Origin of the sequence: Streptomyces qinglanensis (assembly GCF_900111245.1) — a bacterium.
Classification (GTDB): Bacteria; Actinomycetota; Actinomycetes; order Streptomycetales; family Streptomycetaceae; genus Streptomyces; species Streptomyces qinglanensis.
Genome location: NZ_FOGO01000001.1, coordinates 111208 through 341893 on the forward strand (window position 1 = coordinate 111208; position 230686 = coordinate 341893).

Sequence of the window (230686 nt, forward strand, 5' to 3'; positions counted from 1 at the left end):
AGGCCCGTCCGCAGGCTCACCCACGTACTGGTCCTCTTCACCGCCTGCCTGATCGTCGCGGGCACCGTCGTCACCGGAGCGGGGCCGCACGCGGGTGACAGCAGCGAGGTGGACCGGATGCCGGTCGCCGTGGAGCTGGCCACCCGCACACACGCCGCGTTCGCCTGGGTCGTGGTGCTGCTGGCCCTCGTCCTCGCCCTCGGCCTGCGCCTCATGGACGCGCCGGCCGGGCCCCGGGGAACGGTGCGGAACCTGATCCTGGTGCTGCTGGCGCAGGGCGCCCTCGGGTATGTGCAGTACGCGACCGACCTGCCCGAGGTCCTGGTCGGCCTGCATCTGCTGGGCTCGACACTGGTGTGGGTCGGAGTGCTGCGGGTGGTGCTCTCCACCCGGGAGCGCGGCCTCCCGGCGGCCGCCGGGGACACCGTTCCCGCCCCTTCCCGGACGGCAGCGCCCGGCGCCACCGCCCCGGAACCGGCTGCGGAACCGGCTCCGAGCCGCTGACCGGTACTCCGGTAGCCCGGTACCTCTCGCCGCCTCGACTACTCGCGGGTAGCATCTGCGGTATGGCAGCAGACAGCAGCAAGCGGGCGGCCCGCCTCGCCAAGCAGACCGGCGCGTTCGCACAGCGGCACGGCGGCAGCGCCGAGGCGCAGATCGCCTATGTGGGACAGGTCGGCTTCCGGATCTCCCTGGTCGGTGCGGACGGCACCTGGGGCGATCTGATGGCCCCCTCCAAGGAGGCCGCCGAGGAAGCCGTGCGGGCCGAGGGCGTCACCCTGCGGGAGAGCTTCGACGGGGAGATGGCCGAGCACATGCGCACCGGCCGCTACGAGTGGGAGCGCATGGCCGGTATCCAACTGGGCGCACCCGGCGGCCGCTAGCAACCCGCGTGCCCCGGCCGGGGCCACACGCGCGGAAGACCGGTCCCTCCCGGCGGCGGGAGGGACCGGTCTTCCGTGCGTCGGCAGTGTGCGTCGACCGTGCGCGGCGCGCTCGGCGTACGAGAGTACGCGGCGCGCTCAGCGCACGAAGGGGTCGACGGCGACCGCTGCGAAGACCAGCGAGACGTAGGTGATCGACCAGTGGAAGAGCCGCATCTCCTTGAGCTTGGCACCGGTCAGCCCGGCCCGGGCGCGGGCCCGCAGCGCATGGGCCTCCCAGAGCCACAGTCCGCCCGCCAGCACCGCGACGAGCGGATAGAGCCAGCCGACGTAGCCGAGGGGCCACAGCAGCAGGGAGACGGCGACCATCACCCAGCTGTAGACGACGATCTGGTTGGCCACCACGACGTTTCCCGCGACGGCCGGGAGCATCGGCACGCCGACCCGCTTGTAGTCCTCGGTGACCTTCATCGACAGCGGCCAATAGTGGGGCGGGGTCCAGAAGAACATCACCAGGAAGAGGATGACGGCGGCCCAGCTCAGCTCGTTGGTCACCGCCGACCAGCCGATGAAGACCGGCAGGCAGCCGGCGATGCCGCCCCACACGATGTTCTGCGAGGTGCGGCGCTTGAGGAGCATCGTGTAGACGACGACGTAGAAGAGCAGCGCCCCCAACGACAGCGCGGCGGACAGCCAGTTGACCAGCAGTCCGAACATCAGGGTGGAGGCCACCGCCAGGCTGATGCCGAACACCAGGCATTCACGCGGGCTGACCATTCCGGTGACGACGGGGCGCCGCTGGGTGCGGTGCATCAGCGCGTCGATGTCCCGGTCGATGTACATGTTGAGCGCGTTGGCGCCGCCCGCCGACAGATAGCCGCCCAGGCAGGTGATCACCACGAGCCAGAGGTCGGGAACGCCCTGGGCCGCGAGGAACATGACCGGGATGGTGGTCATGAGGAGCAGCTCGATGATCCGCGGCTTGGTCAGCTCGATGAACGCCTTGACGCGGGCACCGGTCGGCCGGTGACCGCTGTGCTCCAGCGTCCCCGCAGGACGGGATTCGACGGCCGTCACGGACACCCCTGATCGCGTCATAAGGAATCAGCGAGCCCGCACCGGCGCACAGAAGGAAAAGTGCAGGCCCGGGCCAAGCTCGCGCGTACCACGCCACTTTAGACGTTGGCGATACCTCGCCCGTCATGGGGGGTCACCGTGTTGGCCCCGGGGCCCGGGCACCGCTCCGCTCCGGGGCCCGGCCCCACGCGCCGGGGCGGGCCCGGGCGGCGGGCGGCCGGGCAGGCGGCTCCGGGCAGGCGGCTCCGGCCGGGCCGCAGCCCTCCGGGCGTATCGCCAGGGCCCGGCTCCCGCCGGACCGGCTTCCGCCGCAACCGGGTCGTGTCCGACGGGCGGATCGGGGGAACAGACGTCAGCCTGGGAGTGGTGTTCCGGCGTCGCACGCCGCGGACCGGGAGGACGGGCGGTTGTCCGGGCCCTGCCTCCGGTCGTCGGCCGCGGCGAGGGTGACCACCCGTGACGGCCATCCGTGACGACCACAGAGTGAACTGTCGAAAAGTCGCACGTCCCGGCAGAGGTACGCTCGACACCGCCCGGTGAGCGCACAGACACCGGCCATCGAACATGTGGAGAGGAGCCCTGACGCAGGGTGAGCACCAAGCCGACCACCACAGACTTTGAGTGGACCGACCTGGACCAGCAGGCCGTGGACACGGTTCGAGTCCTGGCCATGGATGCCGTGCAGAAGGTCGGTAACGGCCATCCCGGTACGGCCATGAGCCTGGCGCCCGTCGCGTACCTGCTCTACCAGAAGCTGATGCGCCACGACCCGACCGACCCGGACTGGACGGGCCGGGACCGCTTCGTCCTCTCCGCGGGCCACTCCAGCCTGACCCAGTACATCCAGCTCTTCCTGGCCGGATACGGCCTGGAGCTGGACGACCTCAAGGCGTTCCGCACCTGGGGCAGCCGCACCCCCGGGCACCCCGAGCACGGGCACACGGCGGGCGTCGAGACGACGACCGGACCGCTGGGCCAGGGCGTCGCCAACGCGGTCGGCATGGCGATGGCGGCCCGGTACGAGCGGGGGCTCTTCGACCCGGACGCGGCCGAGGGCGACTCCCCGTTCGACCACACCGTCTGGGTCATCGCCAGCGACGGCGACCTGGAGGAGGGCGTCTCGGCCGAGGCGTCCTCGCTCGCCGGCCACCAGCGGCTCGGCAATCTGATCGTGCTGTGGGACGACAACCACATCTCGATCGAGGGGGACACGGCGACCGCGTTCTCCGAGGACACCCTGCAGCGGTACGAGGCGTACGGCTGGCACGTGCAGCGCGTGGACCAGCAGGAGAACGGCGACCTGGACCCCGAGGCGCTGCACGCGGCGCTGGAGGCGGCACGGGCCGAGACGGGGCGCCCCTCCTTCATCGCGATGCGCTCCATCATCGCCTGGCCGGCCCCCGACGCGCAGAACACGGCGGCGGCGCACGGCTCCGCGCTCGGCGAGGAGGAGGTCGCGGCCACCAAGCGGGTCCTGGGCTTCGACCCGGACCAGCACTTCGCCGTCTCCGACGAGGTCCTCGCGCACGTCCGCAAGGCCAGCGACCGCGGGCGCGCGATGCAGGCCGAGTGGGACAAGCGGATGGCCGTCTGGCGCACCGCCGACCCGCAGCGGGCCGCCGAGTTCGACCGGATCCGCGAGGGCCGGCTGCCCGAGGGCTGGGAGAAGGCGCTGCCCGTCTTCCCGGCCGGTGAGTCGGTGGCCACCCGCAAGGCGTCCGGCAGCGTGCTCAAGGCGCTGGGCCCGATCGTCCCCGAGCTGTGGGGCGGCTCCGCCGACCTGGCGGGGTCGAACAACACCACGTTCGCGGACACCTCCTTCCTGCCGGAGGGCGGCCCGCTGCCGGGCGCCGACCCGTACGGGCGTACGGTGCACTGGGGCATCCGCGAGCACGCGATGGGTTCGACGATGAACGGCATCGCGCTGCACGGCAACACCCGGATCTACGGCGGTACGTTCCTGGTCTTCTCCGACTACATGCGCCCTGCCGTCCGGCTGGCCGCGCTGCTGAAGGCCCCGGTCACCTACGTCTGGACGCACGACTCCATCGGTCTGGGCGAGGATGGTCCGACGCACCAGCCGGTCGAGCACCTGGCGGCGCTGCGCGCCATCCCCGGTCTCAACGTCGTCCGCCCGGCGGACGCCAACGAGACCTCCGAGGTGTGGGCGGAGATCATGCGCCGGCACACCAGCAAGCCGGCGCCGCACGGCCTGGCCCTCACCCGGCAGGGCGTACCGACCTACGAGGCCGACCCGGCCGCGGCCAAGGGCGGGTACGTGCTCCTGGAGGCCGAGGGCGGCCACCCGCAGGTGGTCCTGATCGGCACCGGCTCGGAGGTGCAGCTCGCCGTCGAGGCGCGCGAGCGGCTCCAGGAGCAGGGGGTGCCCACCAGGGTCGTCTCGATGCCGTGCCTGGAGTGGTTCGAGGAGCAGGAGCAGTCCTACCGGGACAGCGTGCTGCCCCCGGACATCAAGGCGCGGGTCGCCGTCGAGGCGGGCGTGGGCCTGACCTGGCACCGGTACGTGGGCGAGGCCGGGCGGATCGTGTCGCTGGAGCACTTCGGTGCCTCGGCGGACGGCAAGGTCCTCTTCCGGGAGTTCGGTCTCACCGCCGAGGCCGTGCACCTGGCGGCGAAGGAGTCGCTGCAGGCGGCCGCACGCTGACCGTGCGGGGCACCTCCCCGGCTCCGGCCCGGGAGGTGCCCCGGCGGCCCGGCCGCCCCCGCCGGGCGTCCGGTCCCCGCGGCGCACCCGGCACAACAAGAAGCCAACAAGCACAGGAGATGCGAATCCCATGACAGACGCACTGAAGCGCCTCTCCGACGAAGGCGTCGCGATCTGGCTGGACGACCTGTCGCGCAAGCGCATCACGTCGGGCAACCTCGGCGAGCTGAAGGACGAGCAGCACGTGGTCGGTGTGACGACCAACCCGACCATCTTCCAGAAGGCGATCTCGGCGGGCGACGGCTACCAGCAGCAGGTCTCCGACCTGGCTGCCCGCCGCGTCTCGGTCGACGAGGCCGTCCGGATGATCACCACTGCGGACGTCCGCGACGCCGCCGACATCCTCCGCCCGGTCCACGAGGCGACCGGCGGCAAGGACGGCCGGGTCTCCATCGAGGTCGACCCGCGCCTGGCGCACAACACGCAGGCCACCATCGCCGAGGCCCGGCAGCTCGCCTGGCTGGTGGACCGTCCGAACACGTTCATCAAGATCCCGGCCACCGAGGCCGGTCTCCCGGCCATCACCGAGACGATCGGCAAGGGCATCAGCGTCAACGTCACGCTGATCTTCTCGCTGGAGCGCTACCGCGCGGTCATGGACGCCTACATGGCGGGCCTGGAGAAGGCCAAGGCGCTGGGCATCGACCTGTCGCAGATCCACTCCGTGGCCTCCTTCTTCGTCTCCCGCGTGGACACCGAGGTCGACAAGCGGCTGGCGGCGCTGGGCACGGACGAGGCCGCGGCGCTGAAGAGCAAGGCGGCCGTCGCCAACGCGCGGCTGGCCTACCAGGCGTACGAGGAGGTCGTCGCCTCCGACCGCTGGCAGGCGCTGGAGAAGGCCGGTGCCAACCAGCAGCGTCCGCTGTGGGCGTCGACCGGGGTGAAGGACCCCGCGCTGCCGGACACGCTGTACGTCACCGAGCTGGTCGCGCCCAACACCGTCAACACCATGCCGGAGGCGACCCTGCAGGCCGTGGGCGACCACGGCGAGATCGGCGGCGACGCGGTCCGCGGCAGCTACGAGGAGGCCCGGGCGGTGCTCGACGGCATCGCGAAGCTCGGCATCTCCTACGACGACGTCGTGGCGGTCCTGGAGGAGGAGGGCGTCCAGAAGTTCGCGGACTCCTGGAACGACCTGCTCACGTCCACCGAGGCCGAGCTGCAGCGCCTGGCCCCGAAGGAGGCGTAACCGAATTGAGCAGCGCGAGCGGCACAGCCAACCCGCTGCGTGACGCCCAGGACCGACGGCTCCCGCGCATCGCGGGGCCGTCGGGCCTGGTCATCTTCGGCGTCACGGGCGATTTGTCACGGAAAAAGCTGATGCCTGCGGTGTACGACCTCGCCAACCGCGGGCTTCTCCCACCGGGCTTCTCCCTCGTCGGTTTCGCCCGGCGCGACTGGGAGGACGAGGACTTCGCCCAGGTCGTGCACGACGCGGTCAAGGAGCACTCCCGCACTCCCTTCCGGGAGGAGGTCTGGCAGCAGCTCGCCCAGGGCATGCGGTTCGTCCCCGGCGAGTTCCACGACGACCAGGCGTTCGAGACCCTCCGGACCACGATCGACGAGCTGGACAAGTCCCGGGGCACCGGCGGCAACTTCGCCTTCTACCTCTCGGTACCGCCCAAGTTCTTCCCCACCGTGGTCTCCCAGCTCAAGAAGCACGGGCTCTCGGACGCCGGCCCCGACTCCTGGCGGCGCGCCGTCATCGAGAAGCCCTTCGGCCACGACCTGAAGTCGGCGCAGGAGCTGAACGCCGTCATCCACGAGGTGTTCCGGGCCAGCGAGGTCTTCCGGATCGACCACTACCTCGGCAAGGAGACGGTCCAGAACATCCTGGCCCTGCGCTTCGCCAACACGCTGTTCGAACCGCTGTGGAACCGCAGCTACGTCGACCACGTGCAGATCACGATGGCCGAGGACATCGGGATCGGGGGCCGGGCCGGCTACTACGACGGCATCGGCTCGGCCCGGGACGTCATCCAGAACCACCTGCTGCAACTGCTCGCCCTGACCGCCATGGAGGAGCCCACCTCCTTCGACGCCAAGGCGCTGCTGACCGAGAAGCTGAAGGTGCTCAACTCGGTGCGGCTGCCGAAGGACCTGGGCAAGCACACCGTGCGCGGCCAGTACGCGGCGGGCTGGCAGGGCGGCGAGAAGGTGCCCGGCTATCTCGACGAGGACGGGATCGACCCGCACTCGAAGACCGACACCTACGCGGCGATCAAACTGGGGATCGACAACCGGCGCTGGGCCGGGGTGCCGTTCTATCTGCGCACGGGCAAGCGCCTGGGCCGCCGCGTCACCGAGATCGCGGTGATGTTCCAGCGGGCGCCGCACTCCCCCTTCGACGCCACCGACACCCAGGAACTGGGCCAGAACGCGCTGGTCATCCGCGTCCAGCCGGACGAGGGCGTGACCATCCGGTTCGGCTCCAAGGTGCCCGGCACCCAGATGGAGATCCGGGACGTGACCATGGACTTCGCCTACGGCGAGTCCTTCACCGAGTCCAGCCCGGAGGCGTACGAACGCCTCATCCTCGACGTCCTGCTGGGCGACGCGAACCTCTTCCCCCGGCACCAGGAGGTCGAACGCTCCTGGGAGATCCTCGATCCCGTCGAGGAGTACTGGGACGAACACGGCAAGCCCGAGCAGTATCCCGCCGGGACCTGGGGACCCCAGGCCGCCGACGAGATGCTCGCACGCGACGGACGGATTTGGCGGCGGCCATGAACATCGATCTGACGGACACCACGTCCAGCCGCATCAACGCCGAACTGGTCAAGGCGCGCCGCTCCCTCGGCTCGCCCGCCATGGGCATGGTGCTGACCCTCGTCATCGTCACCGACGAGGGGAACCACTACGACGCGCTCAAGGCCGCCAGCGGCGCCTCCAAGGAACACCCCTCGCGGATCCTCGTCGTCGTCCGCCGCCCCGGCCGCTCCCCGCGCGACCGGGCGCAGCACCGGCTCGACGCGGAGGTCCGGGTCGGCGGCGACGCGCGTGAGGCGGGCTCCGGAGAAACGATCATTCTGCGGCTGCACGGCGAACTGGCCTCGCACGCCCACAGCGTGGTGCTGCCGCTGCTGCTGCCGGACGCCCCGGTCGTCGTGTGGTGGCCCGAGGACGCGCCCGAGAACCCGTCCGAGGACCCGCTGGGCAAGCTGGCCCAGCGGCGCATCACCGACGCCGCCGCGACCGAGGACCCGGTCGGCGCGCTCAGCCTGCGCGCCAGCACCTACGCGCCGGGCGACACCGACCTGTCCTGGACCCGCATCACACCCTGGCGCAGCATGCTCGCCGCCTCGGTGGACCAGAAGCAGCTCACCATCAAGTCGGCCGTCGTCGAGGGCGAGGAGTACAACCCCTCCAGCGAACTGCTCGCCCTCTGGCTCGCCGAACGGCTGCGCATCCCGGTCGAACGCCGGATCTCCGAGGGCCCCGGCATCACGGGCGTCCAGTTGGAGACGGGCGAGGGCCAGATCTGCCTCGACCGCGCCAACGGCGCACTCGCCGAGCTCGCCGTCCCCGGCCAGCCCGACCGGCACGTCGCCCTCCAGCGGCGCAGCACGGCCGAGCTGCTCGCCGAGGAGCTGCGCCGGCTCGACCCGGACGAGGCATACGCCGAAGCCATCCACTTCGGCGTCAACCGGATCTCCGGCCCGGACCCGGCGCATCCCACCCCTTCCGCGCCGGCCCCCGCGCCGGCCGAGGCCCGGACGAAGCCGGCCGCCGCGGGCTCCGCGGCCACCGGCGGAAAGAGCGCCCGGAAGGCGACCGGCGGCAAGCGCGGGAGCGCCGCGGCGCAGCCGGCCCCGTCCCGGTCCGCGGGGAAGGCGGAGTCATGACGGGCGCCCGCGAAGTGGTCGTGCACACCGGCAAGGACGAACTGGCCCGGTCGACGGCCGCGCGGCTGGCCGGCCGCCTGGCCGACGCGCAGGCCGCACGCGGGACCGCGTCGGTGGTGCTGACCGGGGGCCGGAACGGCAACGGGCTGCTGGCCGCACTCGCCGACTCGCCCGAGGCGCGCGCCCGGCTGGACTGGTCCCGGCTGGACGTGTGGTGGGGGGACGAGCGCTTCCTTCCCGAGGGGCATCCGGACCGCAACCACACCCAGGCCCGGGAGGCGCTGCTGGACGCGGTGCCGCTGGACCCGGCGCGGGTGCATGTGATGCCGCCCTCCGACAGCCGGTACGCGGGCGATGCCGAAGCCGCGGCGGAGGCGTACGCGACCGAGCTCGCGGCCGCGGCGGGCGCCGACCCCACGGTGCGGGTACCGGCCTTCGACGTCCTGCTGCTCGGCGTGGGGCCCGACACCCATGTCGCCTCGCTCTTCCCGGAGCACCCGGCGCTGCGGGAGACCGAGCGCACGGTCGTCGGCGTGCACGGGGCGCCCAAGCCGCCGCCCACCCGGCTGTCGCTGACGCTGCCCGCGATCCGCGCCGCTGAGGAGGTGTGGCTGCTCGCGGCCGGCGCCGACAAGGCCGACGCGGTCGCCCTCGCCCTCGCCGCGGACCCCGGGCCGCTCCAGGCACCGGCCGCCGCGGCGTACGGGCGCTCGCGGACGCTGTGGCTGCTGGACCAGGCGGCCGCCGCCGGCCCCCCGGCGACGGGGGCCTGACCTCCCACCAGGTAAGCGTCGCAGGGGCCCGCCTCCGGGAGGCGGGCCCCTGCGGCGTCTCCGGGCCCGCCCGCGCCGCGGCCGCCCGGTGGGGCACGCTCAGGGAGTGCGGCCCCGCAGCGACCGGTAGCGGGCGACCAGCGCGGAGGTGGAGGCATCCAGGCCCGGCACCTGCGCGCCCTCGGTCAGGGCGGGTTCGAGGCGCTTGGCGAGCGCCTTGCCCAGCTCGACGCCCCACTGGTCGAAGGAGTCGATGTCCCAGACCGCGCCCTGGACGAAGACTTTGTGCTCGTAGAGCGCGATGAGCTGGCCGAGCACGGACGGGGTCAGCGCCGCGGCCAGGATGGTGGTCGTGGGCCGGTTCCCGGGGAACGTGCGGTGCGGGACCTGGGCCTCGGGCACGCCTTCGGCGCGCACCTCGTCCGCCGTCTTGCCGAAGGCCAGCGCCTGGCCCTGTGCGAAGAGGTTCGCCATCAGCAGGTCGTGCTGGCCGCGCAGGCCGCCGAGTTCCGCCACCGGCTCGGCGAAGCCCAGCAGGTCGGCGGGGATCGTCTTGGTTCCCTGGTGCAGGAGCTGGTAGTAGGCGTGCTGGCCGTTGGTGCCGGGGGTGCCCCACACGACGGGGCCGGTCTGCCAGTCGACGGGTCCGCCCCCGCGGGTGGTCGACTTGCCGTTGGACTCCATGTCCAACTGCTGCAGGTAGGCGGTGAACTGGGAAAGGTAGTGGCTGTAGGGCAGCACGGCGTGCGACTGGGCGTCGTGGAAGTTGCCGTACCAGATGCCCAGCAGGCCGAGCAGCACGGGAGCATTGGCCTCCAGGGGCGCCGAGCGGAAGTGCTCGTCCATGAGGTGGAAGCCGGCCAGCATGTCGCCGAAGCACTCCGGTCCGATGGCCACCATGAGGGAGAGGCCGATGGCCGAGTCGTAGGAGTAGCGGCCGCCGACCCAGTCCCAGAACTCGAACATGTTGTCGGTGTTGATGCCGAACTCGGCGACCTTCTCGGCGTTCGTGGAGACGGCCACGAAGTGCTGCGCGACGGCGGAGCGGTCCCCTCCGAGACCGGCCAGCAGCCACTCCCGGGCCGCTTCGGCGTTGGTGATGGTCTCCACGGTGGTGAAGGTCTTGGAGGCGACGACGAAGAGCGTCCGGGCCGGGTCCAGGTCCCGGACGGCCTCGTGCAGGTCCGCGCCGTCCACGTTGGAGACGAAGCGGAAGGTCATGTCGCGGCGGGTGTAGGGGCGCAGCGCCTCGTAGGCCATCTTGGGGCCGAGGTCGGAGCCGCCGATGCCGATGTTGACGACGTTCTCGATCCGCTCGCCGGTGTGGCCGCGCCAGTGGCCCTCGCGGATCTTGTTGGCGAAGGTGCCCATCTTGATGAGGACTTGGTGCACCTTGCCCATCACGTTCTCGCCGTCCACCCGGACGGTGGCCGACTCGGGGGTGCGCAGGGCCGTGTGCAGCACGGCACGGTCCTCGGTGACATTGATCTTCTCGCCCTCGAACATCGCGTCCCGCAGCCGCGTCACGCCCGCGGCCTCGGCGAGCTGCCGCAGCAGGCGCAACGTCTCGTCGGTGACCAGGTGCTTGGAGTAGTCGATGGACAGGTCGCCGACGCGCACGGCATACCGCTCGGCACGCTCCGGATCGTCCTCGAAGAGCTGCCGCAGGTGGGTGCCCCGGAACGCGTCGCGGTGCCGGGACAGCGCCTGCCACTCGGGCAGCTGATCGAGTCGGGTGCGGCCTTCAGCGTTCATCGCATCTCCTCTGGGTCGTCCCGCCCGTAGGAGCGGGGAAGGATCGGGCTCCCGCCGGAGCGGGCGGGGAACGGGGTCACCGGCGGAGCGACCCGTCCCGCCCCGCGGCCCGCAGCCGGCCGGGAGCCGGCAGGTTCGGTTGTGCGGGGTGGCGACCGCCCGGCGGGCGCGGGCACCTCGCGCCGGGCTCCGAGCGCAGACGGCACGGGCCCCGGAACGCACCGCGCCCGGTGGCCGGGGAACCCGCGTCGGCGTGCGGACGGCCGCGGCCGCGGGCGGCGTGCGGGCCCCGGCAGCCGGTGCTCCGGGGTCGGCAGCGGGCCGGGGCGACCGCGAAGTGTCCGGGACCGGGGGCGGGTTCGCCTGCCGCGGTCGGCGTGCGGACAGCGGAACCCCGTGGGCGGGGCGGCTGCCGCACTGCGGCACCGGGAGCCGCGACGACGGCGGCGCGCTCCGGGACCGAGCGAAACCGGCCCATTCCGCTCCTCTCGCCACGAACCCCGCCGCCCCCAACCTAGACGATGGACGGCTCGGCAGCGCACCGCCCCTCGGTGCGTTGCCGAGCCGTCCATCGTTCGGTGTCATGGCAGCGTCGGCCCAGCCGTCCGGCACCCGGCCGGCGGCGGCCTCCGCGGTGTCACAGGGCCCGGATCCCTTCCCGGGTCACCGGGGCGGGTCCGTCAGATCTCGCCCCTGAGCTTGGCGAGCGCCTCGGCGAGGATGGCCTCGCCGTCCGCGTCGCTGCGCCGCTCCCGGACGTACGCGAGGTGGGTCTTGTACGGCTCGGTGCGCGGCGGGTCCGGGGGGTTGTCCGGGTCCTTGCCGGCGGGGAAGCCGCAGCGGGGGCAGTCCCAGGTCTCCGGGATCTGCGCATCGCTGGCGAAGCTCGGCTGGGTCTCGTGCCCGTTGGAGCACCAGAAGGGGATGCGGAGGCGGGGCGCGGAATCGCCTCGCTCGGCCTCCCCCATGGGGCCCGCTCCGACCCGGCTGCCCCGGATCGCGTTGCCACTTGCCACGGTCGTAACTCCCTGCCTCACGGTGCCACGGAGCGTCGGCACTGCGCGCTCCGCTGCGGGCGCCCTAGTGTACGTAGGGCCCAACGCGCGCCCGGGGACCGGAGTTACTGCGTCGGTACCGGACGCGGGCCCTCATGATAGGCAGGGGGTACGACACCCTGTCAGCCGTTGTGCAGGCGGCATCTGGGAATCGCGGCCGGGCCGCCGGGGCGGTGCCGCGGCGTGCGGCGGCTCAGTTGTTGAACTTCATCAGCAGGCCGAGCACGACGATGAGGGCGAACCACACCAGGCCGACGACGACCGTGATCCGGTCGAGGTTGCGCTCGGCGACCGACGAGCCGCCGACGGAGGACTGCATACCGCCACCGAACATGTCGGAGAGGCCGCCTCCCTTGCCCTTGTGCATCAGCACCAGCAGCAACAGCAGGGCGCTGAAGACGATGAGGGCGATTGAGAACCCCATGACCACGGCTGGACCAACTCTCTCGGATCGTGGCTGGACACTTGACGTTACGAACGCTTGCGGGGACCGGAGCGCAGGTCCGGTCCCCGCAAGACTACGACGGGCGACGGCCCGGCGTCACACGCCGCGGGTCGCCCGCGGACGGATCACTGGTCGCGGAAGCGGACGATCTTGACGAACTCGTCCGTGTCCAGCGAGGCCCCGCCGACCAGGGCACCGTCGATGTCGGGCTGCGCCATGATCTTGGCGACGTTGCCGGCCTTGACGGAGCCGCCGTACTGGATCCGCACCCGCTGGGCCGTCGCCCCGGCATCGTCGTACAGCTCGGCGAGCCGGCCGCGGATCGCGCCGCAGACCTCCTGGGCGTCCTCCTCGCCGCAGACCTTGCCGGTGCCGATGGCCCAGACCGGTTCGTAGGCGATGACCAGCCCGGCCGCGGCCTCGGCCGGGACGTCCTGGAGGGCGCCGTCGAGCTGGCGGAGGGTGTGCGCGACGTGGTCGCCCGCCTCTCGGACGGCCAGCTCCTCGCCGACGCAGACGATCGGGGTCAGCCCGTGCTTGAGCGCGGCCTTCACCTTGGCGTTGACCAGCGGCTCGTCCTCACCGTGGTACTGGCGGCGCTCCGAGTGGCCGATGGTGACGAAGGTGCAGTTGAGCTTCGCCAGCATCGGGCCGGAGATCTCACCCGTGTAGGCCCCGGAGTCCTGCGCGGACAGGTCCTGCGCGCCGTACCGGATGCGCAGCTTGTCGCCGTCGACCAGCGTCTGCACCGACCGCAGGTCGGTGAAGGGCGGCAGGACCGCGACGTCCACGGCCTCGTAGTCCTTGTCCGTCAGCGCGAAGGCGAGCTTCTGCACATGGGCGATGGCCTCGAGGTGGTTGAGGTTCATCTTCCAGTTGCCCGCCATCAGCGGGGTGCGGGTGGGCGGTGTCGTCATGCCCTTCCTTCCATGTTCGCTTCTCCGCTCGCGCGGCGCGGTGCCAGTCTCGTAGTTGCCCGCGGCCCGGCAGCCGCGCGGGCGACGCCCACGGCGTCAGTCCTCCAGTGCGGCCAGGCCGGGAAGCGTCTTGCCCTCGAGGTACTCGAGGCTGGCGCCGCCGCCGGTCGAGATGTGTCCGAACGCATTCTCGTCGAAGCCGAGCTGACGCACCGCGGCGGCACTGTCACCGCCGCCGACGACGGTGAAGGCCGGGGAGTCGAGCAGACCCTGCGCGACGGCCTTGGTGCCCTCGGCGAAGTCGGGGTGCTCGAAGACACCCATCGGACCGTTCCAGAAGACGGTGGCTGCGTCGGCGAGCTTCGCGGCGTAGAGCTTACGGCTCTCCGGGCCGATGTCCAGTCCCTCCAGCCCGGCCGGGATGGCGTCCGCCGCCACCACCTCCGGGTCGGCCGGCGCCTTGGTCTTCAGGTCGGGGAACTCCGCGGCCGCCAGCACGTCCACCGGCAGCACGAACTCCACACCCAGCTCCTCGGCGCGCTGCAGATAGCCCTTGACCGCCGGGATCTGGTCCTCCTGGAGCAGCGACCTGCCGACCTCGTACCCCTGGGCCTTGAGGAAGGTGTAGGCCATTCCGCCGCCGATCAGCAGCCGGTCGGCCTTGCCCAGCAGGTGGTCGATGACACCGAGCTTGTCGGAGACCTTGGCGCCGCCCAGGACCACGGCGTAGGGCCGCTCGACGTCCTGGGTGAGCTTCCGCAGCACCCCCACCTCGGTGGCGATCAGATACCCGGCGGCGTGCGGGAGGCGGGCCGGCAGGTCGTAGACGGAGGCGTGCTTGCGGTGCACGGCACCGAAGCCGTCCCCCACGTACGCGTCCGCGAGCCCGGCCAGCTCGTCGGCGAAGGCGCCCCGCTCGGCGTCGTCCTTGCTCGTCTCGCCGGGGTTGAAGCGGAGGTTCTCCAGCAGCGTGACCCCGCCGTCGGCGGTCCCGCCGACGGTGGCCTTCGCACTGTCCCCCACCGTGTCGGTCGCGAAGGCGACCCGGGTGCCGAGGAGTTCACCGAGCCGCGCGGCGACCGGCGCCAGCGAGAACTGCGGGTCCGGGGCGCCCTTGGGGCGCCCCAGGTGGGAGGCCACGACCACGCGCGCACCGCTCTCGGTGAGCTTCCGGATCGTGGGGACGGCGGCCCGGATCCGGCCGTCGTCGGTGATGGTGTCGCCGTCGAGCGGGACGTTGAGGTCGGCGCGGACGAAGACCCGCTTGCCGGACACGCCTTCGCCGACGAGTTCGTCGATCGTCTTCATGGATGGCTCCTGTCGTGGGCCCGGGGCACCGGCCCCGGGAGTGCACTGCGCACGAGGCATGGGACAGGGCTCGTGCGGGGCGCACGAGCCCTGTCCGTCACCTCGGTCCGCCCGGGTTCAGAGCTGGGAGCCGACGTAGCTGGTGAGGTCGACCAGCCGGTTGGAGTAGCCCCACTCGTTGTCGTACCAACCGATGATCTTGGCCTGATTGCCGTCGACCATGGTGAGCGAGGCGTCGAAGGTGCAGGACGGCGGCTGGTTGACGATGTCCGAGGAGACGATCTGGTCCTCGGTGTAGTCGACGATGCCCTGCAGCCGGCCGTCGGCGGCCTTCTTGAAGGCGGCGTTGACCTCGTCCTTGGTGGTCTCGCGCTTGAGGTCGAGCACCAGGTCGATGACCGAGCCGGTGGGGACCGGCACCCGCATGGAGATGCCGTCCAGCCGGCCCTTGAGGTGCGGGAGGACCAGCGCGGTGGCCTTCGCGGCACCGGTGGTGGTCGGAATGATGTTCTCCGCGGCGGCCCGGGCGCGGCGCAGGTCCTTGTGCGGGAAGTCCAGGATGCGCTGGTCGTTGGTGTAGGCGTGCACGGTGGTCATCAGACCGCGCTCGATACCGAAGCTCTCGTCCATGATCTTGGCCATCGGCGCCACGCAGTTGGTGGTGCAGGAGGCATTGGAGATCACGTCGTGCCGGGCGGGGTCGTACTTGTCCTCGTTGACGCCCATCACCACGGTGATGTCCTCCTCCTTGGCCGGAGCCGAGATGAGGACCTTCTTCGCACCCGCGGAAAGGTGCTTGGCGGCGTCGTCGCGCTTGGTGAAGATACCGGTGGACTCGATCACGATGTCGGCGCCCAGCTCGCCCCACGGAAGGTTGGCCGGGTCCTTCTCCGCCATCGTCTTGAAGGTCTGCTTGCCGACCGTGATGGTGTCCTCGGTGTGGCTGACCTCGTAGGGCAGACGGCCGAGAACACTGTCGTACTTGAGCAGATGCACCAGTGTGGCGTTGTCGGTCAGGTCGTTGACACCGACGATCTGGATGTCCGCACCCTGGTCCAGCATGGCGCGGAAGTAGTTACGACCGATACGGCCGAAGCCGTTGATGCCTACGCGGATCGTCACGAACCGATCTCCTCGCTAGGTACGCCGGTCAGGAAACCGGCGAGGGCTGTTTGGGATGTCCCCGACCGACTCCGACCCTACCTCTCCGGCAGGGCGGAACTCACATCGGCCGGACGGACCGGAAACCGCCTGAACCCGCCGCTCAGTCGAGCATTTTCCCGCTCGTCGGACGAGTTTTTCCCCGCTACTCAGACGAGCATTTCCCCGCTCATCAGCCAACCATTTCCTCGGTCAGATTCGATTCCGTTCCCGGAATTCCAAGATCCTGCGCACGCTTGTCCGCCATGGCCAGCAGCCGCCGGATCCGCCCGGCCACCGCGTCCTTGGTCAGCGGGGGGTCGGCGAGGGCACCCAGCTCCTCCAGCGACGCCTGCTTGTGCTCCATCCGCAGCCGCCCCGCGGCGGCCAGGTGCTCGGGCACCTCCTCGCCGAGGATCTCGAGCGCGCGCTGCACCCGGGCACCCGCGGCGACCGCGGCCCGCGCGGAGCGGCGCAGGTTGGCGTCGTCGAAGTTGGCGAGCCGGTTCGCGGTGGCCCGCACCTCGCGGCGCATCCGCCGCTCCTCCCACGCCAGTACCGACTCGTGGGCGCCGAGTCGCGTCAACAGCGCGCCGATCGCATCACCGTCCCGGACGACGACCCGGTCCACCCCGCGCACCTCGCGCGCCTTGGCGGCGATCTGCAGCCTGCGGGCCGCGCCGACGAGGGCCAGCGCCGCCTCCGGGCCGGGGCAGGTGACCTCCAGCGAGGAGCTGCGCCCCGGCTCGGTCAGCGAGCCGTGCGCCAGGAACGCGCCGCGCCAGGCGGCCTCCGCGTCGCAGGTGGCCCCCGAGACCACCTGCGGGGGCAGCCCTCTGATCGGGCGTCCCCGGCTGTCGACGAGCCCGGTCTGCCGGGCGAGCTGGTCACCGCCCGCAACCACCCGGACGACGTAGCGGCTGTTGCGCCGGAGCCCGCTGGGGGCCATCACCACCAGGTCGGAGGAGTGTCCGAAGATCTCCAGGATGTCCTTGCGCAGCCGCCGGGCGGCGATCCCGGTGTCCAGCTCCGCCTCGATCACGATCCGCCCGCTCACCAGGTGCAGCCCACCCGCGAAGCGCAGGATCGACGAGACCTCTGACTTCCGGCAGCAGGTCCGGGTGACGGGGAGCCGGGAGATCTCGTCCTTCACCGCAGGCGTCATCGCCATGGGCCGATCCTTCCATGCATCCGAAAAATACGGTCGTACGCGGCGGCCAGCAGCTCCGGGTCGTGCCGGGGAGTCCCCTCCCCGGACTCCGTCCGGGCGGCGCCCCCGGCTGCCGCTACGGGCGCCAGCTCGACCCTCCCGCCGAGCTGATCGGCGGCCTCGCTCAGGGAGTCCTGGTCGGGCACGGCATCCTGGTCGGCCAGCACCACGTCGAAGGTGAGTTTAGGGGCGTGTCGCCCCAAAACCTCCAAATGACGCTGCGGGGAAAAACCATCCGTTTCTCCCGGCTGCGGAGCGAGGTTGAGCGAGAGGACCTTCCGGGCCTTCGTCTCGGTCAGCGCCTCCAGCAGCTCCGGCACCAGCAGATGCGGGATGACGGAGGAGAACCAGGAGCCGGGCCCCAGGACCACCCAGTCGGCGTCCAGCACCGCGCGGACGGCCTCGGACACGGCCGGCGGGTCGCTGGGGACCAGGTGCACCTCCTGGACCTCGCCGCGGGTGAGCGCGACGGTGGCCTGGCCCCGTACGATCGACAGCTCGTCGGGGCGCGCGGGGTCATGGCCGCGCACGCTGGCGCGCAACTCCAGCGGCACGGCGGACATCGGCAGCACCCGGCCGTGCGCGCCCAGCAGCTTGCCGACCAGGTCGAGCGCCTGGACGTGGTCGCCGAGCTGCTCCCACAGCGCGACGATCAGAAGATTGCCGACCGCGTGCTCGTGCAGGTCGCCGCGGCTCTCGAAGCGGTGCTGGACGACCTGGGCCCAGGTGCGGCCCCACTCGTCGTCCCCGCACAGCGCCGCGAGCGCCTTGCGCAGGTCTCCGGGAGGCAGCACCCCCAGCTCGTCGCGGAGCCGCCCGCTGGAGCCGCCGTCGTCGGCGACGGTGACCACCGCCGTGAGGTCGCCGGTGATCCGGCGCAGCGCCGTCAGCGAGGCCGACAGGCCCATGCCGCCGCCGAGCGCCACCACCTTGGGCTGCTGGGAGCTCAGGCCGCGCAGCGTCGCACGCCGCCCCACCAGATGCCGCAGGCTCCTCCGGGCCATGGGCGTCACTCGCGCCCCATGTCACGGTGGACGACCACCGTCTCCACGCCCCCGTCGGAGAGTCTGCGGGCGAGCTTCTCGGACATGGCGACGCTGCGGTGCTTGCCGCCGGTGCAGCCGACGGCCACGGTGACGTACCGCTTGCCCTCCCTGCGGTAGCCCGCCGCGATCAGCTGCAGCAACTCGGTGTAGCGGTCCAGGAACTCCTTGGCACCGGGCTGGTTGAAGACGTAGTTGGAGACCTCCTCGCTGGTGCCCGTGTAGGGGCGCAGCTCGGGAACCCAGTGCGGGTTGGGCAGGAAGCGGCAGTCGACCACCAGGTCGGCGTCCACCGGCAGGCCGTACTTGTAGCCGAAGGACATCACCGTGGCGCGCAGTTCGGGCTCCTCCTCGCCCGCGAACCGGGCGTCCAGCTTGGCGCGCAGCTCGTGCACGTTCAGCCCGGAGGTGTCGATCACCAGGTCGGCGTCGCCGCGCAGCTCGCGCAGCAGGTCGCGCTCGGCCGCGATGCCGTCCACGATGCGCCCGTCGCCCTGGAGCGGGTGCGGGCGGCGCACCGACTCGAAGCGGCGCACCAGGGCCTCGTCCGACGCCTCCAGGAAGACGACCCGCCGGGAGACGTGGTAGGCCGCCAGATCGGCCAGGGCGCCCTTGAGGTTGTCGAAGAAGTTGCGGCCGCGCACGTCGACCACCACGGCGATCCGCGCCACGTTGCCCTGGGAGCGGGCCCCGAGCTCGACCATCGTGGGGATCAGCTCGGGCGGCAGGTTGTCGACGACGAACCAGCCGAGGTCCTCCAGGCATTTGGCTGCGGTGCTGCGGCCGGCGCCCGACATCCCGGAGATGATCACCAGCTCCGGGATCGTCGCGCCCGCCTCCTCCGGCTGGGCCGGGTCGAGGGTACTCACCACTGCTCCGTCTCCGCGCTGCTCGCGTTCCGCGCTCATGCTGTCATCCCCCGATGTGTCGATCTTCGTACCGATGGCGGTCTCGGCGCCACATTTCACTCATCTTCAACGATCTCACCGGTCGCGGTATTCACCGCCGGGCCGGCGGCGGTGCCGGACAGCGCCGCGGCCACCGTCTCGGCCGTCTTCCGGCCCACCCCCGGGACCTGGGAGATCTCCTCCACCGAGGCCGCCCGCAGCTTCTTGACCGAACCGAAGTGCTTGAGCAGGGCCTTCTTGCGGGTCTCGCCCAGCCCGGGGACGGCGTCCAGCGGGCTGCCGCGCAGCCGCTTGCCGCGTTTGCCGCGCTGGTAGCGGATCGCGAAGCGGTGCGCCTCGTCGCGGACGCGCTGCAGCAGGTAGAGGCCCTCGCTGCTGCGCGGCAGCACCACCGGGTCGCTCTCGCCCGGCAGCCAGACCTCCTCCAGCCGCTTGGCCAGGCCGCAGACGGCGACGTCGTCGATGCCGAGCTCCTCCAGAGCCGCCTGCGCGGCCGCCACCTGCGGTTGGCCACCGTCGACCACGATCAGTTGCGGAGGGTAGGCGAACTTCTTGGGGCGGCCGTCCTCGTCCCGGCCGGCACCCTGGGCCGGCTGCCGCGCGGCGGCCGGCTCCCCCGCCTCGGGCGGCTCGGGGACGGGCCCCGACTCCAGCTCGCCGCCGAGCTCCTCGTCCGGCCACTCGCCGGTGCGCTGCTTCTCCACCAGGTAGCGGCGGAAGCGGCGGCTGACGACCTCGTGCATGGCACGCACGTCGTCCTGGCCCGCGAAGGACTTGATCTGGAAGCGGCGGTACTCGCTCTTCCGCGCCAGCCCGTCCTCGAAGACCACCATGGAGGCCACCACGTCGTCGCCCTGCAGGTGCGAGATGTCGAAGCACTCGACGCGCAGCGGCGCCGAGTCCAGGTCCAGCGCCTCGGCGATCTCCTCCAGGGCCCGGGAGCGGGTGGTCAGGTCGGAGGCGCGCTTGGTCTTGTGCAGCACCAGGGCGTGCTGCGCGTTGCGGTCGACCGTCTCCATCAGGGCCCGCTTGTCGCCGCGCTGCGGTACCCGCAGGCTCACCTGCGCCCCCCGGCGCTCGGAGAGCCACTGCGCTATCGGTCCGGCCGGCTCGGGCAGCGCCGGGACCAGCACCTCCTTGGGCACACCGCCGCTGCCGCCGCCGGTGGCCGCGTCCCCCTGCTCGGCGCCGTAGAGCTGCTGCAGCGCGTGTTCGACCAACTCGGCGGTGCCGACGGCCTCGACCTTGTCGGTGACCCAGCCGCGCTGGCCGCGCACCCGGCCGCCGCGGACGTGGAAGATCTGGACGGCCGCCTCCAGCTCGTCCTCGGCCACCGCGATCAGGTCGGCGTCGGTGGCGTCGGCGAGCACGACCGCGTTCTTCTCCATGGCGCGCTTGAGCGCGTCGATGTCGTCCCGCAGCCGCGCCGCCCGCTCGTACTCCAGCTCCTCGGCCGCCTCCTGCATCTCGCGCTCCAGGCGGCGCAGGTAGGAACCGGTGTGCCCGGCCATGAAGTCGCAGAACTCCTCGGCGAGTTCGCGGTGCTCCTCGGGGGTGACCCGGCCCACGCAAGGCGCCGAGCACTTGCCGATGTAGCCGAGCAGGCAGGGCCGGCCGATCTGCGCCGAGCGCTTGAACACGCCCGCCGAGCAGGTGCGCACGGGGAACACCCGCAGCATCAGGTCGACCGTCTCGCGGATGGCCCATGCCTGCCCGTACGGGCCGAAGTAGCGCACCCCCTTCTTCTTGGGGCCGCGCATCACCTGGACGCGGGGGAACTCCTCGTTCATCGTCACCGCGAGCGACGGATAGCTCTTGTCGTCGCGGTACTTGACGTTGAACCGGGGGGCGAACTCCTGGATCCAGGTGTACTCGAGCTGGAGGGCCTCCACCTCGGTGCCGACGACCGTCCACTCGACGGAGGCGGCCGTCGTGACCATCGTGCGGGTGCGCGGGTGCAGCCCGGCGAGGTCCTGGAAGTAGTTGTTGAGCCGCTGGCGCAGGCTCTTCGCCTTGCCGACGTAGATCACCCGGCGGTGCTCGTCGCGGAAGCGGTAGACCCCGGGCGAGTCGGGGATCTCTCCCGGTTTCGGACGGTAGGTGGAGGGGTCTGCCATGTGACCCACCCTACTGGCGCCGGGTGACAGCGATCAGCGCACGGCCGCCGGGTGCCGGCGCGCGGCGGCGGTGCCGGGCGCCTGTCCCGGCACCGCCTCGCGGGCTACCAGCCGCGCTCGCGCCACTCGGCAAGGTGCGGGCGCTCGGCGCCCAGCGTCGTGTCCCCGCCGTGACCGGGGTAGACCCAGGTCTCGTCGGGGAGCCGGTCGAACAGTTTGGCCTCCACGTCGTCGATGAGCTGGACGAAGTGGTCGGCGTTGCCGAAGGTGTTGCCCACCCCGCCGGGGAAGAGGCAGTCGCCGGTGAACAGGTGCGGGTGGCCGCTCGGATCGTCGTAGACCAGGGCGATCGAGCCGGGCGTGTGCCCGGTCAGATGGCGCGCGGTCAGCTCGACCTCGCCCACCCGCAGGGTGTCCCCGTCCTCCAGCGGTACGTCCGTGGGGACCGGGATGCCCTCCGCGTCGTACCGGCCGGCGCAGGTGCGCGCTCCGGTGGCGTCCACCACCTCCGCGAGCGCCTGCCAGTGGTCGCCGTGCCGGTGCGTGGTGACGACCGAGGCGATGCCGTCGTCACCGATGAGCTCCAGCAGGGTGCCCGCGTCGTTCGCGGCGTCGATCAGGAGCTGCTCTCCGGTGGCCCGGCAGCGCAGCAGGTACGCGTTGTTGTCCATGGGGCCGACGGCGACCTTGGAGATCATCAGGTCCCGCAGCTCGTGCACGTCCGCGGGGCCGCCGACCTGTACCGTTCCGCTGTAAGGCATACGGCAACCCTAGAGCGCGGGCAGCGCGGGCAGCGAACCCCGCGCCGAGAGGCCGCTGCCGTTCGTCCGGCCGGTCAGCCAGCCGACCAGCGCGACGGGGCTCCCGGCGACGACGAAGGGCCCTTCGCCGCCCGGCTCCGCGGCGCCGGTGCGCCAGCTCCTGCCGTCCTCCGCGCGCAGCTCGACGGCGACGGGGATGTCGGGGTGCCCGGCGAAGCGGCGTGCCATGTTGGCCAGCTCGCGGTCCACGAAGGCACCCGGCAGGTCCTCCAGCGTGTAGCCGACCCCGAGGTCCACGTGGTGCAGCTCGACCTCGATCCAGCGGCGGAAGGGCAGCGAGGAGACGCGGTCCGTCACACCGTTGCGGAGGGTGACGGTGTGGTGCCACTCCTCGGCGCCGAGGGCCGCGAAGGCGCGCTCCAGGCGGGCCGCGCTGGTGCGCACATCGTCGGCGAGCGCCTCGGGGGAGCGGCCGGCTCCGCGTGCGATGTCCGCGTCGCGGGCCTCGGCACCGGCGTACATGGGTTCGCCCGCGAGCACGTTGACGAGCGCGTCGGCGTTCCGGGCGAGATGGGTGAGCACGTGGGCACGGGTCCAGCCGGGAAGGTGGGAGGGCTCGGCCGCCTCGGCAGCCGTCAGCCCGGCGGCAGCGGCGAGCAGGTGACCGGTCGCACTCCGCAGGAGTTCGGTGTCGTGGACGGGCGTGGTCGCAGGCGTGGTCATGATCCAAAGCTACTGGCGTCCCTCGTTCGAGGGGAAGACAGCCGGATCCGCCGCGATTCGAATGAACGTGCTATATGGTCGAGCCCGGCTCCCGAACCCGAGGCGAACGACACTCCGGGCGGCGCCGTCCTACTCTTGGTCGGGGACTCCCGCTCGACGCGGGCTCCCCCCTTCCCACACGAAAGGTGCCAACAGGCGTGGCCGACCGTCTTCTCGTCCGTGGCGCTCGCGAGCACAACCTCCGCAACGTCTCGATAGACCTCCCCCGCGACTCGCTCATCGTCTTCACGGGGCTCTCGGGCTCGGGCAAGTCCTCGCTCGCCTTCGACACGATCTTCGCGGAGGGCCAGCGGCGCTACGTGGAGTCGCTCTCCGCCTACGCACGGCAGTTCCTCGGGCAGATGGACAAGCCCGACGTCGATTTCATCGAAGGGCTCTCCCCCGCCGTCTCCATCGACCAGAAGTCGACCTCGCGCAACCCGCGGTCGACGGTCGGCACCATCACCGAGGTCTACGACTACCTGCGGCTGCTCTACGCACGCATCGGCAAGCCGCACTGCCCCGTCTGCGGCCGCCCGATCGCCCGCCAGTCGCCGCAGGCCATCGTGGACAAGGTGCTCGGCCTGGAGGAGGGCAGCCGCTTCCAGGTGCTCTCGCCGCTGGTGCGCGAGCGCAAGGGCGAGTTCGTCGACCTCTTCAACGAGCTGCAGACCAAGGGCTACAGCCGTGCCCGGGTCGACGGGCAGACCGTCCAGCTCTCCGAGCCGCCGAAGCTGAAGAAGCAGGAGAAGCACACCATCGAGGTGGTCGTCGACCGCCTGACCGTCAAGGGCAGCGCCAAGCGGCGGCTCACCGATTCGGTGGAGACGGCGCTCGGCCTCTCCGGCGGCATGATCATCCTCGACTTCGTCGACCTGGAGCCGGACGACCCGCAGCGCGAGCGGATGTACTCCGAGCATCTGTACTGCCCCTACGACGACCTCTCCTTCGAGGAGCTGGAGCCGCGCTCCTTCTCCTTCAACTCGCCCTTCGGCGCCTGCCAGGTGTGCACCGGCATCGGCACCCGGATGGAGGTCGACCCGGAGCTGATCGTCCCGGACGAGGACAAGTCGCTGGACGAGGGCGCGCTGCACCCGTGGTCGCACGGACACACCAAGGAGTACTTCGGCCGTCTCATCGGCGCGCTGGCCGACGCGCTCGGCTTCCGCACCGACATCCCGTGGGCGGGCCTCCCGGCCCGTGCCAAGAAGGCCCTGCTGCACGGCCACAAGACCCAGGTCGAGGTCCGGTACCGCAACCGGTACGGCCGCGAGCGCGCCTACACGACCGCCTTCGAGGGCGTGGTCCCGTTCGTCAAGCGGCGGCACTCCGAGGCGGAGACCGACAGCAGCCGGGAGCGCTTCGAGGGCTACATGCGCGAGGTGAACTGCCCGGCCTGCGAGGGCACCCGGCTCAAGCCGCTGGTGCTGGCCGTCACCGTGCAGAACAAGTCCATCGCGGAGGTCTCCGCGATGTCGATCACCGAGTGCGCCGATTTCCTGCGCGAACTGACGCTGACCGGGCGGGACAAGCAGATCGCCGAGCGGGTGCTCAAGGAGGTCAACGAGCGGCTGCGCTTCCTGGTGGACGTCGGCCTGGACTACCTGACGCTCAACCGGGCCGCCGGCACCCTCTCCGGCGGGGAGGCGCAGCGCATCCGGCTCGCCACCCAGATCGGCTCCGGGCTGGTCGGGGTGCTCTACGTGCTGGACGAGCCGTCCATCGGACTGCACCAGCGCGACAACCACCGGCTGATCGAGACCCTGGTGCGGCTGCGGGACCTGGGCAACACCCTCATCGTCGTCGAGCACGACGAGGACACCATCAAGGCGGCCGACTGGGTGGTGGACATCGGTCCGGGCGCGGGCGAGCACGGCGGCAAGGTGGTGCACAGCGGACCGTTGAAGGAGCTGCTGGCCAACGAGGACTCCGTCACCGGCGACTATCTGACCGGCAAGCGCGAGATCCCCACTCCCGAGGTGCGCCGTCCAGCCGACCCGGCACGGCAGTTGACGGTCCGCGGGGCGCGGGAGAACAACCTGCGCGACGTCGACGTCTCCTTCCCGCTCGGCGTGCTGACGGCCATCACGGGCGTGTCGGGCTCGGGGAAGTCGACGCTGGTCAACGACATCCTCTACACGCATCTCGCCCGCGAGCTGAACGGCGCCAAGGCGGTGCCCGGCCGGCACACCCGGGTCGAGGGCGACGACCTCGTGGACAAGGTCGTGCACGTCGACCAGTCGCCCATCGGCCGTACCCCGCGCTCCAACCCGGCCACCTACACCGGGGTCTTCGACCACGTGCGCAAGCTGTTCGCCGAGACGACCGAGGCGAAGGTGCGCGGCTACCAGCAGGGCCGGTTCTCCTTCAACGTCAAGGGCGGCCGCTGCGAGAACTGCGCCGGCGACGGCACCATCAAGATCGAGATGAACTTCCTGCCGGACGTGTACGTCCCCTGCGAGGTCTGCCACGGTGCGCGCTACAACCGGGAGACCCTGGAGGTGCACTACAAGGGCAAGAACATCGCCGAGGTCCTGGACATGCCGATCGAGCAGGCCCTGGACTTCTTCGAGGCGGTGCCGGGCATCGCCCGCCATCTGCGGACGCTCAACGACGTCGGCCTGGGATACGTGCGGCTCGGGCAGTCCGCACCGACCCTCTCGGGCGGTGAGGCGCAGCGGGTGAAGCTCGCCAGCGAGCTGCAGAAGCGCTCCACAGGACGGACCGTCTACGTCCTGGACGAGCCGACGACCGGCCTCCACTTCGAGGACATCAGGAAGTTGATCGGCGTCCTGGAGGGCCTGGTGGACAAGGGCAACTCGGTCATGGTGATCGAGCACAACCTCGACGTCATCAAGACCGCGGACTGGGTCGTCGACCTCGGCCCGGAGGGCGGCAACGGCGGCGGCCTGGTGGTCGCCGAGGGCACCCCGGAGCAGGTCGCGGCAGAGCCCGCCAGCCACACCGGGAAGTTCCTCCGCGACGTGCTGGGCGACCGCGTCAGCGACGCGTCCGTCCCGCTGCGGCCCGCGGCGGGGAAGGCGCCCGCGAAGAAGACCGCCGCCAAGAAGGCCCCCGCGAAGAAGGCGGCTGCCAAGAAGGCCCCCGCGAAGAAGACCGCGGCGGGGGCCACCGCCGGAAAGGCCGCCCGCAAGCGCTGACCCGGCGCACTGCCCTGACCCGTGCGTAGCGCCGGTCAGGTGCGCGGGGCGGCGGGCCGGACGTAGAGTGCGGCGCGTGACGACGAGCAAGGAATCGCCGGCCACGCGCCGCACCGTGCTGTGCGGGGCCGCGCTGGCCGCGCTGGGACTGACCACCGCCGGGTGCGGCGGTGACTCCGGGAAGGACACGTCGGGGTCCGCCCCCGACGAGCCGGTCGAGCTGGGCGACGCGGAAGCCGTGCCGGTGGGCGGCGCGAAGCTGTACGCCGAGCAGAAGGTGCTGGTCGCCCAGCCGGAGAAGGGCGACTTCAAAGGATTCAGCGCGATCTGCACCCACCAGGGCAGCCTCCTGGGCGAGATCGACGGCGAGGTGGCGGTCTGCCCGCTGCACGGAAGCCGCTTCCACGTGGACTCGGGGAAGGTCGCGCAGGGTCCCGCCACCGAGGCGCTGCCGGCGGTACCGGTGAAGGTGGAGCAGGGGAAGCTCGTCGCGGGCTGAGACGCTCGCGGCGAGAGCGCGCTCCGGTCCGGGATGCCCGGTCCGGGGACGGCGGGCCACGCCCGGTACGAGGCCACGCCCGGTGCGGACCGCACCGGGCGCCCTGCGGCCGGCAGCGGTCGGCGGCGGCCCGCAGTCGGACGATCCGCCGCTCCGCCGGGCGTGCCTGCCCTGCGGCCAACCGGTGGAAGATACGCAGCGTTTCCCCCGACTTCGCTCCGGACCTCTGGTGTAGACCGGTCCCCCTTGGGACCCTGTGCGGCACTGTGCGCAGAAAGTGCCGAGAACACTGGTCTTTGTGGGGGACGTTGTGAGACAGGTCCACGCTCGCGCAAGACTCGCCGCTCCGCTGCTCCCGGTGGCGACCGCCGCCGCGCTGCTGGCCGGCCTGCTGTCGGCCGGTACGGCCCGGGCCGCGGTGGAGCAGCACCCGCCCCGGCCGGCCGCGGCCGCCACCGCCGGACACCGGACCGGCCCCGGGCCGGCCGGCGACGGCATGGAACTCTCCCGCACCACCCGGCCCCTCGCGCCGGGTGCGAAGCTCACCTCCTTCGACCGGCTCGAACCGGACAGCTGGCTGCGCGCGGACGCGCTCACCCTCGATCTGGGCCGGGCCCGGACCGGGACGACAGCCGACTACCTCTCCTCCGGCAAGGTCACCGAACGCCGGACGGTCGGCGACCTGGCCGCGGAGCACGATCCCGGACCGGGACGCCGCACCATCGCGGCGCTCAACGCCGACTTCTTCGACATCAACGAGACCGGCGCCCCGCTCGGCCCCGGCGTACGGGACGGCAAGCCCGTCCACTCCCCCGCGCCCGGGGTCTCCGAGGCGGTCGGCATCGGGCCGGACGCGGCGGGACGCATCCTGGACCTGTACTTCGAGGGCACGGTCACCCTCCCGACGGGCGACGTGCCGCTCGGGGGCCGGGACGCCGCCGATGTGGCGGAGGACGGCATCGGGCTGTACGACGCGGACTGGGGCAGCGCCGACCGGGCGCTGACAGTCGACCAGGATCCCGAGGTCACGGAGGTGGCCGTGCGGGACGGTGACGTCACCTCGGTGGCCCGGAAGCCCGGCAAGGGCGAGATCCCGGAGGGGGTGAGCATCCTGCTGGGCCGGGGCGACGGCGCCGAGCGGCTCGCCGCGCTGCACCCGGGCGACCCGGTCGAGGTGGCCTACCGGATGCGCACCGACGACGGCTCCCCGCTGCCGCGCACGGCGGTCGGCGGGCGCGGGGTCCTGGTCGAGGACGGTACTGCGCAGAACTGGGACGGCAGGCCGAACAACACAGCGGCGCCGCGCACCGCCGTGGGCTTCTCCGAGGACGGCGGCACGATGCACGTGCTGACGGTGGACGGCAGGCAGGCGGCCTCGGGCGGGGTGACGCTGACCGAACTCGCCCGGATGATGAAGAAACTGGGCGCCTACAACGCCCTCAACCTGGACGGCGGCGGCTCCTCCACACTGCTGGCCCGGAAGCCGGGCGGAACCGCTCTCCGGTTGGAGAACGCGCCCTCCGACGGCGAGCAGCGGGAGGTCGCCGACGCACTGGCGCTGACGACGCCGAAGGGGTCGGGGCGGCTGTCCGGCTTCTGGGTGGAGACGGCCCTCGACCCGCGTGAGGCGGCCACGGCGGACACCGTGCCGGGCGGCCATCCCGACCGCGTCTTCCCCGGGCTGACGCGGGCGCTGACCGCCGCCCCGTACGACGAGACCTACGGCCCGGCGCGGGGGGCACCGCACCCCCGGTGGCGGACGGCGCGACCGGACGTCGGCCGGGTGGACGCGCAGGGGGTCTTCCGGGCCCGCCGACCGGGCAGCACCGCCGTCACCGCCCGCGCCGGGGGTGCCGAGGGCACCACGAAGCTGCGGGTCCTGGGGCCGCTGGAGCGGGTACGGGCCACGACGGACCGGGTGGGCCTGGCGGACGGTGGCGCCAGCGGGTCGTTCGGACTGGTCGGATACGACGCGGAGGGCAACAGCGCGCCCGTCGAGCCCGCGGACGCGCGGCTGTCCTACGACCACGGGCTCTTCTCGGTCACCGCGGACAAGGACGCCGCCGACGGCAGGTTCACCGTCAAAACCCGCTCCGGGCAGGAGTCCGCGTCCGGCACGGTGACCGTCACCGTGCGGGGGCACACGACCCGGGTGGCCGTCACCGTGGGGCTGCGGGAGCAGCCGGTGGCCGACTTCGGCGACGCGTCCGACTGGACGTTCAGCGCGGCCCGCGCCACCGGCTCGGTGGCCCCCGAACCGGACGGCAAGGACGGCGGCGGGCTCGAGCTCAGCTACGACTTCACCCGCTCGACGGCCACCCGTGCCGCCTACGCGAACCCGCCCGCCGAGCGGGAGATCCCCGGGCAGCCGCGCAGCTTCACCCTGTGGATCAGAGGGGACGGTTCGGGCGCCTGGCCCTCGCTGCACCTCAAGGACGCGGCGGGCACCGACCAGGTGCTGCGCGGCCCGCTGGTGGAGTGGCGGGACTGGCGCCAGGTCACCTTCGAGGTACCCGAAGGAGTGGCGTATCCGCTCACGCTGCGCCGCTTCTACCTGGCCGAGACCCGGCCCACCGCGCAGTACGAGGGTTCGGTGGTGCTGGACGAGCTGGTCGCCAGGACGCCGCCGGACATCGACCTGCCGGAGGTCGGGCGCCCGCACGATCCGCTGATCTCCACGGCCGCCGACACCGCCGGGCGCGACTGGCGGTTCGCGGTGATGTCGGACGCGCAGTTCGTCGCGCGCGATCCGGACAGCGAGGCCGTGCAGCAGGCACGCCGGACCCTGCGCGAGATCCGCGCCGCCCGGCCCGATTTTCTGATCGTCAACGGGGATCTGGTGGACGAAGGCACCCCGGCGGATCTGGCATTCGCGCGCACGGTGCTCGAGGAGGAGCTGGGAGACGCGGTCGACTGGTACTACGTGCCGGGGAACCACGAGGTGATGGGCGGTTCGATCGACCACTTCGTCCAGGAGTTCGGGCCCGCGCAGCGCACGTTCGACCACCGCGGCACCCGGTTCATCACGCTGGACACCTCGTCGCTGACGGTGCGGGGCGGCGGCTACGCCCAGTTCCAGGAACTGCGTCGGCAGTTGGACGAGGCCGCCCGGGACCGCGGCATCGACTCCGTCGCCGTCGTCGAGCACGTACCGCCGCGCGATCCCACCCCGGCGCGGGCCAGCCAGCTCACGGACCGGATGGAGGCCGGTCTGCTGGAGGACTGGCTGGCCGACTTCCGGTCCCGTTCGGGCAAAGGCGCGGCCCTGGTGGCGGGGCACGTCGGCGTCTTCGACGCCTCCCGGGTGGACGGTGTCCCGTACCTGGTGAACGGGAACGCGGCCAAGGCCCCGGCCGCTCCGCCGGGTGCGGGCGGCTTCACCGGCTGGTCGCTGCTCGGCGTGGACCACGGGCGGCCGCGCGACGGCGACTGGCTCTCGGTGCAGACCCGCGCCCATGTGGACGCACTGCTGCTGGACGCGCCCGAGCGGCTCGCGGTGGGCGGGCGGGCCACCGCGTCGGCGACCGTGCGGCAGGGCAGCGGGCCCACCGCACGCCGGGTTCCGGTCGGCTGGCCGGTGAGCGCGGACTGGCCCGGTTCACCGGGGCTGTGCGTGAAGGGCGCGGTGCCCCGCGGACGCTGTGTGGCCTCCTACGACCCGTCGGACGGCACCCTGACCGGGCGCAGACCCGGCACGGTCACCCTTGCCGTGCTGGTCAACGGGGAACGCGCCGCACAGCGGGTGACCGTCAACCGCTGATCGGCAGGACGGCCGGGGCCGCGCCGGTTCCGTCGGCACCGGGCGCGGTCCCGGCCCCGCCCCCTACCGGAAGGAGTGGCGGGGCGGGGCCGGGGGACGGAGCTCCGGGCGCTGCCGGGCGTGGAGAACCGGCAGGGGACCGGAGATCGGGAAAGCGGCGGTCAGGGACCCGTACGGGTCCGCTCCTCGCGCTCGGCCTCGGCCGCGGCCCGCGCCTGCTTCCGGGAGGCGGCCAGCGAGGTGAGCGTCGTGATGACCAGTACGGCGCAGATGACGCCCAGCGACACCGGGATGCTGATCTCGGGGACGTGGACCCCGGTCTCGTGCAGCGCGTGCAGCACCAGCTTGACGCCGATGAAGCCGAGGATGATCGAGAGCCCGTAGGAGAGGTGTACCAGCTTCTGCAGCAGGCCGCCGATCAGGAAGTAGAGCTGCCGCAGCCCCATCAGGGCGAACGCGTTGGCGGTGAAGACGATGTACGGGTCCTGGGTGAGGCCGAAGATCGCCGGAATGGAGTCCAGCGCGAACAGCACGTCGGTGGTGCCGATCGCCAGCATGACGATCAGCATCGGCGTCATCAGCCGCTTGCCGTTCTCGACGACGAACAGCTTGGTGCCGTGGTACTTGTCCGTCGAAGGGAAGCGCCGCTCGACGGCCTTGAGCAGCCGGTTCTCCTCGAACTCCTCCTCGTCGTCGGAGCGGGCCTCCTGGACGAGCTTCCACGCCGTCCAGATCAGGAAGGCGCCGAAGAGGAAGAAGACCCAGGAGAAGGTGGAGATGATCGCGGCCCCCGCGGCGATGAAGACACCGCGCAGCACCAGCGCGATCAGCACACCGACCATCAGGACCCGCTGCTGGTAGATCGACGGCACCGCGAACTTCGCCATGATCAGCACGAAGACGAAGAGGTTGTCGACGCTCAGGGACTTCTCGGTGATGAAGCCCGCGAAGAACTCGCCGGACACCTGGCCGTTCCCGAACAGGAACAGACCGAGCCCGAAGAGGGCGGCGAGGACGATCCAGACGGTCGTCCAGATGCCCGCCTCCTTGAGGGAGACCTCGTGCGGCTTGCGGCCGCCGATGAAGAAGTCCACCGCGATGAGGGCGGACAGACCGACGATGGTCAGCGCCCAGGTGGTCATGGATATGTCCACGCGTGATCCTCCGGCTTGCATTCGAGCATGGGCCGGAGGTCTCTTCCACCCGGGAGCCGCCGCCCGCAGCGGGCCGGGCCGGTGCCCCGGGGCCGCCCTGTCCGGCCCGTACTGACGGGATCACCGCATGGCTGGGAATACTCCCCTCCGATACAAGAGAGAGTAAAGTAAAACCATGTAAAGGTAAAGAGTGAGCCCATGCGGCCTCGCCCTCCCCGCGAAGGCGGGGCGGTGGCCGCCTCCCCGCGAAGGCGGGGCGGCGGGCGCCGGGGCAAGGTCCCGGGCTCAGGATTCCCTCCCCGGCCTCAGCAGCCGGGGGGAGCGGTTCTCAGCCGTGGGCCGCGCGTCGCGCGGCCGCGGCGTGCCGCAGCACCTGCGGCACGACCTGACTGCCGACGGGCACCCGGAGCGGCTCGTACGTCCAGGCGTGGCCCACCCACGGGTCGGCCAGATGGTCGTCCGGGACCGCTGTCAGCCGCAGCAGCGCGCGCCACAGCGGATCGAGCAGCGGACCGAAGCCGCGCGCCTCGTCCCGGTCGGCGACCAGCAGCAGGCTGACGCCCACCGCGGGCCCCTCGTCCGCGAGGTAGCGCAACTGGTTGACGGCGCGGTCGTCGAAGCCGTGCGGGAAGTCGTGGACGACCAGAAGCTGGTCGGCCAGGTCCAGGTCGGGCGGAAGCGCGTCGGTGGCCCCGCTGCGCACCGCCATCCGGACGAGGTCCACACGCTGCGTGAGCCGTTCCAGGGTGCGGGCGACGCCGGAGGCGCCCGCCGCGGGCGGGTCCGGCAGCACGCCCGACTCCACCAGCGGAAGGAGCGCGGTGGCCGCCGCGCCCGCCGGGTCGATGATCCGGAGGGTCAGCTCGCCCGGAGGGTGTACGGCCAGGACGCGGGCGGCCAGCGCGGCGGCGGTCGACTGCGCGAGGCGGCGCAGTTCGTCCGCGTCCGCCGCGCCGCCCCGCGGACGGCCGCTGTCGATCCACAGCCCCCGCTCGAGGGGCAGCCGCACCAGCAGGGGGACCCGCAGTCCGGCGCGCTCCGGGAGGCTCAGATCGCCCACCCGGAGCGCCAGAGGGCGCTCGGTGGGCGGCCGGTAGGCATGCCAGACCGGGTTGTCCCAGCGGGCCAGCGCCGGGGGCAGAGCCGGTTCGACCACCTCAGCCTCGGCCTCGAGCTGCGCCGCGTCCCGCTCCAGTGCGGCGCGGGCCTGCTCCGCCAGCGCGCTGTGCTTGGCCTCGGCCCGGGCGCGGGCCTCCGCCGCGGCCGGGCCGACCCGGGCCTGCGGATCGGCGAGCACGCCGTCCAGCTCGCGTTCCCTGCGCGCGTCGGCGAAGTCGACGGCCGAGCGGTAGGCCGCCACGCTGCGGGCCAGGTCCTCGAAGATGCCCCACACCTGGTTGTGGAGCCGCTCCTCCAGCGACCAGCCGGGAGCGTCGCCCGCCACCGGTTGCGCGCCCGCGCCCGCCCCGGCCTCGGGGCCCGGCTCCGCGGTGGGCTGCGTGGGCGGCGCGGGCGGCGGCGAGCCACCGCCGGGCGGCGCGGTCCCGGTGGCCGCCGGTGCGCGGCGCGGATGGCGGTAGTCGATCGTGCCCCCGGGAGAGGTGTCACCGGACGGAGCCACGGACCGACCGGGCGGGTCGGCGGGGGGCGGGTCCTCCGGCAGGGAAGCCCCGCCCCGGCGCGGTGCCGCAGCCGGCCCCTCCGCGGTGCCGCGGGACGCCGCGGCATGCCGGACCGGCCCCTCCGGAGGGGGCGCGACCGCGTCGTCCGCGCCGGCGGCGACCACCTCCTGGACGGCGGCCGCCAACGTGTGCGCCTCGGCCAGTCCCTGGTCGGCGAACAGAGCCGCGAGGCCGTCCGCGTACCCCTGCCCGACGGCCCGCACCTTCCACACGCCCCGGCGCAGATACAGCTCCAGGGCGACCACGGCGGACTCGGTGGTGAGCCCCGTCACCGTGTAGCTGGCGATCTCCGTGCCGTCCGGGCCGGTGACGGCGAGGAAGGGCGCGGGGAGGCCGGAGAATCCCGTCGGAGCGCCCGCCCCGGCGGGCAGGGCCAGCAGGATGCTCACCCGTTCGACGTCCTCGGGCAGCGCCCCCGGGTCGAGGGCGAGGCGGTGCACGGCCGCCGCCCGGCGGGAGACCTCCACCCCGGGCAGCCGCGGGGCCGCGGGGTGGGCAGCCCACTCCGCACCCCGTATCCGCCCCTGCGCGTCGTTGAGTGTCGCCCCGGCGACGACCGGGGTACCCGCGGTCACCCGGATCTCCATCCGGGTGCCGGGCAGCGGGTGGTTCTGCCCCCGGACCAACTCGGCCGTCATCGTCGTGCCTCTCCCCTGCGGCTCTCGTACTCGGCGGCCAGAACCGCCCGGGACCCCGGTGGCCGGACCGCTGCCGCTCGGGCGGGCCCGGGGCGGTCACATCGACGGTCCGGGACCGGTCATCGCGTCTACGGGACCCGACGGGTCGCAGCCCCGGCGGGACCGGACGGTCCGGCCTCGGCCGGACCGCACAGGTCACAGCCTGGGCAGGACCTTGCGGCTCATGGCCTCGGCCGGACCCCGCGGGTCACAGCTTCGGCAGGATCGTCGGCATCAGGTCCTGGAAGGTCCGGCCGTTGGCGGGCTCGCCGATGGCGGTCATCTGCCAGCCGTTGCCCTGCCGGTGGACCTTGGCCATGATCTGCGCGGTGTACTGGCCGCCGCCGGTGAGCGTGTAGCGGGCCGTCTCCTGGCCGGTGGTCTCGTCGACGAGGCGGCAGAAGGCGTTCTCGACCTCGGCGAAGGTCTGGCCGGTGAACGAGTTGACCGTGAAGACGATCTGGTCGATGTGGACCGGGACGCGCTGCAGATCCACCAGGATCGCCTCGTCGTCGCCGCCCTCGCCCGAGCCGCCCACCAGGTTGTCACCGGTGTGCTTGACCGAGCCGTCGTCGCTCACCAGATGGCGGAAGAAGACGACGTCGACGGGCTGCTTGTCGGCGAAGAGCACCGCCGAGGCGTCGAGGTCGATCTCCTTGGTGCGCTTGCCGAACAGCCCCCGCCGCGGTGCGGCCTTCCAGCCCAGGCCCATGCGCACCGCGGTGAGGCTGGCCCCATCGCTCTTCTGCAGGCTGATGCCCTGGCCCTTGGACAAGTTGACCGACACGTGCGTCCCCTCTCTGAACCGGGGCCGCCACAGGCCGACGGCCACCAGAATCAGCACCCTACGCAAGAGCGCGGAGCAGCCGGGAGGCCGACCGCGACTTGTGTCGGTCTTGCAACACTCCGCGCGGCGCCACCGGCCGCGGAGCGCCGTGCCCGGCTACTTCAGCCCGGCCTCCTTCATCTGTCGCAGCTCCTTCTTGAGTTCCCCGACCTCGTCCCGCAGCCGGGCTGCGACCTCGAACTGGAGCTCGGCGGCGGCAGCGCGCATCCGCTCGGTCAGATCCTCGATGGTCTGGGCGAGTTCGGCCGCCGGCCGGTCGGTCAGCTCCCCGGAGCCGGCGCCCTTGCCCTTGCCCAGTGCGGGGGTGGGGGCCTTGCCCTTGCCGCCCTTGCCCGTCTCGTCCCGCCGGCGGTAGCCGGTGTCCAGCAGCGCCTCGGTGTCGACCTCCTCGCGGGCGATGTCCGCGACGATGTCGCCGATCTTCTTGCGCAGCGGCTCCGGATCGATGCCGTGCTCCTGGTTGTAGGCGACCTGCTTCTCGCGGCGCCGGTTGGTCTCCTCGATCGCCCGCTGCATACCGGGGGTGACCTTGTCCGCGTACATATGGACCTGTCCGGAGACGTTGCGCGCCGCACGGCCGATCGTCTGGATCAGCGAGGTGCCGGAGCGCAGGAAGCCCTCCTTGTCGGCGTCCAGGATCGCCACCAGGGAGACCTCGGGCAGGTCGAGCCCCTCCCGCAGCAGGTTGATGCCGACCAGCACGTCGTACTCGCCGGAGCGCAGCTCCCGCAGCAGTTCGATGCGGCGCAGGGTGTCCACGTCGCTGTGCAGGTAGCGGACCCGGATGCCGAGTTCGACGAAGTAGTCCGTCAGGTCCTCGGCCATCTTCTTGGTGAGGGTGGTGACCAGCACCCGCTCGTCGCGCTCCTCGCGCAGCCGGATCTCGTGGACCAGGTCGTCGATCTGCCCGTCGGTGGGCTTGACCACCACCTCCGGGTCGACCAGGCCGGTGGGGCGGATGACCTGCTCCACATAGCCGTCGGAGCGTGCCAGCTCGTAGGGGCCGGGGGTGGCCGACAGATAGACCGTCTGGTCGGTGCGCTCCAGGAACTCCTCCCACTTCAGCGGGCGGTTGTCCAGCGCGGAGGGCAGGCGGAAGCCGTGGTCGATCAGGGTGCGCTTGCGGGCGGCGTCGCCCTCGTACATGGCGCCGATCTGCGGGACCGTCTGGTGCGACTCGTCGATGACCAGCAGGAAGTCCTCGGGGAAGTAGTCCAGCAGGGTGTGCGGCGCCGTGCCGGGGTCGCGGCCGTCGATGTGCAGCGAGTAGTTCTCGATTCCCGAGCAGGTGCCGATCTGCCGCATCATCTCGATGTCGTACGTCGTCCGCATCCGCAGCCGCTGGGCCTCCAGGAGCTTGCCCTGCTTCTCCATCGACTCCAGCGTCGCGGCCAGCTCGGCCTCGATCGCCCCGACGGCGCGCTCCATCCGCTCGGGACCCGCCACATAGTGCGAGGCGGGGAAGACGTACAGCTCCCGGTCCTCGGTGATCACCTCGCCGGTGATCGGATGGAGGGTGGAGAGGGCCTCGATCTCGTCCCCGAACATCTCGATGCGGACCGCGAGCTCCTCGTACACCGGGAAGATCTCGACGGTGTCGCCGCGGACCCGGAAGGTGCCCCTGGTGAACGACATGTCGTTGCGCTGGTACTGGATGTCCACGAAGCGCCGCAGCAGCGCGTCCCGGTCGATCTCCTCGCCGACCTTCAGCGGCACCATGCGGTCGACGTACTCCTGGGGGGTGCCCAGGCCGTAGATGCAGGAGACGGAGGCGACCACCACGACGTCACGCCGGGTGAGCAGCGAGTTCGTCGCGCTGTGGCGCAGCCGTTCGACCTCCTCGTTGATCGAGGAGTCCTTCTCGATGTAGGTGTCCGTCTGCGGGACGTACGCCTCCGGCTGGTAGTAGTCGTAGTACGAGACGAAGTATTCGACCGCATTGTTCGGCAGCAGTTCCCGGAACTCGTTGGCGAGCTGTGCGGCCAGGGTCTTGTTCGGCGCCATCACCAGCGTCGGGCGCTGCAGCTTCTCGATCATCCACGCCGTGGTGGCCGACTTGCCGGTGCCCGTGGCACCCAGCAGTACGACATCCTTCTCACCTGCGGTGACCCGTTGCGCGAGCTCCGCGATGGCGGTCGGCTGGTCGCCGCTGGGCTGGTACGGACTGACGACCTCGAAGGGCGCCACCTTGCGTTCGATCTCGGTGTTGGGCCGCATGTCCACCACGGTACGACTCGGCACTGACAACGGGCTCCGCGCGCAAACTACGCCCCACTGGCAGATAGCTGCCAATTTCCTTCGCCGCAGGTCAGAGGCTTGACCACGGTCCGTTCAGCGCCACGTCACTTTGTCCTGGCTTGGTTGTATTGCGCATCGGGAACTGTCTCGGCAGTCCGTGCAGGTACAAGCGAGGAGTCCCGCATGTCGATACGCCCGCTGACCGCTGCCGCCGCAGGTGCGCTGCTGGGTATGAGCGCGCTCTTCCTCACCGCCGCGCCGACCGCCGCGGCCTCACAACGCCCGGCGGGACAGACGCCGGATCCGGTCGTAGACTTCTCCGTCTTCCCGGGCTTCGGCGACGACGAGGACCCCGACCCGGAGCTGCAGCAGCCCCCGTCCGACGCGAGAAAGCCGCACCGGTCCCCGCTCCCCGTGGGCCACCGGGGAGCGTCCGCCTACGCACCGGAGAACACCCTGGCCGCGGTCGACAAGGCGCACGACCTCGGCATCGACTGGGTCGAGAACGACGTGCAGCGCACCAAGGACGGCGAACTGCTGGTCATCCACGACACCACGCTCTCCCGCACCACGGACGTCGAGCAGCGCTTCCCGGACCGCAGCCCGTGGAAGGTCTCCGACTTCACGCTCAAGGAGATCAAGTCGCTGGACGCCGGAAGCTGGCTGGACAGCAAGTTCGCGGGCGAGCGGATCCCCACCCTGGGCGAGTACCTGGACCGGCTCACCAGGAACGGGCAGGACCTGCTGCTGGAGCTGAAGTCCCCCGCGCTCTACCCGGGCATCGAACGCGAGACCCTCGACGAGCTCGACCGGCAGGGCTGGCTGGACCGCCGGCACACCAGGAGCCGGCTCATCGTCCAGAGCTTCGACAAGGGCGCGGTGCAGAAGGTGCACCAGCAGCGCCCCGAGGTGAAGACCGGCTTCCTGGGCACCCCCAAGGCGGCCGAGCTGAAGGACTACGCCGCGTTCGCCGACCAGATCAACCCCACCCACGCCGACGCCACCGCCGACTACGTGAAGGCCGTCCACGCCCTCAAGGGGCCGCACCACAAGCCGATGGAGATCTTCACCTGGACCGTGAACGACGCCGAGACCGCCCGCAAGGTCGCCGACGCGGGGGTGGACGGCATCATCTCGAACAAGCCGGACGTGGTCAGCGACGCCGTGCAGGAGTCGGGGCCCACCGGCTGAGGACCCCGCCGGGGCGGCCCGGACGGGCGTCGGCGGCGGCTGTCGGTGGGCGCCTCTAGGGTGCCGGTATGACTGACACCCCGGTGCGGCCGACGGCCTGGACCCTGCGGGAGACGCCCATCGGACCGCTGCTGCTCGCGGCCACTGCCGAGGGCCTGGCCAACGTCGTCTTCCACGCGCGGGGACGCACGCTCGACCGGGCCCTCGCCCGGCTGTCCGCACGGCTGGGCGCCGGGCCGCTGCCCGCGGCGCAGGCCCCGGCGCCCGCCGCCGAACATCTCGGTGCGACAGCGGCGGCGCTCGACGACTACTTCGCCGGCTCCCCCGCGCCCTTCACCGTGCCGCTGGACTGGTCGCTGACGGAGGGCTTCCCCGCACGGGTGCTGCGCGAGCTGGCGACCGGTGTGCCGTACGGGACGACGGTCGGCTACCAGGACCTCGCCGTGCGGGCGGGCGACCCCGGTGCGGCCCGCGCGGTCGGTGCCGCCATGGGCGCCAATCCGCTGCCGGTGGTGGTGCCCTGCCACCGGGTGCTGGAGAGCTCGGGTGCGATCGGCGGCTTCGGGGGCGGGCTGGAGACCAAGCGGGCGCTCCTCGCGCTGGAGGGCGTGCTGCCGCAGCCGCTGTTCTGAGCCCTGCGGACCGGACCGTAAGTCCGTGGTGGCGGGCGGTGCCGGGTGCCAGACTGCACGGCGTGACTGACACGCGCAACACGGCCGACGGTGAGGGCACGCCGGGAGCCCCGGGAGACGGACCAGTGGGCACGGCACCGGAGCGGACCGGCGGGCCGCCGGACGCGCCCGGCGGGCTTCCCGGCGGGCTTCCCGGCGGGCTCACGCCGGGCAGCCCGCGGCCCGGAGGACTCGGAGAGCGCGGCCCGGAGGAGCACGCCGCCGGGGAACAGGCGGCGGACGGCGGCATCGATCTGCGGGCCGTCCGGCGGCGGGTGCGGCTGGCCCTGGTACTCAGCCAGATCCTCGGCGGACTGGGAGTCTCCACGGCGGTGGCGCTGGCCGCCGTACTGGCCGAGGACATCGGGGGCTCCGAGGCCGTCGCAGGGCTGGCGTCCACGTCCTCGGTGATCGGGACGGCGCTGCTGTCCCTGCCGTGCGCGGCGCTGATGGCGCGGCGCGGAAGGCGCGTCGGTCTGACGTCCGCCTACGCGGTGGCGGCCGTCGGGGGGCTGGTCGTGGTGACCGGCGCCGCGCTGCGGAACTTCCCGCTGCTGCTGGTGGGCATGGCCGCCTTCGGCGCGAGCAACACCGCCAATCTCCAGGCCCGCTTCGCCGCCGCCGACCTGGCCGAGCCGCTGCACCGGGCGCGGGCCATCTCCACGGTGGTGTGGGCGACCACGGTCGGCGCGGTCCTGGGTCCGAACATCGCGGGGCCCGCCGGGAGGAGCGTGGCGGGCCTCGGGGTGCCGGAGACGGCCGGACCCTTCCTGTGGGGCACGGCGGTCTTCCTGCTCGCCGGAGGGCTGCTGCACGTGCTGCTGCGTCCCGATCCGCTGCTGACGGCCCGCGCACTGGCCCGGACGGCGGCCGACGGCGGCCGGAAGTCGGACGAGGACGGCGGAGGCCGGCAGTCGGACGGGCACGACGGAGGCCGGAAGTCGGACGGGCACGGCGGCGGCCGGCAGTCGGACGAAGGCGACGGAGGGCGGTCGCTGCGGGCCGGGCTGGCCGCGGTGGCGGCCTCGGCGCCCGCCCGCGTCGCGCTGGCCGCGATAGCCGGCTCGCACACGGTCATGGTCTCGGTGATGGTGATGACCCCGGTGGACCTGGGCGGGCACGGCGCCGGGGTGGAGCTGATCGGACTCGTGCTCAGCGGCCACATCGCCGGTATGTACGCCTTCTCGCCCGTGATGGGCTGGCTCGCGGACCGGATCGGCAGGTTCAGCGTCATCCTGGTGGGCGCGGGGCTGCTCGGGTGCGCGACCGCGCTGGCCGGGACGGCGGACGGGAACCACGCGCAGTCGGCCGCCGGGCTGTTCCTGCTCGGACTGGGCTGGTCCGCGGGGCTGGTCGCCGGGTCCGCGCTGCTGACCGACTCCGTACCGCAGCGGGCCCGCGCCGCCGTGCAGGGCTTCTCCGACCTGATCATGAACTCGGCCGCCGGGGTCGGCGGCGCGCTCTCCGGGCTGGTGGTCGCCCAGGCCGGTTACGGCTGGCTCAACCTGCTGGCAGCGGCGCTGCTGATCCCCGTCACGGTGCTGACGGTGACTGTCGCGGTACGGCGCTGAGGGAGACCGTCCGCGGCGTCGGCCGAGGACGCCGCGGCGCGTCCGCCGCCGCGCGGCAGGCCGTCGCCGCGGCGGCAGGCGCGGGCCACAGGCGGAGGCAGGACCGGGCGGCGCGGGGCCGGGCGCCGTGGCGCCGCCGGGTCAGCCGGGTCAGCGCGCGTGGAGTTCGAAGGCCACCGCGCGCTGTCCGCCGTTCCGGTCGGCGTGCAGGTCCAGCCCCCCGTGCACGATCGACCGCGCATACATCTCCGGGTCCTCGTCGGTGAGCGCCTCGATGTAGGCACGGTGCTCCAGCAGCGAGGCGACCCCCTTGCGGGCCGCCTCCTCCCCCACCGACACCGCGTGCGTGACTCCCGGTGAGGCGAAGACGGCCACCCACCGCACTCCGTCCCACGGCAGGACGCCGTCCACGTCGAACTGTTCGCTGAAGATCCACCGGTTGCCCGCGTCCCCCACGGCGTCGAGGACCGAGCGGCCCAGCGCGCGGTGGTCGGGGGTGTTCCACGGACTGCCGGGGCCGCCGCCCCAGGTGTCGTGGTGGTTCAGGGTGAGGACCAGCTCCGGACGGTGCCTGCGGATCGCCGCCGCGATGTCGCTCCGCAGCGCCGGCCCCTCCGTCAGGACCCCGTCCCGGTGGTCGAGGAACTCCACCTCGGTCACGCCCACGTGTGCCGACCCGGCACGCTGTTCGGCCTCGCGGACCCCGGCGGCCTCCGCCGGGTCCATCGTCTCGATACCCGCCTCGCCCCGGGTCGCGAGCAGATAGACGACGTCCTTGCCCTGTGCCGTCCACTCGGCCACGGCTGCGGCGGCGCCGTACTCCATGTCGTCCGGATGGGCGACGACCGCCAGGGCCCGCGTCCAGTCCTCCGGCATCGCCGCCAAGCGCATCCGCGCTCCCTGCTCGTCCGCGCCCCGCGCTGTGGCCGTCATGTCCGCTCCGCCTCTCCTCGCACACACGCCCCGCAGGCGCGCTCCGCCATGGCAACTCCCGGGCCCCGGGCGGCTGTTCCCCGGTACGGCCCCTCGCTTCTCCGCGGCCCCGGCGCCCTGCGCGACGGCGGCCCCGCGGACCTCCGGGGGCGCCGGTGGATCGCCCGGGGCCGGGCCGGACCCGCGCCGGACCCGCGCCGGGGCCGATGCTGTCAGCGGTGTCGGCGCTCCGGGTCACTCCAGGGTTCCAGCCCGACGGCCGGTCGGCACGTCGGCGGCGGGTCAGCGGGTGGAGCCGCAGGAAGGCTGCGCGGCGCCGGGGGCCGACCCCGGTAGGCACACCGCGACGGCGCCGCGCGCACGGAGCGCGGCGCCGGGCGGGCAGGCGGGCAGGCGGGCAGGCGGGCAGGCGGGCAGGCGGGCAGGCGGGCAGGCGGGGTCAGCCGTACGGGTTGCCGCGGGGGTCGGCGGGAGCACCGCCCTGCTGCTGGCCGGGGTTGCCGTAGTACGGGCCGGGCTGCTGCGGGGGCTGCTGGGGCGGGGCCGCCGGGGCTCCAGGCGCCTGCGGCTGGCCGTAGCCGGGGCCCGGCTGCGGCCGGCCCCCGGGCTGGGGGTGGGCCTGCGGGGGCTGCGGCGCATAGCCCTGCTGCGGCTGCGGAGGAGCGTAGCCCTGCTGCGGGGCATAACCCTGCTGTGGCTGCGGGGGAGCATAGCCCTGCTGCGGCTGGACCGGAGGAGCGTAGCCCTGCTGCGGGGCGTACCCCTGCGGGGCGCCCTGCCCGCCGCCGACCACCGCGAGCAGTTCCTCCAACTCGTTGCGCCAGATGCGGTGCACGTTGATGCGCACCGGCTTGGCCTCGCCCGGCAGCGCCATGTGGTAGAAGCTCCACAGGGGGTTGAGCTGGATCTCGCCGAAGAGCGAGCCGGCCTGGTCCCGCGGGATCGCGTGCACGATTTCCTTCGGGCGCTGCGAGAACCGGGACATCCGCTGCACCAGCAGGGCCTGTTCGGTGACCGTAATGAAGTAGTACTTGATGAGGAACTGGCCGATCAGGCCGAGGAAACCGACGCTGAGCCACGGCGTGGGCCCCGCGACAGCTCCGACCGACACCAGCGGGCGGTCTCCGGGCGCCTGTTGGGCGATGGCCTCGGCCACCTGCTTCTTCATCGTCGCCTTGCGAAAGGCCATCGGACCGCTCCTCGCTCCGTTCGCCGCGGATACGGCGCTGTCTCTGCGTTCGGCGCAGAGTACTCGCTCCGGGTGACAGCACCCCTCCCGGGTCCGCGCACCGGCGGCCCGGAGCGCGCTCCGGGCCGCCGCGACGGTCAGCGCTGCCCGAGCCCGGTGAGCGCCTGCACCGGGTCGGCCGCGGAGGGGCCTTCGGGCCACCAGTCGGCTGCCGGCCCGGAGCCGTCCCGGCCGGAGCCGCTTCGGCCGGCGGGCCCCGGACCGGAGGCATCCCGGTAGGGGTACCAGCGGCCGTCGCCCCCGAAGCGGAGCTGGACGGGGCGCGTGGTGTGGGTGAGCTGGTTGCGGTGGATGGTCATCACCATCCCCAGGCCCGCCAAGGCGCTGCGCCCGCGGTCGAAGTCGCCCGCCGGCGGGTCCCAGACGGCCTCCAGCACGGCCAGTCCCGCGGGACCGCCCTGCCGCCAGGCCGCGGCAGCCCGGGCCAACTCCAGCGGATCCCGGCCGACCGACCGGGCCAGACGGGCGAAACGCGCGGAGAGGGTGCCGCGACCGGTCAACTGCGGGTGGGTGGCGGCGAGGCGCACGGTGTCGTGCCAGCGCGACAGGTCGGGCAGCGGATCGTGCTCCCCCACGGCGCTGCGCCCCGCACCGTCGTCCTCCTCCAGCACGGCCGAGAGCGCGTGCCGGGCCCGGACGGCCGCGTCGGCCGCGAGGAAGGCGAGCGCCTCGGCACCGGGTGCGCCGGGCAGTTCGGGATAGACCCCCGGCTCGGTCGGGGTGTCCGGCAGCGGCTGCGGCTCCGGGAGCGGAGGCCGCACGGCGGTCGCGAACACCTCGGTGGCGAGCCGCGTACCGCGCGGCCGCCGGTCGAACGGCGGGCCGTCGGCGTCCCCGCGGGACCTGCGCGGTGGCGCCCCGCCGCCGCGGGTGCGGGTGTGCTCCGCGGACCGACCGGCACGGGCCGCGCCGAGGCGCGCGACCTCCGCCCGCACCGCCTCCGCGGCCCGGCCCCGCATCAGCAGCAGCGCCCAGGGGTCGGCGTCCAGCAGCCGTCCGGTCTCGTAGCCGAGCGCCGCCGCGTGCTTGCACGGGTGTCCGCGGTCCGGGCAACTGCACGCGGGCAGCAGGTCTCCGGCACCGGGCAGCAGCCGGATCCCCGCCTCGTGCGCCACGGGCACCGCACCGTACGGGAGTTCACCGTCCAGCAGCGCCGCCGCCAGCACCGGGCGGGCGGCGACAGCGGTCAGGAACGTCGCCCACTCCTCCTCGGACAGCACGGGGAGCCGCCATTCGGCGCGGTAGGGGCGGGCGCGGCTGCCGCGCACATACGCCAGGACGCGTCCCGTTCCCACCCGCGGTGCGGACACCGCACCGGCTCCGGCCGCGCCGCGGGCCGCCTCCGGGCCGGTACCCGCGTAGGCGCGGCCGCGCGCCAACCGGGCGGTGTCCTGCGCCGCCCCCTCCATCGCACGCAGCCAGGCAGCACCCCAACTCCCTGCCGGTTGCGCCGGCACGGCCCCGGGGCCGCGTGCGGCGGCGCTCACGGCTGCCTCCGCAGCGCCACCAGATCCGCCAGTTCGGCGTCGGTCAGCTCCGTCAGCGCGGCCTCTCCCCCGCTGAGCACGGCGTCGGCCAACCGCTGCTTGGCCGTCAGCAGCCGGGCGATGCGGTCCTCGACGGTGCCCCGGGTCAGCAGCCGGTGCACCTGGACGGGCTGCGTCTGGCCGATGCGGTACGCCCGGTCGGTGGCCTGCTCCTCGACCGCCGGGTTCCACCAGCGGTCGAAGTGGACGACGTGTCCGGCGCGGGTGAGGTTGAGGCCGGTGCCCGCCGCCCTGAGCGACAGCAGGAAGACGGGGACCGCACCGGACTGGAAGGCGTCCACCAGTTCCTCCCGGCGGCCCACCGGTGTCCCGCCGTGCAGGAGCTGGGCGGCGACGCGGCGGTCGGCGAGATGCGCCCGGAGCAGCCGGGCCATCTCCACGTACTGCGTGAACACCAGCACCGAACCGCCCTCGGCCAGGATCGTGCCCAGCAGTTCGTCCAGCAGCCCGAGCTTGCCGGAGCGGCCGGGGAGCCGTCCGCCCGGCCCCTCCCGCAGATACTGGGCCGGGTGGTTGCAGATCTGCTTGAGCGCGGTCAGCAGCTTCATCACCAGGCCCCGCCGCTCCATGCCCGTCGCCTCCGCGATCCGCGCCAGGGTCTCCCGCACCACCGCCTCGTACAGGGACGCCTGCTCCCGGCTGAGCTCGACCGTGTGGTCCGTCTCCGTCTTGGGCGGCAGCTCGGGGACGATGCCGGGGTCGGACTTCCTGCGGCGCAGCAGGAAGGGCCGCACGAGCCGGGCCAGCCGCTGCGTCGCCTCGGGGTCCTCACCGCCCTCCACGGCTCTGGCGTGCCGGGCGCGGAAGGTCTTGAGCGGGCCCAGCAGTCCGGGGGTGGTCCAGTCGAGCAGGGCCCACAGCTCGGAGAGGTTGTTCTCCACGGGGGTACCGGTGAGGGCGATCCGGGCGGCCGCCGGAAGAGTGCGCAGCGCACGCGCCGTCGCGGAGCCCGCGTTCTTGACGTGCTGGGCCTCGTCCGCGACGACCAGCCCCCACGCCTGTCCGGCGAGCTGTTCCGCGCTGCCGCGCAGGGTGCCGTACGTCGTCAGGACGAACCCCGCGTCCGATTCCGGTCCCGCGGCTGCTCCGGGGCCGCCGCGCTCCAGCCCCTCCAGGGTGCGTCCGGGACCGTGGTAGCGGCGTACCGGCACATCGGGCGCGAACCGGGCCAGCTCCCGCTGCCAGTTGCCCAGCAGTGAGGCGGGGCAGACCACCAGTGTCGGCGCCGTCGCGCCGCGCTCGGCACGGCGCAGATGGAGCGCGATGAGGGTGACGGTCTTGCCCAGCCCCATGTCGTCGGCGAGGCAGCCGCCCAGTCCCAGCGACGTCATCGACTCCAGCCAGCCGAGCCCTTGGCGCTGGTAGTCCCGCAGCCGGGCGTGCAGCCGGGCGGGGGCGGCCACTGCGGCCCGGTCCGGGTCGGTGGCGGTGCGCAGGGTGTCCCGGAGCGCCGCAAGGGCGCCCACCGGAACCGCCTCCACCTGTTCCCCGTCCACCTCGGCCTCTCCGGAGAGGGCCGCGGCCAGTGCGTCGCCGGGCGAGAGGAGCCCCAGGTGCCGCTTGCGTGCTTTGCGCACGAGTTCCGGGTCGACCTGCACCCACTGGTCGCGCAGCCGCACCAGCGGGCGGTGCGCCTCAGCCAGCTCGTCCATCTCCGCCTCGGTGAGCGGGTCCCCGTCCAGCGCAAGCTGCCAGCGGAACTCCAGAAGCTGCTGCTCCTTGAAGAAGCCGAACCCGTCGGCCGCCGACCCCGGCGCCTGCGGGCCCGGACGCACCACCGCCGTTGCGCTCAACAGCTCCCGGGCCAGGGCACGCGGCCAGTGCACGGCCACCTCCGCCGCGGCCAGGTCCCGGGCCGCCCGGCCCAGCAGGTCGTTCAACTCCGTCTCGGTCAGCGGCAGCACATCGGGGGCGGGCCGCTCCAGCAGCCGCTCCAGCGGCGGCCAGGCGCGCGCGGCACGCCGCACCGCCAGCACCGTGTCCACCCGGGCCCGCGGCCCGAGGTGCTCCGCCTCGCCGTGCCACAGCGCGGCCACGTCCGCGACAAGTGCGGGATCCGCGACGCTGGTGGCCTGGACGACCGCGGCCGCGACATACGGCTCCGCCGCCGTGCCGGTCCGCTCCGGACCGGGCTGCTGCGGGCCAGGCTGCTCCGGGCCGGGCTGCTCGGGGTCGGTCCGCTGCGGGCCGGGCTGCTCGGGGGCAGTCCGTTCCTGGCCGCTCTGCTCCGGGGCGAGCCGCTCCGGGGCGAGCCACCCGTCCGTGCCCTCCCGGTCGGCGTCCGGCAGCCGGTCCTCCGGATCCTCGGGCTCCGGGCCGCCGTCGAAGATGCGGTCCGCCGACAGGTCGAGCCGCAGGGAGACGCGGATGCCCGCATCGGTACCCGCGGCCACCTCACCCGCCCACTCCCGCAGCCGCGGATACTGCTCGGTGAGCCGCTGCCGCCCCGCGTCCGCGAACGCCGGCCCCGCCACCGCGGACCCGGCGGGGGTGCGGGGCAGCACGTCGGCGACCGCGTCCAGGAAGTCCCGCACGAGTGCCTCGGGGTCCGGGACCCGCAGCGGCTCGCCCGCCGCCCGGCCCCCGGAATCGGCGGGCTCCCGCGGAACCGGTACCGCGTGCGCCTCCGGCGGCATCGCGGCGGCCACCGCCCGCAACTGCGCCATGTCCTCCGGGTCGAGCGGGCCCGCCCGCCACACGTCCACGTCCCCCTCGCCCAGGCCCGGCACCAGGCGTCCGCGGGCCACCAGCCGCAGTCCGTGCAGCGCCGCCGCGCCCCAGCAGGCGGCCGCGGGGTGCGCGCCACCGTCCGTACGCGCCCGCATCAACACGGGCAGGGCCGCGCGCACCGGCAGCCGACGGGCCGGCACCGTGCGCTGCCGCACTCCTTTGCCGTGCGGCCGGACCACCGTGAGCTCTTCCGGCTCCCCCTGCTCGGGCAGCTCGCCCCCGTCGTCCCGCCAGAACGCCACGCGCCCCTGCCGGGGCACCTCGCCCGGCAGGAACACCGCGGCACACCTCAGGAGGCCCGCACCGCTCCCCGGACCCATCCGCGTCCTCGCTTCCGCCCTCGCTCCACACCGCACCGGCCGACAGCAGGCCGACGGGCCGCACACCTGGCCCGCACTCGTGGAACGAGTCTAGGAGCGGCCACCGACAAGCCCGGCGGCGCTCCGGAGAGGCCCGGCTCGGACGGTGCCCGGCACGCAGGGGAGGGGGCTCAGCCCAGGTTGACGCCGCCGTGGATGTCCCGGGCCTGGATCACCGGCCCCTGCACCTGCGCCGAGCCCGAGACGGTGTTGCGGACCTCGGAGCGCTCGGCCCGCAGCGCGGGAGCGTGCCGCTCGGCCCAGCCGCGCAGCAGGGCCGCGAACTCCTCGTCCGCCCGTGCCTGCTCGTCCAGCCAGCCGGTGAGAGCACCGACCTGCCCGCTGTCCGCCGGGTCGACGACCGCCAGCCGGCCCTCACCGTGGTCGCCGTCGCCCCGGCGGCCGCCCACCCTGCGCACGAGCGAGAGCAGGGACTCCCAGGCGGACTGCCCGGCCGCGTCGGCAGCACCGCCTGCGGCGGAAGCGGCGGCGGCGGTGGCGAGGCTGAGCGCGGTGGCAACGTCCATGTCCACCACGGTAGTTCGCCCGGGGACGGGGCCGCCAGGCCGCACCCGGTTGTACCGTTTCCCCGTGACCGGGGAGCGCGTGTGGACGTCAGTCGGCGCATCGTCGCGTCCGCCGGGCCCCACGGCCCGCGAGCCGATGTCGGCGGTCGGGATCGCCGCCGAGGTGACCGCAGGCCGCATCACGGCGCGCGAGGTGATGCGGGAAGCGCTGGCCCGCATCGCGGAAGCCGACACCGCGATCAGAGCATTCAGCACGGTGTGGCCCGCGCGGGCCCTGGAGTACGCGGCTGCCGTCGACCGCGCCGTCCGGGACGGCGCCCGGCTGCCGCTGGCCGGAGTGCCACTGGGGGTCAAGGCCACGCAGCGGCTCTCGGCACCGTCCGTGGCCCGGCTGGTCGCGGCCGGATGTGTGCCGGTCGGTGCCACCGCCGTCCCCGGCCCCGGAACCCCGTGGCAGACGTGGGGGACCACCGACCGGGGACGGACCCGCAACCCGCTGCGGGCGGATCTGAGTCCGGGCGGTTCCTCGGCCGGTTCGGCCGCCGCGGTGGCGGCCGGGATGGTTCCGCTCGCCACCGGGAGCGACGGGGCGGGCTCCGTACGGATCCCGGCCGCGTGGTGCGCGGTGCTCGGCCTGAAGCCGACGGGCGGACTGCTGCCCGTACCCGGCAGCCCGGCCGGACGTCCCCGGCGGAGCGTGCCCGGGCCGCTGGCGCGCACCGCGGCCGACGCCGCCGCCTGCTTCGCCGCCCTCACCGGCACCCGCGCACCCGCCCCCGGGCCCCCGGAGCGCCCGCTGCGCACGGCGTGGTCGGCCACCCTGGGCTGCGCCGACACGCGGGAGCCGGTTGCCGCGACGGCGCGTGCCTTCCTGGACGGGCTGGCCCGGGCCGGCGCCGTCGCCCCGCAGTCCGCCGCCGTCCGGCTGCCGGATGCCGCCGACTGCTGGCGGGTGCTCCGGGCCCGCCGCCCTCCGGGGACGGCCGCCGGCACGGAAGACGGCGCGGAAAGCGGCACGGTCGCCGACCCGGGAGCCGCCGCGTCGGCCGACCGCACGGGCGCGGAGCTGGCGGCCGAGCTGGACCGGGTCTTCGGCGCGGTCGAGCTGCTCGCCACACCGACCACTCCCAACCCGCCACACGGCCACAGCGGCCCGGGAGGGGACATGAGCGTCGCTCTCACCTGGGCCTTCAACATCACCGGGCACCCGGCCCTCAGCCTCCCCGCCGGGCGGACCGGGGCCGGTGAGCCGGTCGGGCTGCAGCTCGTGGCCGCGCACGGCCGGGAGGCCGATCTGCTGGCCGTCGCGGCCGCCGCCGAGACGGTGCCGCGGTCACAGCCGCAGCCGCGGTCGCGGCCACGCTGACCGGCCCGGGCCCCGGTCCCGCTCCGCGGGTCAGTTGCCCAGGTCCGTCGTCCCGGGGCCGGGGGGCTCGAAGCTCTCGAAACCGGCGGCCTCCACGAAGTCCGGCCGGGGATCGAGTGCGGCGGCGAGCTTGAAGTGGGCGCGTGCCTCCTCGTCCCGGGAGGCGCGCTGGAGCGTACGGGCGAGGGCGAAATGTGCGAACGCGTTGTCCGGCTCGCGCTCCAGCACCCACTGGAACTCCTGCTCGGCCGACCGCAGCCGGGCCTCCAGGAAGTAGGCGCGGGCGCGCAGCAGGCGTGCGCCCCGGTGTTCAGGGTGCTCGTCGATCACGTTGTCCAGCAGGTCGACCGCGCCGCGCGGGTCGCGCGCCGCCAGCAACTGCTCCGCCGCGCGGAACTGGATGAGGTTCGTCTCGGGGCTCGTCACAGCACTGCCCTTCCGTCGGCTGACGCCTCGGCACAACGCCGGACCGCCCGCGGCCATTCCCGGGGCGGAGCTGCGGCCGGAGGCTGGGAAGCATATGCCCCCGGCGGGGCGGAACGAACGGGCCGCGTGCCGGTGGGACGCGGTCGGCGGGGACGCGCCGCCGCTGCACCACCTGTCGCGGCCGATCCGGAACAACGGTCGGCGGCCGACGGTGGGCGGTCAGCCCCGGCCGCTCGACGCTCAGCCCTCAGCCCTCGGCCCTCAGCCCTCAGCCCTCGGCGCTCGGCCCTCAGCCCTCGGCGCTCGGCCCTCAGCCCTCAGCCCTCAGCGCTCGGCGCTCGGCGCTCGGCGCTCGGCGCTCGGCGCTCGGCAGCGGACAACGGGTCAGCCGCGGAGTGCGTTCCAGATCTCGCGCACCCGGGGCGCCAGCTCCGCCAGCGGACCGTTGTTGTCGATCACGATGTCGGCGACGGCCAGCCGCTCCTCGCGACTCGCCTGCGCGGCCATCCGGGCGCGCGCCTCGTCCTCGTCCGTGCCGCGCAGCCGCACCAGGCGGTCGAGCCGGGTCTCGGCGGCGGCGTCCACGACGACGACCGTGTCGTAGAGCGGCGCGAGTCCGTTCTCCACCAGCAGCGGTACGTCGTGGACGACGACCGCGTCCGGGTCGGCCTCCCGTGCCGCCCGCTCCAGTTCGGCGGAGCGCTCCCCCACCAGGGGGTGCACGATCGCGTTGAGCGCCGCGCGCCGCTCCGGGTCGGCGAAGACGAGGGAGGCCAGCCGCGGCCGGTCCAGGCGGCCGTCCGGGGTCAGGACCTCCGCACCGAACTCGTCGACGAGCGCCGCCAGGCCCGGGGTGCCCGGTTCCACGACCTCCCGCGCGATGCGGTCCGCGTCGACGACCACCGCCCCGCACTCGGCGAACAGTCGTGCGACTTCGCTCTTGCCCGAGCCGATCCCACCCGTCAGACCCACCTTCACCATGCGGCCCACGCTATCCGGTGACCGCACCCGGGCGGCAGCCCGTCGCCAGCGAGGCCGGGCGGCTCCGCGGGGCCGCCCGGCTCACTCCTGGCGTCCGCCCTCGGAACCCGGGCCCTGCTGACCTTCACGATCGGCGAGGAACTGCTCGAAGACCGCCCCCAGCTCCTCGGCGGAGGGCAGTTCGGCGGGCTCGGCCACCAGATTGCCGCGGGTCTCGGCACCGGCCACCGCGTCGTACTGCTGCTCCAGGCCGCGGACGACCGACACCAGTTCCTCGTCTCCCTCGGCCAACTGCCGTTCGATCTCGTTCTGGGTGCGCAGCGCCTCCGTCCGCAGCGCGTGCGCCACCTCCGGGAGGACCAGCCCCGTCGCCGAGGTGATCGCCTCGGCCACGACGAGCGCGGCGTCGGGATAGGTCGAGCGGGCGATGTAGTGCGGGACGTGGGCGGCCACCCCCAGCACGTCGTGCCCGCTCTCCGCCAGCCGCAGCTCCGTCAGCGCCGCGGCACTGCCCGGGACCTGGGCCTCGTCGAAGGCGGACCGCTGGCCGGGCACCAGGTCGGTGCGGTTCCCGTGCGGGGTGAGCCCGACCGGACGGGTGTGCGGGACGCCCATCGGGATGCCGTGGAAGGTCACCGACAGCCGGACCCGCAGCCGGTCCACGATCTCGCGGAGCGCCGCGGTGAAGCCCTCCCACTCGCTGTCCGGCTCCGGGCCGGACAGCAGCAGGAACGGTGCGTCCGTGGCGTCCCGCAGCAGCCGCAGCTCCAGCCGGGGCGTCTCGTAGGACACCCAGTGGTCGCGGCGGAAGGTCATCATCGGGCGGCGCGCCCGGTAGTCGAGCAGGCGGTCGACGTCGAAACGGGCGACGGTGCGGGAGGGCTGGCTCTCCAGCAGCCGCTCCACGATCTGCTCACCGGTGTCGCCTGCGTCCATGAAGCCCTCGAGGTGGTACAGCATCACCAGTCCGGCGCTGTCCGGCTCGGCGACGATCGCGTCGACCGCGTCGAGTCCCGCCTGGTCCCAGGAGTACATCGCTTCCCGCTTCTGTGCCATACCCCTGCCAACGCCCCGCCCCCGCGCCCGCATTCCCCCTCCGGACGATCGGCCGTTCCGGGAGGACGGCGTCGGCCTCCGGGCGATCGGAGGACCACCGCCGAACGGGCGGAGGCCACCGCCGGACGGCCGAAGAGCACCGCCGGGCAGCCGCGCGCCGCCGGGTGCCTCCCGCGGCCCGCGGGTATCCGGCAGCGGGCCGGAACGGGCCGAGGCCCGCACCCCCGGAGGGATGCGGGCCTCGGCTCCGCTTTTCCGCTCTTCGCCTCGCGGCGAGCGATCAGCTCTGGCCGCCGGCCAGCTTCTCGCGGAGCGCGGCAAGCGCCTCGTCGGAGGCCAGCGCGCCCGAGTCCTCGTCCGAACCCTCGGACGAGTAGGAGCCGCCGCCCTGGCCACCGCCGGAACCGCCGCCCTGCGGGGCGCCGGCGCCGCCGCCGGTCGCACCCTCGGCCGCGGCCTGCTCGTCGGCCTCGCGGGACTTGATGACCTGCGCCTGGTGCTGCTCGAAGCGGGTCTGGGCCTGGGCGTACTGGCCCTCCCACTCCTCGCGCTGCTTCTCGTAGCCCGGCAGCCAGTCGTTGGCCTCCGGGTCGAAGCCCTCGGGGTAGATGTAGTTGCCCTGGTCGTCGTAGGACGCGGCCATGCCGTAGAGCGTCGGGTCGAACTCGACCGCGGTCGGGTCCGCACCGAAGGACTCGTTGGCCTGCTTCAGCGAGAGGCTGATGCGGCGGCGCTCCAGGTCGATGTCGATGACCTTGACGAAGATCTCGTCGTTGACCTGGACGACCTGCTCCGGGATCTCCACGTGGCGCTCGGCCAGCTCGGAGATGTGGACCAGGCCCTCGATGCCCTCGTCGACGCGGACGAACGCACCGAACGGCACCAGCTTGGTGACCTTGCCGGGGACGACCTGGCCGATCTGGTGGGTGCGGGCGAACTGCTGCCAGGGGTCTTCCTGGGTGGCCTTGAGCGACAGGGACACGCGCTCGCGGTCCATGTCGACGTCCAGCACCTCGACGGTGACCTCCTGGCCGACCTCGACGACCTCGGAGGGGTGGTCGATGTGCTTCCAGGACAGCTCCGAGACGTGCACCAGGCCGTCGACGCCGCCCAGGTCCACGAAGGCACCGAAGTTGACGATGGAGGAGACGACGCCGGAGCGCACCTGGCCCTTCTGGAGGGTGGTGAGGAAGGTCTGGCGGACCTCGCTCTGGGTCTGCTCCAGCCAGGCGCGGCGGGAGAGAACCACGTTGTTGCGGTTCTTGTCCAGCTCGATGATCTTGGCTTCGAGCTCCTTGCCGACGTACGGCTGGAGGTCGCGCACCCGGCGCATCTCGACCAGCGAGGCCGGGAGGAAGCCGCGGAGGCCGATGTCGAGGATGAGACCACCCTTGACGACCTCGATGACGGTACCGGTGACGATGCCGTCCTCTTCCTTGATCTTCTCGATGGTGCCCCAGGCCCGCTCGTACTGGGCGCGCTTCTTCGAGAGGATCAGGCGCCCCTCCTTGTCCTCCTTCTGGAGGACGAGGGCCTCGATCTCGTCACCGACGGCGACGACCTCGTTCGGGTCGACGTCGTGCTTGATCGACAGCTCTCGGGAAGGGATGACACCTTCGGTCTTGTAACCGATGTCGAGCAGGACCTCGTCCCGGTCGACCTTCACGATGACGCCGTCGACGATGTCGCCGTCGTTGAAGTACTTGATCGTCTCGTCGATCGCGGCGAGGAAGGCTTCCTCGGAACCGATGTCGTTGACCGCAACCTGCGGAGTGGTGGCGGAAGTCTCGGTGCTGCTCGTCATGTGGAAAAGGGTCTCCGGTACGGACATGAAGTCGTAGGTACTGCTACGCCGAGGACCCTTCGAACGCACCACACATGCAAGTCAGCCGGACAGCCTGGGAAACCCGGAACCCGAGGGGACATACAGTCGATGCGAGCGCGGCCTGCTCGGTCCGAGGCGCGCAGGCCCGCAGCGCAACTTGTAGCATACGGGGGCCGCTGGGCATGGTCAATGCGCGAAAGAGCACACCTGGGATGCAACACCCCATACCCGGCAGAACTCGCCGCTCCGCACGGCCGGATGGCCGCGGCGGGAGCCGGGCCGCCGGGAGCCGGACCGCCCGCCCGGATACCCCGGGGGACCCCCCACGGCGCACTGCGGCGTACTGCGGGGGCACCGAAACACCGAGAGTACGGGGAGCGCCGCAATGGAACAAAAGCACGAGGTCGTCGAGGGTGTCCACCCCCTGACCCACGGTGATCACGCGGACCGGTCCGGCGGCGCGCCCGGCTCCCAGGGCGGCGCGGGGGACGCAGCGCACGCCGGACACGCCGGACACGCCGGGGATGCCGACGACGACGCCGAGGCCGTGCGGCGGCCGGCCGGGGACCGGGAGACCAGCCGGGCCAACCGCGGCTGGTGGGACCGGAACGCGGACGAGTACCAGAACGACCACGGCGAGTTCCTCGGCGACGCGCGCTTCGTCTGGGGCCCCGAGGGCCTGGACGAGGCCGAGGCAGGACTGCTCGGCCCCGCGGAGCAGCTCCGCGGGCTGGACGTGCTGGAGGTGGGCGCGGGCGCGGCGCAGTGTTCCCGCTGGCTGGCCGCGCAGGGCGCACGGCCCGTCGCACTCGACCTCTCCCACCGGCAGCTCCAGCACGCGCTGCGGATCGGCGGCGGGGACCCGGGCCGACCGGGATTCCCGCTGGTCGAGGCGGACGCCAGGGCGCTGCCCTTCGCGGACGGGTCCTTCGACCTGGCCTGCTCCGCCTTCGGCGCGGTCCCGTTCGTCGCCGACCCCGAGCGGGTGTTCGCCGAGGTGGCCCGGGTACTGCGCCCCGGGGGCCGCTGGGTCTTCTCCCTGACCCACCCGCTGCGCTGGTCCCTGGCCGACGAACCGGGACCCGAGGGGCTGACCGTCCTCGCCTCCTACTTCGACCGCACGCCGTACGTGGAGGAGGACGGCGAGGGGCGGACGGTGTACGCGGAGCACCACCGCACCCTGGGCGACCGGGTGCGGGAGCTGGTGGGCGCCGGGTTCCGGCTGGAGGATCTGGTCGAGCCGGAGTGGCCGGAGTGGAACCAGCAGGTGTGGGGCGGCTGGTCCCCGCTGCGCGGGCGGCTGGTGCCCGGCACGGCCGTCTTCGTCTGCACGCTCGCCTGAACACCGCGGCGCCGCCGTCCCGCGCGCCTTGCACCGCGGCACCACCGTCCCGCTCGCTTGAGCACTGCGGCGCCGCCGTCCCGCTCGCCTGAACACCGCGACGCCGCCGTACGGGACCCGGCGCGCGGCGGCTCCGCACTCCGTGGCCCCGGCGCCCCCGAGGGCCCGGTGCCCCGGACGGCACGCCGGGAGCGCGGGCCGGGCACAATCGGCTGGTGCGCCATGACGACCAGTTGCAGCAGCTCCCCATCGCCGAGGCCGTCCCCCGGGTGCGCGAGGCACTCGCCGAGTGCGGAGCGGCCGTCGTGCACGCTCCGCCGGGCACCGGCAAGACGACGCTGCTGCCGCTCGCCCTGGCCGGGCTCCTGCAGGACGGCGCACCCTCCCGCACCGTCCTGGTGGCCGAGCCGCGCCGGATGGCGGCACGGTCGGCTGCCCGCCGGATGGCCTGGCTGCTGGGCGAGCAGCCCGGCGGGAGCGTGGGCTTCACCGTGCGGGGCGAACGCAGGGTCGGGCCCCGCACCCGGGTGGAGGTCGTGACCACGGGCGTGCTGCTCCAGCGCCTGCAGCGCGACCAGGAGCTGCCCGGTGCGGACACCGTCCTGATGGACGAGTGCCACGAGCGCCACCTGGACGCCGACACGGCGCTGGCCTTCCTGCTGGACGTGCGCGAGACGCTCCGCCCCGACCTGCACCTGATCGCCGCGTCCGCCACCCAGGACAGCGCGGCGTGGGCGCGGCTGCTGTCCGCGCGGGTCGTGCACGGGCGGGGTACGAGCCATCCGGTGGAGGTGCGGTACGCGCCGCCGCCTGCCGGACTGCGCCCGCCGCACGGCATGCGCGTCGATCCGGGGCTGCTGCGCCATGTGGCGGCGACCGTCCGGCAGGCGCTGGCGGACGAGCCGGAGGGCGACGTGCTCTGCTTCCTGCCCGGTGCCGGCGAGATCGCCCGGGTGGCGGACCTGCTGTCGGGGGCGGCGGCGCGGGTGCTCCCGCTGCACGGCCGGGCACCGGCGCGGCTGCAGGACGAGGTGCTGGGCGGCGGTACCCGCGGTGAGCGCCGGGTGATCCTCTCCACGGCGGTGGCCGAGTCGAGCCTGACGGTGCCGGGGGTGCGGGTGGTGGTGGACGCGGGGCTGGCCCGGGAGCCCCGTACGGACCACGCGCGGGGGCTCGGCTCCCTGACCACGGTGCGGGTCTCCCGCGCTGCGGCCGAGCAGCGCCGCGGCCGGGCCGGCCGTGAGGCGCCGGGCGTGGCCTACGCATGCTGGGCGGAGGCCGAGGAGGCGGGGCGGCCGCGCGATCCGTCCCCCGGGATCGCGGTGGCCGATCTGACGGCGTTCGCGCTGCAGGCCGCCTGCTGGGGCGATCCGCGGGCGGAGCGGCTCGCGCTGCTGGACGCGCCACCCGAGGGCGCCATGGCGGCGGCGCGGCGGACGCTGCGCACGGTCGGCGCGCTGGACGAACGGGACCGGGTGACCCGCCGGGGCCAGCGGATGGCCGGTCTGGGTGTGCACCCGCGGCTGGCCCGCGCGCTGCTGGACGGCGCCGCGGCCGTGGGCAGCGAGGCAGCCTGCGAGACGGTGGCGCTGCTGGGCGAGGAACCCCCGCGGGCGTACGGGGACGACGCGGCCGAGGCCGTCCGGCGGGCCCGCGCGGCGCCGCGCGAGGATCCGTACGGGACGCGCTGGGCCGCCGAGGTGCGGCGGTTGCGTTCGTTGCTGGGTGCGCGGACGGCGCCGCCGGAGGGGCTCACGCGCGAGCAGGCCGTGGGCACGGTGGTGGCGCTCGCGCAGCCGGAGCGGGTGGCACGGGCGCAGGGCGGCAGCGCGTATCTGATGGCCGGCGGCACCCGCGCCGAGCCGGCCGCGGACAGTGCGCTGCGCGGCGCCCGGTGGCTGGCCGTCGCCGTCGCCGACCGGCCGGTGGGGGCCGCCTCGGCCCGGGTGCGGATGGCGGCCGCGATCGACGAGGCGACGGCGCGGGCCGCGGCGGGCGCGCTGCACGGAGTGCGCGAGGAGGTGTGCTGGGACCCCGAGCAGGGTCCGCAGGACGCACCCGGTGACGTGGTGGCCCGTCAGGTGGAGTCCCTGGGGGCGGTGCGGTTGTCGGTGCGCCCGCTGCCGGACCCGCCGCCGGGGGCGCTGCGGGAGGCCGCGCTGCAGGGGCTGCGGCAGCACGGCACGGATCTGCTGCGCTGGTCGCGGAGCGCGGCGGCGCTGCGGCAGCGGCTCGCCTTCCTGTACCGGACGCTGGGTGCGCCCTGGCCGGACGTCTCCGAGGAGGCGCTGCTGGAGCAGGCGGAGGGGTGGCTGGGGCAGGTGCGCTCGCGCGCCGACCTCGCCCGGGTCGAGGCGGGCGAGGTGCTGTCGGGGATGCTGCCGTGGGCCTCCGGTGCGGCGGCGCGGCTGGAGGAGCTGGCCCCGGAGCGCGTCGAGGTGCCGTCCGGGGCGCGGATCCGGGTCGACTACACGCCGGAGCAGCCGGTGCTGGCCGTGAAGCTCCAGGAGATGTTCGGGGCGCTGGAGACACCGCGGGTGGCGGACGGGCGGGTGCCGCTCCTTCTCCACCTGCTCTCCCCCGCCGGGCGCCCCGCGGCGGTCACCGCCGATCTCGCGTCGTTCTGGGCGGAGGGCTACCGGGGTGTGCGGGCCGAGTTGCGCGGCCGCTATCCCAAGCACCCTTGGCCGGAGGATCCCGCAGCGGCCGAACCCACCGGGCGCACGAAGGCACGCGGGCGGCCGGGGTGAGCTGGTCGGGCGGACGGCGGCCGGGCAGGAGTTTGAGAAACGCCCCGGTGAACGCCCCGACGGCCCCTGGTGCCATGCCGCCGCTGCCGCCGGGGGCCGGGGAGGGCCGCCGCGCACGCGCCGGGTCGCCGGGGGCGGCGGAGGAGACCGGGGGGCCACCGGCGCCGGGCGGGCGGCCGCGGGTGCGGGTGCGGGCCTCCAGCGTGAGGGAGCCGACCAGCAGGAGGCCGCCCAGGGCGAGGGAGCCCCAGGGCAGGTAGGTGGTCAGGGTGAGCACGAGCCGCCGCTGGGAGGAGACCAGGTCCACCGTCGCCTTCTGGTAGTCGGGGCGCATCCGCACGTGCCCGGCGAAGGCGGTGAGCGGTTTCTTGCCGGGCTTGTCCGTCCAGCGCATCTCCTCCTCGTGGATCTCCTGGCCGTCCACCGGGGCGCCGGTGACCGGTTCGACCCAGAACATCCGCTTGGTGGTGTACCAGCGCTCCAGTCCGAGCTGTTCGACCGTTTCGGGGGTGGCCCCCAGAGGCAGCTTCTTCGGCACCTTCACCTTGGTCCAGGGGATGGTCTGCTCGAAGTAGTAGGTCTCCAGGCCGTGGACGGTGCGGGTGCCCTTGTAGTGGATGGGCGCCGAGGTGCGCGTCTGGAAGTCGAAGTACTCGTAGTCGCGCTTCTCGGTGCCGAACGGCCACTTGTACTCGATGCCGCGGCGGCGCACCGGGTCGCCGTCGACGTGCTCGCCGCCCGCGTGCACCGGTTCCTGGGAGTGGGCGTCGAAGACATAGCGCTCGGGAATGCGCGAGACCATCCTCCCCTTGTCGTCGGCCACATAGCTGAGGGTGTCCCAGACGACGACGTCGCGCCCGGTGCGCTCCCGGACCTTCCCGGCGGCCGCCACATTCCCTTTGAGCGTCTGCACGATGCTGACCTCGGGGACTTTCTTCGACTTCATGGTGGTGTAGTCGAGGAGGGTGGCGTTCTTCGCCTCCAGCACCATGTCCTGGTACTGGCTGGGCGGGATCTTGGCCAGCCGGGGGAAGGCGTACCAGCGGACCAGGGGCGAGAGCGCGGCGAAGAACACCGCGAGGGCCAGCAGGACCAGGCTCGCTCTCCTGCGCATGCTGCCTCCTGCCGATGCTGCTAGGGGTGCGCGGGAACGGTGGTGTGCAGCGGCTTCTTCGACGTCTCGCCCGGTGGAGCGCCGGTCGCGGTGACCGCGAGGACGAGTGCGAGCGCCGCGGCCAGTCCGGCCGCGGCGGCGAGGAGAGCTCGCATGTGCTGCTTCACCCCCCTGCGGAACGGCCGGGCCGGGCGAACTGACGGCCCGTCACTTGCACCGGTCGCACCGTAGCAACGTCCGCGCGGGATGGGAACCGTGCGCCCCGGCCCCGGCCCGGCGGGGGGCGGCTGAGCACAGCGGACCGCCCCCGGTGCCCGGCACCGGGGGCGGCGGGAGGCCGTCGTGCTCAGCCCTTGACGGTGACCTTCACCTGCACGCTGGCGCCGCCCTCGGCCGTCAGCGTCAGGGTGTAGGTGCCGGGCCGGTCGCCTGCGAACAGTTCGGGCAGTACGACCACACCGTCGGCGTCCGTCTTCAGGTCCACGAGACGGCGGATCGGGGTGCCCTGCTCGTCCTTGCCGAAGTACGGGCCGGTCTCGGCGCCCTCGCCGAACGTGGCCGTCACCGCGGTGTGCGCGACGGCCTTGCCCTTGCGGGTGGCCTTGACCCGCACGGCCTGTGTGAACTTCCCGCCCTTGCCGGCCTCCAGCACGCCGTCGCTCGTCCGCGCCAGGGTGTCGGCCTGCGGGGCCGTGACCGAGGCCGCGAAGTCGACGCTGCCCAGCTTCTTGCCGGGAACCGTCGCGCGCACGGTGAAGGAGCCGGTCCTGTCGCCCGCGCTGAGCGCGGGTGCCGTGGCGTTGCCCTGCGCGTCGGTGGTGACCGTCGTACTCCTGGCGCCGTCCTCGAAGGCGGCCCCGGTCTCGCCCCGGACCTCGAACCGGACCCGGACGCCCTTGACGCCCTTGCCCTTGGCGGTCTCGACCTTGACGACGGGGTGGCCGGCGAAGTCCTCACCGGCGACCGCGGTGAACTTCCCGGCGCCGACCCGCTCGATGGCGTGCGGGCCGGTCGGCTCGGGGCTGGGCTTGCCGCCGTCGTCCCCGTCGCCGGGCTTGCCGTCGCCACCGGGCTCGCCCGGGTTCCCGGGCTTGTCCGGCTTGCCGGGTGCACTGGGCTTGCCGGGCTTGCTGGGCTTGCTGGGCTTGCCGGGCCGGTCGTCCGCGGGGTCCGCGCCGCCACGCCCCGCGCCCGGGCTCGAACCGCCCCCGGGCTCGCCGAGTCCAGGAGTGGTGGGCAGCACGGAAAGGTCGCGGTCCGGCACCGCGTGGGTGCCCTTGCGGTAGTACTCGAACCAGGCCAGGACGGTCCGCAGGTAGTCGCTGGAGTTGTTGTAGCTGAGGACGGCCCGGTCCAGTCCGGCACCGGAGGACAGATCGCGCCCGTCCGCGCACAGGTAGGCGCCCGCGGCGAGAGCGGCGTCGTGGATGTTGTTGGGATCCTTGCGGCCGTCGCCGTTGCCGTCCGCGCCCCAGCGGTCCCAGGTGGAAGGGATGAACTGCAGCGGGCCGACCGCACGGTCGTAGGTGGTGTCGCCGTCCCAGCGGCCGCCGTCGGTGTCCTCGATGTGGGCGAAGCCCTTGCCGTTGAGCACCGGACCCAGGATCGGGCGCAGCGTCGTGCCGTCCTTGTCGACGGCGCCCCCGCGGGCGTGACCGGACTCCACCTTGCCGATCCCCGCCAGGAGTTCCCAGCGCAGCCCGCAGCCCGGAGTGCGGGAGGCGAGCGACCGGGCGGCCTTCTTGTAGGCGGCCAGCACCGAGGACGGAATGCCGGAGGTGTCGCCCGAGCCGCCGGGCTCGGAGGTGCCGGGCGGGTGCGGGGACTCCAGCGGCGGCAGTTCCGTGGCGTAGTCGTCGTCGCCCGGCGTGCGGTCGCCCGCGGAGCCGGGCCGGTCGCTGCCGTGGTCGCCGGCGAGTTCCACACCGGGGGCCTGCGAGGCGGTCAGTGCCGCCATGACGACGGCCGCGACGGCCGTGCCGCCCAGCCCCCTGCGGTATCTGGCACTGCGCAGCCCGCTGCGACGCCGGTGTCCCGCCGCTGTGGTGGCCACCCGCCGTGCGGCGTGCCGGCCCCGGATTCGCGCCATAGGTCAGTCCCGTCCTCTCCCCATCGGACGCAGTCACCGTGACCTTACGGCAGAGCCTGCCCCAAGTCAGCGGCCGTGAGGGACTTCTGGCGCTTATGCCCCGCTTCGGAAGCCGGTTTTCCCGATGTTCGCCCCGCTGTTCCCCCATGTCCTCCACAGGAGCATGTACGTGACCGGCCGCCGGAGGACGGCGCCCGCCGTCCGCGCAGCCGCCGGAAGCCCGAGGGCTCCGGGACTGCGGGACGACGACAGGGCCGCGGGGCGGCAGGCCGCGCCCCGTCGGGGCCGGGGCCCCCGGATGCGGGGCGACTCAGTGCGCCGCCGACTCCCAGTCCAGACCGACGCCGACCGACACGTCCAGCGGCGCCCGCAGGGAGACGGCCGAGGACATCTCGGAGCGCACCAGTTCCTCGACCCGCTCCCGCTCCCCCGGGGCGATCTCCAGCACGATCTCGTCGTGCACCTGGAGCAGCATCCGGGAGCGCAGCCCGACCGCCCGCAGCGCCGCATCGACCTTGAGCATGGCGACCTTGACGATGTCGGCCGCCGTGCCCTGGATCGGGGCGTTGAGCGCCATCCGCTCGGCCATCTCGCGGCGCTGCCGATGGTCGCTGGTCAGATCGGGCAGATAGCGGCGACGCCCCATGATCGTGTGGGTGTAGCCGATGGCACGGGCCTCCTCGACCGTACGGTGCAGATAGTCCCGCACCCCGCCGAAGCGCTCGAAGTAGGTGTCCATCAGCTTCCGCGCCTCGTCGGGGGTGATGCCGAGCTGCTGCGAGAGCCCGAAGGCGGACAGCCCGTAGGCCAGCCCGTAGGACATCGCCTTGATCTTGCGGCGCATCTCCGCGTCGACACCGCTCTTCCCGACGCCGAAGACCTGCGCCGCGACCGTGGTGTGCAGGTCCTCTCCGGAGGTGAACGCCTCGATGAGCCCGGCGTCCTCCGACAGGTGGGCCATCACCCGCAGTTCGATCTGGCTGTAGTCGGCCGTCATCAGCGACTCGAAGCCCTCGCCGACGCGGAAGCCGCGGCGGATGGCGCGGCCTTCGTCCGTGCGGACGGGGATGTTCTGCAGGTTCGGCTCCGTGGAGGAGAGCCGGCCGGTGGCGGCGACCGTCTGGTTGAACGTGGTGTGGATACGGCCGTCGGGCGCGATCGTCTTGATCAGGCCCTCGACCGTGGTGCGCAGCTTCTGCTGCTCGCGGTAGCGCAGCATGACGACCGGCAGCTCGTGCTCGGTCTGGGTGGCCAGCCAGGCCAGCGCGTCCGCATCGGTGGTCCAGCCCGTCTTCGTCTTCTTCGTCTTGGGCAGGCCCAGCTCGCCGAAGAGCACCTCCTGGAGCTGCTTGGGCGAGCCCAGGTTGAACTCGTGGCCCACCGAGGCGTGCGCCTCCTCGACCGCCTGCTGCACGGCCCCGGCGAACTGCTGCTCCAGGCCCGTGAACCACTCCTGGTTCGCCGCGATACCGGCCCGCTCCATCCCGGCCAGCAGCTCGGACGTCGGCAGCTCCAGCTCCCGCAGCATGTCGGCGGCCCCCACCTGCTCCAGCCGCTCCTCGAAGGCGCTGCCCAGGTCGTGCACGGCGCGGGCCTTGACCATCAGGGCCTGCGCCTCGGCCTGCTCGTCCATCCCGAGCGCGAGCTGCCCGTCGGCCTCGGCCGCCGGGCCCAGCTCGCGGCCCAGATACTCCACCGAGAGCGCGTCCAGTGCGAAGGAGCGGCGGCCCGGCTTGTCCAGGTAGGCGGCGAGCGCGGTGTCCATCCACACGCCGTCCACCCGCCAGCCGTGTTCGGCGAAGACGCGGATCAGCGCCTTGGCGTCGTGCATGATCTTGCGGCGGTCCGGGTCGGCGAGCCAGTCGGCGAACGCCCGCTCGTCCTCCTCCGGCAGCTCGGCCGGGTCGAACCAGAGGGCCGGGCCGGTGCCGGTGGCCAACGCGACCTCACTGACGCTGCCGGTGCCCTGCTTCCACACGTCGACCGTGGCGACACCGAGCGCGGCCGTCCCGTGCTGCTCCAGCCAGGGGGCGAGCGCACCGGCCTCGGCGACCGTGCCGTCCACCTCGACGCCCTCCGCGGGCGCGGGCTCCTCGGCCTGTGCGGCAGCCGGGTCCACCGCGAAGAGGCGGTCGCGGAAGTTCTGGTGGCGGAACTCCAGGGTGTCCAGGATGACGGCGAGCGCGTCGCGGTCGTAGGGCGCGCGGGCCAGGTCTTCCGGCGCGTCGGGCAGCTCCACGTCCCGCACCAGCTCGGTCAGCCTGCGGTTGAGCAGCACCGACTCCAGGTGGGACCGCAGGTTCTCGCCCGCCTTGCCCTTGACCTCGTCCGCCCGTCCGGCCAGCTCGGCCAGGGAACCGAACTGGGTGATCCACTTGGTGGCCGTCTTCTCCCCGACCCCGGGGATGCCCGGCAGGTTGTCCGAGGGGTCGCCGCGCAGGGCGGCGAAGTCCGGGTACTGGGCCGGGGAGAGGCCGTACTTCTCCTGCACCTTCTCCGGGGTGTAGCGGGTCAGCTCGGAGACACCCTTGGTCGGGTAGAGCACCGTGACGTTGTCGCTGACGAGCTGGAAGGTGTCCCGGTCGCCGGTGACGATGGACACCTCGAAGCCCTCGGCCTCGGCCCGGGTGGCGAGCGTGGCGATCACGTCGTCCGCCTCGAAGCCGTCCACCGCGTAGCGGCGCACCCGCATGGTGTCGAGCAGCTCGCCGATCAGCTCGACCTGGCCCTTGAACTCGTCCGGGCTCTTGGACCTGTTCGCCTTGTACTCCGAGAACTCCTCGGAGCGCCAGGTCTTGCGGGAGACGTCGAAGGCGACGGCGAAATGCGTGGGCGCCTCGTCACGCAGGGTGTTGGCCAGCATCGACACGAAGCCGTAGATCGCATTGGTGGGCTGCCCCGAGGTGGTGTTGAAGTTCTCCGCCGGGAGAGCGAAGAACGCCCGATACGCGAGGGAATGCCCGTCCATGAGCATCAGGCGGGGCTGCGTCCCGCCGCTCTGCTGAGGGTTTGCTTCTGGTGCCGTCTTCGATGCCTTCTTAGCCACGGTGCCGATCCTCCCATGCGGGTCCGACAATCGCCGGACACGGCGCCGGGCGGGACCGCAGGACCGGGGGCAGGAACGGAGGCGCAGGAACGGAGGCACCGGGCGGGGGCCGCGGGGCCGGGACTCCGACGCCCGGGGCCGCGCAGCCGGACTGCCCGGACGCGGGATCCGGAGCGGCGGCCGCGCACACCGGGCTGCCCACGGCGGCCGAGGAGTGGCACCATCCAGGGTATGACTCGGAAGCCTCCCTCCAGTGACCCGGTCCAGGACGCGCCCCAGGTGGGAGAACCCGCACGGGCCGCGGCGGGGCTGCCGGCCGTGGGCCACTCGCTGCGGATGGCGCGGCAGCAGATGGGCGTGAAGCGCACAGCACTGACACTGCTGCGCGTCAACCAGAAGGACGGCTTCGACTGCCCGGGCTGCGCCTGGCCGGAGGGCGAGAAGCGGCACACCGCGGAGTTCTGCGAGAACGGGGCCAAGGCGGTCGCCGAGGAAGCCACCACCCGCCGGGTCACCCGGGACTTCTTCGCCGCGCACCCGGTGGCCGGCCTCGCCGAGCGGTCCGGCTACTGGCTGGGCCAGCAGGGCCGGCTGACCGAACCGATGTATCTGCCCGAGGGCGGCGAGCACTACGAGCCGATCGGCTGGGACGCGGCCTTCGCGCTGATCGCCGAGGAGCTGCGCGGCCTGGGGTCGCCCGACGAGGCGGTCTTCTACACCTCGGGCCGCACCAGCAACGAGGCCGCCTTCCTCTACCAGCTCTTCGCCCGCGAGTTCGGCACCAACAATCTGCCGGACTGCTCCAACATGTGCCACGAGTCGTCCGGCTCCGCACTGACCGAGACGCTCGGCGTCGGCAAGGGCAGCGTGCTGCTGGAGGACCTCCACCGGGCGGACCTGATCATCGTCGCGGGGCAGAACCCGGGCACCAACCACCCCCGGATGCTCTCCGCGCTGGAGGAGGCCAAGGCAGGCGGCGCGCGCATCATCACCGTCAACCCGCTGCCCGAGGCGGGCATGGAGCGGTTCAAGAACCCGCAGACCGCCAAGGGCCTGGCGGCGGGCGGCACTCCGCTCACCGATCTCTTCCTGCAGATCCGGCTCGGCGGCGACCAGGCGCTCTTCCGGGCGCTGAACCGGATCGTCCTGGAGCGGGAGGGCGCGGTCGACGAGGAGTTCGTCCGGGAGCACACCCACGGCTTCGAGGAGTTCGCGCAGGCCGCGCGGGCCACCGACTGGGCTTCGACGCTGGCCGCCACCGGGCTGGAGCGCGCCGAGATCGAGCGCGCGGCGGAACTGGTGCTGGCCTCGGAGCGCACCGTGGTGTGCTGGGCGATGGGGCTGACCCAGCACAAGCACGCGGTGCCCACCATCCGGGAAGTGGTCAACTTCCTGCTGCTGCGCGGGAACATCGGACGCCCCGGTGCCGGGGTCTGCCCCGTGCGCGGCCACAGCAATGTGCAGGGCGACCGCACCATGGGCATCTTCGAGCGCCCCGCGCCCGCCTTCCTGGACGCGCTGGAGCGGGAGTTCGGCTTCGCGCCGCCGCGTGCCCACGGCTACGACGTCGTCCGGGCGATCCGCGCGATGCGCGACGGGCAGGTGAAGGTCTTCCTCGCGATGGGCGGCAACTTCGTGGCCGCCTCCCCGGACACCGGGGTGACCGAGGCCGCGATGCGCCGGGCCCGGCTGACGGTGCACGTCTCGACCAAGCTGAACCGCTCGCACTGCGTGACGGGCGCGCGGGCGCTGATCCTGCCCACCCTGGGGCGGACCGAGCGCGACACCCGGCCCGGCGGCGACCAGTTCGTCACCGTCGAGGACTCCATGGGCATGGTGCACGCCTCGCGGGGACGGCTGGAGCCGGCGAGCCCGCTGCTGCGGTCCGAGCCGGCGATCGTGGCCGGGCTGGCACAGGCCGTACTGGGTACGGGATCCACCGTCCCCTGGGCGGAGCTGGCGGACGACTACGGGCTCGTCCGCGACCGCATCGCGCGCGTGGTGCCCGGCTTCGAGGACTTCAACACCAAGGCGGCCCGCCCCGGAGGCTTCACGCTGCCGCACGCGCCCCGCGACCGGCGGCGCTTCCCCACCGCGACGGGGAAGGCGCACTTCACGGCGGCGCCGGTGGAGTACCCGCGGCTGCCCGAGGGGCGGCTGCTGCTGCAGACCCTGCGCTCCCACGACCAGTACAACACCACCGTCTACGGGCTGGACGACCGCTACCGGGGCATCCGCAACGGCCGCCGCGTGGTGCTCGTGCACCCCGCGGACGCGGCCGCGCTCGGACTGCCGGACGGCTCCTACGCCGACCTGACCGGCGAGTGGGACGACGGACAGCAGCGGGTGGCCCGCGGATTCCGCGTCGTGCACTACCCGACAGCGCGCGGGTGCGCCGCCGCGTACTACCCCGAGACCAACGTGCTGGTGCCGCTCGACGCCACCGCCGACACCAGCAACACACCCGCCAGTAAATCCATCGTGATCAGGCTCACTCCCTCGGCGGCCGACTGACGCCCGCGCGGGCATAAGCTCGGACCGGCCGGTCGGAGACGGAGCACCGGCGGACGACGGAGGATCGGAGCAGCGGCACATGGGCGAGCAGACCACCACCGAGTTCCCCCAGGAGATCCTGGACCAGTGGAAGGGGTCGGGGGTCGACCTGCCCGCGCTGTTCTCGGCCGGGAAGCTGGGCGAGCGGATGGGCCTGCAGATCCTGCACGCGGCCCCCGAGCGGGTGGTGGGCACGCTGCCGGTCGAGGGCAACACTCAGCCCTACGGGCTGCTGCACGGCGGCGCCTCGGCCGTGCTCGCCGAGACGCTGGGCTCGGTGGGAGCGATGCTGCACGGCGGACCGGGCAAGGCCGCCGTCGGGGTGGACCTCAACTGCACCCACCACCGCGGGCCGCGCTCGGGCCTGGTGACCGGGGTGGCCACCCCGGCGCACCGGGGGCGGACGATGACCAGCTACGAGATCGTCGTCACCGACGAGCAGGACCGGCGGGTGTGCTCGGCACGCCTGACCTGCCTGCTGCGTGACGCGTAAGGACCGCCGCCGCGCCCGACGGGGCGCCCTCCGCTCCCGGTGCGGCAGGGCCGCCGGACCGGCCGCCTGCCGCGCCGCCGACGCCGCGCCCTCACCCGCCGGGGCCGACCGCCACCGGCGCGGCGCCGCCGCCTGCACGTCACGTTCCGTGACGTGCAGGCGTTTCCAGCGCCCGCCACGCTCGCGGGCCCGCCGCGCCCGGGCACGCGCCCGCGCGGCCCGTACGGTATCCGGACCCACCGCGCGGCCCCGGTCGGCGACGCACCGGACCAACTGCGGCTTCCGGCCGCGCAACATGTCCGCCATCCGCCCGTCATACCGGGCGGACCGCGGAGCAGCGGCCGCCGGTCGACCGGTTCCGTGACGGTCATAACAAGAACGTCACATCCTGGATCCGCCCTCTGCCCGGCGGCACCGGCAGCGCCATAGAGTCACCGCCAGTCACGCGCCGCCGGGCGCACGACAGCACCGTTCTGTACGACTCGTACGGCCCGGCGCGCGATACGGCCACTCACTCCATGGGGGGCCGCGCCTCGGGGAAAGGACTGATCGTGCGTCACCGTTCCTTGCTCATACTCACCGCCACCGCCACGGTGGGAGCCCTCACCCTGTCCGCGTGCGGCTCGCGCGACGACAAGAGCGGAGGCAGCGACAGCGGCTCCAGCACCACCGTCGTCATCGGCGTCGACGCCCCGCTCACCGGCGACCTGTCCGCACTCGGGCAGGGCATCAAGAACTCCAGCGATCTCGCGGTCAAGACCGCCAACAAGAACAACGAGGTCAAGGGCGTCACCTTCAAACTGGAGGCGCTGGACGACCAGGCACAGGCCGGAACCGGCCAGCAGAACGCCACCAAGCTGGTGGGCAACGACAAGGTCGTCGGGGTGGTCGGCCCCCTCAACTCGCACGTCGGCCAGTCCATGCAGAAGGTGTTCGGCAACGCCGGACTGGTGCAGGTCTCCCCCGCCAACACGGCCCCCGAGCTCAGCCAGGGCCCCAACTGGCAGAAGGGCGACAAGAAGCGGCTGTTCGACACCTACTTCCGCACCTCCACCACCGACGCCGTACAGGGCCCGTACGCCGCCCAGTACCTGTTCGACAAGCGGAAGCTGAAGAAGGCGTACATCATCGACGACAAGAAGACCTACGGCGCCGGACTGGCCGGCACCTTCACCGACGAGTTCAAGAAGCTCGGCGGCAAGGTCGTGGGCACCGACCACATCAACCCCGACGACCGGGACTTCTCCGCCGTCGCCACCAAGGTCGCCAAGTCCAAGGCCGACTTCGTCTACTACGGCGGCGAGTACCCGGCAGGCGCCCCGCTCAGCGCGCAGATCACCAAGGCCGGCTCCGACGCACTGGTCGTCGGCGGTGACGCGCTCTACAGCGAGGAGTACATCAAACTCGGCAAGAAGAACGTCGACGGAGACCTGGCCACCTCCGTCGGAGCACCGCTGGAGACCCTCGACACCGCCAAGACGTTCATGAAGAACTACCAGGCCGCCGGCTACAAGCTGCCCTACGAGGCGTACGGCGGCTACGCCTACGACAGCACCTGGGCGATCATCCAGGCGGTCAAGGCCGTGGCCGAGAAGAACGACGGCAAGCTGCCCGGCTCCATGGACGACACCCGCAAGCAGATCACCGAGGCCATGCAGGACGTCCAGTTCAAGGGCGTCACGGGAGACGTCGCCTTCGACGAGTACGGCGACACCACCAACAAGCAGCTCTCCGTCTACGAGGTCAAGGGCGGCAAGCACGAGCCGGTGCGGACCGGCACCTTCGGCGAAGGCTGATCCGCACACCACTGCCCCAGTCGGTACCGCACGGCTGCGCGGGGGCGCCCGACGCGCCCCCGCGCAGCCGTATCTGACACCTCAAGGAGTCCCGGTGCAAGATCTGCCGGATCAGCTGGCGAACGGACTCGCACTCGGCGCGTTGTACGGCCTCATCGCGATCGGGTACACGATGGTCTACGGCATCGTCCAGCTCATCAACTTCGCCCACGGCGAGATATTCATGATCGGCGGCTTCGGCGCGCTGACCGCCTACCTGTGGCTGCCCGACGGCACCGGCATGGCCGTCGCCCTCCCCCTGATGATCCTGCTCGGCGTCGTGTGCGCCGTCCTCGTCGCCATCGGCGCCGAACGCTTCGCCTACCGGCCGCTGCGCGGCGGACCCCGGCTCTCGCCGCTGATCACCGCGATCGGGCTGTCCCTCGCGCTCCAGCAGGCCGTCTGGGCCTTCTACCCCGAGGCCAAGAAGGCCCGCCCCTTCCCGCAACTCGGCGGCGGCGACCTCGACCTGGGCTTCGTCGCCCTCTCCCGCGAAGACCTGTTCATCTTCGTCTCCGCACCCGTGTGCATGCTCGCGCTCGGACTGTTCGTGGCCAAGACCCGCACCGGGCGCGCCATGCAGGCCACCTCGCAGGACCCCGACACCGCCAAACTGATGGGCGTCAACACCGACCGCATCATCGTGACGGCCTTCGCCATCGGAGCCGCCTTCGCCGCCGTCGCCGCCATCGCCCAGGGCTTCAAGACCGGGGAGGTCAACTTCCGGATGGGCTTCATCGCCGGACTCAAGGCGTTCACCGCCGCCGTCCTCGGCGGCATCGGCAACATCTACGGCGCCATGGTCGGCGGCCTCGTCCTCGGCGTCGGCGAAGCCATGGCCACCGCCTACATCGGCGACGTCCCCGGACTCGAACAGTTCGGCGGCGGCTCCTGGAAGGACGTATGGGCGTTCATCCTGCTCATCCTCGTCCTCCTGGTACGGCCCCAAGGAATCCTCGGCGAACGCCTCGCGGATCGGGCGTGATACCCATGACCACACAGCACACCACCACCCCCGCCCCCGGCACAGCGGACACCACCACCGCCACCGCGGGCCCACCGCCCCTCCCGCTCAGCCCCGACCCGCACACCAGCCGCACGCTGGGCCGGATCCTCGTCGGCACCGGAGCCCTCACCGCCTTCGCGAGCACCATGCTCCCCTGGACCTGGACCTCCGCGTTCCCAGGCAACCTGACGATCGCCATGTACCCGGCGGGCCTCCAACTCCTCACCCTCACCGCGGCCGTCCTCACCGCGGCCATGCTCCTGGCCACCGCGGGCGTCCGCGGACTGCGCTGGCTCACCCCGGGCGGCAGACACAGCGCCCTGCTGCTGCTCACCCTCGGCAACCTCGCCGCCACCTGGTACACCGCCGCCGCCATCGCCGTCGAACTCGGCGGTGTCGTCAACTTCGAACCCGGCATGTGGATCGCCGCCGCCGGCACCCTGCTGGCCGCCGTCGGCGCCCTCGCCCTGCCCACCGACCTGCCCGCCGACCTGCCCGCCGGCCTGCCCGCGGACGCCGACGCGGACCGGCCCGCGCCCGGCACCCGGCAGGGCCCGCCGTGGCAGCGGCTGCGCCGGGCCGTCGCCGCACCCCCGCCGGGACCGGCAGCGCCCCTGCCCGGCTGGGCCGAGATCCTGGTGATCTGCGCCGCCTGCGCCGCCGGCCTCTACGTCTTCGCCTACGGCATCGAGGCCGAAGGCGGCCCGCCCTTCATCGGATTCCTGATCCTGGCCGCCTTCGCCTTCCCCGCACTCGGCCGGGCCGGACTGCCCCGGCGGCTCTCCGCGCTGACCGTCGCACACCGCACCGTCACCCTGGCCGCCACCTTCGCCGCCGCACTGCTCTTCCCGATCACCCAGAGCAACGAGGCGTACACCAACATCGCCGTCAGCGTGCTGATCTTCGCGACGGTCGCGCTCGGCCTGAACATGGTCGTCGGCCTCGCCGGCATCCTCGACCTGGGCTACGTCGCGTTCCTCGGCGTCGGCGCCTACACCGCGGCACTGGTCTCCGGAGCCGAGACCTCCTCACTCGGCATCCACGTACCGTTCTGGGCCGCCGTCCTCATCGGCGCCGCCGTCGCCCTCGTCTTCGGCCTCTTCATCGGCTTCCCCTCACTGCGCCTGCACGGCGACTACCTCGCCATCGTCACCCTCGGCTTCGGGGAGATCTTCCGCATCTCCGTACAGAACCTCGACGGCGACTCCGGCCCCAACATCACCAACGGGCCCAACGGCATCCCCAACATCCCCGACCTGAAGATCTTCGGCTTCGACCTCGGACAGCCGCACACCGTCCTCGGCTTCGAAGTCGGCCGCTTCGGCAACTACTACCTGCTGATGCTCCTGTTCACCGCGATCGTCGTGACCGTCTTCCGGCGCTCCGACAACTCCCGCATCGGACGGGCCTGGATCGCCATCCGCGAGGACGAGACCGCGGCCCGCGCCATGGGCGTCAACGCCTTCCGGCTCAAACTCATGGCCTTCGCCCTCGGCGCCACCCTCGCCGGCATGGCCGGCACCGTCCTGGCCCACGTCGAGTTCTCCGTCACCCCCGAGTCCTACAAGTTCGTGCACACCGCACCGCCCAACTCCGCCTTCCTCCTCATCGCCGTCATCCTCGGCGGCATGGGCACCGTCAGCGGCCCCCTCATCGGCGCCGCGCTCCTCTACCTCATCCCGGCCAAACTCCAGTTCATGGCCGACTACCAGCTCCTGCTCTTCGGCATCGCGCTCGTCCTGCTGATGCGCTTCCGGCCCGAGGGCCTGATCGCCGACCGCCGCAAGCAGCTCGAGTTCCACGAGCCGGAACAGCTCGGAACCCCCACGGCAGCGGCCCCCGGCCTCGGCAAGACGGAGGCGTGAGACGAGATGACCACCACGACCACCACGCCCGGCACCCCGGCCCCCGGCACCGGCAGCGGCGGCGCCGTGCTCGACGCCTCCGGCGTCACCATGCGGTTCGGCGGCCTCACCGCCGTCCGGGACGTGAACCTCGATGTGCACGCCGGGGAGATCGTCGGCCTCATCGGACCCAACGGCGCCGGGAAGACCACCTTCTTCAACTGCCTCACCGGCCTCTACATCCCAACCGAGGGCACCGTCCGCTACCGGGGCACCGTCCTGCCCCACCGCTCCCACCTGGTCACCCAGGCAGGCATCGCCCGCACCTTCCAGAACATCCGCCTCTTCGCCAACATGACCGTCCTGGAGAACGTCCTCGTCGGCCGGCACACCCGCACCCACGAGGGCCTCTTCTCCGCCCTCGTCCGCGGCCCCCGCTTCCGCAGAGCCGAACGGGAATCCGAGGAACGCGCCATGGACCTCCTGCGCTTCACCGGGCTGGAGACCAAACGCGAACACCTCGCACGGAACCTCCCCTACGGCGAACAGCGCAAGCTGGAGATCGCCCGCGCCCTCGCCAGCGAACCCGGACTGCTGCTGCTGGACGAGCCCACCGCGGGCATGACCGCAGTCGAGACCACCGCCACCCGCGAACTCGTCCTCGCCATCCGCGCACAGGGCACGGCCGTACTGGTCATCGAGCACGACATGCGGTTCATCTTCAACCTCTGCGACCGCGTCGCCGTCCTGGTTCGCGGCGAGAAACTCGTCGAAGGCACCCCCGAGACCGTGCAGCGCGACGAACGCGTCGTCGCCGCCTACCTCGGCACCCCCTTCGAGGGCGAACCCGGCCAGGCCGAGGCGGCCGAAGTGCAGGCCGCGGAGGAGGCCGAAGCCGCGGCCCACCGGGACACGGCGGGCGGAGCGGACGCACACCCGCCGGACCCGGCAGACCGACGGCAGGAAGGACGGACGGACTGATGGCCCTGCTCGAAGTCGAGGACCTGCGCGTCGCCTACGGCAAGATCGAAGCCGTCAAAGGCATCTCGTTCGCCGTCGAGGCAGGCGAGGTCGTCACCCTCATCGGTACCAACGGCGCGGGGAAGACCACCACCCTGCGCACCCTCTCCGGACTGCTCAAACCCGCAACCGGGAAGATCAGCTTCGACGGGCAGCCGCTCGACGGCGTCGGCGCCCACAAGATCGTCGCCATGGGACTCGCCCACTCGCCCGAAGGACGCCGCATCTTCCCCCGCCTCAGCATCGAGGAGAACCTGCGGCTCGGCGCCTTCCTCCGGAAGGACCCCGCCGGCGTCGCCGACGACATCGGCAGCGCCTACGAACGCTTCCCCATCCTGGGAGAACGCCGCAGACAGGCCGCCGGCACCCTCTCCGGCGGCGAACAGCAGATGCTCGCCATGGCACGCGCCCTGATGTCCCGCCCCAAGCTGCTCATGCTCGACGAACCCTCCATGGGCCTCTCCCCGATCATGATGCAGAAGATCATGTCGACCATCGGCGAGCTGAAGGCCCAGGGCACGACGATCCTCCTCGTCGAACAGAACGCCCAGGCCGCGCTCTCGCTGGCCGACCACGGCCATGTGATGGAGACCGGCAGCATCACCCTCTCGGGCACCGGCGAGGAACTGATGCACGACGAGTCCGTCCGCAAGGCGTACCTCGGCGAGGACTGACGGCGCACCGGCGGCGAGCCACCGCGCACAGCGGAGGGGGGCGGGTCCGTTCCGGACCCGCCCCCCTCACGCTGCTCACTGCTGCTTGCGGCGCTCCTCCGCGTCGGCGATGACCGCCTCGGCCACCTGCTGCATCGACAGCCGCCGGTCCATCGACGTCTTCTGGATCCAGCGGAAGGCCGCCGGCTCCGTGAGCCCGTACTGGGTCTGCAGCACGCTCTTGGCCCGGTCCACCAGCTTCCGCGTCTCCAGCCGCTGGGAGAGGTCCGCGACCTCCTTCTCCAGCGCCTTCAACTCGGTGAACCGGGAGACCGCCATCTCGATGGCCGGCACCACGTCGGTCTTGCTGAACGGCTTGACCAGGTAGGCCATGGCCCCGGCGTCCCGGGCGCGCTCCACCAGCTCGCGCTGCGAGAACGCGGTGAGCATCAGCACCGGCGCGATGCCCTCCTCCGCGACCTTCTCCGCGGCGGAGATGCCGTCGAGCACCGGCATCTTCACATCGAAGATGCACAGATCCGGCCGGTGCTCGCGGGCCAGCTCCACGGCCCGCCCGCCGTCGCCGGCCTCACCGACGACGGTGTAGCCCTCCTCCTCCAGCATCTCCTTGAGATCCATCCGGATCAGGGCCTCGTCCTCCGCGATCACGACCCGCCGCGTCGCCGGAGGCACATGCTCACTCCCGCCCGCCGAGGTCGGTTCCTCGACAGGCTCTGCACTCTGGGCACTCTCGGGCTCGGGGAAGTCCGCCGCGCTCACTTGGCTCCTCGTTTCCGCACGGGTGGGAGGGCCGAGCCTACCTAGTGACCAGGGAGACGGGTTACCCGGTACACTTTCTCCGTGGTTCCTGGCCGGGTTGGCGGAACAGGCAGACGCTGATGTCTCAAACACATCTGTCCGAAAGGACGTGCGGGTTCGAGTCCCGCACCCGGCACCAGAGCAGTGCGCCCGTCACTCCTATGAGTGACGGGCGACCGATTTCTCCCGGCTCCCCCCGGAGTGCGTGATGCTGCCCACATGAGGCCGCACAGCAATGCGAAACGGGAACAGGCGCTCGATCTGCACCGGCGAGGGGCCACCAACCGAGAAGTGGCCCGATGCCTGCAGGTCCCGTACGGCACGGTCGGCTACTGGCTGCATCGAGAACGGCTCCGCCGTTCCGGGGGTGATCGCCCCTCCACCGGGGACGGGCGCAGACGGGAATGCCCGCGCTGCGAGAGCCGCTCCTTCGACAGACGCGCGTACTCCTACCTGCTCGGGCTCTACCTCGGCGACGGCCACATCATCCAGAGCTCCGGGCACCGGGTACCCAGCCTGATGATCGCTTGTGCAGACGCCTGGCCGGGCCTCATCGCCGAATGCGAGGAGGCCATGCGGAGAGTGTTCCCGCACAACGCGGTCTCCGGGACCAGAAGGACCGGGTGCCGCAACGTGAAGGTGTACTCCCAGCACCTCTGGTGCCTGTTCCCCCAGCACGGCCCGGGAAAGAAACACGACCGGCGCATCGAGCTGGTGTCCTGGCAGCGGGACATCGTGGACACTCACCCCTGGGAGCTGATCCGGGGGCTGGTGCATTCCGACGGCTGCCGCATCACGAATTGGACCACGCGCACTGTGGGTGGGGAGCGGAAGCGGTACGAATATCCGAGGTACCTGTTCGCCAATCGCTCCGAAGACATTCTGCGGATCTACGGCCGCGCCCTCGACCGTGTGGGGGTCGAGTGGAAGCTCCTCCGTCGGGACGCGATCCCATACAACGTCTCCGTCGCGCGGCGCGCCTCCGTGGCGCTGATGGACGCGCATGTCGGCCCGAAATACTGAGGACCCGGTGCCCGGCACACCCGGGTGGGGCACTATGGCGCGCATGGTCGTGTTGACGCGTGCGGAAGCGCAGGAGCGGGCTCGGGTCGTACGGGTGCGGCAGTATGCCGTGGATCTTGACCTGACGCGGGGGGAGGAGGTGTTCGGGTCCACGACGGTGGTGCGGTTCACCGCGCTGGAGGAGGGCGCCGACACCTTCGTCGAGGTGCGGCCGCGGGAGCTGCTGCGGGCCGAGCTGGACGGTGCGGCGCTCGATCCGGGCGAGCTGCGGGAGGGGCGGCTGCCGCTGCGGGGGCTGGCGGCCGGGGAGCACGAGCTGCGGGTAGCGGCGGTGATGCCGTACTCGCGGATGGGTGAGGGCATGCACCGGTTCACCGATCCGGAGGACGGGTGCGTGTATGTGTACACGCAGTGCTGTATGGCGGACGCGCCGCTGGTGTTCGCCTGCTTCGACCAGCCCGATCTGAAGGCCGAGTTCGCGGTGTCGGTGACGGCGCCGCAGGAGTGGACGGTGCTGGGCAACGGGGTGGCGGCCCGGGTGGACGGGGACGGCGGCCGGTGGGAGTGTGCGCCGACGCCGCCGCTGAGCACCTATCTGATGGCGGTGGCGGCGGGGCCGTTCCACTCGGTGCGCACCGAGCACGCCGGGCTGCCGTTCGGGCTGCATGTGCGCAGGTCGCTGGGGCCGTGTCTGGAGGCGGACGCGGCGGAGCTGCTGGAGGTGACGCGGCGCTGCTTCGACCGCTACCACGAGATCTTCGACGAGCCGTATCCGTTCGACTCCTACGACCAGGCGTTCGTGCCGGAGTTCAACGCGGGGGCGATGGAGAATCCGGGGCTGGTGACGTTCCGGGACGAGTTCGTCTTCCGGTCGGCGGTCACGGACACCGAGCGGCAGACGCGTGCGATGGTCGTGGCCCACGAGATGGCGCACATGTGGTTCGGCGATCTGGTGACGCTGCGCTGGTGGGACGACATCTGGCTGAACGAGTCGTTCGCGGAGTACATGGGCTATCAGGTGCTGAGCGAGGCGACGCACTTCACGGACACCTGGACGGACTTCGCGGTGGCGCGCAAGAGCTGGGGGTACGACGCGGACGAGCGGCCCTCGACGCATCCGGTGGCGCCGGATCCGGACGCGGTGCCGGACACGGCGGCGGCGCGGGGCAATTTCGACGGCATCTCGTACGCGAAGGGTGCCTCGGCGCTGCGGCAGCTCGTGGTGTGGCTGGGTGAGAAGAGTTTCCTGGCGGGGATCAACGAGCATTTCGCGCGGCACCGGTTCGGGAATGCGACGCTCGCGGAGTTCCTGGACTCGCTGGCGCGTGCGTCGGACCGGGATGTGCGGGGCTGGGCGGAGAGCTGGCTGCGGACGACGGGTGTGGACACGCTGGTGCCGCGGGTGGGTGAGTCGGAGGCCCGGCAGTGGTACGTGGATGTGGAGCACCTCGGGGAGCGTCCGCACCGGTTGGCGGTGGGGCTGTACGACCGGGCTCCGGCGGACGCGTCGCGGCTGGTGCTGCGGGAGCGGCTGGAGCGGGACGTGCCGGGCGGCGGGGGGCGGCTGACGGTGACGTTGGAGGGGCCGCGGCCGGATCTGGTGCTGGTCAACGATCTGGACTGGACGTACGCGAAGGTGCGGCTGGATCCGGTCTCGTGGGGCACGGTGCGGGCGGCGCTGTCGGGGGTGCCGGGGCAGTTGTCGCGCGCGGTGGTGTGGAACGCGGCGCGGGACATGGTGCGGGAGGGGGAGTTGGAGCCGCTGGAGTATGTGCGGACGGTGCGGGCGCATCTGCCGTGCGAGGGGGACAACGCGGTGGTGCAGGGGGTGCTGGCGTTCGCGCGGGGGCAGGCGGCGGAGCGGTTCCTGGTGGGTGCGGAGCGGGTGGAGGCGCTGGGGCTGCTGGGTGAGGTGTGCGGTGAGCTGTTGGGGGTCGGTGGCGGTGCCGGGGTGGGTACCGGGGGTGGTGCGGTTGCCGGGGGTTCGGGGGTGCGGCTGACGGCTGCCCGGTATTTCATCGACTGTGCGACCGATCCGGCCGAGTTGCTGGCGTGGCGGAGCGCGGGTGAGGTGCCGGGTGGTGGGCCGGTGCTGGACGCGGAGCTGCGGTGGCGGCTGCTGCTGCGGTTGGCGGTGCTGGGCGCGGTGGGGGCGGACGAGATCGAGGAGGCGCGTGCGGCGGATCCGAGTGCGCGGGGTGCGGAGGCCGCGGCCCGGTGCCGGGCGGCGCTGCCGAGTGCGGCGGCGAAGGAGGCGGCCTGGGAGGCGATGTTCGGTCCGGCGGACGCGTTGTCGAATTATCTGTTCACGGCGACGGCGCAGGGATTCTGGCAGCCCGAGCAGGGGGAGTTGCTGCGGGGTTATGTGGAGCGGTACTTCGCGGAGGTGGTGCCGCTCGCGGCGCGGCGGGGTGCGGCGATGGCGGAGGCCGCGGGCCGGTACGCGTTCCCGGTGGCGTTCGTGGACGAGGAGACGCTGGCGCGTGGCGAGGAGTGTCTGACCTCGGGTGAGCTGGTGCCTGCGCTGCGGCGCCGGCTGGAGGACCAGTTGGACGATCTGCGGCGGGCGCTGGGGGTGCGGGCGGCGGTGGCGTGAGGTCGGACCTTCCGGGCGGCAGGGTGGGCGCGGGTCTCTTATCAGATCTGCCGGGCCGTCCGGGGCGATCTACTTCGTTCGGGCGAAGTAGCGCGGGGATCGTCGGGCAGCGGGGCGCACGGCACCTAAGTTAGGTCGCCCTAACCACCCGTGGCCGCCGTCGTGTCGGTCCGCCGTGTTCGAAGGAGCCGCCGTGTCCGCGTTCGCCGTCGATGGCCTGCAGGATGCCTTTCCCGTCCCGGGGGGCCGGGACGTTCCGGGGGGCCGTCCGGGTCCGGAGGGCCGTCCGGGTCCGGAGCCGGGGCGGGGCCCGGAGTCGGGGTCCGGGGTGCGGGACGGTGCGCTGGCGGGCGGTGCGGCCGGTCCGGCGGCACTGCGCCCGCTGCTCGGCGCGGTGCTGGGTGCGCTGTCGCGCGGTGCGGTGGAGCGGGGCGGGCCGCTGCCGGAGGGGGGTCCCGAGGCGGTCGGGGCACGGCTGCGGGCTGCGGTCGGTGCGGTGCTGCCGGAGCAGGGCGTGGGTGCGCGGGAGGCGCTGGAGGTACTGGTCGGTGCGGTGGCGCGGGACGCTGCCGATCCGGCGGAGCCGCTGTGCGCGGCGCATCTGCACTGCCCGCCGCTGGCGGTGGCGGCGGCCGCGGATCTGGCGGCCAGTGCGCTGAATCCGTCGCTGGACTCGTGGGACCAGGCGCCCGCCGCTTCGGAGGTGGAGGCGCTGGTGTGCGGGGCGCTGGCGCGGCTGGTCTTCCCGGGCGCGGGTCCGGGCGCGGGTCCGGATGCCGGGTGCCCGGAGGCGGGACCGGATGAGGGGCCGGACGCCTTGGTGACGACCGGCGGTACGGAGGCGAACCAGCTCGGGCTGCTGCTGGCGCGGGAGCGGCAGGCCGCCGCGGGAGGCCGGGCCCGGGTGGTGTGCGGTGCGAACGCGCATCACAGTGTGCACCGTTCGGCGTGGCTGCTGGGGCTGGAGCCGCCGCTGGTGGTGCCGGCGCCGCGCGGGGTGCTGGATCCGGCTGCTCTGGAGGCGGCGCTGGGCGACCTGGCGCGGGCGGATGCGGGGGCGCGGGCGCTGGTGGTGGCCACGGCGGGGACGACGGACACCGGTGCGGTCGATCCGCTGCCTCGGGTGGCCGAGGTGGTGCGGCGGCGGGGTGCCTGGCTGCATGTGGACGCGGCGTACGGGGGTCCGCTGCTGTTCAGTGCGGCGCTGCGGCAGCGGCTGGTGGGGCTGGAGCAGGCGGACAGTGTGACGTTCGATCTGCACAAGTTGGGCTGGCAGCCGGTGGCGGCGGGGTTCTTGGCGGTGCCGGAGCGGGCGGCGCTGCGGGTACTGGACCACCGGGCCGACTATCTGAACGCCGACGACGACACAGAGGCGGGTCTGCCGGATCTGCTGGGGCGGTCGCTGCGGACCACGCGGCGTCCGGACGTGCTGAAGGTGGCGGTGACGCTGCGGGCGCTGGGGCGGGCGGGGATGGCCCGGCTGGTGGAGCGCACCTGCGCGGCGGCGCGGGAGCTGGCGGACCGGGTGGCGCGGGACGAGCGGTTCGAGCTGTATGCGCACCCGACGGTCTCCACGGTGGTGTTCCGTCCGGTCGGTGGGGACGACGCGCTGGTGGCGCGGGTGCGGCGGCAGTTGCTGGAGCACGGGCAGGTGGTGCTGGGCCGGGCGGCTGTGGAGGGGCGGTTGTGGTGGAAGGTGACGGTGCTCAATCCGGCGGTGCGGGGCAGCGATCTGGCGGCGCTGCTGAAGCTGGTGGCGGAGGCGGCGGGTGCGCAGTCCGCGGGACCGGTGGGCGGGGACTCCTCCGACGCGGCGGACGAGGGAGTGGAGGCGTGAGGCGCGTGGCACGGGCGCGGAGGCCCGACGACCGGAACGAGGACCGGAACAACGGCAGGGACGACGGCAGGGACGACGGCAGGAACAGCGACCGGAACGACGGCCGGAACAGCAGCGGAACCAGGGACGGGGACCGGAACCGGAACCGGGACCGGGAGGCGGTGGAGCCGCTGGATCTCGCGGGGGTCGGGATCGGTCCGTTCAACCTCTCGCTGGCCGCGCTGGGCGACGGGGTGGCCGGGCTGCGGTGCGCCTTCTTCGAGCAGCGGCCGGAGTTCCGCTGGCACCCGGGGCTGCTGATCGAGGGGGCGACGCTGCAGGTGCCGTTCCTGGCGGATCTGGTGACGCTGGCGGATCCGGCGAGCCCGTGGTCTTTCCTGCGGTTCCTGCGGGAGCGGGAGCGGCTGTTCCCGTTCTACTTCGCGGAGCGCTTCCACATCGAGCGGGCCGAATACGACGCGTACTGCCGCTGGGTGAGCGAGCGGGTGCCGGGGCTGCATTTCGGGCACCGGGTGGACGCGGTGCGCTGGAGCGCCGAACGGGACCTGTTCGAGATCGACTTCATCCGGCTGGACGCGCTGGGCGAGGTGTCGGCGCCGGGCAGAGCATACGCGCGCAACGTGGTGCTGGGGATCGGTACGGCGCCGCACGTGCCGCGGGCGCTGCGGCCGTCGGCCCAGGACCCGGCGGTGCCGGTGTATCACTCCGCGGAGTATCTGGACCGGCGGGCCGAGCTGCTGGCGGCCGGGCATGTGACGGTGATCGGATCGGGCCAGTCGGGTGCGGAGGTCTTCCTGGACCTGCTGCGCGGCCGCCCGGCGGGCCGGGAGCGGCTGCACTGGCTGACGCGCAGCCCGGCGTTCGCGCCGATGGAGTACAGCAAGCTGGGGCTGGAGCATTTCACCCCGGACTACACCCGCTACTTCCACGGGTTGGCCGAGCCGGTGCGGGACGGGCTGCTGCCCCGGCAGGGGCAGTTGCACAAGGCGGTGGACGCCGGGACGCTGGCGGCCGTGCACGACGAGCTGTACCGCAGGACGCTGGAGCTGGACCGGGGCGCCGGTGTCCGGGCCGGGGACGGCGGGACCGTCGGATGGCCCGATGTGGTGCTGACGCCCGGGGTGCGGGTGCGGACGGCGGGGCGAGGCGGCGGGTCGCGGCTGGAGCTGCATCTGGAGCATGCCGAGCAGGAGGAGCGGGGTGTCCTGACGACGGACGCGGCGGTGCTGGCGACCGGCTACACGGAGCGTCCGGCGGAGGGGCTGCTGGCGGCGTTGGACGGCTGTGTACGCCGGGACGGTTCGGGGCGGCCGCTGGTGGACGCGGAGTACCGGCTGGCGCTGGACCCCGCGGTGGGAGGTTCGGTGTTCGTGCAGAACGCGGAGCGGCACACGCACGGGGTGGGGGCGCCGGATCTGGGGCTGGCGGCGCACCGCAGTGCGGTGATCCTGAACGCGGTGACCGGCCGGGAGAGTTATCCGCTGCCGCGCCGTACGGCCTTCACCACGTTCGGGCTGCGGGAGGGGTCCGCGGCAGCGGCGGACGGCGGCGCTGCTGATGCGGGGAGGTCTGCCACAGTGTCCGTATGACGCAGATACCCGGAACTCCGCCGCTTCCTCCTCCGCCGCCCCCGCCGCCGCACGGTGCGGACTCCGGTGCCCCGGGCGAGGGCCCGGCGGCGGGTGGCGGTTTCGGTCCGGTGCCGGGGGACTCGGGGGCGGCGCCCTTCGGCACTCCCGAGGCGCCGCGGGTGGCGGTGCGCGGGGAGGCGAGCCTGGAGTTCGACCCGGAGTACGCGCGGATCGGCGTCGTGGTCTCCGCGCGGGGCCGGGACCGGCGCGGGGCGCTGGAGGATCTGACCCGGCGGAACGCGCACGCGCTGGAGCTGGTCAAGAGCTACGGCGACGCGGTGGAGAAGCTGTCGACGGGAGCGTTCAGCGTGCAGCCCGAGATGGTGGACGGCAGTCGGCGGGAGCGGGTGCACGCGTACCACGGGCGGGTGCGGCTGCAGGCCACCGTCACGGACTTCACGGTGCTGGGCGAGTTGACGACGCGGCTCGCCGACCTGGAGCTGACGCAGGTCGAGGGGCCGTGGTGGGGGCTGTGGCGAAACTCGCCCGCGCACCGTTCGGCGCGGCAGCAGGCGGTGCGGGAGGCGGTGACCCGGGCGCGGGAGTACGCGGAGGCGCTGGGCGGGCACCTGGTGGCGCTGGTGGAGCTGGCCGATCTGGGCGCGGAGGGCAGTGGTCCGCCGCGGCTTCCGGCGGCGCCGGGCGGAATGCGGGGGTTCGCCGGGGCGCCCGCGGGTCCGCCGCCCGAGCTGGACCTGGAGCCGCAGCTCCAGACGGTGTCGGCGCAGGTGAATGCGCGCTTCGTGATGAGTCCGCCGCGATTGGGCTGAGGTGCGAGGAGCGCGCGAGGTCCGCCGGGGTGTTCCGTCTCGACGGGTGGGACGGAAGGGCTCGGCGGACGCTCATCAGAGCGAATGCGCGCCCAGTTTATAAGTTGTCCTCGGGATTCAATGGCTATTCGGTAAAGGGCGGTTGGACAATTCTCCGGCGGCGGTTCTTTACGCGCCGGTAAGTCTTAGGCTCGGGCTATGCGCCGAGCAAAGATCGTCAGCACCCTGGGCCCGTCCACCGACTCGTACGAGCAGATCAAGACGCTCGTGGAGGCGGGAATGGACGTCGCCAGGTTCAACATGAGCCACGGCACGCACGCCGAGCACGAGGAGCGCTACCACCGGGTGCGCGCCGCCTCGGAGGAGACGAAGCGGAACGTGGGGGTGCTGGCGGACCTTCAAGGCCCGAAGATTCGGCTGGGCCGCTTTCAGGAAGGCCCTGTATTCCTTGAACGGGGCGACGAGTTCGCCATCACGGTCGAGGACATGGCGGGTGACCGCGCGATGTGCGGCACCACCTATCCGGGCCTGGCCGCCGATGTCACGGCGGGCGAACGCATCCTGGTGGACGACGGCCGGGTCACCCTGGAGGTGGCCCGGGTCGAGGGTCCCGTGGTGCACACGACGGTCGTCGAGGGCGGCATGGTCTCCGACCACAAGGGCCTCAACCTGCCGGGGGTCGCCGTCTCGGTGCCAGCGCTCTCCGAGAAGGACATCGAGGACCTGCGCTGGGCGCTGCGCACGGGTGCGGACCTGATCGCGCTCTCCTTCGTCCGCAGCGGGCACGACATCAAGGAGGTGCACCGCGTCATGGCGGAGGAGGGCCGCCGGCTGCCCGTCCTCGCCAAGCTGGAGAAGCCGCAGGCGGTGGCGAACCTGGAGGCCATCGTCGACGCCTTCGACGGGATCATGGTCGCCCGCGGCGACCTGGGTGTGGAGATGCCGCTGGAGCAGGTGCCGCTGGTGCAGAAGCGGGCCGTCAAGCTGTGCCGCAGGAACGCCAAGCCGGTGATCGTGGCGACCCAGATGCTGGACTCGATGATCGACGCGTCCCGCCCCACCCGGGCCGAGGCATCGGACGTCGCGAACGCGGTGCTGGACGGTACCGACGCGGTGATGCTGTCGGGCGAGACGAGCGTGGGCAAGTATCCGATCGAGACGGTGCGCACGATGGGCCGGATCGTCGAGGCGGCCGAGGAGGACGTCCTCGCCAAGGGGCTGCCGCCGCTGACCGAGCGCGGCAAGCCCCGGACGCAGGGCGGCGCCGTGGCCCGGGCCGCCGCCGAGATGGGCGACTTCCTGGGCGCCAAGTATCTGGTGGCCTTCACACAGTCGGGGGACACGGTGCGGCGGCTGTCGCGCTACCGCTCCCCCATCCCCGTGCTGGCCTTCACCCCCGACCCGGCCACCCGCGCGCAGCTCAACCTCACCTGGGGCGTGGAGGCGTTCCTCGGTCCGATGGTGTCGAGCACCGACGAGATGGTGGACCAGGTCGACGAGATGCTGCTGAAGCTGGGCCACTGCGAACGGGGCGACCTGGTGGTCATCACCGCGGGCTCGCCGCCCGGCGTGCCCGGCTCGACCAACCTGGTGCGGGTGCACCGGCTGGGCGAGGAGGACGCCTGAGCCTGCGCCCGCCGCTCCGGCCTGCCCCGCGCGCGGGGGCCGGTTCCCCCGCGGGCGCCCGGCGCGGCACATCCGCCGGGCCGTGGCCCCCGCGGCGGCCGGCCCGCTGCTCCGTCAGTCGGCCCGCTGCCCCGTTCCGCCCGCGAGCTGCTCGTGGTGGCGGATCACCTCGGCGATGATGAAGTTGAGCAGCTTCTCGGCGAAGGCCGGATCCAGCTTCGCGTCCTGGGCGAGTTCCCGCAGGCGGGCGATCTGCCGTGCCTCACGGGCCGGGTCGGCCGGAGGCAGCCGGTGGTCGGCCTTGAGCCGGCCGACCCGCTGGGTGCACTTGAACCGCTCGGCGAGCATGTGCACCACTGCGGCATCGATGTTGTCGATGCTGTCGCGGAGCGCGGTCAGTTCCGCGCGCACGGCCTCGTCGGGCCCGGGATTGCTGCTGCTGGTCATCGCCCGACCCTATCCGTCCGCGGCAACCGTCTGCGGCGTCCGTCCGCGGCGGCGGATCCGGGCCGCGGTACCGGGGCGGAGCGGTACCGGGACAGACGCCGTACCGGGACGACGCCGTACCGGGACGCAGTGCCCGGCACCGTTGCGGCCCGGCCGGTCGGCACCACGGACGGGAGCGGGCGTGCCTCGGCGTGCTCCGGGGGTGAGCCACAGCAGTGCCGGAGCGACCACCTCGTGCCGGGGGCCCTGCGGGTCGCCGGGGTCGGTGTACCAGCCGCGGCCGCCGCTGATGACGACGGCGACGTGGTGGTCGAGGGTGCGCGGGCCGACCGGGGGCAGCGCGCCGTGCTGCATCCCGACACCCAGGCAGACCAGGCCGAGACGGTGGTGGACGGGGCCCGGCGTGAAGTACCGCATCCAGGACTGGTACCGGTGCTCGGCCACCGCACGCGCTCCCCTCACTCGTCCAGGGGAGCAGCGTACGGTGAGCGCCCCGCGCCGGTCACCGGTGCCGCTCGCGGTCGCCTCCAGGGTGGCGGCGCGGTGGCGGCCGGGGGCCGCGCGGTGACGGCCGGGACGTCCGCCGGTCCCCTCCGGGGCGGCGCGGCGGTCACGGAGGTGACGGTCGGCGGGTCACCGCGGTGCCGTCAGCCGGTCACCTCGGTGACGGTGAAGGTGTCCAGGACGTACTCGGCCTTGCCGTCGTCGCCCACCTTGCGCAGTCCCACCCATGCTCCGCCCTCGTCGGGGGCGGTGAACCGGTAGCTGTGGCTGGCGGGTTCGGTGGCGGCCGGCAGGGGCGTGCGCCGCAGTTCGCGGGCGGCCGGTGCGTCGGCGCAGGTGACCCGGGTCACCTGCCCGGTCCGGCCCGTGTGCACCTCGCCGTTCGCCATGGTCCCGCCTCCGCTCGGCCGCCGTCCCCCGGTTCGGCGTCCCAGCCTCGGTGCGCGGCGGGGCGGCTGCCTATGGACCAGCGTGCGGGGGTGTTGGACTTCCCGCCGCGGCGGACCGGTCCGGCGGAGTCGGGTGGTCGGCGGCGCCGGGCGGGTCGCTGCGGAGTGCGTCGTGTTCGAGCTGGTGGATCAGGACGCCCTCGCGCAGCGCCCAGGGGCACAGCTCCAGTGTCGGCACCTCCAGCAGCGCCATGGTGGTGTGCGCGACGACGGCTCCGGCCAGGGCCTGTCCCGCACGGGACGGTGAGATGCCGGGCAGTGCGGCGCGTTCGGCCGCCGGCAGCCGCGCCAGCCTGCGCAGTTCGCTGCGGAGCCGGCCGCGGTGCAGGTAGCGGGGTGTGAAGGGGCCTTCGCGGCCCGGCGGCGCCCCGCACAGCCGGGCCAACTGGTGCAGGGTGCGCGAGGTGGCCACGGCGGTGTGCGGCCGCTCCCAGCGGATGCGCGCGGCGACGTCCCGCAGTTGGTGCCGCACCAGCCGCCGTACCGCCCGGAGCTGTTCGGGCGGCGGGGGGTCGGCGGTGCCGAGGTATTCGCGGGTGAGCCGGCCGGCGCCCAGGGGGAACGAGAAGGCCAGATCGGGCACCCCGGCGCGGCCGAAGGCCACTTCGGCCGAGCCGCCGCCGATGTCGAGGAGCACCATGGGCCCGGCCCGCCATCCCATCCAGCGCCGCGCGGCGAGGAAGGTCAGCTCCGCCTCCCGGCGACCGGACATCAGCCGCAGTTCCAGCCCGGAGCGTTCGCGTACGGCCGCGAGGATGCGGGCCCGGTCGGGGGCCTCCCGCACGATGGCCGTGGCGAAGGCGGTCAGCCGGGCCACGCCCCAGTCGTCGGCCTCCTGCCGGGCGGCGGCGGCTGCCTCGGCGAGCCGCCGCACGGCGGGTTCGGGCAGCCGGCCGGTGCTGTCCACGTCGTCGGCCAGCCGCAGCCGGTACTTGACGGTGTGCACGGGGAGCGGGACCGCGCCTCCGGCGTCGGCGATCTCCAGCCGCACGGTGTTGGAGCCGACGTCGAGAACCCCCACGCGCACTGCGGACCTCCGGCCGGCCGCGTCCCGCCCCGGCGCGGTCCGCGGGGCGTGCGGGAGCCGGGCCGTGGACGCCCCGCAGCGGGAGTCTCTCAGACGGCGGACACCCGTCCGGTCGCATGGGGCCGCGAACCGGTGCGGTACCCGGCTGTCCGGTGCCGGCCGACGGCACAGCGGCCCTGCAGCCCCTGCAGCGCCTGCAGCCCGGCCCGCACTTCTTCCCCGGTCAGCCCGGTGTACCGGGCGATCCGGTCCACGGTGGCGGCGGTGCCCGGAGCGCCGGTCAGTTCCCGGACCGCGGCGCGCACCCGCTCGCGCAGCTCGGCCGGCTGGTCGCGCAGCGCGCCCGTCCCGGGCTGCGGGTGCGCGTACGGAACACGGTCGTGGACGTGGCGGTGGGGTGCTGCGCACATGGGTACTCGCTCCTCCGAGTCGTGGTGTGGCTGTCCGGCGACCGCGGGAAGCAGCTCGGGTGGCACACCCGTGGTGGTCTGTGCGACCACCTCCCGCGGATGTGCCTGTCCTCCCAAGCACTTGGCATCTCGTATTACCGACGCCTCGGGTCGCAAACCCGGCTGTGTGGCCCGCTCGCCGCGCCCGTCGCTGCCCCGGCCGGGACCCGGTGCGGCGCTATGGTGGCGGAAGACCGGGTGCTGGGGGTGTGCTGGGGGTGTGGGATGGACGGACCGGCGAGCGACCCCGTGGAACGGGGATTTCCGCATCTGGAGACGGTGCGCGAGGCCATCACCGCGCTCTACCGGAGGCTGTCGGCGGACGGCGTCCGCGGCTTCGGCGCCGATGTCGCGCCCGGCGACGTGGCCTTCGCCGACTCCGACGATCTGTACCTGGGCACGCAGCGCATCGCGGGGGTGATGGTGGCGCACCTGCGGTTGCCGGAGGCCCGGGTGATCGTCAGCTTCCGGGAGGGGATGACGCACGCGGCGAACGTCGAACTGGAGGCCGGGCCGGAGTATTTCGTCGAGCTGAACGCCCGGTTCAAGCAGCACCGCCGCGACATCGGGGCCGCCCTCGCGCACGAGGTGACGCATGTGTGGCTGCACCGCCTGGGGCTGGCCTTCGAGGGCACCCGGGCCAACGAGATCCTCACCGACACCGCCGCCGCCTATCTGGGCTCGGGCTGGCTGCTGCTGGACGCGTTCCGGCAGGACGCCCTCACCTCCCAGAAGCTCGGCTACCTCACACCCGAGGAGTTCGGCTACGTCCTGGCCAAACGCGCCCGGCTCTGCGGGGAGGACCCGGCGGTCAAGTTCACCAGCCCGCAGGCGTACGAGGCGTATGTACGGGGCCGCCGCGTCGCGGACCGGGACGAGGAGATGCCGCCGCTGGCCGCGGCGCCCTGGGGAGAGCGGCGCCACTACGTGCGGGACCGGCGGCACGGTGCGGCACGAGGCGGCTCCGCGGGGTACGCCTTCGAGCCGGGCGACGGTGCGGGGCCGCGCGTGTCCTTCCCCTGCCCCACCTGCCGGGTGCGGCTGCGGGTTCCGGTGCGCGGCCGGGTGCGCGCCCGGTGCCGGCTGTGCGGCGCGGTGTGGTCCTGCGACACCTAGCGCGGTCCTCCCCGCCGGATTCCACGGGGCGCCGAGGGCTCCCGCGGGCGTTGCGATGGCGTAGGTTCGAAGGTATGGCTCCCTCGATCGCTACCAACACCCGGGTCGGACTCGACGAACTGCTGGAGTTCGTACGGCCCCGGCACCGGGCCATCCTGCTCACCCGCCGCGCGGACGGCACTCCGCAGGCGTCGCCGCTGACCTGCGGGGTCGACTCCGCGGGCCGGATCGTGGTCGCGACCTACCCGGAGCGCGCCAAGACGCACAACGCGCGCCGGGAGGCCGAGGTGAGCGTGCTGGTGCTGTCCGACGAGTGGAACGGGCCGTGGGTGCAGATCGACGGTGCGGCCGAGGTGCTGGACGTGCCGGAGGCGGTGGAACCGCTGGTCGAGTACTTCCGCGCCGTCTCGGGCGAGCATCCGGACTGGGACGAGTACCGGTCGGCCATGGTCAAGCAGGGCAAGTCGCTGATCCGGGTGACGCCGCAGCGCTGGGGCCCGATCGCGACGGGCGGCTTCCCCGCCCGCCTCGCCTCCTGAGAGCCGCGGAGAGGCTCCTCGCCCCAGTCCGCTCGCCACGGCCTCCAGCAGGACGAAGGGCGCGTCGAGCGGTACGTCCTGGCCGCCGGTCACGACGCGCCCTTCCCGTCAGCAGGCCCGAGCGGCGGGGCGGGCGGGCAGTCGGTGCGGTGAGCGCGGCCCGCACCTGGGCCCACGGCTCTCCTGGGTCGGCGTCCTCCGTGGCGTCGCGATGGTTCAGGAGCGCGCTTGTCGGCAGACGCGGGGCGACTGCCCGTGCCCGGGCTGTTTCCATGCGGGTGTCCCGCAATTCCTGTTGCTCCAGCTTGCGGATGGGAGACACCGGCACTCCGGAAGCACCGGCGAGCGCGCGCTGTGTCGGACCGCGGCGCTTTCTCGCCTCCCGGAGCCTGTCACCGATGTGCGCACCGCTGCTCTCAGGCATCCGACTCCTCGTTCTGACCTGGTGCTCAGAACGGTACGCCGCCCCGATCCCGAGTAGGCGCTCCTCCGGCCCTTCTCTCCCCGGGAGCAGCGGACGTTGGGCGCAGCGAACCGGTCACGGCGGGCCGGCCGGGAGCACTCCTCGCTCGCGGATCCGCCGGGCCGCTGCTTCACCGGGCGGTAGGGATCACGCCGGGGCCGCGGCCGCCGCACGGGGTCGTGCGCGGTCGCGGAACCGGTGGAGGACCACTGCGGGTGCGGTCACGGCGCGCCCTGCGGGCCGCCGCGGAGGCTGTGCTCCAGCAGGACGGAGGCGTCCTTGTCGCCGTCGCCCGCCGCGTTGACGGCGGCGAAGCGTTCGCGCACCGCGTCCAGGACGGGCAGCGGCGCCCCGGCCTCCGCCGCGTCGCCCAGGGCCAGGCGCAGGTCCTTCTCCATCAGCGTCGAACGGAAGAAGGCGGGTTCGTAGGTGCCCTTGCGCATCAGGTCGGCGCGGAAGCGCAGCACCACCGAACTGAAGCCGCTCTCCGCGACGGAGGCCAGCAGTTGGTCGCGGTCCAGCCCGGCGGCGACGCCGTAGGCCACCGCCTCGGTGAGGGAGGCCACTTGCGCGCCGAGCAGCAGATTGAAGATCAGCTTGAGGGTGGCGGCGGTGCCGGGCGCTCCGAGGTGGACGACCTGGCTGCCGAGGGTCTCCAGGAGGTCGCCGACCTTGGCGATGTCGCTCTCGTCGCCGCTGGTGTACACCCGCAGCTTGCCCTCGCGGGCCTGGAAGGGGTTGCCGACGACGCACGCCTCCACCCGGCGCAGTCCGAGTCCGGACAGCCGCCGGGCGCACTCGCGCGCGTAGGCGGGGGAGACCGTCGAGGTGTCCACGACGACGGCGCCGGGTGCCAGCACCGGGGCCACCTGCCCGAACAGCACGTCCTCGACGGCCGCCTCGTCGGCCAGGCTGAGCAGTACGACGGAGCGGCCCGCCGCGGCCTCCGCGGGACTCGCGGCGAGGGTGGCACCCGCCTCGGCCAGCGGCGCGGCCTTGGCCGCTGTGCGGTTGTGGACGGTCAGGGGGTATCCCGCGTCCAGCAGGCGGCGGGCCATGCCGCCGCCCATGTTGCCCAGCCCGATGAAGGCGGGCGGTTCGCCGTGCGGGGCGGCGGCGGGCGCAGCAGTCGAGGGCGCGGTCGCGGCGGCTCCTCCCGGAGCGGACCCGCTGTCGGAGGCGGGCGCCGGGTGCTGGGGCGCGGCGGATGCCGGCGGCAGTTCGTGGACGGTCTCGGTGACGGCCATCTCCCCGCCCCTGCGGAACGGCTGGAGCCTGCGCCGGTTCTCCACGTGCGCCTCGCTCAGCTCGAACGCGCGGAAGGAGGGCTCGTCCGTCCAGTCGGTGAGGACGTGGTAGACGCTCTTGTCCTCGACCGAACGCAGCAGCTTCTGGCCCCGGTTGGCGGGCTCGCGCGCGATACCGGTGGCCACCTGGCGCCAGGTCTCCTCGAACTCCTGCTCCTTGCCGGGATGGATCTCCATCCGCAGCATGACGCGGAACGGTGGCCGCGAATCAGCCTGCATGGTGTCCGCCTCCAATGCGTGGGAACGGCCCCCACGGTCACCATCCGCGCTCGACATCCGATCGAGGCGCGCTCCGGCCGGGGTCCGGCACCCGGTGCCGCTGCGGCCGTTCGTGCGGCGGACGGGCCCGGCACGCGCGTCCGGCGGGCACGTCCGGCAGCAGCCGGAAGGGTGCCCGGGAGCCGCGGGGAGACGGCGGCTCAAGTCCTGCTCGAGGGGCGTCTGCCTACGCTCGGGCCAGACCCCGACCTCGGATTCCTCGGGCCAGACCCCGACCCCGGAGAGATCACGCCATGGCACACAATCCCGACGGGAGCCTCGCCGGCGCCCCGGACGCTGCTCGCGGGCCCGCCCCGGGACCGGCCCCGCCCCCCTCCCCCGCGCCCGGTCCGGACGGCTCCGCCGGCGGAGCCGCCGGGCCCCGGGTGCGCCGCTGGCCGATCGTGCTGCTGCGCGCGGTGGTGACGCTCTTCCTCCTCCTGCTGCTGGTGCAGCCGGTGCTGGCGGGCATGTTCATCAGCGGCGACGTGGACCTGCTCGAACTGCACGAGATCAATTCCCACACCATCACCTTCACCGGCTGGGTGCTGGTGCTGGCGGCCGTCCTGGTGTGGCGGCCCGGACGCGGCCCACTGTGGCCTGCGGTGCTCGCGCTGCTGCTGAGCTTCGTCATCTCGATGCAGGTGGGCTGGGGGTACGCGCGGGAGCTGGAGCTGCACATCCCGATGGGCGTGTTCCTCGTCTCCGCCGGTACCGCGCTCGTCCACTGGGCGTACGCCTACCGGCCGGGCCGCGGGAGGCGGGGATGAGCGCGCCGCACGAGGGCAGCGGCGGCGGGCCCTCCGTGCCGGGCCGCGGTCCGGCACGGCGGCGGCTGCTGGCGCTGGCCACCGGAGCGGGCGCCGCCGCGGCGCTGGGCGGGGCCGCGGGCTGCGGGGCGCCGCGGGCCGGTGACGGGATCTCCGGCGAACTGCTGCGCAGCACCGCACCGCTGCCCGAGCCCTTCCAGGTGCCGCTGCCGGTGCCGCCGGTGGCCGAGCCGGTGCGCACCCGGGGTGGTGCCGCGGTGTACGAGGTGGAGCAGCGCGCCGCCCGGCTGGAGATCCTGCCGGGCCTCAAGACCGAGGTGTGGGGCTACGACGGGCGGTTCCCGGGCCCCACCTTCGTCGGCGAGTCGGAGCGCGAACTGCGGCTGCGGGTGCGCAACGCACTGGAGATGCCGACCTCCACCCATCTGCACGGCGGGGTGCAGCGGCCGGAGTCCGACGGGCATCCCACCGATCTGGTGCTGCCCTCCGGCTTCCCCGATCCGCGGCACCCCGAGGAGGCCGGGAAGGGCGAGTACAGCGGTTCGAAGATGGTGAAGCCGTCGGAGTGGACGATCTCGCGCGGGCACAAGGAGTACGTCTATCCGCTGAAGCAGCGGGCGACCACGCTGTGGTACCACGACCACCGGATGGACTTCAGCGCCCCGCAGGTGTGGCGCGGCCTGGCCGGGATGTTCCTGGTGCACGACGACGAGGAGAGCGGGCTGCCACTGCCCGAGGACTCCCGGGACATCCCGCTGATGATCTGCGACCGGGCCTTCGAGGAGGACGGCTCGTTCCGCTACCCGTCGCTCGACCCCTCGCTCGCGGGGAAGCCCGGGGTGCGCGAGCAGTACATGGAGGGGGTGACGGGCGATGTCGTCCTCGTCAACGGCGTGCCCTGGCCGGAGCTGGAGGTCAGCGCCGAGCGGTACCGCTTCCGCATCCTCAACGCCTCCAACGCGCGCCGCTTCCGGCTCGCGCTGGATCCGGGGCCGCGGGAGGGCGCCGCGTTCGTCCAGGTCGGCAGTGACGGCGGGCTGCTGGGCGCGCCGCGCGAGCACGAGGAGCTGCCGGTCTCGCCCGCCGAACGGTTCGACGTCGTCATCGACTTCGCGGCCTTCCCGATGGGCTCGGAGGTGCGGCTGGTCAACACGCTGGGGCACGGGCGCACCCGCGACGTGATGCGGTTCCGGGTGACGCGGCGGGCGAAGCGGGGCGCGGGCGCTCCCCGGGTGCCGCGGCGGCTGGCGGACGTGCAGCGGCTGAAGGCCGGGCAGGCGGTCGTCGACCGGCAGTTCGACTTCCGGCAGAAGCAGGTGCACGGCATGCGGATGTGGACCGTCAACGGGAAGCCGTACGACCCCGGTTCGCCGCTGGCCTCGCCCCGGCTGGACACCGTGGAACGCTGGCGCTTCACCAGCGACTTCCACCATCCGGTCCATGTCCATCTGGCCCACTTCCAGGTGCTCTCGCGCAGCGGCAAGACGCCGCTGGACTCGGACGCGGGCTGGAAGGACACGGTGGACGTGCGGCCGTTCGAAGTCGTCGACGTCCTCATCCGGTTCGCCGGATACCGCGGGATGTACATGCTGCACTGCCACAACCTGGAGCACGAGGACATGGCCATGATGGCGGACTTCCGCATCGTGTGACCGGCGCCGGGCCCCGGATCCGGTGCCGCTCCACCCGGCCGGCGACCGGCCGGAAGCCCTCGGGGCCGCTCGCGTGCGCGGGCGGCCCCGAGGGCTTCCGGCTGCCCGCTCCCCCGCTCCCCCTGCCTGCGCACCGAAGCGCCCGCGGACCCCGGGACCGCGCGCTGCACCTGGCACCGCGGCGCCTCGAGCGAGCGGCGACCCGCCCCCTAGCCCCCTCCGGCACCGTCGGCCGCGTCAAGGTTGGCGGCGGAAAGGGTTGGGGCTGCGATGCGGGTACTGTTCACGACCTGGGCCTGGCCCTCTCATCTGTACGCGCTGGTGCCACTGGCCTGGGCCTGCCGCAGCGCGGGGCACGAGGTGCTGGTCGTCAGCCAGCCGGAGCTGCTGCCCCTCATCGAGCGGACCGGGCTGCCGGGTGCCGCTGTCGGCAAGGACGTCGACGGGGTCGGCATGGTGCGCGGCTATGTGCTGCCCAGCGAGGACGACCCCACGGCCGACCGGCGGGCACCGCGCGCCGGGAAGGGGCCGCGGGCGCTGCGGATGTTCACCGCGCACGCCGACTCGATGATCGAGGGCACCGCCGAGACGGCCCGGCGCTGGCGGGCCGATGTGGTGGTGTCCGAACCGACGGCGCTGGCCGGTCCACTGGCCGCCGCCGCTGCCGGGATTCCCGCGGTACGGCTGCTGTACGGCGCCGATCTGATGGCGCGGGCCCGCCCGCTGCTGCCGGAGGCGCTGGCCCCGCTGGCCGAGCGGGTGGGCGTGGACCCGGAGGGCTACGACCCGTTCGGCGCCGTCACGATCGACCCGTGTCCGCCGGGGTTCCAGGCGCCGGACCCGGCCGGGCACCCGCGGCTGCCCATGCGGTACGTGCCGTTCAACGGTCCGGGCACGCCGCCCGATCCGCCGCTGCCGCCACCGGTACGCGGGGTCCGGCGGGCCGTGGTGACCTGGGGGCACACGATGGCGCGGCTGGACCCGGCGCTGTTCTTGGCCGGGCACGCCGCGCGAGCGCTCGCCGCGCTGCCGGGTACCGAGACCGTGCTGGCGGTCACTGCGGCGCAGCGGCCGCTGCTGGGCGAGCTGCCGGACGGCGTGCGGGTGCTCACGGACGCGCCCCTGCACACGGTGCTCGGCGGCGCGGACCTGGTGGTGGCGCACGGCGGGGCCGGGACGGTGCTGACCGGTCTGCGCGCGGGCGTGCCGCTGCTGCTGGTGCCGCAGTTGCCGGACCATGCCGGGCACGCCGCCCGGGTGCTGGCGGCCGGTGCGGGTGAGGTCCTCACCCGGGACGAGGCGGACCCGGAGGCGCTCCGGGACGCGGCGGCCGGGCTGCTGGACCCCGAGCGGGGCGCCGGGCGGCGCGAGGCGGCACGGGCATTGCGGGACGGGATGCTGGCGCAGCCCGCGCCCGCGTCGCTGGTCGGCGAGCTGGAGGAGCGGGTGGTCGCATGTGCGGCATAGCGGGCTGGATCGACTTCACGCGGGAGATGCGCGAGGAGGGCAGCGTCGTACGGTCGATGGCCGCCACCCTAGCCAACCGCGGGCCGGACGACGAGGCGGTGTGGACCGACGCGGACGCCGCGCTGGGGCACCGCAGGCTCGCCGTCATCGATGTGGACGACTCCGTCCAGCCGATGACCGCCGAGCACGACGGGCGCACCCTGGCCGTACTCGTCCACAACGGCGAGATCTACAACTACCGCGAGCTGCGTTCCCGGTTGACGGCTCTGGGCCACCGGTTCCGTACGGCCGGGGACACCGAGGTGGTGCTGCGCGCCTACCTGGAGTGGGGTGCGGAGTGCGTGGAGCGGCTGGACGGCATGTTCGCGTTCGCCGTGTGGGATCCGCGCCGCAGGCAACTGCTGCTGGCCCGCGACCGGCTGGGGATCAAGCCGCTGTACTACGCGCGGACCGCGGACGGACTGCTCTTCGGCTCCGAGCCCAAGGCGCTGCTGGCCCACCCGTCGCTGGAGTGCGTGGTGGACGCGGAGGGACTGGCCGAGCTGCTGGCCTACATCGCGACTCCGGGGCACGCCGTCTACCGGGGGATCCGGGAGCTGCCCGCCGGGCACGCGGCGCTCCTCAAGCAGGGCGCCGGCGGTGCCGTGCTGACCGAGTCGCGCTACTGGTCGCTGCCCGACCGCGAACACCCCGACACGCTGGAGCAGACCGTCGAGACGGTACGCGGGCTGCTGCAGGACGCGGTCGGCAGCCATCTGGTCTCGGACGTCCCGCTGTGCACCCTGCTGTCGGGCGGGGTGGACTCCAGCGCACTGGCGGCGTTCGCCGCCCGTGCCGGGGGCGGGCGGCCGCGCACCTTCGCGGTGGACTTCGAAGGGCACACGGAGCGGTTCCGCAAGGACTTCTGGCACGAGGACCCGGACGCGCCCTACGCGGCCGAGGTCGCCCGGCACGTGGGAACCGACCACGAACCGGTGGTGCTGCGCACCGCGGACCTGGCCGACCAGGTCGTCGACGCGGCGGCGCTGCGGGCCCAGGACCTGCCCCGGCCGATCCCGGACATGGACCGTTCGCTGTATCTGCTGCTGCGCGCGGTGCGGCAGCGCTCCACGGTGGCGCTGATGGGCGAGGTCGCCGACGAACTGTTCGGCGGTTACCAGTCCTTCCGCGACCCGACGCTGGTGGACACCGCGAACTTCCCCTGGGTGACGATGGGCCTGCGGGTGGCGCCGCACGGGATGAGCACCGGGCTGCTGGACCCGGGCCTGCTGCGCAAGATCGACGTGCCGGGCTACTCGGCGCAGCGCTGGGCGGAGACGGTGGCCGAGGTGCCCGCGGTGCCGGGCGAGTCGGAGACCGAGCGGGTGATGCGGCGGGTCGGGCACGCGCATCTCACCCGCTGGCTGCCGCTGCTGCTCTCCCGCGACGACCGGCTGAGCATGGCGGTCGGCCTGGAGCTGCGGGTGCCCTACTGCGACCACCGGCTGGTCGAGTACGTCTACAACATCCCCTGGGCGATGAAGACGGCCGACGGCCGCGAGAAGAGCGTGCTGCGCTCGGCCGTCGCCGATCTGCTGCCCGACTCGGTGACCCAGCGCCGCAAGAGTCCCTTCCCGATCACCCAGGACCCGCGCTACGGGCAGGTGCTGCGGCAGCGCTTCGACGCGGTCGTCGCCGACCCGGCCAGCCCGGTGCGGCCGCTGCTGGACGGCCCCGCCTGCGCGGAGCTGGCTGCCGAGGACCGGCCGATCGCGGTCGACGGGTGGGGCGAGCGCCGCAACGTCGAGATGGTCCTCCAGCTCGACGCGTGGCTGCGCCACTACCGCGTCCGGCTGGATCTGTGAGAGCGAACGGAGAGGGGCGAGAATCGATGCTGCTGAGCGATCAGCTCAAGGAGCTGGCCGCGCCGGTGCTGGAGAAGGTGCAGGCCCACCCGTTCTGGTCGGGGCTGCGGGACGGCTCCCTGCCGGGCGAGTCACTGGCGTACTTCGTGGAACAGGACACCGGGCATCTGCTGCCCGCCTACGCACGGGCGCTGGCGCGCACCGCTGCCGCCGCCGAGGCGGACGCGCACACCGCGCTGCTGGGCCGCTCGGTCACCGGGACGCTGGAGGCGCGGGACCGGCTGCGGCAGAAGTACGCCGAGTGGGCGGAGGGTGCGGGGCTGCCCGCGGCCGCCGGTACGCCGCAGGCGAGTCCGGTCACCCACGCGCACTGCGCGTTCTTCAACGCCTCCAGCGCCGCCTCCTTCACCGCCGGGGTGGGGGCGCTGCTGCCGATGGTGTGGTTCAACTTCCGGGTCTCCGACGACCTGCTGGAGCGGCACACCGCCGGGTCCCGGTACGCGGAGTGGATCGAGGCGTACCACCCCGGTCCGGGATACGGCTACGCGGTGCGGGCCTTCCTGGGGCTGGCCGACGAGCTGGGCGAGACGTCGTCGCCGGCCGGACGCGACCGGCTGGTCGCGCACTTCCGCACCGGCATCCGGCACGAGTGGGCGTTCGCCGAGGCCGCCTGGGACCGCCCCGAGTGGCCGGTGTGACCGGCCCGCTTCCGCCTCCCCCACCTGATCACCGCAACCCGAAGGGACAACCGTGAGCACTCAGACCCCGCCCAGGTATCCGTTCGCCTGGACCCCGCCCATGCAGGTGCCCGAAGCGCTGCGGCATGTGCACAGCAGCTCCGCGATGGAGGTGACGCTGCCGAGCGGGGACGTGGCGACGCTCGTGACCCGCTACAAGGACGTGCGCGCCCTGTTCGCGGACAAGCGTCTCTCGCGCAACATCGCGCGCCCCGACTGCGCACGCATCTCCGCGGACAACGACCTGTTCATGGACCCGGAGATCGACCCGGACCCGCCCAAGCACACCCAGGTGCGCTCGCTGGTGACCAAGGCGTTCACCGCCCGCCGGATCGAGGCGCTGCGGCCGTATGTGCAGCGTGTCGCCGACGAGCTGCTGGACGAGATGGCGGCCGGGCCGCGCCCGGTGGAGCTGAACGAGGCGCTGGCGTTCCCGCTGCCGATCATGGTGATCTGCAAGCTGCTGGGCGTGCCGGCCGAGGACCGCGACCAGTTCCGCGAGTACGTCGACGGCTTCCTGTCGGTCACCAAGCTGCCGCCCGAGGAGGTCGGGCAGTGCCGGCAGAACCTGTGGAAGTACCTGGGCGACCTGATCGACGCCAAGCGCGAGAAGCCCGGTGACGACCTGGTGAGCGAACTGATCCGGGTCCGCGACGAGGAGGACAACCGGCTCAACGACCACGAGCTGCACTTCTGGTGCCAGGGGCTGCTGATCGCCGGATACGTCACCACGGCCAGCCAGATCGGCACCGGCACGGCCGTGCTGCTGCACCACCCGGAGCTGGTGCGCGAGATCCAGGCGGACTGGTCGCTGGTGCCCTCCACGGTGGAGGAGCTGCTGCGCACCCAGATCATGGGCTCCTCGGTGGGCACCATGCGGTACGCCGTCGAGGACATCCCCCTCTCGGACGGTTCGGTCATCAAGAAGGGCACCAGCGTGCTGCTGTCGGAGGAGGGGGCCAACATGGACCCCGAGGTCTTCGACAAGCCCTTCGAGCTGGACATCCGCCGCCAGGAGAACCACCACATGACGTTCGGTGCGGGCATCCACTACTGCGTGGGCGCCGCGCTGGCGCGGATGGAGCTGCAGGTGGCCACCGAGTCACTGCTGCGCCGCTTCCCCGACATCAGGCTCGCGGCCCCGGCCGAGGAGCTGCCGCGGGCGCTGGGCGGGTTCATGGAGGGCTTCACCGAGATCCCCGTGGAGTGGTGAGGATGCTCCGCGTGACCGCGAACCCGGAGACGTGTGCGGTCAGCAGCCTGTGCGTGTACCGGCTGCCCGGTGTCTTCGACCAGGACGAGGACGGCCTGGTCGTCGTCCTGGACGAGACGCCGGACGGGGATCTGCACGAGGAGGTCCGCCGGGCGGCCCGCGGCTGCCCGACGAAGTCCATCCACGTCACCGAGGAGTGACCCCCGGACCGGTCCCGGCGCCCGCCTCCCCGCGCGCACCGGGACCGGCCGCTCCGCGGCGGGCCGACGGTCAGGGACCCGCGGCTAGCGGATGAGGTGCGGCAGGAACCGTGCGTACTCGTCGGTGACCGGGCCGGCCGACTCGCGGATGCCCAGGCCCGCGGCCTCCCCGTCCACCACCCAGGTGCCCAGCACCGTGCGGTTGCCGTCGAACTCCGGCAGCGGGCACAGCGCCTGGTAGCAGCACGGCTCGTCGCGCACCGACGGCTCCTGGCCCGGCTCGTGAAGTGTGACGCCCGCGCCCTCGCGGCCCAGCAGCGGCTTGGCCGCCCACCCGGTCGTCCCGGCCAGCTCCCGGGGCCCGTCCAGATAGGCGGGCAGCAGATGGGGGTGGCCGGGGAAGAGCTCCCACAGGATCGCCAGCAGCGCCTTGTTGGACAGCAGCATCTTCCACGCCGGTTCGATCCACAGCGTGCTGCCGGTGCCGCCGCCGTTGTCGAGGGTCTCCAGCACGTGCGGACCGAACCGGTCGGAGGCCAGCCACTCCCACGGGTAGAGCTTGAAGCAGGCCCGCACGAACTTCAGCCGCTGGTCGACGAACCGGCCCGAGAGCCGGTCCCAGCCGATCTCCTCCACCGGTATCGCGACGGTCTCCAGCCCGGCCTGCTCGGCGGTCTCCTGGAGGTAGGCCACCGTCATCAGGTCCTCGCCCAGCTCGTCCCGGGCCGAGTGGGCGAAGTGCACGGGAGCGCCCGGCGGCAGCAGCGCGGCCTGCTTGCGCCATACGCCGACCAGCCGCTCGTGCAGCGAGTTCCACTGGTCGGCGCCGGGGAAGCGGTCCTCCATCCAGAACCACTGCGGGGACGCCGCCTCCACCAGCGAGGTGGGGGTGTCCGCGTTGTACTCCAGCAGTTTCGCCGGCCCGCCGCGCCCGTCGTAGCGGAGGTCGAACCTGCCGTAGAGGCTGGGCAGTTCGGCGCGCCGCCGCCAGCTCTCGGACACCCGGCGCACCAGGGCCGGGTCGGTGAGGCCCAGGTCCGCGAACCGGCCGGCGGCCACGATGTGCTCCGCGGCCTGCAGGCACATGGCGTGCAGCTCCTCCACGACCTCCTCGAGGCCCTCCACCTCGGGCAGGGTGAGGGCGTAGTAGGCGCTCTCGTCCCAGTAGGGACGCAGCGAGCCGTCCGGGTACCGGGTCAGCGGGTAGATGCAGCCCTGCTCCTCGACGGTCTCCTGCCAGCCGGGGCGTGGGGTGAGGGTGTGGCGTTCCACGCGGCCTTCTCCTCTCGTCCGCGCCGCCGCCTCAGCCGCCGTACCCGCCGCCGGTGCCGTAGCCGTCATCGTCGTCGTCGCAGCCGAAGCCGGCCCGCTCGACGGCGGCCGCGTGGACGAAGGTGCCGCCCGTGGCGCGGCCTTCGTCCTCCCGGCCGCCGTAGTACCAGACGCTGCCCGCGCTCTCGGTCTGCTGCCCGGCGGTCCGGGCGGCGGGGAGGGCGGCGGTGTGCGCGCCCTGGGTGCCGCACTGGCTCGGGGGCAGGATGCGGTAGCCGCGCACCGCGTCGTAGCTGTCGGGGTCCACGCACCGCCGGTCCGGCTCCGAGGAGTATCCGGACAGGGCGACGGCCAGGGCGCCCATGCTGCCGAGCACCACGGTCGAGGAGCGCAGCCTGCGCCGCCGTCCCCGGGCTTCCCGGTCGCTGTGCGCCGGCTCCGGCGTGCTGGTCATGCGGTCCCCCTGAACAACTGAATGCCTGAATGCCTGAATGCGAGTCGAGATTCGAACTGCAGCGCACACCCTAGTGGGTGGGGTGCGGTGCCGCGGCGGGCCCCGGCGGAAGGGCCGGGTCCGCGCGATTCCTCCGTTTCGCGTGCTCCGGCGGCCCGTCGGGGCACGCGAACGGGCCCGGCGGCCGGAGGGCCGCCGGGCCCGGTGCGCGTCCCGCTGCCGCGGGCCGGGTCAGCGCGGCGGGTACAGCTCCCGCACCGCCGTCCGCAGGGCCACCGCCGGGTCGGCGGCGGCGCCCTCGGAGCGCCAGGCGACGAACCCGTCCGGGCGGACGAGGACGGCGCCGTCGGCGGCGATGCCGTGCTGCTCGGCCACGGCCCGGCCGTCCGCCGCGGTCAGGGTGGCTCCCGGGCCGCCCACCCGGTGGGCGTCGATCCGCACGCCGGTCTCCGCGGACACGGCCGCGGCCGCCTCCACCCATGCCTGGCCGCCCTCCGCGGTCAGCAGCACCGGCGCCCGTCCGTACAGGTCCAGGGTGGAGATGTCCTCCCCGGCCCGGTCCAGCTCGATGTGCGGGGCGCGGGTGCCGGGCTCGCCGCGCAGCGCGTGCGGCGGCACCGGCGGGCCGTCCCCGTACCGGTAGCCGAAGACGGTGGTGCTGTACGCCTCGGCGGGGTCCGGGCCCTCCCCTTCGCCGTCGCCGTCCGGGCCGGTGCGCTCCTGCATCATCCCGAGGGCCTGCTGGAGGGTCATCCAGGCCACCGGGTGGCGCTCGGTCTGGTAGGTGTCCAGCAGTTCGGGCCCGGACTCGCCGTCCAGCACGGCGGCCAGCTTCCAGGCCAGGTTGCCGGCGTCCTGGATGCCGAGGCTGGCGCCGAACCCGCCGGTGGGCGGCACCAGATGGGCGGCGTCGCCGACGAGGAAGACCCGGCCGCGCCGGTACTCGCGGGCGACCTGGGCGCCGATGATGAAGCTCAGCCACTTGGCGCCGCCGGCCGGGAGCTGCGGGACGATGCGCACGTCCAGGTCGGGCTGGCCGATGGCCGCGCGGACGAGTTCGACCGCCTGCTCCTCGGTGACCGTCTCCAGTGTCTCGCCCTCGGGCATGGCGGTGGCGAAGATCCACCGCTGTTTGCCGTCGTGCGCGAACAGGATGGTGGAGGGCGCGGGTTTGTCGAGGTAGCAGACGCCGACGTCGCGGCCCCGGGCCGCCCGGCTGAGGTCCGCCTCGAAGAGCACCGAGAGGGTGGTGGCGAACTCGCCGGGTCCGTCCGTCTCGATGCCCAGCTCGCGCCGGACGGGGCTGCGGCTGCCGTCGGCGGCGACGAGGTAGCCGGCGCGCACGGTGCGCTCCTCGCCGCTGGCGGTGTCCCGGAGCACGGCGGTGACTCCGGCGTGCTCGCCCTCGCCGCTCTCCTCGAAGGACACCAGTTCGGTGCCGAAGGCCAGTTCGGCACCGAGTTCGGCGGCGCGGCCGCGCAGCAGGTGCTCGAGCCGGTCCTGGTCGATGGGGGCCCACTCGCAGGGGCTGACGCCGCCGGTGGGGTCGGGCTGGTCGGTGGGGCCGCTGAACATCTCGGGGCCCGCGAGGGTCTCGGCCCGGATCATCAGCAGCTTGCTGAAGTCGGTGGCGAGGCTGGCCTCGGACCAGATGGGCCCCTCCAGCCCGACCTGCCGGTAGAGCTCGACGGTCCGCGGGTTGACGCCGCGCGAGCGCGGGTGGCTCAGCGTGTCGGGGTGGCGCTCGACGACGAGCGAGCGGATGCCGTGCCAGCCGAGGAAGACCGCGGTGGACAGCCCTGTCACCGCCCCTCCGACGATCAGTACCGGAACCTGCTGCGGGGCCTGCTGGTTAGCGCTCATGGGTACGGACTCCTCTCTCGGACGGGCCCGCTCAGGCGGCCTTGCGGCAGATCACGAGCGTGTCGTAGTCGCTCAGCGGCAGCACCTCGGTGGAGGCGAACCCGGCGCGCTCGGCGTGCGCGACGGCCTCGGAGACCGGGTACTCGGAGCCGCCGTCGGTGACCAGCAGCATGTCGAGGCTGATGACGAGGTTCTCGACGTGGTCGGGCTGGTCGTCGAGCATCCGGTCGTAGATCAGCAGCGCGCCCCCGGGGTTGACGGCGTGGAATGCCTTGGTGACCAGTTCGCCGCGCTGCTGCTCGTCCCAGTCGTGCAGCACATGCCCGAGGGTGACCACGTCGGCGCTGGGCAGCGGGTCGGTGAAGAAGCTGCCGCCGTGGAAGGTGACCTTGCCGGTCAGCCCGTAGGAGGCGACGTGCTCCTCGAACAGCGGCTCCATCGGCGGCAGGTCGAAGACGTGCCCGGCGAGGTGCGGCTGCGCCTTGACGATGATGGAGCACAGGTTGCCGCGTGCGCCGCCGATGTCGAGCACGGAGTCGTGGCCGCTCCAGTCGAACTTGCCCACCAGTTCGGGGCCGACGACGTGGGTGAGCGCGTCCATCATGCCGACGAACTGCCGCAGGATGTGCGGGTTGCGGGTGACCTCCTCGAAGTCGCTGCCCGACTGCTGCTCACCGGTGCGCAGCGCCTCGGTGAGCTTGCCCCAGGCGGGGTAGAGGTTGCGGTTGGAGCGCTCCAGGAAGCCGCCCACGTAGCGGTTGCTGCCGCGCACCAGGTAGGTGCCGGCGCCCTCCGCGTTGCCGAACCTGCCGCCCTCCTCGCGAGTGAGCAGGCCCAGCGCCGCCAGCAGGTTGAGCCAGTCGCCCAGTCCGCGGCCGTGCAGACCCAGCTCCTTGCGGATCTCCTCCTCGGTCGCGGGGCCCTTCTGGTCGAGGGTGGTGAACAGACCCAGTTCGACAGCGGTCAGCAGCGCCTTCGCGTCGCAGAACGCGTTGCTCAGCCGGATGATTCCGGCCGGGGTGCTGACATCCAGGCTGGTGTGCGTCATGCGCAGGACTCCTTCCGAAACGGCACATGGCCTGGCGCCAGGGCCGCTCCGGGAGGGTCACACCGCGAAGTTGAGTGCCCCTCGAACCGCGGTGGGGACGGCGCCGGGGCCGTGCGCCCCCGCCGGATCTCCAGTCGCCCTCAAGGGGCCGTGGCTACTCATCAGGGGTGCCGAAACCGGCCAAGCCCAGTTGTTCAGAGGGGACATGCATGTATGACGTGAAGATCCCGGTGCTGATCGTCGGCGGTGGTCCCGTCGGGCTCTCCACCGCGCTGTTCAGCGGGCGGCGCGGCGTCCGCACGATGCTGCTGGAGAAGCGGGACAGCACCTCCATGCTCCCCCGCGCCCCGGGCCTGCAGGCCCGCACCATGGAGCTGTTCCGCGCCGCGGGGCTCGGGAAGGAGATCCGCGCCCTGGAGAAGGGGAACTCGCACGCCTACTTCGAGGGCGGGATCATCAAGGTCGACACCTTCTCCGACATCGACAACGCGGAACTGCTGGAGTCCCCGTCGCTGGACGGCCCGACGGTCAGCCCGGAGCGGGTGATGGGCTGCGGGCAGGACCGGTACGAGAAGGTGCTGGTCGCCAAGGCCCGGGAGTACGGCGCCGATGTCCGGTTCAACACCAGGCTGGTCTCCTTCGAGGCCGACGAGGAGGGCGTCACCGCCGTGGCCGAGGAGGCCGCGACGGGGAACCGGATCACCATCCGCGCCGACTACCTGGTCGGCGCCGACGGTGCGGGCAGCCGCGTCCGCAAGGCGCTGGGCGTCGAGCGGACCGGCCGCGGGACCGTCTTCAACGCGCTGAGCATCTACTTCCGGGCGCCGGAGCTGGAGACGCTGCTCAAGGACCGCAAGTTCATCCTGTGCTACGCCTCGGCCGGGGGCTCGCTGATGGGCCTCTCGCGGCTGCACGGCTGCGATCCGTGGCTGGCGGCGCCCATCTACTACCCGGAGAAGGGCGAGACACCGGACGACTACACCGACGAGCGCTGCGTGGAGATCGTCCGCCGCGCGGCCGGCAAGGACATCGACGTCGAGATCATGGACAAGGTGCCCTGGCAGGGTGCTCAGCTCGTCTCCGAGACCTTCCGCGTGGGCCGGGTCTTCCTGGCGGGCGACGCCGCGCATGTGCACCCGCCCGCGGGCGGCTTCGGGGCCAACACCGGCATCCACGACGCGCACAACCTGTCCTGGAAGCTGGCGGCCGTGCACGACGGCTGGGGCACCGACGCGCTGCTGGACACCTACGACGCGGAGCGCCGTCCGCTGGGCACCGCCATGTCCGAGCAGGCCCTGGTGCGCAACCGGATCCGGCACGGCTACGCCACCGAGCAGGACCGGAAGGACTTCGTCGACGACGTGATCATCACGCTCGGCTACCGGTACCGTTCCGCGTCCGTCGTCGGCGCCGAGGGCTCCAAGGTGCTCACCCCCGACCTGGAGCTGACAGGCGAGCCGGGCACCCGCGCGCCGCATGTGTGGCTGACGCGTGCGGGCACTGCGGGCGCTGAGGGCGCTGAGCGGATCTCCTCCATCGACCTGTTCTGGGACGGCTTCGTCCTGCTGCACGGCCCGGACGGCGGTGCCTGGGCGAAGGCCGCGGTCAAGGCCGCCGAGCGGCTGGGCGTGCCGCTGCGCACCCACGCGGTGGGCCCGGAGGAGGAGCTGCGGCCCGAGGACCGCGACTGGGCGGCCGCCTACGGGGTGGGGCCGGGCGGTGCCGTGCTGGTGCGGCCGGACGCGTTCGTGGCCTGGCGCTCGGCTGAGGGCACCTCGGCTGTGGCGGACCCGGACGCGGTGCTCGACGACGTGCTGGCGCGCGCCTCGGCGGCGGCCTCGTGACCGGGGCGGAGCGGGCCGATGACTGACGGGGTGACGGCCCGGGCCGGGCAGGTGCTCGGCCAGGCCATGGCCTTCCAGCCGGCGAAGCTGGTGCTGGCCGGGGTGCGGCTGGGGCTGTTCGCGGCGCTGGCCGAGGGGCCGCTGCCGGAGGAGCGGCTGCGCGAGCGGCTGGGGCTGGGCCGGCGCGGCTGCGACCACTTTCTGGCGGCGCTGGCCGAACTCGGCTTCCTGGAGCGCACGGCGGACGGCGCGTGGGCCAACACCCGGGTGTCGGGGCAGTTGCTGGTGCCCGGCGACCCGGCGTCGCTCAGCGGGTTCCTGCAGCTCGCCGACCGGGTGATGTATCCGGCGTGGGACCGGCTGGCCGAGGGGCTGCGCAGCGAGGAGCCGCAGGCGGCGACCTATTCCGGCGAGGACATGTTCGATCAGCTCTACGACAGTGAGGAGAAGAAGGACGGGCTGGTGCGGATGGCGGAGGACGCCAGCAGGCCGCTGATCCCCGCGCTGGCGGAGGTCTTCGACTGGGCGTCCTACGGCTCGGTGCTGGAGCTGGGCGGCTGCCGGGGCAATGTGCTGGCCGGTCTGGTGGGCGCGCATCCGCATCTGGAGGCGCGGGTCTTCGACCTGCCGCAGTTGGAGGAGGACTTCGACGCGCACATGGCGGCGCTGGGGACGACCGGCAAGCTCGGCTTCCACGGCGGTGACTTCTTCGCCGGGCCGCTGCCCGAGGCCGATGTGCTGATGCTGGGGCACGCGCTGGTGGACTGGAACGACGACCAGCGCGCCCAGTTGGTGAAGAACGCCTTCGCCGGAGTGCGCCCCGGTGGCGCCTTCCTGGTGTGGGACCCGGTGATCGTCCCGGGTGAGGAGAGCTATCTGCGCAATCTGCTGCGCAGCCTCAACCTCCAGTTGATGACGCCGCACGGGAAGGGATACACGTTGGCGCAGTGCACGGGGTGGATGCGCGACGCGGGGTTCGCCCGGGTCGAGCACCGTTCGCTGGGTCACGACGTCACCCTGGTGATCGCCCACAAGGGCGGCTGACCCGCGGTCCTCGCACGTCCGCCCGCCCCCGCTCCGGGGGCGGGCGGACGTGCGTGCGCAACAGGGGGATCCAGGAGCTGAGCTGGGCGGATATCACTCCATGGTGAGCACCAGCTTGCCGTCCAGTCCGCCGGCTTCCCCTGTCCGGTGCGCCTCGGCCGCCTCGGCGAGCGGGAAGGGCCTGTGGAGCGGCACCTCCAGAGTGCCGTTCCGCAGCAGCGCCAGTGCCTCGTCGAGCGCGGCACCGGTGCGCTGGAGTCCGGACCCGCCGCCGGAGAACCGGGCCCCGTGCTCCTGCGCTGCCTGCGGGGAGGCGAGGGTGAGCACCCGTGCTGCGCCGCCGCGGGCGAGCCGGACGGAGTCGCCCAGCACGTCGGCTCCGGAGACGTCCAGTACGGCGTCCACTCCGTGCGGCGCGGCGGCGGCCACCCGCTCCGGCCAGCCCTCGCCGTAGCGGACGGGGGTGGCCCCCAGCCGGCTCAGCCGCTGGTGGACCCGCTCCGCCGCGGTGCCGACCACTTGCGCGCCCCGGGCGAGCGCGAACTGGACGGCGAGGTTGCCGACGGCACCGCCCGCGCCGTGCACGAGCAGGGTCTCCCCCGCGGCGACGCCCAGTTCCTCCAGTGCGCGGTGGGCGGCCTCCGCGGCGGAAGGCAGCCCGGCGGCGCGGTGCACGTCCAGGTCGCCGGGGCGCAGCCGGAGCTTGTCGAGGTCGGCGAGGAGCAGCGTGGCGTAGGCGTGCGGGGCCTGGCCGAAGACCTCGTCGCCCGGCTCCAGGCTGCTGACGCCGTCACCCACGGCCTCGACGGTGCCCGCGAACTCCGACCCGGGGATGTGCGGCAGCGGCACCGGCATGACGGCGGCCATGGAGCCGCTGCGCAGCTTCCAGTCCAGCGGGTTGACGCCCGCGGCCCGGACGGCGACGCGGACCTGGTCGGGATCCGGTTCGGGGATGTCGATACCGGTGGGCCGGAGCACTTCGGGGCCGCCGTACGCGGCGAAGGCGATGGCCTCGGGCATGGCGAGCACCTGCTTCCTGTGCGTGGGGGACGTGGGGTCAGTCGGGAGGGGAGTTCGGAGGGGAGCCGGGAGGGGAGAGGAGGACTCCCCGCCCCGCGTTCCCGGCACGTCTCCTCCCATGCCCACCGACCCGTCGGCGCTCGCCTCGGTCTGCTCGCGTCGGTCGCGCTCAGCCGGCCTCGTCCCGCAGCCGCCGCAGGTGCCGCTCCTGGAGTTCGCGGCTGCGCCGGGCGAAGTCCAGCAGGAGCTCCAGTTCCGGCAGCGAGTAGCGCTCCAGGAGAGCCGCGCCCTCGTGCGCGAGCGGACCGTAGAGGTCGGCGGCGCCGCGCCGGGTCCGCGGGGTGGCGCGGACGACGGACTTGCGGCGGTCGTGCGGGTCCGGCTCGCGGGTGAGGTAGCCGAGCCGGGCCAGCCTGTCGAGCATCGCGGTGACGCTGCCGGTGGTCAGCCCGAGCGCGGTGCCCAACTGGCTGGGTGTGGCGCTGTCGCGCTGGGTGAGGACATCGAGGCAGTGCAGGTCGGTGCGGTTGACGCCGAGCCGGTCGGCAGCGGCGGCGTCCACCGCGTCGGTCGCGCCCTGCAGGGCGCGGACCTCGGCGCCGAGCTGCTGCCGCAGCTCGTTCTCCTTCGGCTCGTGCGGCGGGACATCCGATTCACTTGACATACAAGTATCTCGACTCTCAAAATAAAGGCGTCCGGTTACCTTGACTTCCAAGATAACCGGTTCCCAAGGTATTCCCACCATCGGGTTGTTGCCCGGGTTCCAGGAAGGAACACTGCGATGAGCAACCAGCACGCGGAGCACACACCGGACCGTCAAGACGGGCAGGCCGAGCACGCCGAGCACGCCGAGCAGGTCGAGACACTCGAAGCCTTCTACACCGACGTGAAGCGGCTGGGCCACTGGACCCGCTCCCGCACGATCGAGGTGCGCACCCGGCGTGCCTCCGTCCACCTCGACCTGCGCTCGGCCCAGATCCCCGCGGGGGAGATCGAGCTGCGGCTGCACAGCGAGCGCAGCACCCTCAAGCTCCTGCTCCCCGAGGACGCCGTCCTTCAGGAGTCCGGGCTGGCCCTGGCCGGACGCTGCAAGATCAAGGACCGCGAACGGCACGCCGAGCACAGCGGGCGCGTCGTACGGCTCACCGGAACGCTCCAGCACAGCGAGATCCGCGTCGCCCGCGGCGGGGTCGCCACGCTCAGCGCGATGTTCTCCCGCGAGTTCCTCGACGACGCCCGCACCGCGCACCGGGACGGCACCGAACCGGTACTGCCCGACCCCGGCAAGGAGCACGGGACACCGTAGACCGGGCAGCAGCGCGGGCCGCGGACGAGCCCGCCGGCCCGAGCTCTCCAACCGCCCTCGAGCACGCGCCCGTAGCCTGCCCCTCCGGCACCGGAACCTGCCGGTCATGGCGGGTGCGGCCGGTCGTCCGGACGACCGGCCGCATCGCCCGGTACCGCCCGGTACCGCCCGGCACGCGCAGGGGGCGCCCGCATGACTCCGGAGCAGGTCCAGTCCTTCTTCGCGGCGCTCGCCGCCGTCCTGGTGCTCGGCCGGCTGCTGGGCGCGGCGGCGCGCCGGCTCGGACAGCCCCCGGTGGTGGGCGAACTGCTCGCCGGGGTGCTCCTGGGGCCCACCCTGTTCGACGGCGCGGCGGCCCGCCTCCTCTTCCCGGCCGACATCCGGCCCCTGCTCGCGGCACTGGCGGACCTGGGGCTGGTGCTGTTCATGTTCATGGTCGGCTACGAGTTGGACCTGACCCGGCTGCGCGGCACCGGACGCCTCGCGGTCTCCGTGTCCCTGTGCTCGGTACTGGTGCCGCTGCTGCTGGGCGGGCTGCTGGCGCTGCACCTCGCCGACCGGCACGCCACCGGCGGCCGCGCCGCGTTCGTGCTCTTCCTCGGCGCCGCGATGGCGGTCACCGCCTTCCCCGTGCTGGCCCGCATCCTCGCCGACAGCGGACTGGGGCGCACCCGGATCGGCGGCATCGCGCTCGCCTGCGCCGCGCTCGACGACGTCCTCGCCTGGTCCCTGCTGGCGGTCGTCGCCACCGTCGCGGGCGGCGGCGGCCAGTGGCGGATGCTGCTGGCGCCCGGCTATCTGGCCCTCATGCTGCTCGTCGTACGGCCCGGTCTGCGGTGGCTCTTCCACCGGCCCGGCACCGCGCGCCGGGCCGGCTGGCAGGGGTGGGTACGCGACCACGTGACCGCCGACCAACTCGTCGTGGTCCTGGCCGGACTGCTGCTCTCCTCCCTGGCCACCGCCTGGCTGGGTGCCCACTTCGTCTTCGGCGCCTTCCTGTTCGGCGCCGTGCTGCCCCGCGACACCTCCCGGCACCTGCGCCTCCAGCTCACCGACCGGCTGGAGTACCTCACCCGGCTTCTGCTGCTGCCGGCCTTCTTCGTCGTCGCCGGACTCCAGGTGGACCTCTCCCGCACCGGAGTGCGCGACCTGGGCGAACTCGGGCTGATCCTGCTGACCGCGGTGACCGGCAAGTTCGCCGGCGCCTACGCAGGCGCCCGGCTCAACCGCGTTCCACCGGTGCAGAGCGGGCTGCTGGCCGCACTGCTGAACACCCGCGGCCTGACGGAGCTCGTCATCCTGACCGTGGGGCTGCAACTGGGCGTCCTGGACCGCGAGCTGTACGGCCTGCTGGTCGTCATGGCCCTGCTCACCACCGCCATGACAGGCCCGCTGCTGCGACTGCTCGGCCGCCGCCGCGGCGGCCCGACGGCGCTGGGCGACTTCGACCACCCCGCCGAGCGCCCCCGGGGCACCCGCACCTTTCCAGCGGCCTCCCGGAAGGGCTGAGGCGGCGGTGACGTGCAGGCCGGTACCGCCGGCCCCACTCGCCCGGCCTCGGCAGGGAGCGGCCTCCCGGTGCCATGGCCCCGTCCGCCGCTCCCTGCGAAACCGGCCGCCGGAATCGACCTGAGACGGGGAGCGGGCCGGGAGCTCCGGACGGGATGTCGAGGGCGTCAGCGAAGGCTCGGAAGGCATCGACCGTCATCGGGGAGATGCCGCGTTCCGGACGCGAGAGCTGCGCGGCTGAGTACCCGGTCTTCTGGCCCAGTTGCTCCAGCGTGACGCCCTGCTCCCGTCTGATGACGCGAATCAATTGGCCCGGGGCCAAGTGCTCCCTCGATGGGGTGGGCGGCAAACGGATGACCGGTCGCATCAAACCCCCCTGGTCGTGCTGCCGGAACACCCATCGTAGGAGCAGAAGACGTAGTGGCGGTCACTGTTGCGTGAGATGCAAGGACCGTGCACGCCGACCCGATACCTCTCCCGATCCGCTCCCGGCTGAGGCGCAATCGGTGAGTGCGCCCCACCCCCTACGGCGGGGAGCGCCCACACCTACCGCATCAGGAGGCATCGTGACCGACACATATCTGTCAGAGCTGGCTGGGCGAACCGTCTTGGTAACGGGAGGCGCTGGGTTGATCGGCAGCCGCATCACCGGTCGCCTCCGCGAACCGGGAGCCCGCTGCCGCGTGCTGTGCACGCTCGACGCCTATCCCGCCCACACCTACCGGGACATCTTCGGCGTCGGCCTCGACAGCCCCGACGTCGTCCGAGCAAGCATCACCGACGAGGCCGCCGTGACGCGTGCTGTTGAAGGGACCGACTACATCATCCACGCCGCGGCGCTGGCTGACGTGGCAGCCTGCACCCGCCACCCGCATAACGCGATCGCCGCCAACATCTGTGGCACACAGACCGTGTTGGACGCTGCCGCCGCCAGCGACCGACTGCGCCGATTCGTGTTCGTCTCCTCTGCCAGCGTCTACGGCAACGGCGAGCCGGACAATGTGCGCACCGTGTCCGACCTGTGGACGCACCCTCCCGGAGCGCAGCACCGTGACCGCGCCGCACACCGCCGAAGCGCACGTGCGTCGGCAGCGGGCGTAGCTCCTGCACCGTCAGGAGCTGCCGACCCACGCCGAGCAGCGCCCGCACCCTGCGGCGGCGGCGCGATTCCTGGGAGCGCGGCGTCAGCCCAGCGCGGCCTCCGCCAGGAGGTCGAGCTGGGCCGGTGCGGCGGTGCAGGGGAAGACCAGCAGCTCGTCGCATCCGGCGGCGGCGTAGGCGGCGGCCGTCTCGCGCAGGGAGTCCGCGTCGGTGAGGACGGCCTTGGCGGCCATCTCCGCCTTGGGGCCGATGAACGCGTAGTAGGCCCGCAGATAGCGCTCGGCGGTGGCGCGTGCCTCCGGCCCCAGGCAGGCGTAGACCAGCGCGACCAGCCGCGGGCTGTCGCTGCGGCCCGCGGCGCGCCAGGCGTCGCGGGCCTGCTGCGCCAGGTCGGCGTAGGCCGTGGCCGAACTGCCGCCCGCGATCCAGCCGCCCGCGTGCCGCGCTGCCCGCCGCATCGCGGCCGGGGTGTGCCCGCCGACGATCAGTTCGGGGCCCGGCGCCGCCGGGAAGGGGCCGATGCCCGCGACGCCGGTGTCGGTCTCCTTGCCGTCCCAGACGTTGCGCAGTTCGGTCAGCAGCGCGTCCAGCCGGCGCCCCCGGTCGTGGTACGCGGCACCGGTCGCCTGGAAGTCGTCCTCGCGGCCGCCCGCCGCGGCGCCGACCACCAGCCGTCCGCCGGAGATCTCGTGCAGGGTGGCGAGCTGCTTGGCCAGCAGCGCGGTGCCGGGCCGGTAGGCGGCCAGCAGGACGCTGGTCGTCAGCCGGATCCGTTCGGTGACGGCCGCGGCCGCGGTGAGCGCGGTGAGGGGTTCGTAGCTGTCGTAGACGAGCCGGTCCAGGACGCCCAGCGCCGAGAAGCCGTGCTCCTCGGCGCGGGCCGCCCACCGGACGAGGCGCCGCCCGTCGACGTCGGGCACGGTGGTGGGCAGGCCCACTCCGATCTCCACAGTCGGTCTCCTTGTGTCGTCAGGACGTGGCGGCCGTCGGTTTGCGGGCGGCCAGGAGCGTGTTGCCCAGCGGCAGCGGCCGGGACGTCACCCCGGTGAATCCGGCCTGCTCCATCCAGCCGGCGCAGTGGTCCGGGTGGTATCCGGCCCCCGCCGGGGTCATGACCAGCATGTGCAGGCTGGCGATCAGCGAGGCCAGTTCGGGCTTGTCCCCGTTCATCGGGTCGTAGACGAGCAGCGTCCCGCCCGCGTGCACGGCCGCGTACGCCTTCTCGATCAGCGCGCGGCGCTCGTCGCGGGAGAAGTCGGCCAGGACGTGGCCGATGACGACGACGTCGGCGGGCGGCAGCGCATCGGTGAAGAAGTCGCCGCCGACGAAGGCGGTACGGTCGGCCACCCCCAGGTCCGCGGTGTGCTCGGCGCAGGGTCCGGCGTTCTGCGGCCGGTCGAAGACGGTGGCCGTCAGCCCGGGGCGCTCGCGCACGATGCGCGCCGCCAGGTTGCCGCGGGCGCCGCCCACGTCGGTGAGGGTGGCGTACCCGGACCAGTCGAGTGCAGCCAGCAGATGCGGGATCAGCGGCTGGCTGAGCGAGTCCTGCATGGCCAGGAACATCCGGCGGGCCTGCGGATCGCTGAGCATGGCCTCGAAGTCGCCCTCGGCCTGGGGTTCCCCGGTGCGCAGCGCCTCGGTGAGCCGCCCCCAGGCCGGGTAGAGCACGAACCCCGCGCCTTCCAGGAAGCCGCCCTGGTAGTCGGGGCCGCGGACCAGGTGCTGCTGGGCGGTGTCGCTGTTGCGGTAGCGGCCGTACTGTCGCTCCAGCAGGCCGACGGCGGTCAGCGCGTCGAAGAAGTCGGAGGCGGCCCGCGGGTGCAGACCCAGCGCGGCGCGCAGCTCCTCGGCCTCCGCGCTGCCGTCGGCGGTCTGCGCGAGGGCGGAGAAGACGCCCAGCTCCAGGGCGCTCAGCAGCAGTTTGGAGGCCGCGAAGCCGAGCCCCAGCCGGGCCAGCTCCGAGGTCTGGGGAGTGTCGAGGGTGGCGGACTCGGGTGCCGGGGGCAGCGAGGTCATGCGCGGTCACCTTCCTTGACGGTCGCGGACGCGGCGCCCCCGGGCGGTTCCTCGGCCTCCGCGCCCTCGGGGGCCAGGCCGCGGGCCACGGCGTGCCGTCGCAGGGCCAGGGCGCCGCCGACGGACAGCGCCAGCACCGCGAGCAGCAGGTAGTACAGCGCCTCGGGAATCACGTCGATCAGCCGGACGAGGCCGCTGCCCGCGCCGCCGCCGAGCGCCGCGAACAGCCACAGCAGCCCCAGCATGTGCGCGATGAAGCTGCGCGGCAGGACGTCGGCCACGGCGGCGATGCCCACGGCGGCGACGATCAGTTCGCCGCAGGCGTGCATCAGGTAGACCACCAGCAGCCACAGCGGGGAGACCTTGCTGTCGCCGGAGGCCAGCCCGGCGGCCACCGCCATGATCAGGAAGCTGACGCCGGTCAGCAGCAGCCCGGCGGAGAACTTGGCCGGGACGCCGCCGCGCCCGCCGCCGTGCTTGAGCAGCAGCCAGGCGAACACCGGCGCCAGCACCAGGATGAACAGCGGGGTGGCCGACTGCAGCCAGCTGACCGGCACTTCGAATCCGAGCACGTCGCGGTCGGTGGAGTTCTTGGCGAACAGCGTGAGCGAGGAGCCGTCCTGGGCGATGAGCGACCAGAACAGCGTCGATCCGAGGAAGATCCACAGGAAGGCGCGCAGCCTCCTGCGGTCCGGCGGCCCCAGTTCGGGGCTGCGGTAGAGGACGGTGTAGGCGACGACGGGCGCGACGATGGTGACCATGCCGACGAGGGCGATGCCGCTGCCCGCCGTCAGCGCTCCGCCCGCCGCCATCCCACAGAGCAGCAGCACGAGGACGGCCGCGACGGCGCCGGTCCGGCGCTTGACGCGGCGGGCCGATGCCGCGTCCAGCGGCCGGCCGGGCAGGTCGCCCACCCCCTGGAACTGCGGCCGGGCCAGCGCCACCTGGATGGTGCCGATCAGCATCGCGGTGCCCGAGACGGCGAAGCCGAGCCGCCAGTCGACGCGCTCGCCGAGGAACCCGGCGATCAGCGGCGAGGTGAGCGCGCTGACCTGGATGCCGACGTAGATCAGCGAGATGCCGGCCTCGCGGCGGCCGCCGTCCTTGAACATCAGGTTGAGCAGGGCCTGGTGGTTGGGCTTGTACAGGCCCATGCCGACGGCCAGCAGGACGAGCGCGAGCGGTGTCAGCCACAGCAGCGGCGTCGCCAGCGCGAAGTGGCCCGCGGTGGTGACGGCGGCGCCGAGCACCAGGGTGCGCCGTGGGCCGAGCAGCCGGTCGGCGACCCAGCCGCCGGGCAGGCAGAGCATGAACGCCAGCCCGATCCAGGCGCCGAACAGCGCGGCGGCGTCCGCCTTGGCGAGTCCGAGCCCGCCCTCGTCGCGGGGTGCGACGGCGAACAGCACGAGGATCGCCTGCATGCCGAAGAAGCCGAAGCGCTCCCACAGGTCGCTCATGAACAGGGTGCGGAACCAGTTGGGCCAGGGCCGCAGCGAGGTGGTGGCCGGTGCGCCGTCCGCCGCGGGGGCCGGTTGCTGAGCTGTCATGCCGCCGGGCCTCCCTGGGGGGCCACCTCGGCGGCGCCGGCGCGTGCCAGCCGGAGCTGCGGGTGGAAGGCGAGGTAGAGGCCGCCGACGGCGTTCTGCTCGCTCATCGGGGCCTGCTTCTGCTCGTGGACCTTGTTCAGGTTGGCGAGCGGGTTGGGGTCGCCGCTCTCGGCGCCGTTCAGATGGGCGTGCACGCTGGCGTACACGTCCTGCGCGTCCTCCATGTCCGCGATACCGGTGATGATCCGGTCGAAGGCGTCCTGGAGGTTGAGGTTCTCGCGCTGCGCGGAGGTGAGCTTCTGCGCGTTGTAGAAGTGGTGCTCCTTGCCGCGGTAGCTCTCGTAGAAGACCGAGACGAGCACCAGCAGCCGCTCGTAGGCGTGCTGGTAGACCGTGTTGAAGAACTGCCAGGCTTCTTCCTCCTCGACCTCGCCGCGGATGACGCTGCCGAGCGCGGCGCTGGCCAGCATGGCGCTGTAGGTGGCCAGGTGGACGCCGGTGGACAGCAGCGGATCGAGGAAGCAGGCGGCGTCGCCGCACATCAGATAGCCCGGGCGGCCGAAGTCCTGTGCGGTGTAGGAGTAGTCCTGCTCGACCTTCATCTCGCCGACCTGCTCGGCGCCGCCGAGCAGATCCGCGACGGCCGGGCACTCGGCCAGCACCTGGTCGTAGACCTCCTGGACGCCGCCGAGGCGGTTGCGCTTCTCGTTGAAGATGTCCCGCCCGGTGACCAGGCCGATGCTGGTGGTGCCGTCGTGCAGCGGGATCACCCAGAACCAGCCGTCGGGTGCCGAGCAGACGGCGATGGCGCCCTCGGGACCCCGGTCGAGCGGCTTGACGTTCTTCCAGTACGACCAGGCGGCCACGTTGCGGAAGATCTCGTGGTACTGGCGGTTCTTGACGTGCCGCGCCGCCATGACGCCGCCACGCCCGGAGGCGTCGACGACGTAGTCGAAGGCGATGCGGCCGCTGCGGTCCGGATCCTTGGTGCCGGCCCAGCGGGCGGCGACCGGCCGCTCCCCCGCGAACTCCAGCTCCTTGACGGTGACGTTCTCCACCACCTCGACACCCAGCGAGGCGGCGTGCCGCAGCAGCAGCTCGTCGAACTCGGAGCGGACGACCTGCCAGGCGTTGGTGCCGTCGTCGCCCAGGCTGTCGAACTTGACCTCCCACTCCTCCGGGCCCCAGAAGAAGTAGGCACCGCCCTTGGGCTGGAAGCCGTGGGACTGCACCTTGTCCCAGACGCCGAGGAGTTCGAGTATCGGGCGGCACGAGGGGAGGATCGACTCGCCGATGTGGTAGCGGGGGAACTGGTCGCGCTCCAGCAGGGTGACCTCGAAGCCCTGCTTGGCCAGCAGTCCGGCCGCCGTGGACCCGGCAGGCCCGCCCCCGATGACGAGGATCTGGGTGGAACCGCGCATGAACTTCTCCATTCCTCCGGGGCCCAGGACAGATCGGGTGGAAGGCTCGGACCCTCCCGGGCACGGTGCGCCGGGCTGCCGGAGGAGCGGTGGAGACGGCCTCAATGCCCGGCTGCGTCGGCGGCGTTCCCCGCGCGACACCCCGCGCTCCTGCGTTTCCCTGCGTTTCCCCGGGGTTCCCGGGGTTCCCTGCGTTTCCCGCATCGCGCGCGCCGGGGCAGGCACAGCCGGTTCGAGGGCGGGTGGAGGCGGAGCGGGGCCGCTCCAGCAGGACTCGAGCGGGGTGCAGTCTGCTGGGCGCCGCCCGGGAGCTGCCCGGGTCAGTCGACGCGAAGGAGACCACCATGCGTGCAAGAGCCATCCGCACCCTGGCCGTCAGCACGGCGAGCGCGGCGGTGCTGTCCGTCGGGCTGGTGGCGGGCGCCCCGAGCAGCGGTGCACAGCCCGCGGCGGCCAAGGCGCCGTCGACGGCCGAGATCGTGCGGTACGGGCAGCCGAGCCTCTACACCAAGAACATCGACAAGATGCTGGACTTCTACCACGAGGCGTTCGGTTTCCAGGTCGACTTCCGCTTCCCGGCCGCGGGGGACGCCGTCTTCGGCACCGTCAGCCTCGGCGACAGCTACTACCTCACGTTCGCCACCTACGACGTCATCAAGGAGGCCACGCCGCTGCGGCACATCGGCCGCTCGCTGCGCAAGCAGTCCGAGATCGTGGTGATCACCAGCGATGTGGACGCGCTGTACGCCAAGGCCCGGCAGGCGGGCGCGCGCGGACTGATGGCGCCCAAGGACCAGCCCTGGGGCGAGCGGTCGGCCTACGTCGCCGACCCGGAGGGCAATCTGGTGCAGCTCTCCACGCACAACGAGTCCTGAGCCGCACCGCGCGGTCCGGGACAGCGGCGGAGGGGGTACGCGGACCGGGCGTACCCCCTCCGGCTGTCCGGGACCGCACGTTCAGGCCGCGCGGCCCGCGGGTGCGGGCCGGACCTCCTCGTCCCAGTCGACGCGGTAGGAGTAGACCGGCTCGGTCGCCTTGACGCCGAGCTTGAGGAAGAACGGCAGCACCAGGTCGCGCAGGGCGCGCTGGAAGCCGTTGGCCGCCGCCTTCTGGTTGCCGGTCCGGCGCCCCTCCTTGATGATCTTCTCGACCCGGTCCTTGCGGATGTCCTGGAACGCCGCGAAGGCCCGCTCCACCTGCGGGATGTCCCGCAGGCACTTGGCGAGCACGATCGCGTCCTCCATCGCCATCGAGGCGCCCTGGCCGACGTGCGGCGAGGTGGCGTGGGCGGCGTCGCCGACCAGGCAGACCCGCCCCTTGTGCCAGGTGGGCAGCGAGGGCATGTCGTAGATGGGATAGCCGATGATGCCGTCGGCGGTGTCCTCGATCAGCTGCGGCACCGGGTAGTGGTCCTTGCGGTGCCGCTCCAGCAGCCGCCGCTGCCACTCCTGGTGCTCGACGGCCTCGATCTCGCCGCGCGCGGGTTCCCGCTCGTGGTGGTAGTTCTCGAACCAGTAGATCTCCCCGCCGGGGGTGGTCTGGTGGCCGAAGAACCCCTCCAGGCAGAACGACATCCGCATGGTGCCGTCCTCGGGCGCGCCGTGCCGGGAGTGGGTGTACCCGGCGGTGCCGATCACTCCGGTGTAGGCGGGCTTGGGGGCGTTGGGCAGCACGGTGTAGCGGGTCTTGGAGTGGATGCCGTCGCAGCCGACGAGGAAGTCGCCCTCGGCGGTGGTGCCGTCGCGGAAGCGGACCGACACCCCCTCGTCCGTCTCGGTGACGCTCTCGAAGAACTTGCCGAACTCCATCGGCACGCCACGCTCGACCGCCGCCTCGCGCAGCGCCTGGTTGAGCCGTCCCCGCGTCAGCAGCACGGTCTCGGCCGGATTCTGGCCGAGCTGCCGGCCCTTGTGGTTGAGGAAGGCGGTGTTGCGGGTGAGGGTTCCGCTGCCGGAGACCTCCTCGGCGATGCCCAGCGTCTCCAGGACGGCGATCCCGTTGGGCGCCAGGTTCAGAAAGGCCCCCACGTCGTCCCTCGGCTTGTCGCTCCCCTCGTAGACGACGGCTTCCACGCCGATGCGCTGGAGGAACATGGCCAGGACGGGCCCGGCGATACCGCAGCCGATCAGCAGTGCTCTGCGGGGTCGTACGGACTGGGTGCCGCTCATGGATCAACCTCGTTCTCTGCGGGGTGCGTTGGTGTGCGGGTCGGTGCGTCGTGCAGTCTTCGAGTGTGGCCGATCGAGGTCCGTCCGTCAGTCGATGTCCAGACGTGGCAGGATTCGTTCCACCGGACGGGGCAGCCACCAGGCGCGCGGCCCCAGCAGCCGCAGCACGGCGGGGACGAGCAGGCAGCGGATGACGACGGCGTCCATGAAGATCGCGACGGCCAGCCCGAAGCCGAACTGGCGCAGCATGCGGTCGTCGCTGAGGAAGAACGAGCCGAACACCACGATCATGATGGCTCCGGCCGCGGTGACGACGGCGCCGGTACGGGCCAGTCCCTCGCGGACGGCCGCGGTGTGGTCGCCGGTGCGCAGCCACTCCTCGCGCATCCGGGAGAGCAGGAAGACCTCGTAGTCCATGGAGAGCCCGAAGACGATCGCGAAGATCATCACAGGCAGGTACGCCTCGATGGGCCCCGCCTGCTCGCCCAGCCAGCCGTTCTGGAACACCAGGGTGATGGCGCCCAGTGCGGCGCCGATGGACAGCAGGTTGAGCAAAGCGGCCTTCAGCGGGATCAGCAGCGAGCGGAAGACGGCGGCCAGCAGCAGCATGGACAGTCCCACGACGATGGCCACGAACAGCGGCATCCGGGAGGCGACCGTGTCGGAGTAGTCGATGACCGAGGCGGTGGCGCCGCCCAGCAGATAGTCGGCGCCGGTGCGCTCCGAGAGGCCGGGCAGCACCTCCCCACGCAGGTGGTGCACCAGGTCGGTGGTCGCCTCGTCCTGCGGCGCCGTCTTCGGATAGACCAGCACAGTGGCCGCCTCGCCGTCGGCCGTCGGGATGACCCCGCTGCTGCCCGCGATGCCCGGGGTGTCGCGCAGCTCCGTCGTCAGGGAGCGGGCCGCCGCCCGGACGTCGCCGCCCGAGCCGCCCTCCTGCGGTGCGACGGCGATGACCAGCGGGCCGTTGACGCCCGGACCGAAGCCGTCGGCGAGCCGGTCGTAGGCTTTCCGACTGGTGCTGCCCTGCGGATCGTTGCCCGCGTCCGCGAAGCCGAGCCGCATGCCCAGCATCGGCGCGGCCAGTGCGCCGAGTGCGACCACGGCCAGCACCAGCACGGCGACCGGGCGGCGCTGCACGGCCGCGCCCAGCCGGCGCCAGCCGGCGCCCTCCTCGGACTTGCCCCGCTCGGCGCGCTTGGCGGCGCGGGCCCGGAACTGCCGCTCGAAGCGCTTGCCGAAGACGGCCAGCAGCGCGGGCAGCAGGGTCAGCGAGGCGAGCATCGTGACCAGGATGGTCAGTGCCACCGCCAGCGCGGCCCCGCGCAGTGCGCCCAGGCCCAGCGCGACCAGCCCCAGCAGGGCGATGATCACGGTGCAGCCGGCGACGGCGACGGTCCGCCCGGCCGTCTGCAGGGCCCGCCGCGCCGCCTCCGCGGTCTCGGCGCCGCTGGTGAGTTCGGTGCGGTAGCGGGCGAAGACGAGCAGTGCGTAGTCGATGCCGACGCCGAGGCCGACGAGCATCATCACGTACGGCGCCCAGGTGGCGACGGTGAACAGATGGGAGACGAGCACGATGGCGCCGAGGGTGGTGCCCACGGCGAACAGCGCGGTGATGACGGGCAGTCCGGCGGCCACCACGGTGCCGAACATGAAGACGAGGATGAGCAGCGCCGCCAGGATGCCCGCTCCCTCCGCCGCGCCGCCGGAGTCGGCCGCGAGTTCGCCGGCCGCCTCGCCGCCGAGCTCGACGCGCACGCCGTCGCCCGCCACGGTGCGCGCGGTCTCCAGGATGCGCCGGGTGTCGGAGACCTCCATCTCCTCGGCGGGCCGGTCGAGGGTGACGGTGGCGAAGGCCGTGGTGCCGTCCGGGGAGAGCGAGGAGCGGTCGGCGAAGGCGCCGCGCACCTCGTCGACCGCGGGCAGGTCCGCGACCTTCGCCTCCATGGCGCCGACGGCCCGGCGGACCGCCTTCCCGCGCAGGCCGTCCGGGTCGTGCAGCACGATCTCCAGGGAGCCGCCGCCCTGCCCGGAGCCGTGCTCCTCCAGCAGCTCGACGGTGCGCTGGGTCTCGGTGCCGGGGATGGAGTAGTCGTCGCGGTAGCGGTCCCCGACGCTGGAGGCCGCCGCCCATGTTCCGGCGAGCACCACGGCCCACAGGACCAGCGCGGTCCATCGGTGGCGGTGCGCGAAGACGGCGGATCTGGCGAACAGTCCACCGCCGTCCGGCTGCGCTGCCGGGGCGGTGGAGTGCGTACGGGGTGGCGTGCCGGTCACGATTCCTCCTCGGGCACGCGGTCGGCTGGTCCGCGGCCGTGCGTACAGCCTGGCCAGAGCCGCTGGAGAACGGCTCGAGCGAGGTTGTAGCCGCTCCGGGACGCGCCGGGCAAGGGGCATCGGCGCGCGCTCCACCGCCACTCCAGGGACAGTCGAGTCAACGGCCGGACGCTGGCCGGATGACCGGCCACCATGGTCCGATGACCAGCGAACCGGACAACGAGCAGCGGCCGCGCCGGGCCGGGAAGAACAAGCGCGACGCCGTCGGCGGGCCGCCCTCGCGCGGCAGGCGGATCCGCCGCCGCGCCCTGCTGACCGCGGGCGGCACGCTCGGCGCGGGAGTGGTGGTGGGCGGTGCCTACGCCGTCAACTTCGCGGTCGTCTACGGCAACCGCAAGCTGACCAACGTCGGCGATCTGACGTTCGAGAACACACTGCGCATCCCCCGGCTGCTGGAGGGCCGCAGAAGCGGCGGGGACCGGCTGTTCGAGCTCACCGCGCGGCCGGGCAGCACCGAACTGCTGCCCGGCAAGCAGACCCCGACCTGGGGCATCAACGGGCCGTTCCTGGCGCCCACGCTGCGGGCCCGGCGCGGGGAGACGGTGCGGGTCGCCTACGACAACCGGCTGCCGGAGGCCACCACACTCCACTGGCACGGCATGCACCTGCCGGCGGTGATGGACGGCGGCCCGCACCAGACGGTGCAGCCGGGCGCCGTCTGGAAGCCGCACTGGAAGATCGAACAGCCCGCCGCGACGCTCTGGTACCACCCCCACCCGCACGGGGCCACGGCCGAGCATGTGACGCGCGGCATCGCGGGCCTGTTCCTGGTGGACGACGAGCAGGACGCCGAGGAGCGCACGGGCCTGCCGCGCGACTACGGGGTGGACGACATCCCGCTGATCGTGCAGGACCGCAGCTTCGCGGACGACGGCACGATGGAGCTGCGCGGCGCCTCCACCCTGGAGAGCTTCGCCGGGGTGGGCAGCGTGGGCGTGCTGGGCGACACGATCCTGGTCAACGGGGTGCACGACCCGCATCTGAAGGTGACCACCACGCTGGTGCGGCTGCGGGTGCTGAACGCCTCCAATGCGCGGGTCTACAACTTCGGCTTCACCGACAACCGGGAGTTCCACCTGGTGGCCCAGGAGAACGGGCTGCTGGAGCGGCCGGTGCCGCTGCGGCGGCTGCAGCTCATGGCCGCCGAGCGCGCCGAGATCGTGGTGCGGATGGAGCCGGGGAGGACCGCGCTGCTGCGCAGCTTCCCGCCCGACCTGGGGCTCGGCTTCCCCACCGACCGGATGGACGGCGGCCAGGACACCTTCGACATCCTTCAGCTGCGCCCCGCGCGCAAGCTGACCAGGTCGCAGCCGCTGCCCGAGCGGCTGCGTGACGTGCCGCGCCCGGTCGAGGTGCCGAAGGGCGCGACCGTGCGCAGGTTCCGGATGAACGGGACCCAGATCAACGGCAAGGCCATGGAGATGGCGCGGGTGGACGTGGTCGCCCCCGCCGAAGCGGTGGAGGTGTGGGAGTTCACCGGTTCGAGCGATGGGATGCACAGCATCCATGTGCACGGCACCGGCTTCAACGTCCTGGAGTACCGGGGCCGGAAGCCGCCCGCGCGGCTGCGGGGCCAGAAGGACACCGTCCATGTACCGGCCGGCGGCACGGTGCGGCTCGCGGTCCCGCTGCCGCGCTGGGTGGACACCGAGTACCCCTACATGTACCACTGCCACGTCCTCACCCATGAGGACCAGGGCATGATGGGGCAGTTCACGATCGCCCGGCCCGGCTCCGAGTCCCAGGCCCCGCGCTGGATCTCCGACCACCACTGACCACGCGAAGAGCGTCCGCGGCGACCGGCCGCGGCACGCGCATCCGTCGAGATCCCGGAGGCCGAGATGAACAGCAGCAGCACTCCCCCGCCCGGACCGCGCACCGCGCTGGTGACCGGGGCCAACCGCGGACTCGGGCAGGCGGTGGCCGCCGCGCTGCACGAAGCGGGCCATCGGGTGGTGGTCGCCGCCCGGGACGCGGAGGCCGCCGCGAAGGCGGCCGCCGAACTGGGCGAGGGGGCCCGGTCCGCGGTGCTGGACGTGACCGAGGCCGGGGCGGCCGAGCGGGCCGCCGCGCGGCTGGGCCCGGTCGACATCCTGGTCAACAACGCGGGCGTGCAGCTGGACTGGGGAGAGCGGCCCTCCGCGCTGGACCTGTCGCTGGTCGAGCGCACCTTGGAGGTGAACCTGCTGGGCACCTGGCGGGTCTGCCAGTCCTTCGTCCCCGGCATGGTGGCACGGGGCTGGGGGCGGGTGGTCAACATCTCCAGCGGCACCGGCTCGTTCAGCAACGGGATCGCCGCGATGTGCCCGGCCTACTCGGTCTCCAAGACGTCCCTGAACGCGCTGACCGTGATGCTCGCCGAGGAGACCCGGGACACGGGGGTGCTGGTCAACGCGATCAATCCGGGACTGGTGCGCACCCGGATGCGGCCGACGGCCGAGCAGAGTCCGCAGGAGGCCGCGCGGGACGTGGTGCGCGCCGCGACGCTGCCGGACGACGGGCCCTCGGGGGTGTTCTTCCGCCGCGACGCCGTCATCGGCTGGTAGCGCTGCCCGTCATCGGCTCGCCGTACTGCCCGTTTCCCGCCCGTTTCGGTGCCGGTCTCCCTGCCCGATGCGGTGCCCCCTGTCACTTCTGCCCTCACATTCGACACGTCCTTGAGCCCGCCGCAGGCGGTCACTTGTTCGCTGGGGCCCGGAATTGCCCGTTCGACACGAGGAAGTGTCCGTATGCGCAACTGGAACAGGCGTCGGTTCATCGCCGCGGGCGGCGCGGCAGCCGGTGCGGCCCTGACCGCCGGGGCCGCACCGGCCCACGCCGCCGCTCCGGCCCAGCAGGCCGACTCGGCCGAACCGCTCCGCATCGTGACCGGCGAGGAGGATTTCGTCTGCCCGAGCACGGCTCCCCCGGGGGCCACGGTCTTCCAAGTCACCGCCACCAGCTTCAGAACCGGGTTCCTCGGACTGGTCCGGCTGCGCGACGGACACGAGGAGAGCACCTTCCGCGAACTGCTGTACGCGCTCTTCTCGGCACGGACCCCGCAGGAGACCATCGAGGCCACCCGCGGACTCATGGCCACCGCCGAGCTGTACGGCGGGGCCGCCGTCCATCCGGGCGCGGTCGCCTACATCACCCCGGTGCTGGAGCCGGGCAGCTATCTGGTGCTGGAGTACCGGGACTTCCAGGGGCCGCTGGGCCGCGAGCCGGAGCAGGGGCAGGAGCACGTGCGGACGCTGACGGTCACGGAGCCGGTCACCGCCACGGACGCGGCCGCGGCGACCGGGAGCTCGGCCACACTGAGCACCCGGGAGACGGCGGACGGACCGCGGTTCGAACTGCACGGACAGCCCAGGGCCGGGTCCCCGGTCCGGTGCGTCAACCACGTGACGCAGCCCGACGAGGCGATCATCTACCGCGTCCCGGACGACTCGGTCACCGAGGAGGACGTACACGCGTTCTTCAATAGTGACATGAGCATGACAGCTCCGTTCAGGATCGACGCCCCCCTGGGCACACCGCCGGTCTCCCCCGGCGGAGACATCTGGGTCACCATGCCGACCGAGCCCGGCCGCTATGTGGCCGCCTCCTGGGTCGGCAGCCTGGAGGACGGCCGGCCGATGGCCGCACACGGCCAGCATCTGATCTTCCACGTCGCGGCCTGAGCCCGTACACGGAAAGCGGCGGCCGCACCCGGCGGCCGCCGCGCCCGGCCGTGGAGCCACACCGCCGGACCGTGCCGCCGGGCCGTGCCGCCGAGTCGGACCCCGCACTCCGCGGCACGGCTCCCGCGGTCTGAGCATGCCGGGAGCCCCGGCCCCCGATCGGCGGATCGGGGGCCGGGGCTCCCGGCATGCACGGTCAGCCGCGCGCGGCGCGGCGCCTCATCCGCGGGTGTCCAGGAAGGAGGTGATGTGCCGGCCCGCCCGGAAGACCGGGTCGGCGACGATCTCCCGCAGCAGCGGGATGGTCGTGTGCACCCCCGGTCCGGCGATCCGGAACTCGGCCAGCGCCCGGTCCATCCGGTCCAGCGCCTCGTCGCGCTCGGGTGCCCAGCAGACGACCTTCGCCAGCAGCGAGTCGTACTGCGGCGGCACCTTCCACCCGGCCCGGCCGTGGGTGTCCACCCGCACGAACGGGCCGCCCGGCGGGACGAACTCCGCCAGGGTGCCGGGCGCCGGTGCGAAGTCCCGCGCCGGGTCCTCCGCGTTGACCCGGCACTCGACCGCGACACCGCGCGGCACCAGATCCTCCTGGGACATCCGCAGCGCCTCCCCGGAGGCGACCCGGATCTGCTCGGCGACCAGGTCGACCCCGTACACCGCCTCGGTGACCGGATGCTCGACCTGGATGCGGCAGTTCATCTCCATGAAGGAGAACCCCTCGTCGTGCACCAGGAACTCGAAGGTCCCCGCACCCGTGTAGCCGATGGCCCGGGCCCCGCGCACCGCGGCACGCGCCATGGCCGAGCGCAACTGCGGATGCAGCCCGGGTCCGGGGCTCTCCTCGACCAGCTTCTGGTGCCGCCGCTGCACCGAGCAGTCCCGCTCGCCCAGATGCAGCACGGTGCCGTGCCCGTCGGCGAGCACCTGCACCTCGATATGGCGGGCGCTGTCGCAGTACCGCTCCATGTAGACCCGGTTGTCGCCGAAGACGGCCTGCGCGGTCGCCCGCGTCTGCCGGTAGGCGGGCAGCAGGTCGGAGGCGTTGCGCACCACGGTCATCCCGCGCCCGCCGCCCCCGGCCGCGGCTTTGATGATGAGCGGGTAGCCGATCCGGGAGGCCAGGTCGGACGCCTCGGCGGCGCTGTCCACGGTGCCGGGGCTGCCGGGCAGCACCGGCAGCCCCGCGTCCGTCATCAGAGACCGGGCGACGGCCTTGTCGCCCAGCCTGGCCAGCACCTCGGGGCGCGGTCCGATGAAGGTCAGCCCGTTCTCCGCGCAGATCTCCGCGAAGTCCGGGTCCTCGGAGAGGAATCCGTACCCCGGGTGCACCGCGTCGGCGCCGGTGCGCAGCGCCGCCTCGACGACGGCGGGCGCCGAGAGGTACGACTTGCGGGGCGCCCCGGGCCCGATCTGCACGGCGGCGTCCGCCGCGTGCACATGGCTGCTGTCCCGGTCGGCCGTCGAGTGCACGGCGACGGTGCGGATGCCCAGCTCGCGGCAGGTCCGCATGACGCGTATCGCGATCTCGCCCCGGTTGGCCACCAGGACGGTGCCGAATCCCACCGTCACACCCCCTCGTCCGAACCGTCCGCAGCGGTGTCGTCGGGGTCGATCAGTACCAGCGGCTCGCCGTACTCGACGGGCTCGCCGTCCCCGACCAGCACCTCCACCACCCGGCCGCGCCGGGTGGCCGCCAGCGGGTTCATCAGCTTCATCGCCTCGATGATGCCGAGCTGCTGGCCCTCCTCCACATGGTCGCCGGGCTGGACGAAGGCGGGGGCGCCGGGCGAGGGAGCGGCGTAGAACGTGCCGACGAGCGGCGCGCACTCCCGGTGCCCCTCCAGGACCTCCTCCCCGGCGCCCCCCGCGGCGCCGGGGTCACCGTGCGGACCGAGCACGGCCTGCGCCGCCGCAGGGGCCCGTTCGTTGTCCCACTCGACCTCGACGCTGGCGGCACCGAGCGCGATCCGCACCCGGCGGGGTTTGTCGGGCCCTACGCGGACCACTTCGGCGATGCTCCGGCAGATGTCGGTCAGGGCCAGGCCGCTGTTGTCGTAGTCCAGGCCGGCGAGCGCATCGTCGGTCTGGGCGCGCGGACTGTCCTGGGTGAGTTCACTCATGAGTGCCTCTCGGTAGTACGTTGCCTTGCGACCTGTGTGCGCCGCGACGGGACCGGGCCACGGCGGCGGTGGGTGGAGGGTGCCGCCCGGCCAGGGCCCGAGGGAGCCGTCCCGGCCGTGGTGCCCGGCGCGTTCGCGCGGCCCGGACACCGCTAGCCGTCCGCGAGGCCGAAGGAGCGGAAGCGGCGCCGCCGCGCGGGCACCGGGTCGGCCGTCCCCGCCGCGTCCGGCGCGGCCCGCAGCTCGCGCAGCGCCGCGACGACGGCACGCCGCACGGAGTCGCTCAGTGCCGCGGTGTCCGTGTGGCCGCCACCCTCCGGTTCGGGTATCACCCCGTCCACCACGCCGAGCCGCAGCAGCGAGGCCGCGTCCAGCGCCAACTCGTCGGCGGCGACGGCGGCCTCCGCGGCGTTCTTCCAGAGGATGGCCGCGCAGCCTTCCGGACTGATCACCGAATAGGTCGCGTTGGCGCAGATCAGCACCCGGTCGGCGACGCCCAGCGCGAGCGCCCCGCCGCTGCCGCCCTCCCCGGTGACGACGGCGACGACCGGCACCGGCAGCGACCCCATCAGCCGCAGGTTCTCGGCGATGGCGCCGGACTGGCCGGTCTCCTCGGCGGTCAGCCCCGGGTAGGCGCCCGGGGTGTCGATCAGCGTGACGACGGGCAGCTCCAGCTTGGCCGCCAGCCGCATCAGCCGGCCCGCCTTGCGGTAGCCGGCGGGCGAGGGCATACCGAAGTTGCGGCCGACCAGCTCCGCGGTGGTGTGGCCCTTCTGGTGCCCCACGACCATCACCGGCAGGCCGTCCAGGCAGCCGATCCCGCCGACGATCGCCGGGCACTCCTCGCCCGCCCGGTCGCCGTGCAGTTCGACGAAGCCGTCCAGCCAGAAGCCGATGTGCTCCAGCGCGGTGGGCCGCCCGGACTCCCGGGCGAGCTGGACGCAGTCCCAGGCGGGCAACTGGTCCAGCAACTGGCTGTCGCGGACCACCGGATCCTGCTCGCCGCTCCCCCAGGCCGCCGCCGGGCGGTCGGTGACGGTCAGCAGCCGGGCGAGCCGGGCGCGCAGCTCACCCCGCTCCCACACGTCGTCCACCAGCCCGTGCTCGCACAGGAACTCGGCGGTCTGGAACCCGTCCGGAAGCTGCTGGCGGATGGTCTGCTCGATGACGCGCGGCCCGGCGAATCCCATCCGGGCGCCGGGCTCGGCGACCACCACGTCCGAGAGCGTGGCGAAGGACGCGGCGACCCCGCCGTAGGTCGGGTCGGTGACCAGGGTGACGGTCAGCAGCCCGGCCTCGTCCAACTGGGCCAGTGCGTTGCTGGTCTTGGCCATCTGCATCAGGGACAGCGCCCCCTCCTGCATCCGGGCCCCGCCGGAGGCGGTGACCAGCAGCAGCGGGGTGCGGTCCCGCAGCGCGTGCTCGGCGGCGGTGGTGACCGCCTCGCCCGCGGCGACGCCCAGGCTGCCGCCGAAGAAGCGGAAGTCCATGACGGCGGCGGTCAGCGGGCGCCCCTCGATCCGGCCCCGCACCGCCAGGACCGCGTCCTGCTGGCCCGTGCGGTGGCGGGCCTGCTGGAGCCGTTCGGCATAGGGGCGCTGGTCCACGAAGTCGAGGGGGTTGTGCTGGGTCTCGGGGACGTCGAGGTGCTGGACGCTGCCCTCGTCGAAGAGCTGCGCTATCCGCGCGGGCGCGTCCAGGCGGGCGTGCGCTCCGCACTCGGGGCACACGTGCAGCAGCCGCGTGTACCGCTTTCCGTAGACGAGGGAGCGGCAGTTGGTGCACGAGACCCAGGAAGGCCGTTCCGTCGGCGGCGCGCCGGTGGGCGCGATGGAAGTTGTCATGGGTGTCCCTTGCGTTCGCGGCGGCGCGCGGCGGTCAGTAGGTGGCCTCTACCTCGTAGATGCCGAACGGGACCTGCAGGCGGGTGTCCCGGTAGGGGCGCAGCGGCGCCGTGTCGTCCTTGTGCCCGGCGCCCTCCTCCCAGGCCCGGAAGGCCGCCGTGTCCGACCAGCGGCTGACGACGACGAGCGCGGTCGGGTCGGCGGGGGAGCGCAGCAGTTCGTTGCCGAGCATCCCGGGCACCTCCGCCATCCGCTCGCTGACCCGGTGGTACGCGGCGCGCACCGCGGCCAGCTGCTCGTCGTCGTAGGCCGCCTGGTACACCAGTACGCGGACCTCAGTGGGCATCCGTGCCCGCCTTGCCCGGTACGTGGGCGACGACGGTCATCGTGTTGAAGGAGCCCTGGGAGCGGAAGGGGTGCAGCCGCTCGCGGTGGGCGAGATGCGCGTCGCTGGTCTCGAACTCGCGGAACCCGGGCTCGTCCACCCAGTCGCTGACGATGTAGTAGGTGGACTCCTCGTCGGCCGACTTGGACAGCCACTGGCCCAGGCAGGCGGGGTGGCCGGTGACGGCCTCGGTGCTGCCCCGCCACGTCTTCTCGAAGTCGGCCTCCATACCGGGGTTGATCTGCATCCGCAGCAGCACCCGGAACTGGCCCTCGGTCCTGGCTTCCGTGCTCATCAGGAGATCCCTCCGTCCACGCCGATGGTGGCGCCGGTCACGTAGCGGGAGAGGTCGCTGGCCAGCCACAGGATGGCACCGGCGACCTCGTCGGGGGTGCCGAGCCGGCCCAGCGCGGTCTTGGCGCTGTACCGCTCGATCATGAGTTTCTGCTGTTCCTCGGGCATCTTGTGCAGGTTCTCGGTCTCGATGACGCCGAGCGCGACGACGTTGAAGCGGATGCCCTTGCTGCCGAACTCCTTGGCCAGCGAGCGGTTCAGGCCGACCAGGGCGGCCTTGGTCGCGGTGTAGTGGGAGCGCAGCGGGATGCCCGCCTCGACGGCCTTGGAGCCGATGCTGACCACCGAAGCGCCCTCGTCCAGCAGCGGCAGCGCCGCCTGGATGACCAGGTGGACGCCGGTGAGGTTGGTGTCGACGATGCGCCGCCACTCCTCCAGCGGCAGTTCGGTGTAGGGGATGTGGCTGATGGCGCCGGCGTTGTTGACCACCAGGTCGAGGCGGCCCCAGCGGGTGCGGGCCTCGTCGATCAGCGCGCCGACGCTGTCGGGGTCGGAGACGTCCGCGCAGACCACGTGGTGGTCGCCGTCGGTCTCCTTGAGCGCGGCCTCCAGCGAGGCCACGGCCTCGCTCTCGTTCCGGTAGCAGGTCAGCACGTCGGCGCCGGCCTCGGCCAGGGCGAGCGCGACGCCCCGCCCCACTCCCCTGGTGCCTCCGGTGACCAGGGCCTTCTTGCCCTTGAGGCCGAGATCCATGGGTTCCTCCTTGAACGGGTCGGACGGTGGGATGTCACAGCAGCAGCGTGAGGGCGGCGCAGTTGGCGACCAGGGCGAGGACGGTCAGCGCGCTGCGGCGCTGGTTCCAGGCGCCCCAGCGCCACCGCGGGTCCCGCTCGGCGAAGTCGGCGGGCAGGTTGTCCGGGTCGAGCGTGCGCACCCATCGGTTGACGGGGACGTTCTTGGTGAGCGAGATGACCACGGTGGCGGCCGCCAGCACGGCGGCCGCGGCGAACAGGCCGCGGGCCGCCGCGTGCGGACTGGCCGCCAGCAGCCACCCGTCCCCGGCGAGGGTGCCGAGCAGGCAGATCGGCATGGCCGGGTCGTAGCGGGTGGCGAAGAAGGCGTGCGCGTGCACGTACCGGTCGGCGGGCAGCGCCGCCAGCAGCGGCCAGCCGCCGAGCTGGGTGCCGAACAGCACGCCGGCGGCCAGCCCGTTGAGCAGGACGACGAGCGGTGCCAGGTAGGCGATCACTTCCGCTCCGCCGCTGCCTTCGCTCCGGGCGCCTTCGCCGCCTCCGCCGTGGCCGCCGCTTCCGCCGCCTTTTCGACTTTCCCCTTGATGAGGTTCATCTGCACCGGGGTGTTGCGGTTGAGGCGTTCGGTCATGCCCTCGTCGTCGACGGGAGCGGCGTCCTTCATGTGGAAGTCCTGGACCCAGCGCATCCGCACGCCGTCGCCTTCGGGCAGGTACTCCCAGTAGATGTTCATGTACTCGAAGGGCCCGGTCTCCACCCGGTGGGCCCGCACCTGGCGCGCCGCGGGGTCGACGACCCGCTTGGAGATCCAGCTCCAGACGTTGCCGTTCTCGTCGGGGTGCATGGTGAGCCGGAAGAGGAACTCCCGGCCGCCGTCCACGTCCTTCTCCTCCAGCACCTCGACGGCCGCGTACTCGCTGTAGAGCTGCGTCCAGGACCTGAGGTCGTTCGTCATGTCCCAGACCAGGTCCATCGGCGCGTCGATGACGATGCTGTTGTCGGTGTGGCCCGCCATGGCGGTCCCTCCTCACTTCTCGTTGTGTCCCGGCACGTCCTGCTGCGGGTGGCCCAGCACGAGCGCCGCGTTGAAGCCGCCGTGGCCGCGCGCGACCACCAGTGCGGTGCGCAGTCCGGCCCGGCGGGGCTCGCCGAGCACCAGGTCGATCTCGTATCCGGACGCGGGTGCGGCGGGGCCCGCGGTGTGCGGGACGACCTGGTCGCGCAGCGCCAGCAGCGCGGTGGCGGCGTCCAGTGCCGCGCCTCCGCCGTAGAGCCGTCCGGTCAGCGTCTTGGGCGCGGTCACCGGCACCCCGCGCGGCCCGAACACCTCGGCGAGCGCGGCGGCTTCGGCGCGGTCGGCGTCCGGGACGCCGAGTGCGTCGGCGAAGACCACGTCCACCGCGGCCGGCTCCAGTCCGGCGTCGGCGAGCGCGGAGCGCACGGTGCGGGCCAGCACGGGTCCGCGGTCGGAGCCCGGCGGCGGGTCGAACGCGGCCGCGTAGCCCAGCACCCGGCCGTAGCCGGGGCCGGCGCCGCGGGCCTCGGCCGCGTCGGCGTCCTCGACGACCAGCAGCGCACCGCCCTCACCGGGCAGGTATCCCGATGCGTCGGCGTCGAAGGGCAGATAGGCGCGCGCCGGATCCTGCACGGTCGAGAGCTGCCCGGTGGTGAGCTGGGCGGTCAGCCCGTAGGGGCAGAGCGAGGCGTCGGTGCCACCTGTCATCACCAGCTTGGCGCCGGTGCGGATCAGCCGCCGGGCCTGGCCGATCGCGTCCAGCCCGCCGGCCTGTTCGCAGCACAGCACCCCGCAGGGTCCGCGCAGCCCGTGCCGGATGGAGATCTGGCCGGTGGTGGCCGCGTAGAACCAGGCGATGGACTGGTAGGCGCCCACCCAGTCGGGGGCGTGCTGGTAGAGGTTCTCCATCTCGTGCTGGCCGAACTCGGTGCCGCCCGAGGAGCTGGAGGTGACCACGGCCATCTCGTACTCGGGCAGTTCGGCGGGGACGACCCCGGCGTCGGCGATGGCGGCCTCGGCGGCGGCCAGTCCCAGGTGGGTCCAGCGGTCGGTCTGCGAGATGAGCCGGCTGGGGACCCGCTCCTTGGCCACGAACCCGGGCACCTGGCCGGCCAGCTTCACCGGGTAGGGCGCCGGGTCGAACAGGGTGATCCGGTCGATGGCGGAGCGGCCGGCCAGCACCGCGCTCCAGTGCTCCTCGGTGCCGATGCCGGTGGGCGCCAGGATGCCGAGCCCGGTGACCACGGGGGCGCGGACCGGGGTGGTGACGCCGGTCGCGGAGGCCGGCGCCTCGCTGGTGGCGGTCGGGGGTGTCATGCCGCTCTCCCCTCTCCCCGATGGTCACCCTGGTGGTCGACGACTCCGGGCCGGGCCAGCACGGTGGCGCTCTGGAAGCCGCCGAACCCGCTGCCGACGCTGAGCACCACGTCCATGGGGTGCTCGCGTGCGGTGCGGGGGACGTAGTCCAGGTCGCACTCGGGGTCGGGGTGGTGCAGGTTGGCGGTGGGCGGCACGACCTGCCGGTCGAGCGCCAGCGCGCAGGCCGCCACCTCGATCGAGCCGATGGCGCCCAGCGAGTGGCCCACCATGGACTTGATGGAGCTGACCGGGATCCGGTAGGCGTGCTCCCCGAGGCTGCGCTTGAAGGCGGCCGTCTCGTGCCGGTCGTTCTGCTTGGTGCCCGAGCCGTGCGCGTTGATGTAGTCGACGGCGGTCGGGTCGAGCCGGGCCCGGTCCAGGCAGACCCGGATGGCCTCGGCCATCTCGCGTCCGTTGGCCTTCAGGCCGGTCATGTGGAAGGCGTTGCTGCGGCCCGCGTAGCCGACGATCTCCCCGTAGACGCGCGCCCCGCGCGCCTCGGCCGCCGACTTCTCCTCCAGGACGAGCACGGCGGCGCCCTCGCCCAGGACGAAGCCGTCCCGCTGGGCGTCGAAGGGGCGGGAGGCGTGCTCGGGGTCGTCGTTGTTGGGCGAGGTGGCCTTGATGGCGTCGAAGCAGGCGGAGGTGATCGGGGAGAGCGGCGCGTCCGTCGCCCCGGCCAGCACCACGTCGGAGCTGCCCTCCTCGATGAGCTGCACGCCGTGCCCGATGGAGTCCAGGCCCGAGGTGCAGCCGGTGGAGATCAGCGCGACCGGCCCCTCGGCGGCGACCTCCCAGGCCACCTCCACGGCGAGGGTGGAGGGCACCATGTAGCCGTACAGGTGCGGCATCCCGTAGGTGTGGTCGACCAGCCAGTGCTTCCCGGCGTCGCTGAGCAGGACGTACTCCTCCTCCAGGCCCATGGTGCAGCCCACGGCGCTGCCGATGCTCACCCCGGTGCGGGCCGGGTCGGCGGCGGCGAAGTCGTATCCGCTGTCCTCGACGGCCTCCCGGGCGCTGACGACGGCGAACTGGGCGGCCCGGTCCATCCGCCGGATCTGCCGCGCGTCCAGCCCGGCGGCCACCGGGTCGAAGTCGGCCTCGGCCGCCATCCGGGAGCGGAAGCCGGCGGGGTCGAACAGGGAGATCCGGCGGGTGGCGGTGCGCCCGTCGGACAGCAGCTTCCAGAACGCCTCCCGGCCCACTCCGCCGGGCGCGACCACGCCGACCCCGGTGACCACCGCGCGGCGGCCGGCGGCTGCCCCGGTGGTCACGAGGCACCGCCGACCGACGGGTTGGGCTGCTGGGGCCGGGCCACCTGCTCGGTGTCCACGTGCCCCAGGTCGGGGCGGGGCGCCAGCGGCGAGAGGTGGAAGGCGGCGTGCGCGCTCTCGGTGCCGGTGTTCACCAGCCGGTGGCGCACCCCGATGGGCACCAGCAGCGAGTCGCCCGGCCCGAGCTGCACGACCTGCCCGTCCATCGTCATCTCCAGCCGCCCGGTGACGACGTGCAGGAACTCCTCGGAGTAGGGGTGGTAGTGCTCGGTGACGTGCTCGCCCGGCGCCAGGTTCAGCACCCCGCCGAATCCGCTGGTGCATCCCGTGGTCTTCGGGCTGAGCGTGGTCCTGATGTCGCCGCCGCGCCGGGTGTTGGCCTCGACGTCGTCGGCGTGCACCCGGACGGTGCGCGTGATCTCGGTGGTCACTGACCCCGCCTCCTCATCGGCTGTCTTGGGCTGGCGTTCCGCCTGGCGGCCGGTGTCTCGCCCCCCGGCGTCCCGCGGGTCCGCAGCGCGGTGCACCGTCGCAGCCGGGCCTAGACGGCTGCTCGAACCGGCGTCGACGCGGGCGGAGCGGCGCGGGGGTGCAGTGGCGGAGCCGCGCGGGGGTGCAGCGGCAGCGCCGCGCGGGGTGCGAGGAGCCCTCGAGCCACCGGCGAGCGCGGTGCGGCCAGATGGCGCCCGCGGGGGACCCCCGCGTCCGCGACCTGCGAGGAGCAGCCCATGCCGTTCGCCGCCATCACCTACGACATCAAGGCGGGTCACGAGAAGGAGATCTCGGAGATCTTCGGCAACTTCCGGCGGGTGAACTCACCCGTCGTGCGGGACGGTGCGGGCGGCGAGACCGCGCGCATCCTGTCCACCGCGGTCTTCATCCGGGACGCCACGATGGTGCGGGTCATCGAGTACGAGGGCGATCTGGACGCCGTCGCCCGCCACATGGCGACCCAGCCGGGGGTGCGCGAGGTGGAGGAGAAGCTGGCCCCCTACCTGTCCCGGCCCCGCACGACCGACACCGTCGAGGGCTTCGTCGCCACGTTCCGCCGCTCCCTGCTGACCTGCATGGCGCAGATGTCGGTCCGGGACCTCCCCGCCGCCTGACCCGGCCCGGGACCCCCTTCGGCCCACAAGACGTACGAGACGCACGAGACGTACGAGACGCACAACGGGAGGAACTCTCCGTGCCCACACGCAGAAACCTGCTCCGGGCCGCCACCGCGGCCGGGGTGCTGGCGGCCGCACCGGGCGGTCTCGCCACCGGGGCGCACGCCGCGGCCCCGCAGCTCCGCGGCCGGGCGGCCGGGAAGGCCGCTTCGGCCGGGTCGCCGTTCACCGTGCCGCTGGAGGTGCAGCGGCCGATCCGCCCGCTGCGGCTGGCGGGCCACGACTTCTACCGGCTCACGACCCGGGAGGCGGACGTCAGCCTGCTGCCGGGCACCACGACCCGGATCCGCTCCTTCAACGGCCGGATCAGCCCGCTGATCATGGCCGAGCGGGGCAGGCCCGTACTCGTCGAGCAGGTCAACCGGATGGATGTGCCCTTCTCGATGCACCTGCACGGGGGCCACACCCCGCAGCGCTACGACGGGCACCCGATGTACCAGCTCGAACCCGGCGAACGGCGGCTCTTCCGCTACCCGAACGAGCAGGACGCGGCGACGCTGTGGCTGCACGACCACTCGCACGAGCAGCACGCGGAGAACATCTACCGCGGGCTGGCGGCCACCTACCTCCTCACCGACGAGTTCGAGCGGCGCCTCCCGCTGCCCAAGGGCCGTTACGACGTGGCGCTGCAGTTGCGCGACGCGCAGTTCGCGGACGACGGCGCGCTGGTGTGGGACCTGCACGGCTTCGGGGAGCGGCACACCGTGCTGGTCAACGGGCGGCCCCGGCCCTACTTCGAGGTGGCGGCGCGCAAGTACCGGCTGCGGCTGGTCAACACCTCCAACGAGCGGGTCTTCGCTCTCCAGTTGGGCGAGGGCGAGGAGTTCACCCACATCGGGACCGACGGGGGGCTGCTCCCCGCACCCGTACCCACCCGGATGCTGCAACTGTGGCCGGGCGAACGGCAGGAGATCGTCGTCGACTTCGCCCGCTTCGGGGTGGGCCGCCGGCTGGTGCTCAGCAACGCCTTCCCCTACGAGGGCGAGGCGCCGGAGGTGATGCGGTTCGACGTGGTCCGCCGGGCGAGCGACCCCAGCGAGGTGCCCGGGACGCTGCGGCCGGTGCCGGACCTGGGCACCTCGGCCGTCGAGCGGGAGTTCACCATGTCCTTCGACCCGAAGACGCGCCGGCATCTGATCAACGGCAAGCCGTTCGACATGCACCGGGTGGACATCCGGCCCCGGCTCGGGGTCGCCGAGACCTGGAAGGTCGTCAACGGCGACGGCGCGCTGGGCATCCCGCACTCGATGCACCCGCACCTGGACGCCTTCCGGATCCTGGACCGGAACGGGAAGCCGCCCGCGGCCGGCGAGGCCGGGCTGAAGGACACGGTGGCGGTGCCGGCGGGCGAGTCGGTGCGGATCCAGGTGCGCTTCACCGAGCACACGGGGCTGTACATGTACCACTGCCACATGCTCAGCCACGCGCAGATGGGCATGATGGGCCAGATGGAGATCATCCGCTGACGGCACCCGCCCGGAAGCCGCGCAGACACCGCAGCGTCCTGCAGAAGCCCGCAATCCGCGCGCAGCGCCCCGGACCGAGGTCCGGGGCGCTGCGGGGTTCCGGTGCCGGACGCGGGCCCGGTGCGGGCCCACCGGGCGGGCCGCGGCGGCGGACGCCGGAGGCCACTGCCCGGCGGGCCGGGCGGCGGCCGGAGGTCACAGCGCCGTCACCGCCACCGCGTTCAGCAGCAGCGCCACCACCGCCAGCGCGGTGCGCAGCAGGTGCCAGCGGCGCCACAGCGGCCGCGGGTCCTCCCAGTCCGCGGGCAGCGCCCGCGGGTCGGCCACCGCCTTGACCCGGCGGTTGATGGGGACGTTGCACAGGTGGGAGACAGCGGAGACGCCCAGCAGCAGGACCGCGGCGGCGGCGAACAGCCCCCGGGCGGCGCCGTCGTCGGCGACCAGGGCCAGCGCGACGGCCAGCCCCGTCGAGGTGAGCACGACGACCGGCATCGTCGGGTCCCAGTTGCGGCCCAGCAGCTTGTGGGCCTGCACGTAGGTGCCGGTCTCCATGGCGAACAGCGCCGGAAGGACGCTGAGCGCCACGGCGAAGAGGACCCCCGCCGTGACGCCGCTGCCGAGGAGAACGGCCACTCCGAGGACAGCGTCCACCCTCATCGGGTCAGCTCCCGGCGGGGTGCGTGTCCACGGTCAACTGCGCGACGGACCGCATCGTGGCGTCGCGGAAGTAGGCCGCGAACGCCTCGGGAGAGGCCGTGTCGCGCCGCTCGGCGAGGTAGGGCTGGAGCTTCTCCTCCAGGATGTGGACGCCCTTCTGCCGGGCCATGTGGGCACCGACGGCGGCGAAGTCGCCCTCGTAGTGGATGACGCGCACCATCACGTCGTCCTTGATGAAGACGCCGGTGCCCAGCAGCCGTCCGGCCGCCTCCCCGCCGTCGCCGGCCAGATCGGGCGTGTCGACGCGCTTGAAGTGGGCGAAGATCTCCGCGATCTCGTCCTCGTACCCGGGCTTGACCCGATAGGTGATCGCCGCGTAAGGCATCAGATTCCTCCATCGACTGTGAGCGTGGCACCGGTGACGTAGCGGGCGGTGTCCCCCGCGAGGTAGAGGACCGCGCCGGCCACGTCCGCCGCGGTGCCCAGCCGGCCCAGCGCCGTCATTCCGGCGAGGCGCTCGACGAGCTGCGGGGGCAGTCCCGCGCCCGGCTCGTCCTCGGTCGCGGTGACGCCGGGCGCGACGGTGTTGACCCGGATCCCCCGGTCGCCGACCTCCTTGCTCAGCGCCCGGCCGAAGCCCACCAGCGCCGCCTTGGAGGCGGAGTAGTGGGTGCCCAGGGGGCGCCCCCGCAGTGCGACCGACGCGCCGACGTTGACGATCGAGGCGCCGTCGGCCAGCAGGTCGTGCACCGCGCGGGTGACCAGGTAGGCGGAGGTGGCGTTGGAGTCCATCAGCCGGTGCCACTCGGCCTCGTCCAGGTCGGCGAACTTGCTGTGGCCGTCGACGCCGACGTTGTTGACGAGCACGTCCAGGCCGCCCAGGTGCTCGCGGCACTCCTCGGCGAGCCGGGCGGCGTCCTGCCCGTCGGTGACGTCGGCGGCCACCAGGTGGTGTTCGGCGCCGCGGGCCGCCAGCGCGGCCGCCAGGGTGCGCGCGTCGTCACCGGCGGTGCGGTGGGCGACGACGGTCCGGGCACCCGCCTCGGCGAACGCCAGGACCGTGGTCCGCCCGATGCCCCGGGTGCCGCCGGTGACCAGGACCCGCTTGCCGGCCAGTCCCGGCCCCGGCAGCACACCGGTGGCCGTACCGGCGGCGCTCATACCGCATCGGGCAGGTTGGCATTGATCATCTTGAGCAGCAGCCGCGGGGTCTCGGCCTCCACCACGGCGTCGTCGGACAGCTCGACGCCGTACTCGCGCTTGATGACACCGGTCACCTGGAGCAGCGCGAGCGAGTCGTAGCCCAGTTCGAGGAACGGGGTGTCCAGCACCGCCTCGTCCGAGACGTCCGCGTCCTCGGCCTCGCCCGCGCACTCCAGCAGCTTCTCGGCCAGCTCACGCTGGGTGAACTCGCTCACTGGATCCTCCCTCCGTCTTTCGTCCACACGTAGAACGGGTTCGCCATCGCGTCCTTGGGTTCCTTCCAGTTCGGGTCGTAGGGCGACACGCACTGCGCGAGGCGGGTGTTGATGTCGTCGTAGAGAGGGTGACTGCGGGCGCGGTAGAGGTTGGGGGTGATGTCCTCGTCCGCCTCCACGAGGTGGAAGTACAGGTCGTGGAAGCTGAAGAGCGTCCGTCGCGCGACCCCCACCATGTGGGGCAGCTCGGTCCCGTCCGACTCCTCGAAGATGCTGGCGATGGAGTCGGCCCTGCCCGGCTCCATCCGCGCCACTATGAGCGTCCGGTGTGCCACCGTCGGCCTCCTTGGGGAAGGTGTGGAGCAGCCCGTCCCGGTCGGTCGGCGGGCCTGGCGGGCAGCGTGCCAGCGGCCTCTGGAGCCCCGCTCGATCCCGCCGCGATCCCGCCCGGCCCGCGGTGCCGCGCCCCCGCCGCCCGCGTCCCGCGCAGTCGGGGCACGCCGGCCGGTCCCGCGCGGTCAGCGCAGCGGACCGGTGGTCACCGTGTTCCGCAGGGCCGCCTCCTGGGAGAGCAGCAGCGGTCTGCCGACCATCCGGCCCTCCCGGCGGACGCCGCTGGCGTGCGCGCCGTATCCGCCGCAGGGCAGATTGCCGTCCTCGGTGTCGAAGGGGGTGGCGTCCCGCAGCACGACGGCCGTGCCCAGGGTCCGCCCGGTCAGCCGCGGCTCGCCGAGGACCGCCGCGTACATCCCGCGCTCCAGCTCCAGGGGGTGCCGGGCCCAGCAGCGCAGCATCTCGGGGTCCTCGTAGGGGACGACGCAGAAGAGCGGGCCGGAGAGGGCGGGCGGATGGAAGCCGGGGTCCTCGTCGAAGACCAGCAGGGAGGGTTCGACCTGCATCCGCTCCGGGTCCGCCCCGCCCCCGGCCACCACTCGGTCGGCGTGCTCGGCCAGGAAGCGGGCGGCGCCCTCGACGGCCTCTCCGTAGGTGAGGGCGGTGAGCACGGCGTCGGGCCAGCTTCGGGCGCCCACCGTCAGCACGGACAGCTCGGCACGCAGCCGCTCGACCAGCGCGTCCAGCCGCAGCCGGTGGACGAACAGCACGTCGGGGCAGAGCCGGTGCTGCCCGGAGTTGTAGAGCCGGGCGCGCAGCACCGCCCGGCAGGCGGCGTCCGGTTCGGCCCGGGGACCGACGACCAGCGGGTTGGGCGCGGGCCCGGACAGCAGGAAGAGCGGACCGTCACCGATCTCGGTCATCAGCTTCCCGCCCGCCGCGGCGGAACCGGTGAAGACGACGGCGTCGGACTCGGCGCAGACGGGCGCGAAGTCGTGCTGCCCGGCGTCGGTGAACCGGATCCGCGCGGCCAGCGCGGGGTCGAGGCCGCGGCTGACGATCCGGTGCACCTCCAGCGCCGTCTCCCGGATCCGGGGCGTCGGCCGGACGACGACCTCGTCGCAGTAGAGCGCGGGCACCAGGCAGTGGCGGACGTAGGAAGAGAGCGCGGTGTCCTGCGGAAGCACGACGGAGACCCGGGAGAGCTGCGGCACTCCGGTGCGGGCCAGCTCCCAGGGCGCCCCGGCCACCGTGCGGAGCGAGCGCAGCAGTTCGTCACGGGCGCCGGCGCAGGTGGCGAGCCGGGTCAGCGCCGCCAGCAGTGCGGCGCGGCCGTCCAGCAGCGCGGCTGCCGCGCCGGTGGCCCTCTCGTGCGCCGCCTCGAGATCGGGCCACGGGCGGGTGACGGATTCCAGCACGGGCATGGAGGGCTGGGTCATGGAGGACTCCTCGGGCACGGGCGGGTGCGCTCCCACCGGCTGCTTCAACCGGCGCTCGACCCCGCCGGGTTACCTTTCCCTGCGGTTCACCGCCGCATTTCCGAGGAATCACCGAAGTCGCGTATATCAGGTCTGTGACGGTGATTTCAGCGTAGGGGGGACAAGAGCGGGGTGTCGAGAGGGCCGCCCCGGACCGGGCGGCCGGACCAGGAGGGGACCCGTCCATGACGCTGACCGCCCGCACCGGACCCGCCGCCCGCACCGGACCCGAGGAGCCACCCGGGGAGACCGCGCCCTGGGAGGGGCAGCCGCTGACCGACCACTGGGAGACGGTCCGCGGCCTGGTGGGCTCCCCGCACCCGCGGCCGGCCGGGACGGACCCCGGCGACGGACGGGGTCCGGCCGGCTTCGCGCCGTGCGGTGAACTCCCCTCCCTCGACGGCCCGCTGCGCGGCTACCTGGCGGCGGCCGGGACGCGGGTGACCCGGCTGCCCGACCACCGCGGCGTCCGGTGGCAGCTGTTCGACCACTGCGCAGCCCCCGAAGGCCGCACGGTGCAGGAGGGGGCGCTGCTGCTCGTCGCGCGGGCCGCGCAGCACACGCGGCGGACCGGTCGGCGGATCGCGCTGCTGGCGCCCTCGTCCGGCAATCTGGCGAACGCGCTGCGCGATGCGCTGCTGCGGGCCCACCGATACGGGCTGACCCACCCGGACCAGGTGCGGGTGATCGCGCTGGTGCCCGCCGCCTCCCGGCACAAGGTGGCCGACTCGGCACTGGCCCGCCACCCGGAGCTGCGGCGCCGCAACCCCCTGGTCGTCCAGCACGGTGCGGATCCGGGCTCCGTGCACGAACTGGCCGCCGCCTACTGCCGAGCGCACGCCCGGGCGCTGTGCACCGGGACGGGAACCGCGCTGTGGTACGTCCGCGACCCCGTCGAGCACCGGGCCGCGGCCGCGCTGCGCGCGTTCGTGGAGCGGGACGCGCTGGGCGCGGCGCCCGCGGCCGGACGGGTGCACGCACAGGCCGCCGACACCGGATCGGGGCTGCTGGGGCACCGCGCGGGCAGCGCCCTGGCGGCGGACGGCGCCGCCGACGCGGCCGGGCCGCGCCCGCTGCTGGTGCAGCAGCCGCGCACCTGCGGCCTGGTGCTGCATCTGCTGACCGGCTCGTGCTCCCGGGAGGCCGCGCCCCGGTACCGGTACGACGCGGCACGCCGCCTGCACCACCAGCCGCCCGGCAGCCCCGACCCGCACTTCCCCCGCACGGCGCACCACCCCGAGGAGGTGGTGGAGCCCGCCTTCTTCACCCGCGCCCCCGGCACGGCACCGGAGGTGAGCGCGCTGCTGCGCGCCCACCGGGGCACGGGGATCGTCGTCTCCCGCTACGAGTGCCTGACCCGCTATCCGTCCCTGCGCGCCCTGCTGGGCCCGGCCGGTGTCGCGCTGCCCGCCGACCCGGCCCGGTTGGCCGACTGGTCGCTGGTGATGACGCTGACCGGGGCCCTGAACGCGGTGGAGCGTGGCCTGCTGACCGCTCCGGAGGTGGTGGTGCACCGCACCGCTTCGCACAGCGCGGCGGAGCGCACCCCGGTACCCGGCGCACTGGCCCGGTACGCGGACTCAGCGGACGAACTGCACGCCGTGCTGACCGGGGCGCTCGACGACCGCGGGCGGTCGCGGTGACGGGCGCCGGGAGCCGGTCCGCCCCCGGCGGGCCCGGCCGGCGGCCCGCCGCGGCGGTGCCGGGCGAGGCCGTGCGCGCCCGGCGGGCCGCCGCCGGCCTCCCCGCGCAGGGACCGCTGCCCGCACGGCCGTTCGTGCTGCCGCGCGGCCGCTACGACGAACTCTTCGAGACCGCGGCGGCGCTGCTGGCGCTGGTGCGCCGGGCGGTGCTGGCGCTCGGACCCACCTGGCCCGACCGGCTGGTCGCGCTCGGCGCCGACCCCGCCGACCATCCCCCGCACTCGGGGCTGGAGGGAGCGGAGACCGACTGCTGTGCCGTACTGGCCGGTGCCGACTTCCTGGTCGGTGCGGCCGGGCCGCAGCTACTGGGCCTGGACACCGGCGGGACGCTCGGCAGCCCCCGGGAGACCGGGGTGCTCACCCGCGCGTGGCAGCGCGCCGCAGCCGGGCTGCCGGAGGCACCGCTGTTCGGGCACGATCCGCGGACCGTACGCGCCGCCGCGCTCGCCGACCTCTGCGCGCGGCGGGGACTGCCGCGCACGGTGGCCCTCATCGGTCCCGGCTTCCACCCCGACGAGCTGCGCGAGCTGCGGGCGCACGGCTTCACCGCCGACCTGCTGCCCCGCGCCGGGGTCCGGGGCGGTCCCGGCCCGCGCAGCTACGCGCTGGGGCTGCTCGGCGGCGCGCCCGCAGCGATCGGCGGGGCCGCCGACCTGCCGAAGGCGTGCCGGGCGGGCCTCCTGCTGCTGCCGCAGCCGAGCAGCGGGCTGCTGGCCGACAAGCGGGCCCTCGCGCTGGTCTCCGAAGGACTGCCCTGGATGACCCGGGGCGAGCGGGCGCTGGTGGAACGTCGGCTGCCGTGGACCCGGATCACCCTGGCCGGGCGCACCAGCTGGCACGGCACCGAACGGGACCTGCCGGCCCTGGTGCTCGCCGAACCCGAACGGTTCGTGCTCAAGCGGGCCGTCGCGGGAACCGGGCCGGTCGTGGCCGGGCACGCGACGGCGCCGGAGGTCTGGGCGGCGGCGGTGCGGCGCGCCTTCGGCCTCGGCGACAGCGTGGTGCAGGAGTACGTGCGACCGGCGCCCCGTCCGCTGGAGCTGAGCGACGGCGCGGCCGTACGGACCGTGCGGGCCGCCGCTCCGGTGCTCAGCCCGCTGCTGTTCGCCGGGCGGCCGGGCGGATGCCGGGTCAGCTTCCCGGCACCCGGCGTCCCGGCATCCGGCGCCGGGCCCTCCCGCCTCCCGGCCGACGCCGTGCTGGCGGGCCGGGAGGCGTCCGACTGAGACCGTCAGCCGCCGCGCAGCGCCCTCAGCGGCCCCCCGCTGCCGCTGAAGGCCACGTCGCGGGCGGCGCCGGTCAGCTCCAGTTCGACCGAGGAGTCGAGCACGGCGCACTGGAGGCGCTGCAGGTCGGGTGAGGGGTCCAGGCCCAGCTCCCGGGAGAGGACGCCCCGCAGCCGCTGGTAGACCTCCAACGCGTTCCCGCGTCTGCCCGAGCGGTAGAGCGCGAGCATGAGCTGCGCCTGGATGCCCTCGTGCAGCGGATGCTGGGCGGCGAGCCCGGAGAGCTCCCCCACCAGTTCGTGGTGCCGGCCCAGGCTCAGGTCCACCTCGATGCGCTGGTTGAGGATGCCCAGCCGGGACTCCTCCAGCCGGGTCGCCTCGATCTCCAGCAGCGGACCGCACTGCACGTCCACCAGCGCGGGGCCGCGCCACAGCTCCAGGGCCCGGCGGAAGGAGGCGGAGGCGCCGACGCAGTCGCCGGCCTCCAGCGCCCGGTGTCCCGCGCCGGAGAGCCGCTCGAACTCGCAGACGTCGACCATTCCGCCCTGGGTGTCGAGCAGATAGCCGCCGGACTCGGTGATCAGCACGCTCTTGGCGCCGTGCGGCAGATCGGGGTGGTGCCGGTCCCCCAGGGCGGCCGCGATGAGGTTGCGGAGCTGCAGCACGTACGTCTGGAGCGTGGTCTGCACGCTGCGCGGCGGGGCCTCCCCCCACAGTTCCTCCACCAGGGAGGCGACGGAGACCACTTGGTCCGGGTAGAGCGCCAGCAGGGCCAGCACCTTTCTCGGTTTGACCGCGGTCGGGACGACGGAGACCCCCGACTGGACGACCCGGCAGGGTCCCAGCACACTGATGTCCATCTCTCGCTCCCTTCGGGTGCGTTCTCGGACTGCTTCGGACTGCTTGGACTGCTTGCACTGCTTCGGAGTGCTTCGGAGTGCCTGGACTGCTTGGACTAGGTGGACGGCTCGGACAGTGGTGCGGCGCCTTGCCCGGTACCGCTGCGGCGCAGTTGTGCCGCCAGCAGCTCGGGCAGCGCGGTGTCGCGTACGAAGAAGTGGCCCCCGGGTACCTGGTGCTGCGCGAACGGGCCGCTCGCCCAGCGGCGCCACTCGGCGACGGCGGCGGCCGGGGCCGCCTCGTCCCGGGTGCCGGCGAACACGTGCACGGGGCAGTCGAGCGGGGTGTCCCAGTACGGGTCCGCCGCGCCGCCGAGCGCGCGCAGGCTGGCGGCGAGCCGCAGGTCGTCGCGCATCGTGGAGAGCAGGGTGCGCAGCCAGTTCGGGCGCTCGAACATGTAGGAGGGCAGGGTGCCGTACCGGTTCAGCGCGGCCAGCAGCGCCGTGTCGGGCAGATCGTACTGGTCGGTCAGCGGGGTCGGCAGGTGCGGCGGCGGGCAGGCGCCCAGCCCGACCAGCACCGGCGCTGCCCGGCCCGCGCGGCGTGCCCGCTGCGCGAAGCGGTAGGCCACCAGCGCGCCGAGGCTGTGCCCGTAGAGCGCGTAGGGCTGGTCCAGCAGCGGACCGAGCTGTGCGTCGAGTTCGTCCAGCAGCACGGGGGCGTCGGTGATGCGCGGCTCACGCAGCCGGGTCTCCCGGCCGGGGAGCCGGACGGGCAGCACACAGGCGCTCGGGTCGAACCCGCGGCGCCAGCGCGCGAAGGTGAGCGCCCCGGCGCCCGCGTGGTGGAAGCAGAACAGCCGCAGTCCGCCGTCGGCGGGCTCCCGCGTGGCGGGCGATGCGTCCGTCGTGCGTGGTCCGGGAGGTGCCGCGAGATACGCGTTCATCCCTCCCCCCTTCCCCCGTCCCGATGACGGGGCCGGTCGTCGAGGGCCAGATCCTCACGACCGGCGCTGGACGACAGCTTGAAGCGGGGTGGAACCGGCCCGGGGAGGGCCCCTCACCCCGCGAGGCCGGCTGCCGCACCGGACTCGGCGCCCCGCCAGGCGGCGAGGGCGTCCTCGCCCCGGAGAATGGCCTGGTGCAGGCGGTCGATCCGGGGCGAGGGCTCCAGGCCCAACTCCTCCACGAGGGTGGCGCGCAGCCGCCGGAAGGCGACCAGCGCGTCGGAGGAGCGGCCGTCCTGATGAAAAGCAACCATGAGCAGCGCGTGCAGGTTCTCGTAGAGCGGGTAGCGGCTGCGCAGGGCGCACAGCTCGCCCAGCACCTGGCGGTGCCGCCCCAGCCGCAGATCCGCGTCGATCCGCCGCTCCAGCGCGCCCAGCCTGCTCTCCTCCAGCCGGGTGGCCTCGATGGCGAGGTGCTTGCCGTGCGGCAGATCGGCGAGCGCCGGACCGCGCCACAGCGCGAGCGCCTCGTCCAGCAGCCGCGCGGACTTGGCCATGTCACCGGCCTCGTAGGCCGCGTGCCCGTTGCGGGTGAGCTGCGCGAACTGCAGCGCGTCGACGTCGGCGTCGGCGATCTCCAACTGGTAGCCGCCGTGCCGGGTGGCGAGGATGTGCTTGTCCCCGGGGACGCGGGGATCGCACGGCGCGGCGCCCGTCGCGGGCAGCGGACCCGGGTCGCCGAGCGCGGCGCGGAGCCTGCGGCGCAGTTGCAGGATGTAGGTCTGGAGCGTGGTGGGGGCGCTGCGCGGGGGCCCGGCGCCCCAGACCTCCTCCATGAGGTCGGACACCGGCACGATGTGCCGGCTGCGGAGCGCGAGCAGGGCCAGGATCTGCCGCGGCTTGGCCGCGCTCGGCGCGATCGAGGCGCCCGCCGTCTCGGCGTGCAGAGTTCCCAGTACCCTGATGCGCATCCGGGGCCTCCCCGTTGGCGGTTCCCGCTGGTGGGTGTCGCTGCTTCGGTCACTGCGTACGGTTGGGAGAATCGCATCCGTACGTGCCGCGCGACAGTGAGCAACTCACGATCTCGGCGCGGATATCCGGCGGAGCCGGGCATGAGTTTTTCACATGGAGGGTCGTGAAGCCTCCACTGGCCTGAGCCCTGGGCGCCGCCCACACTGCTGTCCTGCGCATCGGACCCTCACGATCGGGCCACTCCCCACAGCACCGCGTCGCCCCATGAGTCCACGGGGGGCCATGGGTTCCGCTCTCTCCAGACGGGAGACCACGATGTCAGGTCACGCGCTCGCCAAGGTCACCGCACCCCGCGCCCCGGGGGCCGCGCACTCCGTCGACCAGGACTGGCGCTTCGCCGAACTGACCGCGCAATGCTGCCTCGACCCCGCCCTCGCGCTGCGCTACGCGGTGGAACCGCGCGGTGTACTGGCCGAGTTCGGAATCGCCACCGAGGCGGCGACACCCGTCCCCGCCCTGCCCGCCGGGCTGGGCAGCGAGGTGACGATCACCAGCCTCAATCCGCGCGACACCGTCGGGCACACCACCGACTGCTCGAGCTGGACCTACGCACCGCCGAACGAGCCGGCACCGGCCGCCGTCCCGGTCTCCCCCGCGGCTTCGGCACGCTGAGCCGCACCCGAGCCGACCGAACGGGGGAGACGGAATGGAGACCGGCACCACACCACCGAGACCGGGGTTCCGCAAGCATCTGCGGCCCGCCGTCGTACCGGGCGACGCCACCTACCTCGTCTCCGAACAGGGGGTCACCGCCGTGGAAGGCGCGGCGATGGCCGCCCTGGCACCGCTGCTGGACGGCAGCCGGGACCTGGCCGAGCTGGCCCGGGAGACCCGCGGGGTGCTCTCGCCCGGCCAGCTCGGCAGCATCCTGGGCCAGTTGGCGGAAGCCGACCTGGTCGCCGACTTCGCCCCGGCGGCCGGGCCGGGCGGCCCGGCCGCCGGGGGTCCCGGGCACTCCGACGCCACCTCCGCGTTCTGGGAGTCCGCCGGACTCGACGGGACGCGGGCCGACGCCGAACTGTCCGCCGGCCGGGTCCGGCTGCTGACCGTCGGCGGCGACGAGGACCGGCGGGCCGCCCGGGACGCTTTCCGGTCGGCCGGGATCGCACTGGCCCGGCCGGGCGAGACGACCGCGCACACCCTCACCGTGGTGCTGTGCGAGGACTACCTCTCCCCCGCGCTGGCCGACATCGACGCGGTCCAGCGCCGCACCGGCCGGCCCTGGCTGCTGGCCAAGCCCTCCGGCGTCCAGCCGTGGCTCGGCCCGATCTTCCAGCCCGGTTCCGGCGCCTGCTGGCACTGCCTGCACAACCGGCTGCGCCACCACCGCTCCGCACACAGCTATGTGGGCCGCGCGCTGGGCCTCTCGGCGCCGGTCACCCCGCCGCGCGCACACATCACCGCCAGCCGGGCCAGCGCGCTCCACCTGCTGGCCCTGCAGGCGGCCACCTGGCTGGGCGGCTTCCGGGACAGCCGGCAGTCGTCGGTGTGGACCCTGGACAGCCTGCGCGGCGAGGGGAGGCACCATCCGGTGGAGCGCCGCCCGCAGTGCCCGGCCTGCGGCGATCCGACGCTGGTCGCGGCCCGGGCACGGCAGCCCGTCGTGCTCCGCTCCCGCCCCAAGGTGCCCACCGGAGGCGGCCACCGGTCGGTCCCGGCCCGCGAGATGCTGCAGCGCCACGAGCACCTGGTGAGCGAGGTCACCGGGGTGGTGCGGCTGCTCAACCGCGATCCGCGCTGTCCGGAGGGCCTCAACGCCTTCGTGTCCGGCAGCAATCCGGCACTGCTCGGCGACGGGGTGCACACGCTGCGCTCGGCGCTGCGCAGCCACAGCGCCGGAAAGGGCGTCACCGAGCTCGACGCGAAGGTCGGGGCGCTGTGCGAGGCGCTGGAGAGGTACTCCGGTACCTTCCAGGGCGACGAGGAGCGGATTCCGGGACGGTACGCGGAGCTGGGTGGCGCCGCGGTGCACCCCAACGCCCTCCAGCTCTACGACGAGCGGCAGTTCGCCCGGCGGCAGGAGTGGAACGCGCTGCACTCGCCGTTCCAGTTCGTCTGCGACCCGTTCGACGAGAACGCGGTGGTCGACTGGACGCCCGTGTGGTCGCTGACCGAGCGGCGGCACCGGCTGCTGCCCACCGCGATGCTCTACTTCGCCACCCCGCAGCGGGCCGGTGCCCCGGTGCCGGTGCGGGCCGACTCCAACGGCAACGCGGCGGGCAGCAGCCTCGAGGACGCCGTCCTGCAGGGCTTCTACGAACTGGTGGAGCGCGACGCGGTGGCCCTGTGGTGGTACAACCGCACCCTCCAGCCGCGGGTGGACCCGGAGTCCTTCGGCGAGGAGTGGATCACCCGGATGCGCGCCTCCTACGCGGCGCTCGGCCGGGAGTTCTGGGTGCTGGATGTGACCTCGGACCTGGGCATCCCCGTAATGTGCGCGGTCTCGCGGCGCACCCGCAGCCCCGGGGCGGGGTGCCAGGACCCCGAAGACCGCGAAGACCGGGAAGACCGGGAAGACATCGTGTTCGGCTTCGGCTGCCACCCGGACCCGGCCCTGGCGCTGCGCCGGGCGCTGACCGAGATGACGCAGATGCTGCCCGCCGTGCTGGACACCCGCAACAGCTTCGAGGACCCGGTCTTCCGCGACTGGTGCACCCGGCGCACCCTCGCCGACCAGCCCTATCTGGCACCCGACCCGCAGGCCCGCACGCTGCGGGCCGGCGACTTCGGCCACACACCCCGCGCCGATCTGCGCGAGGACGTGGCGGACGCGGTCGCGCTGCTGCACCGGCACGGGATGGAGCTGCTGGTACTGGACCAGACGCGGCCCGACCTGGGTGTCCCGGTGGTGAAGGTGCTGGTGCCGGGACTGCGGCACTTCTGGGCACGCTTCGCACCGGGGAGGCTCTACGACGTACCGGTCCGGCTCGGACGCCGCGCCGACCCGGTCGACTACGACGGGCTGAACCCCATCCCGGTGTTCGTCTAGCCGATGGTGGCACCCGATCCCCTCGCCTATGCTGTGCACACCTTCGGCGGGGCGAGGGGAGAGCCCGTAGTGAGCTCAGGGGGAAACCGAATCTCTTTACATCGGCAACGAAACGGGACGCGGCAGCCACTCGCCTACGGGGTCGACGCCGCGATGGCGCCCCGGATCGTGCTGGTGGTCTTCGTCGTCGCCATGGCCGGCATCCTGGGTGCCGCGGTGCTGCACCTGCTGACCGTCGGCGGTTCGCCGATGCAGATCCTGGTCGGCGCGGCGGCGATCGCGGTGATGTTCTGCACCCAGGTGGCCCGCACCACCCAGCGGGGCATGCGGCTGCACCGCACCTACCAGTTCTGGGTGCTGGGCGTGCAGATCGTCTGCACTTTCCTGCCGATGCTGCTGATGGGCACGGCCTGGGTCGGGCTGCCGGGGCTGCTGGCGGGCTCGCTGCTGCTCACCCTGCGGCCGCCCTGGTCCTGGCTGGGAGTCGCCGGATGTGTGGCCAGCGTCCTGGCCGTCACCTGGTTCTCGGGCTGGGCGCCGCTGCGGGTGGCCTACAACGGGGTGTCGGCGCTGACGACCTGCGCCGTGGTCTACGGGCTGACCAAGCTGTCCGAGATCGTCCTCCAACTGCGGGCGGCACAGCAGGAGATCGCCCGGCTCGCGGTGGAGGAGGAGCGGCTGCGCTTCGCCCGGGACCTGCACGACCTGCTGGGCTACAGCCTCTCGGCGATCACCTTGCGCAGCGAGCTGGCGCACCGGCTGGTGGACGCCGATCCGCCGCGCGCCCAGGGCGAGGTGGCGCATGTGCTGGAGATCTCCCGGCAGGCGCTGGCCGATGTCCGCTCGGTGGCGCGCAGCTACCGCAACATCTCGCTGCCCGCCGAGATCTCCTCGGCCGTCTCGGTCTTCGAGGCCGCCGGGATCGACGCGGAGGTCGACTCGACGCTGGAGAGCGTCCCGGAGACGGTGGGCACCGTGCTGGCCACGGTGCTGCGGGAAGGCGTCACCAACATCCTGCGGCACAGCAAGGTGCGCCGCTGCCAGATCACGGTCTGCGGCGACGCGGACTGCGCGGTGCTGCGGTTGGTCAACGACGGAGTCCAGCCGCTCCCCGACCCGCGGGACCCCACCACGCCGCGCCCGGACGACGAGGGAGGCAGCGGGCTCGGCAATCTGGCCGCGCGGGTGAACGCGATCGGCGGCACGCTGCGGGCCGGGCTGCGCGAGGACGGCTGCTTCCGGCTGGAGGCGCGCATCCCGCCCCAGGCCGCCGGCCGTCCGGCGAGCCGGGAGGCCGGGCCCGGACGGTTCGCGGACCGCGCGCCGGGCGGGCCGCACGGCACCGCCCGGGCGGCGGCCGCCTCCGGCGCGGCTACAGCCAGCCCTGCTCCCGGGCGATCCGCAGGGCGTCCACCCGGTTTCGGGCCCCCAGCTTGATGACGATGGCCGTCAGGTAGTTGCGCACGGTGCCCACGGACAGGAAGAGCCGCCCGGCGATGTCGGCGGCCTCGGCGCCCTCGGCCGCCAGCCGCAGCACCTCGGTCTCCCGTGAGGTGAGCGGGTTCTCCCGGGCCGACCAGGCGTCCAGAGCGAGTTCGGGGTCGATGACCCGCTCCCCCGCCCGGATCCGCCGGATGGTGTCGGCCAGCTTGCTCGGCGGCGCGTCTTTGAGCAGGAAGCCCGAGACGTGGGCCTCCAGGGCGCGGCGCAGGTTGCCGGGCTGACCCAGGCTGGTGAGGATCAGGGTGCGGCAGGCCGGCAGCTTCTCGTGCACCTCGGCGGCCGCGGTCAGCCCGTCCACGCCCGGCAGATCGATGTCGATGACGGCGACATCGGGACGGTGCGCGAGGACGGTCGGCAGGATGGCGCTGCCGGAGTCGATCTCGGCGACGATCTCGATGTCCTTCTCGATGTCGAGCAGCGCCACCAGAGCACCGCGCACCATGTGCATGTCCTCGGCGAGCACCACTGAGATCATCGTCGAGTTCCCCCGCGGACTCGGCCGGCCGGACTGGCGTTAGCGAGGCGAGAATACCGCGCCCCGTCACATGCAGCACCGACTCGACCACGATTCGAGTCCAGAGTTCAACAGTCCGTCACATGGTTCCGGATTCCGCCACACCCCCGTCCGCCCGCCCCTACCCCCCGCCGCGCCGCTCGGCGACCGAGGTCCCCGAGGACTACGCGCTGCTGCGCGCCGAGGAACCCGTCGCCGCCGTCACGCTCCCCAGCGGCGATCGGGGGCATCTGGTCAGCCGCTACGAGGACGTACGGGCCGTGCTCGCCGACCCCCGCTGCTCGCGGGCCGCGACGGTGGCACCCGAGGCGCCGAAACTCACGGCCGTCCCGTTCGACGCGGGCGGCCTGTTCACCATGGACCCGCCCGAACACACCCGGCTGCGCGGGCTGGTCGCCCGCGCCTTCACCCCGCGCCGGGTGGAGCGGATGCGGCCCCGGCTGGAAGAGCTGGCCGGGGAGCTGGCCGACGCCATGGCCGCCGGGGACGGCGCCGAGGGCGGCTCCACCGACCTGAACGCGGCCTTCGCCTTCCCGTTCCCGATGGCCGTCATCTGCGAGCTGCTGGGGGTGCCCTTCGCGGACCGGGAGCGCTTCCGCACCTGGTCCGACGCCGTGCTGTCGCTGACGGCGCATCCGCCGGAGGAGATGCTGCGGCACAAGCAGGCCCTGCTGGCCTACCTGGCGGACCTGGTGGCGGACAAGCGGCGCGCTCCCGGCACCGACCTGCTGAGCGCGCTGGTCGGCGTCCGGGACGAGGAGGGCGGGCCCGGCGAGCGGGAACTGCTGGTGCTGGCGATGACGTTGCTGGTCGCCGGGCACGAGACGACGGTCGGGGTGCTGGGCACCTCCGTGCTGACCCTGCTGCGGCAGCCGGAGCGGCTCGGCCTGGTGCCGGACGGGGAGGAGGCGACGGCCGCCCTGGTGGAGGAGCTGCTGCGGCTCAACCCGATCGGGGACGGCGGGCCGCTGCGGGTCACCACCGCGCCGGTGGAGGTGGCCGGGCGGGTGCTGCCGCCGAACAGTGCGGTGATCGCCTCCGTCTGCTCCGCGAACCGGGACGGCAGCCGGTACACCGACCCGGACCGCTTCGATCCGGACCGTACCGGTGATCCGGCCCAGCCGCCGCACCTGGCCTTCGGGCACGGTCCGCACTACTGCCTGGGCGCGCCGCTGGCGCGCGCCGAACTGGCCGTCGCGCTGCGGGTGCTGGCCGGCCGGTTCCCCGCGCTGCGGCTGGCGGTGCCCGTCGAGGCGGTCACCATGCACCGGGGGCTGCTGGTCAACCGGCTGACGGAGCTGCCCGTCCGGTGGGACTGAGCGCGCTGCGGCGGGGCCCGGCGGGAGCCGGGCCCCGGATCCGGGAGCCGTCGCGGGCCCGCGGGCCGTATCCGAAGGCGCGGTCGGCGGCGATGTGGGCGAGCCATCCGCAGGCCGCGACCCGCAGCGGACGGCTGTCCAGGGCACGCGCGGTGCCCAGGAGCAGCAGGGGCACGCCGGGCGAGTGCAGCACGTTGTAGGAGCGCACCGCGTACCGGGGCAGCGGGTCGAACCCGGGGGCCGCGGCGATGCCGTGGAGCAGCGCGACGTCGGGCAGCACCGCGCAGGTCCACAGCACGCGGCTGCGGGGCCCGCCCAGCCGGACGCCCGTGTACAGTGCCGCGGCCGCGACCGTGCCGCTCAGTATCCGCCCCCGCGGGGTGCACCACGTCCAGCCGCTCATGTCCGCACCCGGCCCCGGCCGCCCCGGCGCAGTCCCGCGATGGCCTCCAGCACGGTCCGGCGCACCGGGTGGACGCCCAGGCCGCGGAGCGCGGAGCCGAGCAGCAGCGGGCGGATGCGGCCCAGATGGTCCGGGGCCCCGTGCGCGTCGTCGACCACGAGCAGTCTGCAGCGCGCCGCGGGATCCCGGGTCAGCGCGGCCGCGTCGGCGAGCGGCACGATCTCGTCCCGCAGCGCGGCGACGTAGGTGACCGGGAGGGGCGCGAGGCGGTCCAGTTCCGGCGGTGCGAGCGCCCAGTCCCGCAGCGCGGGGAGCACGTCCGCGGGCGGGTGCCCCGTCAGCCGGGCGAGGGTGTGCGCTGTCGTCGCCGGGATGCGGGCCTGCTGCCCGGCGTCCCGGAAGAAGTGCCGTACCGGTGCGCCCACGGTGGAGACGCCGGTGATCCGGGGATCGGTCAGCGCGGCCCGCAGCGCCAGGTGGCCGCCGAAGCTGAGTGCCACCGCGTGGGTGCGGCCGACGTCCGCGCGGTCGGCGAGGTGGTCGAGCAGGGCGCCGAGCATGGCGGGGGCCGCGGTGTCGTAGGGCAGGGTGTTCTCCCCCACGCCGGGCAGTTCGGTGACGGCCACGGCGGTGCCCAGCGCGGCGGCGCGGGCCAGCAGCGGGGCCCACTGCTCCTTGACCGAGACGATGCCGCCGCACACCAGGATCAGGGGCCGCGGGGCGCTGCGGGAGAGTCCGGCCGTCCAGGCGGTGAACCGGCCCGTGCCGCCGGGCGGTTGGATCTCCGCCCGGCCGATGTCCGGGCGGGTGGACCGCCAGTGGTCGAAGGAGCTCACGCACAGCCGCTGGGCCCGCTCCCGCGCCGGACCGTCCGGGTGGGGGAAGCGGGCCAGCGCGTAGTGGCGGACCGCGTCCAGGTGCCGGCCGCGCGCGGCGAGCGCGTCGCCCGCGCGGCTCCAGACGGCGGGCCAGGCGTCGGGCCCCTCGCCGTGCGCGCTGCGGACGCGGGAGAGGACCGCGCGGCAGCGGTCGGCCGGGATGCCCTGCGCGCGGGCGTGCAGCGGTGCGAGCGCCCGGAGTTCGGCCAGACCGGGCGGGTCGGTGCATGCTGCGGTACCACGCGTACCACTCATACGGATGTCACCTCGCTCGGTGTGGACGGCTGTTCCCGCCGGACGGCGGGGTGCCGGCCGGGGAAGTAGGCGGGGGCCAGCACCCGGCGGCGCAGCGCGGGGCTCGCGTCCAGCGCGCGGTAGACGGTCCGGCGCAGCGCGGTCGCGGCGGGCGCGGTGAGGGTGAACATCCGCTCCTGCCGCAGTTGGAGCGCGCGCGAGCGGCCTACGTCCGGCTCCCGGCGCCGCTGGAAGAGGTCGAGGGCGGTGTGCAGGGCGCGGCCGCGGGCCCGCCGGTCGCGGCCCAGCGCCTCGGCGGCCAGCGGCGCGAGCGCGACCGCGTCGGCCAGCGCATGGTTGACGCCCTGGCCGAGGACGGGCGAGAGGGTGTGCGCGGCGTCGCCGATCAGGACGACGCCGGGCGCCGACCAGCGCGGCACCTCGGCGGTGAAGATGTCCAGCAGCGCCGTGTCCGACCACGTCCGCAGGCTGCCGCGGGCCGCTTCCCCGGCCTCCGGGGCCAGTCGGCCGATGCGGGCGCACAGCAGGCCGAGGCCGCCGGCGCGCAGCGCCCGCAGCCCGCCCTTGGAGATGTTGAGGCCGACCCGGACGGTGCCGTCCGTGCAGGGCAGGAACAGACCGTGGCTGTCCCCGGCGATCCGCACCCGGTAGACGCGGCGGTCCCAGTCGGCGGGAAAGGGCAGCTTCAACCACACCACGTCGCGCTCCAGCGGCCGGTGCCGCACCCGCTCCTGGAGTCCGCACAGGCGGCGCACGGCGCTGTGGCGGCCGTCCGCGCCGACGGTGAGCGGCGCCTGGACCCGCACCGTGCCGGTGGGGGTGCGCGCCCGTACGCCGGTCACCGCCGGGCCCTCGACCAGCAGTCCGACCGCGGTGGCGGGCTCCAGCACCGTGCAGGAGCCCGGCTGCCGGGCGGTCTGTTCGGCGAGTGCCGCCAGCAGGGTGTCCTGCGGCAGTTCGGCGGGGTGCCGGTAGCGGTAGGGGAAGTCGGCGAACCGCAGGTCGAGCACGCGGCGGCCCGCGTCCTGGATCTCCAGCCGGTCCACCCGGTGGGCTGCACCGCGGACCCGCTCCCAGACGCCGAGCCCGGCCAGCAGCCGCACGCCGTCCGGTGAGACGGACTCGCCGCGGAAGGCCGGGCCCGCGCCGCGGGCGGGGTCGCGCTTCTCCAGCAGGACCACCTCCAGGCCCAGCCGGGTCAGCGCCAGCGCCAGGGCCCGGCCGCCGGGCCCGCCGCCGACCACGCAGACGTCGGCGCTCAGCGCGCTCCCGTCGGCTGTCGCGTCACTGCGCACGGTGCCCCTCCCCCGTCCCGTCCACCAGCGCGGCGATGAGCCCGTCGTCGAGCATGGTGGCGGCCGCGGTGTCGCTGGTGTCGCCGAAACCGGCGTCGAAGTGGGCGACGCTGACGGTGTAGGCGCGGTCCACCAGGCAGGTGTGGAAGGCCCATTCGGCACCGGTGCCCGGCTCCCCGTCGGGCCGCAGCACCTGCACGTTGTGGTCCTGCGGGCTGAATCCGAACTCGGTGAAGCGGAACCGCATGCCCTGTCCGATGGCCTTGCTGTACGCCTCTTTCAGGGTCCACAGCCGCACCAGCGCCGCGTTGCGCCGCTCCTCGGCGATCTGCGCGAGGGCGCTGCGCTCGTACGGTGTGCAGACCTGCTTCTCGGTGCCCAGACCCAGCATGGGGCGGTCCTTGGCCTCGGCGTCCACCCCGATCCAGCCGCGCCGGGTGAGACCGACGAGCAGCAGGTTCTCGGTGTGGCTGAGGCTGATGTCGATCTGGTCGAGGCCGCGCAGATAGGGGCGGCCGCCGGGCTTGTAGGCCAGCTCGACGGCCTCGGGCGCGGCCTCGACGACCGCGCAGGCGACGTGTTTGAGCAGCAGCCGGGACGCCACGAAGCGGGCCCGCACCTGCGGGTGGCCCATCGCCCGGAAGCGGGCGTGATCCCGGCCCAGCAGCGGGCCCAGCCGCGGGTGGTCGAGGTCGGCGGGCAGCCATTCCGGCAGCCGCCCGTACACGACGACGCTGCCGTGCCGCCCGACGGCGTCACGGACCCGCTCCCAGGGTCCGTGCGGTCCGTTCATCCGCACCGGCCGGGCGAACGGCTCCGCCGTCCTGCCGTCCGCCGCGGGGCCCAAGGTGATCGCCATGCCAGCCCTCCAGGCACGTCGCCGCGCCGTCGGTCGCGTCCACCGCGCGGTGGGCCGCCGGGCCCGGCGCGCGGATGCCCGGCGGCGCCTGCCGGGCGGTCGGGGTGTTCACGCGGTCACCGCCGCGGACCAGATGTCGCGCAGGCTGCGCGCCTGGAGTACGGCGTCCACCGGCACCGGACGGTCGAGTACCTGTTCCAGCAGCCCGATCAGCCGCAGCAGGTGTACGGAGTCCCACCCGGCCAGCTCGGTCAGCTCCCGCTCGGCGTCGGCGGGTGCCAGTGCCGTGCCGAGGTGGGCGTTGGCGAGTTCGATCAGCTCCTCGACGGTGCGCATGCCCCCACCTCCGTCCCGTCCGCGGTCGGCTGCGCGGGCTCGCCGGTCAGGCGCAGCCGCAGCGTGATGTGCCCGGGGACGGGCGGGAGCGTCCGGAGCGGATGCTCGAACCGCACCTCGCCCGGGGCGCGGGACTCCGCGCCGGTCGCCGCGCCGGTCCCCCGGCCGGTCTGCACGCCGGTCTCCGCGCCGTCCTCGCGGTCGCTCCCCGCCCGCGCACCGGCGGCCGGGCCGGCCGCGGTGCCGCTGCCGGGAGGGGCTTTCGGTCCGGCACCGGGACCGGTGACGGTCCGGAAGCCGTGCCGGGGACAGAGCGTCCGCACGGCCGCGTTGGCGCGGGTGGGCCGCCAGACGGCGTGCACGGCGGTCAGCCCGGCCTCCCGCGCCGCCGCCAGCAGCCCGGCGAGGACGGCCTCCTCGACACCGCGGCCCAGCACCCGGCAGCTCAGCAGCAGGTTCTCCACCCGCAACCGGTTGCCGTCGATCCGCGCGAGGACGGCACCGACCACGCCCTCGTCCCCGAACCGGTCGGCAGCCCGCACCGCCAGCACCGCGGCGCCGGGTGCGGCCGCGCGCTGCCGCACCTGCTCGGCGCTCAGCCGCTGCCCGGTCAGGTTGAACCGGTTGGTGCGCAGGGTGAGCTGGGCCAGCCGGGCCAGTTCGTGCTCCCGGGCGGGCGAGATCTCCACCCGCAGCTCCAGGGTGGCGAGAAAGGCGCGGTGGTCGGCGGAGGCGGCCTCGGAGCTCACCCGCGCCGCGCGCCGGGCGTAGCGCACCGGCCGCAGCCGGTCCTCGTCGGTGAGCGCCGGGGTGTCGAACCAGCCGTCCGCGAGCAGGCGTTCGGTGTGCAGCGCGGGCTCCGCGTCCAGCTCGACCACGGCGGCGCCGGGCACCCCGGCGCGCACGCTCTCCCGCTCGAAGGGCGTGTCGTCGGCGAAGACGACCGCCTCCGGGGCGAGGCCCAGCCGCTCGGCGACGGTGCGCACGCCCTCGGCCTTGGAGCCCCAGCCGGCGACGACGGTCGCGAAGTCGTCCGGCCGCAGCGGGAACTCGGGGTGCTCGGCCAGCGCCCGGCGCACGGCCTCTGCGTCGTTCCTGCTGCAGACGGCGAGCAGCACGCCCTGCGCGGCGAGCTGCTTGACGGTGAGCTGGAAGGCGCCGAAGGCCGCACCGCGCAGGGTGCCCGCCGCCGTGACGCCCTCGGGCCCGTCCTCGGCCAGCACCCCGTCCCACAGGGTGCCGTCCAGATCGAGCACCAGGCACTTCTTGGCCTCGCCGCGCAGCCCGCGGATCAGATGGGCGGCCTCGCGGGCGTAATGGGTCAGCAGGTCGGCGGTGCAGTGCGCCTCGGCGTAGGTGCCCAGGCGCGGCTCGTCGGCGCGGACACCCGCGCTGGTGACCGGCTCCAGATCCAGGACGGCGAGCCCGGCGGACGGCCGGGCCATGTGCAGCAGGTCGGCATTGAACTGCTTCCACAGGCCGCCCAGTTCGGCGCGCTGGGCGAGGGAGGTGAGCTGATGGGTGAAGCGGCGCAGCAGCGGCACGGTGTTCAGCACCAGGGTCGCTCCCCTCGGCGCGGAGGCCGCATGAAGCTGGGCCAGTTCGCCGAGCACCTTGCGCCGGCGCTCCGCGGCGACGCTCACCTCCAGCGGCTGCCACGGCACCTCGACCGTGTCCCAGACGGTGAGCGGATCCAGCACGCACAGGGTGACCTCGGGCCTGTGCGCGTAGAGCGGGGAGTTCGGGTCGGCCAGGTCGCCCAGGTAGCCGCCGCTGCCGCACACCCGGGTGCGGGCCAGGATGCCGTGCCGGGCGAGCTGTGCGGTCAGTGCCGGCACCAGCTCGCCGACCGTGCCCCGCCCGGTGACGGCGACGCGGACGACGGGGGTGTCCGGGTGGTGGGCGAGCACCTCCTCGGGGTCGAGCGGGGCGAGCACCCGGCCGGCGAAGTCGAGCGTGTCCCGGTCGGCGGCGGCCAGCAGCTCGCGGACGGCCGGGTACTCGGCCGCGAGCCTGCCCCGGGCGTGCAGGGTGCGCAGCGCGGCGCCCGGGGCCGGTGCGGGGTCTCGGTCAGGCATCGGACGCCTCCACGGTGAAGCCGGCCCGGATCCACTTGCTGGACTCCACGGAGAGGACCAGGGCGCGCTGAGCGGGGGTGAGCAGCGGGAGCAGACGGTCGAGCTGGTGGAGGACCAGCGCGTTGCCGGTGTTGCCGGTCTCCGCGACACAGGAGACCGGCTCCCACTCGAGCCCGCGGCCCAGTTCGCTCGTGATCCGCTCGGTCATCCTGCCGCCGAGTTGCGGCGGCAGCAGGTAGTCGACGCTCTCGGGAGACCAGTCCGCGGCGGTCAGCAGCGCGTCCCGCAGCTCGCGGGCCAGCTCCGGCACCCGCTGCTCGACAGCTTTGTAGTCCTCGCGCACCGGGGTGCGGGGGGCCGTGCCGGACCGCAGATCCGCGGCGCCGAACCACTCGACACGCTGTCCTGGGGGGAGTCCGAGCCCGGCCAGCCGGTGTTCGAGGTGGGTGAGCGCCGCCCGGGCGCCGGGCCGCGGCCTGCCGCTGACGACGGCCGCGCCCGCGCCGTCGCCGAACAGCACGTAGTTGACCAGCGCGGCCGGCGGCAGGTCCCGGAAGTCCTGTCCCAGGTCCAGGTGCTTGCTGCACACGTCGCCGCCGACCACCAGCCCCAGCCCGGCCGGGCCGAGCGACAGCAGGGCGCGGGCCACGGCGAACGCCTGGACCGCGCCGCCGCACCCGGACTGGAGCTGGTAGGCGGCGGCTCCCTGGATGCCGAGCCGGTCGGCCAGCAGCGCCGCGGTGCTGGGCATCAGCGCGTCCGGGGTGGCGGTCGCCAGCACGATGAAATCCACCTCGGACGGGTCGGCACCGGCGTTGGCCAGGGCCCGGTCCGCCGCGTCGGTGCACAGGTCCTCCAGCGTCCAGCGCGCCCGGCCGGTGTCCAGGTCGACGGCGAAGTGCCGGGTCCGGGTGCCGATGAACGTCTCCACCCAGGCGGACGGGATGCCCAGGCGCTCGGCGAGCCGGTCGTTGCCGACCGGCTCGCCGGGCAGCGCCGTCCCGGTGCCCAGCAGATGCACGGGTGGCGGTCCCACCCCCGGGGCCCTCACACGGCCGCCGGTGCCGGCAGGCCGCGCAGATACGCGGTGAGGGAACCGATGCTCACCAGACCGGCGATCATCTCGGGCAGCGACAGCTCGCCCAGCTCGGGAAAGCGCACCTCCAGCCGGTGCTTGAGCTCCATCAGCATCACCGAGTCGAAGCCCAGGTCGTCGTAGAAGCGCACGTCCTCGCCGAGTTCCTCCGGCACGCCGCCGGTGATCCCGGCCACCACGGCGCGGACTCCGGCCCCGAAGTCCGGCGGCGCCGCCGCAGCGGGCAGCTCCGCACCGGACGGCTGCCGGGGAGTGCCGTGCGGGCCCGGTCCGGTGCCGCCGTCGCAGGCCGCGCGGGGAGCCGTGCCCGTGCCGCCGGACCCGCCGGGGGCCGGACCGTTGGTGGTGCCCGGACCGGTGGCGGTGTCGGTGCCGCTCGTCCCGGTGGCGGTGCGCGGACCGGTGCCGCCGTCCGGGTACGTGTCCGGGCCGGGCCCCGCGCCGTCGGCGTGCCGCACCGGCACAGCGGCCGTCGGCGGCTGCCGCCAGGAGCGCCATCGGGTGGCGAAGACGTGCGGTGCCATCCGTACGGTGCGCCGGTCCGCGGCGGCGTACAGCCGCTCCCACTGCGAGTCGAGGCCGTCCTCGTACAGCCGGGCCACCACCTCGGCGAGGTCCCGCGGACCGGAGTCGGCGCCGCGGCACGGGGTGAGCACCGGGAGACCGCGTGCGGCAGTGATCCGGCGCAGCAGGCCGGCCAGTACGGGCTGGGGCCCGATCTCCACGAGATGGGTGGGCGGATCGGCGCACAGCGAGCCGACGGCGTCCGCGAACCGGACGGTCGCCGGGATCTGCGCCGTCCAGTACGCGGCGTCCGGCGCGGCTCCCTCGGGCAGCGGTCCGCCGTGCACCGTGGAGTGGAACGGGATGCGCGGCGGTGCGGCGGGCAGCCCCGCGGCGGCGTCCGCGAAGGCGTCCAGCACCGGCTCCATCAGCGGCGAGTGGAAGGCGTGCGGGACCGGCAGCGGGGTGCAGCCGAGACCACGCCGCGCCAACCGCTCCCTGATCCGGGCCAGGCCCGCCAGGGTGCCGGAGAGCACGGTGGCGCCGGGAGCGTCGACGGCGGCGACCGCACACTGCGGCTCGTCCGCGACGGCGGCCTGCGCCTCGGCGGCCGCGGCCCGGGTGGCGAGCATTCCGCCGCCTGCGGGCAGCGCCTCCATCAGCGCACCGCGCCGGGCCACCAGACGGGCGGCGTCGGCCAGTTCCAGCCCTCCGGCGACCACCGCGGCCGCGAACTCGCCGATGCCGTGGCCGAGCACCGCACAGGGCCGCACCCCCAGCTCCCGCAGGCCGGCGGCCAGCGCGTACTCGACGGCGAACAGCGCGGGCTGCGTCAGGCTCGCGCGGTGCACGCGGGCGCTGCGGGACAGCAGCAGTTCGTGCACCGGCTCACCGGTCCAGGGGCGCAGCGCGGCCGACGCCTCCCGCAGGAAGCCGCGGTAGAGCGGCGAGCCCGCGTACAGTGCGGCTGTCATACCGGGGTGCTGGGAGCCCTGGCCGGTGAAGACGAAGGCCACCGCGGGCTCTTCGGACCCGGTGGCCCGGTCCGCCGGTACGGCCTCCGCCGCGGCCCGCAGCTCCCCGGCCAGCTCCTGCGGGGTGCCGGCCACCGCGGCGAACCGGACCGGCCGCGCGGCCCGCACCCGGTTGCTCGTACGGCACAGCGCCGCCAGGTCCCGCTCCGGCAGGGCCGCGGCCGCGGCTGCCTGGCTGCGGAGGTTGTCGCGCAGCGCGTCCGGGGTGTCGGCGGAGAGGGTGAACACCCCCAGGGCGGACGGTTCTCCGGCCGCCAACGGTTCTCCGGCCGACGGCTGCGGCTGCGGCTGCGGGCGGGGCGGCGGTCCCAGGACGAGGTGTGCGTTGGTGCCGCCCATGCCGAAGCTGGAGACGCCGACGCGGTGGCCGGGCCCGTGGGCGGCCAGCTCCAGCGGCTCGGTCACCAGCTCCATCCGCCGCCGGGCCAGGCCCAGTCGCTGGTTCTCGGCGCCCGCGGCCGGTCCCGGCGGCACGATGCCGTGGTACACCGCCAGCACCGCCTTCACCAGTCCCGCCATCCCCGCGGCGCCCTCGGTGTGGCCGACGGCGCTCTTCGCGGAGCCGACCGCGAGCGGCGCGGTGCGGGGGCCCTGCCGGGCGCCCAGCGCGTCGTCGAGCGCGAGCACTTCGATGAGGTCACCGAGCGCGGTGCCGGTGCCGTGCGCCTCCACGTACCGGATCTGCCCGGGCTCGGCGCCCGCACGCAGCCGCGCGGCGGTGACCACGTCCCGCTGCGCGGCGCGGTGCGGCGCCATGATGCCGTTGCTGCGGCCGTCCTGGTTGACGGCGCTGCCGTGGAGCACGGCGTACACCGGGTCGCCGCGCCGCACCGCGTCGTCCAGCCTGCGCAGCACCACCACGCCCACACCCTCGCCGCGGCCGATGCCGTCGGCCTCGGCGGCGAACGGTTTGCACCGGCCGTCGGCCGCGGCGAGTCCGGCCTGCCGGTAGATCCGGTCCAGCGCGGTGCCGATGACGATGTTGACACCGCAGGCCAGCGCCAGGTCGCACTCGTCGGCCTGCAGCGCGGTGCAGGCCAGGTGCACGGCCACCAGCGACGAGGAGCAGGCGGTGTCCACGGTGAGGCTGGGGCCGCGCAGGTCGAACTGGTAGGCGAGCCGGTTGGCCAGCATGGAGCGCCCGCTGCCGGTTCCGGTGCGCGGGGTGATCCCGGCCGGGTCGGCCAGCGCCAGCCGGGCCCAGTCGTCGGACATCGCACCGACGTAGCTGCCGGTGCGGCTGCCCGCCAGTCCGGACGGCGGCAGCCCGCTGTCCTCGACCGCCCGCCAGGCGCACTGCAGCAGCAGCCGCTGCTGCGGGTCCATCGCGGTGGCCTCGGCGGTGGGGATGCCGAGGAATCCGGGGTCGAAGGCGTCGGCGTCGGCCAGGAACGCGCCCGGCGCCGCGCCCCGGAAGCGGGAGGGCGGCGGGGCACCGACGGCGTGCGCGGTGCCGTTCAGCAGCCGCCAGTACCCGTCCGGGTCGGGCGCTCCGGGAAAGGCGCAGTCCAGGCCGACCACGGCGACGGCCCGCGGGTTCGTCCCGGGCGCCGGGGCCCCGACCGCGGCGCCCGGCTGCGGCGCGGCGTCCTGAAGCGGGGCGACGTCCTGAAGCAGGGCGGCGTCCCGGTGGGGCGCGGCGTCCTGGTGCGGCATCGTCACACCCCCGCCGGTCCGTCGGCGCGGGCGGGTCCGCCGCGTGCGTACTCCTCGGCCAGGCAGCGGGCCAGCGCCTCGACCGTCGGATGGTCCCAGGCGACGGTGGGCTCCATGAAGAGCGCGAACTCGTCCTCGATGTCGCCGTAGAGGCTCAGTGCGGCCACGGAGTCCAGCCCGTACTCCGCGAAGGGCGTGCGCGGGTCGATGTCCTCGGCCGGGCGGCCCAGGAACTCCGCGAGGCGGCCGGTCAGCCACCGCGCGAACTCGCGTTCCCCCAGCTCAGCGGGGAGCGCCGCCCGGGTCGGGCCCGGCGGACGGCTCACCGGCGGATCCGGGAGCTGGGCCCCGGTCGGTTGCGGCATCATGGCATGCTCCTCAGCCGGCGAGCGGGGTGTCGTACAGGTCGTAGCTGCGCCCCTCGTGGTAGCGCGCGAGCACCTCGTCCAGCAGGTGCCCCTCCCCGTCGGAGGGCAGCTCGGGCAGCGGGCGGCCGAGCCGTTTGACGAGCCGGGCGAGGGCTGCGGTCAGCCACCCGGGACCGGCCAGGAAGCCGGCGGCGGCCGACTGCGGCCCGGGACGCCCGGCGGTGCCCCGGTGCCGGTCCCGGTCCTGCTGGCGCCACACTCCGAGGCAGGCGGCGGCCGCCAGCAGCAGCGCGTAGCGGTCCGCGCCCGCGTAGGCGCGGGGGCTGGCCAGTACGGTGCGGTCCCTGGCGGGCATGGCCGCGCACTCCTCCTGGAGGGCGCGCAGCTCCGCCTCCAGCTCGCCCGCCAGCGCGGTCAGCGCCGGGCGGTAGGCGCCGGTGCGCGCGCCGCTGCCCGCCAGTTCCGCGGCGGCTCCCACCAGGGAGCAGGCCAGCGAGTCCGACGTGGCCACGAGGGCGAGCCGCGCCGGGTCCAGCGGCGGCAGCGGATCCCGGATCCGGAACAGCCCGTCGGGCGCGGGCGGGCCGCCGTACCACGCGGTGCGGGCCAACCGGGGAAGCTGCGGGATGATCGTCGCCTGGCAGGCGGCGGTGCCCGCATGGCCCAGGCTGATCATCGGCAGGTCCCGTACATGCTTCTGGAAGGCGCCGTACTCGCCGCCGCGCACATAGAAGTTGGCGCCCAGCACGACGGACAGGTCGTAGGTGGTCTCCGTCAGCAGTTTGGGCAGCAGATACTTGACGGCTGCCGCGTACACGCTGGTCTCGGCGGGCAGCAGGTGGACGGCGCGGGTGGCGGCCAGCGCCAGGCAGTCGCAGATCAGCAGGTCGGTGAAGGCCCCGACGAGAGTGGCGCGGGCGTGCGGGATCTCCAGCACCGAGCGGTTGTAGAGCTGCCGGTCGAGGGCGAAGCCCACCGCGGTGCGCAGCGCCGTGTCGCCCCCGCCCAGGATCATCGACGGGACGACGCTGCGGGTGATCTGGAAGGATCTGAGTGCCAGTTCGACGCCGTCGCCCACCTCTCCGACGAGCGCGTCGCCGCCGACGGGGCAGTCGGTGAACTCGATGCCCGCGTTCTGGCAGCCGCGCACACCGACGGTGTGGTAGCGCGGCAGATAACGCAGCCGCCCGGCGGGGAGGCGGTCCTTCTCCACCAGCAGCACGGAATGGCTGCGGCTGCCCGCGGCCTCGTCGGTCCGGCTGAAGAGGACGAGCGCCTCGGCCCGCACGACGTTGTTGATGACCTGCTTGACGCCGTCGAGCCGGAAGCCGCCGTCAGGGGTGGGGGTGGCGCGGAACTCGTTGCGCACGAAGTCGTTGCCGTGCGCCAGCTCGTGGTACGCGATGGCCAGCCGGCCGCCGTTCAGCAGCAGTTCGGCGACCCGGCGGCGCTGCTCCTCGGTCCCGGCCGCCCAGACCGCCACGGCGGCCAGGAACGTGGTGGCACCGTAGCCGAGGCCCAGGCTGGCGTCCCGGCGGAAGACGGTGCGCAGCACCCGGCCCAGAGTGTCGATCCGGTCGAGCCGGCCGCCCCGCTCCCGGGGCACGAACTCGGCGTTGAGCCGGAAGCCGGTGAGCACCTCCTCCGCTTCGGCGAGCAGTTCGCCGCGCTCGTCGGCGGCCAGCAGCGCTGCGGTGCCCAGCGGGTTGCCCGGATCGTCCGGAGCGCCGAAGCGGCGTTCCAGATCGGCGATCCGGTGCTGGATCCGGAGCTCCTCGTCGGCCCCGGTGACCTCGCCCTGGGCCTTGCGCTCGGTCGGCGTCAGCATGGCGGTCCCTCCGCTGTGCGGCAGGGGAACAGCGAGAACAGCTCCCCTGCCGCGTACTGTGCGGCCATCCGTTCCAGCAGCCGCTCGTACAGCGGCTCCCGCGCCTCCTCCTCCACCCCCCGGGGCCGCGGCAACGGCCCCGTACTGCCGGGTACAGCCTCCTCCAGCCCGCTCGAGAGCCGGTCCAGCACCGCATGGAGCCACAGCGGCGACGGTGCGGCCCTCCCCTCGCCGCCCCCGCCGTTCCCGCCGCCCCCGGCGTTCCCGGCGCCCCCGGCGTTCCCGGCGCCCCCGCCGTACCGCCACAGGCCCAGCGCGCAGGCGGCGGCCAGGCAGGCGCTGTAGCCGCGGGCCAGGTCGAAGCTCTCCACGGGGGCACCGCCGGGCAGCAGCCGGGCAGCGCCCATCCGGGTGTGCAGCGCGCGGCAGGCGGCGCCGAGGGTGCGGGCCGCGCGCGCCGCGGGCACCAGCCGGACGTCGTCCGCGGCGGCGCGGGCGAGTACCGCGGTACTTCCGGGAAGCGAGGCGGCGAGCGTGCTGCCGTGCCGGGCCAGCAGGCTCAGCGCCTCCGGCCGCAGCGGAGGCAGCGGCCGGTCCGGGGAGAAGGTGGCGGCCTCCCACGCCCCGTGCCGGGCCGGGCCGCTGCCGGCCGGTGCCGCGAACCCGCGTGCCAGCGTGCGGAACTGGGCGGTGAGCGCGTACAGGTTCACCATCGTGTTGCCGTCGAAGATCCCCACGATGCGGTGGTCGCGCTCCAGCTTCTGGAAGCGCCCGTGCGCGTGGTGGTCGCTGAGGAACGCGCGCGCCCCCAGCACACCGCGCAGCCGCAGCAGGACCCGGTCCACCGTGGTGGGTACCAGATACTTGGCGACCGCGGAGGTGACACTCAGTTCCTCGGGCAGCGTGTGGATGCTGCGGGCCGCGACCAGGCTGAGCGCCTCGGCGGCCAGCAGGTCGGCGTAGCACTCCGCCAGCGTCCGCCGCACCAGGGGCAGGTCCAGCATCCGCCGCCCGTACAGTTCGCGCCCGGCGGCGAAGCCGTAGGCCAGCCGCAGCCCGTGGTCGGCGGCGCCCAGCGACAGCCCGGTGCACAGCGAGCGGGTGATCTGCAGCGCCTTCAGCACGGTTTCGGGACCCTCGCCCTCCCGCCCGATCAGCCCGTCCCGGCCGACCGGCGCCGCGTCGAAGGCGATGCCGCTGATGTCGGCGCCGCGGATGCCCAGCGTGGACACCTTGGGCAGCGGGCGCCAGGTGCCGTGCGGCAACCGCGCCTTGTCGACGAGCAGCAGGCTGAAGCCCCGCGGCCCGCCCTCCGGCGCGGTGCGGGCCAGCAGGCAGACCAGCCGGCCGCGGGTGGCGTTGTTGATCAGCCACTTCTCGCCGGTGATGCGGTAGCCCTCCGGCACCGCCTCGGCGACGACCTCGCCCGCCATCAGGTCGCTGCCGTGGGCGCGTTCGGTGAGCCCGAGCGAGACCAGTTCCCCGGCGCGCACCAGACCGGCCAGCCGCGCGGCCCCCGGGCTCTCCTCCGCGACCCAGACACAGACGGCACCCAGGAAGGTCTTGCCGTGCGCCACGGCACTGGTCAGATCCCGCCGGGCCAGGGTGCGGACCAGCTCCAGGAGCTGCGGCAGTCCGGTGAGCGCACCGCCGTGCCGTGCGGGCACGTAGTAGTGCTGGACTCCGATGCGGTCGAGTGCGGCGCAGGCGGCCGCCGGGAACTCCTCGGCGACGTCCTGGCGGGCGGCGGCGGCGTAGCCGAACGGCCCCGCGCTGTCCTCCGGGTCGCCGAGCAGGGCGTCCAGGCGCTCGGCCAGCGCCCACCCGGCGGCCGGCGCCGGGACCGCCGGGTCCGTCGAGTGCGCCGCGGCCGGGGCCGGGTCCACCGGGTCCGGGACCGCCGGGGCCGGGTCCGGGACCGCCCGGTCCGCCGAGTACGCCGGGTCCGGGTCGGCCGGGTCCGCCGGGTCCGTTGCGGATGCGGACGCGGGGGGCGGGGAACCAGCCGCGGCCGGGCCACGCTGCGGCGTCCGCCACCCGCGCACCACTGTCACCCTCGCTCCCGCGCGCCGCGACGGCTGTCGGCCCGCGCGTCGGCCGCGGCCTCCACGAGCTTGCGCACCTCGGGCGCGACCACCTCGTGCAGCGGGTGGATCTGGCCCTCCAGGAACATCTGCCGCATGGCGCGGCGCTGCAGTTTGCCGCTGGTCGTCCGGCGCACCGTGCCGGGGCGCACCAGCAGCACGTTCTCGGCGGCGACCTCGAACTCGCTGGCCACACGCTGCTGCACGTCCGCCGCCAGGGACGCCAGCCGGGTGTCGTAGCTGCGGCTGGTGCGCACCTCCTGGACGACGACCACGTGGTCGCGCTCCGACTCCACCGAGAACGCGGCACTGGAGCCGAAGAGGGCACTGACCTGCTGCACGCTGCGTTCGATGTCCTGCGGGTACAGGTTGCGCCCGGAGACGATCATGATGTCCTTGAGCCGTCCGGTGACGAACAGCTCCCCGCCCTCCCGTACCCCCAGGTCCCCGGTGCGCAGGAAGCCGTCGGTGCCGTCGGCCAGGGTGGCGCGGAAGGCGTGCGCGTTGTCCAGCGGTCGGTTCCAGTAGCCGTGCGCCACGCTCTCCCCGCGCACCCAGATCTCGCCGACCCGGCCGTCCGGCAGCGGCGCGTGGCTCTCCGGGTCCACGATCCGCACCTCGCAGCCGCGCGGGATGCCCGAGCTGACCAGGGTGCGGCCCGGCCTTCCCGGCCGCGCCGCGCGCACGGTGTGGTGCTCCAGGTCGGCGCTGTCCACGGTGCGCTCCAGCGCGGGCGCTCCGGGCGACCCGCCGGATACCAGCAGCGTGGCCTCGGCCAGCCCGTAGCAGGGGTAGAACGCCTCGCGGCGGAAGCCGGTGGACGCGAACCGCTCGGCGAACGCGTCCATGGTCTCCGCGCGCACCGGCTCGGCTCCGTTGACGGCCGTCGTCCAGCGGGAGAGGTCCAGCCCCGCCGACTGCTCGTCGGTGACCCGGCGCAGGCACAGGTCGTAGCCCAGGTTCGGACCGCCGCCGGTGGTGATGCCGTAGGCGTCGATCATCCGCAGCCAGTTGACCGGCCGCTTGACGAAGCTGATCGGCGGCAGCAGCACGCCCCTGCTGCCCAGCCACAGCGGGTGCAGCAGGTGGCCCGCCAGGCCCATGTCGTGGTGGAACGGCAGCCAGCCGCCGACCACCGAGTCCGACGTGGTCCGCATCCCCTGCTGGATGGCCTCCTGGTTGGCGAGCAGATTGCGGTGCGTCACCATGACGCCCTTGGGATCGCTGACCGACCCGGAGGTGTACTGCAGGTAGGCGACGTCGTCGGGGAACAGCCCGGGCTCGTGCCACTGCGGCTCGCGGCCACCGGCCTCCGAGGCGCCCGGCGCACCGGCCACCGCCCGGTCGGTGGCCAGGCAGACCACCTCGGGGTGGCCGATGGAGGCCAGTAACTGGGAGACCGCGGAGGCGTTGGCCGAGTCCGTCATCAGATAGCTGACGGCGGCGTCCTTGATGATGTTGGCGACCCGCTCCACGTTCTGCCGGGCACCACCGGGCGGCGGGGCCGGGACGGCCACCGCTCCGGCGAACAGGCAGCCGAGGAAGCTGGTGACGAACTGGGCGCCGTCGGTGTGCAGGATCAGCACCCGCTGGCCGTGGCAGCCGCGCGCCTGGAGCCAGGCGGCCAGGCGCAGGGAGCGCGCGCCCACCTCCCCGTAGCTGAGGGAGTCGGCCTCGAGCCGGTCGTCGTGTCCGGCCCGGACGAACTGGTAGGCGGTCGCGTCGGGCCGCTCCTGGATCCTGCGCAGTGCGAGTTGCGTGAAGTTCCTGGGCACAGCAATCATCGCCCCCATAGCCCCGTTGGCGACCCGCCCGACGGGCGGGCCTTTGCAGACGACCGCGAACGTGTCATCTCTGGCGAGAGCTTGACGGGGTCTTCTCAAGTCCCCCTTTATTCACCGTGGACCGGGCCTTTTCCTCCTCTTCCTGCTCCGGCACGTCGAAGTGCGGCACCACCCAGATCAGTCCGTACGTGGACAGCGCCCGCCACACCGCTGCCAACACCCTGCGCATCCACACCGTGGCCTCCCGGGATTCCGAAACGGGCGCCCAGGATGCGCGCCACCACTCGACGACGGCTCCAGAAATCCGCGGCACCCGCCCACCCCACCGGGCAGATCTGCGCCGAGGACCGAGACCGGCCCCGCGTTCCGGAACGCGCCGTCCCGCCGGGACACACCGTCGAGCCGTACCGGGCCAACGGCGCCACGGTCTGCATGTCCCCGATGCGCGCGCAGCCCTCGACCGGCGACCGGTGTCGCCACCCTGCCTCCCCGAAGCCGCCTGCGGGGGCCACGGCTCCACCAGCACAGCCCCTCGCCGTGGAGCACCGCTGGAGCAGCGCTGGGGTGCAGCGGCCGGGGGCCGCCTCCCGGAGACGGCGGGACGAGTGGCGCGGGTCCGGTAGGCGCGCCGGGCCCGGGTCAGCGGCTGGGCGGCGGGGCCGCGTGCGGGACGGCTTCCTCGGCCGCCAGCACGTGGGTGAGCAGCCGCTGGCGGGCCGGGGAGAGCCGCCCCCGGTTCCAGTGCGAGGCGGTGAAACAGGCCGCTGCCGTCCGGGGGCCGACGGTGGCCCGGCCCGCCTCGAAGTACCCTTCCCGCCAGCAGGCCGCCACCTTGCGCACCGCATCGGCATGCCGGGCCACTGCGGCGCGGTGCTCCTCCGGGAAGGCGTGCAGTGCCTCTTCGCGCGGGATGCGCCAGTACGCGGCGATCCGGGCGGCGGCCTGCTCCCGCGCCACCCGGGCGCCGCCCACCGCCACACCCCGGGGGCCGTTGCCGGTCTGCCGGCTCAGCGCGTGCCACACCCCGCGGTGCTCCCGGCCGACGATGCCCAGCCCGGCGAAGAGCTCCCGCAGGATCAGCAGCGAGTGCCGCCAGGCCGCGGACCGGTCCTCCCCGCCGGGGTGCCGGGCGTGGTGGTCCAGCCAGGCGAAGGAGTCGATGCTGAAGAGATCGTGCGCGTAGGGCATCGAAGCCGGACCGCCGAACAGATAGTGCTCGTGCTCGTAGACCACCGGCACCGGCCGGGTACGCGCTCCCTGGCACCGGGCGAACCGGTGCAGCAGCGCGGTGCGCAACTCGGCGGCGTCCTGCGGTCCGAACGCCTGGAAGCGCACCCGGACCGCGGGGTCCTGGTGTGTGAAGAAGAAGTTCCGCGCCCGTTCGGCGCCCAGGAACTCCCGTGCGACGACGCCGAGTTCGGCACAGAACTCGGCCCGGGCCCGCGCGTCCCGCGCCACGGTCAGATTGACCTGCGCCCAGGGCGCTCCGGCCCCGGCGTCCCGGGCGGCGGCGAGCCCTGCGGACAGCCCCGCCGACAGCGCCGCGCGGCCCCGCGACCGCAGCTCCCGAAGCCGTCCCACGACCGCGGGCCGGGCCCGCGCCGGACGCAGCAGATACCAACCCTCGGGCAATTCCCGCCCCCTTCACCACTGATCGCGCCGCCCGCGATCACGTCCTGCAAGGGAGGTGCCCACCGGTCGGGGCGCCCAACAACCGCCCCATATTCTTCATACGACCGGCAGTTGTACGCCGGTGCGGAGAGGTGGAGCGGCGGGCGCCGGAGCGTCTGCGTATCCGGCCGCGGCGCGGGCGGCGCCCCACGCGGGTCCCAGGCGCCCGTCGCGGTCGAGGACGCTCACCGCGACGAGCGCACCGGGACGCCGGTGGGACCGCCCGACGCGGGCGAGAGCACCCGTCGCCGGCAAGAGCCCCCGGCGCCAAGCGGCTGCCGGACGCCGGCGAGAGCACCCGAAGCGGACCAGAGCGGCCGACGCAGGCCAGAGCGGCCGGCGCGGACCAGAGCACCCGGCCCACGCAGGACACCCCGACGCGGGCGAGAGCACCCGTCGCGGAAGCGAGCACTCGACGTGGGCGAGAGCGACCGATGCGGGCAAGAGCGCTCGACGTGGGCGGGAGCGCCCGTCGCCCAGAGGGCACACGCCTCAGCGCGCCTCCGCTCCGGGGGCGGCGCTCTCGGCGGCGGCCGCGGGGCCGTCGTCCTGCGCGCTGCGCCTGCCGGGCGCGGCCAGGGCGGCGGCCCGTTCGCGTGCGGTGGCCGCCAGGGCCGACCGGCCGACCGCGTCGGCGAGTCGGGCCTGGCCGAGCCAGTTGTAGGGGCTGGTGGGGCGCAGGGCGAGGCGTTCGCTCAGCAGGGTGCGGGCCAGGTCCAGCCGCCCGGCGCGCAGCGCCGCCTCCAGGAGGGTGCGCTGCACCGCGTCCCGCTGCGCGTGGCTGCCGCCGAACGTCGCGAACCGGCCGCGCAGCGGGAAGAGCAGGTCGACGGCGTCCTCGTACCGCTCCTGGGTGAAGGCGACGAGCGCCCGGCAGACCGGCAGCCCGATCTCGGCCGTCATGGTGTGGTTGGTGACGCCCGGATGCGGATGCGTCGCCCACTCCTCGCGGTCGGCCAGCAGGGCTTCGGCCTCGCGCACCCGTCCCGCGCCGAGACAGGCCATGACGGCGTGGGTGTCGTTGAAGGCGTAGTGCGGTCCGTCGCGGCGGGCGGCCCAGGCGTCGGCCAGCGGGGCCCACCGGTCCCCGACCGCCGCGCGGTCGTCGTCGCCTCCCAGGTGGAACCGCCACAGCAGCGAGGAGGCGTCCAGCAGTTCGAGGGCGAGTCCGCTGGTGACCGCGGGGTCGAGCGCGGCGTCGTAGATCTCCAGCACGCGGTGCGTGTCGCCCGCCTCCAGCGCGTAGAGGGCGTAGTGCCACCAGTTGTGCACCGCCATCATGTTGTCGTCGCCCCACTCCCGCCTGCGGGCGTCGAGAAAGCGGAGGCCCTCCGCGAACCTGCCCTGCATCTCCAGGGTGTGCACGACGGCGTGGATGCCCCACACGTCGCCCGGCTGCCGCTCCACGGCCGCCCGGGCGGTCTCCTCGGCCCGGGCGTAGTGCCCGGACTCCTCCAGCCCGAAGCCGAGCATGCCCAGCAGCGGGCCGTAGTGCGGATCCTCCTCGTCCCAGGCTGTCAGCGCTCCGGCGATCCGGTCGCGCAGCGCGGCGGCGTTCCCGGTGAAGAAGTCGATCTGGTGTCCGACGGCCAGCGCCAGGGCGTCCCGGGGCCAGGCGACGGCGATCTCGCGCAGCACCGCACCGGCCCGCGCGATGTCCCCGTCCAGCCAGGCGGCAGCGGCGGTCAGATGCGCCTGTTCGCGTGCCGTGCAGGCCCCGTCGTCCGCCGCGGCCCGGAAGCGCGCGAACTCCTGGCGTGCCGCGGCCGCCTGGCTCTCCTCGGTGCCGAGCAGTCCGAGATAGGCGGCGAACGCCTGGCCCAGCGGCGCGTCGGGCGCCACTCGGCGCAGCTCCGCGACGGACTCCGCGACGTCGCCGCGGAAGAAGAGCAGCGAGTCGACGGCACTCTCGTACCAGGTGGCCGCGGCCTCGCCCGCCTCTCCGCTGCCGAGCCCGCTCAGCTCCAGCCCGTGCCGGTCCCGCCGTCCCGAAGGGCGGCCACTCCCGGCCGCGAATCCGCCCGCACCGGCCACGCTGGTGTCGGCGGACGCGCGCGCGTGTGCCGACACAGCGTCAGCGAGTGCGGCGTCTGCGGGTGCGGCGTCAGCCGGGGCGGCGTCCGGGCCCTTCGGTGCCGTCGGCGCCGCCCGCCCTGTCGTTCCGCCTGCCGCGTCCCCCGCGCCCGGTACGCCGCCCATTGCCGCTCCTCCCGCCGAGACCGCTGCCCCCGCCGACCGGGGCGGCCTTCCCCGGCGGCATACCCCGTGCCCGGTGCGGAGCCTCGTGCCGCGCGGGTGAAGATCCGGACGGCCAGTGGACAGGACGGGTCAGTGCGCCGGGGACGGTGGTGGTCCCGTCGCCGTGGGCGGCGTTCAGTTGCGGCTGGGTCAGGAAGAGCGCGTCCGCCAGGTCGGCGCCCCGCAGATCGGCGTCGCGCAGATCGGCGCCCAGCAGGTCGGCCCGGTGCAGATCGGCCCCGCGCAGGTCGGCGGCGATCAGCAGCGCGCCGCGCAGCGTGGTTCCGCGCAGTTGCCCGTCCCGCAGCCGCGCGCCCACCAGGTCGGCGTGCCGCAGGTCGCGCCCGCCGAGGCCGCGCCGCACCCGTTCGCTGACCTCTTCGAGCACCGGCCCCACGCGCGCCCGCCAGGCGGTCACATCCACACCGCGCAGCTCCGCCGCGTCCCCGTCGACCAGCGCCTCGATCTCCGCGATCAGGGGACGCGCCGCACCGCCGTGCCCGGTCGCCTCGGCTTCGGTGAGCAGCCACAGCAGTTCGTGCAGCGGCCTCGTCACCCGGAAGACGGCGAACATTTCCGGCCCCGGTGTCAGCTCGGGCCGCGCGGTCACCCGCTGCCCGGCCCCGTAGCAGTCGAAGACGGCGCAGCCGGTGAACCCGCTCGCGCGCAGCCCCGCATGGATCGAGCACCGGTTCTCCGCGGTCAGGTGCGTGCACCGCTGACCGGCCGGCTTGTCGGCGGCGAAGTCCGCCGAGGCGGTGAACGGCAGTGCCACGCAGCACAGCCCCGCGCACCGCTCGCAGTCGGCCCGCAGCCGCTGCCCGTTCCCCTGGCTTCCTGACCCGCTCATCTCCCCAACCTAACCCGCCCCGAGCAGGATCGATCACGCACCGGAGGGCCGAGCACCGGGCCGGGGGCCACCGGGCCGGGGGGCCGAGCACCGGGCCGGGGGCCGAGTACCAGGGGGCCGTCCCCGGGGCCGGTCCCGCACCGGGCGGCCGGGTGCCGGTCAGGGCTTGCGCGCCACGGCCCCGAACTGGGCGACGCTCTTCTCGTCCTCCGCCGCGTATCCGGGGCGCCAGCGCGCGCACGAGACGATTCCGGGCTCCAGCAGCTCCAGTCCCCGGAAGAAGCGGGCGACCTCGGCGCCGGTGCGGGCGGTGATGGGCGGCGTGGCGTTCTCGTTCCAGAACTCCATCGCCTCGGCGTTGGCCTCGCCCCCCAGTTCGAGCGTGGGATGGGTGAGCGCCAGATAGCTGCCGGAAGGTACGGCCGACATCAGGGTCCGCACGATCTGCGCGGCCTCGTCCGTGTCGGCGACGAAGTTCAGGATGCCCAGCAGTATGACGGCGACCGGCCGGGTGAAGTCCAGGGTGTCCTCGGCAGCGTCCAGGATCGCCCGGGGCTGGTGGGCGTCGGCCGCGATGTAGTCCGTCTCTCCCTCCGGGGAGCCGACGAGGAGCGCGCGGGCGTGGGTGAGGACGGTGGGGTCGTTGTCGACGTAGACGATCCGCGCGGTGGGCGCCGTCCGCTGCGCCACCTGGTGGGTGTTGTCCACGGTGGGCAGGCCGGTGCCGATGTCGAGGAACTGGCGGATGCCCGCCTCGCCCGCCAGGAACCGCACGGCGCGGCCGAGGAAGGCGCGGTCCGCACGGGCCACCTCGCGGATGCTGGGGTACATGGTGGTGATGTGGTCGCCGACCTGCTGGTCGACGTCGTAGTAGTCCTTGCCGCCCAGCCAGTAGTTCCACACCCTGGCGTTCTGCGCGACGTGCGCGACGGGGGGCGGCTCTCCCGGCGGGTCGCTGCGTTCGCTCACGTTGGCGCCCTCTCCACTCGACGGCTGCACTGGAGCTGTCACCGAGTCTAGGCCGCCCCGCCGGTACTCCGGCAGCGCAGCGCGGCGGACGGCCCCGGCGGACTGGCCCCGGCGGACGGCTCCGGCCGGGAGCGGCCGAGGGTTGGCACTTCCTCCAGTCGAGGCTGGCAGATGCTATAGGAAGAGCGCCCATGCATTGCAGATGCGAGCACAGAACCCATACGTTGACGCACATGCAGTCGTACACGATCGGCCAGGCCGCGCGCCTGCTCGGCGTCAGCCCGGACACGGCCAGACGCTGGGCGGACGCGGGGCGGGTCGCCACCCACCGCGACGAGAGCGGGCGCCGTGTGATCCAGGGGCGCGATCTGGCGGCCTTCTCCGTCGCACTCGGCCAGCACACCGGCGAGGACGAGGAGGCGCCCTACACCTCGGCCCGCAACGCGTTCCCCGGCATCGTCACGGCCATCAAGCTGGGCGATGTCGCGGCACAGGTCGAGATCCAGGCGGGGCCGCACCGGCTGGTCTCGCTGCTGACCCGGGAGGCCGTGGAGGAGCTGGGGCTGGAGGTCGGCATGCAGGCCACCGCCCGGGTGAAGTCGACGAACGTGCACATCGACCGCCCCTGAGCGCTGCGGGCGCAGGCCGCCGTCCCGGCCGCGCCCGCAGCCCCGTCCACCTCCACAGCCCCGTCCACCTCCACAGCCCCGTCCACCTCCACAGCCACGCCCCGCACCGTCGCCGCCCGTTCCGCCGCGTCCCCCGCACGCGCCGCCCCAGGAGTAGCCGTATGCCTTCCCCGGCCTTTTCCGCTCCGACACCGCGCCGGGCGCTCGCCGCGCTCGGCGCCGCCGCCCTGCTCCTCCCCCTCGCCGCGTGCGGCGACGACAACGCCGACAGCAGCGGCAGCGGGGGAAGGACCGAACTGACGGTGCTCGGTGCCGCGTCCCTCACCGACGTCTTCAAGGCGGCGGGCAAGGCGTATGAGAAGGAACACCCCGGCATCCGGGTGAAGTTCTCCTTCGCCGGTTCGCAGGCGCTGGCTGCGCAGGTCGAGCAGGGCGTGCCCGCGGATGTGCTGGCCACCGCGGACACCACCACCATGCACGGCGTCCGCAGCGAGACCGGCAAACCTGCGGTCTTCGCCAGGAACCGGCTGGTCATCGCGACCGGCGAGGGCAACCCGAAGAAGGTGAAGGGCCTGGCGGACCTGACCGAAAGCTCGCTCAAGGTGGTGCTGGCCGCGCCCGAGGTGCCCGTCGGGCGCTACGGCAAGCAGGTGCTGGAGGCGCAGAAGCTGAAGGTGGAGCCCGTCTCGCAGGAGCCGGACGTCCGGGCGGTGCTCAGCAAGGTGGAACTGGGCGAGGCGGACGCCGGACTGGTCTACAAGACCGACGCCGCCACGGTGCCCGGGAAGGTCGACGCCGTCGGCATACCCGACCGGCAGAACGCCATCGCCTCCTATCCCGCCGCCACCTTGAAGAGTTCCGAACACCGCAAGGAGGCCGCGGCGTTCGTCCGCTGGCTGAGCACTCCCCCGGCGCAGAAACTGCTGCGCAAGGCCGGTTTCCAGCACCCGTGACCGGCTCGCACCAGCCCGCGCACCAGCCCGGCCCGCATCCGCCCGGCCCGCACCCGCCCGCACCCGGCCCGTATGCGCCTGCGTCCGCCCCCGCACACGAACCGCGTCCGGACCGGCGTCCCCGTATCGGCAGGCGCCGCACCGGGCCCCGGACGCCGCTCGCGCTGGCGGTACCGGCGCTGCTGGCGACGGGGTTCCTGCTGGTACCGCTGCTCGGCATCCTGGCGCGTACGGAGTGGGGGGCGCTCGGCTCCCATCTGGGCAGCGCGGGCGTCATCGACGCGGTGCGGCTCTCACTGCTGGTCTCCTTCGGCGCGCTCGCGCTCTCCCTGGTGCTGGGCGTGCCGCTGGCCTGGCTGCTGGCACGGGTGGACTTCCCGGGCAAGGCCCTGGTGCGGTCGCTGGTCCTGCTGCCGATGGTGCTGCCGCCGACCGTGGGCGGAGTGGCGCTGCTGCTCGGCTTCGGACGGCGGGGGCTGCTGGGCCCCTGGCTGGAGGACTCCTTCGGCATCGTCCTGCCGTTCCACACCTCGGGTGCCGTGGTCGCGGCGACGTTCGTGGCGATGCCGTTCCTGGTGATCAGCCTGGAGGGGACCCTCGCGGGGCTGCGGCCCGCCTACGAGGAGACGGCCGCCTCGCTGGGGGCCGGGCCGCTGCGGGTGTTCGGCACCGTGACGCTGCCGCTGGTGGCCCCGGGCCTGGCCGCGGGGGCGGCACTGACCTGGGCCCGGGCGCTGGGCGAGTTCGGGGCGACGATCACCTTCGCCGGGAATCTGCCGGAGTCGACGCAGACCCTGCCGCTCCAGGTGTACCTGCTGCTCCAGAACGAGCCGGAAGCGGCGACGTCGGTCTCGCTGCTGCTGCTCGCCATCGCCATGGCGGTGCTCGTCGGGCTGCGCGGCCGGTGGACCGGCGCCGGCGGCTCCCCCTCCGCAGGCGGTCGGCCCCGTCGCCGCCCCGGGCGGCGGGGGCGCCTGGCGGAGGAGGCGCCGCAGACCGCACCGGCCCCCGGCGGCACACCGCCGCCCGGCCCCGGCGCTCCCGGCCCCGGCGTCCCCGGCCCCGGCGTCCCCGGCCCCGGCGTCCCGGGAGCCCGCGAACCGGGCGACCTCCCGGACCCCGGCAGCCGGGCCGGGACCTGGCCGCTGCACGCCCGGGTCACCGGGTTCACCGAACTCACACTGGAGGCCGCGCCCGGCACCACGGTGGCGGTCGTCGGCCCCAACGGCGCGGGCAAGACGACACTGCTGCGGGCCCTCCTCGGCCTGACCCCGCGCGCCCGCGCCGAACTGGCCCTCGGCGACAGCGAGGTCGGCTCGCTGCCCCCGCACCGGCGCGGGGTGGCCTGGGTCCCGCAGGACGGCGCGCTCTTCCCGCATCTGACCGCGCTGTCGAACACGGCCTACGGGCTGCGCGCACAGGGCGTGGGACGCACCGAGGCACGCCGCCAGGCGCAGGAGTGGCTGTCGCGGCTGGGGGTCGGGCATCTGGCACACCGCAGGCCGGGCCAGCTCTCCGGCGGCCAGGCGGGCCGGGTGGCGCTGGCCCGCGCGCTGGCGGCCCGTCCCCGGCTGCTGCTGCTCGACGAGCCACTGGCCGCGCTCGACCAGACGACGCGGGCGCAGGTGCGGCACACCCTGCGCGGCCATCTCTCCGGTTTCGGCGGGGTGTGCATGCTGGTCACGCACGATCCGGTGGAGGCGGTGTCGCTGGCCGACCGGGTGCTGGTGCTGGAGGACGGCCGGGCTCTCCAGGACGCTCCGCCCGCCGAGGTGACCCGGCATCCGCGTTCGCCGTGGGTGGCCCGGATGCTGGGCCGCAACGCGCTGCCGGGGACCGGCACGGGAGGCGGCACCCTGGCCCTGGACGACGGCGGCACCCTGGTGGTGGCGGACCCGGTGCCCGCAGGCGCTCCCGTCCTGGCGGTCATCGCCCCCGAGGCGGTCGCCCTGCACCGCGCACGGCCGCACGGCAGCCCCCGCAACGTACGGCGCGGAACGGTACGCGAGATCACCGCGGTCGGCAGCCGGCTGCGGGTGCTGGTCGCGGCGGAGCCCGGTCCGGGGGGCTCGGCGGCCGCGGACGACCCGGCAGACGGCCCGGCAGACGCCCCGGCGGACGGCCCGGATCTGGTGGCCGAGATCACCGCGGAGGCCGCGGCCGAACTCGGACTGGCGGACGGCGCCGAGGTGTTCACCAGTGTCAAGGCCACGGAGATCACCCTCGTGGAGCGGTGACCGGCGGCCCGGCGGGTACGCGGGGCCGCGTACCCGCGTAGCCGCGGATGCGCGGCCCCGCGGGAGCGGACGGCGGACTGCTGCAATCCGGTGGGGGCGACGGCCCCGGCCTCCGCCGCGCCGCTGTTCGGGATAATGACCGGGACCGCGCGGCGGTCGTTCCGTATAACGAACAGAGCATCGCGAGGAAGGAGGGGACGTGAGCGGTCCCCAGGGGTCGATCAGGAGCATGCTGGCACTCAACCTGAAGCGGGTGCGGGCCCGGCGCGGACTGTCGATCTCCGAGCTCTCCCGCCGGTCGAGGATCGGCAAGGCGACGCTGTCCCAGTTGGAGTCGGGCACCGGCAATCCCACCATCGAGACGGTCTTCAGCCTCTCGCGCGTCCTGGAGGTGCCGATCTCCGACCTGCTGGACACCCAGCGGCCGGCGGGGCTGCGCGTGGTCCGGGGTGAGGACGTCGAGGTGCTCAGCGGCGAGGGAGTCGACCTGCGCCCGCTGCAGCGGATCGAGTCGGGAGAGGCCGTCTTCGAGGTGTACGACCAGCAGTTCAGAGCCGGTGAGCGGCGGGACTCGCCGGGCCATGTGGGCATCGAGCACACCGTGGTGCAGGCCGGGCGGCTGGACGTGGCGGTCGACGGCGAGGAGGTGGAGCTGACGGCCGGGGACTACGTCGCCTTCGACGCGGCGCTGCCGCACAGCTACGCCGCCGCGGAGGGGACGGTGCGCTCGGTGCTGCTCCTCCAGTACCGGACGGACCAGCGGCTGCATCCGAGCACGCCGCACGCGCTGCTCGACGCGGACGCCTCGCCCGGCGCGTGAGCCACTGCCCGCGCAGCGGGCCCGCCGTACGGGCAGCAGCACCCGTGCACCGCCCTCCGGCACCCGGGTGCACATCCGTTGACACGCCCCGGGCGCTGACATAGCGTCCCTCTCGTTCGCTTTGCCGAACAGGGAGGTTCGATGGACCGAACGCGGGTCGCGGTGCTCGGCGCCGGCATCATCGGAGCGGCCTGCGCGCGGGAACTGGCCCTGGCCGGGCTGGACGTGACGCTGCTCGACCGCGGCGGCGCGGGCGCGGCCACCACGTCGCACGGCGAGGGCAACGTCCTCGTCTCCGACAAGGGCCCAGGACCCGAACTGCGGCTCGCCCAGCTCTCCCGGCGGTTGTGGCCCGAGGTGCTGGCCGCGGTCGCGGAGCGCTCCCGGGCCGGGCGGCGGGCGGTCGAGGCCGCCGAATGGCACCCCAAAGGCGGCATCGTCGTCGCCACCACCGACGCCGGGGCCCGCGGTCTGACGGAGTTCTCCGCAGCCCAGCGCAGCACCGGGGTACGGGCCGAGGAGCTGACGGCCGACGCACTCCGCACGGCCGAACCCTTCGTCACCGCCGCGCACACGGCGGCCGTCCACTATCCCGAGGACGCCCAGGTGCAGCCCGCGGGCGCGGCGGCGGCGCTGCTCACCGACGCGTGCGCGGCGGGTGCCGCACTGCGCACCGGCGAGGAGGTGCTGGCCGGGGTCGTGCGCGGCGGCCGGCTGACCGGGGTCCGCACCCGCGACGGGCTGCTGGAGGCCGATCTGTTCGTCGACGCGGCCGGACCGTGGTCGGGTGTGCTCTCCGCCCGGCTCGGGGCACCGGTCGCGGTGGCACCGCGCCGGGGTGACGTGCTGGTGACGACGCCGCTGCCGCCGACCGTCTTCCACAAGGTCTACGACGCCGACTACGTGGGCGCGGTCGGCAGCAGCGAGGAGGAGTTGCAGACCGCCGCGGTGGTGGAGTCCACCGCGGCGGGCAGCGTGCTGATCGGGTCCTCGCGGCGCCGGGCGGGCTTCGACGACCGGCTGCGGCCCGAGGCGCTGTCGGCGGTCGCCGCCAAGGCGCTGCGCCTCTTCCCCTCCCTGGCGGGAGTACCGGTGATGCGGGCGTACGGCGGGTTCCGGCCGTATGTGCCGGACCATCTGCCGATCATCGGTGCCGACCCGCGGCTGCCGGGACTCTGGCACGCGACCGGCCACGAAGGGGCCGGGATCGGGCTGTCGGTGGGCACCGCGCGGCTGCTGCGGCAGCTCGTGCTGGGCGAGCCGACCGGGGTCGGGAGCCACGCCTTCCGGGTGGACCGCCCGGCCGTCCTGGCCGCGCCCGCACCCCGGCAGCAGGAACAGCCGGCTGCATCCCGGCGACAGGAACCCCAGGAAGCTCACGAAGCTCAGGACCCTCAGGAACAGGGACAGGAGGAGAGATGAGCCCGAGACGTCTACCGGCCCGCGGTACCGCCGACGGCCGCGGGGAACGCCCGCTGCGGATCACCGTCGACGGGCGGCCCGTCGACGGCGTCGCGGGGCAGACGGTGGCCGGCGTGCTGCTCGCCGCCGGCCGTACGGCCTGGCGCAGGGGGCCCTCCGGCGCCGCACGCGGGGTGTTCTGCGGCATCGGCGTCTGCTTCGACTGCCTGGTGACCGTCAACGGCGACCGCGACGTACGCGCCTGCCTGCGGCGCGCCGCGGACGGCGACGAGGTGCGCACCCAGTCCCGTACCCGGCCCGGTACGGGTGGGTCGCGGTCCGCGGACGCCGGGGCCGACGGGTACCCGGAGCACGGGGAGGCCACCGGATGACCCGCCGTCATGTCGCGGTGACCGGCGCCGGACCGGCCGGGCTGGCCGCCGCCTGCGCCGCGCTGGCGGCGGGCGCCCGGGTGACGCTGATCGACTCCGCCGAACAGCCCGGTGGCCAGTACCACCGGATGCCGCCCGAGGCGTCCGCCGGGCACCCCGGCGGGCTCCGGCACGGCCGGGACGCCTTCCTCCGGCGCCGCAGCCGGGTGCTGACGCATCCGCGCTGCACCTGGTTGCCGGAGACCTCGGTGTGGGCCCTGGAGCGGACCGGTCCCGCCGACGGCCCACCCGGTGCGGGCTCCGGAGCGCCGCCGCGCGTACACCTGCTGTGCGGCGGCCCCGCGGACGGCTCCGGGCGTACCCGGCGCACGCTGGACGCGGACGCGCTCGTGCTGGCGACCGGCGCCCACGACCGGGTGCTGCCCTTCCCCGGTTGGGAGTTGCCGGGCGTCTGCACCGCCGGGGCCGCGCAGGCGCTGGTGAAGGGGGAACGCCTGGTGGTCGGCGACCGCGTCGTCGTCGCGGGCACCGGCCCCTTCCTGCTCGCGGTCGCCGCGTCGCTGCTGGAGGCCGGCGCGGGGGTGCGGGAGGTACTGGAGGCCGGCACCTTCCCGACCGTGGGCCGCAACTGGCTCAGCCGTCCCTGGGAGTTGGCGGCGCAGCTCGGCAAGACGGCCGAACTCGCCGGGAGTGCGGCGGCGCTGGTGCGCCACCGGGTGCCCTATCGCCTCGGCCGTACGGTCGTGGAGGCGCGGGGCGACGGCCGGGTGGAGGAGGTCGTCACGGCGCGGCTGCGCCCGGACTGGTCGGTGGTCGACGGGACGGAGCGCACGGTGCCGGTGGACGCGCTCTGCGTCGGTCACGGGTTCAGCCCCCGCCTGGAGCTCCCGCTGGCGGCGGGCTGTGCGCTGCGCGACACACCGGCCGGCGCCGGTGCCGGACCGTTCGTGGTCGTGGACGGGGAGCAGCGCACCAGCGTGCCGGGCGTCTTCGCCGCCGGGGAGATCACCGGTGTCGCCGGGGCCCCGGCCGCCCGGGTCGAGGGCGCCGTCGCGGGATGGACCGCCGCCGGAGGCGACCATGCGGTCCCCGCGCTGCGGGTGCTGCGGCGCAGCCGGGACGAGGGGCGGGCCTTCGCCCGCAGGCTGGCCCGGGCGCATCCGATCGGTGCGGGCTGGCCCGGTTGGCTGCGCCAGGACACGGTCGTGTGCCGCTGCGAGGAGACCGACTACGGCACGCTGTGCGCGGCGTTCGGCGACGCGGCGCAGGCGGCGCCGCGGGTCGCCAGGCTGAGCACCCGGGCCGGGCTCGGCCCGTGCCAGGCCCGGGTCTGCGGTCCCACCGTCGCCGAACTGCGCGCGCGTCTCGGCGCCGGGCCCGCGGGGCACGGTACGGCCGCTGAGCCGCCCGGGCACACCCCGCACCGCAGGCCGCTGGCCCAGCCCCTCCGGCTCGGCGAACTGGCCGCCGCGCCCGTCCCGTTCGGCTCCCCGGAGGAAACGCCGGACCGGAGCGGCGGGCCGAAGCCACCCGGCGCGGCCGACCGGACCACCCCGTCCGGCCCGGTCGCCGAATCCCCAGAGGCTCCGTCCAGCCCGACCGACCCGTCCGACCCGACCGACCAGAGGTGAGACGCTCATGACCGGCGACATCCGAGCCGCCCGGCACCCGCAGCCGCAGCGGACCCCACGGGGTCTCGGCGGTGTGCTGGTGGCGACCGCGCTGCCCTACCGCGAGGACGCCTCGGCCCCCGCGGGCCTGGCCGTGGACCACGACCGCTACGCCGCGCACTGCCGGTGGCTGGTGGACAGCGGCTGCGACGGCGTCGGGCCCAATGGCTCGCTGGGCGAGTACTCCTCCCTCACCGACCGGGAGCGCCGGGAGGTGGCCCGCACCGCGATCGAGGCGGTGGGCGGTACGGGCACCGTCGTCGTCGGGGTGCACGGCGTCGGCTCGCACCAGGCCCGCCGCTGGGCTGAGGCCGCCGCGGAGGACGGCGCGGACGGGGTGCTCTGCCTGCCGCCCACGATGTACCGCGCCAACCGGGGCGAGGTGCTGGCGCACTTCGCGGAGGTGGCCGCTGTGGGTCTCCCGGTGATGGTCTACAACAACCCGGTCGACACCAAGGTGGATCTGACCCCGGAACTGGTCGCGGAGATCGCGCAGATCGACAACGTCGTGGCCGTCAAGGAGTTCTCCGGGGACGTCCGGCGCGTGCTGGAGATCAGGGAGCGGACCGCGGGAACCGGGCTGGAGGTCGTCAGCGGCGCCGACGACGTGGTGCTGGAGAGCGTGCTGATGGGTGCGACCGGCTGGTTCGCCGGGTTCCCCAACGTCTTCCCGGCCGAGTCGGCGCAGCTCTTCGAACTGGCCGCGGCGGGGAAGCTGGAGGAGGCGCGGGCCCTGTACGAGCCACTGGTGGCCGCCTTCCGCTGGGATTCGCGTACCGAGTTCGTCCAGGCGATCAAGCTCGGCATGGAGCAGGTCGGCAGGTTCGGCGGCCCGTGCCGCCCGCCGCGCGGACCGCTGAGCCCGGCACAGCGGGAACAGGTCGAGGCCGACATGGCGCGCGCGGTCGCCGCACTCGCGCAGCGGGGGTCCTGATGCGCTCCGTCCGCTCGCTCAGCGCCGTCGACTCGCACACCGAGGGCATGCCGACCAGGGTCGTCACCGGCGGCGTGCCGCCGATCCCGGGTGCCACGATGGCCGAGCGCCGCCGCTGGGCCGTCGCACACCTGGACGAGCTGCGCAGATTCCTGGTGGACGAGCCGCGCGGGCACCCCGCGATGAGCGGCGCACTGCTGCAGCCGCCGCTCCGCCCGGAGGCCGACTGGGGTGTGGTCTACGTCGAGGTGAGCGGCTTCCTGCCGATGTGCGGGCACGGCACCATCGGGGTGGCGACGGTGCTGGTCGAGACCGGCATGGTGGAGGTGACCGAGCCCGAGACCACGGTCCGGCTGGACACCCCCGCCGGTCTGGTGGAGGCGCGGGTGACCGTGCGGGACGGGGCGGCCGAGCGGGTCACGCTGCGGAACGTGGACGCGTTCGCGCTGGAGCTGGACGCGGCCGTCCGGGTACCGGGGCTGGGTGAGGTCGGCTACGACATGGCGTACGGGGGCAACTTCTACGCCATCACCGAACTCGACCGGCTGGGCCTGCCGTTCGACCGGGCGCGGAAGGACGACATCCTGGCCGCAGGGCTCGCCCTGATGGACGCCGTCAACGAGCACAACCGGCCGGTGCACCCGGCCGACCCCACGATCAGCGGCTGCAAGCACGTGCAGTTCCTGGCGCCGGGCTCGGACGCGCGGCACTCGCGCAACGCCATGGCCATCCACCCCGGCTGGTTCGACCGCTCGCCCTGCGGCACCGGCACCTCGGCGCGGATGGCGCAACTGCACGCACGCGGCGCGTTGCCGCTGCGCACGGAGTTCGTGAACGAGTCGTTCATCGGCACCCGGTTCACCGGACAACTGCTGGAGACCACCGAGGTCGGCGGAGTGCCCGCGGTCGTACCGGAGTTCTCCGGCCGGGCGTGGATCACCGGTATGGCCACCTACCTGCTCGACCCGCGGGACCCGTTCCCGCACGGCTTCGTCCTCTAGTACTCCAGTCAGAAATCGTCGTCTGAGCTGGTTCTTCTTCGGCAATGGCAGCGGTGGGTGAGGGCTTGATGCCGTCTGCGCCAGAGGGACCAGGCCGAGGGTCCGTGGTGGGGTGCGGGGCAGGGCAGCAAGCGTCCAAGAGGCTGCGGACTTCCGCCACGGTGAAGCAGATGGTGCTGGTGAAGTCGGTTCTGTTGTGCCGTTGGGCGCGTAGGCACGGCAGTAGGGCGATCTCGCAGGGGTCGGACAGGCTGCGGCGGGCGAGTACCCATCGCTGACGAGTGGACCGGTCGCCGTCGAAGACCTCGATCGCCGGCGGGCGGGCGGCTGCCCAGTCGCAGATGCCCGAGCCTTTGGCGCCGTCGCCGCAAGAACGTTCGACAGATACAGCTCCCGGTCCACCAACGCTCCGCCTGTGGCCGGGCGCGGACGGCGAAACTTCGATCCGGCAGTTCCCCGTCCGGCCAGCCGTACCCGAGTGCTGCCTTTGCACGCGACAGACGTGGTGCCCTTCTTGAAGAAGCCGGTGTCGTCCACGATCAGGACCGCATCCGGGGCGCCGGAGTGCTCGGTGACGTCATCCTGCACGTCATCCCGGACCGCGACGTCCCAGGCCGCACCGTTCAGCAGCGGTCGGAAACCTGCTGGCCCGCGGTGACCTGCATACTCGGCAAGCTGCCGGCGGTTCTTCCGCTCCACCGGAGCCAGTGGACCACGCACGTGGTCCCGCATCCGCCGCCGCAGTCCCCTCGAGAACCGGCCCGCAACCCGCGCGGACCCGACTCCGCATCCCCCGGCCCACGAGACAGATTCATCGATTCATCCGTCCCCACCATGGCCGACACAACGAAGCCGACCGACCAGCTCAGGCAGCCGTTTCCGGCTGGATCACTACTCGTGCACAAGTACGGCCTCGCTCTCAGACGGCGCGGCTCCGAAGTCGCCGAGGAAGTGCGCCTGTACCATGCCGTGCTCGGCATCGAGCGGGCGACGAAACTCAAAGCTGAACTGGCCGTTCTGCACGGTGCCTTCGACCGTCACCCGGTCCCCGATCGGATCGATGATGCCCGATTCATCGGCCTCCTGGGCGACCACGACGATCTTTCCGTCGGGGGCACCCCCTGCTCCGTCGACGTACTCGACCGTGCCGGCGGCGTAACTCAGGTACGCCTCGGTCACGCGGGTCGTGGTCGCCCGGCCGGAGCCGACACGGACACCCGCGCCGCCCGTCAGGGTGGGCGCGCCGCAGTCGGACGGGAACGGCCGTTCCGCCCAGCCCTCGATGCTGACCTTGTTGTCCCGCCCCCACAATGACTCGGTGATGTCGCCGTACTCCTCGGCCTCCGGGAAACCGGCCAGAGCCTCGTCGAAGACCTGGACCGGCCGGCTCCCGCCGCCCGGCACGCGCAGCCACTGGTGGTCCAGGTAGACGCGATGGAAGCGGTGTGTCTGGTGGACCACGGCAGTGACCACGGCGGAGTCCTCGAAGGGGTTGGCCAGTTGGATGCGGGCGAGCGCGCGCGAGGACGGAGACGCCGAAGCGGAGACGAAGCGGGTGTAGTTGGATCGCGCCTCGTTGTTGTAGATGTTCGTCTCGACCACTCCGGCGACCGTCGGGTCCTGGTAGAGCCGGATGCGGACGATGATGCAGTAGTGGCCCGTGGCACTGGTCGGTGACCAGCCAGCGGTGAACTCCTGGGTGGCGTTGGGCGGGATGTCGCGAGTGTCGCTGCCCAGCGGAATCCAGGGGCCGTCCCCCACCGTGAACTCGGTGACGTAGAAGTCGACGACGACACCCTTGCAGAGCAGGTCACCGCTGTTGCGGACCTTCGCGATCACGGAGTTCGGGTTGCCGACCCAAGGCGTGTTGTACCAACGCCCGGGATCTGCCACGGACTTGGCATTACGGACCTCGATGTCGGGGCTTTGCCAGTCGGGGCCGCCGGACCACGGGCGGATGCCCGGGTCGGGGCGCCCGTCGGAGCCGTACTCCAGCTTGACGACCGCGTTGTCGGCGGCCGTCGAGTCGACCTTGACCAGGAGCGTCGTCTGGGTCGCCGGTTCGAGGTCCTCGTAGTCGGCCGCCGTGTCCAGGATCGGGCCGTCCCCGTCCTCGTCGTTCTGGACGAATATGATCGGCGGCCGCGAGTTGGGAGTGATGAACGCGTCCGACGTGACGTCGGTGATGACCACCCGACGGTCCGCCGGCAGGGTGTCACCGATCTGGCCCGGCTGCCGTCCGCGGTACTCGACGTAGGCGTTCCAGCCGTCGGCGCGACGGATCTCGATACCGCGTACGCGCCCGGCGGGCGGAGTGCCGAGTTCGGCGGCGTGCAGGGTGATCGAGTCATTGACGCTGGCTGCGCCGGCGAAGTTGTAGAGCTTCAGGTGAGCGGCGTCGACCCAGCCCTGGCGCATCCGGTTGGAGAGGGTGAAGTGCGGAAGGGTGTCGCGGCTGCCGGCCATCATGTCCCAGTTGCCGGTGAGCCGGCCGGTGATGTCGGGCGTGTACGACGGGAAGTTGTAGAGGTCGGGCAGCCCGAGGGTGTGCCCCAGCTCGTGGGAGAGCGTGGTGTGGACCTGGCGGCCGTCCTGCGTCGCGAAGTCGGGCGGTACGAAGATGAAACCGAAGGTCTCCTGGTCGTTGGCGACATTGGTCCCGGCCAGGAACGTCCGCGCCGAACTGGCGTGCGGCCACACGAAGCGGTTGGTCCCGGTGCCCGGCGCGTCCGGGGAGAACGGGACCATCAGCAGGACGTCGATGTTGCTGTAGTCGGCGTTGGTGAGCAGGCCGTCCGAGATCGTCCTGGTGATGATCGTCTGGACGGTCGCGCCGAGTGAGGACCAGCGGGCGTCTATGACGGTGCCCGCAGCATCCTTCTTCTGCGCGAAGTAACTTCCCCAGCCCTCCGGCAGGGTGACCGGGCCGTAGACGCGGTTGTTGTAAGCCTGGACGGTGAGGCCGCGACCGGTGCTGGGGTTCCAGCCCGAAAGCTCCTCGTAGTAGTGGCGTGCCGAGCGGGTCTGGCCATTGAAGGTGGCGCCGTCCTGGACCTCGTCGAGGATCGCCTTGCGGGCCGCGGCAAGGCCCGGATCGGTGGCCGGGAAGGCTCCGTCCCGGGTGTTCACGAGCAGGACCAGAACTCGCCAGCGTCCGTTGTGCGCGTTCGTGCCGAGGTTCTGCGGAGTGTTCGGGCCGCCGCCCCAGTCACCGGCGGGGGGCGGGGCGCTGTCGCCCTGGAGCATCTTCGAGGGGCCGTGGTCGGGGTCGCGCCAGTGGTCGGTCACCTCAAAGGTGACACGGTCGAGCTCCACGCCGGTGGCGGTCTCGACCATGGAGACCTCGAACTCGCCGAGCAGCCCGCCCGCGATCAGCATCGGTACCTTGTGACCTTCCGGCCCTGGAGTCGTCGAGGCGTGGGAGACCAGGGCGGCGTCCGGGGCGCCGTGTACCACGAACGACAGGTCGTCGCCGGTAAGGGCAGAGCCCGAGAGATCGTACTGGAGCGGGATCCAGGAGCCGACGAACAGCGGATCGGCCGGGGGTACGAGCCGTGGCCTGCTCTCCAAGTCGCCCAAGTCGTCAGCGACAGCGAGGCCCTCGCCGGTGACGAGGAGGAAGCGGCCGTCGTCGAGGCCGTGCATCTCGACGATACGTCCCTCGAGGCCGGGTGTGTCGGTGGCGCAGACGGTCACGCTGCCGTCGGCGAACCGGAAGGCGGAAACGCGGTCGGCGGCGGGGTGGGCGGTCAGCAGGAGCTCGCGGTCGGCGCTCACGGTCAGGTGTCCCGTGGGCAGTTGGCCCGACACGAGGCCCTGTGTGGTGCCGGTGGTGATCTTGTGCAGCCGACCTTCGCCCGCCGTCGTCGCTGCAGCCCACACGTCCGAGGCACTGGCGGTGACGCCGGTCAGATCCGGTACGTCCACCACGTTCCGCACCTGGCCGTCGCTGAGGCGCACGGAGACCACGCGCGATGCCGGCCCGGCGACCGCGAGCGCGTGCCCACGACCGGTGAGTGGTGTGGTCGCTGCCATCTGACCGAGTTCGAGCGGGATTTGAACCACCCGTGTCATGCCCGCCGCCGGATCGTCGGCAGGTACGGTGACGACCGTCCCGTCCTGCAGGGCAATCAGTACGTCCTTGCGGTCGCCGCTCAGGGCGACACCGCTCGGCGGGGAGGGCAGGTCCAGGTGTCGGCTGAGCTGTCCGGCGGCCAGGTCCCAGGACGCCAGGCGCGGCAGGTCGCCCTCGACCAGCCAGACAAGGCCCCGATTGACGTCCTCGACCGCGGCTTTCGCATCGTTCAGCGAGGTGAGTTGCTTGATCATGGAATTCCTCAGGAGTCGTATGGTCCGACTGCCGGGGACGCCCGATGGGGGCCCTTGCCGGTTCGATCGAGGGCTTGAGAGCTCGAATCGAGAAAGAGGATCATGCGGCAGTCAGGCCGCCGGACGAAATCGTCGACGGAGATGCGTACGTGTGCCGTACGAGGGTGTGACGGCGCGCGACTGAGGTCCGCCAAAGGGCCTCTCGCCTTACCTCTCCCAGTACAGCACCATCACCCGAGCGGGGCATCCCGGCCGCGATGCACGAGGCCGGTGAAGCCCGGACAGTCTGCCGTGGAGACGGCTGCCTCCCCGTCGAGGACGACCGGCGGGGCTGAGATGCGGCTGCCACCCCCGGCGCGGCACGCCGGAAGGCTTCACCGCCGATCCCCGCACCCTGCACCTCCGGGCGACGGACGTCCCCGGCGCCGACTGGACCGCGGTCCTGGGCGACCCGGCGCGGGCGGAGCGCGCCACCGCGCCGCCGACCGCGCCGGACTGCGTGTACGAGGGCACGGCACGGGACCTGTATCTCGCCCTGTGGAACCGGCTCCCGCTCTCGGATCTGGCCCTCAGCGGTGAGGTGTCCGTGGCGCACCGCCGGCGGGAGGTGTTCCGGCCCTGACCCGGACGGCGGCCCGCCTCCGCCGCATCGCACGCCGGGCGGCGACGGCCTGCGCCGCCCCGCCCACCACCCACGCGAGCGCCACCAGGAGTGCGCTGACCCACAGCGGGGCGCGGTAGCCGGGTCCGCTGCTCAGCACCAGGCCCCCGGCCCAGGGGCCCAGCGCAGCCCCGACGTTGAGCGCCGCCGTCGCGAAACCGCCCGCGAGGGAGGGTGCCTCGGCGGCGGCGTACAGCGCCTGGGAGATCAGCGTGGAGCCGACGGCGAACGACAGCGCGCCCTGGACCAGCACGAGGACGACGACCGCGTACGGGTGCCCGGCCGTCAGCCCGAACAGGGCCCACCCGACCGGAAGGACGGCGCCGCCCGCGACCAGCAGCCGCAGCGGATGCCGGTCCGCGAGGCGGCCCGCGGCGGCGGTGCCCAGGAAGGAGCCGAGGCCGAAGAGCGCCAGCAGCACCGGCACCCGGCCGTCCGCGAACCCGGTCTCCTCGGTGAGCAGCGGAGCGAGGTAGGTGAAGGAGCAGAAGGTGGCACCGTTGACCAGGGCGCCCAGCAGCAGCGTCACCAGCAGCCGCGGCCCGCGCAGGGCCCGCAGTTCCCGGCGGACACCGGTGGTCGGTGCGGCCTCCGGGTGCGCGGGCCGCGGTGCGTCCGGGCGCGCTCCGGGCAGCGAGCGGACGAGGGCCGCGAGGGCCGGTGCCGAGAGCAGCGCCACTGCCCAGAACGCCGCGCGCCACCCCCATGCCTGCCCCAGCAGGGCTCCCGCGGGCACTCCGGCGACGCAGGCGAGCGTGACCCCGCCGAGCAGTACGGAGACGGCCCGCCCCTTGGCGCCGGGCGGCACCATCGCGGCCGCGGCGGCCAACGCGACAGCGAGGAACCCGGCGTTGGCCAGCGCTCCCACCACCCGGGTGGCGACCAAGACGGCGAAGCTCGTCGTCGACGCACCCACGACATGCGCCAGCAGGAACGTGCTCAGGAAGCACAGCAGTGCCCTGCGCCGGTCCCAGCGGCTGCCGAGGGCCGCCATCAGCGGCGCACCCACGACCATTCCGACGGCGAACGCCGAGGTCAGCGAACCGGCCGCGGCGAGAGAGACCCCCATGTCGGCGGCGAGGTCCGGCACCAGACCGGACAGCATGAACTCCGACATCCCTTGCGCGAATACCGCCAGCGCAAGTACGTACAGCACAAAAGGCATGACAACCCGCAATCCTCACTCGGATCGGAAAGGACGGCGGCAGGCACGCGGCACCGCGGCGGGCATGACCGAGGCAGCCTGAGCAGGCTTCACGGCACCTCGTGCGGAGGTGCGCGGGTCAGGAGGGATCCGGCCCGGCCGGGCGCGTGGCGGCACTGCCGCGGAACAGCGCGGGGCACGGCGATCGGGTGGCGTTCGGCGGACGCGGAAGCAGACGGCACGAGACAGCCACCGGAGAGCCGGTGGCTAGCGTCTGGATGCCTCGGGGCTGGACATGCCTGCACCCTAACCGCACGGGGTGCCGCGCTCCACGGGATTCCCGGGCGCCGCCGCGCGGACGACGCGGCGCGGGGTACGGCAGGCGGCGCGCCTGTGCGGACGGCACGGGGACGGCGGGCGGGAGCGACCGTCCGGGCCTCGGTCATCCGGAGGCGGGCGCCCGGGAGTCGGCGGTACCGACGGACCGGCCGCCGCCCCCCGGACCGAGGAGCCTGGCGGTGAAGGCGGCGAGTTGGGCCCGCGCCTGCTCGCGCCCTGTCCGCTCCTGCCCCACGAGATGTTCGACGAGGTCGGCGCGGGTGGCGGCGAGCAGCACATGGGCGGCGAATCCGCCGTCGTCGAGTCCGGGCACCCGGGCGAGCAGGTCCCGGAGCGTGCGGTGCCACTTCTCGTAATGCGGCGCCTGGTAGGGGCTGTCGCTCCCGGTTCCCTCCAGGGCCAGCGCAAGGTGCCGGTTGTCGAGCTTGAAGCAGAGGACCGCGTCCAGCAGCGCGGGCACCCGCTCCAGCGGCGGGGCCGCCGGGCCGAGTGGCGGCTCCCCCTCCTCCACCGCCGTCCTGACCGGTTCGAGACGGGCTTCGAACAGCGCCCGGATCAGGCCGGTGCGGTCCCCGAAGGCCCGGAACAGCGTCGCCTTCCCGACACCGGCCGCCTCCGCGATGTCGGCCATCGTCACGGCTTCGGGGCGCTCGCAGCCGGCGAAGAGGGCGTCGGCCGCCGCGAGCACGGCCGCCCGGTTGCGGACCGCGTCCTTGCGTGGCTTGCGTTCGGGCATGTGGTGACTCCGGATTGCGAAACGGACCAGTGGTCCGTATCGTTTGTCGAAACGGACCTCGGGTCCGCATCGTACTGGACGGAGCCCCATGCCCCCGCCTACGGCACCGGAGGACGTGTACCGTCACGGCCTGCGCCTCCTGCTCGACAAGGACATCCCGGCCTGGGTCGATCTGTGGGACCCCGACGGGGTCTTCGAGTTCCCCTTCGCACCCGACGGCTGGCCCGCGCGACTGGAGGGCAAGGCCGCGGTCGCCGACTACATGCGCGGATACCCCGACCACATCGACCTCCACGACTTCCCCCACGTGGAGATCCACCGGACCACCGTTCCGGAAACCGTCGTCGTCGAGATGCGCGGGGTGGGCCGGCTGGTGGACAGCGGCACCTCCTTCGACATGACCTACATCGCCGTGGTGACCGTGCAGAACGGGCTCTTCACCCACTACCGCGACTACTGGAACCCCCTCGTGCTGCTCCAGGAGCCCGCGAGTGACTTCACCGGAAGGAACCCCCGATGAACACCCCCTCCACCGTCCTCGTCATCGGGGCCACCGGTACCACCGGCCGCCGAGTCACCACCCGGCTGACCGCCGCCGGGCACCGGGTCAGGGCCGCCTCGCGCAGCGCCGGTGCCGTACCCGGCGCCGAGGCCGTCCACTTCGACTGGCACGACCCGGCGACCCACCGCGACGCCCTGCGCGGCGCGGACCGGGTCCATCTGACCCCACCGCCGGGCCATCCGGAACCGGCCGAGGTCGTCCTGCCCTTCCTCGACCGGGCCCGCAGCGCCGGGGTGCGCCGCGCGGTGCTGCTCAGTTCCTCGGCCGTCCCCGCCGGCGGACCGGCCACGGGCCGGATCCACCAGGAACTCCCCGACTTGTTCGCGGAGTGGACGGTGCTGCGCCCCTCGTGGTTCATGCAGAACTTCACCGGCGACCATCCGCACGCACAGTCCCTCCGCGCGGACGGCACCATTCTGACGGCGACCGGTGACGGACGGGTCGGCTTCGTGGACGCCGAGGACATCGCCGCGGTCGCCGTCCACGCGCTGACCGACACCAGTTCCCCGAACACCGACCTGGTCCTCACCGGCCCGGAGGCGCTCTCCTATGACGACGTCGCCGCCGTTCTCAGCCGCGTCACCGGCCGCACCGTCACCCACCGGAAGCTCACCGGCGACCAACTGCGCGACCGACTGGCCCAGTCGCTGCCCGCTGCGTTCGCCGCGCTGCTCGCCGGGCTGGACCGGGCCATCGCCGAGGGCGCCGAGGACCGCACCACCGACACCGTGCAGCGCGTCACCGGCCGCCCGGCGGGCTCCTTCGCCGCCTTCGCCGAACGAGAGCCGGCCTGATCCCTCCCGCGGCAGGAGGTGTCACGGGATTCCCCCGGGCATCGCCGCCGCCCCGGCGCCGACAGCGGGTTCGGGCGCGGGCACGGCGGCACCGTCCGCCGTCCTGGCCTCGGCCTCGGCTCGGGCCTCGGCGCAGGCGAGCAGCTCCAGCAGGCGCGCCGTCAGCCCGGCATCCGCGTCCAGCAGCGGGCCGCGCACCGGCCCCGCGGGCAGACCCCGCGCGTTGAGCAGCGCCTTCACCGCGACCGTACCCGGCTGCCCGGTCATCACCGCTTCCGTCAGCGGGGCGAGCGCACGATGGCGGCGGGCCGCCGACGCCCGGTCCCCCGCGTCATACGCGTCGAGCACCCCGCGGACCAGCGGAGCCGCGACGTTGGCGACCGTGCTCACGCACCCCGCGCCGCCGATCGCCCGCAGCGGCAGCGCGAACTCGTCGCAGCCCGCGTAGTAGGCCAGCCCCGTCTCCGCCATCACCCGCGAGGACTTCAGCAGATCGTAGGCGCAGTCCTTCACGCCCCGGATCCGCGGATGCGCCGCCAGCCGCAGCAGGGTGGCGGTGGTGAGCGCGGTCCCGGTACGGCCGGGGATGTCGTACAGCATCATGGGCAGCCCGGTGGCGTCGGCGACGGTGCGCAGATGGTGGACCACGGCCTCCTGCGTGGGGCGCGAGTAGTACGGCGTCACCACCAGGAGGCCGTCCGCGCCGCACGCTTCGGCGTCCCGGGCGAGCGCGACCGTGCGGCGGGTGTCGCTGGAACCGACCCCCGCCACGATGCGGGCCCGGTCCCCCACCTCCGCCACCACGGCGCGTACCAGCGCGCTCTTCTCCTCGTCCGAGGTGGTCGGCGACTCCCCCGTCGTCCCGCTGAGCACGAGAGCGTCGCAGCCCCCCTCGTCCACCAGCCGCACGGCGAGCCGCCGCGCGCCCTCGATGTCCAGCTCCCCCGCCTCGTCGAAGGGGGTGACCATGGCTGCTGCGACGCGCCCGAAGGGGCCTGTGAGGATCGGCATGCCAGGAGTGTGCGGCCGTCCCCGCCCGCGGGACCATTCAATTGCCGTGAACCCGCGGGAACAGCTGTGCTTCACGGTGCGGCGGCGCCCGCCCGCGGCGGCGCCGCCACCCGGGCGCGCGCCACGGACGCGGCCCGGGGCTCGGACTCGGGCTCGGGCCCGGACTCGTGTTCGGCCTCTGCGCGGTCAGCGGGTGCCTCGCTCCCCGCCGTTGACGTTGAGCACCTGCGCGGTGATGTCGCGCGCCGCGGGCGAGGCCAGGAACACGACGGCGCCTGCGATGTCCTCCGGACGGCCCGGGCGGCCGACCGCGGTGGAGGCGATGAGGTGAGCGCGCCGCTCGGGGGTGAGATGGCCGCCGAAGAACTCCGTGTCGGCCACGTATCCCGGCGAGACGACACTCGCCGTGATGTCGCGCGCGCCCAGGTGTACTCAGTACTCATCCACGAGCGCGGACTGACGTCATGCCTGCCCGAGCACGGCGAGGAGAGAGGTCGGCAGCGTCCGACAGGGCCGACCGGCCGCAAGGAGCGCCTCACGGGCGGGGCGGGATCGCTCGGCTCCCGGTCCGCTGCCGCTCTCAGACGGCTATCTGAACCCAGGGCATCGCCTCACGCCATCCCCCGCGGTCGTACGCCCAGTCGATCATCACCTTGGCGACCGGCGCCGGGCCGATCATCTCGTGCGGCCTGGGGACATGGGCCTGGAAGTGCTTGTCCGCGCTGCCTTCGCGGTACTCCACCTGGTAGCTCATGTCGTCGTTCAGATACACCTGCATGTAGTGCTGGTCCACAGGCTCGAGGTCGAGCCTTTCCAAGATCACGAACCGGTGACGCAGGTTCATGTCCGCCAGCAGATCGTGCAGAACTTCCTCGCTCGGATCGTCCACCGCACGCCCGTCGTCTTCGATTGCCCGCAGCATTGGGTGCGCCATGCTGGCGACTCTACTGACCCACCAGGGGTCACCCACCCACCAGTGCCCTTTCACAACGCGCCCGACCGCGGACGTCCCGGGCGGCCGTCGGCGCGGGCAGAGGACGCCGGGGGCCCGCCGGGGACGTCCCGGGCCGGTGACCGAGAGGGAGGGGCCTCGGTCCACGGACGTAGGCCCCTCGCCTCAGGTGCGCTTCGCTGCCGCTGGCTAGAGTCGGCGCCCATGCAGACCACGGGAACGGTTCGCCGGGAGACGGCGGAGCGCAGGCGCGACACTCTGGACCGGCTGGCCACCGAACGGGACATCTGGGTATCGACAGCACATCCCGATGACGGCCCGCACCAGGTGCCGCTGTGGTTCTCGTGGGACGGGCAGGCGGTGTGGATGTGCACCGGTGCCGCGTCCGCGACGGCGCGGAACGTCCGCGCCGAGCCGCGGGTGCGCCTGGCGCTGCCCGACACCTTCGACGTGGTGCTGCTGCAGGGTGCGGCGGAGTGCTTCCCGGTCCACGACGTCCCCGGCGACGCGGCCGATGCCTTCGCCACCGAGTTCGGCTGGGACCCGCGAAGGGAAGAAGAGCCCTTCGTCTACCTGCGTGTGGCACCGAGGACCGTGCGCGCGTGGCGCGGCGAGCCGGAACTGCGCGGCCGGGTGATCATGCGCGACGGGAGGTGGCAGGACTAGCCTTCTCACCGGCCGGGCTCCGGCCCGGCCCAGGCCCGGCCCCGGCCCGAGGACCGGACTCGGGGCACCGCGGTCCCTCCCGCGTCCCGGGAGCGGTCCCGGCACCTCCCGCATCCGCGTCGCACGCTCAGTCCGCCGTCCCGGCCGCCAACTCGCAGGCATGCGCGTACTCCCGCACCAGCGGGCGGCGGTCATCGGCGCGCCAGGCCAGCGCGAAGCGGCTGGGCGAGATGCCCCGGACCGCACGGGTGACGACCCCGCCCAGGGTGATCAGCGGGCTGTTCCCGACCGCCAGCAGCACCACCCCGAGACCGGCGACGAGTGCCTCGTACGTCTCCTCGGTGCTCGCCACCTCGGCGCCGATGCGGGCCGGTCTTCCGCCGCGCGCTTCGGTGGCGAGCCAGTAGTCCCGCAGCGGCCCGGCGCTGTCGGGCAGCGCGAGGAACGGCTCGTCCAGCAGGTCGGCGAAGTCGACGCTCTCCCTGTCGGCGAGCGGATGCGTATCGGGCAGGGCGACCAGGCGGGGCTCCTCGGCGACCACCACCCACCGGTAGCGGTCCGGATCGGGCAGCGGCAGCCAGACGAACGCCACGTCGCACGTGCCCTCGGCGAGCCCGGCGGTCGGGTCGTGCCAGGAGACCTGGCGGAGCCGGAGGCGGGCGTCGGGGCGTGCCGCGGTGAAGCGGGAGCGGATGGCCGGGAGCACGCCCCCGCGCCCCGGGCTGGTACTCATCCCCACGACGAGGGCGGTCGCCTGGTCGGCCACGACCCCGGCGACGGCCTCCTGCGCCTCCTCCCACTCGGCGAGGATGCGCTGGGCATGCGGCAGCAGCGCGGCACCGACCGCGCTCAGCCGCACGTCGCGCCGATCGCGCTCGAACAACGCGGCCCCCACCTGCTTCTCCAGCATCCTGATCTGCTTGCTCAGCGCGGGCTGCGAGACGTACAGCCGCTCTGCCGCGCGCGTGAAGTGCAGTTCCTCGGCCACTGCCGCGAAGTACCTCAGATCCCGCCCGTGCACGTCCATAACCATCGGCTATCACAGCAGATCTTGGACCGGCAACTGGATTGCCCGGCACGGTAGTTCCCACACGGACCGCCCGCACACGGACCGCCGAGCACAGGCGGGCCACCCATCACAGGGAGACGGACATGAACAAGGTTTGGCTGATCACCGGAGCGAGCAGCGGGTTCGGGCGGGCGATCACCGAAGCGGCGGTGGCCGCGGGCGACATCGTGGTCGCCGCCGCCCGCCGCACCGCGCTGCTCGACGACCTGGTCGCCGCACATCCGGACCAGGTCGAGGCGCTGCCGCTGGACGTCACCGACAGCGCGGCCGGACAGGCCGCGATCGACGGCGTGGTGGCGCGGCACGGCCGGATGGACGTCCTGGTCAACAATGCCGGGAGGGGCATGGTGGGTGCGGTGGAGGAGAGCACCGACGCGGAGTTGCGGGACCTGATGGACCTGCACTTCTTCGGCCCGGCCGCGCTCACCCGGGCCGCGCTGCCGCACATGCGCCGCCAGGGCTCGGGCGCGATCGTGCAGTTGACCAGCATGGGCGGACGGTTCGCCTTCGCCGGGGTCGGCGCCTACTGCGCCACCAAGTTCGCCCTGGAGGGGCTCTCGGAGGCGTTGGCCGCCGAGGTCGCCCCGCACGGCATCCGGGTACTGATCGTCGAACCCGGTGCATTCCGTACCGGCTTCGCCGACCCCGCGACGCTGCACCCCTCCTCGGCCCTGGACGCCTACCAGGACACCGTCGGCCCCGTCCGTTCCGGACTGCCGGAGGGAAGCGGCCGCGAACCCGGGGACCCGGCCAAGGCCGCGGCCGCCGTCCTCACCGCGCTGGACGCCGACGAACCCCCGCTGCGGCTGCCGCTCGGCAACGACGCCGCCGACGCCCTCACCGACCATCTCGACCGCGCCCGCACCGAACTCCGCGCCTGGGAGAAGCTCACCCGCTCGACCGACTTCGACGACTGACACCGCCAGCCGCCGATCCGCCCAGCCGCCCTCCCGTAGCGCCCGTCCCGCCCGCGCGGTCGCGGCGGGCCCGCACCCGGCGTGCCGTCTCTCAACCGCGGCACAGTCGGAGACGGTCGGGGCGAGGGCAGCACCCACCGGCCCGTCCCGGCGGCAGCCATCCCTGCCCCGCTCACGCCTCTTCCCGCACGTCCCAGGAGCGTCGCGATGAAATCCCTGCTCAGGCCCTCTCCCACCTCCGGTGCCGCAGCCGCGGCGCCGGGAACGGGCAGGGGCGGTTCCCCCGTGGTGCTCGGTGCGGCGCTGCTGGGCTTCTTCCTCATCTCGCTGGACGCGTTGATCGTCACCGTCGCGCTGCCCGACATCGGCCGCAGCCTCGGCGGTGGCATGACCGGCCTGCAATGGGTGGTGGACGGGTACACCCTGGCCTTCGCCGCCCTGATGCTCTCCGCCGGCGCCGTCTCCGACCGCATCGGGGCCCGGCAGGCGTACGGCGGCGGCCTCGTACTCTTCGGGCTGGCCTCGGCCGCGTGCGGATTCGCACCCGGTCTCGGGGTACTGGTGGCGGCGCGGCTGATACAGGGCGCGGCGGCGGCGGTCATGATGCCCGCCTCGCTCGCGCTGGTCCGGCAGGGCTTCCCCGACCAGGCGGAACGAGCTCGGGCCATCGCCGTCTGGACCGTGGGCGGGGCGGTCGCGGTGGCAGCCGGGCCGGTGCTGGGCGGGGCGCTCACCGCGTCCGCGGGCTGGAGGTGGATCTTCTTCGTCAACCTGCCCGCGGGCGTGCTGGCGCTCGCCCTGCTCACCCGCGTACCCGCGTCGCCGCGGCTGCCCGCGCGGCTGGACGTGCTCGGGCAGGTGACCGCAGTGATCGCGATGGGCGCGCTGACGTACGGCGTGATCGAGGGCGGCGACAAAGGCTTCGGCCGGCCGCCCGTGGTGGTGTCGCTGCTGGTGGCCGCCGTCGCGGCAGCCGTCTTCCTTGCTGCGCAGGCCAAGGGCTCGCACCCGATGCTCCCGCTGCCGCTGTTCCGCGCCCGGGTGGTGGCGGTGTCCTTGGTGGTCGGCTTCATGCTCAACGCCGCCTACTACGGCGGGGTTTTCGTCTTCAGCCTGTATCTGCAGCAGGAGCGCGGCCAGTCGGCCCTGCACGCCGGTGTGCTGTTCATTCCGATGACGGCACTCGTCGCCGCGGTGAACCTGGCCTCGGCGAAACTGGCCTCGCTGTTCGGCCCGCGCGTGCCGATGCTGGCAGGACAACTGACCGGGGCGGCCGGACTGCTGGCCCTGCTCGCCGTTGGCGCGCACACCGCCCCATGGGCAGTGGCGGCACTGATGGTGCCGGTCGGCCTCGGCGGGGCGCTGACCGTACCGGCACTGACCGCGATGCTGCTCGACGCCGTACCAGCGGACCGGGCAGGCACCGCATCGGCCGTCCTCAACACCGGCCGCCAGGTCGGCGGAGCGCTCGCGGTGGCAGTCTTCGGCGCGCTGCTGACAGGCGCGAACACGTTCCTGACCGGCATGCGCTGGAGCATGCTGACAGCGGCGGCCGGACTCGTCCTGACCGCCGGTGCGACCCTGACGCTGCCGCGGAACCGGCACCGGCGCGCGGAGGCGTGAGCCGGACGGTGGGTCGCGGCGGCGCCGCGGGCCACCTCGCCGCCGGATCGGTGCGGCCGGCACCGGGGCCCGTCCCGCGGGCAGCTACCGGTGGAAGACGATGCTCGGGCAGGTGTCGAGGTCCGTTTCCACGAACAGTTCGGGCTCGTTCCGGGTGCCGCCGATTCCCCGATACTGCGATTCGGTGGACACCCGTTGCTCGGAGGTACCGCGGAGGAAGTCGCGTTCGATCTGGCGGAACTCTTCTCCACCGGTGGTTTCCTCCTTGCGGAACTCCCAGGCCCCCTCTCCCTGGAAGCCCTTGCCGGGAGGGCCATTGTCGCCCAGCTCCTCCAGCGAGATCGCCCAATTCTTCACCCGTACCGTGCCGACCTGAGCGGTACGCCCTTCGGGATGCTGGGTGGAGGCGTGCCCGAGAGTGAAGCCGTGCGGACCCTGGTAGTCGCCGTGCAGGTCGCCGGCACGAACCGTCATGCTCGACTTCGGACACGGGCCCGAAACCTCGCCCAGGACGGTGCACGAGGTAAGGGGGGCCAGTGGTCACCCGCGCCCCGTGGAGGCCGCCGCCACTCGGTCGTCGTCGGGCTGACCCCGGTCGGACACCAACTGGTCGAATCCACCGTCGATCAGGTTCTCACCTGTGAGGCCGAACTGCCGACGGGTCTGGGTCCCGATCAGCAGAACCAGTTGGCGGAGTTGCTGCGTGTCCTTCTTCAAGACGTTCAACGACAGTTGAACGATCACCGATTGACACAAGCAGGAGAACGGGACTGACGGCTGTCGGCCCCACAGACCCCTGCTGTAACTTCTGAGTGACCGAACTGCCGGTGATTCGTACCGCCGTCGCCCCACGGACAGAGAGCTGAGAGAACGTGCGCATGAAGAAGCAGGCCGGCACAGCGATGTGGACCGCAGGAGCCCTCGCCGCGTCCCTCCTCCTGGGCGCGTGCGGGAGCGACGGCGGGTCGGACGGAAAGATCGACGGCGCCGACGACGGCGCCAAGAAGACGAGCAAGTCCCCGTCCCCGTCCCAGAGTTCGGATGCACCCGGCCACAAGGCACCGGAGGACATCAAGCTGGCGAAGGACGCCAAGAACGTCTTCGAGGACACCGAGACGGGCAACCCCGAGAAGGACGCGGTCCTGGCCGACAACCAGGCACGGATCAACGCCGTAGACCGTGTCATCACGACCGGAAAAGAACCGGACCTGGTGAAGGTTTACGCCAAGGGGAAGTCACTGCTCGCCTCGAACGAGTACATCCTGGACTTCGCCAATGATGGCATGAGTTGGGCAGGTGTCACTCGTTACTACGATCAGAAGGTCGAGTTCACGGGAAAATCAGATGCGCGAGTGACCTTCTGCGCCGACGAGAGCAAGGCCCAGAACAAAGTAATCAAGACTGGAAAGCTCGAACCGAATGACGGGGGCGACCAGAATTATGTCTTCGCATCGTTCCACACGAAGCGGAACAGTGATGGCGTATGGCAGGCCGTATCCGGATCTTCACAACGAGGAGCCGAGCAATGCATGAAGTAGCCCGTCGGGGCTCAATTGGTGTGTTGGTGGCGATACTTCTACTTGCTGAGCCGTCGGTCGCCTATGCGGGAGGCGGCAAAGGGAAAGGGGCGCTCAACGGCGCCGAGGCTCACGGAGGCAAGAAAAACGGAAAGTACCACGCTGAAGTCTCCCATGTCCAGATCACCGCGGGTGGCGACCGCGGTGGAAAGACCGTCAAGCTGAACCCCAAGGATCCCGACTGGGAGGCTCCGGCGTGCTGGTACGAGCCGAAGACGACCCCCAAGGAGCTCAAGGAAAAGATCGAGAGCGCGAAGCCTGAGAAGCGGAAGCCGGAGAAGGATGAGGACTCCGGCACGATCTTCGGTGACCTGGAGGAAAGCAACCAGAAAGCGGCCGACGCGGTCGCGAATCAGGTCGTCGGGCTCTACGAGAACTACTACCAGACCGAGAAGTACGACGACTACAACATCGACAAGCAGGGAAAAGGCATGTTCTGGGAGGGAGTCCGGAACCCGAACAAGGCGGACGACCCCAAAGCAGACGCCTGTAGCGAGCACGCCATCTGGGTGCCCAAGGGAAAGCCGCCCAAGAGTATGCCACTCGCGGTCAGTCCGAAGATTCTCGCGCAGTACGCATACGAGGAACTGCCCATCCCGGGGACCGAACTGTCGCTGAACCCGGAGAACAAGCAGACGGTCAACCTCGACACCTGGGTGTGGCTGAACAAGGGGAAGTTCAAGCCGGTGGACGTGACCGCCTCGCTCGATCTCCTCGACGGCACTCACCTCTCGGCGACCACCACCGCCAAGCCGACCTCCCTCACCCTCGAACCGGGCACCGACGACGCCAAGACCTATCCCGGCTCCGGGAAGTGCGTGGTCAAGAACGGCCAGCTCGGGGAGGAGTACTCGGTCGGCAAGAAGGACAAGACCCCGCCCTGTGGTGTCAGGTACCTGCGGGCCAGCGGCCAGAACGGCTCCTACCCGCTGAAGGCGACACTCACCTGGAAGATCGCCTGGAAGGGCTCCGACGGCAGCGGCGGCGATCTGCCCGCCGGCACCTTCAGCACCACCAAGAACATGACCGTCAAGGAGATCCAGTCCATCGTCCGCGACTGACCCGTCAGCCCGAACACACAGCGCGGTGCCTGCCGCAACCCGGTCGGGGACTGGCAGGCGCCGCGTCGTCCGTACGCCCTTGTACGGAAGTTCGGGGAGGGGCTCCCCGGGTCAGACCGCCAAGGCACGGTCCGTGGGGCGGACGAGGGCCTGCAAGGTGCTGTGCTCGCCGGTGAGGTGGCGGTCGACGGCCTTGACGGCCGAGCGGCCCTCCGCGATGGCCCAGACGATGAGGGGCTGGCCCCGGCCGACATCCCCGGCCACGTAGACGCCGGGGACGTTGCCGGCGTAGTCGCCGTCCCGCGCGATGCTCCCACGGGCGTCGCGTTCGACACCGAACTGCTCGACCAGCCCGTCCTCGCGGTCGACACCGGTGAAGCCCATCGGCAGAGCAGCGGGAACGTCGGCCACGGCCGGCGGCCCGAGTCCCGCTCCACGCCCGGCCTGGGCATGATCTCCAACCGGGCGACCGGGGCGTCGCCCCGACGGCGCGCGGTTCCCAGGCAGTCGGCACCCGCCGCCGTGCGCGTCGATGTCTCCGACCAAGCCGCGGCCCCCTGGAAGGCCGTGTGGATTTCCCCGGCGGTCTGGAGCGGGAACCTGTCGGATGACGTGCCGCGTGTTCTCCGACATGACGTGCAGCACCAGTTGAATGATCACCAGTTGACACAGACGGGAGAACCGCGGTGACTATCAGGGACTGTCGGCACTCCTTTCACTGTAGTAACTTTAAGTGATCAAACTGCGGGTGATTCGATTCGCCGTCGCCCACGGACAGAGAGCTGAGAGAACGTGCGCATGAACAAGCAGGCCAGCACAGCGATGTGGACCGCAGCGGCCCTCGCCGCGTCCCTCCTCCTGGGCGCGTGCGGGAGCGACGGCGGGTCGGACGGAAAGATCGACGGCGCCGACGACGGCGCCAAGAAGACGAGCAAGTCCCCGTCCCCGTCCCACAGTTCGGATGCACCCGGCCACAAGGCACCGGAGGACATCAAGCTGGCGAAGGACGCCAAGAACGTCTTCGAGGACACCGAGACGGGCAACCCCGAGAAGGACGCGGTCCTGGCCGACAATCAGGCACGGATCAACGCGATCGACCGGGTCATCACCACGGGGAAAGACCCGAACCTGGTGAAGGTCTACGCCAAGGGGCAGTCACTGCTCGCCTCGAACAAGTACATCCTCGAAGCGAAGAAGGACCAGCAGAGCTGGGCCGGTGTAACCCGCTACTACGACCAGAGGGTCGAACTGGAGAGCGACACCGTAGCGCAGATCTACTTCTGCATCGACGAAAGCAAAGCCAAGAACAAGCTTCTCAAGACGGGGAAACTCGAACCGAACAACGGGGGCGACTTGAACTACATCTTCACCCGACTCCGGATGGAGCGGAACAAGGACGGAGTGTGGCAGGCGACCTCGGGTCACGAGACTGCTAAGGCCAAGAAATGCATGGAGTGAGCCGGAAGAACTCGATCATCGCGCTGACGACGGGACTTCTCCTGGCGGCCTCCGCCACCGCACACGCGGACCCGAAGGGCTCGGGCGCGAGCAGAGCTTCGGGCGGCACCGACGGCGCCGACATCACCGCCGAGGTCTCGCACATCCGGATCGTCCAGGGCGACAGCAAGGGCGGCGGGAAGACGGTCAAGCTGGACCCGAAGGATCCCGACTGGGAAGCCCCGGCGTGCTGGTACGAGCCGAAGACGACGCCCAAGGAACTCAAGAAGAAGATCGAGGACGCCAAGCCGGAGAAGCGGGACGAGGACGAGGAGGACGAGAAGGACTCCGGCACGATCTTCGACGATCTCGAGAAGAGCAACCAGAAGGCGGCGGACGCGCTCTCGGAGCAGGTGGTCCACCTCTACGAGAACTACTACCAGACCGACAAGTACGACGACTACAACATGGACCAGCAGGGCAAGGGCTACTTCTGGGAAGGCGTGCGCAACCCCGACCGGGCGGACGACCCGGAGGCGGACGCGTGCAGCGACCACGCCATCTGGGTGCCGAAGGGGGACCCGCCCGAGGACATGCCGCTGGCCGTCAGTCCGAAGATCCTCGCGCAGTACGCATACGAGCAGCTCCCCATCCCGGAAACGGAACTGTCGTTGAACCCCGACGGCAAGCAGACCGTCAACCTCGACACCTGGGTCTGGCTGGACAGGAGCAGGTTCAAGCCCGTGAAGGCGATCGCCGAACTCGATCTCGTCGACGGGACCAAACTCTCCGCGACCACCACCGCCACGCCCGAGTCGCTGACTCTCGAGCCCGGCACCGGAGACGCGAAGACCTACCCCGCTTCGGGGAAGTGCACATTCAAGAACGGCGCACTGGGTGAGAAGTACTCCGCCGGGAAGAAGGACCGGACCCCGCCGTGCGGCATCCGGTATCTGAGGGCCACCGGCGAGAACGGCTCCTACACGCTGAAGGCCACGCTCACCTGGAAGGTGGCGTGGAAGAGCACCGAGGACCCGGGGGGCACGTTCCCGTCGGGCACCTTCAGCACCACCAAGAACATGACCGTGAAGGAGATCCAGTCCATCGTGCGTGACTGAGCGGTCAGCGCGGACACAGTGCGGCGCCTGCCACAAACCCGGTCGGGGACTGGCAGGCGCCGCTTCGTCCGTACGCCCTTGTACGGAAGTTCGGGGGGCTCCCCGGGTCAGACCGCCAGGGCGCGGTCCGTGGGGCGGACAGGGGCGTGCAGGGTGCTGTGCTCGCCGGTGAGGTGGCGGTCGACGGCCTTGGCCGCCGAGCGGCCCTCGGCGATGGCCCAGACGATCAGGGACTGGCCCCGGCCGGCGTCCCCGGCGACGTAGACGCCGGGCACGTTGGTGGCGTAGTCGCCGTCCCGTGCGATGTTGCCGCGGGCGTCGAGTTCGACACCGAACTGTTCGACCAGTCCGTTCTCGCGGTCGACGCCGGTGAAGCCCATGGCGAGGGTGACCAACTGGGCCGGAATCCGGCGCTCGGTGCCGGGCTTGGGCTCCAGCTTGCCGTCCACCATCTCGACCTCCACCAGGTGGAGCCACTGGACGTTGCCGTCCTCATCGCCCTCGAAATGGGTGGTGTTGACGGAGTAGACCCGCTCGCCGCCCTCCTCGTGGGCGCTGGTGACCTTGTAGAGCAGCGGGAACGTCGGCCACGGCTGGCGGCCCGGGTCCCGGTCCTCGCCCGGCTTGGGCATGATCTCCAACTGGGTGACGGAGGCGGCACCCTGGCGGTGCGCGGTGCCCACGCAGTCGGCACCGGTGTCGCCGCCGCCGATGACGACGACGTGCTTGCCCTCGGCGCTGATCGGGGAGACCGTCAGGTCGCCCTCCTGCACCTTGTTGGCCAGCGGCAGGTACTCCATCGCCTGGTGGATGCCGTTCAGCTCGCGGCCGGGTACGGGCAGGTCGCGGGCGGTGGTGGCGCCCGCCGCCACGACGACCGCGTCGTACCGCTTGCGGATCGTCTTCGCGTCGATGTCGCGGCCGATCTCCGTCTCGGTACGGAACTTGGTGCCTTCCGCACGCATCTGCTCGATACGGCGGTTGATGTGCCGCTTCTCCATCTTGAACTCGGGGATGCCGTAGCGCAGCAGTCCGCCGATGCGGTCGGCCCGCTCGTAGACCACGACGGTGTGCCCGGCCCGGGTGAGCTGCTGGGCGGCGGCCAGGCCCGAGGGGCCGGAGCCGATGACGGCGACGGTCTTCCCGGAGAGGCGCTCGGGCGGCTGCGGGGTCACGTCCCCGTTGTCCCACGCCTTGTCGATGATGGAGACCTCGACGTTCTTGATGGTGACGGCCGGCTGGTTGATCCCCAGCACGCACGCCGACTCGCACGGGGCGGGGCAGAGCCGCCCGGTGAACTCGGGGAAGTTGTTGGTCGCGTGCAGCCGCTCGGAGGCCGCCTCCCAGTCGCCGCGGTAGGCGTAGTCGTTCCACTCGGGGATGAGGTTGCCCAGCGGACAGCCGTTGTGGCAGAAGGGGATGCCGCAGTCCATGCAGCGCCCGGCCTGCTTGCTGACGATGGGCAGCAGGGAGCCGGGGACGTAGACCTCGTTCCAGTCCTTGACCCGCTCCTCGACGGGACGGGTCTTCGCGACCTCGCGGTCGGTGTGCAGGAAGCCCTTGGGGTCAGCCATTGGTCGCCGCCTCCATCATCTTCTCGTGGGTCTCGGACTCGCTGAGTCCCGCGCGCTCGGCGGCGTCCTTGGCGGTGAGCACAGCCTTGTACGTGGCGGGCAGCACCCGGCTGAAGCGGCTGAGCGCTCCGTCGGGGCCGTCCCAGTCGGCGAGGAGCTTGGCGGCCACGGTGGAGCCGGTCTCCTCCTGGTGGCGTCGCACGACCTCGTGCAGCCACGTCTTGTCCTCGTGGGTCAGTTCCTCCACGGCGCCGCGCAGTCCGGCGTTCACGTTCGCCAGGTCCAGGTCGATGACGTAGGCGGTGCCGCCGGACATCCCGGCGCCGAAGTTGCGGCCGGTGCCGCCGAGCACGACGGCCGCGCCGCCGGTCATGTACTCGCAGCCGTGATCGCCCACGCCTTCGGAGACCACCAGGGCACCGGAGTTGCGGACGCAGAAGCGTTCGCCGACCCGCCCGCGCAGGAAGATCTCGCCGCCGGTGGCGCCGTAGGCGAGGGTGTTGCCGGCGATGGTGGAGTACTCGGCCAGGTGGTCGGCGCCCCGGTCGGGGCGGACGATCAGCCGGCCGCCGGAGAGGCCCTTGCCGACGTAGTCGTTGGCGTCGCCCTCCAGCCGCAGCGTGATGCCGCGCGGGACGAAGGCGCCGAAGGACTGGCCGGCGGAGCCGGTGAAGGTGAGGTCGACGGTGTCGTCGGGCAGCCCGGCTCCACCGAACTTCTTGGTGACCTCGTGGCCGAGCATGGTGCCCACGGTGCGGTTGACGTTCCGGATCGCGACCTGGGCGCGGACCGGCTGGGCCTGCTCGGCGGTGTCGGCCTGCAGCGCGTCGGCCGCCAGCTTGACGAGCTGGTTGTCGAGCGCCTTCTCCAGACCGTGGTCCTGCGCAGTGGCCTGGTGCAGCACGGCGCCCTCGGGGAGCTCCGGGACGTGCAGCAGCGGCGCCAGGTCGAAGCCCTGGGCCTTCCAGTGCGTCACGGCGCGCGAGGTGTCGAGCAGCTCCGCGTGCCCGATGGCCTCGTCCAGGGTGCGGAAGCCCAGCTCGGCGAGGAGTTCGCGGACCTCTTCGGCGATGAACTCGAAGAAGTTGACGACGTACTCGGCCTTGCCGCTGTAGCGGTCGCGCAGCACCGGGTTCTGGGTGGCGATGCCGACCGGGCAGGTGTCCAGGTGGCAGACGCGCATCATCACGCAGCCGGAGACCACCAGCGGTGCGGTGGCGAACCCGAACTCCTCGGCGCCCAGCAGTGCGGCGATGACGACGTCGCGGCCGGTCTTGAGCTGGCCGTCGGTCTGCACGACGATCCGGTCGCGCAGCCCGTTGAGCAGCAGCGTCTGCTGCGTCTCGGCCAGGCCCAGCTCCCAGGGGCCGCCCGCGTGCTTGAGCGAGGTCAGCGGGGAGGCACCGGTGCCGCCGTCGTGGCCGGAGATGAGGACGACGTCCGCGTGGGCCTTGGAGACGCCCGCCGCGACCGTGCCGACGCCGACCTCGGAGACCAGCTTCACGTGCACACGGGCCCGCGGGTTGGCGTTCTTGAGGTCGTGGATGAGCTGGGCGAGGTCCTCGATCGAGTAGATGTCGTGGTGCGGCGGCGGCGAGATGAGGCCGACGCCCGGGGTGGAGTGCCGGGTCCTGGCCACCCACGGGTAGACCTTGTGCCCGGGGAGCTGGCCGCCCTCGCCGGGCTTGGCGCCCTGGGCCATCTTGATCTGGATGTCGTCGGAGTTGACGAGGTACTCGGAGGTGACGCCGAACCTGCCGGAGGCCACCTGCTTGATCGCGGAGCGCCGGGCCGGGTCGTAGAGCCGCTCGGGGTCCTCGCCGCCCTCACCGGTGTTGGACTTGCCGCCGAGCTGGTTCATGGCGACGGCCAGCGTCTCGTGCGCCTCCTGCGAGATGGAGCCGTAGGACATGGCGCCCGTGGAGAACCGCTTGACGATCTCGCTCGCCGACTCGACCTCCTCGACGGGGATCGAGGGGCGGTCGCTCTTGAAGCCGAACAGGCCGCGCAGGGTCATCAGCCGCTCGGACTGCTCGTCGACCCGCTGGGTGTACTGCTTGAAGATGTCGTAGCGGCGCTGGCGGGTGGAGTGCTGGAGGCGGAAGACGGTCTCCGGGTCGAACAGATGCGGTTCGCCCTCGCGGCGCCACTGGTACTCGCCGCCGATGTCCAGCAGCCGGTGCGCGGGGGCGATGCCGGAGGAGGGGTACGCCTTGGCGTGCCGGGCAGCGACCTCCTTGGCGACGACGTCGATGCCGGCGCCGCCGATCTTGGTGGTGGTGCCGTGGAAGTACGCGTCGACGAACGAGGCGTCCAGGCCGACGGCCTCGAAGACCTGCGCGCCGCGGTAGGAGGCGACGGTGGAGATGCCCATCTTGGACATCACCTTCAGCACGCCCTTGCCCAGGGCGTAGATCAGGTTGCGGATGGCCTCCTCGGGCGGGAGCTCCGCGGCGCCGGGCAGGAAGGTGCCGGCCCGGACCAGGTCCTCGACGGACTCCATGGCCAGGTACGGGTTGACCGCGGCGGCGCCGTACCCGATGAGCAGCGCGACGTGGTGCACCTCGCGGACGTCCCCGGCCTCGACCAGCAGCCCCACCTGGGTGCGCTGCTTGGTGCGGATGAGGTGGTGGTGCACCGCCGAGGTGAGCAGCAGCGACGGGATCGGCGCGTGCTCGGCGTCCGAGTGCCGGTCGGACAGCACGATGAGCCGGGCGCCGGACTCGATCGCCGTGTCGGCCTCCGCGCAGATCTGCTCGATGCGGGCCGCGAGGCCGTCCCCTCCTTCGGCGACGCGGTAGAGCCCGGAGAGCGTGGCGGACTTGAAGCCCGGCAGGTCGCCGTCGGCGTTGATGTGGATGAGCTTGGCCAGCTCGTCGTTGTCGATGACGGGGAACGGCAGGGTGACGCTGCGGCAGGAGGCGGCCGTCGGCTCCAGCAGGTTGCCCTGCGGGCCCAGCGGCGAGTGGAGCGAGGTGACCAGTTCCTCGCGGATCGCGTCCAGCGGCGGGTTGGTGACCTGCGCGAACAGTTGGGTGAAGTAGTCGAAGATCAGCCGGGGCCGGTCCGAGAGCGCCGCGATCGGCGAGTCGGTGCCCATGGAACCGATGGGCTCGGCGCCGCTGCGGGCCATGGGGGCGAGCAGGACGCGCAGCTCCTCCTCGGTGTAGCCGAAGGTCTGCTGGCGGCGGGTGACCGAGGCGTGGGTGTGCACGATGTGCTCGCGCTCGGGCAGGTCGGCGAGTTCGATGAGCCCGGCGTCCAGCCACTCCTGGTAGGGGTGCTCGGCGGCGAGCTGCGCCTTGATCTCGTCGTCCTCGATGATGCGGCGCTCGGCGGTGTCGACCAGGAACATCCGGCCGGGCTGGAGGCGGCCCTTGCGCACGACCTTGCCCGGGTCGATGTCCAGGACGCCGACCTCGGAGGCCAGGACGACGAGGCCGTCGTCGGTGACCCAGTACCGGCCCGGCCGCAGCCCGTTGCGGTCCAGTACGGCGCCGACCTGGGTGCCGTCGGTGAAGGTGACGCAGGCGGGGCCGTCCCAGGGCTCCATCATCGTGGAGTGGTACTGGTAGAAGGCCCGCCGCGCGGGGTCCATCGAATCCTGCGACTCGGCGCTCTCCCACGCCTCGGGGACCATCATCAGCACCGAGTGCGGCAGCGAGCGGCCGCCCAGGTGCAGCAGCTCCAGCACCTCGTCGAAGGTGGCCGAGTCGGAGGCGCCCGGGGTGTTGATGGGGAAGATCCGCTCCAGGCTCCCCTGGTCCCCGCCGTCCTCGCGGCGGGCGGAGCCGAACAGCTCGGAACGGAGCTGGGACTCGCGGGCCCGCATCCAGTTGCGGTTGCCCTGCACGGTGTTGATCTCGCCGTTGTGTGCGACGAACCGGTAGGGGTGGGCCAGCGGCCAGCTCGGGAAGGTGTTGGTGGAGAAGCGGGAGTGCACCAGCGCGATGGCGGTGGCGAACCGGCGGTCCGACAGGTCGGGGAAGAACGGTTCGAGCTGCCCGGTGGTCAGCATGCCCTTGTAGACGAGGGTGCGCGAAGAGAGCGAAGGGAAGTAGACACCCGCCTCGCGCTCGGCGCGCTTGCGCAGCACGAACGCGAGCCGGTCGAGAGCCACACCGTCGGCCTCGCCCTGCGCGGCGACGAAGAGCTGCCGGAACGTGGGCATGGTGGCGCGGGCGCCCGGGCCGAGCAGCTCGGGGGCGACCGGCACCTCGCGCCAGCCGAGGACGGTCAGCCCCTCCTCGGCCGCGAGCGTCTCGATCTGCGAGACGGCCGCCGAGGTCGCCTGCGCCTCGCCGCCCTCCTCCTCGCCGGGCAGGAAGGCGATGCCCACCGCGTAGGAGCCCTGCTCGGGCAGCGCGAAGGGGACGCTCTCGCGGAGGAAGGCGTCGGGGATCTGCAGCAGGATGCCGGCGCCGTCACCGGTGTCCGGGTCCGACCCGGTGGCACCCCGGTGCTCGAGATTGCGGAGCACGGTCAGCGCCTGTTCGACCAGCTCGTGGCTGGGCTCACCGGTCAGGGTCGCCACGAAGCCGACGCCGCAGGCGTCGTGCTCGTATCGGGGGTCGTACATCCCCTGCTTGGCAGGGTGGTGGGCGGCCCAATCCGCTGTCGGCACAGCACGCATCGGCACTCCCGTCGTCTCGTGGCATTGGTACGTACCGAGGGACGACGTTGGCCCTCATGTGGCAAAAATTTTCGTGCAGGTTACATGGTGGCGCACTTCCCGGAAAGTGGAAGACGCATCTCACCATACGAACACCGGGCGCGACCGTGTCAGCGCGCCGACGCGGGTGGCCCTTATGGGGCCGGAAAAGACCTGCACAGGGGGTTCGGGGCGGGTCACCCCGAGTGACAAGCGGCTCTCTCTCGCACACAGGCGTCGTTGCCGGCGGCGTTACGGACTACTGCCCCGCCTCACGCAAGATGAAACCGCCGAGTAACACGACTCCCTTCGCGGGAGGCGACTCCCTGCGCGGGGGGCGTCTTCGCGGGGTCGGTTCCCCTTCGCGGGTGGCCCGGCTCCGTGGGGGCACGCCCCCGCCGTTCCCGGCTGCCGCCGAGCGGTCGTGTCGGGGGGCGCTGCCCCCAACGGCCCCTCGCTAAGTGGGCTCCGCCCCCTTAGAAACCCCCAGGCACCAACACCTCTCCCTCCCCCTCCCGCATCCGGCAACCGCCGGAGGACTCTCGACTGCAGGAGCGCTCTTGTGCTGTGACGGACGGCATCAGGACACTTCCCGCAGACAACGGACCAAAGAAAAGACCCGGAGCAAGGTCCGCAAGGGCTCACACGGGTGCGGCTGGGGGTCCTAGGGGGCGAAGCCCCCTAGCGGGGGGCTGTTGGGGGGCGGAGCCGCCCCAACGCCCGTCCGGCGAGGACAACGGGGGCTCGGGGGCGAAGCCCCCGACAACGAAGCCGCACCAAAAAGGCAAGGGGATGGGGGGCACCCCCAGGGGGAGACGGCGCCCCCGCGAAGGGGGGCGCCGTCAGCCCAGCCGCACCGGAAGAGACTCCAGCTCGTTCTGGGTGAGCACCGGCCGATTACGCGTCCCCGCGACAGCCACCCCGCACAGCCCGGGAAACCGCTCGAAGAGCGCCGGCAGCGCCACGGACGCCTCCAGCCGCGAGAGCCCCGCGCCGGGGCAGATGTGCGGCCCGTGTCCGAAGGCCAGGTGCCGGATGGGTGCGGGACGCCGCACGTCGAAGCGGTCGGCGTCCTCCCCGTGCTGCGCCCGGTCACGGCCGATGGCCCGGTAGGACATGGCGACGCCTTCGCCCTCCCGGATGACGGCCCCACCGGTGCCGCCCTCCCGGATGACGGCCCCGCCGGTGCCGCCCTCCCGGATGGCGGCCCCACCGGCACCAACCTCGATGTCCGAGGTCGCGAACCGCAGCAGCAAATGGGTGGAGGGCGACTCCCAGCGCAGCGTCTCCTCGATGACGGCCTCCCAGCCGACCTGGCCGTCGAGCACCAGCCGAAGCTGGTCCGGATGGGTGAGCAGGGCCCGCACGGCGCACAGGATCAGGGTCACCGTGGTTTCGTGCCCGGCGGCGACCATGGCCTCCAGGTTGCCCCGTACCTCTTCGGCGGTGAGCGGCTCGCCGCCTTCGTCGGCGAGGATGAGGGCGCTGGTGAGGTCGTCGCCGGGGGACGCGGTCTTGCGCCGGACCATGTCGTGGTAGAGCTCGTCCAGCTCCCGCAGGACGGCGAGCCGCTCCTGCTGCGGGGTCAGGGTGGAGAAGAACGCCTCGTACAGGTGGTGCAGCCGCGGCTCCAGCGCGGGGTCGACGCCCATCAGCGAGCAGACCACCGACATGGGCAGTGGCTGCGCGAACGCGGACTTCAGGTCGAGCGGCTCGTCCGGCGCCTCGGCGGCGTGTGCGGCCATCGCATCCAGCAGTCGGGCCGTGACGCGTTCGACGACGGGACGCAGCTCCTCCAGCCGCCGCGGGGTGAGCGCCTGCGCCGTCTTGACGCGCAGCCGCCGGTGCTCGGCCCCGTCGACGGTGAACATGGAGCGGCCCGCGTCGACCATGCCGATCAGCGGCCAGCTCTCGTCGATCTCGCCGTCGCGCCACAGGTTCCAGCGGGTGATGTCCTTGACCAGCCGGGTGTCGGTGAGGAGCCGGCGGGCTTCGGCGTGGGTGGTGACCGTCCACACCTCGGCGCCCATCAGGTCGATCCGGGCGAGCGGCCCGGCGGTCCGCAGGGCCTCGGTCTCGGCGGCGAGGCTGCCGACCAGCGGGTCGATGGTGATCGGGCACCCCGGGGTGCCGGGTGCCGCACCCCCGTCCGCCGGGCGGGCGCCGGGTGCCGCACCCCCGCCCGCCGAGCGGGCGCCAGGCGCCGCACCCCTGTCCGCCGGGCAGCCGCCGGGGTCCGCACCGCCGGGCAGGGGTTCGCTCGCCAGGGACTGTGCGTCGCCGTTCATCAGCGTCCTCCGTACGGGGGTGTGGGCGCGAAGCGGACGGGCAGCACCGTCATGCCGCGCAGGAAGGGCGAGGGGCGGCGGGCCAGGGTGCGGGGCGCGACCGCCAGGTCGAGGTCGGGCAGCCGGTCGAGCAGCACCTCGATGCCGGTCCGCGCGACGATCTCGGCGATCTCCTGCGCCGGGAAGGGGCACTGGTACTCGCCGTGGCTGAAGGCGAAGTGGGCGAAGTTGCTGTCGCGCGGACGGTCCGCGCCGTGCGGCGCGTGTGCCGCCGGGTCGCGGTTGGCGCCGGCGAGTCCCAGCAGCAGCAGGTCGCCGCGGGCGATCGTGCGGCCCGCGAGCCGGGTGTCGCGCGCGGCCCAGCGGCCGGCCAGGATCTGGGTGGGGGTGTCCTCCCACAGCACTTCGTTCATGGCCTCGGGGACGGTGTGGCGCCCTCCGGAGAGCGAGGCGGCGAAGCGGTCGTCGGTGAGCATGAGGCGCACCGAGTTGCCGATCCAGTCGGCGGTGGGCAGGAACCCGGCGGAGGTGAGGGCCATGAGGTCGAGGACGTACGCCTCGTCGGTGAACTCCTCGGGGTGGGCCAGCATGGCGGAGAGTACGTCGGCTCCGGGCGCCGCGTGCCTGCGGGCGACGAGCCGCCGCATGAGGGAGAGCGCGTGTTCGAACCCGGCGAGCGCGTCGGGGCCGCCGTCGGCCATGTCGGTGAGGGAGCGGATCAGTTCCGGGCCGTCGGAGTCGGGGAAGCCCAGGACGCGGGCCAGGGTGAGGAGGGGCAGCGGTTTGGCGTAGGCGGAGACGATCTCGGACTCGCCCGCGCCGCAGAAGCTGTCGATGAGCCGGTCGGCGATCTCCTCGGTGGTGCGGCGGAGTTCGACGTGGTTCACGCCCTCCAGCGCGTGCTGGATCATGGCCAGGTGGCGGCGGTGTTCCTCGCCGACGGTGAAGTAGACGGAGGGCTGCGGGGTGCCGATCATCGGGCGCAGCGGCCAGTCCTCGGGGAGGTTCTCCCACTGGTTCCACAGGCCCTGGTCCCGGGGGAAGAGCACCGGGTCGCGGGTGACCTGGTGGAGTTCGCGGTAGCCGATGACGAGCCAGGCGGGTACGTCGCCGGGGAGGGTGACGGGGACGACGGGCCCGTGGTCGCGGCGCATGTCCCGGTAGACGGCCTCCAGGTCGGTGTGGAAGCGGGGTCCCATGAGCGGTACGGCGCCGGGTGCGGTCCGGGCGCCCGCCGCGGCGGGGCAGCCGCGGGGCTCCGCTGGAGGGGCGCCGGAGGCCGGTGGGCCGTGCGCGGGATCGTAGGGCTGGGGCTGACTGGCCAAGGTCGCAACTCCCCTGCGGACGGTGGCACTTGGTGGTCTCAGGTGTCACTTCGTGCCCAGCCTAGGCAGTTTCCCGATCAGTGGGGACCGTTCCCGTCGATCGGTGACCGTTCGACGCACTGTCGATCGTGGCCGTTCGACGCACTGATGCGTTCCGACACAGGTACGCCCCGACGCGCGGTGCGCCGGGGCGGCAGGGGCGGCGCCGGGGCGGGGCCCCGCTCGCTCCTGGGGCGCCGCGCTCCGCCGCGCCCCGCGAGGTCAGCCGACCGCGACGCCGAACAGGGCGCCCAGGCCGTAGGTGACGGCCGCGGCGGCGGCGCCGAGGGTGAGCTGGCGCAGGCCGCTGAACCACCAGCTCCGGGCGGTGACCCGGGAGACGACCGCACCGCAGACGAACAGCCCCAGCAGGGCGCACAGCACCGCGGGCCACAGCGTGGTGATCCCGAAGAGGTAGGGCAGCACCGGAAGCACGGCGCCCACCGCGAAGGAGAAGAAGGAGGAGACGGCGGCGACGGTCGGGGAGGGCAGGTCACCGGGGTCGACGCCCAGCTCCTCCCGGGCGTGGATCTCCAGCGCCTGCTCCGGGTCGCGGTGCAGTTGCTCGGCGACCTTCCCGGCCAGCTCGGGGTCGACTCCGCGGGACTCGTACAGCGCGGCCAGTTCCTTGATCTCCGCGCGCGGGCTGCGCCGCAGCTCGCGCCGCTCGATCTCCAGTTCGGCCTGGACGAGTTCGCGCTGCGAGGCGACGGAGGTGTATTCGCCGGCGGCCATGGAGAAGGCGCCGGCCGCCAGCCCGGCGAGGCCCGCGATGACGATGGTCTGGGAGGAGGCGGCGCTGCCCGCGACACCGGTCATCAGACCGAGGTTGGAGACCAGCCCGTCCATCGCACCGAAGACGGCGGGCCGCAGCCAGCCGCCGTTGACATCGCGGTGGGTGTGGTTGTCGCGGTGCGCGACGTGGGTCGGGTCGGTGACTCCGGCGAGGGACATGGCCGGTACGGCTCCTTCACTTCGAACAGCGGACGCACGGCCGCGTCCTCCTGTTCGAAGCGTAGCCACGAAGCGCCGTCCGCTGCCAGCAAGGAAGGCCGTACTTACCCCGTTGACCTGGGGTTTTCCTCCGGACCCTGGTCGGCTGCCGCGCGCAGCGCCGCCGCCAGCTCGTCGCGGACCAGGTCCTCGCGGTCCAGCCGCCCGGTCCGGTAGGCGGCGCGGCCCACCATGTGCGCGGCCACCGGGGAGGTCAGCAGTTGGAAGAGGGCGACGAGCAGCAGGGTGCACAGGTCGATGAGGCTGCGCAGCCACAGTCCGGCACCGAGCAGGACCAGCAGCAGGCCGAAGGACTGGGGCTTGGTCGCGGCGTGCATCCGGGCCAGCACGTCCGGCAGCCGCACCATGCCGATCCCGGCCAGCAGGCAGAGCAGCCCGCCCGCCAGCATGCAGACGGCACCCGCCACGTCCGCCACGGCCGTCCAGTTCATCGGTGCTCCTCCCGGGTCCGGTCCCTCACGGCGTCCCCCGGTGCGGGCCGGGCTCCTCGGGACCGCCGCCGGGTGCGGAGGGCGGAGAGCCGGAGGGAGGCTCGCCGGTGCCCTCGCTCTCGTCCACGTCCTCGGTTCCGGCCTCGCCCCGCAGCGCCATGAAGCGCGCGACCCCGACCGAGCCGGTGAAGCCGAGGAAGGAGAGGACCAGCAGGACGGGCAGGTAGAAGGCGGTCCCGCGGACCGCCGACTGCAGGCCGATACCGGCCATCACGACGGCCACCAGCACATCGAGCGCGACGGCGCGGTCCAGGGTCGAGGGTCCCCGCACCAGCCGCAGGGTGACCAGCAGCCCGGCGGCCAGCAGCAGCCCGGCGATCACCGCGGCCGTGATCTCGAAGGCCGGGGCGTCGTGCGCGGCGGCGGTCAGCACCCGCGCCGGTTCCGCGGGGAGGGCCGCGGGCGTCTGCCGTACCGTCACCGCCATCGGCCGAACACCTCCTCGGCGGCCTCGGAGGCGCGGATCGCGGCGACGTCGGCGTCGGTGCCGAACGCCTCCACGACCCGGGTCTCCAGGCGGAGCGCGTCCCGCCGGGCCCGTGCCTGCTCCTCCTCGCTCTCGCCGCCGAGCACATGCAGATAGAGGGTTCCCGAGCGGCGGTCGACCTCCAGGACGGTGCTGCCGGGTACGGCCGTGACCGCGACCGCCGTGACGGTCAGCATCAGATCGCCGGGGCAGCGCATCTTCACCGCCAGCACGGCGCAGCGCGGGCGGCCGAGCGCGAGCATGTAGCGGTTGATCCGCCAACTGGAGACGACCAGGTCCAGTACGAACCGGACGGCGAAGCGCAGGATGCCGAGCGGATGGGCCCGGGCCTGCTTCTCCACGGGAGGCAGCGGGAAGACGAGCACCACCAGGAGCGCGACGAGCACCCCGGTCACCACGTTGGCCGGGGTGGGGGTGCCCCACAGCAGCAGCCACAGCAGGGTGAGGCCGCACACCATGGGCCACTGGGTGGCACGCAGCCGGCTGGCTTCGCGCAGCCGTTGAGGGGCCGTCACTTCTGCATCACCGCCTCGACGTAGGGGCTGCGGGCGAGCATCTCGTCCGCCGCGCGGCCGGTCAGTCCGAACAGGGGGCCCGCGAGCACGGTGAAGGCGAGCCCGAACAGGACGAGGGCCGCGGTGGCTCCGGCCATGCTGGCGGGGAGCGAACTGGTGGTGGTGATCTCCTGGCCGCCGAAGGTGGTGGTCACCCGGCGCCGCATCAGCACCGAGAGGCCGCCGGTCGGCCACCCTCCGGCGGCCGCGGGGTGCCGCCCCGGCGGTCCGGCGCCGGGGCCCGTGCTCCCGGTCGGCGCCCCGGACCCGGCGGCGTCCCCGGCGCCCTCTTCGGGGGTGTCCTCCTCCCGGGACTCCAGCACGGTGCCGGCCGCGCACATCTCCGGTGTCGCGGCGCGCCAGAAGGCGACGTTCCACGCCTTGGTCAGCGCGTACAGGGTGAGGAGGCTGGTGACCGTTCCGCCCGCCACCAGCAGGTAGGCGAGCGCCCCGCCGTCGTCCACTCCGGCCCGCAGCAGCCCGAGCTTGCCGAGGAAGCCGGAGAGCGGCGGGATCCCGGCGAGGTTCATCGCGGGGACGAAGAACAGCACGGCCAGCAGCGGGGAGAGGCGGGCGAGGCCGCCGAGGCTCTGCAGGTCCGTCGTGCCGGTGCGGCGCTCGATCAGTCCGGCGACGAGGAAGAGGGTGGTCTGGACGGTGATGTGGTGCGCGACGTAGAACACCGCGCCGGAGATCCCGGCGGGGCTGCCCAGTCCGATCCCGAAGACCATGTACCCCATGTGGCTGACCAGGGTGAAGGAGAGCAGCCGTTTGAGGTCGGTCTGCGCGACCGCGCCCAGGATGCCGACGAGCAGCGAGAGCAGGGCCAGGACCATCAGGACGTCGCCGATGCCGTCGCCGGGGAAGAGCAGTGTCTGGGTGCGCAGTATGGCGTAGATGCCGACCTTGGTGAGCAGTCCCGCGAACACGGCGGTGACCGGCGCCGGTGCGGTGGGGTAGGAGTCGGGCAGCCAGGCGGCCAGCGGGAAGACGGCCGCCTTGATGGCGAACACGCCCAGCAGCGCGATCTGCAGGACCATGGCCACGCTGTCGGGCAGGGCGTCCAGCCGGGAGGGCAGTTGGGCCATGGTGACGGTGCCCGCCGCCGCGTACACCATGGCGACGGCGGCCAGGAACAGCATGGAGGACAGCAGCGAGACGATCGCGTACGTGGCGCCGGCGCGGATGCGCGCCAGGGTGCCGCCGATCGTCATCAGCACATAGCTGGCCGTCAGCATCAACTCGAAGCCGACGTAGAGGTTGAACAGGTCCCCGGCCAGGAAGGTGTCCGAGACCCCGGCCACCAGCACCAGGTAGGAGGGGTGGAAGACGGACAGCGGGGTCGCCTCGTCGTTGTCGGCCAGGCCCTGGCCCACGGAGTAGACCAGGACGGCCAGCGTCACCGACGAGGAGATCACCAGCATCAGCGCCGCGAGCCGGTCGGCGACCAGCACGATCCCGACCGGCGGCGCCCAGCCGCCCGCGAACATCACCTGCGGACCGTGCCGGTCGGCGGCCACCAGCAGCAGCAGGGAGACGACGAGGACGGCGAGCAGCACGGCGGCGCTGATGAACCGCTGCACCCGCTCCAGCCGCGCTCCGATGGCCAGTTTCAGTCCGGCCGCGCACAGCGGGAGGATCACCGGCAGCGGCACCAGGAGTCCGGCGGCGGCCGCCCCGCCGACCGGTCCGGCTCCCCCGCTCACCATGCGCCCGCGCCTGCGGTGCGGCCCCGGATGCATGCGGGCCCCGGGGCGGGTGCGGGGCACGGACCGGCTGCGCGGCACGCCGCGGGTGCGGGGCACGGGCAGGCGCGGCACGCCGCGGGTGCGCGGTACGGACCGGATGCGGGCCCCGGGCCAGGGGCGGGCCGCCGTCCCGCTGTGTGCGGGCCGGTCACCGGTCGGCTCCCAGGATGGTCTGCCACGGGTCGTCCTCCCCTACGATCTCGTCCGCCGTCTCCTCCGCACGGGCCTGCCGGACGCGGAAGGCGCGCGCGTCGGCGCGGGCGCGCCGGCGCAGTTGCCGGTAGCGGTCGCGGGCGGTGCCCAGCCGCTCGTAGGCGCTGCGCTCCCGTGCCTCGCGCTCCTCCTCGCTGCGGGCCAGCGCCCGGTACTCCAGGCGCCGCTTGTGGTAGGCGGCGCGCAGCCGTTCGCGTTCCTCCGCGTAGGTGGCGCGGCGCACGATGCGGATGTCCTCGGTGTCGTCGGGTACGTCGTCGTTGCCGGAGTGCTGCCAGGCGCGGTAGGCCATCGTCGCCAGGAACGCGGTCAGCGCGAGCGTGATGACGATGGCGGTCAGGATGAACGCCTGGGGCAGCGGGTCGGACATCGTCCGCGGCGAGGTGCCCGGGTAGAGCAGCGCGGCGTCGCCGTCCGGTCCGGAGGTGGCCAGCACGAGCAGGTTGATGCCGTTGCCGATGAGGACCGCGCCCAGCACGATGCGGGTCAGCGGCCGGGCCAGCAGCAGCGCCGTGCCGCAGGCGAACAGCACGCCGCCGCAGCCCACCAGGGCGATCGACCCGGTCGTCATCGGCGGCCCTCCCCGCCACCGGCCGGGCCGGTTCCCCGCTCGCGCTCCAGGCGGCGGTCGATCTCCGAGCCCAGGCTGCGCAGCACGTCCAGGACGACACCGAGGACCAGCACGTAGACCCCGGTGTCGAAGAGCACCGGGCTGGCCGCGTGGAAGGGTCCGACCAGCCAGAAGTCGCCGGTCACCTTGCCGGAGGCCAGCACACTGCCGCCCAGCCACAGGCCGGCCAGGCCGGTGCCGGTGATGATCAGCAGGCCGAGGCCGAGCAGGAAGCCCGCGTCCACGGGTGCGGCGGCGGCCAGCTCCAGGCGGCCCCCGGCCAGGTAGCGCACGGCCAGCGCGAGACCGGCCACCAGCCCTGCGGTGAAGCCGCCGCCGGGCTGGTTCTCGGCGGAGAAGAGCAGGTAGAGGGAGAGCACCACGATGGGGTGGAAGACCAGCCGGGCCATCACCTCGAACATCACCGAGCGGCCCTCGGGCGCGAGCGTGGAGCTGGCCGCCAGCCAGGTGCGGCGGGGTGCGACGGGTGAGCCGCGGTGCGGCCGGGCACCGGGGCGGGCCGGCAGCTTCCAGGCGTCCCGGCGCCCGGCGCGCGCTCCGGACTCCCCGCTGGTGCCGGGCGCCTCCGCGGAGCGGTCCAGGGCGATGCTCGCGGAGCCGGGGACGGCCCCGGTGGGCGCTCCGGGTCCGGCGACGGGCGCGGTCGGCGGCGGGCCGCCGGTCTCCTCGGTGCCCGGTACGGGCTGCGCGACGGGCACCCGGACGCGGCGGCGCAGATAGACGAGGCTGGTGACGCCGACGGCGGCGGCGGCGAGTACGGCCGACTCGCCCATGGTGTCCCAGGCGCGCAGGTCCACCAGGGTGGTGGCCACCACGTTGCGGACGCCTTCGTGGGCCGTCGCCGAGAACAGTCCGGGTCCGGAGGGCGGGCCGGTGCGTGCCGCGAGGCACAGGTGCAGGAGCGCGGCGAGCAGTCCTCCGGCGGCGACGGAGAGGACGAGCTGCACGCCCCGGCGGGTGCGCCACTTGCGGCTCCCGTCGGGGAAGCGGGCGGGCAGTCTGCGCAGGACGAGGACGAAGACGGTCAGCGAGACCGTCTCGACGGCGAACTGGGTCAGCGCCAGGTCGGGTGCGCCGTGCAGCACGTAGAGGAGTCCGGCGCCGTAGCCGGTGACCCCGGCCAGGACGGCGGCCTTCATCCGCTGCCGCGCCAGGACGCACAGCACCGCGACCCCGGCGACGCCGACCGCGACGACGAGCTGTGGGACCGAGTCGTACCACTGCAGCGCGCCCGGGTCGGGCCAGGGGGCGCCCGCGATCAGCCGCGCGGTCTGGAAGCCGAACAGGACGACCAGTGCGGTGCCGAGGTAGACGGGCAGCGAGCCGCGCTGCACGGCCCCGGTGACCTGGAGCGAGAGCCGCTCCAGCGCCCACAGCGAACGGGCGAACACCTGGTCGCCGTCGACCTGCGAGAGCCGTCCGCCGAGTGCGGCCAGCGGCCGGCCGGCCAGGAAGAGCGCCGCGCCCAGCACCCAGGAGACCGCCGAGAGGCCCAGTGGAGGGCCCCAGCCGTGCCAGAGGGCGAGGTGGTAGGGGGCGGCACCGCTGGGGAAGGCGTCGGCGTACCGGGCCAGCAGCGGGTCGAGCCACTGGGAGCCGGGGCCGAGCAGGAGCCCGGCCAGCGCGCACAGCAGGGGCGGGCCCAGCAGCAGCGGCGCCACGCGGGCGCCCGGGGCCACGGTCACCGGCGCCAGCGGCGGGGCGCCGCCCTTGCGTGCGAAGGCGCCCCACAGGAAGCGCAGCGTGTAGGCGGTGGTGAGCGCGGAGCCCAGGATGACGGCCGTCAGGGCCCATGCCTCGCCGGGTCCGGCCGCCAGCAGTGCCGAGACGGCCGCTTCCTTGCCGACGAACCCGAGCAGCGGTGGCAGCCCCGCCATCGAGAGCCCGGCGAGTACCGCGACGGCGGCCAGCGCGGGCAGCGACCGGCCGACCCCGGAGAGCCGGGTGAGGTCGCGAGTGCCGGTGAGGTGGTCGATGGCGCCGACGGTGAGGAACAGCGGTGCCTTGAACAGGGCGTGCGCGAGGATCACATCGGCGCCGGCCAGCGCCGCGTCCCGGGTGCCGTCGCCGACGAGCACGGTGAGGAAGCCGAGCTGGCTGACGGTGCCGAAGGCCAGCAGCAGCTTCAGGTCCGTCTCCCGCAGCGCCCGCCAGCCGCCCAGCAGCATGGTCGCGCTGCCGAGCACGAGCACCATGGGCCGCCAGGGCGGCACGTCGGCGAAGCCGGGGGCGAGCCGCGCGATCAGATAGACCCCGGCCTTGACCATGGCGGCGGCGTGCAGATACGCGGAGACCGGGGTGGCCGCGGCCATCGCCCCGGGCAGCCAGAAGCTGAACGGCCACACGGCGGACTTGGACAGCGCCCCCACCAGCACCAGCACCAGGCCGCCCGCGACCAGTGCCCCTCCTCCGGGCGGGTCGGCGAGCATGCGGGAGATCCGGTAGGTGTGCGCGGCGTGCCCCAGCATCAGGAAGCCGACCAGCATCACCAGCCCGCCCAGCGTGGTGACCAGCAGTGCCTGGAGGGCGGCGCGCCGGTTGGTGCGGTACTGGGAGCTGTGTCCGATGAGCAGGAAGGAGAAGACCGTGGTGAGTTCCCACAGCACGTACAGCACGATCAGGTCGTCGGCCAGCACCAGGCCGAGCATGGCCCCGGCGAAGGCGGTCAGCGCTCCGGCGAAGGCGCCGAGCTGCGGGGTGCCGGGGGCGAAGTAGGCCGCGCAGTAGAGCATCACCAGGGCGCCGATGCCCCCGGCGATCAGGACCATCACCAGGGCGAGGGCGTCACATCGCAGTGCGAGGTCGACCCCGAGCGCCGGGATCCACGGGGTGTGCTCGCTGAGCGCGCCGCCGTCCGCCACCTGGTCGTAGTGCGCCGCCGCCCACCCGGCCGCCGCGGCGGGTGCCGCCGCGAGCAGCAGGAATGCCCGCGGGCCGAGCCACCGCACCAGCGGCGCGGCACAGCACGCGGCCACGACGTGGACGACGATCAACCACAGCACTCACCGAGAATTGCATACATAGCCGCCCAATTCGGACAGGCGGCTCGCCCCCTGCCTCGACAGGGTCCCGGCGGGCCGGTGTGTCAGGAAGCCGGTCCGTCGGCCGTCTTCCGGGACGACCGCGACTTCTCCGCCGCGGGCCGCGCCTCTCCGGCGCCCTCCTCGCACTCCGAGGACTCCTCGGACGGCTCGGACTCCCCGGACGGCTGGTCCGCTGCGGGCCCGCCGCCCGAGGCCGCACCGTCCGCGGCATCCCGGCCGCCGCTGCCCGAGGGCGTCTTCGCGTCCTGTTCCGACGCGGCCTCCGCCTCCGTGTCCGAGGCCGGGGCCTCCTGCTCCTCCGGGGCGGAATCCGCGTCCCCGTCCGGCGCTTCCGGCTGCGGCTCGACGACCTCCTCGCGGCCGGGCCGCTTCTTCGCGGAGACGACGATGTAGAGGACGGCCAGCAGGAAGACGACGATCGCCGTCCAGTTGTTCAGCCGCATCCCGAACACGTGGTGCGCGTCGTCCACCCGCATGTACTCGATCCAGAACCGCCCCACCGTGTAGGCCGCCACGTAGAGCGCGAACGCCCGGCCGTGCCCCAGCTTGAACCGGCGGTCGGCCCAGATCACCAGCAGCGCGACCCCGACGCACCACAGCGACTCGTACAGGAAAGTGGGGTGGTAGGTCGCCAGATCGGGCGTGTCGACCGGCCGGTGCGCCGGGTCGATCTCCAGGGCCCAGGGCAGATCGGTCGGCCGCCCGTACAGTTCCTGGTTGAACCAGTTGCCCCAGCGCCCCAGCGCCTGCGCCAGCACGATCCCCGGCGCCACGGCATCCGCGTACGCGGGCAGCGGGATGCCGCGGCGGCGGCAGCCGATCCAGGCGCCGAGCGCACCCAGCGCGATGGCGCCCCAGATGCCCAGGCCGCCGTCCCAGATGCGGAAGGCGTCGACGGGGTTGCGGCCCTCGCCGAAGTAGAGCTGGTAGTCGGTGATGACGTGGTACAGCCGACCGCCGAGGAGGCCGAACGGAACAGCCCAGACGGCGATGTCGGCGACCGTGCCCGGCTGCCCGCCCCGAGCGACCCAGCGGCGCCCGCCGAGCCAGACCGCGGCGAAGACGCCGAGGATGATGCAGAGCGCATAGCCGCGCAGCGGGAGCGGCCCGAGGTGAATCTCACCGGCCGACGGACTGGGGATAAAGGCAAGGGTCTCCATGGCGCCCCTGACGGTACCGTGCCCGGCCGCACGCCGGACAATCAGCCCGCACAACGGCTGGATAACACCGCGGGGGCGGTTGCCGGACCCCGCGGGCGCGGCCGGGCCCGTGCGAGCGGCCTCCGCCGGCCGGCGAAGGGAGGTGGACTAGCTCTTCCGCTCCACCAGGTTCCGCAGCCCGTCCGGGGTCAGCGGGTCCGACGCGTCGCTGAAGACGTCCTTGCCGTTCAGCAGGACGGTGGGGGTGCCCTGGTGGCCGGACGTGCGGAAGTCCTCGTCGGAGCGCTTCACCCAGTCGTCGTGCCGACCGCCGGTCACGCACGAGCGGAACTCGGAGTCGACCAGTCCCTCCACCTTGCCCGCCAGCCGGATCAGCCGCTCGGTGCTGGCGAACGCGTCCTCCTGCTCGCGGGGCTGGTTGCGGTAGAGCACGTCGTGGTAGGGACCGAACTTCCCCTTGTCCCGGGCGCACGCCACCGCGTTGGCCGCCTCGTGCGAGCCCCGGCCGCCCATGTTGCCGTCGATGAGCGTCACCAGGTGGTACTCGGTCCTGAGCTTGCCCGCCTGCTCCAGGCTCTTGATCGTGTCCCGGAAGGAGTTCTCGAACTGCGCGCACGCCGGGCAGCGGAAGTCCTCGTAGACCGTGAGCCGGGCCGGGGCGCTGCGCTGCCCCACGGTGACGGGCTTCGCCGACTGCGCGCCCTGGTCGTCGCCGCCCCGGGCGGCGACGGTGATCCCGACCCCGGCGGCGACGGCCAGCACTCCGGCGACCACCGCGCCCACCTTGAGCGAGCGCCACCGGCGCTCGGCTGTCCTGTCCCGCTCCCGCTCGGCCCGCAGGCGTTCGCGGGCCGAGCGCTTGCCGCCGTCGTTGCTGTTCTGGCTCATCACGCCCGACCCAACGAGAGGGGCCGGTCGCCGACGAACGGGCTGCGCCCTTTTTCACCCGAAAGAGCCGTTCGGTGGGGTGGGGACGCGACGCCCGGTCCCCGGCTCCTCCCGCTTCCGGCAGGCGGGAGGAGCCGGGTGCCCGCCGAGGGCCGCGGGCCGGGCGAGCCGGAGTACGGCCCGCCCGGCGCCCCGCCCCCGGCGGCGGCCGAGGCGTCAGCCGCGTCTCAGCGCCGGACGCCCTCGGCGAGGTCCGCGGCGAGCTGCCGCACCTCGTCCAGCCCGGCCGCCAGGGTGTCGGCGTCCAGCAGCCGCTTGACGAACGCGGAGCCCACGATGACCCCGTCGGCGAACGCGGCGACCTCGGCCGCCTGCACGGGGTTGGACACCCCCAGGCCCACACAGACGGGCAGGTCGGTGGTGGAGCGGACCCGCTCGACGAGTTCGCGGGCCTCCGCGCCCACCGATTCCCGCGTCCCGGTGACTCCCATCAGCGAGGCGGCGTAGACGAAGCCGCTGCCCGCCGCGGTGATCCGGGCCAGGCGCGCGTCCTGGCTGCTGGGGGCGACGACGAAGACCGTGCCGAGCCCGGCGTGCTCGGCCGCCTTCCGCCATCCCTCGGACTCCTCGACCGGCAGGTCGGGCAGGATGCATCCGGCCCCGCCCGCCGCCGCCAGCTCCTCGGCGAAGCGCCCGGCGCCGTACCGGTCGACGGGGTTCCAGTACGTCATGACCAGCACCGGCTTCCCGGTCGCCGCATGCGCCTCGCGGACCGTGCGCAGTACGTCCGCGATCCGCACCCCGCCCTCCAGCGCGATGGTGTCCGCGGTCTGGATGACGGGCCCGTCCATCACCGGGTCGCTGTGCGGCAGCCCCACCTCGACCACGTCGCAGCCGCTCTCCAGCAGCGCCGTGCAGGCGGCGATGCCGCCGTCGACGGTGGGGAAGCCGGCCGGGAGGTAGCCGACCAGCGCGGCCCGGTTCTCGGCCCTGGCCTGCGCGAGCGCCTCGTCCAGCAGCCGGACGTTGCCGCCTGCCGCGCCGGAGTTCCCGGTGCCGCCGGAGGCTCCCGCGTCCGTTCCCTCGGTGTGCCCGCTCATGCCCGCTCCCCTTCCGCGCCGTCCAGCAGGCCGAAGTACCGCGCGGCCGTGTCCATGTCCTTGTCGCCGCGGCCCGAGAGGTTCACCAGGACGATCCCCTCGGGGCCCAGCTCCCTGCCCAGGTCCAGGGCGCCCGCCAGCGCGTGCGCGCTCTCGATGGCCGGGATGATGCCCTCGGTCTCGGAGAGCAGCCGCAGCGCCCGCATCGCCTGGTCGTCGGTGACCGGCCGGTACTCGCCCCGGCCGCTGTCCTTGAGGTGGGCGTGCTCGGGGCCGATGCCCGGGTAGTCGAGCCCGGCCGAGATCGAGTAGGGCTCGGTGATCTGCCCCTCGTCGTCCTGCAGGACATAGGAGCGCGAGCCGTGCAGGATGCCGGGCTCGCCCGCGGTCAGCGTGGCCGCGTGTTCACCGGATGCGACGCCGTGCCCGGCCGCCTCGAAGCCGACCAGCCGCACACCGGTGTCCGGCAGGAAGGCGTGGAAGAGGCCGATCGCGTTGGAGCCGCCGCCCACGCAGGCGGCGACGGCGTCCGGCAGCCGTCCGGTGCGCTCCAGGACCTGCCGCCGCGCCTCGACGCCGATCACGCGGTGGAAGTCGCGCACGATCTGCGGGAAGGGGTGCGGTCCGGCGACGGTGCCGAAGAGGTAGTGGGTCCTCTCGACGTTGGCGACCCAGTCGCGGAACGCCTCGTTGATGGCGTCCTTGAGGGTGCGGCTGCCCGAGGCGACGGGGACGACCTCGGCGCCGAGCATCCGCATCCGGGCGACGTTCAGGGCCTGCCGCTCGGTGTCGATCTCGCCCATGTAGATGGTGCATTCGAGCCCGAAGAGGGCGCACGCGGTGGCCGTGGCCACGCCGTGCTGACCCGCGCCGGTCTCGGCGATGACCCGGGGCTTGCCCATCCGCTTGGTGAGCAGGGCCTGGCCCAGCACGTTGTTGATCTTGTGCGAGCCGGTGTGGTTGAGGTCCTCGCGCTTGAGAAGGACCCGGGCACCGCCCGCGTGCTCGGCGAACCGCGTGACCTCGGTCAGCGCGCTGGGCCGACCGGTGTAGTTGACCAGCAGGTCGTCGAGTTCGGCGGCGAAGGCGGGGTCCGCCTTCGCCTTCTCGTACTCAGCGGCCACCTCGTCGACGGCGGCGACCAGGGCCTCGGGGATGAACTTGCCGCCGAACGCACCGAAGTAACCGGCGGCGCTGGGGCTTTGACCCTCGGGATCGGGAATGAAGTAGTCGGACGGCATACCGAACGCTGCTCCTTGCGAGTGGGCTGATGTGACGGCTCCGGGCCCCGGCCCCTCCCCCGGGCTCCGGCCGGCAGCCGGAGGCGCGCCCGCGCGGGGGCGGGCGGGCAGGGGCGCTCCCCTCAGCGGGGCGCGTACGGGCAGGGGCGGGTCAGCGCCATCGGCGGCCGCGGATCACGCCCGGCTCGCACCCGATGTGGTACCGGACGGACCGGCCGCGCACCCGGCGCGCGGGCGCCCGGCACCCGCGCGGACGGCACCCGCGCGCCAGCGCGAGGGAGCACAGGGAGACCACAGCCGACATCGCGCGTCAGTCCCTCCCGCCGTGGCGGAGCGCCGGGTGGGCGCCCGCGGCCACGAGGTCGGAGACCGCGGTGCGCGGGTCCTTGCCCGTCACCAGCGACTCTCCCACCAGAACGGCGTCGGCCCCTTCGTTCGCGTACGCGATCAGATCGTGCGGACCGCGGACACCGGACTCGGCGACCTTGACGACGTGGTCGGGGATCTCGGGGGCGATCCGGGTGAAGTTGCCGCGGTCCACCTCCAGGGTCTTCAGGTTCCGCGCGTTGACGCCGATGATCTTCGCCCCGGCCGCCAGCGCCCGCTCCGCCTCGTCCTCGTCGTGCACCTCGACCAGCGGGGTGAGACCGATGGACTCGGCGCGCTCGATCAGCGAGACCAGGGCCTCCTGCTCCAGCGCGGCGACGATCAGCAGCACCAGGTCGGCGCCGTGCGCGCGGGCCTCCCACAACTGGTAGGAGGAGAAGACGAAGTCCTTGCGCAGGACGGGGATGTCGACGCGGGCCCGGACCGCCTCCAGGTCCGCGAGCGAGCCGCCGAACCGGCGGCGCTCGGTGAGGACGGAGATGACGGCGGCGCCGCCCGCCTCGTAGTCGGCGGCGAGACCGGCCGGGTCGGCGATGGCCGCCAGCGCACCCTTGGACGGGCTGGAGCGCTTCACCTCGCAGATCACCCGCACCCCGGCGGTGCTGTCGCCCTTGAGTGCCGCGAGCCCGTCCCTGGCCTGGGGTGCCCGGGCGACGCGCTCCTTGAGCTCCTCGAGGCTGACGCGCGCCTGCCGCTCGGCGAGGTCTTCCCGCACGCCTTCGATGATCTCGTCGAGCACACTCACCGAGCGGCCTCCTTGCTGGCTGGGGTTCGGGCTGGATACGGGTCGGCACCGCGCTGGCGGCGGAAAAAGGTTCCGGGGCGCTCCTCGGAGGCGGAGCAGGGGATGGTCGGGTGGGCCACTGTGATGGTATCCGCCCCGGCACGGAGGTCCCGCATCCGGTTGATCACAGTCCCATATAGCGGACAAATCACCGCCCCGGTGGCCGTGCGGACGCGGCTGCTCAGGGAGCCAGGCCGACTCCGAGGGGCGTATTCCGGACAACCGTGAAGGCGACCGCCAGCGCCCCGAGAGCCCACCAGTGCCAGGCCCGCAGCCGCACCGGGAAGGAGTAGCGGCGGCCCCGGACCGCACCGGCGGCCCAGTGCAGCCAGCCCAGCGCGAAGCCCGCGAAGAGCAGCACGGCGAGGACGTTGGAGCCCAGCGCGGTGCCCAGGTCCCCCTGGGTGACGGCGTGCGCGCTGCGCAGCCCGCCGCAGCCGGGGCAGTACAGGCCGGCGACGGTCAGGAACGGGCAGGCCGGGTAGTGGCCGGGCTCGTTGGGGTCGACGACGGCCACGACGGCGAAGGCCGCGCCCACCGCGGCGAGACTGCCGAGGGGCACGGCCAGTCGCGGCACCGCTCCGATGAGGCGGTGCCGCGCGGTCGCGGCGTCCTGCCGGTCGTTCAGGAGTGCGCCTTGCCGGCGACCGGCCGGTGCGCCTGCTCGTGCGCCAGCTTGTGGGCCTGCGCCTGCTCGGCCGTCAGACCGGGGGACTTCGACTGGCCCATCCCCGCCGCCCGCATGATGCCGCCGATCACAGCGCCCGCCCCGATGACGACCAGCCCTGCGATCACACCGACGGGCTGCGCCAGCACCACGAAGGCGGAGGCGACGCAGAAGCCGACGAAGGCGATGATCGAGCCGGTCCAGGCGGCCGGGGTGTGTCCGTGGCTGTGCGCCATGAATGCTCCTTGAGTCACAACATGAGGTGGGGCCACCCGGCCCGTTCGCCGCCCATTCTCCCCCTTCCGCGCCCGCGCGGGGGCACGGGGGTCGTCCGTACGGACCGCGGCGGGCCGCGCACCGGTGCCGGGCACGGGCGCGGGCACCGCGGGGCCGCGGCTCAGGCGGTGCCGTGCGTGGGGTCCTCGCCGCGGTCCAGGGCCTTCCACAGGTCCTCTGGCCGGTCGGGATCGACGCGCCGCGCGCGGGCGGCCGCGCGCTGCCGCAGCGGGGTGCGCTCGTAGCGGGCGCTGCCGGACATCGAGGGCCAGCCGGCTCCGTAGCGCAGCGCCAGCAGCCCGGCGACCAGGAGCAGTGCGCCGCCCACCGCCGACACGTACGGCCAGGCGCTCACCTCGACGGCGCCGATACCGCTGTCGGTCAGGCCGCTGGTCTTGGCAGCCTCGGCGGAGAGCGCACCGGTGTCGTCGGCCCCCAGCAGCGCCGAGGCCAGCACGGCGGCGCCGCACAACGCCAGCAGCCCGGCGACGATCCGGCGGCCGGCGCGGCGTACGGCGAAGACGGCGACGAGCGCGGCGAGGCCGACCAGCGCCAGTGCGCTGGGCAGGCCGGTGACGTCACCGCCCTCGGCGCTGACCGGCACCTGGCCCTGGGCGAACTCGGCCGTGGAGGTGCTCCAGGTCTGCCCTGCGGAGATCAGCGCGAGGGCCGCGCCCACCGCGCCGCACAGCAGAGCCGCCGCCAGCGCGGTGCGGGGCGCCCGGGAGCGCGACGCGCCCGGTCGCCCGGCGTCCGGGGCGGGCTCCGCTTCCGGCCGGCCGGGGTGCGGGCCCCCCTCGGTGCCGTCCGGGTCCGGCGCGGGGGTCGAAGAAGTCACGCCTCCACGCTACCCCCGAGGCGTTCGGCCGTCCGGACCGCCCTCAGCACGGCCGCGGCCTTGTTGGCGCACTCGGTGTCCTCGGCCTCGGGGTCGGAGTCGGCGACCACTCCGGCGCCCGCCTGGACGTACGCGGTCCCGTCCCGCAGCAGTGCGGTGCGGATGGCGATGGCGGTGTCGGAGTCGCCCGCGAAGTCGAGATATCCCACACATCCGCCGTAGACGCCGCGCCTGGTGGGCTCCAGCTCCTCGATGATCTGCAGCGCGCGCGGCTTGGGCGCCCCGGACAGCGTCCCGGCCGGGAAGCAGGAGGTGAGCGCGTCGAACGCGGAACGGTCCCGGGCCAGTTGCCCGGTGACGGTCGAGACGATGTGCATCACGTGGCTGTAGCGCTCGATCGACATGAAGTCGACCACCTCGACGCTGCCCGGTTCGCAGACCCGTCCCAGGTCGTTGCGGCCCAGGTCCACCAGCATCAGGTGCTCGGCCCGCTCCTTGGGGTCGGCCAGCAGCTCCTCGGCCAGCGCGGTGTCCTCGCCCGGGGTGGCGCCGCGCGGCCGGGTCCCGGCGATGGGGTGCATCATCGCGCGGCCGTCCTCCACCTTGACCAGCGCCTCGGGGCTGGAGCCGACGATGTCGAAGCCCTCGAAGCGCAGCAGGTACATGTACGGGCTCGGGTTGGTGGCCCGCAGCACCCGGTAGACGTCCAGGGCGCTCGCCTCGCAGCGGGCCTCGAACCGCTGCGAGGGCACCACCTGGAACGCCTCCCCGCCGCGGATCCGCTCCTTGATGTCCTCGACCCAGCCCTGGTAGGTCGCCCCGCCCGACCGGGCCTCGACAGGCGGGAGTTCGGAGGCGGGCAGCGCCACCGGGTCGACGGGGGCGGGGCGCGCCAGGTCGGCGGCCATCGCGTCCAGCCGCCGCACGGCGTCCGCGTGCGCCTCGTCCACGCCGGTGTCCAGGTCGTTGTGGTTGATCGCGTTGGCGATCAACAGCACCGTGCCGTCGCGGTGGTCGAGGACGGCCAGGTCCGAGGTGAGCAGCATCGTCAGCTCCGGCAGCCCGAGGTCGTCCGCGGTGCCGGGGTGGCGGCCGACCTTCTCCAGCCGCTGGACGATGTCGTAGCCGAGGTAGCCGACCATGCCGCCGGTGAACGGCGGCAGCTCACCGCCGCGGTGCAGGTCCCGCGGGGTGTGCAGGGCCTCGACGGTCTCGCGCAGCGCGACGAGGGGGTCGCCGCCGGTGGGGACGCCGACCGGCGGGGTGCCCTGCCAGTGCGCTTCGCCGTCGCGCACGGTCAGCGCCGCGTCGCTGCGCACCCCGACGAAGGAGTACCGCGACCAGGTGCGGCCGTTCTCCGCGGACTCCAGCAGGAAGGTGCCGGGGCGTTCCGCGGCGAGCTTGCGGTACAGGGCGATGGGGGTGTCGCCGTCCGCCAGCAGGCGGCGGGTCACCGGGATGACCCGCCGGTTCTTGGCGAGCGTCCGGAAGGTTGCGAGGTCAGGCGCCGTCATGGCGCCTCACCCTACTGGTCCGGCGGCGGCCCGGCGTCGAGGTCACCGGCCGCGGGGCAGCGGAGCGTCGGTTCCGGGGCGGCGGGCCACCGGTTCCGCGGCGGGCGGCCACGGCGCCGTCGCCACCGGTTCTGCGGCGGCGGGCTGTCGGCGTCACCGCTCCCGGGGCAGCAGCACGTCCGCGTCGAAGCAGGTGCGGCTGCCGGTGTGGCAGGCGGCCCCGGTCTGGTCGACCTGCACCAGCACGGTGTCCGCGTCGCAGTCCAGCGCCACGGACTTGACCCGCTGCACATGCCCCGAGGTGTCGCCCTTCACCCAGTACTCGCCGCGGCTGCGGCTCCAGTACGTGGCGCGTCCGGTGGTGAGGGTGCGGTGCAGGGCCTCGTCGTCCATCCACCCCAGCATCAGCACCTCCCCGGTGTCGTACTGCTGGGCGACGGCGGGCAGCAGCCCGTCCGGGTTGCGCTTGAGCCTGGCGGCGACGGCGGGGTCGAGGGTGCTCTCCTGGGACATGGCTCCATTGTCCCGCACCTGTCCCGCACTCCGCGTACCGCTCGGCGCGGAGCGCGGCCGGGACCGCACGTGCGGAGAGCCGCACCGGAACGGCGCGACCGGGCGGCACCGCGCCGGACACGCCGCGC

The 230686-nt window shown here is 73.3% G+C and carries 187 protein-coding genes, 1 tRNA gene and 7 pseudogenes (1 of these 195 cut by a window edge); 75 read left to right on the forward strand and 120 right to left on the reverse strand.

What is annotated here, in order from left to right:
- On the forward strand, positions 1-504 hold the 3' end of the coding sequence (locus BMX65_RS00530) for a COX15/CtaA family protein (protein ID WP_074998110.1). Its footprint begins 558 nt before the window's first position; only the last 504 of its 1062 coding nucleotides appear in the window; its start codon lies beyond the left edge, outside the window; its stop codon occupies positions 502-504.
- Positions 505-566: 62 nt separating this feature from the next.
- Positions 567-884 (forward strand): hypothetical protein, encoded by a 318-nt coding sequence (locus BMX65_RS00535; protein WP_074998111.1) that lies wholly within the window; start codon positions 567-569, stop codon positions 882-884.
- A 138-nt stretch (positions 885-1022) separates the two neighbouring features.
- On the opposite strand, the gene BMX65_RS00540 is transcribed toward BMX65_RS00535, so the two are convergent.
- Positions 1023-1967 carry a heme o synthase gene (locus BMX65_RS00540; protein WP_074998112.1) on the reverse strand — a complete coding sequence of 315 codons (945 nt, stop codon included), beginning with the start codon at positions 1965-1967 and terminating at the stop codon, positions 1023-1025.
- Between the two features lie 583 nt (positions 1968-2550).
- Between BMX65_RS00540 and tkt the strand changes: the two genes are divergently transcribed.
- The 5 genes from tkt (at position 2551) to pgl (ending at position 9304) form a co-directional block, all read left to right on the forward strand.
- A complete protein-coding gene (gene tkt / locus BMX65_RS00545) occupies positions 2551-4626 on the forward strand; it encodes a transketolase (protein WP_074998113.1) in 2076 nt (691 codons plus the stop codon).
- A gap of 130 nt (positions 4627-4756) precedes the next feature.
- Positions 4757-5875 (forward strand): transaldolase, encoded by a 1119-nt coding sequence (gene tal, locus BMX65_RS00550; RefSeq protein WP_074998114.1) that lies wholly within the window; start codon positions 4757-4759, stop codon positions 5873-5875.
- Between the two features lie 5 nt (positions 5876-5880).
- Positions 5881-7416 (forward strand): glucose-6-phosphate dehydrogenase, encoded by a 1536-nt coding sequence (gene zwf, locus BMX65_RS00555; RefSeq protein WP_074998115.1) that lies wholly within the window; start codon positions 5881-5883, stop codon positions 7414-7416.
- Positions 7413-8531 (forward strand): glucose-6-phosphate dehydrogenase assembly protein OpcA, encoded by a 1119-nt coding sequence (gene opcA, locus BMX65_RS00560; protein ID WP_074998116.1) that lies wholly within the window; start codon positions 7413-7415, stop codon positions 8529-8531. The genes zwf and opcA overlap by 4 nt, the downstream gene beginning before the upstream one ends.
- Entirely contained in the window at positions 8528-9304 is a 777-nt protein-coding gene (gene pgl / locus BMX65_RS00565) for a 6-phosphogluconolactonase (RefSeq protein ID WP_074998117.1), read from the forward strand. The genes opcA and pgl overlap by 4 nt, the downstream gene beginning before the upstream one ends.
- Positions 9305-9403: 99 nt before the next feature.
- Here the strand turns inward: pgl and pgi are convergent, their stop codons facing one another.
- The 12 genes from pgi to BMX65_RS00625 form a co-directional block, all read right to left on the reverse strand.
- On the reverse strand, positions 9404-11059 hold the full coding sequence (gene pgi / locus BMX65_RS00570; RefSeq protein ID WP_074998118.1) for a glucose-6-phosphate isomerase: 1656 nt from the start codon (positions 11057-11059) through the stop codon (positions 9404-9406).
- A 680-nt stretch (positions 11060-11739) separates the two neighbouring features.
- Positions 11740-12075, reverse strand: a complete 336-nt coding sequence (locus BMX65_RS00575) for an RNA polymerase-binding protein RbpA (protein ID WP_074998119.1) — start codon at positions 12073-12075, stop codon at positions 11740-11742.
- Between the two features lie 232 nt (positions 12076-12307).
- Positions 12308-12538 carry a preprotein translocase subunit SecG gene (secG, locus tag BMX65_RS00580; protein ID WP_074998704.1) on the reverse strand — a complete coding sequence of 77 codons (231 nt, stop codon included), beginning with the start codon at positions 12536-12538 and terminating at the stop codon, positions 12308-12310.
- A gap of 146 nt (positions 12539-12684) precedes the next feature.
- Positions 12685-13476 carry a triose-phosphate isomerase gene (gene tpiA, locus BMX65_RS00585; RefSeq protein WP_074998120.1) on the reverse strand — a complete coding sequence of 264 codons (792 nt, stop codon included), beginning with the start codon at positions 13474-13476 and terminating at the stop codon, positions 12685-12687.
- Positions 13477-13572: 96 nt separating this feature from the next.
- Positions 13573-14784 carry a phosphoglycerate kinase gene (locus BMX65_RS00590; protein ID WP_074998121.1) on the reverse strand — a complete coding sequence of 404 codons (1212 nt, stop codon included), beginning with the start codon at positions 14782-14784 and terminating at the stop codon, positions 13573-13575.
- A 117-nt stretch (positions 14785-14901) separates the two neighbouring features.
- Positions 14902-15906 (reverse strand): type I glyceraldehyde-3-phosphate dehydrogenase, encoded by a 1005-nt coding sequence (gene gap / locus BMX65_RS00595; RefSeq protein WP_074998122.1) that lies wholly within the window; start codon positions 15904-15906, stop codon positions 14902-14904.
- A 211-nt stretch (positions 15907-16117) separates the two neighbouring features.
- Positions 16118-17095 carry a DNA-binding protein WhiA gene (gene whiA / locus BMX65_RS00600; protein WP_074998123.1) on the reverse strand — a complete coding sequence of 326 codons (978 nt, stop codon included), beginning with the start codon at positions 17093-17095 and terminating at the stop codon, positions 16118-16120.
- Positions 17086-18138 (reverse strand): gluconeogenesis factor YvcK family protein, encoded by a 1053-nt coding sequence (locus BMX65_RS00605; protein WP_026004935.1) that lies wholly within the window; start codon positions 18136-18138, stop codon positions 17086-17088. Before BMX65_RS00605 ends, whiA begins: the two co-directional genes overlap by 10 nt.
- 5 nt (positions 18139-18143) lie before the next feature.
- Complete coding sequence (gene rapZ, locus BMX65_RS00610) at positions 18144-19085, reverse strand: RNase adapter RapZ (RefSeq protein WP_074998124.1); 942 nt, start codon at positions 19083-19085, stop codon at positions 18144-18146.
- A gap of 56 nt (positions 19086-19141) precedes the next feature.
- Positions 19142-21202, reverse strand: coding sequence for an excinuclease ABC subunit UvrC (gene uvrC, locus BMX65_RS00615; protein WP_074998125.1), 2061 nt, complete (start codon positions 21200-21202; stop codon positions 19142-19144).
- A gap of 104 nt (positions 21203-21306) precedes the next feature.
- The gene (locus BMX65_RS00620) at positions 21307-21963 is read right to left on the reverse strand and encodes an MBL fold metallo-hydrolase (RefSeq protein ID WP_074998126.1); all 657 of its coding nucleotides are present in this window, start codon (positions 21961-21963) and stop codon (positions 21307-21309) included.
- A 9-nt stretch (positions 21964-21972) separates the two neighbouring features.
- Entirely contained in the window at positions 21973-22686 is a 714-nt protein-coding gene (locus BMX65_RS00625) for a maleylpyruvate isomerase family mycothiol-dependent enzyme (protein ID WP_074998127.1), read from the reverse strand.
- A gap of 197 nt (positions 22687-22883) precedes the next feature.
- On the opposite strand from BMX65_RS00625, the gene uvrA reads away from it, so the two are divergent.
- The 3 genes from uvrA (at position 22884) to BMX65_RS00640 (ending at position 30145) form a co-directional block, all read left to right on the forward strand.
- Positions 22884-25886 carry an excinuclease ABC subunit UvrA gene (uvrA, locus tag BMX65_RS00630; RefSeq protein ID WP_074998128.1) on the forward strand — a complete coding sequence of 1001 codons (3003 nt, stop codon included), beginning with the start codon at positions 22884-22886 and terminating at the stop codon, positions 25884-25886.
- A 67-nt stretch (positions 25887-25953) separates the two neighbouring features.
- Positions 25954-26385, forward strand: a complete 432-nt coding sequence (locus BMX65_RS00635) for a Rieske (2Fe-2S) protein (RefSeq protein WP_177214167.1) — start codon at positions 25954-25956, stop codon at positions 26383-26385.
- A gap of 358 nt (positions 26386-26743) precedes the next feature.
- Positions 26744-30145 (forward strand): phosphodiester glycosidase family protein, encoded by a 3402-nt coding sequence (locus tag BMX65_RS00640; protein WP_074998129.1) that lies wholly within the window; start codon positions 26744-26746, stop codon positions 30143-30145.
- A 161-nt stretch (positions 30146-30306) separates the two neighbouring features.
- On the opposite strand, the gene BMX65_RS00645 is transcribed toward BMX65_RS00640, so the two are convergent.
- The 4 genes from BMX65_RS00645 to uvrB all read right to left on the reverse strand — a co-directional run bounded on the left by BMX65_RS00645 (position 30307) and on the right by uvrB (position 36722).
- Positions 30307-31299, reverse strand: a complete 993-nt coding sequence (locus BMX65_RS00645) for a TerC family protein (RefSeq protein ID WP_074998130.1) — start codon at positions 31297-31299, stop codon at positions 30307-30309.
- Positions 31300-31627: 328 nt separating this feature from the next.
- The gene (locus BMX65_RS00650) at positions 31628-33619 is read right to left on the reverse strand and encodes a TerD family protein (protein WP_074998131.1); all 1992 of its coding nucleotides are present in this window, start codon (positions 33617-33619) and stop codon (positions 31628-31630) included.
- 247 nt (positions 33620-33866) lie between these two features.
- Complete coding sequence (locus BMX65_RS00655; RefSeq protein ID WP_074998706.1) at positions 33867-34445, reverse strand: TerD family protein; 579 nt, start codon at positions 34443-34445, stop codon at positions 33867-33869.
- A 156-nt stretch (positions 34446-34601) separates the two neighbouring features.
- Complete coding sequence (gene uvrB, locus BMX65_RS00660; RefSeq protein WP_074998707.1) at positions 34602-36722, reverse strand: excinuclease ABC subunit UvrB; 2121 nt, start codon at positions 36720-36722, stop codon at positions 34602-34604.
- Positions 36723-36926: 204 nt separating this feature from the next.
- Here uvrB and BMX65_RS00665 point away from each other — a divergent pair, with 204 nt between their 5' ends.
- From BMX65_RS00665 to BMX65_RS00675, 3 genes are all read left to right on the forward strand, one after another.
- Positions 36927-37934: a glycerophosphodiester phosphodiesterase gene (locus tag BMX65_RS00665; RefSeq protein WP_074998132.1), complete on the forward strand. Its 1008-nt coding sequence runs from the start codon at positions 36927-36929 to the stop codon at positions 37932-37934.
- Positions 37935-38002: 68 nt separating this feature from the next.
- Positions 38003-38566 (forward strand): methylated-DNA--[protein]-cysteine S-methyltransferase, encoded by a 564-nt coding sequence (locus BMX65_RS00670; RefSeq protein WP_074998133.1) that lies wholly within the window; start codon positions 38003-38005, stop codon positions 38564-38566.
- Between the two features lie 287 nt (positions 38567-38853).
- Positions 38854-40176: an MFS transporter gene (locus tag BMX65_RS00675; RefSeq protein ID WP_074998708.1), complete on the forward strand. Its 1323-nt coding sequence runs from the start codon at positions 38854-38856 to the stop codon at positions 40174-40176.
- A gap of 150 nt (positions 40177-40326) precedes the next feature.
- Here BMX65_RS00675 and BMX65_RS00680 read toward each other — a convergent pair whose 3' ends face one another.
- The 5 genes from BMX65_RS00680 to BMX65_RS00700 all read right to left on the reverse strand — a co-directional run bounded on the left by BMX65_RS00680 (position 40327) and on the right by BMX65_RS00700 (position 47521).
- Complete coding sequence (locus BMX65_RS00680) at positions 40327-41109, reverse strand: PIG-L deacetylase family protein (protein WP_074998134.1); 783 nt, start codon at positions 41107-41109, stop codon at positions 40327-40329.
- A 439-nt stretch (positions 41110-41548) separates the two neighbouring features.
- Entirely contained in the window at positions 41549-42298 is a 750-nt protein-coding gene (locus tag BMX65_RS00685; RefSeq protein ID WP_074998135.1) for a hypothetical protein, read from the reverse strand.
- A gap of 137 nt (positions 42299-42435) precedes the next feature.
- On the reverse strand, positions 42436-43845 hold the full coding sequence (locus tag BMX65_RS00690) for an SWIM zinc finger family protein (RefSeq protein ID WP_143081793.1): 1410 nt from the start codon (positions 43843-43845) through the stop codon (positions 42436-42438).
- On the reverse strand, positions 43842-46955 hold the full coding sequence (locus BMX65_RS00695) for a DEAD/DEAH box helicase (RefSeq protein ID WP_239501769.1): 3114 nt from the start codon (positions 46953-46955) through the stop codon (positions 43842-43844). The genes BMX65_RS00690 and BMX65_RS00695 overlap by 4 nt, the downstream gene beginning before the upstream one ends.
- Positions 46956-47125: 170 nt before the next feature.
- Complete coding sequence (locus tag BMX65_RS00700) at positions 47126-47521, reverse strand: hypothetical protein (protein ID WP_074998710.1); 396 nt, start codon at positions 47519-47521, stop codon at positions 47126-47128.
- Between the two features lie 64 nt (positions 47522-47585).
- Between BMX65_RS00700 and BMX65_RS00705 the strand changes: the two genes are divergently transcribed.
- Entirely contained in the window at positions 47586-48887 is a 1302-nt protein-coding gene (locus tag BMX65_RS00705; RefSeq protein WP_342342264.1) for an amidase family protein, read from the forward strand.
- 30 nt (positions 48888-48917) lie between these two features.
- Here BMX65_RS00705 and BMX65_RS00710 read toward each other — a convergent pair whose 3' ends face one another.
- The 4 genes from BMX65_RS00710 to rpsA all read right to left on the reverse strand — a co-directional run bounded on the left by BMX65_RS00710 (position 48918) and on the right by rpsA (position 53154).
- Positions 48918-49370: a tetratricopeptide repeat protein gene (locus BMX65_RS00710; RefSeq protein ID WP_074998138.1), complete on the reverse strand. Its 453-nt coding sequence runs from the start codon at positions 49368-49370 to the stop codon at positions 48918-48920.
- A gap of 327 nt (positions 49371-49697) precedes the next feature.
- On the reverse strand, positions 49698-50294 hold the full coding sequence (gene coaE / locus BMX65_RS00720) for a dephospho-CoA kinase (RefSeq protein ID WP_074998139.1): 597 nt from the start codon (positions 50292-50294) through the stop codon (positions 49698-49700).
- Between the two features lie 81 nt (positions 50295-50375).
- The gene (locus BMX65_RS00725) at positions 50376-51350 is read right to left on the reverse strand and encodes a PAC2 family protein (protein WP_074998140.1); all 975 of its coding nucleotides are present in this window, start codon (positions 51348-51350) and stop codon (positions 50376-50378) included.
- Positions 51351-51630: 280 nt separating this feature from the next.
- Positions 51631-53154, reverse strand: coding sequence for a 30S ribosomal protein S1 (gene rpsA / locus BMX65_RS00730; RefSeq protein ID WP_074998141.1), 1524 nt, complete (start codon positions 53152-53154; stop codon positions 51631-51633).
- Positions 53155-53560: 406 nt separating this feature from the next.
- Between rpsA and BMX65_RS00735 the strand changes: the two genes are divergently transcribed.
- The gene (locus BMX65_RS00735; protein WP_239501770.1) at positions 53561-54517 is read left to right on the forward strand and encodes a class I SAM-dependent methyltransferase; all 957 of its coding nucleotides are present in this window, start codon (positions 53561-53563) and stop codon (positions 54515-54517) included.
- Between the two features lie 215 nt (positions 54518-54732).
- Complete coding sequence (hrpB, locus tag BMX65_RS00740) at positions 54733-57267, forward strand: ATP-dependent helicase HrpB (protein WP_425315507.1); 2535 nt, start codon at positions 54733-54735, stop codon at positions 57265-57267.
- A 127-nt stretch (positions 57268-57394) separates the two neighbouring features.
- Here the strand turns inward: hrpB and pgfA are convergent.
- The 4 genes and pseudogenes from pgfA to polA all read right to left on the reverse strand — a co-directional run.
- Positions 57395-58381 (reverse strand): annotated as a pseudogene (gene pgfA / locus BMX65_RS00745) (cell envelope lipid trafficking protein PgfA); the annotation flags it as partial.
- A gap of 20 nt (positions 58382-58401) precedes the next feature.
- Positions 58402-58536: an SPW_0924 family protein gene (locus tag BMX65_RS31825; RefSeq protein WP_107437354.1), complete on the reverse strand. Its 135-nt coding sequence runs from the start codon at positions 58534-58536 to the stop codon at positions 58402-58404.
- Between the two features lie 191 nt (positions 58537-58727).
- The gene (locus tag BMX65_RS00750) at positions 58728-60470 is read right to left on the reverse strand and encodes a lytic transglycosylase domain-containing protein (protein ID WP_079171624.1); all 1743 of its coding nucleotides are present in this window, start codon (positions 60468-60470) and stop codon (positions 58728-58730) included.
- Positions 60471-60780: 310 nt separating this feature from the next.
- Positions 60781-63516, reverse strand: a complete 2736-nt coding sequence (polA, locus tag BMX65_RS00755; protein ID WP_074998143.1) for a DNA polymerase I — start codon at positions 63514-63516, stop codon at positions 60781-60783.
- A gap of 231 nt (positions 63517-63747) precedes the next feature.
- On the opposite strand from polA, the gene BMX65_RS00760 reads away from it, so the two are divergent.
- The 7 genes from BMX65_RS00760 to BMX65_RS00790 all read left to right on the forward strand — a co-directional run bounded on the left by BMX65_RS00760 (position 63748) and on the right by BMX65_RS00790 (position 72941).
- Positions 63748-66030, forward strand: a complete 2283-nt coding sequence (locus BMX65_RS00760) for an FdhF/YdeP family oxidoreductase (RefSeq protein WP_074998144.1) — start codon at positions 63748-63750, stop codon at positions 66028-66030.
- A gap of 79 nt (positions 66031-66109) precedes the next feature.
- Entirely contained in the window at positions 66110-66562 is a 453-nt protein-coding gene (locus BMX65_RS00765) for a PaaI family thioesterase (RefSeq protein WP_074998145.1), read from the forward strand.
- A 551-nt stretch (positions 66563-67113) separates the two neighbouring features.
- Entirely contained in the window at positions 67114-68358 is a 1245-nt protein-coding gene (locus tag BMX65_RS00770) for a branched-chain amino acid ABC transporter substrate-binding protein (protein ID WP_074998146.1), read from the forward strand.
- A 94-nt stretch (positions 68359-68452) separates the two neighbouring features.
- Positions 68453-69382, forward strand: coding sequence for a branched-chain amino acid ABC transporter permease (locus BMX65_RS00775; RefSeq protein ID WP_074998147.1), 930 nt, complete (start codon positions 68453-68455; stop codon positions 69380-69382).
- A 5-nt stretch (positions 69383-69387) separates the two neighbouring features.
- On the forward strand, positions 69388-71268 hold the full coding sequence (locus BMX65_RS00780; RefSeq protein WP_074998713.1) for a branched-chain amino acid ABC transporter permease: 1881 nt from the start codon (positions 69388-69390) through the stop codon (positions 71266-71268).
- 6 nt (positions 71269-71274) lie between these two features.
- Entirely contained in the window at positions 71275-72228 is a 954-nt protein-coding gene (locus BMX65_RS00785) for an ABC transporter ATP-binding protein (protein ID WP_074998148.1), read from the forward strand.
- The gene (locus tag BMX65_RS00790) at positions 72225-72941 is read left to right on the forward strand and encodes an ABC transporter ATP-binding protein (protein WP_074998714.1); all 717 of its coding nucleotides are present in this window, start codon (positions 72225-72227) and stop codon (positions 72939-72941) included. The genes BMX65_RS00785 and BMX65_RS00790 overlap by 4 nt, the downstream gene beginning before the upstream one ends.
- Before the next feature lie 75 nt (positions 72942-73016).
- Here the strand turns inward: BMX65_RS00790 and BMX65_RS00795 are convergent, their stop codons facing one another.
- On the reverse strand, positions 73017-73700 hold the full coding sequence (locus BMX65_RS00795; RefSeq protein ID WP_074998149.1) for an ANTAR domain-containing response regulator: 684 nt from the start codon (positions 73698-73700) through the stop codon (positions 73017-73019).
- A 91-nt stretch (positions 73701-73791) separates the two neighbouring features.
- Between BMX65_RS00795 and BMX65_RS00800 the strand changes: the two genes are divergently transcribed.
- The 7 genes from BMX65_RS00800 (at position 73792) to pyk (ending at position 83222) form a co-directional block, all read left to right on the forward strand.
- A tRNA-Leu gene (locus BMX65_RS00800) sits at positions 73792-73878 on the forward strand.
- Positions 73879-73958: 80 nt separating this feature from the next.
- The gene (locus BMX65_RS00805; protein ID WP_074998150.1) at positions 73959-74762 is read left to right on the forward strand and encodes a helix-turn-helix domain-containing protein; all 804 of its coding nucleotides are present in this window, start codon (positions 73959-73961) and stop codon (positions 74760-74762) included.
- Between the two features lie 43 nt (positions 74763-74805).
- Positions 74806-77358 (forward strand): aminopeptidase N, encoded by a 2553-nt coding sequence (pepN, locus tag BMX65_RS00810; protein WP_074998715.1) that lies wholly within the window; start codon positions 74806-74808, stop codon positions 77356-77358.
- Between the two features lie 328 nt (positions 77359-77686).
- Positions 77687-79195 carry a pyridoxal phosphate-dependent decarboxylase family protein gene (locus tag BMX65_RS00815; RefSeq protein ID WP_079171676.1) on the forward strand — a complete coding sequence of 503 codons (1509 nt, stop codon included), beginning with the start codon at positions 77687-77689 and terminating at the stop codon, positions 79193-79195.
- Positions 79196-79356: 161 nt separating this feature from the next.
- The gene (locus BMX65_RS00820; protein WP_074998716.1) at positions 79357-80784 is read left to right on the forward strand and encodes a lysine N(6)-hydroxylase/L-ornithine N(5)-oxygenase family protein; all 1428 of its coding nucleotides are present in this window, start codon (positions 79357-79359) and stop codon (positions 80782-80784) included.
- Positions 80781-81596, forward strand: a complete 816-nt coding sequence (locus BMX65_RS00825) for an SIMPL domain-containing protein (RefSeq protein ID WP_239501771.1) — start codon at positions 80781-80783, stop codon at positions 81594-81596. Before BMX65_RS00820 ends, BMX65_RS00825 begins: the two co-directional genes overlap by 4 nt.
- Before the next feature lie 198 nt (positions 81597-81794).
- A complete protein-coding gene (pyk, locus tag BMX65_RS00830; protein WP_074998152.1) occupies positions 81795-83222 on the forward strand; it encodes a pyruvate kinase in 1428 nt (475 codons plus the stop codon).
- 114 nt (positions 83223-83336) lie between these two features.
- Here pyk and BMX65_RS00835 read toward each other — a convergent pair whose 3' ends face one another.
- From BMX65_RS00835 to BMX65_RS00855, 5 genes and pseudogenes are all read right to left on the reverse strand, one after another.
- Complete coding sequence (locus BMX65_RS00835) at positions 83337-83669, reverse strand: chorismate mutase (RefSeq protein ID WP_074998153.1); 333 nt, start codon at positions 83667-83669, stop codon at positions 83337-83339.
- 192 nt (positions 83670-83861) lie between these two features.
- Positions 83862-84086: pseudogene (locus BMX65_RS00840) on the reverse strand (AraC family transcriptional regulator); the annotation flags it as partial.
- A gap of 230 nt (positions 84087-84316) precedes the next feature.
- Positions 84317-84562 (reverse strand): hypothetical protein, encoded by a 246-nt coding sequence (locus BMX65_RS00845; RefSeq protein WP_074998154.1) that lies wholly within the window; start codon positions 84560-84562, stop codon positions 84317-84319.
- Between the two features lie 70 nt (positions 84563-84632).
- A complete protein-coding gene (locus tag BMX65_RS00850) occupies positions 84633-85649 on the reverse strand; it encodes a Ppx/GppA family phosphatase (RefSeq protein WP_074998155.1) in 1017 nt (338 codons plus the stop codon).
- Between the two features lie 89 nt (positions 85650-85738).
- Complete coding sequence (locus tag BMX65_RS00855) at positions 85739-86059, reverse strand: hypothetical protein (protein ID WP_074998156.1); 321 nt, start codon at positions 86057-86059, stop codon at positions 85739-85741.
- Positions 86060-86323: 264 nt separating this feature from the next.
- Here BMX65_RS00855 and BMX65_RS00860 point away from each other — a divergent pair, with 264 nt between their 5' ends.
- Both BMX65_RS00860 and BMX65_RS00865 read left to right on the forward strand, forming a co-directional pair.
- Positions 86324-87214 carry a hypothetical protein gene (locus tag BMX65_RS00860; RefSeq protein WP_074998157.1) on the forward strand — a complete coding sequence of 297 codons (891 nt, stop codon included), beginning with the start codon at positions 86324-86326 and terminating at the stop codon, positions 87212-87214.
- A 74-nt stretch (positions 87215-87288) separates the two neighbouring features.
- Entirely contained in the window at positions 87289-87753 is a 465-nt protein-coding gene (locus tag BMX65_RS00865; protein WP_074998158.1) for a PPOX class F420-dependent oxidoreductase, read from the forward strand.
- A gap of 684 nt (positions 87754-88437) precedes the next feature.
- On the opposite strand, the gene BMX65_RS00875 is transcribed toward BMX65_RS00865, so the two are convergent.
- Positions 88438-89742 (reverse strand): NAD(P)-binding domain-containing protein, encoded by a 1305-nt coding sequence (locus BMX65_RS00875; protein WP_074998718.1) that lies wholly within the window; start codon positions 89740-89742, stop codon positions 88438-88440.
- Positions 89743-90035: 293 nt separating this feature from the next.
- On the opposite strand from BMX65_RS00875, the gene BMX65_RS00880 reads away from it, so the two are divergent.
- From BMX65_RS00880 to BMX65_RS00910, 7 genes are all read left to right on the forward strand, one after another.
- On the forward strand, positions 90036-90551 hold the full coding sequence (locus tag BMX65_RS00880) for a hypothetical protein (RefSeq protein WP_079171626.1): 516 nt from the start codon (positions 90036-90038) through the stop codon (positions 90549-90551).
- On the forward strand, positions 90548-92203 hold the full coding sequence (locus tag BMX65_RS00885; RefSeq protein ID WP_074998160.1) for a multicopper oxidase family protein: 1656 nt from the start codon (positions 90548-90550) through the stop codon (positions 92201-92203). The genes BMX65_RS00880 and BMX65_RS00885 overlap by 4 nt, the downstream gene beginning before the upstream one ends.
- Positions 92204-92473: 270 nt before the next feature.
- Positions 92474-93670, forward strand: coding sequence for a nucleotide disphospho-sugar-binding domain-containing protein (locus BMX65_RS00890; protein ID WP_074998161.1), 1197 nt, complete (start codon positions 92474-92476; stop codon positions 93668-93670).
- A complete protein-coding gene (gene asnB, locus BMX65_RS00895) occupies positions 93658-95514 on the forward strand; it encodes an asparagine synthase (glutamine-hydrolyzing) (RefSeq protein ID WP_074998162.1) in 1857 nt (618 codons plus the stop codon). The genes BMX65_RS00890 and asnB overlap by 13 nt, the downstream gene beginning before the upstream one ends.
- 26 nt (positions 95515-95540) lie before the next feature.
- Positions 95541-96212: a TenA family protein gene (locus BMX65_RS00900; RefSeq protein WP_074998163.1), complete on the forward strand. Its 672-nt coding sequence runs from the start codon at positions 95541-95543 to the stop codon at positions 96210-96212.
- A 52-nt stretch (positions 96213-96264) separates the two neighbouring features.
- A complete protein-coding gene (locus BMX65_RS00905; RefSeq protein ID WP_074998164.1) occupies positions 96265-97464 on the forward strand; it encodes a cytochrome P450 in 1200 nt (399 codons plus the stop codon).
- A 2-nt stretch (positions 97465-97466) separates the two neighbouring features.
- On the forward strand, positions 97467-97664 hold the full coding sequence (locus BMX65_RS00910; RefSeq protein ID WP_074998165.1) for a ferredoxin: 198 nt from the start codon (positions 97467-97469) through the stop codon (positions 97662-97664).
- An 84-nt stretch (positions 97665-97748) separates the two neighbouring features.
- Here the strand turns inward: BMX65_RS00910 and BMX65_RS00915 are convergent, their stop codons facing one another.
- The 4 genes from BMX65_RS00915 to BMX65_RS00930 form a co-directional block, all read right to left on the reverse strand.
- Entirely contained in the window at positions 97749-98936 is a 1188-nt protein-coding gene (locus BMX65_RS00915; RefSeq protein WP_074998166.1) for a glutathionylspermidine synthase family protein, read from the reverse strand.
- 31 nt (positions 98937-98967) lie between these two features.
- A complete protein-coding gene (locus BMX65_RS00920; RefSeq protein WP_074998167.1) occupies positions 98968-99390 on the reverse strand; it encodes a hypothetical protein in 423 nt (140 codons plus the stop codon).
- Positions 99391-99621: 231 nt separating this feature from the next.
- Entirely contained in the window at positions 99622-101253 is a 1632-nt protein-coding gene (locus BMX65_RS00925; RefSeq protein ID WP_074998168.1) for an FAD-dependent monooxygenase, read from the reverse strand.
- Between the two features lie 31 nt (positions 101254-101284).
- Positions 101285-102301, reverse strand: a complete 1017-nt coding sequence (locus tag BMX65_RS00930; protein ID WP_074998169.1) for a methyltransferase — start codon at positions 102299-102301, stop codon at positions 101285-101287.
- A gap of 209 nt (positions 102302-102510) precedes the next feature.
- Here BMX65_RS00930 and BMX65_RS00935 point away from each other — a divergent pair, with 209 nt between their 5' ends.
- Together BMX65_RS00935 and BMX65_RS00940 are read left to right on the forward strand one after the other, a co-directional pair.
- Complete coding sequence (locus BMX65_RS00935) at positions 102511-104145, forward strand: FAD-dependent monooxygenase (protein WP_074998170.1); 1635 nt, start codon at positions 102511-102513, stop codon at positions 104143-104145.
- An 18-nt stretch (positions 104146-104163) separates the two neighbouring features.
- Positions 104164-105189 (forward strand): methyltransferase, encoded by a 1026-nt coding sequence (locus tag BMX65_RS00940; RefSeq protein ID WP_074998171.1) that lies wholly within the window; start codon positions 104164-104166, stop codon positions 105187-105189.
- A gap of 93 nt (positions 105190-105282) precedes the next feature.
- On the opposite strand, the gene BMX65_RS00945 is transcribed toward BMX65_RS00940, so the two are convergent.
- Entirely contained in the window at positions 105283-106209 is a 927-nt protein-coding gene (locus tag BMX65_RS00945; RefSeq protein ID WP_074998720.1) for an NADP-dependent oxidoreductase, read from the reverse strand.
- A 169-nt stretch (positions 106210-106378) separates the two neighbouring features.
- The gene (locus BMX65_RS00950) at positions 106379-106873 is read right to left on the reverse strand and encodes a MarR family winged helix-turn-helix transcriptional regulator (protein ID WP_074998172.1); all 495 of its coding nucleotides are present in this window, start codon (positions 106871-106873) and stop codon (positions 106379-106381) included.
- A 117-nt stretch (positions 106874-106990) separates the two neighbouring features.
- Between BMX65_RS00950 and BMX65_RS00955 the strand changes: the two genes are divergently transcribed.
- Positions 106991-107515 (forward strand): hypothetical protein, encoded by a 525-nt coding sequence (locus tag BMX65_RS00955; RefSeq protein WP_074998173.1) that lies wholly within the window; start codon positions 106991-106993, stop codon positions 107513-107515.
- A 192-nt stretch (positions 107516-107707) separates the two neighbouring features.
- On the forward strand, positions 107708-109024 hold the full coding sequence (locus BMX65_RS00960) for a cation:proton antiporter (RefSeq protein WP_074998174.1): 1317 nt from the start codon (positions 107708-107710) through the stop codon (positions 109022-109024).
- Between the two features lie 163 nt (positions 109025-109187).
- Here the strand turns inward: BMX65_RS00960 and BMX65_RS31135 are convergent.
- Positions 109188-109391: pseudogene (locus BMX65_RS31135) on the reverse strand (helix-turn-helix domain-containing protein); the annotation flags it as partial.
- Here BMX65_RS31135 and BMX65_RS31140 point away from each other — a divergent pair.
- Positions 109378-110007, forward strand: a pseudogene (locus BMX65_RS31140) (NAD-dependent epimerase/dehydratase family protein); the annotation flags it as partial. The pseudogenes BMX65_RS31135 and BMX65_RS31140 overlap by 14 nt on opposite strands.
- Positions 110008-110208: 201 nt before the next feature.
- Here the strand turns inward: BMX65_RS31140 and BMX65_RS00975 are convergent.
- Genes BMX65_RS00975 through BMX65_RS00990 form a run of 4 tightly spaced genes read right to left on the reverse strand, consistent with a single transcriptional unit; the run spans position 110209 to position 115109 of the window.
- Positions 110209-111075: an LLM class flavin-dependent oxidoreductase gene (locus tag BMX65_RS00975; RefSeq protein ID WP_074998176.1), complete on the reverse strand. Its 867-nt coding sequence runs from the start codon at positions 111073-111075 to the stop codon at positions 110209-110211.
- A gap of 19 nt (positions 111076-111094) precedes the next feature.
- Positions 111095-112141: a methyltransferase gene (locus tag BMX65_RS00980; RefSeq protein ID WP_074998177.1), complete on the reverse strand. Its 1047-nt coding sequence runs from the start codon at positions 112139-112141 to the stop codon at positions 111095-111097.
- On the reverse strand, positions 112138-113688 hold the full coding sequence (locus tag BMX65_RS00985) for a peptide MFS transporter (RefSeq protein WP_074998178.1): 1551 nt from the start codon (positions 113686-113688) through the stop codon (positions 112138-112140). Before BMX65_RS00985 ends, BMX65_RS00980 begins: the two co-directional genes overlap by 4 nt.
- On the reverse strand, positions 113685-115109 hold the full coding sequence (locus tag BMX65_RS00990) for an NAD(P)/FAD-dependent oxidoreductase (RefSeq protein ID WP_074998721.1): 1425 nt from the start codon (positions 115107-115109) through the stop codon (positions 113685-113687). The genes BMX65_RS00985 and BMX65_RS00990 overlap by 4 nt, the downstream gene beginning before the upstream one ends.
- 344 nt (positions 115110-115453) lie before the next feature.
- On the opposite strand from BMX65_RS00990, the gene BMX65_RS00995 reads away from it, so the two are divergent.
- A complete protein-coding gene (locus tag BMX65_RS00995; protein WP_074998179.1) occupies positions 115454-115984 on the forward strand; it encodes a VOC family protein in 531 nt (176 codons plus the stop codon).
- Positions 115985-116065: 81 nt separating this feature from the next.
- Here BMX65_RS00995 and BMX65_RS01000 read toward each other — a convergent pair whose 3' ends face one another.
- Both BMX65_RS01000 and BMX65_RS01005 read right to left on the reverse strand, forming a co-directional pair.
- On the reverse strand, positions 116066-117277 hold the full coding sequence (locus BMX65_RS01000) for an FAD-dependent monooxygenase (protein WP_074998180.1): 1212 nt from the start codon (positions 117275-117277) through the stop codon (positions 116066-116068).
- Between the two features lie 87 nt (positions 117278-117364).
- Entirely contained in the window at positions 117365-119554 is a 2190-nt protein-coding gene (locus BMX65_RS01005) for an MMPL family transporter (protein WP_107437356.1), read from the reverse strand.
- A 200-nt stretch (positions 119555-119754) separates the two neighbouring features.
- Between BMX65_RS01005 and BMX65_RS01010 the strand changes: the two genes are divergently transcribed.
- The 3 genes from BMX65_RS01010 to BMX65_RS01020 all read left to right on the forward strand — a co-directional run bounded on the left by BMX65_RS01010 (position 119755) and on the right by BMX65_RS01020 (position 123276).
- Positions 119755-121389 (forward strand): multicopper oxidase family protein, encoded by a 1635-nt coding sequence (locus BMX65_RS01010; RefSeq protein WP_074998181.1) that lies wholly within the window; start codon positions 119755-119757, stop codon positions 121387-121389.
- A 66-nt stretch (positions 121390-121455) separates the two neighbouring features.
- Positions 121456-122160, forward strand: a complete 705-nt coding sequence (locus BMX65_RS01015; protein WP_074998182.1) for an SDR family NAD(P)-dependent oxidoreductase — start codon at positions 121456-121458, stop codon at positions 122158-122160.
- A 183-nt stretch (positions 122161-122343) separates the two neighbouring features.
- Positions 122344-123276 (forward strand): hypothetical protein, encoded by a 933-nt coding sequence (locus BMX65_RS01020; protein ID WP_074998183.1) that lies wholly within the window; start codon positions 122344-122346, stop codon positions 123274-123276.
- Positions 123277-123495: 219 nt separating this feature from the next.
- Here the strand turns inward: BMX65_RS01020 and BMX65_RS01025 are convergent, their stop codons facing one another.
- From BMX65_RS01025 to BMX65_RS01075, 11 genes are all read right to left on the reverse strand, one after another.
- Positions 123496-124845: an acetyl-CoA carboxylase biotin carboxylase subunit gene (locus tag BMX65_RS01025; RefSeq protein ID WP_074998184.1), complete on the reverse strand. Its 1350-nt coding sequence runs from the start codon at positions 124843-124845 to the stop codon at positions 123496-123498.
- Positions 124842-125396, reverse strand: a complete 555-nt coding sequence (locus BMX65_RS01030; RefSeq protein WP_079171628.1) for an acetyl-CoA carboxylase biotin carboxyl carrier protein — start codon at positions 125394-125396, stop codon at positions 124842-124844. The genes BMX65_RS01025 and BMX65_RS01030 overlap by 4 nt, the downstream gene beginning before the upstream one ends.
- 152 nt (positions 125397-125548) lie before the next feature.
- Positions 125549-127240 carry an acetyl-CoA carboxylase, carboxyltransferase subunit beta gene (gene accD / locus BMX65_RS01035; protein ID WP_074998185.1) on the reverse strand — a complete coding sequence of 564 codons (1692 nt, stop codon included), beginning with the start codon at positions 127238-127240 and terminating at the stop codon, positions 125549-125551.
- A gap of 34 nt (positions 127241-127274) precedes the next feature.
- Positions 127275-127586 (reverse strand): antibiotic biosynthesis monooxygenase family protein, encoded by a 312-nt coding sequence (locus tag BMX65_RS01040; protein ID WP_074998186.1) that lies wholly within the window; start codon positions 127584-127586, stop codon positions 127275-127277.
- Entirely contained in the window at positions 127576-127920 is a 345-nt protein-coding gene (locus BMX65_RS01045) for an antibiotic biosynthesis monooxygenase family protein (RefSeq protein ID WP_019358446.1), read from the reverse strand. Before BMX65_RS01045 ends, BMX65_RS01040 begins: the two co-directional genes overlap by 11 nt.
- Positions 127920-128672: an SDR family NAD(P)-dependent oxidoreductase gene (locus tag BMX65_RS01050; protein ID WP_019358447.1), complete on the reverse strand. Its 753-nt coding sequence runs from the start codon at positions 128670-128672 to the stop codon at positions 127920-127922. Before BMX65_RS01050 ends, BMX65_RS01045 begins: the two co-directional genes overlap by 1 nt.
- A 34-nt stretch (positions 128673-128706) precedes the next feature.
- Positions 128707-129168 carry an anthrone oxygenase family protein gene (locus BMX65_RS01055; RefSeq protein ID WP_074998187.1) on the reverse strand — a complete coding sequence of 154 codons (462 nt, stop codon included), beginning with the start codon at positions 129166-129168 and terminating at the stop codon, positions 128707-128709.
- Complete coding sequence (locus BMX65_RS01060) at positions 129165-129686, reverse strand: SRPBCC family protein (RefSeq protein WP_074998188.1); 522 nt, start codon at positions 129684-129686, stop codon at positions 129165-129167. The genes BMX65_RS01055 and BMX65_RS01060 overlap by 4 nt, the downstream gene beginning before the upstream one ends.
- Positions 129687-129698: 12 nt before the next feature.
- The gene (locus BMX65_RS01065; protein ID WP_074998189.1) at positions 129699-131003 is read right to left on the reverse strand and encodes a ketosynthase chain-length factor; all 1305 of its coding nucleotides are present in this window, start codon (positions 131001-131003) and stop codon (positions 129699-129701) included.
- On the reverse strand, positions 131000-132319 hold the full coding sequence (locus BMX65_RS01070; RefSeq protein ID WP_074998190.1) for a beta-ketoacyl-[acyl-carrier-protein] synthase family protein: 1320 nt from the start codon (positions 132317-132319) through the stop codon (positions 131000-131002). The genes BMX65_RS01065 and BMX65_RS01070 overlap by 4 nt, the downstream gene beginning before the upstream one ends.
- Complete coding sequence (locus BMX65_RS01075) at positions 132316-132750, reverse strand: cupin domain-containing protein (RefSeq protein ID WP_074998191.1); 435 nt, start codon at positions 132748-132750, stop codon at positions 132316-132318. Before BMX65_RS01075 ends, BMX65_RS01070 begins: the two co-directional genes overlap by 4 nt.
- A 297-nt stretch (positions 132751-133047) precedes the next feature.
- Here BMX65_RS01075 and BMX65_RS01080 point away from each other — a divergent pair, with 297 nt between their 5' ends.
- Positions 133048-133425, forward strand: coding sequence for a SchA/CurD-like domain-containing protein (locus tag BMX65_RS01080; RefSeq protein ID WP_074998192.1), 378 nt, complete (start codon positions 133048-133050; stop codon positions 133423-133425).
- 80 nt (positions 133426-133505) lie between these two features.
- The gene (locus BMX65_RS01085) at positions 133506-134954 is read left to right on the forward strand and encodes a multicopper oxidase family protein (protein ID WP_074998193.1); all 1449 of its coding nucleotides are present in this window, start codon (positions 133506-133508) and stop codon (positions 134952-134954) included.
- A 195-nt stretch (positions 134955-135149) separates the two neighbouring features.
- On the opposite strand, the gene BMX65_RS01090 is transcribed toward BMX65_RS01085, so the two are convergent.
- From BMX65_RS01090 to BMX65_RS01115, 6 genes are all read right to left on the reverse strand, one after another.
- Complete coding sequence (locus BMX65_RS01090; RefSeq protein WP_074998194.1) at positions 135150-135611, reverse strand: anthrone oxygenase family protein; 462 nt, start codon at positions 135609-135611, stop codon at positions 135150-135152.
- Positions 135612-135615: 4 nt separating this feature from the next.
- Entirely contained in the window at positions 135616-135996 is a 381-nt protein-coding gene (locus BMX65_RS01095) for a SchA/CurD-like domain-containing protein (RefSeq protein ID WP_074998195.1), read from the reverse strand.
- On the reverse strand, positions 135996-136772 hold the full coding sequence (locus BMX65_RS01100) for an SDR family NAD(P)-dependent oxidoreductase (RefSeq protein ID WP_074998196.1): 777 nt from the start codon (positions 136770-136772) through the stop codon (positions 135996-135998). Before BMX65_RS01100 ends, BMX65_RS01095 begins: the two co-directional genes overlap by 1 nt.
- Entirely contained in the window at positions 136769-137029 is a 261-nt protein-coding gene (locus BMX65_RS01105; protein ID WP_019358458.1) for an acyl carrier protein, read from the reverse strand. Before BMX65_RS01105 ends, BMX65_RS01100 begins: the two co-directional genes overlap by 4 nt.
- Complete coding sequence (locus tag BMX65_RS01110; RefSeq protein WP_019358459.1) at positions 137026-137364, reverse strand: TcmI family type II polyketide cyclase; 339 nt, start codon at positions 137362-137364, stop codon at positions 137026-137028. Before BMX65_RS01110 ends, BMX65_RS01105 begins: the two co-directional genes overlap by 4 nt.
- Before the next feature lie 183 nt (positions 137365-137547).
- Positions 137548-138801 (reverse strand): aldehyde dehydrogenase family protein, encoded by a 1254-nt coding sequence (locus tag BMX65_RS01115; RefSeq protein ID WP_074998197.1) that lies wholly within the window; start codon positions 138799-138801, stop codon positions 137548-137550.
- Positions 138802-139025: 224 nt separating this feature from the next.
- On the opposite strand from BMX65_RS01115, the gene BMX65_RS01120 reads away from it, so the two are divergent.
- Positions 139026-140483, forward strand: coding sequence for a DUF6002 family protein (locus tag BMX65_RS01120; protein ID WP_074998198.1), 1458 nt, complete (start codon positions 139026-139028; stop codon positions 140481-140483).
- 71 nt (positions 140484-140554) lie between these two features.
- Positions 140555-141769, forward strand: coding sequence for a hypothetical protein (locus BMX65_RS01125; RefSeq protein ID WP_143081794.1), 1215 nt, complete (start codon positions 140555-140557; stop codon positions 141767-141769).
- A gap of 5 nt (positions 141770-141774) precedes the next feature.
- Here the strand turns inward: BMX65_RS01125 and BMX65_RS01130 are convergent, their stop codons facing one another.
- The 3 genes from BMX65_RS01130 to BMX65_RS01140 all read right to left on the reverse strand — a co-directional run bounded on the left by BMX65_RS01130 (position 141775) and on the right by BMX65_RS01140 (position 144526).
- Complete coding sequence (locus BMX65_RS01130; RefSeq protein WP_074998200.1) at positions 141775-142629, reverse strand: AfsR/SARP family transcriptional regulator; 855 nt, start codon at positions 142627-142629, stop codon at positions 141775-141777.
- A gap of 95 nt (positions 142630-142724) precedes the next feature.
- Entirely contained in the window at positions 142725-143555 is an 831-nt protein-coding gene (locus BMX65_RS01135) for a thioesterase II family protein (RefSeq protein WP_079171629.1), read from the reverse strand.
- Positions 143556-143668: 113 nt separating this feature from the next.
- Positions 143669-144526, reverse strand: coding sequence for an AfsR/SARP family transcriptional regulator (locus BMX65_RS01140; protein WP_074998201.1), 858 nt, complete (start codon positions 144524-144526; stop codon positions 143669-143671).
- Between the two features lie 316 nt (positions 144527-144842).
- Between BMX65_RS01140 and BMX65_RS01145 the strand changes: the two genes are divergently transcribed.
- The 3 genes from BMX65_RS01145 to BMX65_RS01155 all read left to right on the forward strand — a co-directional run bounded on the left by BMX65_RS01145 (position 144843) and on the right by BMX65_RS01155 (position 149013).
- Positions 144843-145199, forward strand: coding sequence for a hypothetical protein (locus BMX65_RS01145; protein ID WP_074998202.1), 357 nt, complete (start codon positions 144843-144845; stop codon positions 145197-145199).
- 34 nt (positions 145200-145233) lie between these two features.
- Positions 145234-147576 (forward strand): TOMM precursor leader peptide-binding protein, encoded by a 2343-nt coding sequence (locus tag BMX65_RS01150; protein WP_074998203.1) that lies wholly within the window; start codon positions 145234-145236, stop codon positions 147574-147576.
- A gap of 153 nt (positions 147577-147729) precedes the next feature.
- Positions 147730-149013, forward strand: a complete 1284-nt coding sequence (locus BMX65_RS01155) for a sensor histidine kinase (protein WP_074998204.1) — start codon at positions 147730-147732, stop codon at positions 149011-149013.
- On the opposite strand, the gene BMX65_RS01160 is transcribed toward BMX65_RS01155, so the two are convergent.
- Positions 148949-149554 carry a response regulator transcription factor gene (locus BMX65_RS01160; protein ID WP_074998205.1) on the reverse strand — a complete coding sequence of 202 codons (606 nt, stop codon included), beginning with the start codon at positions 149552-149554 and terminating at the stop codon, positions 148949-148951. The two genes, BMX65_RS01155 and BMX65_RS01160, sit on opposite strands and share 65 nt — an antisense overlap.
- 122 nt (positions 149555-149676) lie before the next feature.
- Between BMX65_RS01160 and BMX65_RS01165 the strand changes: the two genes are divergently transcribed.
- On the forward strand, positions 149677-150912 hold the full coding sequence (locus tag BMX65_RS01165; protein WP_074998206.1) for a cytochrome P450: 1236 nt from the start codon (positions 149677-149679) through the stop codon (positions 150910-150912).
- Here the strand turns inward: BMX65_RS01165 and BMX65_RS01170 are convergent.
- The 16 genes from BMX65_RS01170 to BMX65_RS01245 all read right to left on the reverse strand — a co-directional run bounded on the left by BMX65_RS01170 (position 150875) and on the right by BMX65_RS01245 (position 173098).
- Positions 150875-151315 (reverse strand): DUF4260 family protein, encoded by a 441-nt coding sequence (locus BMX65_RS01170; protein WP_239501773.1) that lies wholly within the window; start codon positions 151313-151315, stop codon positions 150875-150877. The genes BMX65_RS01165 and BMX65_RS01170 overlap by 38 nt on opposite strands.
- Entirely contained in the window at positions 151312-152448 is a 1137-nt protein-coding gene (locus BMX65_RS01175) for an alpha/beta hydrolase (RefSeq protein WP_074998207.1), read from the reverse strand. Before BMX65_RS01175 ends, BMX65_RS01170 begins: the two co-directional genes overlap by 4 nt.
- Positions 152445-153743: an FAD-dependent monooxygenase gene (locus BMX65_RS01180; protein ID WP_079171630.1), complete on the reverse strand. Its 1299-nt coding sequence runs from the start codon at positions 153741-153743 to the stop codon at positions 152445-152447. Before BMX65_RS01180 ends, BMX65_RS01175 begins: the two co-directional genes overlap by 4 nt.
- On the reverse strand, positions 153733-154602 hold the full coding sequence (locus BMX65_RS01185; RefSeq protein WP_079171631.1) for a 4'-phosphopantetheinyl transferase superfamily protein: 870 nt from the start codon (positions 154600-154602) through the stop codon (positions 153733-153735). Before BMX65_RS01185 ends, BMX65_RS01180 begins: the two co-directional genes overlap by 11 nt.
- A 108-nt stretch (positions 154603-154710) precedes the next feature.
- Positions 154711-154938 carry an acyl carrier protein gene (locus tag BMX65_RS01190; RefSeq protein WP_074998208.1) on the reverse strand — a complete coding sequence of 76 codons (228 nt, stop codon included), beginning with the start codon at positions 154936-154938 and terminating at the stop codon, positions 154711-154713.
- On the reverse strand, positions 154917-157016 hold the full coding sequence (locus BMX65_RS01195) for an HAD-IIIC family phosphatase (RefSeq protein WP_074998209.1): 2100 nt from the start codon (positions 157014-157016) through the stop codon (positions 154917-154919). The genes BMX65_RS01190 and BMX65_RS01195 overlap by 22 nt, the downstream gene beginning before the upstream one ends.
- Positions 157009-158052, reverse strand: a complete 1044-nt coding sequence (locus tag BMX65_RS01200) for a beta-ketoacyl-[acyl-carrier-protein] synthase family protein (protein WP_239501774.1) — start codon at positions 158050-158052, stop codon at positions 157009-157011. The genes BMX65_RS01195 and BMX65_RS01200 overlap by 8 nt, the downstream gene beginning before the upstream one ends.
- Positions 158053-158063: 11 nt before the next feature.
- On the reverse strand, positions 158064-161306 hold the full coding sequence (locus BMX65_RS01205) for a type I polyketide synthase (RefSeq protein ID WP_079171632.1): 3243 nt from the start codon (positions 161304-161306) through the stop codon (positions 158064-158066).
- Between the two features lie 2 nt (positions 161307-161308).
- A complete protein-coding gene (locus BMX65_RS01210) occupies positions 161309-161674 on the reverse strand; it encodes an acyl carrier protein (protein WP_079171633.1) in 366 nt (121 codons plus the stop codon).
- Positions 161675-161684: 10 nt separating this feature from the next.
- Positions 161685-163502, reverse strand: coding sequence for an acyl-CoA dehydrogenase family protein (locus BMX65_RS01215; protein ID WP_074998211.1), 1818 nt, complete (start codon positions 163500-163502; stop codon positions 161685-161687).
- The gene (locus tag BMX65_RS01220) at positions 163496-165388 is read right to left on the reverse strand and encodes an acyl-CoA dehydrogenase family protein (protein WP_074998730.1); all 1893 of its coding nucleotides are present in this window, start codon (positions 165386-165388) and stop codon (positions 163496-163498) included. The genes BMX65_RS01215 and BMX65_RS01220 overlap by 7 nt, the downstream gene beginning before the upstream one ends.
- Positions 165389-165552: 164 nt before the next feature.
- Positions 165553-167370, reverse strand: a complete 1818-nt coding sequence (locus BMX65_RS01225; protein ID WP_074998731.1) for a fatty acyl-AMP ligase — start codon at positions 167368-167370, stop codon at positions 165553-165555.
- Between the two features lie 639 nt (positions 167371-168009).
- Positions 168010-169002 carry a thiopeptide-type bacteriocin biosynthesis protein gene (locus BMX65_RS01230; RefSeq protein ID WP_239501775.1) on the reverse strand — a complete coding sequence of 331 codons (993 nt, stop codon included), beginning with the start codon at positions 169000-169002 and terminating at the stop codon, positions 168010-168012.
- A gap of 531 nt (positions 169003-169533) precedes the next feature.
- Complete coding sequence (locus BMX65_RS01235) at positions 169534-171240, reverse strand: tetratricopeptide repeat protein (protein ID WP_074998212.1); 1707 nt, start codon at positions 171238-171240, stop codon at positions 169534-169536.
- Entirely contained in the window at positions 171146-172129 is a 984-nt protein-coding gene (locus BMX65_RS01240; protein ID WP_338068921.1) for a pentapeptide repeat-containing protein, read from the reverse strand. Before BMX65_RS01240 ends, BMX65_RS01235 begins: the two co-directional genes overlap by 95 nt.
- A gap of 159 nt (positions 172130-172288) precedes the next feature.
- A complete protein-coding gene (locus BMX65_RS01245; protein ID WP_074998214.1) occupies positions 172289-173098 on the reverse strand; it encodes an SAM-dependent methyltransferase in 810 nt (269 codons plus the stop codon).
- A 224-nt stretch (positions 173099-173322) separates the two neighbouring features.
- Between BMX65_RS01245 and BMX65_RS01250 the strand changes: the two genes are divergently transcribed.
- The 9 genes from BMX65_RS01250 to BMX65_RS01285 all read left to right on the forward strand — a co-directional run bounded on the left by BMX65_RS01250 (position 173323) and on the right by BMX65_RS01285 (position 183135).
- Positions 173323-173727: a TOBE domain-containing protein gene (locus BMX65_RS01250; protein ID WP_074998215.1), complete on the forward strand. Its 405-nt coding sequence runs from the start codon at positions 173323-173325 to the stop codon at positions 173725-173727.
- A gap of 161 nt (positions 173728-173888) precedes the next feature.
- Positions 173889-174680, forward strand: coding sequence for a molybdate ABC transporter substrate-binding protein (modA, locus tag BMX65_RS01255; protein WP_074998216.1), 792 nt, complete (start codon positions 173889-173891; stop codon positions 174678-174680).
- 125 nt (positions 174681-174805) lie between these two features.
- Positions 174806-176917, forward strand: a complete 2112-nt coding sequence (locus tag BMX65_RS01260; protein ID WP_074998733.1) for an ABC transporter permease — start codon at positions 174806-174808, stop codon at positions 176915-176917.
- Between the two features lie 199 nt (positions 176918-177116).
- Positions 177117-177737, forward strand: a complete 621-nt coding sequence (locus BMX65_RS01265) for a helix-turn-helix domain-containing protein (RefSeq protein ID WP_107437358.1) — start codon at positions 177117-177119, stop codon at positions 177735-177737.
- 141 nt (positions 177738-177878) lie between these two features.
- Entirely contained in the window at positions 177879-179159 is a 1281-nt protein-coding gene (locus BMX65_RS01270; RefSeq protein ID WP_074998218.1) for an NAD(P)/FAD-dependent oxidoreductase, read from the forward strand.
- The gene (locus BMX65_RS31145) at positions 179156-179530 is read left to right on the forward strand and encodes a (2Fe-2S)-binding protein (protein WP_079171636.1); all 375 of its coding nucleotides are present in this window, start codon (positions 179156-179158) and stop codon (positions 179528-179530) included. Before BMX65_RS01270 ends, BMX65_RS31145 begins: the two co-directional genes overlap by 4 nt.
- Positions 179527-181161, forward strand: coding sequence for an NAD(P)/FAD-dependent oxidoreductase (locus BMX65_RS01275; RefSeq protein WP_079171637.1), 1635 nt, complete (start codon positions 179527-179529; stop codon positions 181159-181161). Before BMX65_RS31145 ends, BMX65_RS01275 begins: the two co-directional genes overlap by 4 nt.
- Before the next feature lie 7 nt (positions 181162-181168).
- Positions 181169-182134, forward strand: a complete 966-nt coding sequence (locus tag BMX65_RS01280) for a dihydrodipicolinate synthase family protein (protein ID WP_074998219.1) — start codon at positions 181169-181171, stop codon at positions 182132-182134.
- On the forward strand, positions 182134-183135 hold the full coding sequence (locus tag BMX65_RS01285) for a proline racemase family protein (protein ID WP_074998220.1): 1002 nt from the start codon (positions 182134-182136) through the stop codon (positions 183133-183135). The genes BMX65_RS01280 and BMX65_RS01285 overlap by 1 nt, the downstream gene beginning before the upstream one ends.
- 156 nt (positions 183136-183291) lie before the next feature.
- Here the strand turns inward: BMX65_RS01285 and BMX65_RS34220 are convergent.
- Positions 183292-183879 (reverse strand): annotated as a pseudogene (locus BMX65_RS34220) (transposase); the annotation flags it as partial.
- Positions 183880-184026: 147 nt separating this feature from the next.
- Complete coding sequence (locus BMX65_RS01290) at positions 184027-187464, reverse strand: metallopeptidase domain-containing protein (RefSeq protein WP_074998221.1); 3438 nt, start codon at positions 187462-187464, stop codon at positions 184027-184029.
- Between the two features lie 394 nt (positions 187465-187858).
- Here BMX65_RS01290 and BMX65_RS01295 point away from each other — a divergent pair, with 394 nt between their 5' ends.
- Positions 187859-188086, forward strand: coding sequence for a hypothetical protein (locus tag BMX65_RS01295; protein WP_239501838.1), 228 nt, complete (start codon positions 187859-187861; stop codon positions 188084-188086).
- Here BMX65_RS01295 and BMX65_RS01300 read toward each other — a convergent pair.
- Both BMX65_RS01300 and BMX65_RS01305 read right to left on the reverse strand, forming a co-directional pair.
- Positions 188034-189290 (reverse strand): Cmx/CmrA family chloramphenicol efflux MFS transporter, encoded by a 1257-nt coding sequence (locus tag BMX65_RS01300; RefSeq protein WP_074998222.1) that lies wholly within the window; start codon positions 189288-189290, stop codon positions 188034-188036. The two genes, BMX65_RS01295 and BMX65_RS01300, sit on opposite strands and share 53 nt — an antisense overlap.
- A gap of 421 nt (positions 189291-189711) precedes the next feature.
- Positions 189712-190344: a TetR/AcrR family transcriptional regulator gene (locus BMX65_RS01305; RefSeq protein ID WP_074998223.1), complete on the reverse strand. Its 633-nt coding sequence runs from the start codon at positions 190342-190344 to the stop codon at positions 189712-189714.
- An 88-nt stretch (positions 190345-190432) separates the two neighbouring features.
- Between BMX65_RS01305 and BMX65_RS01310 the strand changes: the two genes are divergently transcribed.
- The gene (locus BMX65_RS01310; RefSeq protein WP_074998224.1) at positions 190433-190864 is read left to right on the forward strand and encodes a nuclear transport factor 2 family protein; all 432 of its coding nucleotides are present in this window, start codon (positions 190433-190435) and stop codon (positions 190862-190864) included.
- Positions 190861-191700, forward strand: a complete 840-nt coding sequence (locus BMX65_RS01315) for an NmrA family NAD(P)-binding protein (RefSeq protein ID WP_074998225.1) — start codon at positions 190861-190863, stop codon at positions 191698-191700. The genes BMX65_RS01310 and BMX65_RS01315 overlap by 4 nt, the downstream gene beginning before the upstream one ends.
- A 21-nt stretch (positions 191701-191721) precedes the next feature.
- Here BMX65_RS01315 and dapA read toward each other — a convergent pair whose 3' ends face one another.
- The 3 genes and pseudogenes from dapA to BMX65_RS01330 form a co-directional block, all read right to left on the reverse strand.
- Positions 191722-192711 carry a 4-hydroxy-tetrahydrodipicolinate synthase gene (gene dapA, locus BMX65_RS01320; RefSeq protein ID WP_074998226.1) on the reverse strand — a complete coding sequence of 330 codons (990 nt, stop codon included), beginning with the start codon at positions 192709-192711 and terminating at the stop codon, positions 191722-191724.
- A gap of 186 nt (positions 192712-192897) precedes the next feature.
- Positions 192898-193137, reverse strand: a pseudogene (locus BMX65_RS01325) (SDR family oxidoreductase); the annotation flags it as partial.
- A gap of 154 nt (positions 193138-193291) precedes the next feature.
- Positions 193292-193645 carry a hypothetical protein gene (locus tag BMX65_RS01330; RefSeq protein WP_074998227.1) on the reverse strand — a complete coding sequence of 118 codons (354 nt, stop codon included), beginning with the start codon at positions 193643-193645 and terminating at the stop codon, positions 193292-193294.
- Positions 193646-193867: 222 nt separating this feature from the next.
- On the opposite strand from BMX65_RS01330, the gene BMX65_RS01335 reads away from it, so the two are divergent.
- Positions 193868-194329, forward strand: a complete 462-nt coding sequence (locus BMX65_RS01335) for a pyridoxamine 5'-phosphate oxidase family protein (protein ID WP_074998228.1) — start codon at positions 193868-193870, stop codon at positions 194327-194329.
- A 127-nt stretch (positions 194330-194456) separates the two neighbouring features.
- On the opposite strand, the gene BMX65_RS01340 is transcribed toward BMX65_RS01335, so the two are convergent.
- The gene (locus tag BMX65_RS01340) at positions 194457-195362 is read right to left on the reverse strand and encodes a LysR family transcriptional regulator (RefSeq protein ID WP_074998229.1); all 906 of its coding nucleotides are present in this window, start codon (positions 195360-195362) and stop codon (positions 194457-194459) included.
- A 119-nt stretch (positions 195363-195481) separates the two neighbouring features.
- On the opposite strand from BMX65_RS01340, the gene BMX65_RS01345 reads away from it, so the two are divergent.
- Positions 195482-196315, forward strand: a complete 834-nt coding sequence (locus tag BMX65_RS01345; RefSeq protein ID WP_074998230.1) for an oxidoreductase — start codon at positions 195482-195484, stop codon at positions 196313-196315.
- A gap of 207 nt (positions 196316-196522) precedes the next feature.
- The gene (locus tag BMX65_RS01350; RefSeq protein ID WP_074998231.1) at positions 196523-197938 is read left to right on the forward strand and encodes an MFS transporter; all 1416 of its coding nucleotides are present in this window, start codon (positions 196523-196525) and stop codon (positions 197936-197938) included.
- An 84-nt stretch (positions 197939-198022) separates the two neighbouring features.
- Here BMX65_RS01350 and BMX65_RS01355 read toward each other — a convergent pair whose 3' ends face one another.
- A complete protein-coding gene (locus BMX65_RS01355) occupies positions 198023-198412 on the reverse strand; it encodes a hypothetical protein (RefSeq protein WP_074998232.1) in 390 nt (129 codons plus the stop codon).
- A 66-nt stretch (positions 198413-198478) separates the two neighbouring features.
- On the reverse strand, positions 198479-198682 hold the full coding sequence (locus BMX65_RS34085) for a hypothetical protein (RefSeq protein WP_074998233.1): 204 nt from the start codon (positions 198680-198682) through the stop codon (positions 198479-198481).
- 134 nt (positions 198683-198816) lie between these two features.
- Here BMX65_RS34085 and BMX65_RS01365 point away from each other — a divergent pair, with 134 nt between their 5' ends.
- Together BMX65_RS01365 and BMX65_RS01370 are read left to right on the forward strand one after the other, a co-directional pair.
- On the forward strand, positions 198817-199476 hold the full coding sequence (locus tag BMX65_RS01365) for a hypothetical protein (RefSeq protein WP_074998735.1): 660 nt from the start codon (positions 198817-198819) through the stop codon (positions 199474-199476).
- Between the two features lie 26 nt (positions 199477-199502).
- A complete protein-coding gene (locus BMX65_RS01370; RefSeq protein WP_244905658.1) occupies positions 199503-200576 on the forward strand; it encodes a hypothetical protein in 1074 nt (357 codons plus the stop codon).
- A gap of 111 nt (positions 200577-200687) precedes the next feature.
- On the opposite strand, the pseudogene BMX65_RS01375 reads toward BMX65_RS01370, so the two are convergent.
- Positions 200688-201091: pseudogene (locus tag BMX65_RS01375) on the reverse strand (FAD-dependent oxidoreductase); the annotation flags it as partial.
- A gap of 283 nt (positions 201092-201374) precedes the next feature.
- Between BMX65_RS01375 and BMX65_RS01380 the strand changes: the two are divergent.
- Positions 201375-202034, forward strand: a complete 660-nt coding sequence (locus tag BMX65_RS01380) for a hypothetical protein (protein ID WP_074998236.1) — start codon at positions 201375-201377, stop codon at positions 202032-202034.
- Positions 202022-203131 (forward strand): hypothetical protein, encoded by a 1110-nt coding sequence (locus BMX65_RS01385; RefSeq protein ID WP_074998237.1) that lies wholly within the window; start codon positions 202022-202024, stop codon positions 203129-203131. The genes BMX65_RS01380 and BMX65_RS01385 overlap by 13 nt, the downstream gene beginning before the upstream one ends.
- Before the next feature lie 107 nt (positions 203132-203238).
- Here the strand turns inward: BMX65_RS01385 and BMX65_RS01390 are convergent, their stop codons facing one another.
- The 22 genes from BMX65_RS01390 to hisI all read right to left on the reverse strand — a co-directional run bounded on the left by BMX65_RS01390 (position 203239) and on the right by hisI (position 230558).
- Positions 203239-204705: a glutamate synthase subunit beta gene (locus BMX65_RS01390; RefSeq protein ID WP_074998238.1), complete on the reverse strand. Its 1467-nt coding sequence runs from the start codon at positions 204703-204705 to the stop codon at positions 203239-203241.
- The gene (gene gltB / locus BMX65_RS01395; RefSeq protein ID WP_074998239.1) at positions 204698-209338 is read right to left on the reverse strand and encodes a glutamate synthase large subunit; all 4641 of its coding nucleotides are present in this window, start codon (positions 209336-209338) and stop codon (positions 204698-204700) included. Before gltB ends, BMX65_RS01390 begins: the two co-directional genes overlap by 8 nt.
- A gap of 860 nt (positions 209339-210198) precedes the next feature.
- A complete protein-coding gene (locus tag BMX65_RS01400; protein ID WP_239501776.1) occupies positions 210199-211644 on the reverse strand; it encodes a cytochrome P450 family protein in 1446 nt (481 codons plus the stop codon).
- Positions 211644-212843 carry a cytochrome P450 family protein gene (locus BMX65_RS01405; RefSeq protein ID WP_107437360.1) on the reverse strand — a complete coding sequence of 400 codons (1200 nt, stop codon included), beginning with the start codon at positions 212841-212843 and terminating at the stop codon, positions 211644-211646. The genes BMX65_RS01400 and BMX65_RS01405 overlap by 1 nt, the downstream gene beginning before the upstream one ends.
- A gap of 387 nt (positions 212844-213230) precedes the next feature.
- Entirely contained in the window at positions 213231-213962 is a 732-nt protein-coding gene (locus BMX65_RS01410) for a VIT1/CCC1 transporter family protein (protein ID WP_074998241.1), read from the reverse strand.
- 104 nt (positions 213963-214066) lie between these two features.
- Entirely contained in the window at positions 214067-214453 is a 387-nt protein-coding gene (gene mnhG / locus BMX65_RS01415) for a monovalent cation/H(+) antiporter subunit G (RefSeq protein ID WP_074998242.1), read from the reverse strand.
- 25 nt (positions 214454-214478) lie between these two features.
- Positions 214479-214940, reverse strand: a complete 462-nt coding sequence (locus BMX65_RS01420; RefSeq protein WP_079171640.1) for an MrpF/PhaF family protein — start codon at positions 214938-214940, stop codon at positions 214479-214481.
- The gene (locus tag BMX65_RS01425; RefSeq protein ID WP_074998243.1) at positions 214931-215515 is read right to left on the reverse strand and encodes a Na+/H+ antiporter subunit E; all 585 of its coding nucleotides are present in this window, start codon (positions 215513-215515) and stop codon (positions 214931-214933) included. Before BMX65_RS01425 ends, BMX65_RS01420 begins: the two co-directional genes overlap by 10 nt.
- On the reverse strand, positions 215512-217263 hold the full coding sequence (locus BMX65_RS01430; RefSeq protein WP_074998244.1) for a Na+/H+ antiporter subunit D: 1752 nt from the start codon (positions 217261-217263) through the stop codon (positions 215512-215514). The genes BMX65_RS01425 and BMX65_RS01430 overlap by 4 nt, the downstream gene beginning before the upstream one ends.
- Before the next feature lie 187 nt (positions 217264-217450).
- Positions 217451-218086, reverse strand: a complete 636-nt coding sequence (locus BMX65_RS01435) for a Na(+)/H(+) antiporter subunit C (protein WP_074998245.1) — start codon at positions 218084-218086, stop codon at positions 217451-217453.
- Entirely contained in the window at positions 218083-221148 is a 3066-nt protein-coding gene (locus BMX65_RS01440) for a Na+/H+ antiporter subunit A (RefSeq protein WP_074998246.1), read from the reverse strand. Before BMX65_RS01440 ends, BMX65_RS01435 begins: the two co-directional genes overlap by 4 nt.
- Positions 221149-221231: 83 nt before the next feature.
- A complete protein-coding gene (lgt, locus tag BMX65_RS01445; RefSeq protein ID WP_074998247.1) occupies positions 221232-222350 on the reverse strand; it encodes a prolipoprotein diacylglyceryl transferase in 1119 nt (372 codons plus the stop codon).
- Positions 222351-222497: 147 nt separating this feature from the next.
- The gene (locus tag BMX65_RS01450) at positions 222498-223238 is read right to left on the reverse strand and encodes a DsbA family protein (RefSeq protein WP_074998248.1); all 741 of its coding nucleotides are present in this window, start codon (positions 223236-223238) and stop codon (positions 222498-222500) included.
- A 227-nt stretch (positions 223239-223465) separates the two neighbouring features.
- Complete coding sequence (trpA, locus tag BMX65_RS01455) at positions 223466-224338, reverse strand: tryptophan synthase subunit alpha (RefSeq protein ID WP_239501777.1); 873 nt, start codon at positions 224336-224338, stop codon at positions 223466-223468.
- Positions 224335-225579 (reverse strand): tryptophan synthase subunit beta, encoded by a 1245-nt coding sequence (gene trpB, locus BMX65_RS01460; protein WP_074998249.1) that lies wholly within the window; start codon positions 225577-225579, stop codon positions 224335-224337. Before trpB ends, trpA begins: the two co-directional genes overlap by 4 nt.
- Positions 225580-225730: 151 nt before the next feature.
- The gene (trpM, locus tag BMX65_RS34225; RefSeq protein WP_398762069.1) at positions 225731-225883 is read right to left on the reverse strand and encodes a tryptophan biosynthesis modulator TrpM; all 153 of its coding nucleotides are present in this window, start codon (positions 225881-225883) and stop codon (positions 225731-225733) included.
- 6 nt (positions 225884-225889) lie between these two features.
- Positions 225890-226711, reverse strand: coding sequence for an indole-3-glycerol phosphate synthase TrpC (gene trpC / locus BMX65_RS01465; protein WP_074998250.1), 822 nt, complete (start codon positions 226709-226711; stop codon positions 225890-225892).
- A 220-nt stretch (positions 226712-226931) separates the two neighbouring features.
- Positions 226932-227327 (reverse strand): DUF2752 domain-containing protein, encoded by a 396-nt coding sequence (locus tag BMX65_RS01470; protein WP_074998251.1) that lies wholly within the window; start codon positions 227325-227327, stop codon positions 226932-226934.
- A gap of 47 nt (positions 227328-227374) precedes the next feature.
- Positions 227375-227653, reverse strand: a complete 279-nt coding sequence (locus BMX65_RS01475; RefSeq protein WP_074998252.1) for an HGxxPAAW family protein — start codon at positions 227651-227653, stop codon at positions 227375-227377.
- Between the two features lie 161 nt (positions 227654-227814).
- Positions 227815-228531 (reverse strand): TIGR02234 family membrane protein, encoded by a 717-nt coding sequence (locus tag BMX65_RS01480; protein ID WP_074998253.1) that lies wholly within the window; start codon positions 228529-228531, stop codon positions 227815-227817.
- Positions 228528-230045 (reverse strand): anthranilate synthase component I, encoded by a 1518-nt coding sequence (locus tag BMX65_RS01485; protein ID WP_074998254.1) that lies wholly within the window; start codon positions 230043-230045, stop codon positions 228528-228530. The genes BMX65_RS01480 and BMX65_RS01485 overlap by 4 nt, the downstream gene beginning before the upstream one ends.
- 153 nt (positions 230046-230198) lie before the next feature.
- Complete coding sequence (gene hisI / locus BMX65_RS01490; RefSeq protein WP_074998255.1) at positions 230199-230558, reverse strand: phosphoribosyl-AMP cyclohydrolase; 360 nt, start codon at positions 230556-230558, stop codon at positions 230199-230201.
- Positions 230559-230686 lie beyond the last annotated feature (128 nt).

Excerpts from the sequence above, each read along its gene's own strand:
- BMX65_RS01290 (WP_074998221.1), bottom strand. The coding sequence starts at position 187,464 with ATGATCAAGCAACTCACCTCGCTGAACGATGCGAAAGCCGCGGTCGAG.
- BMX65_RS00685 (WP_074998135.1), bottom strand. The coding sequence starts at position 42,298 with ATGGCCTTTCGCAAGGCGACGATGAAGAAGCAGGTGGCCGAGGCCATC.
- BMX65_RS00875 (WP_074998718.1), bottom strand. The coding sequence starts at position 89,742 with ATGCAGGCTGATTCGCGGCCACCGTTCCGCGTCATGCTGCGGATGGAG.
- BMX65_RS01175 (WP_074998207.1), bottom strand. The coding sequence starts at position 152,448 with ATGAGTGGTACGCGTGGTACCGCAGCATGCACCGACCCGCCCGGTCTG.
- BMX65_RS01060 (WP_074998188.1), bottom strand. The coding sequence starts at position 129,686 with ATGGCGGGCCACACCGACAACAGCATCGTCATCGACGCGCCGATGGAC.
- BMX65_RS00670 (WP_074998133.1), top strand. The coding sequence starts at position 38,003 with ATGACTGACACCCCGGTGCGGCCGACGGCCTGGACCCTGCGGGAGACG.
- BMX65_RS01485 (WP_074998254.1), bottom strand. The coding sequence starts at position 230,045 with ATGACGGCGCCTGACCTCGCAACCTTCCGGACGCTCGCCAAGAACCGG.
- BMX65_RS00750 (WP_079171624.1), bottom strand. The coding sequence starts at position 60,470 with ATGGCGCGAATCCGGGGCCGGCACGCCGCACGGCGGGTGGCCACCACA.
- trpB (WP_074998249.1), bottom strand. The coding sequence starts at position 225,579 with ATGCCGTCCGACTACTTCATTCCCGATCCCGAGGGTCAAAGCCCCAGC.
- BMX65_RS00955 (WP_074998173.1), top strand. The coding sequence starts at position 106,991 with ATGAGCAACCAGCACGCGGAGCACACACCGGACCGTCAAGACGGGCAG.
- BMX65_RS01410 (WP_074998241.1), bottom strand. The coding sequence starts at position 213,962 with ATGTCCCTCGCCGGAGTCACCGACCCGACCCACGTCGCGCACCGCGAC.
- BMX65_RS01165 (WP_074998206.1), top strand. The coding sequence starts at position 149,677 with ATGGTTCCGGATTCCGCCACACCCCCGTCCGCCCGCCCCTACCCCCCG.
- BMX65_RS00735 (WP_239501770.1), top strand. The coding sequence starts at position 53,561 with ATGGAACAAAAGCACGAGGTCGTCGAGGGTGTCCACCCCCTGACCCAC.
- BMX65_RS01405 (WP_107437360.1), bottom strand. The coding sequence starts at position 212,843 with ATGGGACCCCGCTTCCACACCGACCTGGAGGCCGTCTACCGGGACATG.
- tal (WP_074998114.1), top strand. The coding sequence starts at position 4,757 with ATGACAGACGCACTGAAGCGCCTCTCCGACGAAGGCGTCGCGATCTGG.
- BMX65_RS01380 (WP_074998236.1), top strand. The coding sequence starts at position 201,375 with ATGAACAAGCAGGCCAGCACAGCGATGTGGACCGCAGCGGCCCTCGCC.
- BMX65_RS00925 (WP_074998168.1), bottom strand. The coding sequence starts at position 101,253 with ATGAGCGCTAACCAGCAGGCCCCGCAGCAGGTTCCGGTACTGATCGTC.
- trpA (WP_239501777.1), bottom strand. The coding sequence starts at position 224,338 with ATGAGCGGGCACACCGAGGGAACGGACGCGGGAGCCTCCGGCGGCACC.
- BMX65_RS01350 (WP_074998231.1), top strand. The coding sequence starts at position 196,523 with ATGAAATCCCTGCTCAGGCCCTCTCCCACCTCCGGTGCCGCAGCCGCG.
- BMX65_RS00680 (WP_074998134.1), bottom strand. The coding sequence starts at position 41,109 with ATGACGGCCACAGCGCGGGGCGCGGACGAGCAGGGAGCGCGGATGCGC.
- BMX65_RS00960 (WP_074998174.1), top strand. The coding sequence starts at position 107,708 with ATGACTCCGGAGCAGGTCCAGTCCTTCTTCGCGGCGCTCGCCGCCGTC.
- BMX65_RS00620 (WP_074998126.1), bottom strand. The coding sequence starts at position 21,963 with ATGCCTTACAGCGGAACGGTACAGGTCGGCGGCCCCGCGGACGTGCAC.
- BMX65_RS01330 (WP_074998227.1), bottom strand. The coding sequence starts at position 193,645 with ATGGCGCACCCAATGCTGCGGGCAATCGAAGACGACGGGCGTGCGGTG.
- BMX65_RS00920 (WP_074998167.1), bottom strand. The coding sequence starts at position 99,390 with ATGACCAGCACGCCGGAGCCGGCGCACAGCGACCGGGAAGCCCGGGGA.
- uvrC (WP_074998125.1), bottom strand. The coding sequence starts at position 21,202 with ATGGCAGACCCCTCCACCTACCGTCCGAAACCGGGAGAGATCCCCGAC.
- BMX65_RS00880 (WP_079171626.1), top strand. The coding sequence starts at position 90,036 with ATGGCACACAATCCCGACGGGAGCCTCGCCGGCGCCCCGGACGCTGCT.
- opcA (WP_074998116.1), top strand. The coding sequence starts at position 7,413 with ATGAACATCGATCTGACGGACACCACGTCCAGCCGCATCAACGCCGAA.
- BMX65_RS00950 (WP_074998172.1), bottom strand. The coding sequence starts at position 106,873 with ATGTCAAGTGAATCGGATGTCCCGCCGCACGAGCCGAAGGAGAACGAG.
- BMX65_RS00835 (WP_074998153.1), bottom strand. The coding sequence starts at position 83,669 with ATGACCAGCAGCAGCAATCCCGGGCCCGACGAGGCCGTGCGCGCGGAA.
- BMX65_RS01300 (WP_074998222.1), bottom strand. The coding sequence starts at position 189,290 with ATGCCTTTTGTGCTGTACGTACTTGCGCTGGCGGTATTCGCGCAAGGG.
- BMX65_RS31825 (WP_107437354.1), bottom strand. The coding sequence starts at position 58,536 with ATGCGAGCTCTCCTCGCCGCCGCGGCCGGACTGGCCGCGGCGCTCGCA.
- BMX65_RS01015 (WP_074998182.1), top strand. The coding sequence starts at position 121,456 with ATGAACAGCAGCAGCACTCCCCCGCCCGGACCGCGCACCGCGCTGGTG.
- BMX65_RS01190 (WP_074998208.1), bottom strand. The coding sequence starts at position 154,938 with ATGCGCACCGTCGAGGAGCTGATCGAACTCGCCAACGCCCACCTCGGC.
- BMX65_RS00665 (WP_074998132.1), top strand. The coding sequence starts at position 36,927 with ATGTCGATACGCCCGCTGACCGCTGCCGCCGCAGGTGCGCTGCTGGGT.
- BMX65_RS00625 (WP_074998127.1), bottom strand. The coding sequence starts at position 22,686 with ATGACCACGCCTGCGACCACGCCCGTCCACGACACCGAACTCCTGCGG.
- secG (WP_074998704.1), bottom strand. The coding sequence starts at position 12,538 with ATGGGGTTCTCAATCGCCCTCATCGTCTTCAGCGCCCTGCTGTTGCTG.
- BMX65_RS00590 (WP_074998121.1), bottom strand. The coding sequence starts at position 14,784 with ATGAAGACGATCGACGAACTCGTCGGCGAAGGCGTGTCCGGCAAGCGG.
- BMX65_RS01430 (WP_074998244.1), bottom strand. The coding sequence starts at position 217,263 with ATGGTGAGCGGGGGAGCCGGACCGGTCGGCGGGGCGGCCGCCGCCGGA.
- coaE (WP_074998139.1), bottom strand. The coding sequence starts at position 50,294 with ATGGTGAAGGTGGGTCTGACGGGTGGGATCGGCTCGGGCAAGAGCGAA.
- dapA (WP_074998226.1), bottom strand. The coding sequence starts at position 192,711 with ATGCCGATCCTCACAGGCCCCTTCGGGCGCGTCGCAGCAGCCATGGTC.
- BMX65_RS01155 (WP_074998204.1), top strand. The coding sequence starts at position 147,730 with ATGGCGCCCCGGATCGTGCTGGTGGTCTTCGTCGTCGCCATGGCCGGC.
- BMX65_RS00700 (WP_074998710.1), bottom strand. The coding sequence starts at position 47,521 with ATGGACGTTGCCACCGCGCTCAGCCTCGCCACCGCCGCCGCCGCTTCC.
- BMX65_RS01340 (WP_074998229.1), bottom strand. The coding sequence starts at position 195,362 with ATGGTTATGGACGTGCACGGGCGGGATCTGAGGTACTTCGCGGCAGTG.
- BMX65_RS00940 (WP_074998171.1), top strand. The coding sequence starts at position 104,164 with ATGACTGACGGGGTGACGGCCCGGGCCGGGCAGGTGCTCGGCCAGGCC.
- BMX65_RS00855 (WP_074998156.1), bottom strand. The coding sequence starts at position 86,059 with ATGTGCGCAGCACCCCACCGCCACGTCCACGACCGTGTTCCGTACGCG.
- BMX65_RS01150 (WP_074998203.1), top strand. The coding sequence starts at position 145,234 with ATGGAGACCGGCACCACACCACCGAGACCGGGGTTCCGCAAGCATCTG.
- BMX65_RS01040 (WP_074998186.1), bottom strand. The coding sequence starts at position 127,586 with ATGCCCACTGAGGTCCGCGTACTGGTGTACCAGGCGGCCTACGACGAC.
- BMX65_RS00760 (WP_074998144.1), top strand. The coding sequence starts at position 63,748 with ATGACTCGGAAGCCTCCCTCCAGTGACCCGGTCCAGGACGCGCCCCAG.
- BMX65_RS01145 (WP_074998202.1), top strand. The coding sequence starts at position 144,843 with ATGTCAGGTCACGCGCTCGCCAAGGTCACCGCACCCCGCGCCCCGGGG.
- BMX65_RS01420 (WP_079171640.1), bottom strand. The coding sequence starts at position 214,940 with ATGGCGGTGACGGTACGGCAGACGCCCGCGGCCCTCCCCGCGGAACCG.
- BMX65_RS01275 (WP_079171637.1), top strand. The coding sequence starts at position 179,527 with ATGACCCGCCGTCATGTCGCGGTGACCGGCGCCGGACCGGCCGGGCTG.
- BMX65_RS01140 (WP_074998201.1), bottom strand. The coding sequence starts at position 144,526 with ATGCGCATCAGGGTACTGGGAACTCTGCACGCCGAGACGGCGGGCGCC.
- BMX65_RS00710 (WP_074998138.1), bottom strand. The coding sequence starts at position 49,370 with ATGGCCGCGGGCGGTCCGGCGTTGTGCCGAGGCGTCAGCCGACGGAAG.
- BMX65_RS00785 (WP_074998148.1), top strand. The coding sequence starts at position 71,275 with ATGACCACCACGACCACCACGCCCGGCACCCCGGCCCCCGGCACCGGC.
- BMX65_RS01280 (WP_074998219.1), top strand. The coding sequence starts at position 181,169 with ATGACCGGCGACATCCGAGCCGCCCGGCACCCGCAGCCGCAGCGGACC.
- pgl (WP_074998117.1), top strand. The coding sequence starts at position 8,528 with ATGACGGGCGCCCGCGAAGTGGTCGTGCACACCGGCAAGGACGAACTG.
- BMX65_RS01020 (WP_074998183.1), top strand. The coding sequence starts at position 122,344 with ATGCGCAACTGGAACAGGCGTCGGTTCATCGCCGCGGGCGGCGCGGCA.
- BMX65_RS00985 (WP_074998178.1), bottom strand. The coding sequence starts at position 113,688 with ATGACAGCTCAGCAACCGGCCCCCGCGGCGGACGGCGCACCGGCCACC.
- BMX65_RS00780 (WP_074998713.1), top strand. The coding sequence starts at position 69,388 with ATGACCACACAGCACACCACCACCCCCGCCCCCGGCACAGCGGACACC.
- BMX65_RS00885 (WP_074998160.1), top strand. The coding sequence starts at position 90,548 with ATGAGCGCGCCGCACGAGGGCAGCGGCGGCGGGCCCTCCGTGCCGGGC.
- BMX65_RS01335 (WP_074998228.1), top strand. The coding sequence starts at position 193,868 with ATGCAGACCACGGGAACGGTTCGCCGGGAGACGGCGGAGCGCAGGCGC.
- asnB (WP_074998162.1), top strand. The coding sequence starts at position 93,658 with ATGTGCGGCATAGCGGGCTGGATCGACTTCACGCGGGAGATGCGCGAG.
- pepN (WP_074998715.1), top strand. The coding sequence starts at position 74,806 with ATGGTCGTGTTGACGCGTGCGGAAGCGCAGGAGCGGGCTCGGGTCGTA.
- BMX65_RS01120 (WP_074998198.1), top strand. The coding sequence starts at position 139,026 with ATGACGCTGACCGCCCGCACCGGACCCGCCGCCCGCACCGGACCCGAG.
- BMX65_RS00605 (WP_026004935.1), bottom strand. The coding sequence starts at position 18,138 with ATGGCCCGGAGGAGCCTGCGGCATCTGGTGGGGCGGCGTGCGACGCTG.
- BMX65_RS01080 (WP_074998192.1), top strand. The coding sequence starts at position 133,048 with ATGCCGTTCGCCGCCATCACCTACGACATCAAGGCGGGTCACGAGAAG.
- BMX65_RS01475 (WP_074998252.1), bottom strand. The coding sequence starts at position 227,653 with ATGGCGCACAGCCACGGACACACCCCGGCCGCCTGGACCGGCTCGATC.
- BMX65_RS00845 (WP_074998154.1), bottom strand. The coding sequence starts at position 84,562 with ATGGCGAACGGCGAGGTGCACACGGGCCGGACCGGGCAGGTGACCCGG.
- BMX65_RS01100 (WP_074998196.1), bottom strand. The coding sequence starts at position 136,772 with ATGAGCGCCGCCGGTACGGCCACCGGTGTGCTGCCGGGGCCGGGACTG.
- BMX65_RS00890 (WP_074998161.1), top strand. The coding sequence starts at position 92,474 with ATGCGGGTACTGTTCACGACCTGGGCCTGGCCCTCTCATCTGTACGCG.
- BMX65_RS01355 (WP_074998232.1), bottom strand. The coding sequence starts at position 198,412 with ATGACGGTTCGTGCCGGCGACCTGCACGGCGACTACCAGGGTCCGCAC.
- lgt (WP_074998247.1), bottom strand. The coding sequence starts at position 222,350 with ATGGAGACCCTTGCCTTTATCCCCAGTCCGTCGGCCGGTGAGATTCAC.
- BMX65_RS01095 (WP_074998195.1), bottom strand. The coding sequence starts at position 135,996 with ATGCCTTACGCGGCGATCACCTATCGGGTCAAGCCCGGGTACGAGGAC.
- modA (WP_074998216.1), top strand. The coding sequence starts at position 173,889 with ATGCCTTCCCCGGCCTTTTCCGCTCCGACACCGCGCCGGGCGCTCGCC.
- BMX65_RS00900 (WP_074998163.1), top strand. The coding sequence starts at position 95,541 with ATGCTGCTGAGCGATCAGCTCAAGGAGCTGGCCGCGCCGGTGCTGGAG.
- BMX65_RS01435 (WP_074998245.1), bottom strand. The coding sequence starts at position 218,086 with ATGACGACCGGGTCGATCGCCCTGGTGGGCTGCGGCGGCGTGCTGTTC.
- BMX65_RS00930 (WP_074998169.1), bottom strand. The coding sequence starts at position 102,301 with ATGACGCACACCAGCCTGGATGTCAGCACCCCGGCCGGAATCATCCGG.
- BMX65_RS00995 (WP_074998179.1), top strand. The coding sequence starts at position 115,454 with ATGCGTGCAAGAGCCATCCGCACCCTGGCCGTCAGCACGGCGAGCGCG.
- BMX65_RS01450 (WP_074998248.1), bottom strand. The coding sequence starts at position 223,238 with ATGAGCCAGAACAGCAACGACGGCGGCAAGCGCTCGGCCCGCGAACGC.
- BMX65_RS01315 (WP_074998225.1), top strand. The coding sequence starts at position 190,861 with ATGAACACCCCCTCCACCGTCCTCGTCATCGGGGCCACCGGTACCACC.
- hisI (WP_074998255.1), bottom strand. The coding sequence starts at position 230,558 with ATGTCCCAGGAGAGCACCCTCGACCCCGCCGTCGCCGCCAGGCTCAAG.
- BMX65_RS31145 (WP_079171636.1), top strand. The coding sequence starts at position 179,156 with ATGAGCCCGAGACGTCTACCGGCCCGCGGTACCGCCGACGGCCGCGGG.
- BMX65_RS00825 (WP_239501771.1), top strand. The coding sequence starts at position 80,781 with ATGACGCAGATACCCGGAACTCCGCCGCTTCCTCCTCCGCCGCCCCCG.
- BMX65_RS00990 (WP_074998721.1), bottom strand. The coding sequence starts at position 115,109 with ATGCGCGGTTCCACCCAGATCCTCGTCATCGGGGGCGGGCCTGCCGGG.
- BMX65_RS01215 (WP_074998211.1), bottom strand. The coding sequence starts at position 163,502 with ATGCTGACGCCGACCGAGCGCAAGGCCCAGGGCGAGGTCACCGGGGCC.
- BMX65_RS01225 (WP_074998731.1), bottom strand. The coding sequence starts at position 167,370 with ATGATTGCTGTGCCCAGGAACTTCACGCAACTCGCACTGCGCAGGATC.
- BMX65_RS00865 (WP_074998158.1), top strand. The coding sequence starts at position 87,289 with ATGGCTCCCTCGATCGCTACCAACACCCGGGTCGGACTCGACGAACTG.
- tpiA (WP_074998120.1), bottom strand. The coding sequence starts at position 13,476 with ATGACGACACCGCCCACCCGCACCCCGCTGATGGCGGGCAACTGGAAG.
- BMX65_RS01285 (WP_074998220.1), top strand. The coding sequence starts at position 182,134 with ATGCGCTCCGTCCGCTCGCTCAGCGCCGTCGACTCGCACACCGAGGGC.
- BMX65_RS01050 (WP_019358447.1), bottom strand. The coding sequence starts at position 128,672 with ATGGATCTCGGCCTCAAGGGCAAGAAGGCCCTGGTCACCGGAGGCACC.
- BMX65_RS00695 (WP_239501769.1), bottom strand. The coding sequence starts at position 46,955 with ATGGGTCCGGGGAGCGGTGCGGGCCTCCTGAGGTGTGCCGCGGTGTTC.
- BMX65_RS01390 (WP_074998238.1), bottom strand. The coding sequence starts at position 204,705 with ATGGCTGACCCCAAGGGCTTCCTGCACACCGACCGCGAGGTCGCGAAG.
- BMX65_RS00980 (WP_074998177.1), bottom strand. The coding sequence starts at position 112,141 with ATGACCTCGCTGCCCCCGGCACCCGAGTCCGCCACCCTCGACACTCCC.
- rapZ (WP_074998124.1), bottom strand. The coding sequence starts at position 19,085 with ATGAGCGCGGAACGCGAGCAGCGCGGAGACGGAGCAGTGGTGAGTACC.
- BMX65_RS01365 (WP_074998735.1), top strand. The coding sequence starts at position 198,817 with ATGAAGAAGCAGGCCGGCACAGCGATGTGGACCGCAGGAGCCCTCGCC.
- BMX65_RS00765 (WP_074998145.1), top strand. The coding sequence starts at position 66,110 with ATGGGCGAGCAGACCACCACCGAGTTCCCCCAGGAGATCCTGGACCAG.
- BMX65_RS01195 (WP_074998209.1), bottom strand. The coding sequence starts at position 157,016 with ATGCCTGACCGAGACCCCGCACCGGCCCCGGGCGCCGCGCTGCGCACC.
- BMX65_RS01185 (WP_079171631.1), bottom strand. The coding sequence starts at position 154,602 with ATGGCGATCACCTTGGGCCCCGCGGCGGACGGCAGGACGGCGGAGCCG.
- BMX65_RS00935 (WP_074998170.1), top strand. The coding sequence starts at position 102,511 with ATGTATGACGTGAAGATCCCGGTGCTGATCGTCGGCGGTGGTCCCGTC.
- rpsA (WP_074998141.1), bottom strand. The coding sequence starts at position 53,154 with ATGACGAGCAGCACCGAGACTTCCGCCACCACTCCGCAGGTTGCGGTC.
- BMX65_RS00725 (WP_074998140.1), bottom strand. The coding sequence starts at position 51,350 with ATGGCACAGAAGCGGGAAGCGATGTACTCCTGGGACCAGGCGGGACTC.
- pgi (WP_074998118.1), bottom strand. The coding sequence starts at position 11,059 with ATGAACGCTGAAGGCCGCACCCGACTCGATCAGCTGCCCGAGTGGCAG.
- accD (WP_074998185.1), bottom strand. The coding sequence starts at position 127,240 with ATGACAACTTCCATCGCGCCCACCGGCGCGCCGCCGACGGAACGGCCT.
- BMX65_RS01240 (WP_338068921.1), bottom strand. The coding sequence starts at position 172,129 with ATGAGCGGGTCAGGAAGCCAGGGGAACGGGCAGCGGCTGCGGGCCGAC.
- mnhG (WP_074998242.1), bottom strand. The coding sequence starts at position 214,453 with ATGAACTGGACGGCCGTGGCGGACGTGGCGGGTGCCGTCTGCATGCTG.
- BMX65_RS01160 (WP_074998205.1), bottom strand. The coding sequence starts at position 149,554 with ATGATCTCAGTGGTGCTCGCCGAGGACATGCACATGGTGCGCGGTGCT.
- BMX65_RS01090 (WP_074998194.1), bottom strand. The coding sequence starts at position 135,611 with ATGAGGGTGGACGCTGTCCTCGGAGTGGCCGTTCTCCTCGGCAGCGGC.
- BMX65_RS01010 (WP_074998181.1), top strand. The coding sequence starts at position 119,755 with ATGACCAGCGAACCGGACAACGAGCAGCGGCCGCGCCGGGCCGGGAAG.
- BMX65_RS01345 (WP_074998230.1), top strand. The coding sequence starts at position 195,482 with ATGAACAAGGTTTGGCTGATCACCGGAGCGAGCAGCGGGTTCGGGCGG.
- BMX65_RS01270 (WP_074998218.1), top strand. The coding sequence starts at position 177,879 with ATGGACCGAACGCGGGTCGCGGTGCTCGGCGCCGGCATCATCGGAGCG.
- BMX65_RS01135 (WP_079171629.1), bottom strand. The coding sequence starts at position 143,555 with ATGAACGCGTATCTCGCGGCACCTCCCGGACCACGCACGACGGACGCA.
- BMX65_RS01310 (WP_074998224.1), top strand. The coding sequence starts at position 190,433 with ATGCCCCCGCCTACGGCACCGGAGGACGTGTACCGTCACGGCCTGCGC.
- pyk (WP_074998152.1), top strand. The coding sequence starts at position 81,795 with ATGCGCCGAGCAAAGATCGTCAGCACCCTGGGCCCGTCCACCGACTCG.
- BMX65_RS00945 (WP_074998720.1), bottom strand. The coding sequence starts at position 106,209 with ATGCCCGAGGCCATCGCCTTCGCCGCGTACGGCGGCCCCGAAGTGCTC.
- BMX65_RS00805 (WP_074998150.1), top strand. The coding sequence starts at position 73,959 with ATGAGGCCGCACAGCAATGCGAAACGGGAACAGGCGCTCGATCTGCAC.
- BMX65_RS01210 (WP_079171633.1), bottom strand. The coding sequence starts at position 161,674 with ATGATGCCGCAACCGACCGGGGCCCAGCTCCCGGATCCGCCGGTGAGC.
- BMX65_RS00650 (WP_074998131.1), bottom strand. The coding sequence starts at position 33,619 with ATGACGGCCGAGTTGGTCCGGGGGCAGAACCACCCGCTGCCCGGCACC.
- BMX65_RS01385 (WP_074998237.1), top strand. The coding sequence starts at position 202,022 with ATGCATGGAGTGAGCCGGAAGAACTCGATCATCGCGCTGACGACGGGA.
- BMX65_RS01000 (WP_074998180.1), bottom strand. The coding sequence starts at position 117,277 with ATGAGCGGCACCCAGTCCGTACGACCCCGCAGAGCACTGCTGATCGGC.
- BMX65_RS01065 (WP_074998189.1), bottom strand. The coding sequence starts at position 131,003 with ATGACACCCCCGACCGCCACCAGCGAGGCGCCGGCCTCCGCGACCGGC.
- BMX65_RS01205 (WP_079171632.1), bottom strand. The coding sequence starts at position 161,306 with ATGCCGCACCAGGACGCCGCGCCCCACCGGGACGCCGCCCTGCTTCAG.
- BMX65_RS01115 (WP_074998197.1), bottom strand. The coding sequence starts at position 138,801 with ATGACCCAGCCCTCCATGCCCGTGCTGGAATCCGTCACCCGCCCGTGG.
- BMX65_RS01030 (WP_079171628.1), bottom strand. The coding sequence starts at position 125,396 with ATGAGTGAACTCACCCAGGACAGTCCGCGCGCCCAGACCGACGATGCG.
- BMX65_RS01305 (WP_074998223.1), bottom strand. The coding sequence starts at position 190,344 with ATGCCCGAACGCAAGCCACGCAAGGACGCGGTCCGCAACCGGGCGGCC.
- BMX65_RS01170 (WP_239501773.1), bottom strand. The coding sequence starts at position 151,315 with ATGAGCGGCTGGACGTGGTGCACCCCGCGGGGGCGGATACTGAGCGGC.
- trpM (WP_398762069.1), bottom strand. The coding sequence starts at position 225,883 with ATGTCGGCTGTGGTCTCCCTGTGCTCCCTCGCGCTGGCGCGCGGGTGC.
- whiA (WP_074998123.1), bottom strand. The coding sequence starts at position 17,095 with ATGGCGATGACGCCTGCGGTGAAGGACGAGATCTCCCGGCTCCCCGTC.
- BMX65_RS00860 (WP_074998157.1), top strand. The coding sequence starts at position 86,324 with ATGGACGGACCGGCGAGCGACCCCGTGGAACGGGGATTTCCGCATCTG.
- gltB (WP_074998239.1), bottom strand. The coding sequence starts at position 209,338 with ATGCGTGCTGTGCCGACAGCGGATTGGGCCGCCCACCACCCTGCCAAG.
- BMX65_RS01235 (WP_074998212.1), bottom strand. The coding sequence starts at position 171,240 with ATGGGCGGCGTACCGGGCGCGGGGGACGCGGCAGGCGGAACGACAGGG.
- BMX65_RS01400 (WP_239501776.1), bottom strand. The coding sequence starts at position 211,644 with ATGAACGGCGACGCACAGTCCCTGGCGAGCGAACCCCTGCCCGGCGGT.
- BMX65_RS01130 (WP_074998200.1), bottom strand. The coding sequence starts at position 142,629 with ATGGACATCAGTGTGCTGGGACCCTGCCGGGTCGTCCAGTCGGGGGTC.
- BMX65_RS00910 (WP_074998165.1), top strand. The coding sequence starts at position 97,467 with ATGCTCCGCGTGACCGCGAACCCGGAGACGTGTGCGGTCAGCAGCCTG.
- uvrB (WP_074998707.1), bottom strand. The coding sequence starts at position 36,722 with ATGCGGCCCAACACCGAGATCGAACGCAAGGTGGCGCCCTTCGAGGTC.
- BMX65_RS01045 (WP_019358446.1), bottom strand. The coding sequence starts at position 127,920 with ATGAGCACGGAAGCCAGGACCGAGGGCCAGTTCCGGGTGCTGCTGCGG.
- BMX65_RS00535 (WP_074998111.1), top strand. The coding sequence starts at position 567 with ATGGCAGCAGACAGCAGCAAGCGGGCGGCCCGCCTCGCCAAGCAGACC.